This is a genomic window from Cetobacterium sp. NK01, from assembly GCF_024506395.1.
Taxonomy (GTDB): Bacteria; Fusobacteriota; Fusobacteriia; order Fusobacteriales; family Fusobacteriaceae; genus Cetobacterium_A; species Cetobacterium_A somerae_A.
In genome coordinates this window covers 288,358-519,043 of sequence record NZ_JANIBO010000002.1, presented here as the reverse complement: position 1 = coordinate 519,043, position 230,686 = coordinate 288,358, and the positions used below count along the sequence as shown (strand labels likewise).

General features: G+C 28.6%; 207 protein-coding genes, 25 tRNA genes, 3 rRNA genes, 1 pseudogene and 6 riboswitches (2 of these 242 running past the window's edge). Of the genes and pseudogenes, 134 read left to right on the top strand and 102 right to left on the bottom strand.

Features of this window, described 5'->3' with window-relative positions; translation table 11 throughout:
* On the bottom strand, positions 1 to 149 hold the start of the coding sequence (locus NON08_RS11715) for a carbohydrate ABC transporter permease (RefSeq protein WP_023049676.1). The gene continues 742 nt to the left of window position 1, outside the view; the window shows 149 of its 891 coding nt (coding positions 1–149); it begins with the start codon at positions 147 to 149; its stop codon lies beyond the left edge, outside the window.
* Between the two features lie 53 nt (positions 150 to 202).
* The gene (locus NON08_RS11710) at positions 203 to 1,441 is read right to left on the bottom strand and encodes an extracellular solute-binding protein (protein WP_256691770.1); all 1,239 of its coding nucleotides are present in this window, start codon (positions 1,439 to 1,441) and stop codon (positions 203 to 205) included.
* A 238-nt stretch (positions 1,442 to 1,679) separates the two neighbouring features.
* On the opposite strand from NON08_RS11710, the gene NON08_RS11705 reads away from it, so the two are divergent.
* Together NON08_RS11705 and malQ are read left to right on the top strand one after the other, a co-directional pair.
* Entirely contained in the window at positions 1,680 to 3,131 is a 1,452-nt protein-coding gene (locus NON08_RS11705; RefSeq protein ID WP_256691769.1) for a carbohydrate porin, read from the top strand.
* Between the two features lie 90 nt (positions 3,132 to 3,221).
* Complete coding sequence (gene malQ / locus NON08_RS11700; RefSeq protein ID WP_256691768.1) at positions 3,222 to 4,721, top strand: 4-alpha-glucanotransferase; 1,500 nt, start codon at positions 3,222 to 3,224, stop codon at positions 4,719 to 4,721.
* 59 nt (positions 4,722 to 4,780) lie between these two features.
* Here the strand turns inward: malQ and NON08_RS11695 are convergent, their stop codons facing one another.
* The 4 genes from NON08_RS11695 to NON08_RS11680 form a co-directional block, all read right to left on the bottom strand.
* Complete coding sequence (locus tag NON08_RS11695; protein WP_040407639.1) at positions 4,781 to 5,815, bottom strand: ribonucleotide-diphosphate reductase subunit beta; 1,035 nt, start codon at positions 5,813 to 5,815, stop codon at positions 4,781 to 4,783.
* On the bottom strand, positions 5,808 to 8,054 hold the full coding sequence (locus tag NON08_RS11690; protein ID WP_256691767.1) for a ribonucleoside-diphosphate reductase subunit alpha: 2,247 nt from the start codon (positions 8,052 to 8,054) through the stop codon (positions 5,808 to 5,810). Before NON08_RS11690 ends, NON08_RS11695 begins: the two co-directional genes overlap by 8 nt.
* Positions 8,055 to 8,258 carry a glutaredoxin domain-containing protein gene (locus NON08_RS11685; protein WP_040407611.1) on the bottom strand — a complete coding sequence of 68 codons (204 nt, stop codon included), beginning with the start codon at positions 8,256 to 8,258 and terminating at the stop codon, positions 8,055 to 8,057.
* A 143-nt stretch (positions 8,259 to 8,401) separates the two neighbouring features.
* Complete coding sequence (locus NON08_RS11680; protein WP_256691765.1) at positions 8,402 to 8,638, bottom strand: hypothetical protein; 237 nt, start codon at positions 8,636 to 8,638, stop codon at positions 8,402 to 8,404.
* Positions 8,639 to 8,811: 173 nt separating this feature from the next.
* Here NON08_RS11680 and catA point away from each other — a divergent pair, with 173 nt between their 5' ends.
* The gene (catA, locus tag NON08_RS11675; RefSeq protein WP_256691764.1) at positions 8,812 to 9,468 is read left to right on the top strand and encodes a type A chloramphenicol O-acetyltransferase; all 657 of its coding nucleotides are present in this window, start codon (positions 8,812 to 8,814) and stop codon (positions 9,466 to 9,468) included.
* Positions 9,469 to 9,651: 183 nt separating this feature from the next.
* On the opposite strand, the gene NON08_RS11670 is transcribed toward catA, so the two are convergent.
* The 5 genes from NON08_RS11670 to NON08_RS11650 are packed head-to-tail and all read right to left on the bottom strand — an operon-like array spanning position 9,652 to position 17,147.
* Entirely contained in the window at positions 9,652 to 12,750 is a 3,099-nt protein-coding gene (locus tag NON08_RS11670; protein ID WP_256691763.1) for a type I restriction endonuclease subunit R, read from the bottom strand.
* A 16-nt stretch (positions 12,751 to 12,766) separates the two neighbouring features.
* Positions 12,767 to 13,801 carry a PDDEXK nuclease domain-containing protein gene (locus NON08_RS11665; RefSeq protein WP_256691762.1) on the bottom strand — a complete coding sequence of 345 codons (1,035 nt, stop codon included), beginning with the start codon at positions 13,799 to 13,801 and terminating at the stop codon, positions 12,767 to 12,769.
* Position 13,802: 1 nt separating this feature from the next.
* Positions 13,803 to 14,987 carry a restriction endonuclease subunit S gene (locus NON08_RS11660; protein ID WP_256691761.1) on the bottom strand — a complete coding sequence of 395 codons (1,185 nt, stop codon included), beginning with the start codon at positions 14,985 to 14,987 and terminating at the stop codon, positions 13,803 to 13,805.
* A 1-nt stretch (position 14,988) separates the two neighbouring features.
* Positions 14,989 to 15,594, bottom strand: a complete 606-nt coding sequence (gene fic / locus NON08_RS11655) for a protein adenylyltransferase Fic (protein ID WP_256691760.1) — start codon at positions 15,592 to 15,594, stop codon at positions 14,989 to 14,991.
* 2 nt (positions 15,595 to 15,596) lie between these two features.
* Positions 15,597 to 17,147 carry a type I restriction-modification system subunit M gene (locus NON08_RS11650; RefSeq protein WP_256691759.1) on the bottom strand — a complete coding sequence of 517 codons (1,551 nt, stop codon included), beginning with the start codon at positions 17,145 to 17,147 and terminating at the stop codon, positions 15,597 to 15,599.
* A 273-nt stretch (positions 17,148 to 17,420) separates the two neighbouring features.
* Between NON08_RS11650 and NON08_RS11645 the strand changes: the two genes are divergently transcribed.
* The 6 genes from NON08_RS11645 to NON08_RS11620 all read left to right on the top strand — a co-directional run bounded on the left by NON08_RS11645 (position 17,421) and on the right by NON08_RS11620 (position 21,809).
* Positions 17,421 to 18,164, top strand: a complete 744-nt coding sequence (locus tag NON08_RS11645; RefSeq protein ID WP_256691758.1) for a hypothetical protein — start codon at positions 17,421 to 17,423, stop codon at positions 18,162 to 18,164.
* A gap of 621 nt (positions 18,165 to 18,785) precedes the next feature.
* A complete protein-coding gene (locus tag NON08_RS11640) occupies positions 18,786 to 19,103 on the top strand; it encodes a helix-turn-helix domain-containing protein (protein WP_256691757.1) in 318 nt (105 codons plus the stop codon).
* The gene (locus NON08_RS11635; protein ID WP_256691756.1) at positions 19,104 to 19,862 is read left to right on the top strand and encodes an ImmA/IrrE family metallo-endopeptidase; all 759 of its coding nucleotides are present in this window, start codon (positions 19,104 to 19,106) and stop codon (positions 19,860 to 19,862) included.
* A complete protein-coding gene (locus NON08_RS11630) occupies positions 19,837 to 20,406 on the top strand; it encodes a hypothetical protein (protein WP_256691755.1) in 570 nt (189 codons plus the stop codon). Before NON08_RS11635 ends, NON08_RS11630 begins: the two co-directional genes overlap by 26 nt.
* Before the next feature lie 237 nt (positions 20,407 to 20,643).
* On the top strand, positions 20,644 to 21,009 hold the full coding sequence (locus tag NON08_RS11625; protein ID WP_256691754.1) for a hypothetical protein: 366 nt from the start codon (positions 20,644 to 20,646) through the stop codon (positions 21,007 to 21,009).
* A gap of 122 nt (positions 21,010 to 21,131) precedes the next feature.
* The gene (locus tag NON08_RS11620; protein ID WP_256691753.1) at positions 21,132 to 21,809 is read left to right on the top strand and encodes a Fic family protein; all 678 of its coding nucleotides are present in this window, start codon (positions 21,132 to 21,134) and stop codon (positions 21,807 to 21,809) included.
* Between the two features lie 430 nt (positions 21,810 to 22,239).
* Here NON08_RS11620 and NON08_RS11615 read toward each other — a convergent pair whose 3' ends face one another.
* Together NON08_RS11615 and NON08_RS11610 are read right to left on the bottom strand one after the other, a co-directional pair.
* Positions 22,240 to 22,398: a hypothetical protein gene (locus tag NON08_RS11615; RefSeq protein ID WP_256691752.1), complete on the bottom strand. Its 159-nt coding sequence runs from the start codon at positions 22,396 to 22,398 to the stop codon at positions 22,240 to 22,242.
* 48 nt (positions 22,399 to 22,446) lie between these two features.
* Positions 22,447 to 22,659: a hypothetical protein gene (locus NON08_RS11610; RefSeq protein ID WP_256691751.1), complete on the bottom strand. Its 213-nt coding sequence runs from the start codon at positions 22,657 to 22,659 to the stop codon at positions 22,447 to 22,449.
* Between the two features lie 313 nt (positions 22,660 to 22,972).
* Between NON08_RS11610 and NON08_RS11605 the strand changes: the two genes are divergently transcribed.
* From NON08_RS11605 to NON08_RS11595, 3 genes are all read left to right on the top strand, one after another.
* Entirely contained in the window at positions 22,973 to 24,208 is a 1,236-nt protein-coding gene (locus tag NON08_RS11605; protein ID WP_256691750.1) for a Fic family protein, read from the top strand.
* A gap of 198 nt (positions 24,209 to 24,406) precedes the next feature.
* The gene (gene dinB / locus NON08_RS11600; protein WP_256691749.1) at positions 24,407 to 25,462 is read left to right on the top strand and encodes a DNA polymerase IV; all 1,056 of its coding nucleotides are present in this window, start codon (positions 24,407 to 24,409) and stop codon (positions 25,460 to 25,462) included.
* A 77-nt stretch (positions 25,463 to 25,539) separates the two neighbouring features.
* Positions 25,540 to 25,707 (top strand): hypothetical protein, encoded by a 168-nt coding sequence (locus tag NON08_RS11595; protein ID WP_256691748.1) that lies wholly within the window; start codon positions 25,540 to 25,542, stop codon positions 25,705 to 25,707.
* Between the two features lie 47 nt (positions 25,708 to 25,754).
* On the opposite strand, the gene NON08_RS11590 is transcribed toward NON08_RS11595, so the two are convergent.
* From NON08_RS11590 to NON08_RS11580, 3 genes are all read right to left on the bottom strand, one after another.
* On the bottom strand, positions 25,755 to 26,348 hold the full coding sequence (locus NON08_RS11590; protein ID WP_256691747.1) for an NAD(P)H-dependent oxidoreductase: 594 nt from the start codon (positions 26,346 to 26,348) through the stop codon (positions 25,755 to 25,757).
* Positions 26,349 to 26,350: 2 nt separating this feature from the next.
* Positions 26,351 to 27,310 (bottom strand): BMP family lipoprotein, encoded by a 960-nt coding sequence (locus tag NON08_RS11585; RefSeq protein ID WP_256691746.1) that lies wholly within the window; start codon positions 27,308 to 27,310, stop codon positions 26,351 to 26,353.
* Between the two features lie 79 nt (positions 27,311 to 27,389).
* Positions 27,390 to 28,421 carry a hypothetical protein gene (locus NON08_RS11580; protein WP_256691745.1) on the bottom strand — a complete coding sequence of 344 codons (1,032 nt, stop codon included), beginning with the start codon at positions 28,419 to 28,421 and terminating at the stop codon, positions 27,390 to 27,392.
* Positions 28,422 to 28,594: 173 nt separating this feature from the next.
* On the opposite strand from NON08_RS11580, the gene NON08_RS11575 reads away from it, so the two are divergent.
* Positions 28,595 to 29,218, top strand: a complete 624-nt coding sequence (locus NON08_RS11575) for a hypothetical protein (RefSeq protein ID WP_256691744.1) — start codon at positions 28,595 to 28,597, stop codon at positions 29,216 to 29,218.
* A gap of 66 nt (positions 29,219 to 29,284) precedes the next feature.
* Here the strand turns inward: NON08_RS11575 and NON08_RS11570 are convergent, their stop codons facing one another.
* From NON08_RS11570 to NON08_RS11560, 3 genes are all read right to left on the bottom strand, one after another.
* A complete protein-coding gene (locus tag NON08_RS11570) occupies positions 29,285 to 31,141 on the bottom strand; it encodes a pyridoxal-dependent decarboxylase (RefSeq protein WP_256691743.1) in 1,857 nt (618 codons plus the stop codon).
* Positions 31,142 to 31,162: 21 nt separating this feature from the next.
* A complete protein-coding gene (tyrP, locus tag NON08_RS11565; RefSeq protein ID WP_256691742.1) occupies positions 31,163 to 32,551 on the bottom strand; it encodes a tyrosine-tyramine antiporter in 1,389 nt (462 codons plus the stop codon).
* Positions 32,552 to 32,660: 109 nt separating this feature from the next.
* The gene (locus tag NON08_RS11560; protein ID WP_256691741.1) at positions 32,661 to 32,834 is read right to left on the bottom strand and encodes a (2Fe-2S)-binding protein; all 174 of its coding nucleotides are present in this window, start codon (positions 32,832 to 32,834) and stop codon (positions 32,661 to 32,663) included.
* Positions 32,835 to 32,969: 135 nt separating this feature from the next.
* On the opposite strand from NON08_RS11560, the gene NON08_RS11555 reads away from it, so the two are divergent.
* Positions 32,970 to 33,515 carry a helix-turn-helix domain-containing protein gene (locus NON08_RS11555; RefSeq protein ID WP_256691740.1) on the top strand — a complete coding sequence of 182 codons (546 nt, stop codon included), beginning with the start codon at positions 32,970 to 32,972 and terminating at the stop codon, positions 33,513 to 33,515.
* A gap of 33 nt (positions 33,516 to 33,548) precedes the next feature.
* Here NON08_RS11555 and NON08_RS11550 read toward each other — a convergent pair whose 3' ends face one another.
* The 5 genes from NON08_RS11550 to NON08_RS11530 all read right to left on the bottom strand — a co-directional run bounded on the left by NON08_RS11550 (position 33,549) and on the right by NON08_RS11530 (position 44,779).
* Entirely contained in the window at positions 33,549 to 34,169 is a 621-nt protein-coding gene (locus NON08_RS11550) for a MarC family protein (protein ID WP_256691739.1), read from the bottom strand.
* 70 nt (positions 34,170 to 34,239) lie between these two features.
* Positions 34,240 to 39,774 carry a discoidin domain-containing protein gene (locus NON08_RS11545; RefSeq protein WP_256691737.1) on the bottom strand — a complete coding sequence of 1,845 codons (5,535 nt, stop codon included), beginning with the start codon at positions 39,772 to 39,774 and terminating at the stop codon, positions 34,240 to 34,242.
* A gap of 9 nt (positions 39,775 to 39,783) precedes the next feature.
* Positions 39,784 to 41,547, bottom strand: coding sequence for a discoidin domain-containing protein (locus NON08_RS11540; protein ID WP_256691735.1), 1,764 nt, complete (start codon positions 41,545 to 41,547; stop codon positions 39,784 to 39,786).
* A gap of 74 nt (positions 41,548 to 41,621) precedes the next feature.
* Complete coding sequence (locus NON08_RS11535; RefSeq protein ID WP_256691734.1) at positions 41,622 to 44,327, bottom strand: glycosyl hydrolase family 18 protein; 2,706 nt, start codon at positions 44,325 to 44,327, stop codon at positions 41,622 to 41,624.
* A gap of 29 nt (positions 44,328 to 44,356) precedes the next feature.
* On the bottom strand, positions 44,357 to 44,779 hold the full coding sequence (locus NON08_RS11530; protein ID WP_256691733.1) for a hypothetical protein: 423 nt from the start codon (positions 44,777 to 44,779) through the stop codon (positions 44,357 to 44,359).
* Between the two features lie 348 nt (positions 44,780 to 45,127).
* Here NON08_RS11530 and NON08_RS11525 point away from each other — a divergent pair, with 348 nt between their 5' ends.
* The 3 genes from NON08_RS11525 to NON08_RS11515 are packed head-to-tail and all read left to right on the top strand — an operon-like array spanning position 45,128 to position 50,596.
* Positions 45,128 to 47,260, top strand: a complete 2,133-nt coding sequence (locus NON08_RS11525) for a hypothetical protein (RefSeq protein WP_256691732.1) — start codon at positions 45,128 to 45,130, stop codon at positions 47,258 to 47,260.
* Between the two features lie 20 nt (positions 47,261 to 47,280).
* Positions 47,281 to 49,575, top strand: coding sequence for a glycosyl hydrolase family 18 protein (locus NON08_RS11520; protein ID WP_256691730.1), 2,295 nt, complete (start codon positions 47,281 to 47,283; stop codon positions 49,573 to 49,575).
* 7 nt (positions 49,576 to 49,582) lie between these two features.
* The gene (locus NON08_RS11515) at positions 49,583 to 50,596 is read left to right on the top strand and encodes a patatin-like phospholipase family protein (RefSeq protein WP_256691728.1); all 1,014 of its coding nucleotides are present in this window, start codon (positions 49,583 to 49,585) and stop codon (positions 50,594 to 50,596) included.
* Between the two features lie 88 nt (positions 50,597 to 50,684).
* On the opposite strand, the gene NON08_RS11510 is transcribed toward NON08_RS11515, so the two are convergent.
* From NON08_RS11510 to NON08_RS11500, 3 genes are all read right to left on the bottom strand, one after another.
* A tRNA-Met gene (locus NON08_RS11510) sits at positions 50,685 to 50,761 on the bottom strand.
* A 7-nt stretch (positions 50,762 to 50,768) separates the two neighbouring features.
* Positions 50,769 to 50,844, bottom strand: a tRNA-Trp gene (locus NON08_RS11505).
* 3 nt (positions 50,845 to 50,847) lie between these two features.
* Positions 50,848 to 50,924: transfer RNA gene (locus NON08_RS11500), tRNA-Pro, on the bottom strand.
* A gap of 153 nt (positions 50,925 to 51,077) precedes the next feature.
* On the opposite strand from NON08_RS11500, the gene NON08_RS11495 reads away from it, so the two are divergent.
* Positions 51,078 to 51,842 (top strand): exodeoxyribonuclease III, encoded by a 765-nt coding sequence (locus tag NON08_RS11495; protein WP_256691726.1) that lies wholly within the window; start codon positions 51,078 to 51,080, stop codon positions 51,840 to 51,842.
* A gap of 14 nt (positions 51,843 to 51,856) precedes the next feature.
* Here the strand turns inward: NON08_RS11495 and NON08_RS11490 are convergent, their stop codons facing one another.
* A complete protein-coding gene (locus NON08_RS11490; RefSeq protein ID WP_256691725.1) occupies positions 51,857 to 53,128 on the bottom strand; it encodes an APC family permease in 1,272 nt (423 codons plus the stop codon).
* Positions 53,129 to 53,130: 2 nt separating this feature from the next.
* A complete protein-coding gene (locus NON08_RS11485; RefSeq protein ID WP_256691861.1) occupies positions 53,131 to 53,862 on the bottom strand; it encodes a gamma-glutamyl-gamma-aminobutyrate hydrolase family protein in 732 nt (243 codons plus the stop codon).
* 120 nt (positions 53,863 to 53,982) lie between these two features.
* Here NON08_RS11485 and NON08_RS11480 point away from each other — a divergent pair, with 120 nt between their 5' ends.
* The gene (locus NON08_RS11480) at positions 53,983 to 55,266 is read left to right on the top strand and encodes an MFS transporter (protein ID WP_256691724.1); all 1,284 of its coding nucleotides are present in this window, start codon (positions 53,983 to 53,985) and stop codon (positions 55,264 to 55,266) included.
* A 49-nt stretch (positions 55,267 to 55,315) separates the two neighbouring features.
* Here NON08_RS11480 and NON08_RS11475 read toward each other — a convergent pair whose 3' ends face one another.
* The 4 genes from NON08_RS11475 to NON08_RS11460 form a co-directional block, all read right to left on the bottom strand.
* Entirely contained in the window at positions 55,316 to 55,951 is a 636-nt protein-coding gene (locus NON08_RS11475) for a hypothetical protein (RefSeq protein ID WP_256691723.1), read from the bottom strand.
* Between the two features lie 72 nt (positions 55,952 to 56,023).
* A complete protein-coding gene (locus tag NON08_RS11470; RefSeq protein WP_256691722.1) occupies positions 56,024 to 56,218 on the bottom strand; it encodes a hypothetical protein in 195 nt (64 codons plus the stop codon).
* An 81-nt stretch (positions 56,219 to 56,299) separates the two neighbouring features.
* A complete protein-coding gene (gene gltS, locus NON08_RS11465; protein ID WP_256691720.1) occupies positions 56,300 to 57,487 on the bottom strand; it encodes a sodium/glutamate symporter in 1,188 nt (395 codons plus the stop codon).
* A 244-nt stretch (positions 57,488 to 57,731) separates the two neighbouring features.
* The gene (locus tag NON08_RS11460; protein ID WP_256691719.1) at positions 57,732 to 58,667 is read right to left on the bottom strand and encodes a nucleoside hydrolase; all 936 of its coding nucleotides are present in this window, start codon (positions 58,665 to 58,667) and stop codon (positions 57,732 to 57,734) included.
* Positions 58,668 to 58,800: 133 nt separating this feature from the next.
* Between NON08_RS11460 and NON08_RS11455 the strand changes: the two genes are divergently transcribed.
* On the top strand, positions 58,801 to 60,309 hold the full coding sequence (locus tag NON08_RS11455) for a DUF1846 domain-containing protein (protein WP_256691718.1): 1,509 nt from the start codon (positions 58,801 to 58,803) through the stop codon (positions 60,307 to 60,309).
* Positions 60,310 to 60,359: 50 nt separating this feature from the next.
* Here the strand turns inward: NON08_RS11455 and NON08_RS11450 are convergent, their stop codons facing one another.
* A complete protein-coding gene (locus NON08_RS11450; RefSeq protein ID WP_256691717.1) occupies positions 60,360 to 61,109 on the bottom strand; it encodes a hypothetical protein in 750 nt (249 codons plus the stop codon).
* Between the two features lie 141 nt (positions 61,110 to 61,250).
* On the opposite strand from NON08_RS11450, the gene NON08_RS11445 reads away from it, so the two are divergent.
* The gene (locus NON08_RS11445) at positions 61,251 to 61,982 is read left to right on the top strand and encodes a DUF4396 domain-containing protein (protein WP_256691716.1); all 732 of its coding nucleotides are present in this window, start codon (positions 61,251 to 61,253) and stop codon (positions 61,980 to 61,982) included.
* Positions 61,983 to 62,000: 18 nt separating this feature from the next.
* On the opposite strand, the gene NON08_RS11440 is transcribed toward NON08_RS11445, so the two are convergent.
* Complete coding sequence (locus NON08_RS11440) at positions 62,001 to 62,834, bottom strand: mechanosensitive ion channel family protein (protein WP_256691715.1); 834 nt, start codon at positions 62,832 to 62,834, stop codon at positions 62,001 to 62,003.
* 146 nt (positions 62,835 to 62,980) lie between these two features.
* On the opposite strand from NON08_RS11440, the gene NON08_RS11435 reads away from it, so the two are divergent.
* Genes NON08_RS11435 through mobB form a run of 3 tightly spaced genes read left to right on the top strand, consistent with a single transcriptional unit; the run spans position 62,981 to position 66,855 of the window.
* Entirely contained in the window at positions 62,981 to 64,360 is a 1,380-nt protein-coding gene (locus NON08_RS11435; RefSeq protein WP_256691714.1) for a TldD/PmbA family protein, read from the top strand.
* Positions 64,361 to 64,402: 42 nt separating this feature from the next.
* Entirely contained in the window at positions 64,403 to 65,743 is a 1,341-nt protein-coding gene (locus NON08_RS11430; RefSeq protein WP_256691713.1) for a TldD/PmbA family protein, read from the top strand.
* A gap of 26 nt (positions 65,744 to 65,769) precedes the next feature.
* Positions 65,770 to 66,855 (top strand): molybdopterin-guanine dinucleotide biosynthesis protein B, encoded by a 1,086-nt coding sequence (gene mobB / locus NON08_RS11425; protein ID WP_256691711.1) that lies wholly within the window; start codon positions 65,770 to 65,772, stop codon positions 66,853 to 66,855.
* 43 nt (positions 66,856 to 66,898) lie between these two features.
* Here mobB and NON08_RS11420 read toward each other — a convergent pair whose 3' ends face one another.
* The 6 genes from NON08_RS11420 to NON08_RS11395 form a co-directional block, all read right to left on the bottom strand.
* Entirely contained in the window at positions 66,899 to 68,359 is a 1,461-nt protein-coding gene (locus NON08_RS11420) for a glutamate decarboxylase (RefSeq protein WP_256691709.1), read from the bottom strand.
* 154 nt (positions 68,360 to 68,513) lie between these two features.
* A tRNA-Thr gene (locus NON08_RS11415) sits at positions 68,514 to 68,589 on the bottom strand.
* A 13-nt stretch (positions 68,590 to 68,602) separates the two neighbouring features.
* Positions 68,603 to 68,679: transfer RNA gene (locus NON08_RS11410), tRNA-Arg, on the bottom strand.
* 14 nt (positions 68,680 to 68,693) lie between these two features.
* Positions 68,694 to 68,769: transfer RNA gene (locus NON08_RS11405), tRNA-Gly, on the bottom strand.
* 81 nt (positions 68,770 to 68,850) lie between these two features.
* Positions 68,851 to 70,455: an ABC-F family ATP-binding cassette domain-containing protein gene (locus NON08_RS11400; protein ID WP_256691708.1), complete on the bottom strand. Its 1,605-nt coding sequence runs from the start codon at positions 70,453 to 70,455 to the stop codon at positions 68,851 to 68,853.
* Between the two features lie 118 nt (positions 70,456 to 70,573).
* A complete protein-coding gene (locus tag NON08_RS11395; protein ID WP_256691707.1) occupies positions 70,574 to 73,525 on the bottom strand; it encodes a glycoside hydrolase family 2 TIM barrel-domain containing protein in 2,952 nt (983 codons plus the stop codon).
* Between the two features lie 188 nt (positions 73,526 to 73,713).
* On the opposite strand from NON08_RS11395, the gene NON08_RS11390 reads away from it, so the two are divergent.
* From NON08_RS11390 to NON08_RS11360, 7 genes are all read left to right on the top strand, one after another.
* Positions 73,714 to 74,379, top strand: coding sequence for a M48 family metallopeptidase (locus NON08_RS11390; RefSeq protein WP_256691705.1), 666 nt, complete (start codon positions 73,714 to 73,716; stop codon positions 74,377 to 74,379).
* The gene (locus NON08_RS11385) at positions 74,376 to 74,975 is read left to right on the top strand and encodes an ECF-type riboflavin transporter substrate-binding protein (protein WP_256691704.1); all 600 of its coding nucleotides are present in this window, start codon (positions 74,376 to 74,378) and stop codon (positions 74,973 to 74,975) included. The genes NON08_RS11390 and NON08_RS11385 overlap by 4 nt, the downstream gene beginning before the upstream one ends.
* Positions 74,976 to 74,990: 15 nt before the next feature.
* Positions 74,991 to 76,679, top strand: a complete 1,689-nt coding sequence (locus tag NON08_RS11380) for an ABC transporter ATP-binding protein (protein WP_256691703.1) — start codon at positions 74,991 to 74,993, stop codon at positions 76,677 to 76,679.
* Positions 76,679 to 77,509: an energy-coupling factor transporter transmembrane component T family protein gene (locus NON08_RS11375; RefSeq protein WP_256691701.1), complete on the top strand. Its 831-nt coding sequence runs from the start codon at positions 76,679 to 76,681 to the stop codon at positions 77,507 to 77,509. The genes NON08_RS11380 and NON08_RS11375 overlap by 1 nt, the downstream gene beginning before the upstream one ends.
* 102 nt (positions 77,510 to 77,611) lie before the next feature.
* Positions 77,612 to 78,553, top strand: coding sequence for a hypothetical protein (locus NON08_RS11370; protein ID WP_256691700.1), 942 nt, complete (start codon positions 77,612 to 77,614; stop codon positions 78,551 to 78,553).
* 82 nt (positions 78,554 to 78,635) lie between these two features.
* Positions 78,636 to 79,235, top strand: a complete 600-nt coding sequence (locus NON08_RS11365) for a hypothetical protein (RefSeq protein WP_256691698.1) — start codon at positions 78,636 to 78,638, stop codon at positions 79,233 to 79,235.
* Positions 79,232 to 80,251 (top strand): EpsG family protein, encoded by a 1,020-nt coding sequence (locus tag NON08_RS11360; RefSeq protein WP_256691697.1) that lies wholly within the window; start codon positions 79,232 to 79,234, stop codon positions 80,249 to 80,251. The genes NON08_RS11365 and NON08_RS11360 overlap by 4 nt, the downstream gene beginning before the upstream one ends.
* A 24-nt stretch (positions 80,252 to 80,275) precedes the next feature.
* Here NON08_RS11360 and NON08_RS11355 read toward each other — a convergent pair whose 3' ends face one another.
* The 11 genes and pseudogenes from NON08_RS11355 to NON08_RS11300 form a co-directional block, all read right to left on the bottom strand.
* A complete protein-coding gene (locus NON08_RS11355; RefSeq protein WP_256691696.1) occupies positions 80,276 to 81,592 on the bottom strand; it encodes a sensor histidine kinase in 1,317 nt (438 codons plus the stop codon).
* The gene (locus tag NON08_RS11350; RefSeq protein WP_256691695.1) at positions 81,579 to 82,235 is read right to left on the bottom strand and encodes a response regulator transcription factor; all 657 of its coding nucleotides are present in this window, start codon (positions 82,233 to 82,235) and stop codon (positions 81,579 to 81,581) included. Before NON08_RS11350 ends, NON08_RS11355 begins: the two co-directional genes overlap by 14 nt.
* 55 nt (positions 82,236 to 82,290) lie before the next feature.
* On the bottom strand, positions 82,291 to 83,475 hold the full coding sequence (locus NON08_RS11345) for a hypothetical protein (RefSeq protein ID WP_256691693.1): 1,185 nt from the start codon (positions 83,473 to 83,475) through the stop codon (positions 82,291 to 82,293).
* A 68-nt stretch (positions 83,476 to 83,543) separates the two neighbouring features.
* Positions 83,544 to 83,849, bottom strand: coding sequence for an FMN-binding protein (locus NON08_RS11340; RefSeq protein WP_256691692.1), 306 nt, complete (start codon positions 83,847 to 83,849; stop codon positions 83,544 to 83,546).
* A gap of 123 nt (positions 83,850 to 83,972) precedes the next feature.
* Positions 83,973 to 85,346 (bottom strand): alanine/glycine:cation symporter family protein, encoded by a 1,374-nt coding sequence (locus NON08_RS11335; RefSeq protein ID WP_256691691.1) that lies wholly within the window; start codon positions 85,344 to 85,346, stop codon positions 83,973 to 83,975.
* A 126-nt stretch (positions 85,347 to 85,472) separates the two neighbouring features.
* Positions 85,473 to 85,572, bottom strand: a riboswitch (glycine riboswitch).
* 170 nt (positions 85,573 to 85,742) lie between these two features.
* Positions 85,743 to 86,642, bottom strand: a complete 900-nt coding sequence (locus NON08_RS11330; RefSeq protein WP_256691690.1) for an ROK family protein — start codon at positions 86,640 to 86,642, stop codon at positions 85,743 to 85,745.
* 10 nt (positions 86,643 to 86,652) lie between these two features.
* Complete coding sequence (locus NON08_RS11325; protein ID WP_256691689.1) at positions 86,653 to 87,522, bottom strand: N-acetylneuraminate lyase; 870 nt, start codon at positions 87,520 to 87,522, stop codon at positions 86,653 to 86,655.
* 17 nt (positions 87,523 to 87,539) lie between these two features.
* Entirely contained in the window at positions 87,540 to 88,490 is a 951-nt protein-coding gene (locus tag NON08_RS11320; RefSeq protein ID WP_256691688.1) for an acetylxylan esterase, read from the bottom strand.
* Between the two features lie 6 nt (positions 88,491 to 88,496).
* A pseudogene (locus tag NON08_RS11315) lies at positions 88,497 to 90,298 on the bottom strand (TRAP transporter large permease subunit).
* 33 nt (positions 90,299 to 90,331) lie between these two features.
* A complete protein-coding gene (locus NON08_RS11305; RefSeq protein ID WP_319941559.1) occupies positions 90,332 to 91,318 on the bottom strand; it encodes a sialic acid TRAP transporter substrate-binding protein SiaP in 987 nt (328 codons plus the stop codon).
* Between the two features lie 54 nt (positions 91,319 to 91,372).
* Complete coding sequence (locus NON08_RS11300) at positions 91,373 to 92,368, bottom strand: substrate-binding domain-containing protein (RefSeq protein ID WP_256691685.1); 996 nt, start codon at positions 92,366 to 92,368, stop codon at positions 91,373 to 91,375.
* A 154-nt stretch (positions 92,369 to 92,522) separates the two neighbouring features.
* Here NON08_RS11300 and NON08_RS11295 point away from each other — a divergent pair, with 154 nt between their 5' ends.
* Entirely contained in the window at positions 92,523 to 92,933 is a 411-nt protein-coding gene (locus NON08_RS11295) for a hypothetical protein (protein ID WP_256691684.1), read from the top strand.
* Between the two features lie 26 nt (positions 92,934 to 92,959).
* On the opposite strand, the gene NON08_RS11290 is transcribed toward NON08_RS11295, so the two are convergent.
* Positions 92,960 to 93,748, bottom strand: coding sequence for a Cof-type HAD-IIB family hydrolase (locus tag NON08_RS11290; RefSeq protein ID WP_256691683.1), 789 nt, complete (start codon positions 93,746 to 93,748; stop codon positions 92,960 to 92,962).
* Positions 93,749 to 93,819: 71 nt separating this feature from the next.
* Positions 93,820 to 95,274 carry an ABC transporter substrate-binding protein gene (locus NON08_RS11285; protein WP_256691681.1) on the bottom strand — a complete coding sequence of 485 codons (1,455 nt, stop codon included), beginning with the start codon at positions 95,272 to 95,274 and terminating at the stop codon, positions 93,820 to 93,822.
* Between the two features lie 106 nt (positions 95,275 to 95,380).
* Between NON08_RS11285 and NON08_RS11280 the strand changes: the two genes are divergently transcribed.
* On the top strand, positions 95,381 to 96,781 hold the full coding sequence (locus tag NON08_RS11280; protein WP_256691680.1) for a PLP-dependent aminotransferase family protein: 1,401 nt from the start codon (positions 95,381 to 95,383) through the stop codon (positions 96,779 to 96,781).
* A gap of 55 nt (positions 96,782 to 96,836) precedes the next feature.
* Here the strand turns inward: NON08_RS11280 and NON08_RS11275 are convergent, their stop codons facing one another.
* Together NON08_RS11275 and NON08_RS11270 are read right to left on the bottom strand one after the other, a co-directional pair.
* The gene (locus tag NON08_RS11275) at positions 96,837 to 97,346 is read right to left on the bottom strand and encodes an NUDIX hydrolase (RefSeq protein ID WP_256691679.1); all 510 of its coding nucleotides are present in this window, start codon (positions 97,344 to 97,346) and stop codon (positions 96,837 to 96,839) included.
* 2 nt (positions 97,347 to 97,348) lie between these two features.
* The gene (locus tag NON08_RS11270) at positions 97,349 to 98,218 is read right to left on the bottom strand and encodes an RluA family pseudouridine synthase (RefSeq protein WP_256691678.1); all 870 of its coding nucleotides are present in this window, start codon (positions 98,216 to 98,218) and stop codon (positions 97,349 to 97,351) included.
* A gap of 416 nt (positions 98,219 to 98,634) precedes the next feature.
* Here NON08_RS11270 and NON08_RS11265 point away from each other — a divergent pair, with 416 nt between their 5' ends.
* Genes NON08_RS11265 through NON08_RS11255 form a run of 3 tightly spaced genes read left to right on the top strand, consistent with a single transcriptional unit; the run spans position 98,635 to position 100,356 of the window.
* On the top strand, positions 98,635 to 99,342 hold the full coding sequence (locus tag NON08_RS11265; protein WP_256691677.1) for a ParA family protein: 708 nt from the start codon (positions 98,635 to 98,637) through the stop codon (positions 99,340 to 99,342).
* Positions 99,332 to 100,078: a hypothetical protein gene (locus tag NON08_RS11260; protein ID WP_256691676.1), complete on the top strand. Its 747-nt coding sequence runs from the start codon at positions 99,332 to 99,334 to the stop codon at positions 100,076 to 100,078. Before NON08_RS11265 ends, NON08_RS11260 begins: the two co-directional genes overlap by 11 nt.
* 20 nt (positions 100,079 to 100,098) lie before the next feature.
* Positions 100,099 to 100,356 carry a hypothetical protein gene (locus NON08_RS11255; RefSeq protein WP_256691675.1) on the top strand — a complete coding sequence of 86 codons (258 nt, stop codon included), beginning with the start codon at positions 100,099 to 100,101 and terminating at the stop codon, positions 100,354 to 100,356.
* A gap of 135 nt (positions 100,357 to 100,491) precedes the next feature.
* On the opposite strand, the gene NON08_RS11250 is transcribed toward NON08_RS11255, so the two are convergent.
* Positions 100,492 to 102,489, bottom strand: coding sequence for a hypothetical protein (locus NON08_RS11250; RefSeq protein WP_256691674.1), 1,998 nt, complete (start codon positions 102,487 to 102,489; stop codon positions 100,492 to 100,494).
* A gap of 852 nt (positions 102,490 to 103,341) precedes the next feature.
* On the opposite strand from NON08_RS11250, the gene NON08_RS11245 reads away from it, so the two are divergent.
* The 14 genes from NON08_RS11245 to NON08_RS11180 all read left to right on the top strand — a co-directional run bounded on the left by NON08_RS11245 (position 103,342) and on the right by NON08_RS11180 (position 110,991).
* Positions 103,342 to 103,418 (top strand) — tRNA-Pro (locus NON08_RS11245).
* A gap of 4 nt (positions 103,419 to 103,422) precedes the next feature.
* A tRNA-Gln gene (locus NON08_RS11240) sits at positions 103,423 to 103,497 on the top strand.
* 9 nt (positions 103,498 to 103,506) lie between these two features.
* Positions 103,507 to 103,581, top strand: a tRNA-Glu gene (locus tag NON08_RS11235).
* Between the two features lie 3 nt (positions 103,582 to 103,584).
* A tRNA-Tyr gene (locus NON08_RS11230) sits at positions 103,585 to 103,669 on the top strand.
* Positions 103,670 to 103,674: 5 nt separating this feature from the next.
* Positions 103,675 to 103,750, top strand: a tRNA-Thr gene (locus NON08_RS11225).
* Between the two features lie 27 nt (positions 103,751 to 103,777).
* Positions 103,778 to 103,860: transfer RNA gene (locus NON08_RS11220), tRNA-Leu, on the top strand.
* A gap of 130 nt (positions 103,861 to 103,990) precedes the next feature.
* Positions 103,991 to 105,503 (top strand): 16S ribosomal RNA (locus NON08_RS11215).
* Positions 105,504 to 105,555: 52 nt separating this feature from the next.
* Positions 105,556 to 105,631: transfer RNA gene (locus tag NON08_RS11210), tRNA-Ala, on the top strand.
* A gap of 136 nt (positions 105,632 to 105,767) precedes the next feature.
* Positions 105,768 to 108,685: ribosomal RNA gene (locus NON08_RS11205) — 23S ribosomal RNA — on the top strand.
* A gap of 49 nt (positions 108,686 to 108,734) precedes the next feature.
* A 5S ribosomal RNA gene (gene rrf / locus NON08_RS11200) occupies positions 108,735 to 108,851 on the top strand.
* Together the 16S, 23S and 5S rRNA genes with 8 tRNA genes alongside form the textbook arrangement of a ribosomal RNA operon.
* A 10-nt stretch (positions 108,852 to 108,861) precedes the next feature.
* Positions 108,862 to 108,937: transfer RNA gene (locus tag NON08_RS11195), tRNA-Asn, on the top strand.
* A gap of 210 nt (positions 108,938 to 109,147) precedes the next feature.
* Positions 109,148 to 109,348, top strand: coding sequence for a cold-shock protein (locus NON08_RS11190; RefSeq protein ID WP_023052292.1), 201 nt, complete (start codon positions 109,148 to 109,150; stop codon positions 109,346 to 109,348).
* A 123-nt stretch (positions 109,349 to 109,471) separates the two neighbouring features.
* Entirely contained in the window at positions 109,472 to 110,863 is a 1,392-nt protein-coding gene (locus NON08_RS11185) for an alanine/glycine:cation symporter family protein (RefSeq protein WP_256691669.1), read from the top strand.
* Positions 110,864 to 110,914: 51 nt separating this feature from the next.
* Positions 110,915 to 110,991, top strand: a tRNA-Arg gene (locus tag NON08_RS11180).
* Between the two features lie 95 nt (positions 110,992 to 111,086).
* Here the strand turns inward: NON08_RS11180 and NON08_RS11175 are convergent.
* A complete protein-coding gene (locus tag NON08_RS11175; protein WP_256691668.1) occupies positions 111,087 to 111,260 on the bottom strand; it encodes a hypothetical protein in 174 nt (57 codons plus the stop codon).
* Between the two features lie 404 nt (positions 111,261 to 111,664).
* On the opposite strand from NON08_RS11175, the gene NON08_RS11170 reads away from it, so the two are divergent.
* Positions 111,665 to 112,015 carry a hypothetical protein gene (locus tag NON08_RS11170; protein WP_256691667.1) on the top strand — a complete coding sequence of 117 codons (351 nt, stop codon included), beginning with the start codon at positions 111,665 to 111,667 and terminating at the stop codon, positions 112,013 to 112,015.
* Positions 112,003 to 112,407 (top strand): hypothetical protein, encoded by a 405-nt coding sequence (locus tag NON08_RS11165; RefSeq protein ID WP_256691665.1) that lies wholly within the window; start codon positions 112,003 to 112,005, stop codon positions 112,405 to 112,407. The genes NON08_RS11170 and NON08_RS11165 overlap by 13 nt, the downstream gene beginning before the upstream one ends.
* Positions 112,408 to 112,455: 48 nt before the next feature.
* Here the strand turns inward: NON08_RS11165 and NON08_RS11160 are convergent, their stop codons facing one another.
* Positions 112,456 to 113,241 (bottom strand): YdcF family protein, encoded by a 786-nt coding sequence (locus tag NON08_RS11160; RefSeq protein ID WP_256691664.1) that lies wholly within the window; start codon positions 113,239 to 113,241, stop codon positions 112,456 to 112,458.
* A gap of 147 nt (positions 113,242 to 113,388) precedes the next feature.
* Here NON08_RS11160 and NON08_RS11155 point away from each other — a divergent pair, with 147 nt between their 5' ends.
* Entirely contained in the window at positions 113,389 to 114,702 is a 1,314-nt protein-coding gene (locus NON08_RS11155; protein ID WP_256691859.1) for a Na+/H+ antiporter NhaC family protein, read from the top strand.
* Here the strand turns inward: NON08_RS11155 and NON08_RS11150 are convergent.
* Together NON08_RS11150 and ybaK are read right to left on the bottom strand one after the other, a co-directional pair.
* Entirely contained in the window at positions 114,699 to 115,724 is a 1,026-nt protein-coding gene (locus NON08_RS11150; RefSeq protein ID WP_256691663.1) for an AEC family transporter, read from the bottom strand. The two genes, NON08_RS11155 and NON08_RS11150, sit on opposite strands and share 4 nt — an antisense overlap.
* Positions 115,725 to 115,743: 19 nt before the next feature.
* A complete protein-coding gene (gene ybaK / locus NON08_RS11145) occupies positions 115,744 to 116,217 on the bottom strand; it encodes a Cys-tRNA(Pro) deacylase (protein WP_256691858.1) in 474 nt (157 codons plus the stop codon).
* A 306-nt stretch (positions 116,218 to 116,523) separates the two neighbouring features.
* Between ybaK and NON08_RS11140 the strand changes: the two genes are divergently transcribed.
* Positions 116,524 to 116,919, top strand: coding sequence for a hypothetical protein (locus NON08_RS11140; protein ID WP_256691662.1), 396 nt, complete (start codon positions 116,524 to 116,526; stop codon positions 116,917 to 116,919).
* A gap of 40 nt (positions 116,920 to 116,959) precedes the next feature.
* Here NON08_RS11140 and gltS (NON08_RS11135) read toward each other — a convergent pair whose 3' ends face one another.
* The 3 genes from gltS (NON08_RS11135) to NON08_RS11125 all read right to left on the bottom strand — a co-directional run bounded on the left by gltS (NON08_RS11135) (position 116,960) and on the right by NON08_RS11125 (position 119,327).
* Complete coding sequence (gltS, locus tag NON08_RS11135; protein WP_256691661.1) at positions 116,960 to 118,156, bottom strand: sodium/glutamate symporter; 1,197 nt, start codon at positions 118,154 to 118,156, stop codon at positions 116,960 to 116,962.
* Positions 118,157 to 118,315: 159 nt separating this feature from the next.
* Complete coding sequence (locus NON08_RS11130) at positions 118,316 to 118,963, bottom strand: diphthine--ammonia ligase (protein ID WP_256691659.1); 648 nt, start codon at positions 118,961 to 118,963, stop codon at positions 118,316 to 118,318.
* A gap of 73 nt (positions 118,964 to 119,036) precedes the next feature.
* Complete coding sequence (locus NON08_RS11125) at positions 119,037 to 119,327, bottom strand: GNAT family N-acetyltransferase (RefSeq protein ID WP_256691657.1); 291 nt, start codon at positions 119,325 to 119,327, stop codon at positions 119,037 to 119,039.
* 120 nt (positions 119,328 to 119,447) lie between these two features.
* Here NON08_RS11125 and NON08_RS11120 point away from each other — a divergent pair, with 120 nt between their 5' ends.
* Entirely contained in the window at positions 119,448 to 120,782 is a 1,335-nt protein-coding gene (locus tag NON08_RS11120; protein WP_256691655.1) for an MATE family efflux transporter, read from the top strand.
* Positions 120,783 to 120,843: 61 nt separating this feature from the next.
* Positions 120,844 to 121,218, top strand: coding sequence for a hypothetical protein (locus NON08_RS11115; RefSeq protein ID WP_256691654.1), 375 nt, complete (start codon positions 120,844 to 120,846; stop codon positions 121,216 to 121,218).
* A gap of 42 nt (positions 121,219 to 121,260) precedes the next feature.
* Here NON08_RS11115 and NON08_RS11110 read toward each other — a convergent pair whose 3' ends face one another.
* From NON08_RS11110 to NON08_RS11095, 4 genes are all read right to left on the bottom strand, one after another.
* On the bottom strand, positions 121,261 to 122,649 hold the full coding sequence (locus NON08_RS11110; RefSeq protein WP_256691653.1) for an alanine/glycine:cation symporter family protein: 1,389 nt from the start codon (positions 122,647 to 122,649) through the stop codon (positions 121,261 to 121,263).
* A 39-nt stretch (positions 122,650 to 122,688) separates the two neighbouring features.
* Entirely contained in the window at positions 122,689 to 123,603 is a 915-nt protein-coding gene (glsA, locus tag NON08_RS11105) for a glutaminase A (RefSeq protein ID WP_256691652.1), read from the bottom strand.
* 337 nt (positions 123,604 to 123,940) lie between these two features.
* Positions 123,941 to 124,621, bottom strand: a complete 681-nt coding sequence (locus NON08_RS11100) for a hypothetical protein (protein ID WP_256691650.1) — start codon at positions 124,619 to 124,621, stop codon at positions 123,941 to 123,943.
* Between the two features lie 75 nt (positions 124,622 to 124,696).
* Entirely contained in the window at positions 124,697 to 124,828 is a 132-nt protein-coding gene (locus NON08_RS11095) for a hypothetical protein (RefSeq protein ID WP_256691649.1), read from the bottom strand.
* 166 nt (positions 124,829 to 124,994) lie between these two features.
* Here NON08_RS11095 and NON08_RS11090 point away from each other — a divergent pair, with 166 nt between their 5' ends.
* The 15 genes from NON08_RS11090 to yqeC all read left to right on the top strand — a co-directional run bounded on the left by NON08_RS11090 (position 124,995) and on the right by yqeC (position 145,145).
* Positions 124,995 to 125,690: a helix-turn-helix transcriptional regulator gene (locus NON08_RS11090; RefSeq protein ID WP_256691648.1), complete on the top strand. Its 696-nt coding sequence runs from the start codon at positions 124,995 to 124,997 to the stop codon at positions 125,688 to 125,690.
* 140 nt (positions 125,691 to 125,830) lie between these two features.
* The gene (locus tag NON08_RS11085) at positions 125,831 to 127,471 is read left to right on the top strand and encodes a sigma 54-interacting transcriptional regulator (RefSeq protein WP_256691647.1); all 1,641 of its coding nucleotides are present in this window, start codon (positions 125,831 to 125,833) and stop codon (positions 127,469 to 127,471) included.
* Positions 127,472 to 127,674: 203 nt separating this feature from the next.
* The gene (gene dpaL, locus NON08_RS11080) at positions 127,675 to 128,886 is read left to right on the top strand and encodes a diaminopropionate ammonia-lyase (RefSeq protein ID WP_256691645.1); all 1,212 of its coding nucleotides are present in this window, start codon (positions 127,675 to 127,677) and stop codon (positions 128,884 to 128,886) included.
* A 63-nt stretch (positions 128,887 to 128,949) separates the two neighbouring features.
* Entirely contained in the window at positions 128,950 to 130,134 is a 1,185-nt protein-coding gene (locus NON08_RS11075) for a YgeY family selenium metabolism-linked hydrolase (protein WP_256691857.1), read from the top strand.
* Between the two features lie 18 nt (positions 130,135 to 130,152).
* Positions 130,153 to 131,745, top strand: coding sequence for an N-acyl-D-amino-acid deacylase family protein (locus NON08_RS11070; RefSeq protein ID WP_256691644.1), 1,593 nt, complete (start codon positions 130,153 to 130,155; stop codon positions 131,743 to 131,745).
* Positions 131,746 to 131,757: 12 nt separating this feature from the next.
* A complete protein-coding gene (gene ssnA / locus NON08_RS11065; RefSeq protein WP_256691643.1) occupies positions 131,758 to 133,089 on the top strand; it encodes a putative aminohydrolase SsnA in 1,332 nt (443 codons plus the stop codon).
* A 23-nt stretch (positions 133,090 to 133,112) separates the two neighbouring features.
* Complete coding sequence (locus tag NON08_RS11060) at positions 133,113 to 134,453, top strand: NCS2 family permease (RefSeq protein ID WP_256691642.1); 1,341 nt, start codon at positions 133,113 to 133,115, stop codon at positions 134,451 to 134,453.
* Positions 134,454 to 134,468: 15 nt separating this feature from the next.
* Positions 134,469 to 135,758 carry a guanine deaminase gene (gene guaD, locus NON08_RS11055; RefSeq protein WP_256691641.1) on the top strand — a complete coding sequence of 430 codons (1,290 nt, stop codon included), beginning with the start codon at positions 134,469 to 134,471 and terminating at the stop codon, positions 135,756 to 135,758.
* A 15-nt stretch (positions 135,759 to 135,773) separates the two neighbouring features.
* Positions 135,774 to 136,874, top strand: a complete 1,101-nt coding sequence (locus tag NON08_RS11050) for a 4Fe-4S binding protein (protein WP_256691640.1) — start codon at positions 135,774 to 135,776, stop codon at positions 136,872 to 136,874.
* Between the two features lie 67 nt (positions 136,875 to 136,941).
* Positions 136,942 to 137,733: an FAD binding domain-containing protein gene (locus NON08_RS11045; protein WP_256691638.1), complete on the top strand. Its 792-nt coding sequence runs from the start codon at positions 136,942 to 136,944 to the stop codon at positions 137,731 to 137,733.
* A 59-nt stretch (positions 137,734 to 137,792) separates the two neighbouring features.
* On the top strand, positions 137,793 to 140,657 hold the full coding sequence (locus tag NON08_RS11040) for a molybdopterin cofactor-binding domain-containing protein (RefSeq protein ID WP_256691637.1): 2,865 nt from the start codon (positions 137,793 to 137,795) through the stop codon (positions 140,655 to 140,657).
* A 56-nt stretch (positions 140,658 to 140,713) separates the two neighbouring features.
* A complete protein-coding gene (locus NON08_RS11035; RefSeq protein ID WP_023051916.1) occupies positions 140,714 to 142,081 on the top strand; it encodes a uracil-xanthine permease family protein in 1,368 nt (455 codons plus the stop codon).
* 120 nt (positions 142,082 to 142,201) lie between these two features.
* A complete protein-coding gene (gene hydA / locus NON08_RS11030) occupies positions 142,202 to 143,542 on the top strand; it encodes a dihydropyrimidinase (RefSeq protein WP_256691636.1) in 1,341 nt (446 codons plus the stop codon).
* A gap of 29 nt (positions 143,543 to 143,571) precedes the next feature.
* Positions 143,572 to 144,366 carry an XdhC family protein gene (locus NON08_RS11025; protein ID WP_256691635.1) on the top strand — a complete coding sequence of 265 codons (795 nt, stop codon included), beginning with the start codon at positions 143,572 to 143,574 and terminating at the stop codon, positions 144,364 to 144,366.
* Between the two features lie 17 nt (positions 144,367 to 144,383).
* Positions 144,384 to 145,145, top strand: coding sequence for a selenium cofactor biosynthesis protein YqeC (yqeC, locus tag NON08_RS11020; protein WP_256691634.1), 762 nt, complete (start codon positions 144,384 to 144,386; stop codon positions 145,143 to 145,145).
* Between the two features lie 45 nt (positions 145,146 to 145,190).
* Here yqeC and NON08_RS11015 read toward each other — a convergent pair whose 3' ends face one another.
* The 4 genes from NON08_RS11015 to coaBC form a co-directional block, all read right to left on the bottom strand.
* On the bottom strand, positions 145,191 to 146,672 hold the full coding sequence (locus NON08_RS11015) for a DHA2 family efflux MFS transporter permease subunit (protein WP_256691633.1): 1,482 nt from the start codon (positions 146,670 to 146,672) through the stop codon (positions 145,191 to 145,193).
* 14 nt (positions 146,673 to 146,686) lie between these two features.
* Positions 146,687 to 147,850: an HlyD family secretion protein gene (locus NON08_RS11010; protein ID WP_256691632.1), complete on the bottom strand. Its 1,164-nt coding sequence runs from the start codon at positions 147,848 to 147,850 to the stop codon at positions 146,687 to 146,689.
* A 1-nt stretch (position 147,851) separates the two neighbouring features.
* The gene (locus NON08_RS11005) at positions 147,852 to 149,279 is read right to left on the bottom strand and encodes a TolC family protein (protein WP_256691630.1); all 1,428 of its coding nucleotides are present in this window, start codon (positions 149,277 to 149,279) and stop codon (positions 147,852 to 147,854) included.
* Positions 149,280 to 149,454: 175 nt separating this feature from the next.
* Complete coding sequence (gene coaBC, locus NON08_RS11000; RefSeq protein ID WP_256691629.1) at positions 149,455 to 150,633, bottom strand: bifunctional phosphopantothenoylcysteine decarboxylase/phosphopantothenate--cysteine ligase CoaBC; 1,179 nt, start codon at positions 150,631 to 150,633, stop codon at positions 149,455 to 149,457.
* A gap of 121 nt (positions 150,634 to 150,754) precedes the next feature.
* Here coaBC and NON08_RS10995 point away from each other — a divergent pair, with 121 nt between their 5' ends.
* Positions 150,755 to 151,393 carry a flavodoxin family protein gene (locus tag NON08_RS10995; protein ID WP_256691627.1) on the top strand — a complete coding sequence of 213 codons (639 nt, stop codon included), beginning with the start codon at positions 150,755 to 150,757 and terminating at the stop codon, positions 151,391 to 151,393.
* A gap of 30 nt (positions 151,394 to 151,423) precedes the next feature.
* Here the strand turns inward: NON08_RS10995 and NON08_RS10990 are convergent, their stop codons facing one another.
* Entirely contained in the window at positions 151,424 to 152,758 is a 1,335-nt protein-coding gene (locus tag NON08_RS10990) for an MATE family efflux transporter (protein WP_256691626.1), read from the bottom strand.
* On the bottom strand, positions 152,721 to 154,133 hold the full coding sequence (locus tag NON08_RS10985; RefSeq protein WP_256691624.1) for an MATE family efflux transporter: 1,413 nt from the start codon (positions 154,131 to 154,133) through the stop codon (positions 152,721 to 152,723). The genes NON08_RS10990 and NON08_RS10985 overlap by 38 nt, the downstream gene beginning before the upstream one ends.
* Positions 154,134 to 154,287: 154 nt before the next feature.
* Here NON08_RS10985 and NON08_RS10980 point away from each other — a divergent pair, with 154 nt between their 5' ends.
* Positions 154,288 to 155,733, top strand: coding sequence for a PLP-dependent aminotransferase family protein (locus NON08_RS10980; protein WP_256691623.1), 1,446 nt, complete (start codon positions 154,288 to 154,290; stop codon positions 155,731 to 155,733).
* On the opposite strand, the gene NON08_RS10975 is transcribed toward NON08_RS10980, so the two are convergent.
* The gene (locus tag NON08_RS10975) at positions 155,689 to 156,117 is read right to left on the bottom strand and encodes a threonine/serine exporter family protein (protein ID WP_256691621.1); all 429 of its coding nucleotides are present in this window, start codon (positions 156,115 to 156,117) and stop codon (positions 155,689 to 155,691) included. The genes NON08_RS10980 and NON08_RS10975 overlap by 45 nt on opposite strands.
* Entirely contained in the window at positions 156,117 to 156,890 is a 774-nt protein-coding gene (locus NON08_RS10970) for a threonine/serine exporter family protein (RefSeq protein ID WP_256691620.1), read from the bottom strand. The genes NON08_RS10975 and NON08_RS10970 overlap by 1 nt, the downstream gene beginning before the upstream one ends.
* 155 nt (positions 156,891 to 157,045) lie before the next feature.
* On the opposite strand from NON08_RS10970, the gene NON08_RS10965 reads away from it, so the two are divergent.
* The 8 genes from NON08_RS10965 (at position 157,046) to NON08_RS10930 (ending at position 162,703) form a co-directional block, all read left to right on the top strand.
* Positions 157,046 to 157,133: transfer RNA gene (locus NON08_RS10965), tRNA-Leu, on the top strand.
* Between the two features lie 7 nt (positions 157,134 to 157,140).
* A tRNA-Tyr gene (locus NON08_RS10960) sits at positions 157,141 to 157,225 on the top strand.
* A gap of 9 nt (positions 157,226 to 157,234) precedes the next feature.
* Positions 157,235 to 157,310 (top strand) — tRNA-Thr (locus NON08_RS10955).
* Positions 157,311 to 157,427: 117 nt separating this feature from the next.
* Positions 157,428 to 158,708 (top strand): hypothetical protein, encoded by a 1,281-nt coding sequence (locus NON08_RS10950; protein ID WP_256691618.1) that lies wholly within the window; start codon positions 157,428 to 157,430, stop codon positions 158,706 to 158,708.
* A gap of 52 nt (positions 158,709 to 158,760) precedes the next feature.
* Positions 158,761 to 159,147 carry an META domain-containing protein gene (locus tag NON08_RS10945; protein WP_256691612.1) on the top strand — a complete coding sequence of 129 codons (387 nt, stop codon included), beginning with the start codon at positions 158,761 to 158,763 and terminating at the stop codon, positions 159,145 to 159,147.
* 22 nt (positions 159,148 to 159,169) lie between these two features.
* Positions 159,170 to 159,601: a C40 family peptidase gene (locus NON08_RS10940; protein ID WP_256691611.1), complete on the top strand. Its 432-nt coding sequence runs from the start codon at positions 159,170 to 159,172 to the stop codon at positions 159,599 to 159,601.
* Positions 159,602 to 159,728: 127 nt separating this feature from the next.
* Positions 159,729 to 159,906, top strand: a riboswitch (cobalamin riboswitch).
* A gap of 156 nt (positions 159,907 to 160,062) precedes the next feature.
* Positions 160,063 to 162,153, top strand: a complete 2,091-nt coding sequence (locus tag NON08_RS10935; protein ID WP_256691610.1) for a TonB-dependent receptor — start codon at positions 160,063 to 160,065, stop codon at positions 162,151 to 162,153.
* A gap of 10 nt (positions 162,154 to 162,163) precedes the next feature.
* Positions 162,164 to 162,703 (top strand): hypothetical protein, encoded by a 540-nt coding sequence (locus NON08_RS10930; RefSeq protein WP_256691609.1) that lies wholly within the window; start codon positions 162,164 to 162,166, stop codon positions 162,701 to 162,703.
* A gap of 12 nt (positions 162,704 to 162,715) precedes the next feature.
* Here NON08_RS10930 and NON08_RS10925 read toward each other — a convergent pair whose 3' ends face one another.
* A complete protein-coding gene (locus NON08_RS10925; protein WP_256691608.1) occupies positions 162,716 to 163,570 on the bottom strand; it encodes a DMT family transporter in 855 nt (284 codons plus the stop codon).
* Positions 163,571 to 163,664: 94 nt separating this feature from the next.
* Positions 163,665 to 165,485, bottom strand: coding sequence for a glutamine--fructose-6-phosphate transaminase (isomerizing) (gene glmS, locus NON08_RS10920; protein WP_256691607.1), 1,821 nt, complete (start codon positions 165,483 to 165,485; stop codon positions 163,665 to 163,667).
* 349 nt (positions 165,486 to 165,834) lie between these two features.
* Here glmS and NON08_RS10915 point away from each other — a divergent pair.
* The 6 genes from NON08_RS10915 (at position 165,835) to NON08_RS10890 (ending at position 166,341) form a co-directional block, all read left to right on the top strand.
* Positions 165,835 to 165,922: transfer RNA gene (locus NON08_RS10915), tRNA-Leu, on the top strand.
* A gap of 7 nt (positions 165,923 to 165,929) precedes the next feature.
* A tRNA-His gene (locus NON08_RS10910) sits at positions 165,930 to 166,005 on the top strand.
* A gap of 16 nt (positions 166,006 to 166,021) precedes the next feature.
* Positions 166,022 to 166,097: transfer RNA gene (locus NON08_RS10905), tRNA-Gly, on the top strand.
* Between the two features lie 8 nt (positions 166,098 to 166,105).
* Positions 166,106 to 166,181 (top strand) — tRNA-Lys (locus NON08_RS10900).
* 5 nt (positions 166,182 to 166,186) lie between these two features.
* A tRNA-Gln gene (locus NON08_RS10895) sits at positions 166,187 to 166,261 on the top strand.
* A gap of 3 nt (positions 166,262 to 166,264) precedes the next feature.
* A tRNA-Met gene (locus NON08_RS10890) sits at positions 166,265 to 166,341 on the top strand.
* A gap of 44 nt (positions 166,342 to 166,385) precedes the next feature.
* Here NON08_RS10890 and NON08_RS10885 read toward each other — a convergent pair.
* Positions 166,386 to 167,195: an alpha/beta fold hydrolase gene (locus tag NON08_RS10885; RefSeq protein ID WP_256691606.1), complete on the bottom strand. Its 810-nt coding sequence runs from the start codon at positions 167,193 to 167,195 to the stop codon at positions 166,386 to 166,388.
* Positions 167,196 to 167,418: 223 nt separating this feature from the next.
* On the opposite strand from NON08_RS10885, the gene traT reads away from it, so the two are divergent.
* From traT to NON08_RS10870, 3 genes are all read left to right on the top strand, one after another.
* A complete protein-coding gene (gene traT / locus NON08_RS10880; protein WP_256691605.1) occupies positions 167,419 to 168,129 on the top strand; it encodes a complement resistance protein TraT in 711 nt (236 codons plus the stop codon).
* A gap of 119 nt (positions 168,130 to 168,248) precedes the next feature.
* Positions 168,249 to 169,799: a hypothetical protein gene (locus NON08_RS10875; RefSeq protein ID WP_256691604.1), complete on the top strand. Its 1,551-nt coding sequence runs from the start codon at positions 168,249 to 168,251 to the stop codon at positions 169,797 to 169,799.
* On the top strand, positions 169,800 to 170,480 hold the full coding sequence (locus tag NON08_RS10870) for a LytTR family transcriptional regulator DNA-binding domain-containing protein (RefSeq protein ID WP_256691603.1): 681 nt from the start codon (positions 169,800 to 169,802) through the stop codon (positions 170,478 to 170,480).
* Positions 170,481 to 170,527: 47 nt separating this feature from the next.
* Here the strand turns inward: NON08_RS10870 and thiE are convergent, their stop codons facing one another.
* From thiE to thiS, 5 genes are read right to left on the bottom strand one after another with little or no spacing between them, the layout of a single operon-like run.
* Positions 170,528 to 171,172: a thiamine phosphate synthase gene (gene thiE / locus NON08_RS10865; protein ID WP_256691602.1), complete on the bottom strand. Its 645-nt coding sequence runs from the start codon at positions 171,170 to 171,172 to the stop codon at positions 170,528 to 170,530.
* A complete protein-coding gene (thiF, locus tag NON08_RS10860; protein ID WP_256691601.1) occupies positions 171,159 to 171,704 on the bottom strand; it encodes a sulfur carrier protein ThiS adenylyltransferase ThiF in 546 nt (181 codons plus the stop codon). Before thiF ends, thiE begins: the two co-directional genes overlap by 14 nt.
* Positions 171,701 to 172,810, bottom strand: a complete 1,110-nt coding sequence (thiH, locus tag NON08_RS10855; protein WP_256691600.1) for a 2-iminoacetate synthase ThiH — start codon at positions 172,808 to 172,810, stop codon at positions 171,701 to 171,703. The genes thiF and thiH overlap by 4 nt, the downstream gene beginning before the upstream one ends.
* A gap of 9 nt (positions 172,811 to 172,819) precedes the next feature.
* The gene (locus NON08_RS10850; RefSeq protein WP_256691599.1) at positions 172,820 to 173,587 is read right to left on the bottom strand and encodes a thiazole synthase; all 768 of its coding nucleotides are present in this window, start codon (positions 173,585 to 173,587) and stop codon (positions 172,820 to 172,822) included.
* 2 nt (positions 173,588 to 173,589) lie between these two features.
* Positions 173,590 to 173,787 (bottom strand): sulfur carrier protein ThiS, encoded by a 198-nt coding sequence (thiS, locus tag NON08_RS10845; RefSeq protein ID WP_256691598.1) that lies wholly within the window; start codon positions 173,785 to 173,787, stop codon positions 173,590 to 173,592.
* Between the two features lie 93 nt (positions 173,788 to 173,880).
* A riboswitch (TPP riboswitch) is annotated at positions 173,881 to 173,986 on the bottom strand.
* A gap of 94 nt (positions 173,987 to 174,080) precedes the next feature.
* Here thiS and NON08_RS10840 point away from each other — a divergent pair.
* The gene (locus tag NON08_RS10840; protein WP_256691597.1) at positions 174,081 to 174,734 is read left to right on the top strand and encodes a YczE/YyaS/YitT family protein; all 654 of its coding nucleotides are present in this window, start codon (positions 174,081 to 174,083) and stop codon (positions 174,732 to 174,734) included.
* A gap of 12 nt (positions 174,735 to 174,746) precedes the next feature.
* On the opposite strand, the gene NON08_RS10835 is transcribed toward NON08_RS10840, so the two are convergent.
* From NON08_RS10835 to NON08_RS10820, 4 genes are all read right to left on the bottom strand, one after another.
* Entirely contained in the window at positions 174,747 to 175,580 is an 834-nt protein-coding gene (locus NON08_RS10835) for an alpha/beta fold hydrolase (RefSeq protein ID WP_256691856.1), read from the bottom strand.
* A 60-nt stretch (positions 175,581 to 175,640) separates the two neighbouring features.
* Positions 175,641 to 176,561, bottom strand: a complete 921-nt coding sequence (locus NON08_RS10830; protein ID WP_256691596.1) for a calcium/sodium antiporter — start codon at positions 176,559 to 176,561, stop codon at positions 175,641 to 175,643.
* 13 nt (positions 176,562 to 176,574) lie between these two features.
* Complete coding sequence (locus NON08_RS10825; protein WP_256691595.1) at positions 176,575 to 177,930, bottom strand: MATE family efflux transporter; 1,356 nt, start codon at positions 177,928 to 177,930, stop codon at positions 176,575 to 176,577.
* A 70-nt stretch (positions 177,931 to 178,000) separates the two neighbouring features.
* Positions 178,001 to 178,678 carry a flavin reductase family protein gene (locus NON08_RS10820; RefSeq protein WP_256691594.1) on the bottom strand — a complete coding sequence of 226 codons (678 nt, stop codon included), beginning with the start codon at positions 178,676 to 178,678 and terminating at the stop codon, positions 178,001 to 178,003.
* 158 nt (positions 178,679 to 178,836) lie between these two features.
* Between NON08_RS10820 and NON08_RS10815 the strand changes: the two genes are divergently transcribed.
* Together NON08_RS10815 and NON08_RS10810 are read left to right on the top strand one after the other, a co-directional pair.
* Positions 178,837 to 178,998 carry a hypothetical protein gene (locus tag NON08_RS10815; protein ID WP_256691593.1) on the top strand — a complete coding sequence of 54 codons (162 nt, stop codon included), beginning with the start codon at positions 178,837 to 178,839 and terminating at the stop codon, positions 178,996 to 178,998.
* Between the two features lie 324 nt (positions 178,999 to 179,322).
* Positions 179,323 to 179,688 carry a YMGG-like glycine zipper-containing protein gene (locus NON08_RS10810; RefSeq protein ID WP_256691592.1) on the top strand — a complete coding sequence of 122 codons (366 nt, stop codon included), beginning with the start codon at positions 179,323 to 179,325 and terminating at the stop codon, positions 179,686 to 179,688.
* 24 nt (positions 179,689 to 179,712) lie between these two features.
* Here NON08_RS10810 and NON08_RS10805 read toward each other — a convergent pair whose 3' ends face one another.
* Positions 179,713 to 180,870 (bottom strand): iron-containing alcohol dehydrogenase, encoded by a 1,158-nt coding sequence (locus tag NON08_RS10805; RefSeq protein WP_264759820.1) that lies wholly within the window; start codon positions 180,868 to 180,870, stop codon positions 179,713 to 179,715.
* A gap of 231 nt (positions 180,871 to 181,101) precedes the next feature.
* Between NON08_RS10805 and NON08_RS10800 the strand changes: the two genes are divergently transcribed.
* From NON08_RS10800 to NON08_RS10770, 7 genes are read left to right on the top strand one after another with little or no spacing between them, the layout of a single operon-like run.
* Positions 181,102 to 181,518, top strand: a complete 417-nt coding sequence (locus NON08_RS10800; protein WP_256691591.1) for a GlcG/HbpS family heme-binding protein — start codon at positions 181,102 to 181,104, stop codon at positions 181,516 to 181,518.
* Positions 181,519 to 181,534: 16 nt separating this feature from the next.
* On the top strand, positions 181,535 to 183,199 hold the full coding sequence (locus tag NON08_RS10795; RefSeq protein ID WP_256691590.1) for a propanediol/glycerol family dehydratase large subunit: 1,665 nt from the start codon (positions 181,535 to 181,537) through the stop codon (positions 183,197 to 183,199).
* 10 nt (positions 183,200 to 183,209) lie between these two features.
* Positions 183,210 to 183,758 carry a propanediol/glycerol family dehydratase medium subunit gene (locus tag NON08_RS10790; RefSeq protein WP_256691589.1) on the top strand — a complete coding sequence of 183 codons (549 nt, stop codon included), beginning with the start codon at positions 183,210 to 183,212 and terminating at the stop codon, positions 183,756 to 183,758.
* 11 nt (positions 183,759 to 183,769) lie between these two features.
* Positions 183,770 to 184,192: a diol dehydratase small subunit gene (locus NON08_RS10785; protein WP_256691588.1), complete on the top strand. Its 423-nt coding sequence runs from the start codon at positions 183,770 to 183,772 to the stop codon at positions 184,190 to 184,192.
* A 13-nt stretch (positions 184,193 to 184,205) separates the two neighbouring features.
* Entirely contained in the window at positions 184,206 to 186,023 is a 1,818-nt protein-coding gene (locus NON08_RS10780; RefSeq protein ID WP_256691587.1) for a diol dehydratase reactivase subunit alpha, read from the top strand.
* Positions 186,020 to 186,343 (top strand): glycerol dehydratase reactivase beta/small subunit family protein, encoded by a 324-nt coding sequence (locus tag NON08_RS10775; protein WP_256691586.1) that lies wholly within the window; start codon positions 186,020 to 186,022, stop codon positions 186,341 to 186,343. Before NON08_RS10780 ends, NON08_RS10775 begins: the two co-directional genes overlap by 4 nt.
* Before the next feature lie 19 nt (positions 186,344 to 186,362).
* Complete coding sequence (locus NON08_RS10770; protein ID WP_256691584.1) at positions 186,363 to 187,244, top strand: PocR ligand-binding domain-containing protein; 882 nt, start codon at positions 186,363 to 186,365, stop codon at positions 187,242 to 187,244.
* Positions 187,245 to 187,283: 39 nt separating this feature from the next.
* Here the strand turns inward: NON08_RS10770 and NON08_RS10765 are convergent, their stop codons facing one another.
* Positions 187,284 to 188,819 (bottom strand): hypothetical protein, encoded by a 1,536-nt coding sequence (locus NON08_RS10765; protein ID WP_256691583.1) that lies wholly within the window; start codon positions 188,817 to 188,819, stop codon positions 187,284 to 187,286.
* Positions 188,820 to 189,002: 183 nt separating this feature from the next.
* A riboswitch (cobalamin riboswitch) is annotated at positions 189,003 to 189,181 on the top strand.
* A 126-nt stretch (positions 189,182 to 189,307) separates the two neighbouring features.
* Here NON08_RS10765 and NON08_RS10760 point away from each other — a divergent pair.
* From NON08_RS10760 to NON08_RS10690, 15 genes are all read left to right on the top strand, one after another.
* The gene (locus NON08_RS10760; protein WP_256691582.1) at positions 189,308 to 190,792 is read left to right on the top strand and encodes a cobyric acid synthase; all 1,485 of its coding nucleotides are present in this window, start codon (positions 189,308 to 189,310) and stop codon (positions 190,790 to 190,792) included.
* On the top strand, positions 190,792 to 191,739 hold the full coding sequence (cbiB, locus tag NON08_RS10755) for an adenosylcobinamide-phosphate synthase CbiB (RefSeq protein WP_256691581.1): 948 nt from the start codon (positions 190,792 to 190,794) through the stop codon (positions 191,737 to 191,739). The genes NON08_RS10760 and cbiB overlap by 1 nt, the downstream gene beginning before the upstream one ends.
* A 21-nt stretch (positions 191,740 to 191,760) precedes the next feature.
* Positions 191,761 to 192,813, top strand: a complete 1,053-nt coding sequence (gene cobD / locus NON08_RS10750) for a threonine-phosphate decarboxylase CobD (RefSeq protein ID WP_185892790.1) — start codon at positions 191,761 to 191,763, stop codon at positions 192,811 to 192,813.
* A complete protein-coding gene (locus NON08_RS10745; protein WP_256691580.1) occupies positions 192,813 to 194,141 on the top strand; it encodes a cobyrinate a,c-diamide synthase in 1,329 nt (442 codons plus the stop codon). Before cobD ends, NON08_RS10745 begins: the two co-directional genes overlap by 1 nt.
* Positions 194,129 to 194,773, top strand: coding sequence for a precorrin-8X methylmutase (locus NON08_RS10740; RefSeq protein WP_256691579.1), 645 nt, complete (start codon positions 194,129 to 194,131; stop codon positions 194,771 to 194,773). Before NON08_RS10745 ends, NON08_RS10740 begins: the two co-directional genes overlap by 13 nt.
* Entirely contained in the window at positions 194,773 to 195,897 is a 1,125-nt protein-coding gene (cbiD, locus tag NON08_RS10735; RefSeq protein ID WP_256691577.1) for a cobalt-precorrin-5B (C(1))-methyltransferase CbiD, read from the top strand. Before NON08_RS10740 ends, cbiD begins: the two co-directional genes overlap by 1 nt.
* A complete protein-coding gene (cbiE, locus tag NON08_RS10730; protein WP_256691576.1) occupies positions 195,890 to 196,519 on the top strand; it encodes a precorrin-6y C5,15-methyltransferase (decarboxylating) subunit CbiE in 630 nt (209 codons plus the stop codon). Before cbiD ends, cbiE begins: the two co-directional genes overlap by 8 nt.
* 5 nt (positions 196,520 to 196,524) lie before the next feature.
* Entirely contained in the window at positions 196,525 to 197,100 is a 576-nt protein-coding gene (cbiT, locus tag NON08_RS10725; RefSeq protein WP_023049707.1) for a precorrin-6Y C5,15-methyltransferase (decarboxylating) subunit CbiT, read from the top strand.
* Entirely contained in the window at positions 197,100 to 197,825 is a 726-nt protein-coding gene (cobI, locus tag NON08_RS10720; protein WP_023049706.1) for a precorrin-2 C(20)-methyltransferase, read from the top strand. Before cbiT ends, cobI begins: the two co-directional genes overlap by 1 nt.
* Positions 197,804 to 198,565: a precorrin-4 C(11)-methyltransferase gene (gene cobM / locus NON08_RS10715; RefSeq protein ID WP_023049705.1), complete on the top strand. Its 762-nt coding sequence runs from the start codon at positions 197,804 to 197,806 to the stop codon at positions 198,563 to 198,565. Before cobI ends, cobM begins: the two co-directional genes overlap by 22 nt.
* A complete protein-coding gene (cbiG, locus tag NON08_RS10710; protein ID WP_256691574.1) occupies positions 198,565 to 199,551 on the top strand; it encodes a cobalt-precorrin 5A hydrolase in 987 nt (328 codons plus the stop codon). Before cobM ends, cbiG begins: the two co-directional genes overlap by 1 nt.
* Entirely contained in the window at positions 199,538 to 200,269 is a 732-nt protein-coding gene (gene cobJ, locus NON08_RS10705; protein ID WP_256691573.1) for a precorrin-3B C(17)-methyltransferase, read from the top strand. The genes cbiG and cobJ overlap by 14 nt, the downstream gene beginning before the upstream one ends.
* The gene (gene cobK, locus NON08_RS10700; protein ID WP_256691572.1) at positions 200,266 to 201,006 is read left to right on the top strand and encodes a precorrin-6A reductase; all 741 of its coding nucleotides are present in this window, start codon (positions 200,266 to 200,268) and stop codon (positions 201,004 to 201,006) included. Before cobJ ends, cobK begins: the two co-directional genes overlap by 4 nt.
* A gap of 21 nt (positions 201,007 to 201,027) precedes the next feature.
* Positions 201,028 to 201,309, top strand: a complete 282-nt coding sequence (locus tag NON08_RS10695) for a zinc-ribbon domain-containing protein (protein WP_256691570.1) — start codon at positions 201,028 to 201,030, stop codon at positions 201,307 to 201,309.
* A gap of 158 nt (positions 201,310 to 201,467) precedes the next feature.
* Positions 201,468 to 201,710, top strand: a complete 243-nt coding sequence (locus tag NON08_RS10690) for a hypothetical protein (protein WP_256691569.1) — start codon at positions 201,468 to 201,470, stop codon at positions 201,708 to 201,710.
* Between the two features lie 85 nt (positions 201,711 to 201,795).
* Here the strand turns inward: NON08_RS10690 and NON08_RS10685 are convergent, their stop codons facing one another.
* Positions 201,796 to 202,725, bottom strand: a complete 930-nt coding sequence (locus NON08_RS10685) for a 2-thiouracil desulfurase family protein (RefSeq protein ID WP_256691568.1) — start codon at positions 202,723 to 202,725, stop codon at positions 201,796 to 201,798.
* A 90-nt stretch (positions 202,726 to 202,815) separates the two neighbouring features.
* On the opposite strand from NON08_RS10685, the gene NON08_RS10680 reads away from it, so the two are divergent.
* Complete coding sequence (locus NON08_RS10680) at positions 202,816 to 203,412, top strand: class I SAM-dependent methyltransferase (RefSeq protein ID WP_256691567.1); 597 nt, start codon at positions 202,816 to 202,818, stop codon at positions 203,410 to 203,412.
* Positions 203,413 to 203,453: 41 nt separating this feature from the next.
* Here the strand turns inward: NON08_RS10680 and NON08_RS10675 are convergent, their stop codons facing one another.
* From NON08_RS10675 to NON08_RS10665, 3 genes are read right to left on the bottom strand one after another with little or no spacing between them, the layout of a single operon-like run.
* The gene (locus NON08_RS10675) at positions 203,454 to 205,007 is read right to left on the bottom strand and encodes an ArnT family glycosyltransferase (protein ID WP_256691566.1); all 1,554 of its coding nucleotides are present in this window, start codon (positions 205,005 to 205,007) and stop codon (positions 203,454 to 203,456) included.
* Positions 205,008 to 205,017: 10 nt separating this feature from the next.
* Positions 205,018 to 206,376 (bottom strand): sensor histidine kinase, encoded by a 1,359-nt coding sequence (locus NON08_RS10670; RefSeq protein WP_256691565.1) that lies wholly within the window; start codon positions 206,374 to 206,376, stop codon positions 205,018 to 205,020.
* Position 206,377: 1 nt separating this feature from the next.
* Complete coding sequence (locus NON08_RS10665; RefSeq protein ID WP_256691564.1) at positions 206,378 to 207,055, bottom strand: response regulator transcription factor; 678 nt, start codon at positions 207,053 to 207,055, stop codon at positions 206,378 to 206,380.
* A gap of 204 nt (positions 207,056 to 207,259) precedes the next feature.
* Here NON08_RS10665 and NON08_RS10660 point away from each other — a divergent pair, with 204 nt between their 5' ends.
* From NON08_RS10660 to NON08_RS10635, 6 genes are read left to right on the top strand one after another with little or no spacing between them, the layout of a single operon-like run.
* Positions 207,260 to 207,961, top strand: a complete 702-nt coding sequence (locus tag NON08_RS10660; RefSeq protein ID WP_256691563.1) for a glycosyltransferase family 2 protein — start codon at positions 207,260 to 207,262, stop codon at positions 207,959 to 207,961.
* A gap of 23 nt (positions 207,962 to 207,984) precedes the next feature.
* On the top strand, positions 207,985 to 208,263 hold the full coding sequence (locus NON08_RS10655) for a lipid-A-disaccharide synthase N-terminal domain-containing protein (RefSeq protein WP_256691562.1): 279 nt from the start codon (positions 207,985 to 207,987) through the stop codon (positions 208,261 to 208,263).
* Positions 208,263 to 209,300 carry a GDP-mannose 4,6-dehydratase gene (locus tag NON08_RS10650; RefSeq protein ID WP_256691561.1) on the top strand — a complete coding sequence of 346 codons (1,038 nt, stop codon included), beginning with the start codon at positions 208,263 to 208,265 and terminating at the stop codon, positions 209,298 to 209,300. Before NON08_RS10655 ends, NON08_RS10650 begins: the two co-directional genes overlap by 1 nt.
* A 1-nt stretch (position 209,301) precedes the next feature.
* Positions 209,302 to 210,624, top strand: coding sequence for a UDP-glucose dehydrogenase family protein (locus NON08_RS10645; RefSeq protein WP_256691560.1), 1,323 nt, complete (start codon positions 209,302 to 209,304; stop codon positions 210,622 to 210,624).
* A 12-nt stretch (positions 210,625 to 210,636) separates the two neighbouring features.
* A complete protein-coding gene (locus tag NON08_RS10640; RefSeq protein ID WP_256691559.1) occupies positions 210,637 to 211,785 on the top strand; it encodes an ArnT family glycosyltransferase in 1,149 nt (382 codons plus the stop codon).
* Positions 211,724 to 211,981: a hypothetical protein gene (locus NON08_RS10635; protein ID WP_256691558.1), complete on the top strand. Its 258-nt coding sequence runs from the start codon at positions 211,724 to 211,726 to the stop codon at positions 211,979 to 211,981. Before NON08_RS10640 ends, NON08_RS10635 begins: the two co-directional genes overlap by 62 nt.
* Positions 211,982 to 212,046: 65 nt before the next feature.
* Here the strand turns inward: NON08_RS10635 and NON08_RS10630 are convergent, their stop codons facing one another.
* Both NON08_RS10630 and glyA read right to left on the bottom strand, forming a co-directional pair.
* The gene (locus NON08_RS10630) at positions 212,047 to 212,388 is read right to left on the bottom strand and encodes a zinc ribbon domain-containing protein YjdM (protein WP_256691557.1); all 342 of its coding nucleotides are present in this window, start codon (positions 212,386 to 212,388) and stop codon (positions 212,047 to 212,049) included.
* Positions 212,389 to 212,483: 95 nt separating this feature from the next.
* Positions 212,484 to 213,728 carry a serine hydroxymethyltransferase gene (gene glyA, locus NON08_RS10625; protein ID WP_256691556.1) on the bottom strand — a complete coding sequence of 415 codons (1,245 nt, stop codon included), beginning with the start codon at positions 213,726 to 213,728 and terminating at the stop codon, positions 212,484 to 212,486.
* Between the two features lie 124 nt (positions 213,729 to 213,852).
* Positions 213,853 to 213,950, top strand: a riboswitch (purine riboswitch).
* Positions 213,951 to 214,009: 59 nt separating this feature from the next.
* On the opposite strand from glyA, the gene NON08_RS10620 reads away from it, so the two are divergent.
* The 4 genes from NON08_RS10620 (at position 214,010) to thiM (ending at position 217,947) form a co-directional block, all read left to right on the top strand.
* Positions 214,010 to 215,404 carry an amidohydrolase gene (locus NON08_RS10620; RefSeq protein WP_256691555.1) on the top strand — a complete coding sequence of 465 codons (1,395 nt, stop codon included), beginning with the start codon at positions 214,010 to 214,012 and terminating at the stop codon, positions 215,402 to 215,404.
* A gap of 86 nt (positions 215,405 to 215,490) precedes the next feature.
* The gene (locus tag NON08_RS10615; protein WP_023049686.1) at positions 215,491 to 216,105 is read left to right on the top strand and encodes a putative peptidoglycan-binding domain-containing protein; all 615 of its coding nucleotides are present in this window, start codon (positions 215,491 to 215,493) and stop codon (positions 216,103 to 216,105) included.
* 24 nt (positions 216,106 to 216,129) lie between these two features.
* A riboswitch (TPP riboswitch) is annotated at positions 216,130 to 216,228 on the top strand.
* Between the two features lie 92 nt (positions 216,229 to 216,320).
* The gene (thiD, locus tag NON08_RS10610) at positions 216,321 to 217,127 is read left to right on the top strand and encodes a bifunctional hydroxymethylpyrimidine kinase/phosphomethylpyrimidine kinase (protein ID WP_256691554.1); all 807 of its coding nucleotides are present in this window, start codon (positions 216,321 to 216,323) and stop codon (positions 217,125 to 217,127) included.
* The gene (gene thiM, locus NON08_RS10605) at positions 217,120 to 217,947 is read left to right on the top strand and encodes a hydroxyethylthiazole kinase (RefSeq protein ID WP_256691553.1); all 828 of its coding nucleotides are present in this window, start codon (positions 217,120 to 217,122) and stop codon (positions 217,945 to 217,947) included. The genes thiD and thiM overlap by 8 nt, the downstream gene beginning before the upstream one ends.
* Here thiM and NON08_RS10600 read toward each other — a convergent pair.
* Genes NON08_RS10600 through NON08_RS10590 form a run of 3 tightly spaced genes read right to left on the bottom strand, consistent with a single transcriptional unit; the run spans position 217,940 to position 220,647 of the window.
* Complete coding sequence (locus NON08_RS10600) at positions 217,940 to 219,244, bottom strand: amino acid permease (protein WP_256691552.1); 1,305 nt, start codon at positions 219,242 to 219,244, stop codon at positions 217,940 to 217,942. The two genes, thiM and NON08_RS10600, sit on opposite strands and share 8 nt — an antisense overlap.
* A gap of 9 nt (positions 219,245 to 219,253) precedes the next feature.
* The gene (locus NON08_RS10595; RefSeq protein ID WP_256691551.1) at positions 219,254 to 220,036 is read right to left on the bottom strand and encodes an ABC transporter permease; all 783 of its coding nucleotides are present in this window, start codon (positions 220,034 to 220,036) and stop codon (positions 219,254 to 219,256) included.
* Entirely contained in the window at positions 220,036 to 220,647 is a 612-nt protein-coding gene (locus NON08_RS10590) for an ATP-binding cassette domain-containing protein (RefSeq protein WP_256691549.1), read from the bottom strand. The genes NON08_RS10595 and NON08_RS10590 overlap by 1 nt, the downstream gene beginning before the upstream one ends.
* A 104-nt stretch (positions 220,648 to 220,751) precedes the next feature.
* Here NON08_RS10590 and NON08_RS10585 point away from each other — a divergent pair, with 104 nt between their 5' ends.
* Positions 220,752 to 221,258 (top strand): hypothetical protein, encoded by a 507-nt coding sequence (locus NON08_RS10585; protein WP_256691548.1) that lies wholly within the window; start codon positions 220,752 to 220,754, stop codon positions 221,256 to 221,258.
* A 65-nt stretch (positions 221,259 to 221,323) separates the two neighbouring features.
* On the opposite strand, the gene NON08_RS10580 is transcribed toward NON08_RS10585, so the two are convergent.
* Positions 221,324 to 222,268, bottom strand: a complete 945-nt coding sequence (locus NON08_RS10580; protein WP_256691547.1) for a potassium channel family protein — start codon at positions 222,266 to 222,268, stop codon at positions 221,324 to 221,326.
* A gap of 162 nt (positions 222,269 to 222,430) precedes the next feature.
* Between NON08_RS10580 and NON08_RS10575 the strand changes: the two genes are divergently transcribed.
* Both NON08_RS10575 and NON08_RS10570 read left to right on the top strand, forming a co-directional pair.
* On the top strand, positions 222,431 to 223,612 hold the full coding sequence (locus NON08_RS10575) for a dicarboxylate/amino acid:cation symporter (RefSeq protein WP_256691546.1): 1,182 nt from the start codon (positions 222,431 to 222,433) through the stop codon (positions 223,610 to 223,612).
* A gap of 77 nt (positions 223,613 to 223,689) precedes the next feature.
* Entirely contained in the window at positions 223,690 to 224,919 is a 1,230-nt protein-coding gene (locus NON08_RS10570; RefSeq protein ID WP_256691545.1) for a cation diffusion facilitator family transporter, read from the top strand.
* 30 nt (positions 224,920 to 224,949) lie between these two features.
* On the opposite strand, the gene NON08_RS10565 is transcribed toward NON08_RS10570, so the two are convergent.
* A complete protein-coding gene (locus tag NON08_RS10565) occupies positions 224,950 to 225,699 on the bottom strand; it encodes a glucosaminidase domain-containing protein (protein WP_256691544.1) in 750 nt (249 codons plus the stop codon).
* 149 nt (positions 225,700 to 225,848) lie between these two features.
* On the opposite strand from NON08_RS10565, the gene NON08_RS10560 reads away from it, so the two are divergent.
* The 3 genes from NON08_RS10560 to NON08_RS10550 all read left to right on the top strand — a co-directional run bounded on the left by NON08_RS10560 (position 225,849) and on the right by NON08_RS10550 (position 229,101).
* The gene (locus NON08_RS10560) at positions 225,849 to 227,171 is read left to right on the top strand and encodes an MATE family efflux transporter (RefSeq protein WP_256691543.1); all 1,323 of its coding nucleotides are present in this window, start codon (positions 225,849 to 225,851) and stop codon (positions 227,169 to 227,171) included.
* A 107-nt stretch (positions 227,172 to 227,278) separates the two neighbouring features.
* Positions 227,279 to 228,262 carry a DNA-processing protein DprA gene (locus tag NON08_RS10555; protein ID WP_256691542.1) on the top strand — a complete coding sequence of 328 codons (984 nt, stop codon included), beginning with the start codon at positions 227,279 to 227,281 and terminating at the stop codon, positions 228,260 to 228,262.
* 32 nt (positions 228,263 to 228,294) lie between these two features.
* Positions 228,295 to 229,101, top strand: a complete 807-nt coding sequence (locus tag NON08_RS10550; protein WP_256691541.1) for a homocysteine S-methyltransferase family protein — start codon at positions 228,295 to 228,297, stop codon at positions 229,099 to 229,101.
* Here the strand turns inward: NON08_RS10550 and NON08_RS10545 are convergent.
* Positions 229,080 to 229,156 (bottom strand) — tRNA-Arg (locus NON08_RS10545). The genes NON08_RS10550 and NON08_RS10545 overlap by 22 nt on opposite strands.
* A gap of 184 nt (positions 229,157 to 229,340) precedes the next feature.
* Here NON08_RS10545 and mglB point away from each other — a divergent pair.
* Together mglB and mglA are read left to right on the top strand one after the other, a co-directional pair.
* Positions 229,341 to 230,324, top strand: coding sequence for a galactose/glucose ABC transporter substrate-binding protein MglB (gene mglB, locus NON08_RS10540; RefSeq protein WP_256691540.1), 984 nt, complete (start codon positions 229,341 to 229,343; stop codon positions 230,322 to 230,324).
* A 61-nt stretch (positions 230,325 to 230,385) separates the two neighbouring features.
* Positions 230,386 to 230,686, top strand: the beginning of a protein-coding gene (gene mglA / locus NON08_RS10535) for a galactose/methyl galactoside ABC transporter ATP-binding protein MglA (RefSeq protein WP_256691539.1). It continues 1,196 nt past the right edge of the window; 301 of the gene's 1,497 nt are visible here — the first part of the coding sequence; the start codon lies at positions 230,386 to 230,388; its stop codon lies off the right edge, out of view.

Genomic DNA, 230,686 nt, shown 5'->3' with positions numbered 1-230,686 from the left:
TTTTTAAATGTTCTTAAACTCATATTTGTTAAAGATAACCAAAATCCATAACCTAAAGGATAAAATACCATTATTGCCATCACTATAAAAGCTGGTGCTATAAATAAATATGGTGTATTTTTACCTACTAGTCTTCCTTTTCCACTCATAATCGTCTCCTTTTAATTTTAGAGGTTGGATAAAATCCAACCTCTCAATTTAATTACTCACCTTTAATAATTTTAATTCCGTCTACTGCATCTTTTTGCATCTTTTTAGCTGCATCTTCTGGAGTCATTTTTCCATTTAAAACAGCTTCTAAGTTCGGTCTCATAGCATCCCAGATAGCTCTCATTTCTGGCACAACTGGCATAGGAACAGTATATTTAATTGTCTCAATTGAATCTTGCATTAATTTATCGTTTTTAACTTGTGGCAATTCTCTAGCTGCCTCTATTCCTGGAGCTTGTGATTGATTTAAAGAAATTTCTGCATTTATCTCTGGAGAGAAAATATAATCAAAGAACTTATTTAAAGCCTCTGTTTTCTTATCTGATGTATTTTCTGATAATGAATATCCTTTAGATGCATTTGTAAATAATGCATAACCATTTTTTGAAGGAATTGGCATAGGAGCTACTCCTAAGTTTATTCCTGCATCCTCATATTCTTTCCAAGACCATGCTCCATTTAATATCATAGCAGCTTTCTTTTGTTTAAACAGTTGAGAAGCAATATCGTAATCCATTCCTGCTTCTCCTAAGTCGTACTTTGCTCTAATATCTCTTACAAAAGTTAAAGCATCTACCATAGCTTTGTTATCTAGAGTAGGATTATTTTTGCTATCAAAAATTTCTCCTCCAAATCCATTATAGAATCCTACAAACCAAAATGGTTCTTTTTCATTATATAGGAATCCATATTTAGAATTAGCTTTGTCCTTTGCGTCTACAGCTCTATTTGCCTGTGCTATTTTTAAAAACTCTTCCCAATTTTTTGGTGCATTAGCTACCATATCTTTATTGTATAAAAGAGCTATTTGATTTCCTAAGAACTCTGGTAGTAGATATAATTGATTATCATACATACCACTTTTTAAAGCTCCTTCATTAAATTTTTGAATTAAATCCTTAGATACAACTTTATCAATTGGCTTGATTAAATCTGAAACCATAAAAATTCCTATATTATCATTTGGACCATAAACTATATCTGGACCCTGACCTGCTAAAGATGCATTTTGAAACTGAGTTCTTAAATCTTCATTGGAATAATGAACTACATTTACCTTAACATCTGGATTCTTTTTCATAAATTCATCAACTATTTTTATGTAAGTAGGTCTTACTGCTGGTTCCATCTGTTCCCATAAAGTTATTTCAGTGGCTTTACCTAAAGCTATTGTTGAAAATAATGTTCCTGCTGCTAATACTAATAGCGGTTTTTTTAAAATGTTTCTCATTTTACCCCTCCTTGATTTTTGTTGTACTTTAAATACAACAATATTATTACCTCATTTTTTAACAATAGTCAATAGTTTTTTAAAAAAAATATGTACTTTTTTTTATTTTTATGTTTTTTTTAAGAAATTTTAGTTTTATTATTGACAAATTAAAAAAAATGTTATAAATATATTGGTATGAAATGTTGTATCAGTTTTACAACAAACAAAAAAATAAAATACAGGGGGAGTCAAATTTATGAAAATTAACAAAGTTCTTACACTTTTATCTTGTATCATCCTTGCTGGAACAGTTGGAGAAAAAACTTTTGCCAAAGAGGTAGTTCAAACTCCTGAAGTTGTTACAGCTTCTTATGATGTATCAGCTTTAGAGGATAGAATTGCTAAATTAGAGTATAATCAAGAACATCCAAGTTTTGAATTTCATGGATATGGTAGATCTGGACTTCTTTTAAATGCAAATAATGATTTAAAAAAAGGGAAAGTATTTAATAAAAATGGAGTTGGAAGACTTGGTAACGAAAGCGATACTTATATTGAAGCTGAATTAGTTAAAAATTTCTATCTAGACAATGGTTCTTGGTCTAAGTGGCATATCATGTTTGCTAAAGGAACTGACGATTATAATGATTGGAATGATGGAGTTGCTTTAAGACAAGCTTATGCTGAAATGGGAAATCTTCCAGTATTTTCAGGAGCTTTCAAGGAATCTGTAATTTGGGCTGGTAAAAGATTCTATAATAGAAGAGATATCCATATAACAGATTTCTATTTTACTGACTATTCAGGAACTGGAGCTGGAATAGATAATATAAAAATTGGAGATGGAATGTTAGATTTAGGAGTTATAGCTAGAGATTACGATAGTTATGATTCTGTTGGTCCTGTTTCTAACTCTTCAAAAGAGGATGGTTTAAATGTTGTAAATTTACTTGCTAGATATGACATCGGTTCTTGGGAGTTCGACTTAGGAGCTGCTTTTTCTAAAGATAATGAAAATAGAACTATAAACAATGGTCACGGGGACTTTAGCACATATAATGCTGCTGATTATGGTTTACAACTGGGAATATTCTATAATACACCTGGATACTACTGGAGTGGTAAAGGATTCTCGAAAATTTTTGCACAAGTTGGTTATGGACTTAATGCAGGAGATGGTTTAGGAAAAGCTGGTGCATGGGCTGAAAATAATTTAGATGATGCACTATCTGCTAGACTTGGTACTTTTGGAGTTTTACCTATCAATGAAAAGTGGGATTTATTCACAACAGTTGTTGCTCAGCATAATAAAAATAGTAAATTTAATTACAATGCAGATCTTTTAAATCCTCAAGGAGAACATTACTCTGTTGATGTTGACGGATTAAAATCTACTTGGGTTAGTGTTGTAGCTAGACCAGTTTATAAAATCAATGAAAACTTCGAGCTTCAATTTGAAGCTGGTTACTACTATGTAACAGAGGAAAAAGATAACAATAAAGATGTAGATGGAAACCTTTATAAGCTTACATTTGCACCAACATTTAAGTTAAATTCAAATGACTTCTGGGCTAGACCTGAAATTAGAACATTTGTTACTTGGGCTGGATGGGATAATGACTATCAAAAATCTTTCCAATCTGATTTAAACTCTTATAGTGGAAAAAATGGAGTAAATGTTGGAGTTCAAGCAGAAGTTTGGTTCTAATATAATATATTTTATATAATAATTTCCCTTTTGAGGCACCTTCCTCCCGTTGGTGCCTCATTTACAATAAATTAAAAGTGAGGTATTTTCATGAAAGATAGATCAAGCGGTATTCTTTTACATATAACATCACTACCTGGCGAATATGGAATTGGTGATTTTGGAAAATGTGCCTATGAGTTTGTTGATTTTTTAGAAAAAAGTCATCAAAAATATTGGCAAATTCTTCCAATGGGAGTGACTGGTTATGGTGATTCTCCTTATCAATCCTTCTCCGCTTTTGCAGGTAACCCATATTTTATAGATTTAAACTCTTTAATAGAATTAGATATTTTAACTAAAGACGATCTTAAATCTTTATCTGAATTAAATTCTATATCAAATATACAGTATGATAAATTATATACAGAAAGATATAGTGTTTTAAAGAAAGCTTTCTTAAACTTTAAAAATAAATATTCATTGGTATCTTTAAATAATTTTAAAAATAAAAATATTTGGTGGCTTGATAATTATGCACTTTATATGGCTATCAAAAATAAATTCAATGGTGACTCTTGGTTAAATTGGCCTAGAGATTATAAATTTAGAGATAAGAAAACTTTAAAAAAAGCTAAACTTGAACTTGAAGATGAAATTAACTTCCACATTTTCTTACAATATCTATTTGACAAGCAATGGAACGAATTAAAATCCTATGCTAATAATAAAGGAATAAAAATTATTGGAGATATTCCTATTTTTATAGCTACTGATAGTGCTGATACTTGGGAAAATCCTAATATGTTTTGCTTTGATAAAAAGTTACAACCTACAAAAGTTGCTGGGTGTCCTCCTGATGCTTTCAGTTCTGATGGACAACTATGGGGAAATGTACTTTACAATTGGAAATATATTGAAAAAGATAACTTCAAATGGTGGATTAAAAGAATTAAAAGTTGTTTCAAACTTTATGATACTGTTAGAATTGATCATTTTAGAGGATTTGAGTCTTTCTGGGCTATTCCTGCTAAAGCAAAAACTGCAAGATTTGGTAAATGGGAAAATGGTCCTGGAATGAAGCTCTTTAATAGTATCAAAAGCTCTTTAGGAGATTTAGATATTATTGCAGAAGACCTTGGATTTCTTACACCAAAAGTTCATAAACTTTTAAAAGATTCTGGATTTCCTGGAATGAAAATATTAGAATTTGCTTTTGATTCAAGAGAAGAAAGTGATTATCTACCACATAAATATCCTAAAAAAAGTGTTGCATATACAGGAACTCATGATAACCAAACAGTTGTTGGATGGTATGAAACTGTAAATAAAAATGATAAAGAGTTTTGCGATAGCTATCTTAATAGCTTTTTAAACAATAAAAATACCCCATCTGAAAGTATAAATTGGAAGTTTATTGAAGCTCTTTGGAGTTCTAACTCTCAACTTGTAATAGCACCTATGCAAGATTTCTTAGGTTTAGGAGATTCAGCTAGAATGAATACCCCTTCTACTTTAGGTAATAACTGGATTTGGAGAATAAATAAAGATTCTTTAGATGAAGGTCTTTCTAAAAAAATATCAGATATTACAATGAAATATCAACGTTAATTTATAATTTTATAAACATTAAAAATGGGATGGCTTAACAAAACCATCCCATTTTATTTTTAAAACTCGTCCCATCCCTCTACAGATGAACTCATATTATAACTAGTAACTGTTCCTTCGAAGAAGTTAGCTTTTACGTTTCCTTCTCCCTCTGTATCAGCAAACTTTTCTAAATGTCTATAAGGATTCTTTTCATACCCTTCGTAGATTGGATTTAATCCTATAGCTTTCAATCTCTCATTAGCTAACCACTTTGTGTATCTCTCTGTTGTATCCTCTGTTATACCTAGTATTCCATTTCCTATTATATGATTTGTCCAACTGATCTCTTGCTGCACAGCTTTTTTAAACATATCATATATTAATTCATCATTAAAGAAATCTTTATTTTCATTTTTAATCTCTCTTATTAACTGTTGGAATATAACTACATGTGATAGCTCATCCCTATTGATAAGTTTTATTATATCAGAAGTCCCCATCATTCTATTTCTACTTGCTAAAAGATAGAAGAAGTTAAATCCATTATAAAAATATATAGCCTCTAAAAGGTAGTCAGCTATTATAACTCTTGCAAAATTTTCATCACTAGGATTTTCTAAGAAACTTTGATATATTTTTGCTATATAACTATTTCTTTCAAATAGAACTTTATCCTCTCTCCATTTATCATATATTGAGTTTCTAATCTCCTTTGGTAGAATAGATTCAATTATATATTGATACGACTGAGAGTGAATAGCTTCTTGGAAAGTCTGTATTGATAGAATCAAATTTATCTCTGGAGCAGTTATATAATCTGAAACATTTGGAATATTATTTGTTTGAATACTATCTAAAAATATTAGAAACGAAAGTATTCCATCATAAGCTTCTTTCTCTTCATCAGTTAAATTTTTATAATCGTTTTTATCTTGAGTTAAATCTATTTTTTCTGGAATCCAAAAGTTTCCCATCATTGTTCTATAAAGATGATTTGCCCATTGATATTTAACATTATTCAAATTAAATATATTTGTACTATCTCCCTTTATCACTTTTCTTTCTGATAAAGAATCATCTCCTAGAGGATTAAAAAGTTTTTTTCTATCCACTGCAGCTTTCACACTCCTCTTTTTCATTTATTATATTTGTATTTCTTTGAATTGTTCTTATATAATAAACTGATTTACATCCCTCTTTCCACGCTGTCATGAAAGTATCATATATATCTTTAGCTTTAATATCTTTATTTAAATCAAAAATAAGCTCCATAGAAACTCCCTGAGTTATCCATTTTCCTATTCTACTCATTATTTTTACATATGTTTGAGGATTTACATTTTTAAACTCTGGATAGAACCAAGCTCTATCTTTCAGATGTTTAACAACTCTTGGAACAGCACCCTTTTGATTCTTCTCTATATAGAATCTAGAGAACGTAGGGTTTACAGATGCTGTTGATCCCATAAGTAAAGATGTTGATGTATTTGGTGCAACTGCTGTTAACTCACCATTTCTTAATCCATACATCTTAACTAAATTAAATACCTCTTCCCACTCTTTTCCAAACTTTGAATTTTCCATATACCAATCTTTATTTTTTTGGAAAAATATCCCTTCATCCCACAAAGATCCTTTAAACATTGGATAAGCTCCTCTATCTTTTGCTAAAAGAGCTGAAGATTTTATACTATACATAGCTATCTCTTGGAAAAGTTCATCTATCTCTTCTAATGACTCATCATATATCATAAACTCTTTTGCTAAATAGTCTGCAAGTCCCATAACTCCAACACCAATTGTTCTATAAGCTAAGTTATGCTTATCTGACTCTTTTATAGGAGTTCTTGTTAAATCAATTGTATTATCAAGGATTCTAACAGATATATCTACAATATTTTCTAACTCATCTCTTTCTAACTCAGCTAAGTTCATAGAAACTAAGTTACAAGTGTGAACTTCACCTAATTTTGTTGTTCTAACTCCATTTTCTCCAACAGTATCCTCTTTAAAGTTTACACTTGGTGAGAAGTTAGAAAAACTTTCCATACATAGATTTCCATTTCCTATCATTCCCACATGACTGTTGTGATTCATTAGATTTGCTCTATCTTTGAAAAATATATAAGGCATTCCTGTTTCTATTTGAACTTTCATAATCTCTTTAAATAACTCTCTAGCCTTTATAACTTTTCTTAACTGTAAGTTTTCATCCTTTTCTATAGTTAAGTATAACTCTTCAAATTTTTCTCCATAAACTTCACATAGTTCAACACCATATTTTTTTCTAATTTCATAAGGGTCAACTAAAGTCCACGGTAAATCCTCTTCCACTCTTTTCATAAAAAGATCTGAAAGAACAACTTGAGGATAGATATCATATGCTTTTCCTCTTTGATCTCCATTTTCTGTTTGAAGTTCTAAAAATGTTTCTATATCTAAATGCCATGAGTCTAGTGCTACAGTTACCGCTCCAGCTCTTCTTCCCTGCTGATTTACAGCTACTGCTGTATCATTTACAATTTTTACCCAAGGAACAACTCCTCCACTAGCATTATAATATCCGTTTACCATAGAATTTTTTGCTCTAATTCTAGAGATATTTAATCCTACTCCTCCACCATTCTTACTAATTTTTGCAACAGTATCTATATTGTAAAAAATAGATTCTATATTATCATCCATAGCTGTTATAAAGCATGATGATAGATTTCCATTTGGTACTCTTAAATTAGCTAAAATTGGAGTGGCTAAAGATATCTTTTTAAGTGACAATGCTTCGTAAAATCTTTTTGCTACAGCTACTTTATCTTTTTCATTTATAGCTAAAAGCATAGATATACACATAAATACCTCTTGAGGTAACTCATAAATCTTTCCATCATACTTTAACAAATATCTATTTACAAACATATTCGCTCCAGCATAATCATACATCATATCTCTCGACGTATCTATAACTTTCTCTAGCTCCTCAACCTCATCTACAGTATAATCTAAAAGTCTATTATCATAAATTCCAATTTCTACTAAAGTTTTTATACTTTTATAAAGCTCTCCATAAGAGAATCCTCTTTTGTGGAAAACCTCTCTTTCTGTCTCCATCATTAAAAGTCTTCCTGCAACATATGTCCAGTCACTTTCTTCAAAACTTGTCATAGAAACAGCCTGATTTATAAGAGATTCCTGAATTTTTTTTGTTGTTATATTCTCTGCATATATTGATTCTATATGACTTTCTAATTCAACCATATTAACTTCTAAATTATCACAAGCTCTTAAAAGTTTCTCTCTTATTTTTGTTATATCTAAATTTTCCCTTATTCCAGCTCTATTTATAACCTGTCTCATTTATAAAACCTCTAAGAAGCTTTCCATAGAATAGTATTTACCATCTTTTTCAACAACAGGTGCACTCATAATTCTAGCCTTACTTGCTACGATCATAAGTGTTTTTAAATCCTGAGTATACTCATATTCAAGACCTTTATCATCTAAAATTTTCTTTAAAGTCTCACACTTACTACAATCTTCTTTTCCAAATACCTTTATCATTCTACGCCTCCTAAACACAATATATTGTGTAGCTTCTTTTTATTTTCACTATATATAGTATTATTGCATAATTTCCAGATTTTTTCAACGATTTTTTTATATTAAAATAGTGTACTTTTATATGGTATGTCTTTTTATTTAAATTATCTTTTTTTAAAAAATTTAATAAAATATTTATATAAATAATACGTTAAGATTCCTGGAGATAACAAAATTATAATTGTTAGTATGCCACTAAAAACTATTGGGATTCCAAATCCAAAGCTAAAAGTAAAAATCAATCCATTTATTAAATCTAATACGTTATACCCTAACTGTGATATCTTTAAAACATACAGAACACTAAGAATATTAATTAAAATTGATACTAATATTTTCAAGATTCACCTCCTATATTGAATATAACTATTTCTATAGTATAATCCTTTTTTCTTTATATACAAAATATAATAATTTTTTTAATAGAACAAGATCTAACTTTTAAATTGTAAAATTTAAATTTAGATGATACTGTATAATATCGTTTAAAATTAATAGTTTAAAGGAGAATTATATGTTTTTTAAAGAGATTGATATTGAAAAATGGAAAAGAAGAGAATATTATGAACAATTTTCAAAAAATACCCCTTGTACAATGAGTTTAACAACTAAAATAGATATAACTAATATAAAGAAATTAAATTTAAAAGTGTATCCTGCTTTAATATTTTCTTTAACTAAAGCCGTTAACCAATTTGAAGAATTTAGAATAAATAAAAATGATAAAGGTGTTTTAGGAGTTTATAAAACCTTATATCCTTGCTACACTTATTTAAAAAAAGAAAATGAATTATTTACTAATATCTGGAGTGATAATATAGAATCCTACTCTGAATTTTATAACTCCTATATTTTTGATACGTCTGAATATACAAAAACTACAAAACTGCTTGGAAAAGAAAATATTCCTGAAAATACCTTTCCAATTTCTATGATTCCTTGGAATACTTTCGATGGATTCAATTTAAATTTAAAAAATGGCTATGATTATTATCTTCCAATATTTACTTTTGGAAAATTTATTTTAGAAAATAATAAATACTTAATACCTCTTTCTATTCAAGTGCATCATGCTGTATGCGATGGGTTTCATCTCTGTAGATTTATAGAGAAATTACAAGAACTTATTGATAACGACATTACTTTTCTAATTGAAAAAAATAAATTTTAAAACTTTTTTCTAAAACCTATAGTCTAAATATTATAATAAGTGTTAAAAGTAATAAATAATTTAATCCCCCCCAGATAAGAACCTCTATCCCCCCCAGAGGTTCTTATTATTTTTTGTATTTTGTTATAATAGCAAGATATATAGTTGGCTTTCTCAAAATAAATCCTGCACTAAGCCAAAAGATTAAATTCTGTCACCAATTCCTTTAAACTTTTCCACAAAGGCAGATATTTTCTGGAATACAGTGCTTTTTTTAGTTAAGTAGTTAGGATTAAGAGGGCTCATCTTAGGAATGATTTCGTTTAATTCAGTTCCATTATCACTAGCTTGTTCTTTCTTTAGTGATGTCAGTATATATCTTTTAGCTGCATCAGTATTGAGTTTTTCTTCTTTTATCAACTCTTCAGCTTCTTTCACTTGTTCCATTTGAGCAAATGAAAAAAATGCTTCTATGATACTAGCCTTATCATCAAATTTATCTAGATCAGTATTATTGATAAAGTCCACTATTAAACTTTCTTTTGCACGATTTCCTGTACTTGATCTAATTAAACGACGTACATCTCCAATCAATACATCCTTACTTTTTACTTTTTTATGTTTATCAAAAATTAATTCAAGAATATAGTCTAAGTTTATCTCTTGAGATTTCAAAAGATCTACTTCAAAAACGATATCATCCCATTGGAGTGTAGAATCTTCTCCAACTGTCCCCTTCTTCTCACGACGAAGCCACTCACGAATATCATTATATGTAGAACGATAATCTTGAACTACTCTTTCTTTAGGCATTTCAATTTTTTTCATGTTCTCTATATCTTCATCAGTTACATAATACATACTTTTGAACTCTTCAACCATTTTAGAATCGTCCATATCAAGAGATTGTAAAGCTTTTAATCTTGTAAACTCATCATAATTCTGCAATATGTTTTCAACTCTTAAATATTCACCAAATAGTTTAGCAAAATCCTTTTTATCTCTTTCAGTGACGATATCATCAACATTAGGGAAACGAGAATTCAACTCTCTAACTACTTCTATGTATCCACGACGAGCTGCACCTGTACTAATATCAGTGAACCCTTCCATGTATTCTTTATAACTTTTTTCAAGAACTACATTCTTTGTATTCTTATCACCAAATAGAGTTATAGCATCTATTGTTGCTGCTTCTAAATCTCTAAAAGTAACTATATTTCCAAAAGTCTTTGTAGAATCGTAGATACGGTTTGTTCTTGAGAATGCTTGTATTAATCCATGATAACGTAAGTTCTTATCAACAAACAAGGTATTTAATGTTGGAGCATCAAATCCAGTTAAAAACATCCCAACTACAATTAATAAATCAATCTCTTGCTTTCTTACTCTATTAGCAAGATCACGATAATAGTTTTGGAACTCTTTACTATCAATTCCAAAGTTTGTTTTAAACATTGTATTATAGTCATTAATAGCAGAGATTAAAAACTCCTTTGCACTTTGATTCATTGCTGAAGGCTCAAAAGTTTCATCACCTATATCTCCTTTGGAGTTTTGTTCCTCATTAGCTGCAAAAGAAAAGATAGTTGCTATCTTTAAAGGTTTCTCTCTGTTCTTTTGTAAATTTGTTAATGTTTCATAATAAAGTTTTGCTGCCTCAACGCTACTTACAGTAAACATTGCATTAAATCCTTTTTCACCATTATATGTTCGATGGGTTTTTATTTTAAAGTTATTCAAAATATATTGAGATATTTCCTTGATTCTTTCTGGATGTAAAAAAGCTACCTTTGCTTCTTCAGAAGTTAGTTTATCCTCATCCTGCTCCTTCTCAAGAGATTTAAACTTAGGACGTACATCATTATAATCAACTTTAAATTTAAGAACCTTCTCATCTCTAATTGCATCAGTTATAACATATGAGTGTAACTCTGTACCAAATACACTTGCAGTAGTTTCAGAACCTAAAGCATTTTCTGGAAATATTGGTGTTCCAGTAAATCCAAATTGATAGTACTTCTTAAATTTCTTAGCAATATTTTTTTGAGCTTCACCAAATTGTGAACGATGAGCTTCATCAAAAATAAAGACAACTTGCTTGTCATATATTGGTAAGTCTGCTTCAGTTTTAATTAGATTATTTAACTTTTGAATAGTAGTTACAATGATTTTATTATCATCTTTCTCAACGTTTCTTTTAAGTCCAGCAGTATTTTCAGATCCATTGACACTATCTGGTGAAAAACGTTGATACTCTTTCATTGTCTGATAATCTAAATCTTTTCTATCTACAACAAAGAATACTTTATCTATAAAATCTAACTCTGTAGCTAAACGAGCTGCTTTAAAACTTGTTAAAGTTTTTCCTGATCCTGTGGTATGCCAGATATACCCGCCACTTTCAAGAGTCTTCCATTTTTTAGCTAAATACGAACTTTTTATCTTCCATAAGATTCTTTCTGTTGCAGCTATTTGATACGGTCTCATAATTAACAGTATGTTATTAGAATCAAAAACAGAGTAGTGTAACAGTATATCTAATAGTGTATTCTTTTGAAAAAATGTTGCAGTAAAATCTTTTAAATCTCTAATAAGAGTGTTATCAGATTTTGCCCAGTTCATAGTAAAGTCAAAACTATTTTTATCTCTTTTAGTAGTGTTAGCAAAGTATCTTGTATCTGTACCATTTGAAATTACACAAATCTGAAGATATTTAAATAAAGAGTTATCAGCATTAAAGCTCTCTTTAGTGTATCTATTAACTTGGTTAAATGCTTCACGAATAGCAATTCCACGTTTCTTTAGTTCTACTTGAATTAAAGGCAATCCATTAACTAGAATTGTTACATCATAACGATTACTGCTAGTTCCCTTTTGTTGGAACTGTGAAATAACCTGCAACTTATTTCTACTCATATTTTTCTTATCAAGAAGATAAATATTTTTGAGATGACCATCATCAAAGGTAAAATCATAAATATAATCATCATGAATTTTACGAGTTTTATCTATATAGTTATCACTTGGTTTATCTAAATATTCCTCACAAAATCTTTTCCACTCAGAATCTAGAAATTTAACTTCATTAAGATTTTCTAGTTGTATTCTAATATTTTTTAACATCTCTTTTGTATTGATAAGCTTAGGTAAGTATTCATAACCTTGATTTTGTAAGTCTCTTATAAGTTCAGCTTCTAATTGAGCTTCTGTTTGATAACTTACACCTTGTTGAGCTATTTTATTGTATTTATCTAAAACTATAAAGTTATTGGTTTCTGTAATTGGTTTATATTCAGCCATAAAATTCCCCTTTGTTTTAGTCGTTATATTCTAATTCTAAACTTAACTTTTCTCTTTCCAACTCTTCTATCAATTCATCTTCTGTTGGGAAGTAAAATTGATATTTAGATGCAAATATATTTTTACTATCATCTAGTAATGTATATTTAACCATTGAATCATTTTTATCTGAACAAAGAAGCAATCCTATAGTTGGATTATCCCCATCTAAACGTATCTCTTTTTCATAATAACGTACGTAAAAATCCATTTGTCCTATATCTCTATGAGTTAATTTTCCCATTTTCAAGTCAATCAAAACAAAACATTTTAAAATATAGTTATAGAAAACTAAGTCAATATAATAGTTATCGCCATCTATATTAATTCTTTTTTGTCTACCAACAAAAGAAAATCCCTTTCCTAACTCAAGAAGAAAAAGCTGAAGCTTATCCATAAGAGCAGATTCTAAATCACTTTCTACAGATATTGTGTAATCTCCTTTTCCTAAAAATTCAAAAACCATAGGACTTTTTATAATATCGTGAGCTGTTTCTACTTTTTGTCCAACTACTGAAAGTTCTTTTACTGTAACAGGATCTTTACTCATCTTAATTCTTTCGTATAGCAGAGAGCTTATCTGTCTATCTAATTCTCTTGATGACCAATTATTTTCGATTGTTTCAATCATATAGAAATTACGAATATCATTATTTTTTAATTTCATCAAAAGTCTATAGTGTGTCCAACTCAATTCTCCACGCACTGAGTGGAGAATTGGAAAAGTTAGATAAAATTGTTTCATATACCATAGATTTTGTTTTGAATAACCTTTTCCAAACTCTTTTGTTAGTTTTTCAGAGATAGATTGGATTACATATTTCCCATATTCAGCTCGGTTTTCCCCTCTTTGCTCTTCCTCAATAATCTCTTTACCAATATTCCAATAACTTTCTATCATAACAGTATTTACAACTTTAAATGCTTTAGCACGACCATTTTCTAAAATATTTTTTACTCTAACATATAGATTTTCTACTAATTCCAATTCATTTATTTTTTCATTTTCCATACTATTTCTCCAACTTTTTAAATGTAAGTAGTTTGTCTCTATAGTATTCATATTGCTGTTTTCTTGCTTCTATCTCTGCTGGTAATCCAGTTTTAATATCATTCACAAGAGTATCAAAACGATCAAGTATATCAACGATACGTTGTTGTTCTTTAAGAGAAGGTAAAGGAATAGATATTCCTAGTATTAAAGATGAATTTAGATCGCCTCTTGCACCTTGTTTTCTCGAAAGTAGTTCTTCATATTGACTACAAACACAATAATATATATATTTATAAAGAGCTTTAGTTTCATCTATTTCCATATTATAGCAGTGCTGATTTGTTGTTGTTGGAATTTTGTTTATTGCACATCTACCTGCTGTAGCACCTGAAATAGCAACAATTACACAGTTTGCTGGAATCCATTTTGCAGACGTTTTTTTTACTGCCTCTTCAGTTATAAAACTATCAATTTTAAAAATTTCATTAAATTTAACATCCTGTGTCCTTAACCAAGGAACTGTTCCATTTAAATAAAATTTTTCTTCTCCTTTTTTAGGAGTTCCTCCTGAACATCCTTTTTTAACTATACTTTTAAGCACTACATTATTTTGTTGTTTATTTTTATTTAATAAACTATCTCTATAATATTCATACTGCTGTTTTCTCATTGTAAGCTCTGTTGTAAGCTCTGTTGTAAGCTCTGTTGTAAGCTCTGTAAATGTATCTAAAATACGCACAATCTCCTCTTGTACTGGTAATGGTGGTAGGGGGATTTGGAATTTGGAATATTTTCCAATCCACTGTCTCGAATGATCAACAGGATTATATGTTATATTTTTCATACAATGATAAACATACCTAAAAGATATATTTTTAATTTCATTTAAATTTATTCTCAACATTTTCATAGCAGATGATTTAATTTTAAAATTAAAATCTACCCAATGAAAAGATGTTGTAAAATCATCAAAGATTATAGTTGGATTTTCTTTAGTAGCTTCATAAATACCTGATTCTTCATCTGTGTATCCTAAGATAAATGATTGTCCAGCTGTTAAAACAGGTATTTTAAAACTATCATTATAATTTGTATCTTTAACTATATATTTTGTCGGTTGTTCATAATCTAATATTTCTTCTAAATAGCTGTACTCTACTCCATCAGGACATAGTTCATCTATTAATTGCTGTAACTTACTCATCTTAGACCTCCTCTGTGCTATATTCGCTGTAACCTTCATAGTAGTAACTAACATCTATACCCTTCATGAATAGGTTACGGTCATTGATTTCAGTTGTAAGAGCTTGTTTTAAAAAATGTTTAATCTCAATATCTTTAATAACACTTCTCTCCATAGCTGATAGATACTCATCTTTATCAACTAAATTCCAATCAATTATTTGTTTAATATTTTCTTTTAATATTAAATCAAGCCATATACGAGTTGCTCTTCCATTCCCTTCACGGAAAGGATGAGCAATATTCATCTCCACATATTTCTCAATAATTTCTTCAAATGTTGTTTGTGGCATAGTATCTATATATTTTAACGAGTGTTCAAGATACATTAGTGGTGCAAAACGAAAGTTGTTTTTAGCTATATTAACCTTTCTTATTTTCCCAGCAAAATCATATATATCTTCAAATAGATATTTGTGAATGTATTGAAGCCCTTCAAACGTTCCTATCTGAACTTTATTAATATCTCCAGAGTCAAAGAGTTGCTTAGCTTTTTGTTTACTAATTTTCTCTTCTACTTTTGAAAGCTCTATCTGGCTAGTAATATTCAGTTTATTTTCTAAAGTCATTCTTACTCCACCTCAATCTCTGCAATTATCTTATCTATTTCAATACGAAGTCTATCTATATTGCTTACTGTTGCTTTTATTTTAGTGTTTAGTTCTTTTATATCTATAACCTCTCTTGTATCTTTAGCTTCTACATAAGTATTTACAGAAAGATTATAATTCTCTTCAGCTATTTTAGAATTATCAACAGATTTTGAAACATGATCAATATCCTCTTTAGTGTCAAATATTCTTAAAATTTCTTCAATGTGCTCCTCTGTTAAAATGTTATTATTCGTTTCTTTCTTGAAGAAGTCCTCTCCACTAGCATCTATAAATTGAGTTTTAGAATCAGCTTTATGTTTAGAAAGAATTAGTATATTAACAGCTATTGAAGTACCAAAGAAAAGGTTAGGTGCTAACGATATAACTGTTTCAACAAAGTTATTCTCAATTAGATACTTTCTAATTTTCTGCTCTGCTCCACCACGATAGAATATTCCAGGGAAACAAACTATAGCAGCACGACCTTTACTAGAAAGATAATTTAAACAGTGAAGTACAAAAGCAAAGTCTGCTTTAGATTTTGGTGCTAACACTCCAGCAGGAGCAAAACGTTCATCATTGATAAGAGTTGGATCATCACTACCAATCCAATTAACTGAATATGGTGGATTTGATACAATAGCATCAAATGGTTTTTCATCTCCAAAATGTGGATCTAAAAGAGTATTTCCTAATGCTATATCAAACTTATCGTAGTTTACATTATGTAAAAACATATTCATACGAGCAAGGTTATATGTTGTGTGATTAATCTCTTGTCCATAGAAACCATCTTCAATAATATGGTCATCAAATTGCTTCTTAGCTTGTAGTAGTAATGAACCTGATCCAGCAGCAGGGTCATAAATTTTATTAATTGTTTCTTGATTATGTGTTGCTAATTTTGCAATAAGCTTTGATACACTTTGAGGTGTAAAGAACTCTCCACCAGATTTACCTGCATTAGCAGCATAGTTAGAGATTAAAAACTCATATGCGTCACCAAATAGATCTATATGATTGTCTTCAAACTCTCCAAAGTTAAGACCTTCAACACCTTTAATAACAGCAGCTAAACGACTATTTTTGTCTTTAACTGTATTTCCTAATCTATTGCTTGTAGTATCAAAATCAGCAAATAATCCTTTTATATCAGATTCAGAAGGATAACCGTTTGCAGAACTTTCAATAGCTGAAAAAATTGCTGCTAAATCTGTATTTAAGCTTTCATTAGTGTTTGCATTCTTAGCAATGTTAATGAACAGCTGGCTTGGATAAATAAAATATCCCTTTGTTTTTATTGCATCCTCTTTAATATCCTCTGTGATAACATCATCACTTAAATCTGCATATTTAAAGCTATCATCTCCAGCCTCAATGTAGTTAGAGAAGTTCTCACTAATAAATCTATAAAATAACGTTCCTAAAACGTATTGCTTAAAATCCCATCCATCTATTGAACCACGGACATCATTGGCTATTTTCCAAATCTGTGATTGTAATTCAGCTCTTTGTGCTATACTCGACATTTTTCTTCCTCCGTTTATTCATATCAAGTAACTTTATAACTTACATAAATTTACTTGCTTTCATCCTATAATTTTACTTTTATTATATCATATAGGATTTCAAAATAACATATTTAGGTTCCTCTAGCATAATTTCTAACTCTAAAAAATAATTATTTTAAAAGTATTTATAAAATTTACAACTATATTTATTTTTAATTCCGTCTAATATTTAAAACCATTTTAGCTATTATCTAATATATTTTGTATCTTACATTATGTTAGGAGGTTCTTATGTTTAATCCAAATATTGATAAAATTGCTGTCTGTATTCCAAAGATTAAATTAAAAAAAAATAGTGACTTCAGTTTAAAAAAATACAATGAACCCTATATAATTGCTCTATCTATAGATGGGAATAGTTGTAATTCGCCTTCAATTAATTTTAGTTATCACCCCTTCCCAAAAGTTTCAGTTGGTGATAATTTCACTTTATTTGGTGAAGGTTTTCTTGTATATCCCCCTAAAAATCCAGGTGATTTTTTAGTTACTTCCATACTAGTTATGGAAAGTGATAAATCAATACAACAAACTGGTGAAACAATTGAACAAATTATAAATTCAACTATAAAAGAACAAAATTTTACAAATACTATTTTATCTATTTTATCCACAGTTACAACATTACCATATAAAGAAATTTTAAATGCTCTAACCATACTAACTGATTGCGTAGCTAAATTTTTAAAAAATAATAAAGATGATGAACTATTAAGATGTGAAGGAACTTTTTTAAGAGATACAAACCCTCCTTATAATTTAGGTAAAACACTTTCTCCTATAAGTAACGATTATATTGAACTTTCAATTAATGTAATTTCCTTAGTTGATTCTACTACTCCAACATCTTTTAAAGATATAGTTCATACTTGTATAGATTGCTCCTCTACCGATTTTTCTCTTTACGAAATGGATAATTGTAATTTCAATGATAAAAACAACACATATATAAAGGTTATAGATTTAAAATCAATTTAAATACCGTAAAATATTTTGAAGGATAATCTTAAATGGTTATCCTTTTTTATTCAATAAAAATCTAATTGACAAATTTTGTTAAAGATAGTAAATTTTATAAAATAACCGAATTTAAGAAATCCTTATTTTATTAGGATTTCTATAAACTTAAATTAATCAAAAGGAGGAAATATGAGAAAATTAATAATGTACTACGACATGGACGGTCATAATGAAATCTCATTACCTCTAGTAAATATAAGGGTTTTCAATATCTAATAAATTATTTTGTAACCTACGTGTAACCTATTTAATACAGAGGGATATTTCACGATTGAACTTAATAAAAAAGAGGTAGAAATTAATCTACCTCTTTTTTTCTAATTATAATTCAATATTATTTTTATTAATTTTATAGAGCTTTTTATTTTATTGTAAACTACTATATTTTTTAATATCTTAATATAAATTCAACTTAAATTATTATTAAATTATCGTACATATAAAAAGGATTTATCAATATTTTCAGAATAATATGTTACGTTATTTTTTATTTTTTTATAAAAAACTTGATTTTTTTGTAACACGATTGTATAATTATGATGTTAATATTAATTTATTAACTTGGAGGAGGAAGTGACTATGGAACTTAAAAAACTTAGGGAAACTAACGGTTTAACACAAGAAGATGTGGCAAAGATAATTGGTGTTCAAAGAGAAGTTATATCTTATTACGAACACGGAAAAAGAGAAATTCCTGTAACAAATTTAAAAAAACTTTTAAATTTTTTAGGTATTGAATTAGAAGATTTTAAAAATGGAAAATATGAAAAAAAAATTCAAGTAGCTTACAGAAAGGATGATATTTCTGAAGAAGATTTTAATCAAGTAATATGGCTAAACAAATTCGTTATGAATCTTTCAGATTTAAAAAAAATTAATACCGAGGAGGTAAAGTAAATGAATAAAAAAGAACGATTCCTAGCTATTGATGCTAGGAATAAACTTGGAATAGATATTTTTGAGCCAATAGAAAATATTGAAAATCTTTTATTCAAAAAACAAGGAATTTCAATTATAAAGAAAAAAATGAGTAGTAAAATATCTGGTATTTGTACTAAAAGTAATGATAATACTATGGCTATACTAGTAAATACTTCATATAGCTTAGGGCGTCAAAATTTTACAATAGCCCATGAATACTACCATTTAATGTTTGATTACGATTTAAATAAATATTCCAAAGATAAAGAGACTCAAGCTAATACTTTTGCTTCATACTTTATAATGCCTAAAGAAGCTTTAGAATATTATTTGGAAAAAAAAGGTATTGGAAGAAAAAAAGATGATTTAACACAAGATGATATTATAGAAATATCTACATATTTTAAAATGAGTTATCTAGCAGTTCTTGTTCGTCTAGAGAAATTTGAAAAATTAATTTCTAAAGATAAAGCCAATGAATATAAAAATTTAAATGCTCATAATCTTGCTTTATTAAATGGAATTTTTACAAATTTATATAATGCAACAGAAGAAAAGTTTTCTGCTAAAACAAACTATGTTGAAGAAGTTAAAAAAGCTTTTGAAAGTAATAAAATAACAATTGGAAAATATGAGTCTTTATTGCTCGAAGGGGGATTCGAAGATGTTGTATTCGGTTTAGATAGCTCTACTGTTGAGGGGGTAAATGATGGAATCATCGAAGATTATATGTGACAATGATTTTTTATGTTCTTTTTTATGGGCCAAAAAAAAAGATTTGCTAGTTAATTTATTTAAGGATCGACTTTATGTTCCGGATGCTGTAGTACAAGAAATAGAATCACTTAATACTGGAGGAGTTGGCCAATCTGTATATAATGATTTTAGAAATTTATTAACTAATAATGAAATCAAAACTCTTTCTATCGCTTTTGGCTCAGAAGAAGAAGCTTTAATGGAAAATATTAGAAAAGATTTTTTAAGCAAATTTAATAAAGTTATTGGAGAAGGAGAACTTCAAATGCTAACCTTGGCTATATCCCAAAAAGCTACCTATATTATCAATACAGGAAGTAATAATTTAAAAGATATCTTTTATTTTATCGAGAATGGAGATATAAATAATATAACAACAATGGATGCTCTTTGTTTTGCTTATGAAAAACAATTAGAAAATTTTGAAGAATTAGAGAAAATTAAAAATGAAATGATTAGAAGAAGGAGATGGCTACCTAAAATTTCTGTTCAAGATTACTATAACTCAATCTACAAAAAATAAAAAAACTATGAAATTAATTTTATAAAAAACTCTTTCATAGAACTGAAAATAATCAGCACACAGCTGTTAATATAGATTGGTTAAATATAAATAAAATCGCCAAATTTTGCTTATATTTATTGGTTGTATAAATCGCCAAATTTATACATTTTGTCTTTTTGAATATGTATTATAACTCATTAACAATTTTATAATATCATATTCTCTTATTTTTGGCAAGGCCAAAGGAGAAATTACATGAAAAAAACTTACTCAAATGTTACACAAAAATTATCAAATATGTCTATTGAAGAAATCAATGCATTTTTACAAAGTTACAGTTCTCAACTTGGAAAAAGAGAATTTCATTGTAAAGATTTAGTTGATTTAGTTACTGGTGTTCCTTTTATTACATCAGTTCTTGGCTCTGGTTTAACTGTAACTAATAATACAACTTATAACCCTACTATGTCTGAAGAAATTCATCAAAAAGCGCAAAATATAATCGCTCACGTAAAAAATAACCCTAACCACAATTATAGTCAAAGTGAAATTATGTTTGCACTTGGTTATATAGAGTTATATTACAAAAAAGGAGCAGAAATCAAAGGCCTACTTCAGTAAAATACATACTTTTAAGTGGATACATATTATCCACTTTTTTATTTTAATCTAATTATACTTCTAAGATTGTATTTATATAAATAAAATAATACTACTATAACCATTAAAAGTGAGGTATTTTCATGAATAATAAATTAGTGAAAATTTATGAATTAAAACGTGAACTAAATCATAGGAAATCTCCTAATCAAGGTGAAATAAAAAGAATAAAAGAAAATTATATAATTAAAAACACATACAACTCAAATGCTATCAAAGGAAATACTCTTACCGAAATGGAAACTAGATTTGTTATTGAAACTAATTTAGCTGTAGGTAAAAAATCTTTAAAAGATCATTTAGAAATTAGAAACTACTATAATGCTTTAATTTATATTGAAACTTTAACAAATGAAATTTTATCTGAAGAAAATATAAAAACTGTTCATGCCATACTTTTAGATGGGCTTGATAGAACTAACAAAGGTAAATACAGAACTATTGATACTTCTCAAGAAATTCATACTTTATTATCTTGGTATACTTCTGAACCTGTTACTATTAACAGAATTATTGAATTTATTTGTAAATTTATTAATATCCACTCTTTCATTGATGAGAACGGTAGAACTTCAAGATTACTAACTAATTTAGAACTTCTAAAACTTAGATATCCTCCTATAACTGTTTTAGCTACTGACATATTAGAATACTATCAAGCTCTTGATAAAAGCTACTATGGAGATTATGAAGAAGCCTATGATTTCTTTTATAATCGTATAATTGAAAGTTTAAATGGATATTTAAATTTTACAAAATAAAAAGAATATTATTTTAAAAATATTTTTATAAATCTTAAAACTTTTTTATAAAACCTGTGGTCTAAATATTATAATAAGTGTTAAAAGTAATAAATAATTTAATCCCCCCCAGATAAGAACCTCTATCCCCCCAGAGGTTCTTATTATTTTTTGTATTTTGTTATTTTTTAAATAAAAATTTTCCAAAATTACTATCCTGAAGACTCTTTTCTTTAATTTTTTATAGTATATTTTTTTAAATTTCTTTACTTTATTGATTAAAATATTGTATTCTTAGTGTATAGAAGGGATATGAAGCAGTGAAGGGCTGGTAACCTGGAGCTTAGTATCTTATACCTTTATATTTTGTGTTATGAATATAATAAAAGCCATCTTATTATTAAATATAGGTGGCTTTTTTATTTTATTCTTTATATTGTTTATTTGATTTCTAACTGTCTGTGATTTTAAACCCAACTTCTCGGCTATATGTCTTGGCTTCATTCTCTTCCTCTTCTCTAATATCTATAGCTTCTTGGCCTTTAAATTTAAAATGTGATTCATATGGAAGTAGTTTATAACCTAACTTTGATAACTTAGATACATACACTCAACAAAAGTAAAATTTTCTAACTCAATTTCTCTTATAAATTCCATTTTATACATCAGCTCCTAAAAGATATGATACAAAACCAAAGTCAACTCCCATTTCATTTATATACTCTTTATACTTAGCTTCTAACCTTTCTAACTCTTCATCAGTTATAATGATCTTTCTTATTCCAAAAGTTAGTTTTAAAGATGTTTCTGCTAGTTCTAATTTTTCAATTTCAGAGTTTTCTCTAGATACAGGATACAAACCTACTGGCAAAAAACATGACTCTCAAACTAAAAAATAATCTTCAGATCATTTATATTTATTAGTTACATTTAGTGATTACAAAGCATATTGACAATGATAATAAAGAAAAGAATCTGGTATAGACTTTGATAATCTCACAAAAGAAGAGCTTAAAAGTGAAAACATAAAAAAATATTATAAATAATACTAAGAATAAATAAAAATATTTATATTTTATATAATATTTTTATAAAACATTATTTTAAATATCAATTTTATCTTTTTTTATATTTTAAAATATGTTATTATAAAAAATAAATATAATATAGGAGGTTTTTATAAAATGATTGAATATGAAAGTTTAGAAAAATTACATTTTAAAGGGAAAAATGTAGTTGAAGAATATCAAAAAAGAAGTAGTAGTTATTGTACTTATAATACTGAGTTAAAAATTTATCCTATATTAAGAGGAGAAAGAGTTTTAGCAGAACAATATTCTTTATTCTATTTGCCTATAAATGAAATAAACCTTCTTCAAGAAAAGATATTCCTAAATAGTAAAAAAATTATGGAGCTGAATTTGGAGTTACCTCCCGCTGCTAGAATTGCTTGTCTTAATGATATTATGACAAATGAGATTACTAAAACTAATGGAATCGAAGGAGTACATTCAACTAAAAAAGAAATTTATGAAAGTATGAATCCCAAAAAAGCTACTCGTTACTCTGGAATTGTCAATAAGTATAGACAAATTATTTCAAATACTTTAGACAATATCAACTCTCCAGAAGAAATAAGAGGTTTATATAATGACTTATTCTCAGAGGATATCTTGAAAAATCCAGAAAATCAATTGGATGGCAACTTATTTAGAAAAGAAAGAATAAATATTTCAAATGGAAGTAATAATATAATACATAGCGGTGATCCTTCGGAAGAAGTTATCATAGAACATATTAACGATTTAATTAATTTTATGAATAAAAAAGATATTCCATCTTTAATAAAAGCTTCAATTGTACATTATTACTTTGAATATATTCATCCATTTTATGATGGTAACGGTAGATTTGGTAGATTTCTTTTTTCTATGTATCTAGCTAGAAAAGTTGATATTTATACAGGATTATCTCTTTCTTACGCTATCTTTGAAGATAAAAAAGAGTATGCCGATTTATTTCTAAATGCTTCAAAAGTAAGAAATTATGGAGAAGTAACTTTCTTTGTTATTGGAATGCTAAAATTCATTATAAAAGGACAGAATAACATTATTCAAATGTTAGAGAATAAAATTTTAAAACTTAACTATGCAAAAGATTATATTAAAGGAATAAAAATTTCATATAATCTTTCAGAAATTGAATCTAAAATATTATTTATATATATTCAAAATTATATTTTCGCCAAAGAGAATCCATTAACAGATAAAGAATTATTAAATCATGTAAGTGATATAAAAAGTATCCAAACTTTAAGAAAACATTTGGATAACTTAGAAAATTTAGAACTAATTGGACTTGTGTCAAAAAAACCATTCATAAGAACTGTTAGTGACAAAATTAAAGAAATACTAGATTAATAATCCTCTCTTTTTTTACTAAAAATCAAGGAGAAAAAGTCCACTTCTATTTAATAAAGTTAGCCTGTGCAACTTTTAAACCTATATTTCAAAAACTATTAAAAGAGTTGAATAGTGAATTTATAAAATAATCAAAATTAAGAAACCCTTATTTTATGAGGGTTTCTATAAACCTAAATAAAATCATAAGGAGGAAATATGAGAAAATTAATAATGCACTACGATATGGACGCTTTTTATGCATCAATTGAGATTAGAGATAATCCTAAGTATAAAGACAAACCCATTGTTGTTGCTGGTGGAGTTGTTACAACTGCTAGTTATCCCGCTCGTAAGTTTGGTATCCACTCTGCTATGAACACCTTAGATGCTAAAAGATTATGTCCTAAGCTCATTGTCCTCCCTGTAAATAAAGAAAAATATTCTTATGAATCTAAAATTATTCAAAAGCTTGTTTTAAAAATAACTCATAAGGTAGAGTTTATCGCTCTTGACGAAGGTTTTGTGGATATAACCGATATCATTTCTAAATTTCCATCAAAAGAGATTTTTGCCAAAATTTTTAGAAAAAGAATTTATGAAATTACAGGACTTACTTGTTCTGTAGGAATTGGACCTAACAAGCTTACAGCTAAAATTGCCTCTGATATAAATAAACCTGGTGGACAACATATATTTAATAATGAAAGCGAATTTATTGAATTTATAAAAGAAAAAAATATTAGAAAACTTCCCGGTGTTGGAAAACAATTTGAAAAGCTTTTAAATAAAAATAATATTAATTATGTTAAAGATATCTATCCCTTTTCATTAAAAGAACTTACAGCAAAATATGGTACTTCTCGTGGAGGATTACTCTATACTTACAGTCGTGGAATTGATCATAGAGAAGTCGATTTTAATAGAGCCATACACTCTATTGGTAATGAAAACACTTTCAGAATTCCACTTGATTCTGAGGAAGAGATAAATAGGGAAATTGAAGACCTTTTTAATTGGTCTTATAATCGTCTAAAAAGTAAAAAATTATTAGCTAAGACTATTTCTTTGAAAGTTCGTTTTAAAAATAGAGAAACTTTAACTCGTTCAAAAACTAGATTTATCCCAAGTGATGATAAAGATATTTTAAAAGGAATGTTAGATGAAATTTTAGTTACTTTAAATTTAAATAATAATATAAAACTTCTTGGAGTTTCCTTTTCCAATTTAGAAAACCATTCTAATCGACAACTTACTTTTGAAAAACTCTATTAATTTTTCTATAAAAAAAGATTTTTCTATTTTTTAGAGTATATTATGATAATTCAAAATATTAAAGGAGGTTGAAGGTTATGAAAAAAGTTGTTTTAGCAAGCATTTTCTTTAGTTTATTCTTTATTGGATGTTCTAGTTCTCAACCTAAAGAAGAACCTGTTGTTGAAGAAGTTATTGTTGCAGAACCTGTTGTAGTAGGAAAAGAAGTTATTGTAGCTCCTGTTTTAGACAAACAAAGTTATTAGAGAAAGAAATAGATCATAGAAAAAGGTCACATTATAGTGACCTTTTTTTATAAATCTATAAAACTACTCTCTTTATTCTCTTTTTTTAAACGCTCTAAATATTTTCTATGATTTATATCTATATTGTTTATGTGTTTAATATATCTATTTGCTGAAGATTCAACCTCATCATCTGATAACCTAGGAGTGTTAAAAAGAGCAAAATATGGTAAATATACCATTTGTAAAGCATTTGCTGTAGCTTCTAATGGTCGCAATAGCTCTGTTATAGTGAAATTATTATAACTTCCTCCCATATATGAATATTCTGGAGCTCCTATTGAAAGTGCTACTAAAAATTCTTTTTCTTTTAATGCGTCACCATTAGGACCATATGCCCATCCGTATTCAAAAACTTTATCAAAATACTCTCTCATTAAAGCTGGCATATTATACCAGTAAAAAGGAAATTGAAAAACTACTCTCTCTGCTTTTTCTAAAAATTTTTTCTCTTGCTCAATATCTATCATTTTATTCTCTTTATAAATTTCATCTAAAAATCTAATTGTTATATTATTTTCTTTTTTTAAAGCTTCTATCCAGATTTTATTAACCTTTGACTCTTTTATATTTGGATGAGTTGCTATTACCAATATCTTCATTTCTAATTCACCTTAATTTTTCCTAAAACTATATCCTCTTTTAATTTTTCAATAAATTTTATATTGTCACTTCCTATAATTTCTTTTGTATATTTAAAATCTGTAGTTCCTACTCCATTTTCTTTTAAACCAAAATTATATACTTGTCCTTTAAATTCCCCATTAACAGTGTCTTCAATTACTTTATAGATAGCATTATTTACATTTTTTAACATTGATGTTAAAATTTGTCCTTTCACTATATCATCTTGATCACAATCTACACCAATACCATAAATTCCTTTTTCTTTAACTCCTTCTAAAATACCTATTCCTGTATTACCTGAAGCATGATATATTATATCAACTCCTTGATTTGCTAAAGAATACGCATGTTCTTTCCCTTTTAAAGGATCACTAAACGGGGCATCTCCACCAACATATGTTGTTATTACCGAAATCTCAGGATTTACATATTTAGCTCCTTGTTCATAACCAGACTTAAATCTATTTATTAAAGGTATATCCAATGCTCCTATAAATCCAACTTTTCCTGTCTTACTCATTTTTGCTGCTATTGCTCCAACTAAAAATGAACCTTCACTTTCATCGAAAACTAACGAAGCTATATTTTCTCCTTCTTTCGCTTTTGTATCTACAATTGCATATTTTGTATTTGGAAACTTAGAACTAATATCTTCCATAGCATCTTGTGCTGTATAAGATGTCGCTATGATTAAATCAAATCCATTTTGAGAATATTCCTCTAAAAAATATGCATCTTCCATCCATGTATTAGGTTCTACGTATTTTACTTCAATATTAAAATCTTTTTGTGCTTTTAGTAAACCAGCATAGGCTGAGTCATTAAAAGACTTGTCCCCTAATCCACCCATAGCTAAAATCAAACCAACTTTTATTGGTGCAGATAAAATAGTTACTGATGCTAATAGAAATACAATAAAAATACCAATTTTTTTCATAAAAAACCTCCCCAATTTTATATTTTTTATTATATCTTAAATTTAAAAAAAGAGCTATCTTTTGATAGCTCTTTATCTATTAAAAATCGTATGTTACGCTAACTCCACCTTGAGGTTGTAATTTCCAATCTTTCTCTGTACTTCCCCAAACTTGGTTAGAGTATTTAACCTGTGCAAAAACAGAGAATGATAGATCATCAGTGTAATTATAAGTTACTTCTAATTGAGGTAATGCAAATAATACGTATGTATTTTTATTATTTCCACTATCTACTGCTGGTCCTAACCACTCATAAATTTGATTTCCAACTATGAACGGATCCCACGCTGCGCTTCTATTAGATGATATATATGGGTCAAATCCTCCAGTAAAATTAAATGCTAATGATGTCTGTTCATTGAATTTATATAACTCTTTTGAATATCCTAACCATGCTAGAGCCATAAAATAATTTGCTGAATCATATTTAGTTCCTGTTGTTTGATTTTCTATTTCAAAGCTTCCATTATACCACTCTTTAAATACATATGCATTAAAAGTAAATGTAAAATTAGCTGGTAATTGCCAATTTGTTAACAAACTTAAAAATCCAGCATTTTGATGTCCTGATGGCCCCTTTGTTTGCCAACCATAGATATACATTGGCGATATTGCAAATTGAGTTGCTTGAACGTAATCTCCTTTTGGTATATAATCTACAAAATCAAATTCAGTTCTAGCAAATACGTATGTTAAATTTGTTCCTGTAAAAAATGCTTGGTTTTGAAGTGTTACTTCTGATTTCCACTTTATCTTTGAATCACCTAGTACCCCATGATTATAAGTTAATGTAGCTTGTGGTGAACTATAGTTATTATCTTGTTGATTCTCTCCGCCATTATAATCATACATATTCCAAACTCTATCCCACTGTAAACCAATACTCCAATCTTTTGCAAAATTATAATTTAATACAATTTCAGGATGTGAAGATTCTGTTTTATATTTTCCAGCATTTCCATAAAAAGTTTGAGTAAATCCTATATTACCGTTAGGAGTAAACTCCTCTGCATAAGCAGCTCCAGCAATAAGTAATGATCCTATAAGTGTTTTTAAAAATAATTTTTTCATAATTTACCTCCCGTTATAATTAATGAAGTTTCTCTATTTTCAGCTTAAGTATACAAGAAGTTCGTAATTTTTCCTTCTTAATTATTGATTTATTTTATATTTATTATTAAAAAGGAATTAAAAATAATTTTCGAATAGAAAGTATAATTATTCCTTATAGGAGGTTTAAATCTATGGTTAAAAAAATTTTAACTTTATCGTCTTTTTTATTACTATTTCTTCAAGGATGTAGTGCTTTAGATAGCCGTGTTGTTGCTGTTGATTCCTATTCTACTATGCAGTCTTATGGTGGAACATATTACCTTTCTACAAATTCACCTGGACTACAACTTCAACAACAATCATTTGAAGTCATACTGCAAAACATGCTTCAAACTAAAGGATATACTAGAACATTTGATCAAAAAAATGCCTTATATAATATAGTTTATAACTATAGAATTAGAGGACCTTACACTCGTTTAGAGTCTTATCCAGCACCTATAAATCCTTGGTGGAATGGACCTTATGGTGGAATATATAATGGATTTTATGGAGATATGTGGATGAATTCAATCAGTGCTACAACATACTTTGTTAAAAGATTAGAATTATCAGCTTATACTAAAAATAATAATGCTGTTTGGCAAGCTATTGGAAGTTTAAAAAGTGATAACAGTGATCCTAGAGTAAGTTTTCCATATCTAGTTTCAGCTATTTCAAACTATGTTAATGTTAACTCTAATCAGGTAGTTTATTTAAATGTTGAAGAAAATTCTAAAACTGGTCAATATACTGCTACTCCATCTATATGGTAAACTTTTAATTATAAAATAAATACAAAATAAAAAAACCTAATCATTTAAGATTAGGCTTTTTTTATTTTATTTATTTATAAGAAGATTCAATTTTTTTATAATAGATTCCTCAACTTTTTCAATATAAACTTTAAAAGTCTCTGGATTATTTAAAAATGGAGATAACACACAAGCTCTTAATAAAGTTAAGTCATTAACTTTAAACCATTCCTCTTTTGGAATATCTAATCTTTGTAAAACATCTAATGGACTATTAGCATAGTCATTTATATTAAAATCAGTATGTGATGTTACAAATTCATTAGCATATAAATTAGGAGTCATAACTGAAGATAAATCATATAAATCATGATTTAATTTATTCAATGATTCTAGTGATTTATTACCTTCAATATTAAATATAAAATCAACCATATTAAAATCTGGTGAAGTTAAAGGTTCTACTCTTACAACTTTATCTCCAACTTTAATAGATTTTTTAGTTTTTAAATAGTCATAAAGATTAAAAGCACCTTCAATACTTGCTCCAATTAACTTACCATAACCTGAAATATTTAGTGGTAAAACTCTATGAGCAGCCCAAACTGCTGCTGCTGTAGCTCCTGCTTTAGACCCTTCCATTATAAAGGCTCCAAGTAAAGCTGGTATTTCCACTCCTTTTTCAAATACATAGCTAGCAAAATATGATATAGAGTTTCTCATTCTTCTATCTTTAATTACAATTCCTCCCGCAGCATAAGGAATATATCCCATTTTATGAGGATCAATTGTTATACTATCAGCTTTACTCATTGCTTTAAAAGCATTATATATATCATCACTTGGCCAGTTTATATTTTCATTATAAAATACTCCATATTCTTTATATTTTTCTTTTAAATTTGATTTTTCAATAAATTTATATTCTTCATCTAAGAATATTGATCTAGCATAACCTCCATAAGCTGCGTCTACATGGAAATAGAAATTAATTCCATTTTTAGAGTATTCCTCTTTTAGTTCCACTATTTTATCTATATAATCAACTGCACCTTCTTCAGTTGTACCAACTACTGCTACAACACCTAAAATTGGAGTCTTTTCAGCTACAAGTTTATCTATTGTTGCTTTTAATTTATTAACATCCATTCTATAGTTATTGTTAAGTTCTATTGCAACTATGTTATCTGTACCAATTCCTAAAACATCTGCAGCTTTCAACCATGAATAGTGTTTTGTTTCTGGAACAATCCATTTACCTAAATGTGGTAACTCTTTTGATGCTGCTCTAGCTGAGTGAGCTTTCAAAATCTCCCACTTATTATCATGATTTTCAATTAAATCAATTATTTGTTCAATAGGCATATTCATCAAAGCCCACTCATCTTTTCCCTCAACAAGTTCAGGAGCAACTTCTTTCATTGCTAAAGGTAATGATTTTAAATTTCTAGCATACCAAATACCTTCAAAATTCGCAATAGATCCGTCACAACAAATATGTCCCCATCCTTTAACTGGGTCAAATCCTAATAACTTACATAAATCAGCACCAACTTCATCTTCCATTACAGAAGTTGGCTGTGAAGATTCATATGCAACATTATTTAGATTGTAAAGCATAGCTCCAAAATAACCTAATAGTCCAGGCATTAATGTTTCTGAATTCATATGCCCTAAATATCTTGGAGAATGCCAAGGTGTTGCTCCAGCTCTTAAACGTCTTGAAAGTTCTTTTAAAACTTCTTCACATTTATCTGATGTATCGATAAAAGTCTCACAATTCTTAAAAGAAGTTTTTATAACTTCATCATCGCCAGGTTGATAGTTTTTTCTCCACTGAGCATGGTCTTCAAATAATTTAACAAGTTCTTTTAAAAAGAAATCCTCATTCTCTGATTTAGGCCCTAAAAATAATGCATTTAAATTAACTCCAGTATTTTCCATAATCCTTCCTCAACTCCTTAATTAATTTATTTTTTTCCAAGATTCTTTTTTAAATTTATATATAACTAATGGTGCAACAAATAAAGCTAATACTCCTACAATTTGTATAAATAATGATGCTGTATGAAGATTTTCTGGAATATCACTAGATGGAATAATACTAACTATAATAGTTAAGATAACTCCAATCATCCCCAATATAACTGTAATCCACATTCCTGGTTTTCCACCTGGCACAGGTACTGATCTAACAACATCTGGTCTTTTATATCTTAAAACAACTTCAGCTATTAGTATAAATATATAAACTATACAATATAATACTGTTGTTAACATTAAAATAATTATAAATCCAGTATTTATAGCTGGAACAACTATATAAAGAAGTGTAACTAATGTTATTACAGCTGCTTGTATTAAAATAAATGTTACTGGAATATCATCTTTATTTCTCTTTTGGAAAATCGGTGGTAATAATCCCGCATCTGCAACTTTTATCATTGCTTTCGATGGTCCTAAAACCCATGCATTTAATTGAGCAAAAACTCCTAAAGCGATCATTAAAGCTATTACATTTGTTGCCCAAGGAATTCCTAAAGCATTAAAATATATTTGGAAAGGTTGTGTTATAACCGCTAAATCAATTTGATTAGAAGGTATAGCATTAGCTTCTGTTAAAGAAGCGATTAAGTTAAATATAACCATTAAAAATATTGTTATAAAAACAGCTATAGGATAGTTTCTTTTTGGATTTTCAATATCATTGGCATGCACAGATGCAATCTCTAATCCCGCAAAAATAAAGATAACACCAGCAAAGAAAGATAATTTATCTAATGAATCTAAACTAGGAATTGCAGTCTCTAAAGTTAAAGGTCCTAAATTAACATTTCCAATTTTAAACGAATACCAAAGTCCTAAAACAATAAGTAAAGTTGCTGGAATATAAATTCCAATAACAGCTCCCCAAGTACTTATCCATTTACCAAATTGCGCCTTAAAGTTTAAAAGTGTTATGAACCAATAAGTTACAATAACTGTTACAACTATAAAAACATTATTGTTAGCAAGATCTGGTCTACTAATAACATATGGAAGCATTGAAGCAAATGCTGTTGAAACCATTACCATTCCAAAAAACATTTGAACCCATAATAGCCAAGCTGTTACAAAAGCCCATTTTTCTCCTAGTGCTTCTCTTACCCAAACTTGAGGTCCTCCCTCTTCTGGCCATCCTGTTGCTAATTCAGCGGCAACAAGAGATATTGGTATCGCAAAAAATATAGCTGCTGCTAACATGTAAAAAATACCGTACCATCCCACACTTGCTACAGTAGGTATGTTTCTAATACTACCATAGAAGGCAATACTAATTGCAATTAACTGAAATAATGTAATCTTCTTGTTCATATGATACCTCCTCATATATAAATTCGGTTAAGTATACGTAACGGTATTCGAAATTCCTACTTTTATTTTAAAAAAAAGGGAAAGATTATGTATCTTTCCCTTTTTTTATTTATTTTTCTTCATTTATAATTGCTTCTATTCTATCTAAACATCTACCGCAACCTGATCCAGCACCAGTTACATCAATTACTTCAACTAATGTTGTAGCTCCATTTTCAATAGCAGCTAAAACTTTTCCTAAAGTAACTCCTTTGCAGTAACATAACATTGTATTTTCAGACATTTTATACCTCCAATATCTTTTTTTAAAGTATACCACAAAGGTATAGTATTTGCAATATTTTTATTTGCTTCTTTGCAAATAATCCAAAAATAAGTTATACTTTAATAATGGAAAAAATATTTAGGAGAACAAACAATGAACGATATAAATCTTGGATTAAAAATAAAAAAATTTAGAACTGATCAAAATTTAAGTTTAAAAGAGCTTGCAGAAAAAATAAAATCTACCTCTGCACTTTTAAGTCAAATTGAAAAAGGTACCACAAATCCTTCTATAAATACATTAAAAAATCTTTCAATAGCTTTAGATATTCCTCTATATAAATTTTTTATAGAAGAAACTTTAAAAAAAGTACATATTGTTAGAGCTCAAGATCGAAAAATTATAACTCCCTCTAAAGGAGAAGGAGTTTCTTATGAAATATTAAGCCCCGAACCTCAAACAGATGTAGAGTTTATGATATTAAATCTAGATCCCTATTCTTCCTCTAAAGAAAAAGAAATTGGACACGAAGGCCAAGAAGTTGCTTTTATATTAGAAGGAGAAGTTAAACTTAATCTAGAAAATGAATCATATGTTTTATTTCAAGGAGACAGTATAAAAATTGAAAAATTTGTTAAACATAGTTGGGAAAATTTTACTTCAACTATTAGTAAAATTATTTTTGCAGTTACTATATAAATTAAAAGAGAGATTACGAATAATCTCTCTTTTTTATAACATAAAAATTCCTTTTATTCCATTTGAAATTAATTTTACTCCTGCTGACATTATAAATATCTGCATAACTCTGGATAAAACAAATAACACAACCTCTCCTAAAACTTTATCTAACCAATCTGAAATACTAAATAAAAACTTCATTATTAAAAATGTCACTGCTACAGCTCCAACGGATATAATTAATCCAGCTTCTTTATGAATAATCATAACAGTTGATATTGTACCAGGTCCAACTAACATGGGAAAAGTTAAAGGTGTTATTGCATACCTTATAGCATCTTTTTCAGTCATTACATTTCCTGAGCTCTCCTTAGAAATACCTAAACCTAAAAGATTTCTAAAAGCAACAACAACTAATATCATTCCACCAGCTACTCTAAGCTCATCCATACCTATTTTATAAAGATAGTTCATAAAGAAATCCCCAGCTACTATAAATCCAGTAACTATTCCAAATCCTGATAAAACTATTGCATTATACATTTTTTTTCTTATTTCTGGATTTTGATCCTTTGTTAACGTCATAAATAAAGGTACATTTCCAAATGGATTTAAAATTCCAATTATTGTAAGAACATATGTCATTATATCTATGACAAACTCTTTTCCCATATTTAATAATCTCCTCTGTCAATTTATTTACACACTATAATATATAAATAAATTAATAAAGTAAAGTTTTTTATATATTATTTTTATAATTACTGTTAAATGTTCTTTTTTCCTCTTCTCTAAACTCATTTTGATTATCCCAAGTTATTTGAGCTATATCTTTTGTAAATTTAGGATAAGTATTGCAATAGTCTATTGCTTCTTGAGTTAGTGTAAATCCATGCTTTATGAAATAATCACTTGCATCTCTTTTTACTATTTTAGTTACATAAGTAGCTAATTTACCTGAAATGTCTTCAATAGTGCTTGTTTCAATATTTTGCATATACTTATGCATTTTTACAAAGAAATCTCCCTCTCCATAATATAATCTAAATTTAAACCAAAATGCTAATCTTACAAAAAGACCCATCTCTGCTATACTTTGTTCACTAGTTTGAAGCTCTATCATCCCATCATATACATTGCTTCTTATGCTATCTGTATATTCAACTCTTGCTTCATTAGCATACCAGTTATTACTTACTTCTCCAAATAATCCCATGTGATAATTATTGACATCCATTTCATGTCCAACTTCATGACCAACAACCCACGCTGATGCAAAATCTCTCAAATTTGCTTTCAATATATCATGGCTTCCACCACTATAAGCTGTATATCCACCTACAAAAGATCCTCCAGCATGAGGATTATTTTCACTTACTCCTATCCACATAACTCTTTTGTATGGAATGGAATTATTAAAATGAGAGTTCAAATTATCTATATAATAAAGAAAATCTAAAAATTCATCAGTAATCTCTATTCTTTGACTTAATGTTCCTTCTGCAATATTACTTTTTAGCCAATCAAACTTTACTGCTCCTATAAAATTTCTTCCCTCTATATAAGCTAAATTTGAATTTAATTTTACTCCATCTCTATTTTCTATTAATGTTGTGTTGTTTGGAGTTTTATAAAACTCTTCCTCTTTTGTAATTCCGTATCTATAAATTAGTGCATTTTTTTCATTTAAAGAGTATAGTTCTATTTCATCTTTTCTACTTCCTGTTAAAACTAATTGTCCTGTTAACTCACCTAAATTAATTATATTTAACCCCTTCTTTAATAAGAACGAATGCTCTGCTTGAGGTTTGTTTTCTCTTAAAATTATATGTGCATTTAAATCTTTACTACATATAAACGCATAATCTCTATTTGGAAGTATATAGTATGGTGTCACTGAAATATCTCCAGTTCCATTTGTTTTTAACGGTCCAAAATAATAGTTAGTATCTTGAGGTATGCTTTTTATTTTATAAGTTTCAAAAGGTAACTCATTTTTATTTTTCAAAATAGATTCTGCTATATAAAGTTTAGCTAATAACGCTTTATTTGTTAATACTTTTTCTTTAAATTTTTCTATAGTAGATAATTTTACTCCTCTACTTAAAGATTTGTATAAAACTTTATCTTCAAATAAATTTTCTATATTTTCAATTAATTTATTATAGATAGTAAACTTTACATCATTAAGAACTACTACACTAGCTTGAGTTCTTTCAAATTTAATACAAATCTCTTTTACTAATGTTGGGTTAAATGAGATTATATTTTCTCCCCTTACTGGACTATCTGTTTCATGAATATGTAATAACTTCCAACTTCCATTTTCCTCATTTCTAAAGTATAATGTCGCTTTGTAAACCACTCCATTAGAGCCATTGGCGTGTCTTGAAATAAATGTAAAGTTTTCTATAACCTTTTTCTCTTCAAAAGTAAAGAATATTTCACCTAATCCCTGTGAATGGTAGTAAGTATTTATATCACCATCAACCATTGAAACAACTGCATCAGGATATCCACAAGTTGATTGAATCCCTACTTTTTCTATTGGATAATTATTCGAAATATCTGTTAAATTATAATATATTTCCTGTTCCACTTGAGCTAAATGAATACAATTTACTTTCCACTTTTCATATTCATCTATGTAAATTTCTACCTTTATCTCCTCTGTAAATACCTCAGCAAATTGGACATTTATCTTTCCATTTTCATTTGAATCTATTGTTTTTTTCTCTATCTCCTCTAACTGACCAAAATTATTTTTGAAATATACTCTTATATCATATATATAATCAGCCTCTTCTCTAAATAAAATCTCTAATTTATTTAGTACTTCATAGCTATTATTTTTTATCTCAAAACATATAGGTTCTATTCTTTTTAAATAGATTTCTTTTGCTTTTTTAACTTTCTCTTTGTAGCTTTCTGTTAAACTACATCTTCTCTCTAAAGATAAAATATCTTCGTATTCAACATTAGATTTTAAAGTTTCAAAAGTAGAATCTTCAAAAATGTTATTAATCTCATCTTCTAGAAGATTATATATAAACAGTTCTAATTCATTAATTATAGCCCATTTATTAACTGAATCCTCTACTCTTATACATATCTCATCAGTTAAATACGGCTTATTTTCTACCATTAGCCACTCATTTTTATAAGAATCTACATTATAAGTTCCAAACTCAATCCATTCATTTTCTTGATTTAAATCTTTTACTAAAACTTTAAATCTATTTATTAATCCAGATGTATTACTTCTAAAGCTAATTAATCTTAATCTACCAATTAAGTACTCCCTATTTAACTTTAAATTTATTTGGGCATACTCACTGTAGTTTCTACTATGAAATCTTGTATCTAAATTTCCATCAAACATATTTGTCAATGGATAAGATGAATCCTCAGTATTTGAAGAAACTTGTAAATCTTCAAGTTTTACTCTTGTATCCACATCCTCATTAAAACAAAATTCAGATAACGTATAACTATTATTTTTTATTTTATATACTCTATCTGCTCCATATATTAAAATTTTAGCTTTCTTTGTCAAAATTTTTCTAAAATTCAAAGTTACATTCTCTTCATCTATTAAAGGATTACATCTTATTATTCTCTCTTCACCTAAAGAGTTTTCATATGCTAAACACACCTTTAATATTCTTTGCTCACATACAAATTGAATTTCATCTAAAATTGTATCTTCATTTAAAGATATTTCAAACTCTTCTGGTATTAGCGACTCAATATATAACTCTTTAGCTTTCTTCAAAGTATTTATATAACTTTCAGTTATTAATCCTTCTTCTAAAGTTTCTATATCCTCTAACGTAATACTATCTTTTATTGTATTTTGAGTTTCATCAGTGAAAAGATTTGCAATTCTTTCCTCTATTGTATTGTATTTAAATAGATCAATCTCATAAAAAACTACAAAATAATTATGTCCATTTGTTACTCTAATACATATTTCTGATGCTAGTACTGGTTTAAATACTGCTTCTCTAAAGTCTCCACTTTGCTCTGTTAATTGTTCAAATACTTTTTTCCACTCTTCATTGTTTTTTGTTCTATATAAAATTTCATAAGCTTTTATTCTTCCATTATGTGACGGTCTAGTTTGGAATTTTACTCTGTTTATTACCTTAGGTGCATCTAATTCTAAAATAAAATCGCCATACTCTCCTGTTCCATAACTTCTATAATCAGCACTGTGAAAAGTGGTATTTATATCATTATCTATAGCGTATCTTGGTGCATTACCTGAGTATTGTCCACACAAACTTTTTGCTACCATTGTTGTTTTATCAACTCTTACATCTATATCTTCACTTGCATAAAACTCATCTTGTAAAATCTCTATAACCTCTATTTTAAATTCACTACCTTGCTCTATTGTTCCATATAAAGATAGTTCAAAATTCTTTGAATAAATATTTTCAAATTCTAAAACTGTTTCTAATCCAATTGCAGATATCTCTACTGAATTAGATAATTTTTCATATCCATGACTATCTGTATATCTTATTTCACCTTTTAAAACTCTACCTATATCTGTTAATCTTAATGTTTTAATTACACTTTTCTTTTCTATTTCTATCTCAAACTTATGAGGTAATAATCTGTTTATATATAATGTTTTTGCTTCTCTAAATAAATTTATATACTCTTCTGTTATTTCTAAACGAGATTCAATTTCATCAAGTTGTTCTAATGTAACAGATTCTTTTAATTGAGTGCATTCATCATCAATAAATAAATCTCTTAACATATCACTTAACTTATTGTATTTAAAAATATCCATTTCATAAATTATTACAAAGTTATCATTAGATTTTGTAACTCTAATACATACTTCTGATGCTAATACTGGATTAAATTTTATATTTCTCCAATTTCCAGATATACCTTCATTTATAGATTCTCCTATTTCTAGCCACTCTTCTGTAGATCTCTCTTTATATAAAATTTTATAGTTATCAATTCTTCCTAATGAGCTTGGTCTTGTTAAGATATTTATTCTATCTATAACTTTTGGAGAGGAGTTCTTTAAATAAAAATCTCCATATCCTATATCTGTATACGCATTACTATGAAAATTTGTTGCTTCGCTTCCATCAATAGCTCTATCAGCTCCTAAACCTCCATAAACTCCACATCCTGAACTAGCTTGTAAATTATTTTTATTAATTCTTGTATCTACGTCGTTTTGAGCATAATACTCATCTTGATTCAACTCTATCTCTGTTATTTGAACATTTGTTATCTCTGCTGAAGCAAAGATTGTAAAAGTTATATCTTTAGCATAAAACTTTTCAAACATTACTATTTTGTCTTCACTAATATTCTCTGTTTCTATAGTTTTTTCATTTCCATATCTATCTAAATAAGTAGCTCTAACACGATATATATTTTCTTCAGTTAGAAAACTAAAACTCTCTACTACTTTAAAATCATTGCCTATATATTCAATAATTTCTCCCATCATTCCTCCTATTAGAATATCTCTAGCAGTAGATAGTTTATCTATATACTCCTGTGTTAAGCTTGTCTTTTTTTGTAATTCAATAATATAATCTATTGTTACTTCTGGCTTTAACTCTGTGTACTCATCATTTAAAAATAGATTTTCAATCTCTACACTTAAATAATTAAACATAAAAATTTCAATTTCTTCTTTTGAAAGTTGCGTATTTCCCTCTCCTGTTAATAAAAATTTCTTTACCATTACAGGGTGTATTTTTAATGTTCCACTAATCGGAATATTTGTTAAAGATATCCAACTTTGACCCTCTCCTGGGCTATAGAATATTTCTAAATTTATAAGCTCTCTTTTTAATTTTATTCTATCAATTATTTTACTATTTTTTAATTCAACTTCTATTCCATTGTCAACTCTAGTTATTTCAAAATCACCTTGAGGTATTCTTGTATCAATATCACTTTGAGCATAATATGGTTTTATATCTGTTAAAACTGGAGTTACATTAATTATTGATGCTTCTGACTCACCAATTTTAACTTTTACCAAGTCTGTTAAAACTGGATCCACTTCCCACTCCTGTATATTTCCCATCTCTCTTAATCTTTTAGCTCTTAATGCTATATTATTTCCTATAAAATCTTTAAATTCTAAATTTAATTCTTCTGGAAATATATTATTTTGACTTTCTATTATTAAATTTTTTATTATAGAGTTTGAGCTTAATTTTAAATTAAAATTATTACTACTAGGAGCATTTCCATTTCTAATGAAAGTTATTTCTGAACTCATTTTTCCCCCTTAAATATTTCCTTCTATACTTCTCTTATAATTATCATTTATTATAGATATTTCCTCTTCTATCAACTCTTTATAATTTGAAAAATTAACTTCATTTAAGTCAATAGCTAATTCAGGATATTCATTGCACTTAGATAATACCTCACTTGAAATTTCATATCCATTCTCTACAAAATATTTAGATACATCTCTTTGTAGTATCTCTACTACCCATAAAATAACTTTTTCCAATTGATTCTGTATTCCACTCAAATCATTTTCTTGGAATTTCTTATATATATTTGGTAAAAATCTATCGCTATTAAAAAATAGTCTTAATTTAATCCACAAAGCTTTTTGAATATCCTCAGGAATTATCATTACTCTTGAATATCTAAATTCAAGCTCTTTTGTTAATAAGAATGTTAATAACTCTTGAAGTTCTATATTTGTATCTACTTCCCCAATAAAATCTTTTGCTATTACTCTACAAAAATTTGGATTTGCTAACTCTTCAATTGATTTATTAAACATTAATCTAGACATTCCACCAAAAGTTGTATAACTTCCATCTTGTGAACTTTTTTGCTCCACCAGATTATTATTTATTCCTTGAATTAAAACTCTTTTAAATGGTGACACATGATAATATTCATTTCTATTTAATAAAAAATATATATAATTTAAAATAGCATCTAAGTTTTCAACACCTTGTAAAAAATCAAATTCATTATAACTATTTTTTATCTCTTCTCTATTTAATTGGCAAATAAAATTCTTTCCTTCAACTAATCCTAAAATGTTTGTATTCTCTTTTATAAACTCTTTATAGTTAACTTTACCAATAGAATAGTTTTTTATCTCATCTGCATTAAATATTGTCATCTCAATATTTTTAGTTATATCATCAACTAAGAAAACTTCAGTTGTATCCTCTTTTAAATATATTGAATTTAGACCTTTTTTTATCTCTATTTTTTTATCTCTTAATTTTTCAAAACTCTCTACAATATATAAATTAATATTTTCATTTGATATAATCAAATATTCTTTTTTACTTTTAAAAGCTATTTCTGCTGTTTTTATAGGTAAACTACTTTTTATTTTTAAAGTATTAAAGTACTCTTCTCTATTTTGATTAGAAGCTAATAGTTTAACTTTTTTTCTAGTTACTTGATTGTTATTAAGCCATAAATATTTTCCAACTTCTAATAGATTTACCATTTCTAAATTATCTTGATATCTATTTTTTAACTCTGTTATATTTTTTAATCTTACTTGAGATTTTACTGCCAGACAATCTAACGATTCGAAAATAGTCTTTAAATCATCTTCTACAACTGCATTTAAATAAAACTTTATATCATTCATCACTATCCAATTCCCATAACTTCTTTGGACTCTTATACAAATTTCTGAAACTAATACATCTTGAAATTCAGCTATTTTCCATCCTTTTTCTTCAGTTATTTCAGATTGATAAATAGAAATCCAATCTGCATTAAAATTACTGTTTTTATAAAGAATTTCATATTGATCAATTCTTCCATTATTTGCACTTGGATGTCTTGTTAAAAATTCTATTTTATTTATAACTTTAGATTCTTCAAATTTAAAGTAAACATCCCCATATCCACCATTAGAATATTGATTAGAGTGAAATAATGTATCTTCACTATCATCTAATATTAAATCAGGACCACTTCCATTCCAAATAGACACACTAGAAGAAGCAGCAATGCTATTTTTATCAACTAGATTAAATATATTTCCATCTCTTTCCATATTTAAACTCCCTTTTTTAATTTTTATATAATTAAAGGGGAGTTACCTCCCCTTTATGTTTTATTATAATTTATTTATCTTCTAGCTATTCTATTTAAATAGTTTAATCTTAATGAATTGGCTTTAAATTTATCAAATATTACTGATGTTAATAAATGCTCTGCTTGATATAATGTTGGATAAGATGATGTTGCTTCTGAACCATGCATATCAATACCGTAATCATCCATAGCTATATCCCACGAAATTAATCCTGCTAAGTTATTATCAACAACCCATTGACACTTTGTCTCAACTGATCTTTCATCTTCAAATGTATAGAAAATTCCTGCATTCTGATTATATAGGTATGGAGCCTGTGCTGCTTCATCATAGTAATATTGGAAGTCTGAACCTTTTAATATTGTTCCTGCATGTGGATTAGCTGGTCCATTCATATCTAAAGTTCTTACTGATACATTTTCACCTTTTATTAGTTTATTTAAGTGATGTAAAGGTAAAACTCCTGCACCTCTTCCTCCATCCATTGTTCCTGGAGCTGAACATCCCTTTGCTCCATTTGTTGAGGCATCTATATTTGTTCTAGCATATAATCCTGGTGTATTTGGATTTAACCATCCTGAAGTTGGTTTAAATATTCCAGACCATCCTCTTGAGTAAAATGGTGATCCCACAGTTATTTTACTAACTGGTACTCCATATGTTTTTGTAACAAATTCAATTAAATCTGCTATTGCAAATGCATTTCCATTTGGATTTGTTTCTGATGATGGTTCATTTGAGTTTTGGAACAAATATGATTGATGATTTGTTATTGGGTCAAAAGCTCCATGTACATCATAAGTCATATAACTAATAAAGTCACAAGCTGGATGCCATACTCCTATTCCACTTTTTTGAATATGTTTTTTTCCTGATACTATAGCACATGACAAGAAATAATATTTTCCATCCTCTTGTCCTGCTTTATCTAAAGCCCCTCTTAATGCTTTCATTAAGTTAGTGAACAGTACTTCTTCATCGTCAGCTGCTCTTGGACTTCCTAAATCGTTTGGACTATCAACTAAATCTCCATCTCTTCTATCACAAGGGAATTCCCAGTCAATATCTACTCCAACAAAATTGAACTCTCTTATAAAGTCGATACATCTTTTAACAAAATAATCTATTTTATCTGGCTGAGCTGCATCTCTAAAGAATGCTGATCTTGACCATCCACCTAATGAAGCTATTGGTTTAACATATGGATATTTTCTTGCCATTTCATTATATTCAGTCATAAATGCATTTGTTCCACCGTAAGCTGAGAATGCTGCACCTGGATCAAATATATTTGGTGATACTTTTAAACTTGTTCCAATTGGAGCGTCTGCTGCAGATCTTTTTAAATGTGATATATCATCTTTATCTGTATTAAATTTTCCTGTATAATCAGGAATTACATCTATAAAGGCATATTGCATATGAGATATCTTATTCCATGGAGTTATTTTTGGAGTATATTTTCTTCCTCCCCATTTTCCCCACTCTGGAGTATAAGTTATATGCATCTTTTCCATTGGAGATCCTAAACCTTCAACTTCTGATATATTCATTGGCTCTAAATGAGCATTTGGTTTTGTCCCTGCTGAATCCATTAAATGATTTCCAGGACAACCAATTTGTGACTCTTCACCAGCTGATAATTTTGTCCATGGTGACCAATCTCCATTTAATTTTGGAGCATCTCCTTTAGTTGCCCATCCTGTATGTCTAAAATGGAATCCCTGATAAAATACTATCTTATTTGTAGCTGCACCATACTCAATTTCCGAATTCCACTCTGGATATTTACAATATTTTACTCCTCCATCTGGAGTTGCTATTTCTATTGTACCTGTTGTACTTTTATAATAAACTACAACTTTATCATTTGTCTTTTCATCTCTTACATAAGTAACTCTATAAACAAATTTTAAATCCTTATTTGAAGGATACTTAGAAGTTGGTACAATATTTTTAGCAGACCCTTTATTTCCAGCTGTAAAGTTTGTTGGTAACACTTCTACTAACTCTCCATCTAAATAAACAGCTAATTTACTATCTATAACTCCCCAAGTATTATTAAGTGTTATTTCATAGTTTCCATTTGTAGTTACTGTGTGTGCCCATAAGTTTGAGTATGGTAAATTTGTTGGAAAATCTCCTTCTACTGGAGGTGGAATTACTATATCCTCTTCTACTATAACAGTATTTGATGTAATTTGTTTAAACTTATCAGCCCAATAGTATTTTGCTATAAATTGATATGTTCCCGGTGTAGTTGATGCAAAATTTGCAACTTGAATTCCTGAGTTTGTTGTTATTTTTTCTACTCTCGTATTATTTTTATATAATTCATACTCCACTGAAGTTATTAAATGAGCATTTTCACCTAATGTTAACTCTCCAGTTAAATTTTTGTTTATGTTTTTTAAAATAGCGCTAATTACTGTAGGCTCTAACTCAGGAATAGGTGGTAATACCTCTCCATGGTTACACTCTCCTAATAATTTTAAAATACTTTGAACTAATAGTTTAAATGAAAGATATTCTTCTAATTTTGTTGTTCTATTAAGATTCAATACAAAATTATTCATTTTTTCAATCATAGGATCTAGTTTTTCACAGTTAATATCATTGTGAATTGAAGAGTATTTACTATTTATGTAATTAACTTTTTCTATTGTATTATTATATATTTTTTGAAACTCTTGCTCTTTATCTATAATAGGAAATAAATCATTATTTGCTTTTATCATTTGTAATTTTATCCTCCAATTAGTAAAATTTATTTAAACATCTTATAAGATCTTTCAAGATTTGCTTGATACGTTGATGTTTGTTTATTAAAATCTGTATGTTTTTCCAAAAATGTTGATAATCTAGTTATTTCTCTTGATAATCTTATTAAATCATTTTCAATCTCTTGAAATCTTTTAACTAAGATATCTGCTTTAGAAAATTCTTTGCTTTTTTCCTCTAATTTAGAAAGTGTAATCTCAACTGATATTAATTTTGAAGATAGTTCTGAAAAGCTTTCTCTAAAAGCATTATTAAAGCTTTCATTCCTTTTCAGAGCTTCAACATATTCTGTTTTTATTTGTAAATATTTTTCTTGATAATATTCACATTTTTCTTCATATTCTTTATTTACAGCAATTAGATTAGCAATTTCTTTTTTTAGCTCTTTAGTTTTCTTGTTAAAGAACATCTTATCTCCTTTCATTGTTGAAATATTTTAATATTTTCACTTATCATTTTTAAAATTAATAATTTTCTTTTTTAATTTTTTTCAAACTTTTATGAAAATATAATACATTTTTTATAAAAAATAATCAACAATATTTTTATTTTTTTTATAACCACTTGAGCTATATATATTTTTACTGGGTTTTTTCGAAGTAATATTTTTTTATTTTTTAATTTGAAATTTTATTCTAGTTATGTTACTATAAATTCACTTATCATTAATTTTTTAAAACTTTATGAAATATTTTTTCTTTTTAGATAGAAAAATATTTTAATTTATTAATATCCCAATATAGGAGGTCCATTTATTTTGAACTCAAATAATGAACTAGATTTTCAAGTTAGCGATTTAAAAAGTAAAATTTCATCACTTTTTGATAAATTTAAAACTCTTCAAACAAGTATGAACTTAATAATGGATATTGTTTCATCAAATCCAGAATACAATATAACAAAAAATAAATTAGAACTTTTAGTAAATTTATCACAAAGCTTAAATAGCAGTAATAATATCAATGATTTCTTTGAGATAAAAGCTCTTGCTTATGATGTTGAAAAAATGATTTTCGATTTAGAGCATATTATCGAGGTAAGTGAGCCAGAAGTTCCTGAAATTATTGTTCCTGAAATTAGAACAGCTCTTTTAGAAGATACTAAAACTACATTAGTAGGTTCTTTAAAAGATATTGTTGATCCTGAAATTAGATTAAATAGCGTTGAATATAAACTTTACAAAGAAACAGCTTCTGGAGATAATGAGATTTTACATATCTCTTTACCTGAATCTATGTTTAGAATAGACTTTAACTTTAGAGAACATGGAACTTTCTATTTTATAGCAACTTATTACTGCGATGGTGCTAACGAAGTTATACAAAGTAATACTATAAAATCAAACAACATTACAGTTCAATTAATCGATAAAGAGATTCCAACTGTTTGTTGTGCTGCTTTAACAGCTTTTGAAAATACTCCTAAAGGATTATTAACTAAAACTAGAGATAAAGATTCCGCAATAACTGAAGTTATTTATACACTAAAAAATACAAACAATGTTTCAATTGAAACAATAACCAATGCTAACCTTTTTGATCATGTTCAATTTACAAAGGTCAACGAAGGCGAGTACTTCTTCAGCTGTAACTGTAGATATAACATCGGTTCTAGAACTGGAGAGATTTTATTAAATTCTAATATTATAACTATTAAAGGGAATACAACTGAACCAGAGCCTGGACCTAATCCAGATCCAACTCCAGACCCTAATCCTACACCTAACAAAAAATGGCCTAGAGGTATTTTTGCACCATTTGTAGATGCGGCTAGAGATGATGTTAATTCTAAATTCGCATTAGCTGACAAATCTAAAATAACTGGTGTTCAGTTCTATAACTTAGGATTTATCACCGCTGATTCTAACAAAAATCCAGCTTGGGCAGGAAATATAAATCTACCTGGTAACAAAGGAACCAATGCTGGACTTATGCAAGATATTGAAAGATTAAGATCTATGGGTGGAGATGTTTGTATATCTTTTGGTGGTCTTAATGGACCTTATTTAAATGAAGTTATAACAGATATTCAAGATTTAAAAAATAAATATAAATCAATTATAAATAACTGGAATTTAAATAGAGTTGACTTTGATATGGAACATAACAGAACTTCTGGTAGCGAAACTTGTGAAGAAAACAGAAGAAATCATAGCGCTATAAAACTTTTACAGGATGAGTTAAAATCTGAAGGTAGATATGTGGGATTTTGGTTTACTCTTCCTGTTATGCCTTATGGTTTAAATCAAAACGAGCTTCTTTTATTAGATGACGCCATTAAAAAAGGTGTTGAAATCGAAGGAGTTAATATAATGGCTATGTGTTATGGTGGAGCTTACGCTGGAAATATGGCTGAGCAATCTATTTCAGCTATGACAAATCTACATTCACAATTAAAAAACCTTTATAATAATCACGGAGTTATTAAAACTGACGATGAGCTTTGGTCTATGATTGGAATATGTCCTGAGATTGGAATAAACGATACTGGAGCTTTTAATACATTCTTTTTAGAGGATGTTTCTCCTGTTATTAACTTTTGTAAAACTAAAAATGTTGGAATGATAACTTTTTGGTCTGCAAATAGAGATAAAGCAAATAATGGTTCAGAAGTTAATGGTCCTGATTCTACTGGATTAGCACAAGAAGAGTTAGCTTTCACTAAAGCTTTCCAAATTTATAACAGCACAAACGCAGATGTAGCTCCATTAGTTTTCTCAGCAGATTCTGGAATATATAACGGTACTCCAGTTTGGCATGAATCAATGAGCTATCCTAATTCAAATACAAGGGTTTACTATAACGGTAAATATTATACTAATGGATGGTATGTTTCTGCATGGGATCAACCACCATCATCAAATGAAGCTTGGAAAGAAGCTACACTATAATTTTATACAAGGAGCGTGTAATGAATACTTTAGAAATACAAAATATAAAATCTCATTTTTCAAATGTTTTAAATCACTATAATAATCTAAAGAAAAGATTTGTTGATGCAAGCAATGAACTTGAATCTTTAAATATACAATTAATTGAACTAAAGAATAAAATTAATAGTTTAAACATGGAATCATCAATCATATATTTCTTCGAAATAAAAGAGCTACTGTCTAATGTTGAAAAAAATATATTCGATTTAGATGTGGATATTGAAATACCTGAGCCACCTGTTGATCCTCCTGTTGAACCTGAGATTATAGTTCCTACTATTGGAAGTATCGAACTAAATATCACAAATAAAAAAGCTTCCGTTTCTACGAAAGCTATCTCTGATTCTCAAAATAGAATAAACCAAGTTACATATTACTTAAAAACTTCTGTTAGAAATACAATCGAACAAAAAACAACAACTAATCCTAATGAAATTATAACTTTCACTACTGTTTTAACTCCAGGAGATTATATTGTTGAAGCTATTTTCTCTTATAGAGGTGCTCAATCATTAGAGCAAATTATAAAATCATCTAATCTAGTTACTGTTAAAGAGGATGTTATTATCCCTCCACCAACTGGTGACAAAATTGCTACATTAAAACTTACTTCAAGCCAATCTTGGAGCAATGGATTTAGTGCTGCTATTGAACTTATTTCACATTCAACTGAAAATTTCGGTGGGAACTGGGAGATAAACTTCGATTCTCCTGCCACTGGACTTTCTCAATGGCAAATTAATGCTTCTAAAACTGGAAGTAGATTCTCTATAACTTCAGGAACCGATTGGTCTGGTGCGCCTCATTTTAATTTAGGACCTAACGGAAACTTTAAAATCGATGGAATTAATGGAACTGGTGCTCCTTTTGATATTAATGTTGCTTCTAACGCTACATTAAATGGACAACCTATAACTTTAATTATAAACGGTGAAACTGTTGAGGGCGGAACTACTCCCCCTGTTGAACCTCCAATAGATCCACCTGTTGATCCTGAGATTCCAACAGTAAATTTCCCTGAAAAACTACCATTAATTGGTGCAACAGATGTAGAAGCAATATATTTAAATGGAGATAATACTCAACTTTTAGGAACAGTATCAATTCCATCTTTAAATATTCACACTGAATACGCTGTTTACGTTAATGGCTTCAAAACTACTACAAAACCTGTAGAATTCACAAGAAGATCTTCTATGGTTAGTGTTTCACTAGCAGTAGCATCTCTTCCATTATTAACTGGAAATAACACTGTACAATTAGTATTTGCTGGAACAAATAATTCAATAGTAACATATTATCAAACGAATATTCTTACAATAAAAAAAGAATCTTCTGGAAATTCAAAGAAAACTTTAGTTGGATACTGGTCTTCTTGGGGTGGAAATATTCAAACATCATATGTTGATCTTGAAGATACTCCTGCTGAATATGATACTATTGTAGTTTCTTTCATCGAATCTCCAGATCACTTAACTCCTGTTTTTAACCCTGCAGCAAGCAATGAAGTTACAAAAGCTCAATTTAAAGAGAAAGTTGCTAGAATGAAAGCTAAAGGACATAACGTTATTATTGCAATTGGTGGACAAAATGGTGTATTCCATATCAAATCAGAATCTGATAAACAAATCTTTAAAAACGGTGTTATAAATATTATTGAAGAGTATGGATTTAATGGTTTTGATATAGATTTAGAAGGACAAAGTGCTCAAAATGGAACTACTTATGTTGTTGATGCTATAAAAGAAATTATTGAGTATTTTAGAGCTAAAGATCCTAACTTTATTTATTCTATGGCTCCAGAAGTAGCATACTTAATTAACACTGGATTTGGAACTCTATACATTGACCTTATAAAAAAGACAAAACATTTAATTACAACAATACATCCACAATATTATAATGCACCTGGAACTGGTGTTTATCCTTTTGACGGAAGTGGAGTTGTTATTGATTGTAAAAATCAAGCTAAATTTATTCCTGAATTTACTGAAGCTCTTATAAAAGGACACGATGGACCTGCATGGGGAGGACAATATGCACAATTATTCCCTATCGGACCTATTCCTCAAGAGATTTTAGCTATTGGATTACCTGCTGGTGTTGGTGCTGCTGGAACTGGTGCAATTAATGACATGAATGTTTATGTTGAAGCTTGGAGAGAAGTACAAAGAAGAGGATATGATGTTAAAGGATTTATGACTTGGAGCATCGACTGGGATAAATATCACAATTGGCAATTTAAAAATGCTGTAGCTCCTCTTATTAAATAGTGATTTTATGAAAAAACTTAGAATTTTATCTATTGACGGTGGTGGAGTAAAGGGAATTATCCCCGCAATTATTTGCGAATACTTAGAAACTGAAATATCGAAAAAGGTTGGGCAAAAAATATACCTTCATGAATATTTTGATTTAATAGTAGGAACGAGTACTGGCGGTATTCTTGGAGCCCTTTATACATCCCCAAATTATCATAGTGCTCAAGAAATTGTAGAGCTTTATAAAAATTGTGGAGATAAAATTTTTAAAAAAAATATAATTAGAAGGGTTTCATCTTTTGGTGGAATCCTTCGTCCCAAATACTCTACAAAAGCACTTGAAGAACTAGCTAACTCTCTTTTTGGAGAGATTAATTTAAGTGATACAGTAAAACCTTTTATGTCAACCTCTTATGATCTAATCAGAGCTAAAGAGATTTTTTTTGATAGCTTAAACGCTAAAAGAAAAACTTTAAAGAATTTTAAATTAAAAGATGTTGTTATAGCAACTTCATCAGCACCTGTATATTTCAATGCTAAAAGATTAATTTCATTAAATGATGATGTTTATAACTGTATTGATGGAGGGATTTTTGCAAACAATCCAGCTCTCATTGCATATGCTGAAGCTAGAAATATTGATTTTAAAAAGTATTTAAAAGAGGATAAACCGTCCTTTCCAGGATCAGATGATATGATTCTTATATCTATTGGAACTGGGAAAAAAGAAGGGTATAAAAATTATGAGCATCTTAAGACTAAAGGTGGAGCTAAATGGGTCGTTCCCATCATCGATATTCTTTTTTCTGCACAATCTAATACAGATGATTTTGTTTTAAGAAAAATTTTTGACTCTTCTAAAAATAAATGGAATTACTACAGATTAAATCCCAGATTATACAGAGGTTCTTTAGAACTAGATAATAAATCCAATAATAATATTGAAAATCTTTCTTACGATGCTTATGAATTTATAAAAAATAATAAAGATAAGTTAGACGATATTGTTTTACAACTTATTTTAAATCATTAAAATCTACTGATAGAAATATTAGTAGATTTTTTATTATTAAAGTTACAAAAAATAAAAAAAACTCTTTTTACAGAGTTTAAGTTCCAAATGGTGCCTAGAAAAGGATTCGAACCTTCGACCGCCCGGGTATGAACCGGGTGCTCTAGCCAACTGAGCTATCTAGGCAAATAAATGGCAGGTCAAGAGGGACTCGAACCCCCAACCCTCGGTTTTGGAGACCGATGCTCTACCAATTGAGCCATTGACCTGCATGGTCGGAATAGCAAGATTCGAACTTGCGGCCCCCTGCTCCCAAGGCAGGTGCGCTACCGGACTGCGCTATATTCCGAACTATTTTGTTTTCGTAGCTGGTTGCTTGCTACATAATTATAGTATCATAAAATATTATTTATGTCAACAAACTTTTTTATTTTTTTTATTTTTTTATTTTGTGATATAATCACTAGTAGATAATTTTGAACTAATTATACGGAGGTTATATATGAAAAAATTAATTTCTTGGAATGTTAATGGATTTAGAGCTGTTCTTCAAAAAAATTTTTTAGAATACTTTAATTCAATCGATGCTGATGTTTTTTGTTTACAAGAAATAAAACTTCAAGAGGGACAAGTTGATTTCAATCCAGAAGGATACAACTGCTATTGGAACTATGCTGAAAAAAAAGGTTATTCAGGAACAGCTATATTTACAAAAGAAATTCCAGTATCTGTATCATATGATATAGGTATAGACCATCATGATAAAGAGGGAAGAGTTATTACCTTAGAATTTAAAGATTACTATCTAGTAAATGTTTATACTCCTAACTCACAAACTGAATTAGCTAGATTAGAATATAGAATGACTTGGGAAGATGATTTCAGAAACTATCTTTTAAATTTAGACTCAAAAAAACCTGTAATTCTTTGTGGAGATTTAAATGTTGCACATACTGAAATTGATTTAAAAAATCCAAAATCAAATAAAACAAATGCAGGATTTACTATTGAAGAAAGAAATAAATTTAGTGAGTTACTTGAAAGTGGATTTGTAGACAGCTTTAGATATTTACATCCAGATGCTACTGAAAAATACTCTTGGTGGTCATATAGATTCAGCGCTCGGAAAAATAATGCTGGTTGGAGAATAGATTACTTTGTAGTTTCTAATAAAATAAAAGATAAAATTGTTGAAGCAAATATTCATAGCGATATTTTAGGGTCTGATCATTGCCCTGTAGAACTTATAATAAAAGAGCTCTCTTAATTGAGAGCCCTTTTTTATTTTGAATATTTCTTCATAAAGAAATAGATTGGTATTCCTAAAATAAGCCCACCTAACCCTATTAAAATCTTTTCTATATCTGAGTTATATACTAACCAACAGCTAACTACAATAGCAAAAATTGGGATTACTGGACCAAAGGGAACTCTAAAAGTTCTCACTAGATCAGGCCTTTTTTTTCTTAATACTGGAATTGCTAAACAAGTTGGTAAATATTGAACAAATCTTGAAATTACACTGATTGCTGCTAACTTTACAAAACTTCCTGATAAAGCTATTACTAAAGCTAAAACAACTGTTATTATTATAGCTATAGTCGGAGTTCCATATCGTCCGTTTTTTGCTATTACTCTAGGCAAGATCCCATCTTCTGCAAGAGCTACTCCACATCTAGGAGTAACAAAAGATGCTGCTATATTTATTCCTCCAATAGATACCAAAGTTCCCGCTGTTATTAGTAAGGCACCTGCTTCTCCCATAAAATTTCCTGCCGCTTGAGCTATGGGAGTTAAACTAGTTGACAAATCCTTTCCTAAAACACCTATAGAAACTAACAATATTAAAATGTAAAAAATTGAAACTATAAACATTACGGTTATCGTGGCTATAGGTAAATCCTTTTCCGGATTATTCATATCTTCTGCTGCTACAGCAATTGATTCAAATCCAGTAAAAGCATAGAACATTAATAAAGCTGCCGGTGCAAAATTTAACTCTTCTGAAGTTGTTAAAATATTAAAAGGTTCAAAATTACTGCCTTTTATAAAAAATATTCCAATTGCTATAAATATAATTAAAGGAATTAACTTTCCTAAAGTTATTATGTTATTCAACAATTTTGATATTTTAACACCTAAAATATTAACTACTCCTAATCCACATATAATAATAGCTATTATTATATCCTTTGTCATAGTTTCTTTTGCTGGTTCCCATACATCACCTAAAGCTTGAACGAATCCAGCTGCCATTGCAGCCCAAGCTATTATAGCAATAGCCCACTTCATGAATCCTACTTCAAATCCTACAAATTCTCCAAAAGCTTCTTTTGCATAAATATATGGTCCACCATTTCTTTTAAACATTCCACTAGCCTCAGCAAAGCATAAAGCTATACTTAAAACCAATATCATATCAAATAAAATTACAAATATACTTCCAGTTCCTACTAAACTATATGCTTTATTTGGCAGTAAAAATATCCCTGATCCAATTATTGAATTTATCCCTAATAAAACAATACTCCAGAATCCAAGTTTACTTTTCATAATTACTCCTTATTAGAAATACTAATAAAATAATTAAATAATCGCTGCATCAACCCATTTGTTTTACTTAACATTTCAGGATGCCATTGAATTGCCAGTATATTTTTTTCTCTCATTTCAATACCTTCAATAACTCCATCCTTAGAAAGGGCTGTAACCTTCATTCCAACTGCTACATCTTTTATTGCCATATGATGAAAACTATTTACTAAAATCTTATCTTTTTTTAATATTTCATATAGTAATGACTCTTTATTTATTTCAACTGTATGTGTTTCCAAATCTGGTTTCACTCTTTGATTATGCCGAATATTATCATCTTTTTTCAAAGATAAATCTTGATATAAAGTTCCCCCAAAATATACATTTAAAATTTGCTCTCCTCTACAAATTCCTAAAATCGGTTTTCCCTCTTCTAACATATTTTCAATTAAAAGAAATTCAAATCTATCTCTTTTAGGGAAAGTTTCCCCCAATTCTTTTATAGGTTCCTCCTCCCACAAAAGTGGATTTACATCGTGTCCTCCTGATAGTATTAAACAATCAATATTTCGAGTATACTCCTTAATAAGTTCTTCATCGTCAGTAACTGGTATTATATAAGGAACTCCTCCAGCTCTTATTACAGACTCTACATAATCATTATTCACATATGCTCTTTCATATCCTGGAAAATTCCCACTATTATCAATTATTATACTTCCTGAAATTCCAATTATTGGTTTTAATTTCATCTCACCATCTCCTTTATATCTATTTTTCATTTTTAGTTTTTTATTTCCTTTTAAATTTTAAAGGAATCTCTCTTTTTTTTAGTAAATCTAAGTACAAAATAGAACAGGGGGGTAATATTTATGTTTCAGGACTCTTATGATAAAAATAAATTCCTTATAACTGTTGAAGGTATGAGTGCTAATATGCTTTCTTTAGGAATTCAAGGCTTTGCTCTTACTGCTCTAGCACTATACTTTAAATGTGAACCATTCTGGATATCAGTTATAGCAACTTTACCTTTGGGCCTACAGTTACTTCAAATCTTTTTAGGAACATACTATAAATTTTTTAAAACAAAAAAAAGAGCTCTGCTATTTAGTGCAGCAGCAGCTAGAATTCCAATGTGCTTTTTATTTTTTATTGTACTTTTTGATAAAATAGACTACCGATTCCTCGTTGGAATAGTTTTTATTTATTCAGTCTTTTCGGCTTTTGTAAGCGGAATCTGGACTAGTTCAGTTGGAGACATTATAAAAAAAGAGGATCGTGGCACATTTTTTTCTAGAAGATTTACTTTAATATCCATATCAACAGTTATTTTTTCATACATTGTTTCAAAATCTTTAAACTATACCCCTGGAAAAACAAGCATTTTAGTATTAACTTTTATAATCGCTATTGCAGCTATTACCACATTAGTCCTACTTTACTTTCATGAAATACCAAATTTCAAAGAAAATCAAGTAAGTTTTTCTATAAAAAAACCTTTGAAAGATAGCAATTTTTTTAATTTTTTAATGTTTATAGCAATGTGGAATTTTTCTATCGAATTTACAAAACCTTATTTTTATTATTTTGCTGTTGTTGACTTAAATGCCTCATACAACATATTAGGATTATCTAGTTCTTTAACAGCTATTTTATCAATTATAGCATTTTTTATATATGGAAAATTAGTCGAGCGAATTGGTTATAAAAAACTTTTATCTTTTGGAATTGCTGTTTCTAGTTATGTTGTTATCTTTTATTTTTTAATGACTAAAGAAACAGTAAATAGCTTAATTATGTTGGATGCTATTGGAACTGCCATTGGATGGTCTGCTATAAACCTATCTTTATTCAGTTTACTTCTAGAACTTTCCTCTCCAGATAGAGATTCTTATACTGCAGCATACTCATTATCAGTAGGAGTTATGGGATTAACAGGAGCTTTTTTAGGTGGACACTTAGCTAATTTTTTACAAGGAAAGACTATCTTAATTTTTGGAGATTCATATGCTGGATTAAAGCTTATGTTCTTTATAAGTTTATTTTTAAGATTTTATTGTATACTTTTACTTACAAAAGTTCGAGCTTTTCAAAAAAATCTTTATTATCCAGGTTTGTATCCATCTATTATTTATTTACTTAGAAATAGAAGATAATAATAAAAAGCTCCCTTTAGATTTAATAATCTATTAGGAGCTTTTATTACTATTTATTACTATTTAAGCAAAATTCTTCAAAATGAGGAAGCGTTAAGCACCAATCGCAAAAGTTTCCCCAATCCTCTTTTAATTTATGATATCTTCTTTGTAAATACATTGTTTTTAGTTGTAAATACGATGTAGTTACTCTCATTGTTTGCTCTAATCCCATTGGACAATTAGAAATTATTTTCATATAAATTTCATATTTCGTATATGTTTTTCCATCGATTTCAATTTCTTTTTGCTCTTTTTCAAAAGAGTTGAAAATTTCAATCCATTTATTTAAGTTTTCAATCACAACATCATCAACATATTCATTACAAGATTTTTTTAAATCCATTTTTGTTAATCTATGCATTTTTGAAGTCGATGACACAATATCAGCAAAATGGTATCTTTGAAATTGTGGCGTCCAATAATTTGGATAAGTTACGTCAAATTGAACAATTATTCCTTTTAAAAAATTATCATGTCCTGTTCCTGTTGGAACATTTCCTAACTTTCCAGCTCTTTTAAAATCTTTCTCTTCTAACTTTGGAGTTTCATCCCACTCCTCTATTGATTCAGCTATCATTGGATATCCACTAGCTATTAAACTCTCTTCTAATCCATACACTCTATCATTAAATATTTTAAGCACGACATACCTCCATAAAACTTTTTATAAATTATATCATACTTTCATTTTTAATGCATTTAAAATAATAACGTTCTATATCTCTTTTATATTTAGCCACTCTATGTGATCATTTTTTCTTTTTACTTCCTCTACAGCTTTATCTCTAGCTTCTCCCTCTTTTACTTCTTCATCAATTTTTTTTAATTCCATAAGTAGTTTATGAAGCTCTTCTGTTTTTTCTTCTTTTAATCTCTCTTCAACTTTTTGTATTGTTTGTTTTAATTTCATAAAATCCACCTCCTAATTTCTATAATCTTTCTTCTTAATTTTTGTGAAATTCCTTTAATTTTTTTAGGAGATGCTATTAAATTAATGTAAAAAATTCATAAATAACGTTATTATCCCTGCGTTAAAGAAATCTATAAATAATCCTCCTACTATTGGAATAACAAAGAAAGCTTTTGGAGATGGAAAATATTTTGCTGTTAATGCTTCCATATTAGCAAGAGCTTTTGGAGTTGTTCCAAAACCACATCCACAATGTCCACTCGTCATTACAACTGCATCGTAATCCTTTCCAGTTAATCTAAAAGTTATAAAATAAGCAAAAACACCTATTAACACAGTTTGAGCAACTAGCATTATAACTAATGGTAATGCTAGTCCCTGTAATTCCCATAATTTAAAACTCATAAGTGTCATAGATAAAAATATTGTTAGTGTAAATCCACCAATTATATTTATAATATCTAAATGTACATCATAAGCTCCTGTAAAATCTGATATATTTCTGATTAAAGCAGCTGCAAACATAGCTCCTATATATGAAGGTAAAACTATTCCTGCTTTAGATAAATAATTAGATATTAAACTTCCTATTCCCATAGCTATTATTATCTGAAAAGAAGCTGTCGAAACATGTTTAGGATCTAATGGTGTTTTCTTTTCTTCGTCAGAATCATAGGCTCCATTTTCATCTCTTTTTTCTAAAAGGTTATGCTTTTTTATCAATCTATTAGCTAGCGGACCTGATATTAAACTTCCTACAATTAATGCATAGGTTGCTGTTGCCATTGCAACTACTGTAGCACCTTCAGCTCCATAACTTTCTAAAATTGGAGCAAAAGCTCCAGCTGTTCCAGGTCCTCCTGTTGTTGACATAGATCCTGTAGCTAAACCTATCAATGGATTTAAATTTAAAATTTGAGCTAATCCTACTCCTAAAACATTTTGTGATATGGCTAGTCCTACAGATGCTATTAAAAACATAAATACTGGCATCCCAGCTTTTTTTAGTAATTTTAAACTTGCTGAATATCCCACTGTTGTAAAAAATGCAATCATAAATATGTTTCTTAAAGAATCTTCAAATATAAAATTAAACATTCCTGTTTTATAACCAATAAAAGTGATTATTGAAAAGGCTGTTCCTCCTGTAACTGATTCTGGAATACAGTTTTCTTTTAAAAATTTAAAGTTGTGATTTAAAAACTTTCCTATATACAATACAATAACTGCCATTGCTATAGTTTGAATTGTTGATAACTCAATTGTCATCTTAATTACCTCCTGTTAATGTTTATAAAGTGTGCGTGTTTTTCGATTATAGCACCTAATTATTGTTTTTTGAAATAGAATATATCAATAATTTAAATAATTAATTATTTAATTCATTGATATTTCGTCTATTTTTGTGAAAAAATTCACCCAAAAAAATTAAAAATATTACTTCATTATACTATTTTTTAGAAAAAATACCAAATAAAAAAAACCAAAGTAATATTCTTTGGCTTTTTTACAGTTATTTTTTTAATATTTTTATAGAATCTTTTATCAGTTCTATAAATCCTTCTCTATTTATCTCAGTTAATACAAGTGCATTTTTTTCTTTTCCTAATTTATTACGATAATCTATTATAGTTTCACCATAGGTAAATTCTCCTTTTAATTCAGTTCCTAAAAAAACTTTTTCACCATTAAATAAACTTGGATTTAATAAATAAGCAATTGTGCATGGATCATGCATAGGAACTTGTGTTTGTTGGTAAAACTCTTTATAAAAGTCAAGTGCATTTTTTATTGCTCCATATCCTACCTCTGAGGCTAATCCACCTATGTCTTGAATTTCTATCAAATCATCTTCATTTACAACGGCTTTCATCGTTACATCTAATGGGCATAAAACTATTTCAACTCCTGATTTAAATACTATATCTGCTGCTTCAGCATCTACATAGATATTAAATTCTGCTGAAGGAGTAACATTTCCTCCTATTGAAGATCCTCCCATTATAATAAACTTTTCAATTTTTGACTTTAATTCTGGGTACATCATTAAAAAGACAGCTAGATTTGTCATAGGCCCCGTTATAACTATATTTATTTTTTCTTCACTTTCTTTTAATGTCTTCGCAATAAACTCCACAGCATTTAATTCCTCTATTTTTTTATCTGTCTGTGGTAATACAACAGTTCCTATTCCACTTTCCCCATGAACCTCTGGAGCAGTAACTATCGTTTTAAACATTGGTTTTTCACAACCTTTTGCTATTTTTAAATCAGGTCTAAAAGCTCCTATCAATCTTCTAGCATTTTCTGTTGTATTATTAATGTGAACATTACCTGCTGAAACTGTAACTCCTTTTATATCTAGTTTATCGCTTGCAAATGCCATTAATAGAGCAATTGCATCATCACATCCAGGATCACAATCTATTATTATAGGTATCTTTTTCATTTTCTCCTCCATAAAAATTTTTATAATTATAACATAAAAAAATATTTTTAATCTAGATTTTTTTTTTATATCATGCTATGATATAGAGTCAGGAATAGCTCTGACAAAAATGAAAAAAATGAAGGAGTGAGTCATGAAAATAGGTTTTGATCACAATAAATATCTAGAGGAGCAATCGAAATATATCCTAGAAAGAGTTAATAATTTTGACAAATTATATCTTGAGTTTGGTGGTAAACTGTTATTTGACTTACATGCAAAAAGAGTTTTACCGGGATTTGATGAAAATGCAAAAATCAAATTACTTCAAAAACTAAAAGAAAAAGTTGAAGTTATAATCTGTGTTTATGCTGGAGATATCGAAAGAAATAAAATCAGAGGAGATTTTGGTATTACATACGATATGGATGTATTTAGATTAATCGACGATCTAAGAGAACGTGAGTTAGAAGTAAATAGTGTTGTTATAACAAGATACGATGATCAACCATCTACATCTCTTTTTATAACAAAGCTTGAGAGAAGAGGAATCAAAGTTTACAAGCATAGAGCTACAAAAGGATATCCAACTGATGTTGATACTATTGTTAGTGAAGAAGGTTATGGAAAAAATCCATACATTAAAACAACTAAGCCAATTGTTGTTGTAACTGCTCCAGGACCTGGAAGTGGAAAACTAGCAACTTGTCTAAGTCAGCTTTATCATGAAAATAAAAGAGGTAATGCTGTTGGTTACTCAAAATTTGAAACTTTCCCTGTTTGGAATGTACCTTTAAAGCATCCATTAAATATAGCTTACGAAGCTGCTACTGTAGACTTAAAGGACGTTAATATGATCGACTCATTCCACCTTGAAGCTTATGGTGAAACTGCAGTTAATTACAATAGAGACATTGAAGCTTTCCCAGTGTTAAAAAGAATAATCGAAAAAATAACTAATAAAGAATCAATTTATAAATCTCCAACTGATATGGGAGTTAATAGAGTAGGTTTTGGAATAACTGATGATGAAGTTGTTAGAGAAGCTTCTAAACAAGAGATTATTAGAAGATATTTTAAAACTGGATGTGAATATAAAAAAGGATATGTTGATAAAGAAACATTCCAAAGAGCTAAACTTATAATGGAAGAATTAGACTTAAAAGAAAGCGATAGAAAAGTGGTTACTGCTGCTAGAGAACATTTGGAAAAACAAAAGCAAGCTTGTGAGAAAAATGAACTTTTATCATCTGTTGCTATGGAACTTTCTAATGGAATGATTTTTACTGGTAAGAAATCAAATGTTCTAGATGCTTCATCAGCTGTTTTAATAAACGCTTTAAAAGCTATTGCTGGAATCAACGATAATATACACTTAATATCTCCAACAATTATTGAAGATATTACAAAATTAAAGAAAAATACACTACAAAGTAAAAATTTAGGATTAGATTGCGAAGAGATGCTAATAGCTCTTACTATATCTGCTACAACTAATCCTATGGCACAAGCTGCTCTTGATCAACTTCCTATGTTAAAAGGTGCTCAACTTCATTCAACTACAATTTTAGGAAAAGGTGATGAGCAAACTCTTAGAAAACTTGGTGTTGATGTTACTTCTGATCCTGTTTTCCCTACAGAAAATTTATACTATAATGAGTAATATTATATTTTAAATAAAGAAAAAACAGAGTTAAAAACTCTGTTTTTTTATTAACCTATAAATATTGGACTTATGGCTTTTTCTATAATTTCTATACCCATACGCTTTGTTATTCTTTCAAAAAAGAATGACTTACTTAAATTTCCCATGACAATTAAATCAAATTTATTCATTTTTTCAAAAAATTCATCTTTTGTGTTAAATTGTTGATTGAGCATTTCAATTTTTACTTTTATGCCTTTTCTTTGCAAAAGCTCTAACAAATTATTTTCTTCAAATTTATAATTCCAACTTAATAATGTTACTTCTTTTATCTGTGGAAAATCTCTTACAAAATTGTTAACGCTTTTATTAATTTTAACACCATCATCAGAAACTATCACAATTTTTTCAAATTTTGAAACACTTTTATTTACAACAATAACTGGTTTATATGAAATTTTTAATATATCTAGAAAATCTTCATCTAAATATTCAACTTCCTCTAACATTAAGCAATCTACTTTTTTTAAATACTCTTGAACTATATCTTTATTTATCCCAATCTCAACAACTAATTCTTCTTCTATATTTTCTTTTTTCAATAAATTTTTTAAGTCCTCTATATATTCATCTTCATACTCCTTTAAAATATCCATAGTCATACTAGGACTTAAAAATGTTACACCTGTTGGAACTTTTAATTCTTTTACATAAAGTGGAAGTATTTCAAAATCAAATCTTTTTTTTAAAGATTTAAAATTTTCAATTGCTAATCTAGCGTCATTATAATATTTAAATAATACTAAAATCTTTTCCATAATACCCTCCTTTATATTTCAAATATATAAGTTTTACTTTATTTTATTTATTTCTCCTTTATTTGAAGTTATTTTTTAAAGGAAATCATATTTTTTCTATGTATTTTATTTATAAAATGATAATTTTAGGTGGTGATTTAATTGTTTAATATTATTTCTAAATTTTTTATAGTTATTGGTATTCTTTCGGCTTTAAGTATTACTATTGATATTTTAAAAAATCCTCAAAAAGAAATGCCCATTATGAATATTGTTTGGCCTATTAATGGTTTATGGGCTGGAGTTTTTGGTGTTTGGGCATACTTTACCATAGGAAAGCATAGAAAAATGGATATGAGCAATATGGATATGAAAGATATGAATATGAGTGACATGGATATGGAAGATATGAATATGGATAATATGAAAATGAATTCTGATAATAAATATTCTAGCTTTTGGCAAGGAGTTGTTGCAGATACCTTACATTGTGGTGCTGGATGTTCATTAGCTGATCTTATTGGTCCTTGGATTTTTATTGTTTTTCCATTTACACTTTTTAATAATTATACTTTTGGTGAATGGACACTAGATTATTTTCTAGCTTTATTGACAGGAGTAACATTTCAATATGCTGCAATTTCACCTATGATGAATGAAAAAGGTCCTAAAATTTGGTTAAGAGCTTTAAAAATAGATTTTCTCTCTCTTACTTCTTGGCAAATTGGAATGTACGGTTGGATGGCTTTAGTTATTTTTGTTTGGTTCGGTCGTTTATCACCTTTAACTCCTGAATTTTGGTTTATGATGCAGATTGCTATGTGCTGTGGGTTTATTACTGCGTATCCAGTTAATTGGTGGTTAGTTAAAGCAGGAATTAAAATGGGAATGTAAAAAACATACCTCCAAGATTTATCTTGGAGGTATTATATTTACATCATATGATTGATATGGAATTCTTATTCCTTCTAAATCAAATCTTTTTTTCACTTCTTCTTGAATATCTGCATTTAAATCTCTAAAATTTTCTTTTAAAGTCCAAACTCTTACTATAAATTCTGATGCAGTTGAAGTTTCTTTTGCAAACTTTACAAAAATATCTTTTTCTTTTAACACTGCTGGATGATTACTAACAACATTAAAAAGCACCTCTCTAACTTTATCTATATTACACTTTTTATCAGCAAAAAATAAAAAATCTGCTCTTCTTTGTGGATTAGCTGTTACAGTAGTTACTATTGATGATGACAACTTTCCATTTGGAACTATAATTTTTTTGTTATCCACACTATTCAATACAGTATATAAAAAGCTTATCTTTTGCACTGCTCCCTCTGTTCCTGCTGCAATGATAAAATCTCCTTTTTTAAAAGGTTTTGAAACTAATATTTGTATACCACCAGCTACATCTGACAAGCTTCCTTTTAATGCCAATCCTACTCCTACTCCAATTGATCCAATTAATGCTAAAATAGACGTTGTTTTCAATCCTAATATTTCTAATAAATTTAAAAAATAAAAAATTATTATTAATAAATTTGTAGATGTTAGTAAAAAATTAACTAAAAGTTCATCGAAAGTACTTTTTTTCAATATTTTTTTTAGAGACACTACTAAAAATTCTCTAACAGGTCTATATGTAAAATAAAGTATTAGTAGATATACTATTTTCTTTAAAAGTATAGGAGAGTATTTTGCTGTGTAAAGTATTAATTCTTCTGATATATTCGTTAAAAAATTTTCCATGAAAAACTCCTTCATATTATAATTTATTCAATTATTATACTATATTTTTGTTTTTTTTTCTATCATCCTCTTTCTATTTATTTTCTCTATCTAAAAGAATATTCATGTGCTATACTCTAGTAAAAACATCAAAAGGAGAGATCTATATGTTAGATAAAATTTTAATTGAAGATATTTTAAATGAAGCATTATCTACTGGTGGAGATTTTGCAGAAATTTTTGTAGAAAGTAAAACTGGCGATTCATTTTATTTAGTTGATGGAAAAATTGAACAAGCAATATCTGGAAAAGATTTTGGTATTGGAATACGAATATTTAAAGATCTTTTCTCTGTTTATGCATACACAAATGATATGAATAAAGAAAATTTAATTAAAACTGCTCAAAAAGCTGCTAAAGCTATAAAAGGAACAAAACAAGATATTACTATAAATCTTTTGAAACAAGAAATTGAAAATAAAAACAAAGTTTTATTAGCTCCTGGAAGTATATTAAAAGATGATAAAATTTTAGTTATGAAAGAAGCATATACAGCAGCTAAAGAATATGATGAATGTATTAGTCAAGTTAGAATAAATTATAATGATTATACTCAAAATATTTTAATTGCAAATTCTGAGGGTACTTTAGTTGAAGACACCAGAGTTAGAAGTAGATTAGGAATTGAAAGCATTGCTTCTAATGTAAATGATATGCAAACTGGTTCATATCGTCCTGGAGCTTCTAAAGGCTTTGAATTTTTTAAGGAGATTAATATCAAAGAATATGCTCAAGAAGCTTCTAGAATTGCTAAAACTATGTTAGGAGCTAAATATGCTCCTAGTGGTAAAATGCCTGTAATTATCGAAAATGAATTTGGAGGAGTTATATTTCATGAAGCTTGTGGACATGGTCTTGAAGCAACTAGTGTCGCTAAAGGTCTTTCAGTTTTTGCTAATAAAATCGGAGAGAAAGTTGCTAGTGATGTAGTATCTGCAGTAGATGATGGTACTCTTCCTAACGAATGGGGATCTTCTAATATTGACGATGAAGGAACTCCTACTCAAAGAAATCTTTTAATAGAAAATGGTATCCTAAAAGGTTATATGATAGATAAATTAAATGGTCGAAGAATGGGAGCTAGTAGTACTGGTAGTGCTAGAAGAGAATCTTATAAATATGCACCAACATCTAGAATGACAAATACTTTTATTTTAAATGGTAAATCATCTTTAGAAGATATGCTCTCTAATGTAGAAGACGGTATTTATGCCAAATACATGGGTGGAGGTTCTGTTAATCCGAGTACAGGTGATTTTAATTTTTCTATAATGGAAGGATATATTATAAAAAATGGAAAAATAATGGATCCCGTTAGAGGAGCTACACTAATTGGAAATGGTCCTGAAGTTTTACATAAAATAGAGATGGTTGGTAATAACTTAGCTCATGGTCAAGGAATGTGTGGTTCTGTATCTGGTAGTATACCTGCTAATGTAGGACAACCTCGAATTAAAATTCAAGATATTGTTGTTGGAGGAAGATAATTTTAAGTTAATATTTATTAACCAATATTTTAGGAGGATTTTATGGAAGTAAAAATATTTATAGATAAAGTTTTTGATACTGCTAAAAATATGAATTTAGAGGAGTTTGAGATATATTTCGTCTCATCTAAAAATGAAACAATCAAAGTTTTTAAAGGTGAAATTGATACCTATAACAACTCTGAAAATATGGGTATTTCTTTTAGAGTTAAAGTAGACGGAAAAATGGGATATTCATATACCGAATCTTTGCTTGAAGAAGATATCTTTCCACTAATTGAACGAGCAATTTCTAATGGTAAAATAATCGAAAATTCAGATGAAGTTGAAATTTATAAAGAAAATAGTATTTACGAAGACGTTAACTCTTTTAATCCAGAGCTTGAAAATATCCCTGTTGAAGAAAAGATTAATTTTCTTTTAAAAGCTGAGAAAACAGCTTTAGAACTAGATTCAAGAGTTAAAGCTATAAATTATTGTATGATCGGAAGTGGTTTTGGTGAAAATATTATTAAAAATTCAGAAGGATTAGATCTTTATCATAAATCTAACTCAATTTATGCTTATATTGCTGTTGTTGTACAAGAGGGTGATTCTATAAAAAATGATTCAGCTTATATTGTAACGAGAGATTTTTCTAATATGGATCCTATAAAACTTTCAACAGAAGCTGTTACCAAAGCATTAAACAAACTTAATTCAACATCTGTTGAAAGTAAAGAATATAATATCATTATAGAAAATGATACTTTTGCTGATCTTCTAGGTGCTATGAGTGGTATCTTTTCTGGAGAAGCTGTACAAAAAGGTGTGTCTAAATTTAAAGGAAAATTGAATACTTGTGTAGCTTCCTCTATAGTTACAATTACAGATGACCCTCTTTTAAAAGATGGCTATGGTAGTGCTCCTTTTGATGCAGAAGGTGTACCTACTAAAAGAAAAAATCTTATTGAAAATGGAGTTTTAAAAACATATATCCACAACTTAAAAACCGCTAAAAAAGATGGTATAAAAACAACAGGAAATGCAGCAAAAGGTGGGTATAAAGGAACAATGGGAATTTCTACTTTTAATCTTTTTTTACAAAAAGGTGATCTTTCTTTTAATCAACTCTTAAATAAATTAGATAACGGAATTCTTGTTACAGGTTTTTCTGGATTACACTCTGGTTTAAATTCAATATCTGGAGATTTTTCTTTAGCAACAGAAGGTTTTTTAATTGAAAATGGAAAAATTATAAAGCCTTTAAATCAAATTACTGTTGCTGGAAACTTCTTTAATCTTCTAAATAATATTGAAGATATTGCAGATGATTTAAAATTTAATTTATCAGGAATAGGTTCTCCTTCACTATTAGTTAAAAATATTAGTGTATCATCATAAATATAAATCAACAGGAGGTAACACATATGAATAAAATTAGAAATATTGATGCCTTAATTCTTGCTGGTGGGAAAAGTTCACGAATGGATTTTATGGACAAAGCTTTATTAAAATATGATAAAAATAGAACTTTTTTGGAAAAAATAACAGATGAATTAAGTAATTTTGAAAATCTAATGGTTTCAATTAATAAAAAGCAAAATTTTATTATTCCTAGAGGAACTATTGTTACAGATACAATTGATAATATAGGACCAATTGAAGGAATCTATCAAGGGCTTTTAAATTGTAAGTCTGATTTTATTTTTGTTACAACTTGTGATATGCCAAATATTACCAAAGAGTTTGTAAATTTTCTTTTACAATTTATTTCTCATGATTATGATGCAGTAATAATAAAGGATAGTAAAGGGAAAACATATCCACTCTTTGGTATCTACAATAAATCTGCTTTAAGTACACTAGAAGGTCTTATTATGGATAAAAACTATCGTTTACAAGATTTTCTTTCAGAATTAAATATTAAATATATCTCTTTAGCAAATACAACTTTTGATAGTTATAAACTTTTAAAAAGCATCGATACACAGGAAGAATTAAAATTTAACTCTATTTTTATGGGAAACAAACCTTTTATAGCTATTTGTGGAGCTAAGAATAGTGGAAAAACTTTATTGATTGAAGAACTATTAAAACATTTAAATGATGCTGGTTTTAAAGCCGCTACTATTAAATTTGATTCTAATTATAATCTTAATGAGTTAGATGATGAATTAAGTAGATATAAAAAATCTGGTGCTAAGGGAAGTTTACTTTTCTCAAAAAATAATTATATTCTTCTTAAAGATAGAGTCAATAACAACTTCTTTCAATACTTAAATTATTTTAAAGATTTTGATATAATTTTACTAGAAGATTTTAAACATGAACCTTTTCCTAAGATTGAAATTCTTAAAGAGGGTATATCTTTAAATCCCTCATGTAATCCAACTAATTTATTATTTTATGTAAGTGATTCTCAAAAAATTTTAGAGGACAAAACTTTTAAATCAATTAATTTAAAAGATACTATTTCAATTTTTAAAGAAATTTTAAAAATAATTAATTTATAGTATAATAAAAACTGCACTTTAAAAGTGCAGTTTTTTAATACAATTATTTTTTCAGTAATCTTTTTTCTGTGTGAGTATAACCAGCTACATGATCTTCTGTTTTCTTAATCTCTTTTTTCACTGTCATGTGTTCGTCTAAATAAGCTATTGACTCTTTCATATCTTGAAGCAGTAATGAGATTTGTTCCATACTTTGGTCAGCTCTTACTACAACTCTCATTATTGTTACGTCTTCAAAGTTTTTTGGTAATGGATAAGCTGGTAATTGCCATCCATAGTATCTTAATCTATCTGATAAGTCATACTCTGTCCATGCTCTTTTTGGATCCTCTTTTAACATCCAACAAACAATAGGAATATTTTCTCCACTATTTAGTATTCTAAATATTCCTAACTTTTCCAATCCTTTTGTTAAGAATAATCCTACATCTCTTGATTTTTCATGTACAGCTTTATATCCTTCTTTTCCCCATCTTACAAAGTTATAGTATTGAGCCCATATTTGGCTTCCTGGTCTTGAGAAGTTTATTTGGAATGTTGGCTCAAAAGCTCCTAAGTATGCTACTTTAAATAGTAACTCCTCTGGTAAGTATTCTTTATCTCTCCACATTACCCATCCTAGACCTGGATAAACTAATCCAAACTTATGTCCTGATGTACTTATTGAAACTACATTTTTTAATCTGAAATCCCAAACTAACTCTGGATTTACAAATGGTAAATACAACCCTCCTGATGCTGCATCCACATGGATTGGTACTGATAATTTAGCAGTTTTATTGTACTCTTCAACTTCTTTATCAAGAGCAACTATATCATCAAATGTTCCTGTGTATGTTATACCCATTATTGGTACTATTCCTATTGTATATTCATCACACGCTGCCACTGCTGCTTTAGGATCTAATCTTAAATCATCCAATGACATCATTGGAACCTCTCTTAACTCTACATCCCAATACACTCCAAATTTTTCCCAAACTACTTGGAATCCTGAACTTACTACTAAATTTGGTTTTTTAGCGTTTATATCTATTCCTAAAGCTGCCGCTCTTTTTCTCCATCTAAACTTCATTGCCATTCCACCTAGCATACATGCTTCTGATGAACCAACTGTGGAAGTTCCCATGTATTCTTCATCTTTTGGAGCGTGCCATAAATCTGCAATAATATTAACACATCTTTTTTCCACTTCTGTTGTTTGTGGATATTCAGCCTTATCTATTGCGTTAGTCGCAATTGCATCTACCATAACTTGTTTTGCTTCTGGTTCCATATATGTTTGAACAAATGTTGCTAAATTATATCTTGGATTTCCATCATGCATCATTTCATCCGCGATTAATCTATACGCAACTTCTGGATTAATAGCCTTATCATTTATAGTTTCTCTTGGTAATACGTGAGCCGATTCATAACTTCCAAATAAAGGTGTCATTGAATTATCTGGAGCAAACTCATACTCTTTTTCTTTTTCTTCTCCAACTTTTCTTCTGTGTAACATAAAAAACCTCCTTCAATTTTAAAACCAATTAAGTTAATATTTAGATTTAAAACTCCGCAAAAATTATTCGCATTAAATTGAAGAAATCCTTTAAATTTAATTATATTTTATAATTATGTATAAAAAAAAGCACTATAAGTGCTTTAAAATCTAATGGTGCCGCTTATCGGAGTCGAACCAATCACCTACTGATTACAAGTCAGTTGCTCTACCAGATGAGCTAAAGCGGCATAAATAAAAAAATGGCGTGTCTGAAGAGATTCGAACTCCTGACCCACGCCTTAGAAGGGCGTTGCTCTATCCAGCTGAGCTACAGACACATTTAATATTAAATTGGAGCGGGAGACGAGGGTCGAACTCGCGACATTCAGCTTGGAAGGCTGACGCTCTACCAACTGAGCTACTCCCGCTAACGTCTTGAAGGAATCCCTCAAGACATAAAAATTGTATCATAATATTTATTTTTTGTCAATAAACTTTTTTATTTTCCATTAATTTTTTATTCTAAATCTATTATCACGAATATCGTAAGTTACAAATCCTATTCTTCTCATTAAAACTTTATCGTGACTCACTAATATAACTGCTCCTGGATAATCTAATAACATATTAGCTATTGCTGTTCTAGAGTAATCGTCCATGTAAGTTGATGGCTCGTCTATTATTAATAAATCCGTTTCCATTAAAGTATTTGTAAATATTTCTAATCTTTTTTTCTCTCCACCTGATAACATAAATATTCTTTTATCTCTAAATTCTAGCTCATTATTATAAAGATTATCAATAGCAGCTTCTATAAACTCTTCTGAAAGACCTGTTTTATCTTTTAAATAATCTTTTATATACATATTTTCATTTTCAAAAACTGTATCTTGCTCTATAAATGCTATTGTTGCTTTCTCATTTATAAAAACTTCCCCTGAAGTTGGCTTATCTAATCCAGCTATTATTTTTAATAATGTTGATTTTCCAGATCCATTCTCTCCAACAATACAAATTTTCGTATCTCTATCTACTACTAAGTTTGCATCTTTATATAGCATCTTATCAGGATACTCTTTCATTACATCTTTTAAAACAACAATTGGCCCTTCAAACTCTTTTTTTCCAGTTATCATTACATCCTCTGGTGCATCAATATAACTATACTTGTATTCAGGCGAGAACTTAATTCTCTCTCTTTGTAATCTCTCTAACTCTTTTCTCATTCTTCTTAAAATTACAGCATGAGCATGTTTATTATTACATCTTTCTAATAATTTTAGTTTTCTTTCGATAGCTTCTTGAGTTTCTTCTATTGTTTCTTCAGTTTCTCTATTTTTCTTTTTATCCTCTGCTATTCTAACTTTTTTCTCTTTTAAATAAGCTGGATAATCACAATCATAAACTCCAACTTTATTATTATCTATATCAAAGATTTTTGTCGCAAAAGTTCTTATAAAATCTATATTATGTGATATTACTAAAAAAGCTTTTGGACTATCATTAATATAATTTGTTAACCAAGCTGTCTTTTTTTTGTCAAAGAATGAAAGTGGCTCATCTAAAATTATTAAATCTGAATTACTAAATAAAGTTATAGCTAATCTTATATACTGTCTTTCTCCTCCGCTTAACTCTCTAAACTTTTTATCTAATTTATCATTTAGTTCAAAAGTATCTATAAATTCAGATTGAACATGAATGTATGAATACCCTCCTAAACTTTCAAACTCGTCAGATAATTTTGAATATTTTTCCATTATTTTCTCATCGTTATCCATATCACCTGTAAATTCTGCTGAAACTGCATCTAACTCTGCTTGAACAGCCATTACTTTTTCAAAAGGTGAATTTAACAAATCTTGAACTTTACTATCTAAATCAACTCTTCCAAATTGATCAAAACAAGAAATTATAGCTTCTTCCTCTCTAATTACAGTTCCTCTATCAGGACTTTCTGCTCCAGATAAAAGTTTAATTAAAGTAGATTTTCCCGTCCCATTGTTCCCAACAAGAGCTATTTTATCTCCAGAATTTACTTCTAAATCAACATGTTTATATAAATTTTGTGAAAAAAATGATTTTGATACATTTTTAAACTCTACTATAGTCATTTTACTCTCCTATTCTCTATTAAATTTAACGTATTATTATACCATGCTTTATACTTTTTAGCAATATGACCTTTAAGAAATGGGAAAAGCTAGAAGAGCTTCTCTTCTAGCTTTAACTTTAAATATTCGATTCTATTGTATAGCTAAACAAATACTTTTTATCACTTGGAATTAAGTACTCATCATGTGTTGGAGCTCCCCATGAATCATCTCCTCCAACTCCCATCTGTATTTTATTTATATTTAAAGCTGTACAATGTGATTTAGGAAGTTCGTAGTGATGGTATGCACTTTCTATTTCATTAACTGTATAAGGTAATACACTAAATTCAAATGTCTCCTCACTTGAAATCTTTATTCCTATTCCCATCTTATTTTTTATTTCTGCCCATCTAGTTCCTATTCTATTTCCACACTCTTGTGGAATAACATATTCGCTCATATTTTTATTTACATCTGTTTCAAAAATGCCAAGCTTAGCTCCATGAATTCTATCTATATAATTTTCTTCTGGTCCCATACCATACCACTTTACTTCACTAAACTCTTTTGGAACTTTATAGCTCATTCCAAATAATGGTATCTCTGGTAAGCCCTTTACTCCATTATATTCCATACTTATTTTTAATTTTCCATCAACAAATCCTTCATATATAATCTCACATATTGAAATAGGATTTGTAGGCAATTCATACTTAGCTCTTATTTCTACAGAGTTTTCTCTTTCTAAAGCTACTACATCAACCATCTTAGCATACATTGATGCAAGTTTCCATTGAGCATATCTAAATGGCATCCTATTTCCTCTGTCATTATCTGTTGAGGCTCTCCAGAAGTTTGGCATTACAACACCATCTACAAACTCCTTTCCACCAAATTTTAATGAAATTAGTCCTCCATAAGCTTTTGAAAATATTAATTCCATTTTTTTAGTTTTTATTCCTAAATTAAATCCACCGTTTATAAAAGTTGGTTTTCCTTCTAATTTTTCTTTTACTTTTTTTTCAATTTTATATATTTTTTGTCCAAAACAAATTTCATGTCCTTTTAAAGCATAAAATCTATCTTCTTTTAAATTTAAAGACACCTCTATTGTATATTCTCCATGCTCTTTTACTTTAGGAAGATTTAATTTAAATGATTTTTCAGACAATGGTTTTACATTACATTCTAAACTCTCTTCATATATTTTAATTCCATTTTTAAATAATTTTATTTTCGTATCATACTCTGAACAATTTGTGAATAAACTTTCATTTATTATAGTAAAAGATTTTTCCTCTACACTTATTTTATAATCTGAAAATAGTTGTTTAATTTCTTGAACTTTAGGCGATGGTTTTCTATCTCCGTAAACAATTCCATTTACACAAAAATTATAATCTGTAGGTCTATCTCCAAAATCTCCTCCAAATGCTAAATACTCTTTACCAAATGGATCCTTTTTCATTAGGGACTGATCTATATAATCCCAAATAAATCCTCCTTGATACATTGGATATTTTCTTTCTAATTCTGTATATTTATGAAGACCACCATTTGAATTTCCCATTGCATGTGAATATTCACATAATATAAATGGTTTTTCAGGCGTTTCTTGTAAATATTTTTCTATTTCATGAACTTTTGCGTACATTCTACTTTCCATATCTGAAGTTTTATCATATCTTCTATCCCAAAAAACTCCCTCATAATGAATTATTCTTGTATCATCTAAACTTCTTAAAAATTCAGACATTTTGAATAAATTTTCTCCCCCAAAAGATTCATTTCCACAAGACCAAATTATTATAGATGGATGATTTTTATCTCTTTCAAACATAGATTTAGCTCTATCTATAATATTTTCTAACCATTCTGGATTATTATTTGGAATCACTTTATCTGTACATGGTTGTCCTAAAATTTGCCAAGTACCATGAGTTTCTAAATTCACTTCATCAATTACATATAATCCATGCTCATCACAAAGTTCATACCATCTAGTCTGGTTAGGATAATGAGATGTTCTAACTGCATTAAAATTATTAGCTTTTAAAAATTTAATATCCCAAATCATATCTTCTTCTGTTACTGCTCTACCTCTATAACAGTTAAATTCATGTCTATTAACCCCTTTGAATACAATACGTTCTCCATTTATTTTCATTATTTTATCTGAGATTTCAAATTTTCTAAATCCAAACTTTTGAATACACTCTTCTATTATTTCTCCACTTTTACTATCTTTAACTATAACTTTTACAGAATAAAGATTTGGTTTTTCTGCACTCCATAATTTGGGATGTTCAATTTTTTTTGATAACTCTATCTTTAGATTTCCATCTATTTTTACATTTTTTTCTTCTACACTTAAAACACTATTTTCTTTATCAAAAAGTTCCATCTGGATATCAATTATTTTCTCTTTACAACTTTGAATTTTTAACGTATTTTTCAGTATAGCTCTCTTAAAGTTATTTGTTAAATCAGAGGTTATAAACATATCTTTTATATGAACCTCTGGAATTGAATAGATATAAACATCTCTAAAAATTCCTGATAATCTCCAAAAGTCTTGATCTTCTAACCAGCTTCCGCTACACCATTTATAAACTTTTGCAGTTAATTCGTTATACCCATCTTTTAAATACTTTGTTAATTCAAATTCACTTGGTGTGAAACTATCTTCACTATAACCTACAAATTCTCCATTGCAATATAACTCTAAAGATGATTCAACGCCTTGAAAAGATATAAACACTGGTTTATCTTTCCAGTCTTTTGGAACATTAAACTCTTTTTTATATATTCCAAAAGGATTAAACTCCTCTGGTACTTTTCCAGGATCTAAATTTTCTTTCCCGTCCCATGGGTACATTGTATTAACATATTGTGGATCTCCATATCCTTGTAATTCCATATGTCCTGGTACCTCTATTTTGCTCCAATTAGGTGAACCACAATAAGAAAAATCCCAAACCCCATTTAAAGATTTTTTCCATTCTATATTTAAACTTGTATATTTATGATCTGAGTGTGCACTTAATCTATTGATTTTAAAAACTCTTGGATTATGTAAATTTTCCATAAACCCCTCCCACATATTTAAATTAAATTACTAATATATAATCACAATTTAAACAATATATCAATTAGTAGGAGTAACTTCTACAAAACTTTATTAACTTATTAAATAAAGTTTTTATTTAATTTTTATTTGGTAGGCTAAAGTATTATGATAAAATATATCTACGTTTAAAATATAAGGGTGAATATATGAAATATAATGTTATAGTTACTAAAAAAAATATAAAAAATATTATTCTTAAAGTTAAATCTGATGGAACAGTTACTCTTTCAGCTCCCAAAAGAACACCTAATATTTTTATAGAATCCTTTTTAAAATCTAAAGAACAATGGATTTTAAAAAATCTTGAAAAAATTAAAAAAAATTCTACTAAAGCAGTTGACAAATCATATAAAAATGGAGACAATATAGAGTATCTTGGTAATATTTATATTTTAGAAATTTTAAATAATTCGAAAAATTTTATAAAAATTGAAGATAATCGATTTAAAGTGTTTTGTAATAAAGAAATTAATAAAAAGAACATAGAAACTATTATCTATAATTGGTACAAAAAAGAAGCTATTAGAATTTTTAAAATATCCTTAGATAAATATAGTAATCTTATTGGAGAAAAATATATAGATTTTAAAATTCGAAAAATGAAGCGACGTTGGGGATCATGCAGGTATCTTTCAAAATTAATTACATTAAATGTTGAACTTATAAAAAAACCTATAGAATGTATTGATTATGTAGCATTGCATGAAATATCTCATCTGAAACTTCCTCATCATAAAAAAGAATTTTGGGATTTTATATCAATTTACATGCCTGATTGGAAAATTAGAAAAGAAAGGTTGGATAAAATATGAATAAAAAGTATATCGGCGAAGATGGTTTTACATATTATGTAAAAAAAATAGAGTTATTTTCTACTAAAAGTGTAGTGGCTATAGGTATTGGAGCTGCCCTTTATAGTGTTCTATCTGGAGTTGCTATTCCTGTAGGACCTAATACATCATTTAGAATTGCTGTTGCACTTCTTACTATCTTTGGAGCCATTTTTGGCCCTTTAGTTGGTTTCTTTGTAGGATTTGTGGGACATGCCTTAAATGATATGATTATGTGGGGAAGTGTTTGGTTTAGTTGGGTATTTTTATCTGCTGTTATTGGACTTTTTGGAGGTTTAATAACTTTAGATAAAAGTTTCTCTTTAGAAACTGGTCATGTAACTAAAATGCATATATTTAAAATGTATATTTATGCTATTTTAGGAATGATCTTTGCAGGATTAGCAGCTTATGTTGGAGATGTTTATTTTTATGGTGAACCAGCTCAAAAAGTTTGGATTCAAATAGCTTTAGCGACTCTTACAAATTTTGTGGTTACTGCAACTTTAGGAATTCCTATCATTCTTGGAATTGCTGCTAGAAAAAGAAAATATTCAAATTTAAAAATAGATGATTAATTAAAGGAGTCGCAGATGAATAATGTAGTAGAATTTAAAGATTTTACTTTTAAATATATAAATCAATTAGAACCCACTTTAAAAAATATTAACTTAGTTATAAAAAAAGGTGAAAAAGTTTTAATTGCAGGTCCTAGTGGTAGCGGAAAATCTACATTAGGTAGCTGTTTAAATGGGATAGTTCCCTTCTCTAAAGAGGGTGGATTTAAAGGCTCTCTAACGGTCAAAGAAATAGAGCCTTATGAGAGTAGCATTTTTGAAATTAGCAATCTTGTAGGAACAGTTTTACAAGATCAAGATGGTCAATTTATTGGTCTTAGTGTAGGAGAAGATGTATCTTTTATTGATGAAAATAATCTTGTTCCTCAAAAAGAAATGATAGAAAATACTAAAAAAGCTTTAATAAATGTTGGAATGGAGAATTTTATTAATCATAGTCCTCAAGAACTTTCTGGTGGACAGAAACAATCTGTATCTTTAGCTGGTATAATGAGAAGTTCTGCAGATATTTTACTTTTTGATGAACCTCTAGCTAATTTAGACCCCTATAGCGGAAAGCATGCTATGAAACTGATTTGTGATATTCAAAAGAAAACAGGAAAGACAATTATAGTTATTGAGCACAGAATTGAAGATGTTTTAGAACAAGATTTTGACAGAGTCATTATTTTAAACAAAGGTGAAGTTGTTGCAAACGGAACTCCAGAAGATTTATTTAGAAAAGATCTATTTAGAAAATATGGTTTGAGAGAGCCTCTTTATATTGAAGCATTAAAATATTCAGGAGTTAATTTAAAAAAAGACGCTATATATCCAATAACTCAAATTGGAACTTCTGACAACATATCTAAAGTTAAAATATGGTGTGATTCAATAGAACTTAAAGAAAGTTTTTTTAAAGATAAAATTTTAGAAATTCAAAATCTTTCTTTTTCGTACAATGAGGATAAATCTATTTTAAAAGATGTTAATTTTTCAGTTAATCGTGGAGAGATTTTAGCTCTTTTAGGAAACAATGGTGCAGGAAAATCAACTTTATGTAAAGTTATTACAGGAATTGAAAAGGAATCTTCTGGAGATATAATTTTTCTTGGAAAAAGTATTAAAAAAGAAAGTATTAAAAAAAGAGGAGAAAAAATTGGATTTGTTATGCAAAATCCAAATCATATGATAACTCAAGAAACTCTTTTAGAGGAAGTTCAATTTGGATTAAAAATAAGAGGAGTTAAAGACTTTACCACAAAAGCCGAGAAAGCTTTAGAAGTTTGTGGACTGCACGAGTTTAGACATTGGCCAGTTACTTCTCTAAGTTACGGACAAAAAAAGAGACTTACAATAGCGGCAATTTTAGCTTTAGAACCTGAAATTTTAATCTTAGATGAACCTACAGCTGGCCAAGACTATAAAAGATATAAAGAGTTTATGAGCTTTATTAAAACTATTGCTGATAATGGTGTAGGAATAATTTTAATAACTCATGATATGCATCTTGCTCTTGAGTATGCAAATAGAGCAGTAGTTCTTTGTAATGGAAATATAATTGCAAATAATTCTCCCTCTATTATTTTAGGAGAAAAAGAGCTAATGGAAAAATCTAATTTAAAAGAAACTTCTCTTTCTCAAATGGCTGAAATTATGGGATTAGATCCTGAAACTCTTATGAACTCTTTTATTAATTTTGAAAATCAAGGAGGAGTGAGATAATGTCAAGAGCTGGTACTTTATATATTGATAAAAACTCTCCAATACATAGAATCGATGGAAGTGTAAAATTTTTACTTCTTCTTATTTGGACTGCATCTGTATTTTTATTTAATGACTTTAGAGTATTTTTAACATTTTTTATTGTAGGAATGAGCTTATTATATATTGCAAAAATACCATTTAAATCAATTAAACCTTTATTTATATTTATTGTTATGTTTACTATTATGAACTCTATATTTTTAATAGTTATTACTCCTGAATATGGTTCTACTTTAACTGGAACTACTACTCCAATATTAACAATAAAAGGGATTACACTTTCTGCTGAAACTGTTTGGTTTGCAATAACTTTATCTATGAAATATCTTGCTGTTTTCCCTATAATGATGTTATTTATATTTACAACTCATCCTAGTAAATTTGCAAGTAGTTTAAATAAGATTGGTGTATCCTATAAAGTAGCTTATGCAATTAATATAGCACTTAGATATATTCCAGATGTAAGAGATGAATTTAAAAATATTATGCATGCTCAAGAAGCAAGAGGTGTAGCATTTAGAAAAGAAGATGCAAATATTATAACAAGATTAAAAAATTATAATACTATTTTATTTCCATTAGTTCTTTCATCTTTAAATAGGGTAGAAGTCGTTTCTAATGCTATGGATTTAAGAGGTTTTGGTCATAATAGCAAAAGAACTTGGTATAGTTCTCAAAAGTATACTTCTATTGATTTTATTACACTATTATTAATGAGTATAATGCTAATCATTTCAATCTATCTAAAATTATATGTACTTAAGGGATTCTGGTATCCATTTAACTAATTAGAGGCTTTTATAAAGCCTCTTTTATTTTGACATAAAGTTGACATATTTTCAAAAAAAAGGTATAATTGTGACATAAAGTTGACATAATGGAGGGGTTTTATGAATAATAAATTTATATCTTTTTTTGCACTTTCATCTTTTTTAGGAGTTAATACGTCTGTTTTAGCTTTTAGTTTAGATAAAGTAGGTGGAGATATTGAGGTTGGGTTTAAAGTTAAAGATTACGAAGAAGCAGGAGCTTCTAGAAACTTTAGAGAAGGAAATGTTAGTTTAACTTTAAAACCTAATAAAGATAAAGGGCTTGCTTTTAAATTTGGTTTTGCTGATAGAGTTTTCAATGAAAGTAAAACTTCAAAAAAGAAAGAAGAAACTAGAGAAATGTCAGAGTTCTATATTGAAAATATGTACCTTTGGGGAAAACTTATGTTTAGACCTGAAATTGGTTTAAAGTATACTGATTTCCATAATGACGATATGAACTTAGACTCTGCAAAAGAATATAGATTCTATCCTAAATTTACTTATACACTTAATAAAAATTGGAGTTTATATTCTAGAGGATTTGTAGCGTATACTGAATTAAAGGATTCTTATATTTCAAAAAATTGGGCAACGGGAAATATTAAATCTGGATCTAGATATGGTTATAAGCATAGATTAGAAGGGGGAACTAGATACACTTTCAATAGAAGACATGCTTTATCAGTTGCTCTATCTGACGACACAAGTGGAGTTAATAAATTTGACTATGATGTTGATAACACTCAATTAAGATTTAGATATCACTACTCACCAACTAGAAACCTAAAACTTGTACCTTTCTTCTTCTGGGGAATCGATGGTGAAAGAGTTGCTACAAATGGTACAAAAAAAGAGGTTAAAAGAGATATGTTAGGAGTTAATACTCACTACAAAATTACCAAAAATATCGAGCTTATAGCTAAGGTTAACTACGAATGGAGAGATGATAATACAAATAAAGGTGGAGATGGAAACAAAGACCACTGGTTCTATTCTGGTGCAATTAAATACTCATTCTAATTTTAAAACCTCTTTAATAAAGAGGTTTTTTTGTTTTTTTCAGTATTATATTTAAAGAGAAAAGAATATACTGGAGGTTAAAATGTCTAAAGATTTTTTCAAAATTATTAAAATACATAAATATCTATTTCTTTCTATTTTTAGTATTGGATTAATACTTACTTTTTATTTTTATATAACTACTCCTGTATTGTACTCATCTAAAGGCTTATTTCGTTATATTGAACCAGAAGGAACTTTGAAAACCACAAAAATAGATATCAATGGAATTGTAACATATGAAAGTTTTACTCCTGGAGATGGTGGACTCTATATTCCAAGTCTTATAAAGAGTGATAGTCTAAAGATATCTTTTAATAGTGGAAATGGCATATATACTCTTATTAGTCAATCTGTCAATCCTAATATACCAATCGATGAGGTTAATAATTTTTTAAGTCATATTATCACCACAAATCTCGAGTTTTTAAAAGAAAAATTATTGTATGCTAGTTCCTTAGATGAGGAGAATAAATATAAGTTTTTATTGGAAAATCCTGCAAAATCATTTCCTTTAATTATTAAAGCTAACTCAATAGAAATTGTTGATAAAAGATACCTTATTATATTTTTTGGTTTTATTTTTTCACTCTTTATTTCTTTAACTAGTGTTATTATTAAAGAAAGAGTTGATGAGCTATGATTTTTGTTCTTGGAATATTTGGAATATTTCTTTTTTATACAATATTTTTTACAGAGGATCCCTATGAAAAATTTTTACTTTTATTGCCAGTATTTATCCTATCTATTTATAGTGGAACTAGAGTTAATGTAGGTGGTTATGATTATCATGTTTATAAATATTTTTATGAACTCCCGTTTTTTCAAAATCCCTATGGTTACGAAATTTTTTTTGTTTTATTTAGAGATTTTTTTAAGTTTATTGGTTTAAATTACAATTTTTTTCTTCTTTTTTTAAGTTTTTTATTTAATTTTATTATCTATAAACTATTTGTATATTACAGTAACTATCCTACATTTTCTTTTTTAATATATTTAGCAACTTTTTATTATTGGCATAACTTTACTATTATTCGAAATTTTATCGCTATATTAATTTTTTGGATAAGCTTAAAATATATTATTGAAAGAAAATTTATTCCATATATATTGTTAATCACATTAGCATGCTTTTTTCATAAAACAGCAATAATTTTATATCCTTTTTATTTTTTATTAAACTATCGCTTTACAAAAAAATCTTTAAGTTTATTATTTATGTTATCACTTATTATTAACCCTCTTTCTTTCATTATTTTTAAACTCAATATATCATTTTTAGGTCTAAGTGAACGTTTAAATCGATATAGTCATATAATTGAACATGGAAATTTTTATGAATTTTTAGAACTACTTATTTTTGTTATAGTTATGTTAATTTTTGTAAAAAATAATACTTCTAAAGAAAATATTATTATAAATCTTAATATATTTGCTCTTTTTATTTTCATTGCATTTTATAGATTTGCTATTATTTTAAGATTTTTAGACTTCTTTAGATTAGGTATTTTCATTGGAATTCCACTATTGCTTTCAAGAATAAAAAATAAATATTTAAAGTATCTAATATTTATTTTTTTATGTGCGTATTTTACTTTTAAATACTATGATACTGTAACTGCTTATGCAATTTACAATTATAAAACTTGGTTAATTTAAAAAACTCGGAAAACTTCCGAGTTTTTATTTTAAATATATGATAAATTTAAACTTTTCATCTTCAATAGAAACCTGATATTTAATATCTAGTAATAAAAATATTTTTTTTACCAATGTTAATCCTAGTCCGTTCCCCTCTATACGAGAATAATTCTCTCCTCTATTAAAAGGAATAAATATCTTTTCTAAATCAATAATTCTATTATCTGATATCTTATTTTCTATTTTCAAAATACCATTTTTTAGCTGTATATTTACTTCATTATTTTCTTCACAATACTTTAAACTATTTTGTATTATATTTTCTAAGGCAATTTGAAAAAATTCCTTATCTATATATATAGTTGTATTTTCTATCTCTGAACTTACTGTTAAATTTTTAGAGAGCTCTAGGTAATCATATCGTTCTATTATTTTATAAATCAAATCTTTCAAATTTATTTTTTCTTTTTTTAAACTTTTTAAAACATCTAGTTTCGATAAAATTAACAATTTTGAAATTAATTCTTTTGTATAATAGCTTTCTCTCAATATAGTTTTATACATATCTAAAGTTTTTGAGTCTGTATCTTGGTTTTTCATTAAGACTTGTACTTTAGATGATATTATTGCAATGGGTGTTTTTAATTCATGAGATGTATTAGAAACAAATGATTCTAAATCATTAATTGCAATTTCTAATTTTTTGCTCATTTTATCTATATTTTTACTCAATAATCCAAGTTCATCCTCTCTATCTATATCAGCATTAGATTTAAAGTTCAATTTTGAAATTTCCTCTGTCTTATTTTGTAATACTTCAATATCTTTCACAAATTTTTTTGAAAATAATTTACCAAAAATCAAACTTATTAAAATTGCTATAAAAGCTCCTATTAAATTAAAATATCCAATCTCCTTTTTGTAATAATTTAAAATAGATAATGATGTTCTTATTGATACCCATCTATTTTCTATTTTTTCATTATATAATAAAATTTTAGCTTCTGTTAGCCTTTGATTTTTTATGAGAAATTTTTTACTTTCTAAGCTTTCAATTAAAAATCCACCGCCACTTCCACCTCTATTATTTATCCATCTTTTTTCTTTTTCATCCATTATTAAAACTGTTATATCTTTTTTTTCTTTTAAATTTTTTATATAACTTTCTAATTCAAAATCTTTTCCTACATTTAAAAGGTATTCAATCTTTTTTGCTATTTTAGGAAACTCTTCTTTCCTTTCTGATATGAAATGTTGTTCTAAAAAAAATATACTAATACTATAACTAATACCCATAGCAATTACTATAATTAATGCTGAGTATATAAAAATTTTTGTTGATAAACTATTTCTCCTCAAAAATATATCCAACTCCTCTAACTGTTCCAATTAGCTCTTCATAACCATCTAGTTTTTTTCTCAGTCTCTTTACTAATGTATCTGAAGCTCTTTCATCAAATTCATTATCGATTCCCCAAATCTCTAACAAAATATTATTTCTACTTAATGGTTTATTTTTATTTTTTATGAAATATTCTAATAAATTCTTCTCTCTCGTTGAAAGATTTACTCTTTCATTATCTATTTTTAATATTTCATCTTTAAAAGAATATTCTAATCCCTTGTAAAAATATTCTGTTTGAAGGTTTAATTTTAAATATTTTTTTATTTTAGTTGAAAGTACATTCATACTAAAAGGTTTTATTATATAGTCATCTGCACCAATTTCTAGTCCATGTATCTCATCTAATTCTGAATCTCTTGCTGTCATCATAATTATCGGGATTTCAGATTTTTTTCTAATATATTCGCAGATTTCCCAACCATTTTTTAATGGTAAATTTACATCTAACAATACTAAATCTGGCTTAAAACTTTCAAAATATTCTATTCCATTTTTACCATCTAAAGCAATTTTTATCTCTATCCCCAGATTAAAAAAATGACTCTCCAAAGAGAGAGCCAATTCTTTTTCGTCTTCAATAATTAATAACCTTTTCATAAATTAACACCTCTTGTATTTTATTAAGGTTATTATATCAAATATTTATCTATTTTTAAAAATACTTTTTAAATCCTAATCTTATTATTACAGATTCTTCCACAGATCTTTTTATACTTTTTGATCCTCCACCTGTTCCACTTCCCGGTCCTGTTCCTGAGCCTGATCCATTTCCACTACCAGAACCACCAGAGCCTGATCCATTAGAATTTCCTCCTCCAGTTCCTGGTTTTCCTCCTGATTTACTGTTAACATTTCCTCCTGATGATTGTCCATCATTTGAAACATTTTTGTATTGAGCTAAATATACCACATCTGCTGTTATAGAAAAGTCGTGTGTTGGATTCCATATGGCTCTTGTTCCAACCATTGCTCCTAATTCATTATGAAAAGTTGTTTTATTTCTATTTCCTCCTGTTTCAACTTCAGGATTTAAAAATCCCCAAATATAAGGTCTTACTTGTAAAGTATTTGTTGCATATAGATTATGATCAACTTTCGCTAAGTATGACCATCTAATATTCTCACCAGCATATTCATCTTTAGATTTATTTACAACACCCAGTGATAATTTTGTTTTATTTATTCTATAACTCAAACCTGTTTCTATTTTATTTACATAATCTTCATTTTGAAAAGGTAGATTAAATTCTTTAGTTATTTGATCTCTTTCATCTCCTTTAACTTTTGCATAACCAACAGCTCCTTTTAAATACCATCCAAATTTATCTGTAAAGTCATATGTTGCTTTTGGAATAAATCTAAGGGCTGTGGAATGTTGAACTTTTGTGTGCTTCAGTTCATCCTGTCTTACTCCAAATTTATAGTTTATGAAAAACTTTCCATTTCTATAAACAGATCCTCCATAAAGCTCTACCATTGTTTTATCATATCTTTTTTCTGAGCTACTGTACTCGTGTCTATATGATGTTTTTCCATCTATATAAAAATTTGAATTTTCAAATGGAAAAAACTCAAATCCTAAATATGGTTCTACTCTATTTTTCTCATCTACTGATCTTTCAAAAATCATTGTATCCATTCCTATTTCTACAAATCCTGTTGATCCACTATTTTTTAATCTCTCTTCTTCATGAAAGCTATATGTATCAACTCCTACTAAATTTTCTTTAGAAGAATCTACTCTATTTTTTTTACTGTTTCTTCCCATTCCATCTTGTGAAAAACTTAAAACTGATAATGCTATTAAACCTAGTGCTACTAATGTGTTTCTTTTCATTTTCTCTCCCCTGAATTTTTTATAAAAAAAAGCTGAGATTTTAATCTCAGCTTGTGTTAATTAATCAATTACTTTCCTGTTGCGTTATTTACTGCTTCTAAGAATCCCTCAGAAGTGTATGTAGCTCCTGCTACTGTATCTACTTGAGATGATTGTGCTTCTATAACCTTCTTTGTTAATTGCTCAATTGCTGGATTTGCAATTCCTGGAGTGTCGCTATTCTCTTTTACTTCAATTGCAACAATTTTGTCTCCGTCCATTGTTACTGCCACTTTTATATCATCTGCATATCCTAATCCAGTTCCTTCTTTTACTTCAGCTCCAAAAGCTACTGCTGATAAAACTACCAACATTGATATTAAAAATTTTTTCATATAATCCACCCTTCTTAATAAATAATCTTATATGAATTATACTGTATACTACTATTTTATGTCAATAAAAAAATACATTTGATACTAATTTTAATCACTTTTTTCTCATTTTTCACTCAATTTTTAAGCTATAATTTTTTTTCCTTCCTCTTCTGGGATTCTATCATATTCTTTCATGGCTGTTCTAGCATATTTTCCTAAGGATAAAAGAGCTATTAAATTTGGTAAAACCATCATTCCATTAAACATATCTGCTAATTCCCATACTAATTCAACCTTCATCATCGATCCTAAAACAATCATAATCATAACTATTGCTCTATATACATTAACTGATTTTTTACTTTTAAATATATATCTTACATTTGCTTCTCCAAAGAAATACCATCCCACAATTGTTGAAAAAGCGAAGAATAATAAACATACTGCAATAAATGTATCTCCAAAAACTCCTAATGTTTCACTAAAAGCTCCTTGAGTTAAAACAATTCCTGCTCCAGATGTTAAAGATACTTTTGATGTTAAAATTACAAGTGCTGTTCCTGTTAAAACTATAAATGTATCTATAAATACTGTTATAACAGCTACAATTCCTTGTTCTCCTGGATGAGGAACTTTAGCTATTGCATGTGCATGTGGTGTTGATCCCATACCTGCTTCATTAGAAAATAATCCTCTTGCCACTCCATATCTAACAGCTTGTTTTACTGTAACTCCCATAGCTCCTCCTAAAGCAGCTTGTGGATTAAATGCCGAGTAGAAAATAGATGTTATTGCTGGAATTACCTCTTGGTAATTTATTGTTATTATTACAATACACGCAACTATATACAGTCCTGCCATAACTGGTACTATTTTTTCAGTTACAGATGCTATTCTTTTTATTCCTCCAAAGAAAACAAATCCTGCTAAAACAGATATTACAATTCCTACAAGTGCTGGCGATACACCAAATGCTTTATTAAATGCTGCAGAGATTGAGTTTGCTTGAACAGCGTTTCCCATAAGCCCTAGAGCTGCTATACATGCAACTGCAAAGAAATATGCTAATCCTTTTGCTATCTTTTTATTTTTAATTGAATTCTCAATATAGTATGCTGGTCCTCCTGTAATCTGACCATCTACTCTTCTTTTAAATACTTGACCTAAAATTGCTTCAACATAAACTGTAGCCATACCGAAAAATGCACTCGCCCACATCCAAAATATTGCACCTGGTCCTCCTGAAGCTATTGCTGTTGCTGCTCCTGCTAAGTTTCCTGTTCCCACTTGAGCTGCTACTGCAGTAGCTAAAGCTTGGAATGAAGACATACCATTTTTATCTGCTGCCTTTCCATTTAAATTTATTGATCCAGTGACATGTTTTATTCCTTCACCAAATTTTCTAATTTGAATAAAGTTTAATTTTAAAGTAAAATATATTCCCGTTCCCATTAATAAAATAATTAAAAAATTTCCCCATAAAAAACTATTAATACTCATTACGAAATCTTGCATTTTAATTTCCTCCTATTTTTTTAAATGCAAAATTGAATAAAAAAAGAAGGTATTTCAAAAAATACCTTCTGGAATTAAAAAAGAATTATACACAAAAAATAGTTTAATACAAAAAAACTTTTATTGCATAATTCCTCTGTCCTTTTACCTGAGAGTTTAGTCCAAATATAACTTATATTTGGGTTTGCTCCTTCGGTGCTCATAGAGTCTCTCCAGAGGCTCGTCCAGTATAGGTCCTCAAGTTTTTCAACTAACCTGAAAGATTCACTTCTTCGGTGGCCATTTTTGGCTCTCTCCCTATACCTTCATCCGATTTTCTATTCAATTTTTTACTGTTGCTATGAAAACTATTGTAAAATGAAAACTTTTTTTTGTCAATAGTTTTTTTGAAATTTTTTACTTTACTTTTTCTAAAAGTAAATATACAGCGCCTAACATTCCTGCGTCATTGCCTCTTTCTGCCATTTTTATTTCAAGAATATCTAAATAATTTTTCATAACTTTTTTTTCTAAACTTTTTTTAAAAATATTTTTTAAAAAATCTCCTTGCTTTGAAATACCTCCTCCAATTACAATCAAAGAAGGATTAAAAATATATATTAAAGTTGCTAATCCATCTGTAAAGTAATCAGCCCATTCATCAACAATCTCTTTATATTCTATATTATTCTTATGAACTTCATCAAAGATTTCTTTTCCGTTTAATTTTTTACCAGTTTTTTCTTCTGCTAATTTTAAAAGTGCTGTAGTTGATGCATAACTTTGATAACATCCTTTACTACCACACCCGCATTGATTTCCATTTTTAACAATTTGTATATGTCCAAACTCTGCTGCAACACTGCCTTCTCCTCTTAAAAGCTCACCTTTTAAAACAATTCCTCCACCAATTCCAGTTCCAATTGTTAAACATAAAAAGTTCTCTTTTTCTTTGGCTGCTCCCATCCACATTTCACCTAAGGCTGCACAATTTACATCATTTTCTAAAACTGCTGGTATCTTATATTTTTTTTCTAATATATCTACTAAATTTGTTCCTATCCATCCTGGAATTAAATTTGTTCCACCTACAACTTTACCTATAACTCCATCTATTTGTCCAGTAGCAGATACAGCTATTCCCAATGTCTTCTCATTTTTTAGTTCTTCAACTATTTTATAAATCTTTTCTAATAATTGTTCCACACCTTTTGAAGCCTCAGTTAGTAAAGAAGAGGAGAACGTAACTTCTCCTCTTGGACTAACTAAGCCATATTTTATCTCTGTTCCTCCAATATCTATGGCTATTATATTCATTATTTATCTCCTATAAAAAATTTCTTCCAATCTCTTTTGCTGCTTCTATTTTTTTAGCTGATAATTTCTTCATTGGTAATCTACAATATCCTATTGCATCCACACCTTTTAGTTTTAAAATCTCTTTTATTGTTTGATATAATCCATTTCCTAAAATTGCTTCAATTATATCATTTAAATAAGTTTGTCTTTCTCTCGCAGTAACTAAATCTCCAGCTTTTGTTGCATCAAAAACTTCTCTAGCTATTTTTCCTGTTACATTATATGTACTTCCAATTGCTCCATCTACACCTAAAGCTACTGCAGGTAATAACATCTCATCAAATCCAGCATAAATTAATTTATGAGGAAATGCTTTTCTAACTCTTTCTAAAAGATAGAAATCTCCAGCTGTAAACTTAATACCTATAATTTTATCATGACAAAGTAATTCTCCAAACTGCTCAACATTCATATTAACTCCAGTTAAAAATGGAATTGAATAAATTATCATATTATTATTAGTTTCATTTACTATTGTCATATAGTAATTTTTAATCTCTTCGAAATCAAACTTATAATAAAATGGTGTAACAGCTGATAATGAATCATACCCTAACTCTGTTGCATACTTTCCTAATTCAACAGCCTCATATAAATTAATTGATCCCACTTGTGCAATTAATTTTACAGCATCTTTAGCCTCATCTTTTACAATTTCAAAAATTCTTTTTTTCATTTCTGTTGAAATCATAAAGTTTTCACCAGTACTTCCACCTACATATAATCCATCTACCTTCATTTCATCAATATTGTATCTTACAATATTTCTTGTTCCTTTTTCATCTAAATTTCCTTTTTCATCAAATGAGATTAATAATGCTGAATAAATACCTTTCATTTCTTCCTCCAAGTTTTTTATTTTAATAAGTTTAAGGCCCATTGATAAATTAAGTCTTCTAATCCATTAATGTTCTCGTGACCAAAATCAGGGTAAATAATATGCTCTTTCTTGCTTTTTATATTATTAAAAACAGCAAATTGAGTTGATGGTGGGCATATTTTATCTACTAATCCTGTTACCATTGTTACCTCTCCCTTTATATTTTTTACAAAATTTTTTACATCTATATATCCTAGCGTTTCAAAGAACTTATTTTCATTTTTATGTTGTGGATCATACCATCTAAAAAAATCTCTTAATTCTTGATATGCAAAATCTCCTAAATCTAAATCCCATACTCTTTTAAAATCTGAAAGATATGGATAAATTGTAAATATTTTGGAAACTTTATTTTCTAAAGAAGCTGCAACCAAAGCGAGAGCCCCTCCTTGAGAATATCCTAAAGTTCCTATTTTTGAATTATCTATATTTTTTAATTGAAAAATAATATCTAACAACCTAATTGCATCTAGGTATACTTTTCTATAATAACTTTTTTTAGGTCCATCTAATAAACCTCTTATTAGATTTCCTGTTCTAAAATATTCGTCGCCACTATTTCCCATTTGATCTCTACAATCCATAGCAAAGTAAGCTATTCCTGATGCCGCGTATGCTATTCTTTTAGACCAATCCCCACTGCTTCCTCCATAACCATGAAATTCTACAACTGCTGGGACTAATTTTGATATATTCTTAGGTAGCAACATTTTTACATATATTTTTTCACCATCTACTCCCTTAAAGGTTAAATCATAGCAATCACATAAAGGAGTTTGAAATTTTGCAGGAGTTATTACAACTCCTGCTTCTGTTTCTCTTAATTCCTTCAATGATTCTTGCCAAAATTCATCTATATCTAAAGGAGTTGGATTTGTTCCTTTATATTTTTTTAATTCACTTATTGGCAAATCTATATTAGGCATACTCTATCAAGCTCCTAATATTAAGTTTGGAACAAATAAAACAATTTGTGGGAATATAGTCAATAAAACTAAGGTTATTATTATTGGTACTAATAGCGGAATAACTCCTCGGGTTATTGTACTAACTGGTATTTTTCCAACCCTAGAAACTACAAATAATGCCATTCCCATTGGAGGTGTCAATATACCTATCATCAAGTTTAAAGTACTTAATACTCCAAAGAATACTGGATCTATACCAAACTGAACTACTACTGGTATTAACATTGGCAAAACTAAAACTTGTAAAGCTAATGCTTCTATAAATGTTCCTAAGAAAATTAAAAGTAAATTTATCATTACTAATACCATTAATGGTGATTTACCAAATGTCAAAAATACTTCTGCTATTTTCATAGAAATCTGTTCTCTTGCTATAACTTGTCCAAAGAAAGTTACTCCCATTATCATTAAAACTGTTACACCACTTATTTTTATAGTTTCTATAACATCTTTTACAAAGCCTTTCATTGTAAGTTCTTTATAAACAAAGAATCCTAATCCCATAGAATAGCAAGTAGCTATTACTGCAGCTTCTGTCGGTGTAAAATATCCAGAAAAAATTCCACCTATAATTATAAAAGGTGTTAATAATGCCCAAAAAGATTCCTTAAAAGATATCCATCTTTCTTGCATAGTAGCTTTAGGAGCTCTTCTATATCCTCTTTTTTTACAAATAAAATAATTCATTATCATAAGAGCAAATGTTAAAATTATTCCAGGAACAAAACCTCCTAAAAACAACCTAGCTATTGATTGATCAGCAATAACTCCATATATAATCATTGTTATACTTGGAGGAACTAGCGGACCAATTATACACGATGCTGCAGTTAATCCTCCACATAAATCATCGTCGTATCCCTCATCTCTCATAGCCTTTATCTCAAGTTGTCCTAATCCACCTGCATCTGCTAAAGCAGAACCAGACATTCCTGAAAATATTAAACTTGCAAATATATTAACATGACCCATACCGCCCGTATAGTGACCTAATAAAGCTTTTGCAAATCTAAATATTCTCTCTGTTATACCAGAACTATTCATTAATACTCCTGTTAAAACAAAGAAAGGAACACTTAATAAACTAAAACTATCTAAACTATCAACTAATAATGACCCTACAAAATAAACAACATTCCAGTCTGTAAGTGCAAAGAACAATAATGTAGCGAACACTAGAGAGAACCCTACTGGTACTCCAACAAAGATTAAACCAAACCATGATAAAAATGTTACTAGTGTTAACATTCTTTGCTCACCACCTTTTCATTTTCACTATCTATATGTTTAGGTGCTATAATAAATTTTCCTTCCTTATATTCCTCTCTAAGCACTTGAAAAAATCGTACTAACATCAAAGTAGCTATTAAAGGTAACGCTATATACATCCAACCAGCTGAAATTTTTAATGCTATCAGTTGAAATATTTTTTTTCTTAAGTATAATTTATATCCTATTTGAATCATTGCAACTAATGATACAAAAACAACTGACTGAATGAATGTATTGGCTATTTTTAGTCCTTTTCCTGAAAATTTATTATATAGAAAATCTATAAAAACATGTTGTTTATATTTTATTCCTATACTAACTCCTAACATTCCAACATATGTAAATAATAAGATAGCTAACTCCTCACTCCAAACTAGAGGAGAATCAAATATTTGTCTAAAAACAATTTGCGCTACAAGTATTGCAAACATCATTATAAAAAGTATAGCTCCTATAATTTCCTCTATGTTATCCAAAATTCGTTTTATATTCATATCCAACTCCTATATTATGCTACTATAACTCTTTTATTTAACTGCTATAATCTCCTCTAATCCAGCTTTACCTACTTTACCGTTGTTTTTCATGTATACTTCGTAGAAAGGCTGCATTGCACTTCTAAATGGATCTAAATTAGGATTTGTAACTGTTACACCTTGTTCTTTAAAGAAATCGATAAGACTAGCTTCTTCTTCCATGAATAACTTTGTATGGTACTGAGCTGCTAAATCTGACTCTTGCTTTACTAACTCTTGTAAATTTTTTGGTAATTTCTTCATACTTGAGTTACTAATTAAGTATAGTTGATCATTTAATATATGATTTGTCATTGCTAAATATTTTTGAACTTCATAAAATTTTTGTGCTCTTATTGCCGATAATGGATTTTCTTGTCCATCAACTGAATTTGTTTGTAAAGCTAAGTATACTTCTGAGAACGCCATTGGAGTTGGAGATGCTCCTGTATTTTTAGCATACTCTAAGTTTGCATCAGCTTTAGGAACTCTTAATTTTAGTCCTTTCATATCTCCTATCTCATTTATAGGTCTATTTGTTGTTGTTTGTCTTGTTCCATTGTATGCTTGAGATAAAATCTCAATATTTAAATTATCGTTAATTTTCTTTTGTAAATTTTTTCCAAACTCTGTATCAAATGTTGCTTTTTTCATATGATCAAAATCTTGAATTACATATGGTAATGAATATACTTGAGCTTCTGGAAAGAAAATATTAAATCTTCCAATTTCAGCAAATCCCATATCTAAAACTCCAGCTGATAATTGCTCTAACATAGATCTGTCATCTCCAAGTTGTGCTCCTGGGTATAATTCTACTACAATTTGACCATTTGATTTTTCTTTTAAATTATTAGCTAAATATTCTGCTGCTTTATACTCATTTGAACTTGTATTTGCTACTAACCCCATTTTTAGCTTATACACTTTTTCATTTGCCCCAAATGCTACCATTCCAAATACCAACGTTAATCCTGCTACTTTTAACACTCTTTTCATTAAAATTTCCTCCCTTAGAATTTACTTTTGACTTTTATATAATAATCTCAAGCTTTAATCTAAACTCTCCTTAAAAAGGATATCTATTTTAGTTTCATATTCATGAGATCTTTTTAAACTTGTTTTATATAATGATTCAAAAATCTTTTTTCCTGCTATATATCCTTGGTTGTAGAAATCTTCTGACACTGTTGCAACTACTTTGTCAGTTTTGATTAGTCCCCGTATTTTTTCATTAAAACCATTTGTTACAAATTTATAATTATCTTTTTTTATCTCCCCAAGATATTCAATTATTTCTGGAGCATATCTATTTATATATACACCGTCTATATCATTTGAAAGATAATTTAAAATTTGTTTTTTATTTTCTAATAAATTTTTAATTTGAATTGGCCCTTCAATTTTTCTATCTAATTCTTTTAATTTATCTAAAACACCCTTTAAATATATTTTTGATGAAATTAAATCATCTCCTGCGTCTATAACTAATATTTTTTTATTTTTATCTGCTATTTTTGATAGAACATCTGCGGCTATTCTTCCTGATTTTTCATATTTAGAATCTATATATGTATCTTCTTCAAAAAGTTGCTTACCTATTGATACAATTTTTAAGTCATTTTTTATTGGCTGCAACATTTTGATTATTTTTTCTCTATTTAAAGGAATAATTATTAAACCATGTATTTTTTTTTCTAAAAATTTTTTTAAAATTTCTAATTGCCCTTCACTATCGTTTATATCAGTTTCTAAAGTTTTTATTTTTATTCCATATGCTTTAACTTCCTCTTGAAAATCTTTTAAACCACTTTTTAATTTTTTAGAATATTCTTCATTAATTGATTTTACAATAATTGCAACAATCACTTTTTTTTCTTTTATTGCCAACGAACTTCCTAAGTAGTTTTTTTCATACCCCATTTCATCTGCTAATTTCAAAACTCTTTCTTTCGTTTCTATTTTTATATTTTTACTTCCATTTAATGCTCTAGCCACTGTTGTTCTAGTTATTCCTAGAATTTTAGCTAATTCTGCTTGAGTAACCACTTTACACCTACCTTTGTTCTCGTGAACATGTTCGTTAATAAATTAATATAACATTTTTTGGTATTTGTCAAATATTTTTTTTAATTATTCTTGTAAAAAAATGTAAAAGCCTTTATAATATTATGATAAAAGAAAATTTTGAAAGGAGATTTTTATGAAAATTATTAGTAAAACTAAACCAAAAGGTACAGAATATAATGAGCTAAAAAATATGAAAAAAGCAAAAAGAATTGTTAAAGCTAAAGAAGACAGAAGAAGAGCTGAAAATAAAAGGGTAAATGCTGAAGCTAGAAAAGAAAGAAGAATCGAAGGTGAATTTTACGATAGAGTAAAAGAAGTTGAAATTTTAGGTTTTAATAAAGGTATGCTATTAGTTCGTATTGGTGAAGATACTGAAAAGAGAAGCTTGACTTATGGAAGAAGAAGTATTGATCTTAAAGAAAATTTAAATTTAATTGGAAGTTTCCAGTTAAAACTATTTGGTGAAATGGTTGAATTAAAACATTTAAAGAATTTCGCTCAAATGAAAGATCAAATTGCTTGGGCAATTTCAGAAGATTTATAAAAAAAAGTGGGCTTAATACCCACTTTTTATATTTTTTGTACTAAAAATTCGTACACTCCATCATTATCATTTGAACTAGTTTTGTATTTCGCAATTTCTTTTAAATTATCTTCGGCATTCCCCATTGCTACTCCATATCCCACCATTTCAATCATCTCTTTATCATTATTAGCATCTCCAAAAGCTACACAAGTTTCTAATGTTAAATTTTTTATTTTTAAAATTCTCTCTAAACTTTTTCCTTTATTTACTTTTTTATTTAAAACTTCTAAATATTTTTCTTGAGAATATGTCAAATGAACTATTTCTCCTATTTTTTCTAATATTTCTTTTTCTACTTTTTCTAAATTAGATCTTTCATCAACAAATAAAGCTTTCGTCATTAATAAATTTAAAAATTTATCAAAATTTATTTCTATTGCATCAATGCCTATATTCTCTTTATAATATTGAGTCTGCCAATTTTGTTTATTTTCTACAAACCACTCTTCATCTTGATATAAATTTAAATGAATATTATTTTCTCTAGAAATTTTTATTAAAATTTTAACTATCTCTTCTGAAAGAGGCTCCTCGAATAATATTTCTTCATTTTTTGTATCTATTACTTTTGCCCCATTGTAACATATAGCTATTATAGGTAAATCTAACTTTTTTATTATACTTTTTGTAGCGCTATAAGATCTACCTGTTACAATAAGAATTTCTATACCTTTTTCATATATTTTCCTTAATATATCTATATTTTTTTTACTAATCTCTTTTTTAGAATTTAATAACGTACCATCTAAATCCAAAGCTATTGATTTTATCATTTATTCCCTCCGTGTTATAATATTCTATATTATAACAAAAAATGAGAAGAATTTCTCTCCTCATTTAATTTTTAATATTCTATATTTTCTAAAACATGATTTCCATTAGGATTAAATTTAAATCCCTTTATATTTTTATTTATTCCTATATTATACATTTTATAAACAATTGGAATTATTGGCTTTTCATCCTCTATAATCTCCTGAATCCTCTGATATTTTTCTTTTCTTTTTTCTTTAGAAAACTCTTTTCTAGCCTCATCTAAAAGTTTATTAACCTCTTTATTATTATAAAAACTTCTATTTCCAACTCCTCCTCTAGAGTTATTATGTAACAATGGATAATATCCATAATCGGCATCCCCTGTACTTGTATACCAAAGTCCTATCAAAGCATTATGTTTTCCTTGAGCTGTTAATTGCAAAAATGATGATAATTCTAAAGTTTGTATTTTTACATTAATTCCAATCTCTTTTAAATTTGCTTGAATTATTTGAGCCATTTGATATTTGCTTGTATCTTCATATATCCACAAATCTATTTCTATAGGAGTTTTATAATTTTTCATTATTTCTTTAGCTTTTTCTAAATTATATTCATTTATCTCCTTACTCGAGTATCCAAAGGTATTAGGTGTTATTATAGAATTGGCCACTTTTGATGTATTTTCAAATATAGCTTCATTTATAGAATCTTTATTTAAAGCATAGCCTATTGCTTTTCTTAAATTTTTATCATTAAGTGGTTCTTTTTCTGTGTTAATAGATAAAAAATCTGTTCCATATGATAACTCATTTATTATTTTTAAATCTTTGGAATTTTTAAAAGCTTTCACATCTATTGATGATATATCATAGGCGATTTGTATTTCGTTTGTTTCTAATGCTATATATCTATTTGGAGCTTCAGGTATTGTTAAAAATTCTATCTTTTCTATTTTGGGACTTCCTTTAAAATAATTCTTATTTTTTTCTAAAATAACCTTTTGGCCAGTTCCCCATTCAGAAAGTTTAAAAGCTCCTGTTCCTACTAATTTATTTTGCGAATTTTCTTTCACTATTGCCATAGATGAATGTGTCAAATTATGTAATAATATATCCACATTTGTTGTACAATTAATTTTTATTTTATACTTATCTATAATTTCTATTTTCTCTATTGGATCAGCTAATACTTTCGTCACAGGAATATTTTTATTTCTTTCTAAACTCTTTCTAACTATTTCACTCGTTAGTTCTTCTCCATCTTGAAAAAAAATATTCTTTTTTAAAGCAATTTCAATCGTATTATCTTTAATTTCATAGCTTTCTGCTAATTCTCCTTCTATTTCATTTTTATCATTAAGAATAAATAAATTATTATATATTTGTTTTGTTATGGCTAATGTTGAACTATCTGTATGCTTATGTGGATCGTAAGATCTTCCACTATACCCCAATCCTATTTTTATAACTGTCTCTTCTTTACAAAATAAGCTAATTGATAATAAAACAAAAATTATCAGCGACTTAAAAAAATTTTTCATTTTATCCCCCTTATAAATATGTTATACTTTTTAGTAGTATGACATATTTATTTTATTTTTTCAAAATTATATTACAAATTGTATTACTACACTTTTAGGAGGCACAATGAATATTCTTTTTAAAAACTTCAAGATTGAAAATGAAAACTTTATTTATATTCCATTATATATTTTTTTAAAAGATAAAATTGAAAAAAGGGAAATTTATCATAAACTTCCTTCTATCAGAAAAGTAGCTAACTTTTTAAATATTAGTTCTAATACTGTTGCAAAATCATACCTTGAATTAGAAAAAATAAACTATGTAAAAACAATTAAAGGTAGTGGTGTTTTTGTAAATAAAAATATTTTTTCTAAAATATCAAGTTCTCATCTTAATTTAGAAAATGATGATAATTTTACTTTAACCAGCAACTTGAAAATAGATTTTATTAACTCTACTCCCAATTATAGTTACCTTCCTGTTGACGACATAAAATATGCTATTAATTATATTTTAGATAGAGATCAAGAACTTGCTTTAATTAATGAAGGTCCTTTAGGAAGTTTAGAACTTCGTAATTCAATAAAATCTTCTTTGATTTGTTCTAATATCTACTCTAAAACAGAAAATATACATATTCTATCTGGAGCTCAACAAGGAATAGATTTAATTTCAAAAACTTTAGCTTTTTCAAAAAATCATATTATTGTAGAAAATCCAACTTACTTAGGAGCTCTTAAATCTTTTAAAAATCAAGATTTTATAATTCATACTATTGAAATGGAAAATGATGGTCTTGACATTAACCAACTTGAAAAATTGCTTTTACGAATTAATATTAAATTTGTTTATCTAATGGCAAATTTTCATACACCTACTGGAATTAATCTTTCTTATAAAAAAAGAGTTCGTCTTCTTGAACTTTCTGAAAAATTTAATTTTTTTATTATTGAAGATGATTCTGCATCTGATTTATATTTTTCTAAAGAAATACCTACTACTTTAAAATCTTTAGATAAAAATAATCGTGTTATTTATATTAAAAGTTTTTCAAAAATATTTATGCCTGGATTTAGATTAGGTTTTATTATTGTTCCCGATATTCTTTTGACATCTTTTTTGAATAATAAAATGCTATCTGATTCTAGTACTTCAACTTTATATCAAAAATCATTCTCTTTTCTTTTAGAAAAAGGCTTAATTGAGAAGCATATGATTCTTTGTAGAAAAAATTTTAAAATGATTCGAAATCTTATTATAAAAGAGTTAAGTAAAATATCTAATATTGATTTTATAACACCTTCTGGTGGTGGTTCTTTTTGGATTAAATTACCTAAAAATGTTTCTTCTATAAGCGTTTATAATAAACTTTTAAACGTTGGAGTTGGCATAGTTCCTGGAAATAATTATGGTTTTGATAATTTTATTAAGCTAAACTTTTCTAGAATTCAAAAAAAAGATATTGTATTAGGTATATCTCTTTTAAAAGAAACTATTGAATTTTTTGAAAATTTAGATATATAAAAAAGAGGGTTTGACATCGTTTATAATTTCTATACTTCGAGTCACCCTCTTTTTTTTATTTTTTTATTAAATTTTTATATAAAGACATTGCATAATGTGTTTTAAAATCATTTGTTGCCTCTTCTATATTTTCAATTTTTTCCCATACTTCTTCTAAATCTTCACCTTCATCTAGTTGCTTTTCATAATTTAATTCCTTATTTGTTTTTAATTTTAATATGAATACATATAATTCTTCTGATGTATAACCTGGAGATAAAATTAAAGGTTTAATTGGCGAATATAAAACTTTTAAACTTTCAAATTTATATCCTGTTTCTTCTCTTATTTCTCTTGCTAAGGTGTCTAATGGATTTTCATCGTTTTCAATTATTCCAGCTGGAATTTCAAGGAGTTCTGCAGAAACTCCTGGTCTATACTGTTTCACTAACAAAACTTTATCTTCGTTATAATTTAAAATTAATGCTGCCACAGCATTTGGCTTTTCTAAAAATTCTAATTGAATATCTCTTGTTGGATGTTTTTCAATTTTTACTTTTAAAAATTTCAAATCATTTATTTTCATATTTACTCTCCTATAATTCTAGCAAACTCTTTTGGAGTTGGTGAAATAAAACTCATTTCTTTAGAAGTCACTGGATGTTTTATTTTTAAAGTGTAAGCATGTAGTCCTAATCTTTTTAGAATATTTGTTTGAGCTCCATATTTCTTATCTCCAACAACTGGATGACCTATATCACTCATATGAACTCTGATTTGATTTTTTCTTCCTGTTTCTAAAGAAGCTTTTAAATATGTGTATTTTCCTTTTGTTTTTTCGACTTTATAATTTGTTATTGCTAATTTCCCACCAGTTTTATCATCTTTTACAGAATATGTTACAAAAGCTTTATTATCTTTTAAATATGATTTTATTTGACCTTTTTTCTCTTTTATAACTCCTTCAACTATAACTGCGTATTCTCTTTCTAAAACAAGTGTATCCCAATTATCTTGTAATTGATTTTTAATTTTTTCTGATTTTGCAAAAATCATTACTCCTGAAGTATCTTTATCTAACCTATGAACTATAAAAATTCTTTCTTTTTTATCTTTAGATTTCATATAATCCATTAATAGTTTATACGCTGTTCTTTCATTACTTTTTTTATCAGTTGAAATAGATAGTAAACCCGCTTCTTTTTCTATTACAATTATATCATTATCTTCAAACAGAATTTTTATTCCTTTTGGAGTTTTATCATTTCTATTTTTATTCCAATTTATCACAACTTCATCTCCAGGAGACAATAGTAAGTTAAATTGTCTTTCTATTTTTCCATTTACTTGAACTTGTTCTTTTACCAATAATGTTTTTATATTATTTTTGCTTTGTTTTGATAAATTGTTTATTAAAAATTGCATTAATTCACTTTTATCAGTTACATTAAATTTCATTTCATTTACCTCTTTTTTATTTCTATTATATCATATGTTTAATTTTATTGCGACAATTTGTCGTGTTTTAATTTTATTGCGACAATTTGTCGTGTTTTAATTTTATTGCGACAATTTGTCGTGTTTTAATTTTATTGCGACAATTTGTCGTGTTTTAATTTTATTGCGACAATTTGTCGTGTTTTAATTTTATTGCGACAATTTGTCGTGTTTTAATTTTATTGCGACAATTTGTCGTGTTTTAATTTTATTGCGACAATTTGTCGTGTTTTAATTTTATTGCGACAATTTGTCGTGTTTTAATTTTTTTATCCATAAATTATGGATAAAAAAATTGATTATTTTCCATTTTTAAATTATACTATAATTATTAAAAAAGGAGGTGAAAAGCGTTACTTTTTTTAGTGACGTTAATCATGGGGAAAATAATAACTATAAAAAATAACAAAGGTGGAGTTGGAAAATCAACTTTATCTAAAAATATTGCACATGGTCTTGCTATGTTAGATTTTAAAACTGCATTAATAACTTCAGATGCACAAAATGATAGCCTAATTCTTTTAGGAGGATGGTTTGAAGGTGGAAAGGGTTTTAAATCTTTTGTTCAAACTGGCGAAGAAATAAAAATTAAAATTAGAGAAAATTTGGACTATTTTCCTGTTGAAACTGATATTTTTGGAATAAATTTAAAAAATAAAATAAAAATTACTTTTGATTTATTAAAAGAAAATTACGACTTCATAATTGTGGACTGTGCTCCTGTTTTTAATGTTTTAAATGATATTATTTTAGAAATAACAGATGAAATCATTGTTCCAATAAAATTAGATAAATTAAGTACAGCTGGTATAACAAGATTAATTGAAAAAGCAGAGGGAAGTAAAATAACTCAAATAGTTCCTAATTTATATAGAAATACTAAAATATCAAGAGAATATTTTAAAAATTTATCCGATTTTTTTAATGATACTGGTGTTATCTTAACAAATCCTATCCCTGAAAGTGTTATTGAAGAGCAACTTTCAGAAAAAGGAAAAACAATTTGGGAAACACAAGCTAAAAAAGCTGAAGAATTACAAAATTTATATGGTGAGATTATCGGAGGAATTATCAATGAGCAATAAAAAAATTAATGTTTTAGATAGATTAAAACAAGACTCTTTTAAGAAAAAGGATTCTTCTGAAAAAAAACAAATTGTTGAAGCAAAAGAATTTGAAATAACCGTTATTGAAAAAGATTTTTTACCTGAGAGTGAAATTATATTTAATTATGATGATATTCATGATCTAGAATTAAAAAAAGATTTAATGAGATATGAGTCTCTTTTAAATTTAGCAAAAAGTAATTATCATACAAAAGCTGGAGAAATTTTATCTGAAGCTAATGAAAAATATGCTAACCATAAAAATGGAACTTTTAACATTTGGCTTGAGCATATGAAAATTGGTAAAAAAAGTGCTGAAAGATTAATTAATCGTTTTAGATTTATTAAAAATAATTGTTTAACAACAGAAGATCAATTATACTTTGAAACACTTCCTCTATCTTTAAGTTATGAAATTTCTTCACCTAATGCTAATCAAGAACTAATAAATGCAGTTTTAAATAAACAGATAAAAACAAGAAAAGAGTACATTAGTTTAAAAAATACTTTAAAAAATGAAACACCAAAAACTTCTGAATTTGATTCAATTGAAAAATTATTTAACAAATTAAATTCTAACATATCTACTTTAATTGAAAATAAAGTAGAATCTTCTATTTTAGATTCAAATAGAGCAAAGACTGTTTATGAAAAAATAGAACTTTTAAATAAAGAAATTAAGAGTCTACTTATTGAAATTGAAAAATTAAATTAAAAATAAAAAGGAGTAATAAAATGAAATTATTTGATTTTGCAGATTTTTATTATATTATTGAGCATAATAATGAATACTTTGAGTTTGAAATTGAGGATGAATTCTTAAATAATATTTCAGAAGAATTAGATATTGAAAATTTTGATATTTTAAAAATTTCTGAAATTTCAGAAGGTAACTTTGATATAACAATAAAAACTCCAACAGGAGAAGAAAAAAATTATAAATATGTTCTCTCGCCAGAAAGAATATCTTATATTTTATCAGTTACTGAATAATAAAATAAATATTATCTAAAATTAGTGACCTTTTTTAATGGTCACTTTTTTATTGAAATAAAATAGCCTAATCTCTATATTTTAAGAGATTAAGCTATTTTAAATTTTTCATTATTTTATACAGCACTAATGTCCTTATTTTAAAGGTTTTATTTTTATGTAACTTTCTTCATTTTCATTATACTCTAAAATGATATGCAAGCTTCCAAGTTCACCCTCAAAAAATTTAGTTATTCCTAACAAACGAATAATTTTGTTTACTTCTTTTATATTTTCTCCTTCTAATATATCTAAAATATCTAATTGAAACATTGACATATTCTTATATATTTTTCTTATTTCTAAATTTTTAGACATTTGTGTTGTATTTATTTCTAGTTGATTATTTTCACTTTTATCCTTGGCCGCATGTGCTGTATTTAAATTCGAGTCTATTATCTCAATTTCTTGGATATAATTATTATCCATTTGTGTTGTATTTAAATTTGGTTCTATTTCTATTTTTTCTATTTTAGAAATATTTAATGTACTCTTAGCCGTATCTGCTGTATATTTAGTTATATTTTTTTCTAAATAATCTTTAATTATTTTATCTTTTGCTGCAGTAAAGGCCATCTTTTGTATTTTCCCTTCTACTCCACACATTTTGATATAATCTATATATGCATCTTTTTCTATTTTTTCCTTTTCTTCTAAACTGATTTTGTTTAATAACTCCTCTATTTCTAAATTTATTTTTGAATCTTCAGTTGACACTACTGCTTCTTCTGTAAAATTCATTAACTTTAAATTCTCGATTTTGGACTTATCTGTTGTATTTTTTTTCTTTTGTAATATAAAATCTTCTGCCCATCCTTTGGACAAAGCTTGAATCATATAACTTCTTATATTACTTACTTTTTGAACTTTTATGTACTCTGACACCAATTTTAAATGCTCAAATCCATATTGTCTTATTCCATCTTTTATAACTTTTGGTAATGTTTTTAATTCTTTCGCTTTAGATGGTAATATATTTAAAATTTCTTGTAATTTTTCATTTGTAGGTATTCTATCTATAGTTTCCGCTTTTACAGCTTCGAAGTGCTTATTTCCATCATTTGGTAAGTCAACTCCACTATCTGTGTGAGTTATTAGTAAATTATCAAAATGGTTTTTATCATCATAAAAATATGATTGTTTTAACTCATTGTGAGATTCATTAAAATAAAATTCAAATTCAGATTCTATCCATTTACTATTTTTTATAACTGAATAATCTGCAATTAAATTCATTTTCTTCAATTCTTGACAACTTTTTTCAATAACTTTTATAGTTCTTCCTATTTTCTGAATATTTTCACTTAATGGAATTCTTTTTATTAAATTTATCGATAAAACTTTTATATACATTCTATTAAATCTTAATTTATTAATAAGCATATAAAGTGCTCTTGTAATTGGATTATCCATACTTAAAAGTAATTGTGAATCATATACTAAATAGCCTTTTCTTATTATATTATCATAAAAATGCTCTGAAATAGATACTTTTATAACTTCTTTAATTCTACGATCAGTAAATAATTCTTTTTCTGATTCTTGAGCCTGTTTTAAAGAAATCATATGAATATTCATAATATTTGTATTAATTTGCTCCTCTATTATTCCCTTTATTTTATTAGAATATAGAGAATTTTTAAATGTATAACTTGTTTGTGATAGTCTTACTAAGGCTTTTGAAATTCTTCCATAAAATCCTTTAAATGATTCTTGAGCAATACCCATGCTTGTTAAAATCTCACTTATTGTTGTATAAAAGGTATTATGATAACGTTTATCTCTCATTATCTTTAACAATGCAATAAATACTCTCTCTTCTAATTCACCTGGAATATAATCTCCTGAGGTTGGATTTACTTGAATATAAGCTTCTTTTGATCTATTAAAAAAATATCTTATTATTTGATTTTTCTTTTTACTTGTGCTTTTAGTAAATAGTGGATATTCTATCATATTTATATCAATTCTAACTAAACTATGACTTTTTTCGTTTTCAATTTCAGAAACATCTAAAAATTTCTCTACTATTTCACTTGGACCTGTATCAATAACTTGATTCATAGGAATATCAAATTTTTTTACTTTTTTCATTTTCACCAGTCCTTTAATGTTGTATATTTTATATTTATATCCTTTTATGCTGTATATTTTACTATAAAATTTTTATTTTTTCAACAATTTTTACCTCTAGTGTTGTATAATTTTTAATATTTTTTTTATTTAATATTTTTATCTATTAGTTAGTCTACATTAGTGGACATTTTTTTTATTTTATCTAATATGCAACAGTAACGTCTTATAAAATACAACACTAATGTCTTTAATATACAACATGTATGGATATTCATATACAACAGTAACGTCTATAGATATACAACATCTACGGTCAGTATTTTTTTATACTTATTTCTTTTAATGTCTTAATTTATCTATCTTCTCATAGACATTTTTTATATTTTTTATTTTTACAACAATATAAACAACTATAAACAAAAAAAACAACTATAACAAACTTTTCTAGTAATAAAATATTTTTTAAAAAAATTAACCAAATTCTTTATATAAAAAATAAAATATTTTATTATCTATGAGTTCTTTAAATTAAAAATTAAATTTAGTAACTAAAACAATAAATCATTTTAATTAAATATATTTAAAATAAAAAAATTTCTTATATTTAATATGAACTTATCTTTAAAAAAATATAAAGTCATTAAAACTAATAAGCTTATTTAAAAAAAATTTACTCTTAAAAAAATATTTTTCAATAATGTAAAATAAAAATAAAATCTACAACATTAAGAATTTTAAAAACATTACCTTATAATGTATTTCAAATAAATAAAAATTATATAAAAAAATAAAAAAGTTTGTTGACATTATTTAAAAGTTGTGGTACTATAATTTTTGTCAGCAGGAAATGTTGATGCAAAACAAATAAGTCGGAATATAGCGCAGTCCGGTAGCGCACCTGCCTTGGGAGCAGGGGGCCGCAAGTTCGAATCTTGCTATTCCGACCATTAATGGGGTGTCGCCAAGCGGTAAGGCAACGGACTTTGACTCCGTCATGCGTTGGTTCGAATCCAGCCACCCCAGCCAAAAAGTTTTGCCCCGTTCGTTCAGTGGTAAGGACAATAGATTTTCACTCTATAAACAGGGGTTCGATTCCCCTACGGGGTACCAAATGGTGAGGTTCCCGAGCGGCCAAAGGGATCAGACTGTAAATCTGACGGCTCTGCCTTCGAAGGTTCGAATCCTTCTCTCACCACCATATAAGCCGCTTTAGCTCACCTGGTAGAGCAACTGACTTGTAATCAGTAGGTAATTGGTTCGACTCCGATAAGCGGCACCATTACAAATTTATACTAATGTATCACCTGCGAGGGTGGCGGAATTGGCAGACGCACCAGACTTAGGATCTGGCGTTTCGACGTGAGGGTTCAAGTCCCTCCTCTCGCACCAAATTTTTACAACAGAAAAGGACATTAACAACCGAATAGAGAAAATAGTCAGAAGTTATGAAAATAACAAATGCCAGAAATGGCAAACCAATAAATGGTGTAAACGTAAGTCTTAGGACTTTAAATATATTTGAATGAAGAGTTTGATCCTGGCTCAGGATGAACGCTGACAGAATGCTTAACACATGCAAGTCGATTCAAGTTACCTTCGGGTAACGAGGATGGCGGACGGGTGAGTAACGCGTAAGGAACTTGCCTCTTGGTCTGGGACAACTGTTGGAAACGACAGCTAATACCGGATATTATGAGATTCTCGCATGGGAAATTTATGAAAGCTATATGCGCCAAGAGAGAGCCTTGCGTTCCATTAGCTAGTTGGTGGGGTAACGGCCCACCAAGGCGACGATGGATAGCCGGCCTGAGAGGGTGAACGGCCACAAGGGGACTGAGACACGGCCCTTACTCCTACGGGAGGCAGCAGTGGGGAATATTGGACAATGGGCCACAAGCCTGATCCAGCAATTCTGTGTGCACGATGAAGGTCTTCGGATTGTAAAGTGCTTTCAGTTGGGAAGAAGAAAGTGACGGTACCAACAGAAGAAGCGACGGCTAAATACGTGCCAGCAGCCGCGGTAATACGTATGTCGCAAGCGTTATCCGGATTTATTGGGCGTAAAGCGCGTCTAGGCGGAAAAATAAGTCTGATGTTAAAATGCGGGGCTCAACTCCGTATTGCGTTGGAAACTGTTTTTCTAGAGTACTGGAGAGGTGGGCGGAACTACAAGTGTAGAGGTGAAATTCGTAGATATTTGTAGGAATGCCGATGGAGAAGTCAGCTCACTGGACAGATACTGACGCTGAAGCGCGAAAGCGTGGGGAGCAAACAGGATTAGATACCCTGGTAGTCCACGCCGTAAACGATGATCACTAGGTGTTGGGGGTCGAACCTCAGCGCCCAAGCTAACGCGATAAGTGATCCGCCTGGGGAGTACGCACGCAAGTGTGAAACTCAAAGGAATTGACGGGGACCCGCACAAGCGGTGGAGCATGTGGTTTAATTCGACGCAACGCGAGAAACCTTACCAGCGTTTGACATCCTAAGAAGTTTCTAGAGATAGATTCGTGCCGGCTTGCCGGAACTTAGTGACAGGTGGTGCATGGCTGTCGTCAGCTCGTGTCGTGAGATGTTGGGTTAAGTCCCGCAACGAGCGCAACCCCTATTGTATGTTGCTACCATTAAGTTGAGCACTCATGCGATACTGCCTGCGATGAGCAGGAGGAAGGTGGGGATGACGTCAAGTCATCATGCCCCTTATACGCTGGGCTACACACGTGCTACAATGGGCAGTACAGAGAGTTGCCAACCCGCGAGGGTGAGCTAATCTCTTAAAGCTGTTCTTAGTTCGGATTGTACTCTGCAACTCGAGTACATGAAGTTGGAATCGCTAGTAATCGCAAATCAGCATGTTGCGGTGAATACGTTCTCGGGTCTTGTACACACCGCCCGTCACACCACGAGAGTTGGTTGCACCTGAAGTAGCAGGCCTAACCGTAAGGAGGGATGTTCCTAAGGTGTGATTAGCGATTGGGGTGAAGTCGTAACAAGGTATCCGTACGGGAACGTGCGGATGGATCACCTCCTTTCTAAGGAGACTAACTTTTTCTCTATTCGATTGATACTGTTCTTTGTAAGTATGGGGATATAGCTCAGTTGGGAGAGCGACGCACTTGCACTGCGTAGGTCAGCGGTTCGACTCCGCTTATCTCCACCAAAACATTATCAAACTTGGACATTGGAAACTATATAGTAGATATTGAGAAAATATTCTAAATTAACTAACAATTCATTTTTAAGTCAATCTTAAATTGAGTAGTTAGTCTGTCTAAATAATATGAATTATATTACAAGGTTAAAATATTAAGGGCACACGAAGGATGCCTAGGAAGTAAGAGCCGATGAAGGACGTGGTAAGCTGCGATAAGCTTGGTGGAGTTGCAATCGAACTGTGATGCCAAGATTTCCGAATGGAGAAATCTGCTAAGATGGAGTCTTAGCACGAAAGAGGGAACCGGGTGAACTGAAACATCTAAGTAACCCGAGGAAAAGAAAGTAAAAACGATCCCCTAAGTAGCGGCGAGCGAACGGGGGTGAGCCCAAACCGTAGATGTGCCAAGGATGCAGCCGTTGCATCTACGGGGTAGCGGGAAGATCGTCTGAAGAACTGCAAGGTATTCGACATTATGATACGCCGAACTGGAAAGGTCTGGAAAGGCCTGCCGTAGAGAGTGAAAGCCTCGTACAGGTAAACCGTATCAAATGTATGATCTCTCCCAAGTAGCACGGAACACGAGGAATTCTGTGTGAATCTGCGAGGACCATATCTCGTAAGGCTAAATACTCTTACTTACCGATAGCGCATAGTACCGTGAGGGAAAGGTGAAAAGAACCCCGGGAGGGGAGTGAAATAGAACCTGAAATCGTGTGCTTACAAGCGGTCAGAGCCCTTTGGGGTGATGGCGTGCCTTTTGGAGAATGATCCTGCGAGTTACGTTCAGTGGCAAGGTTAAGTTTAACGGAGCCGAAGGGAAACCGAGTCTGAATAGGGCGACATAGTCGCTGGGCGTAGACGCGAAACCTGGTGATCTAAGCCTGTCCAGGGTGAAGCTGTGGTAAGACACAGTGGAGGCCCGAACTCACCGCCGTTGAAAAGTTGGGAGATGAGGTAGGTTTAGGGGTGAAAAGCCAATCGAACCAGGAGATAGCTCGTTCTCTCCGAAATGCATTTAGGTGCAGCCTTGAGTGTTCAATTATGGGGGTAGAGCACTGAATGACCTAGGGGGCATACTGCTTACCGAAGTCAATCAAACTCCGAATACCATAATTCTAGAGCTCAGGAGTGAGACTATGGGAATTAACTTCCATGGTCAAAAGGGAAACAACCCAGACCACCAGCTAAGGTCCCTAATTATAACTAAGTGGGAAAGGAGGTGGAGATTCACAAACAACCAGGAGGTTGGCTTAGAAGCAGCCATACCTTTAAAGAGTGCGTAATAGCTCACTGGTCGAGAGTCTCTGCGCCGACAATGTAACGGGGCTAAGTTATAAACCGAAGCTGTGGAGTTGCGTAAGCGACTGGTAGGAGAGCGTTCTGTAGGCCGTTGAAGGAGAATCGACAAGAGACTCTGGAGGTATCAGAAGTGAGAATGCAGGAATAAGTAGCGAGAATGGGGGCGAGAATCCCCCACGCCGGAAGACCAAGGGTTCCAGGGTAAAGTTTGTCGCCGCCTGGGTAAGCCGGGTCCTAAGCCGAGGCTAGATTGCGTAGGCGAATGGAAAACAGATTAATATTTCTGTGCCACTGATATCAAGTGATGGAGGGACGCAGGAGGTTATGCACGCTGGCGAACGGAAGTGCCAGTTCAAGCATGTAGCGTGGTCTAGTAGGAAAATCCGCTAGACTAAACGTGAGGTGTGATGAGGAGTCGTAAGATGGAAGGTGCAAATACCACACTGCCGAGAAAAGCTTCTAAGCGTTATAAAGATATTAGTGCCCGTACCCCAAACCGACACAGGTGGTCAGGATGAGAAATCTAAGGCGGACAGGCTAACTCTCGTTAAGGAACTCTGCAAAATAGCCCCGTAACTTCGGGAGAAGGGGTGCCTTTTATGGTGAGCGTACACGCGACGCAAAGCTATGAGAGGCCGCAGTGAAGAGTCTCAGGCGACTGTTTAACAAAAACACAGGTCTATGCTAAGCTGTAAGGCGACGTATATGGGCTGACACCTGCCCAGTGCCGGAAGGTTAAGAGGAGGAGTGAGAGCTCCGAATTGAAGCCCCGGTGAACGGCGGCCGTAACTATAACGGTCCTAAGGTAGCGAAATTCCTTGTCGGGTAAGTTCCGACCTGCACGAATGGTGTAACGATCTGAGAGCTGTCTTGACGGGAGGCCTGGTGAAATTGTATTACCGGTGAAGATACCGGTTACCTGCAGTAGGACGGAAAGACCCCATGGAGCTTTACTGTAGCTTGGTATTGGGTTTTGGCATCGTATGTATAGGATAGTTGGGAGACTAAGATGTGTGGTCGCTAGATTACGCGGAGTCACTGGTGGAATACCAACCATACTATGTCGGAATTCTAATTTGAGGTTTGTACCCTCGAAGACAGTGCTAGGTGGGCAGTTTGACTGGGGCGGTCGCCTCCGAAAGAGTAACGGAGGCGTTCAAAGGTTCTCTCAGGTTGGATGGAAATCAACCGTAGAGTGCAATGGCATAAGAGAGCTTAACTGCGAGACTGACGGGTCGAGCAGGTGCGAAAGCAGGACATAGTGATCCGGCGATTCCGAATGGAAGGGTCGTCGCTCAACGGATAAAAGCTACCCTGGGGATAACAGGCTGATTCTACCCGAGAGTCCATATCGACGGTAGAGTTTGGCACCTCGATGTCGGCTCATCGCATCCTGGGGCTGGAGAAGGTCCCAAGGGTTGGGCTGTTCGCCCATTAAAGCGGTACGTGAGCTGGGTTCAGAACGTCGTGAGACAGTTCGGTCCCTATCCACTGTAGGCGTTAGAGTATTGAGAAGATCTGTCCTTAGTACGAGAGGACCGGGATGGACAAACCTCTGATGTACCAGTTGTCACGCCAGTGGCACAGCTGGGTAGTCACGTTTGGAACAGATAACCGCTGAAAGCATCTAAGCGGGAAACTGACTTCAAGATAAGTACTCTTTAAGATACCTTCGAGACTAGGAGGTTGATAGGTTGGGGGTGTAAGAGTTGTGAGACTTTTAGCTGACCAATACTAATATATCGAAGTTTTAACCTTAATATACTACTATATAGTTTCAAGTGTTCAAGAACACAAATAAATATTGATTGGCAACGATAGCTATGGAGGTACACCCAGTAACATTTCGAACCTGGAAGTTAAGCCCATAAACGCTGAAAGTACTTGGGGGGCAGCCCCCTGGGAGGATAGGAAGTTGCCAATCTTAAAAAAGTGCTTCTTTAGCTCAGTTGGTAGAGCGCACGACTGTTAATCGTGTTGTCGCTGGTTCGAGCCCAGCAAGAAGCGCCATTTTTTTATTTTTTGTAAGCTAAAATGAATTAGAATAACAGAAAAAATTTGACATGAACATCTAAATAGTGTATACTGTGTTTAAATGATGTATAAATTGAAAGAAATTCTAGTATTTAATATTTAAAGGTCTTTACATAGGTACCTTATATTAGTTGGATTGAATGGAGATTTATTACATGAAATCAAAAATTTTTATGGAGGTATCAAATGAAAGGTACAGTTAAATGGTTTAACCAAGAGAAAGGATTTGGATTTATCACTGGTGAGGATGGAAAGGACGTTTTCGCACACTTCTCTCAAATCCAAAAAGATGGATTCAAAACTCTTAACGAGGGAGAAGAAGTTACTTTTGATGTAACTGAGGGAGCTAAAGGACCTCAAGCTACAAACATCGTAGTTGCAAAGTAATTTATCAGGAGCTTAAATAGCTCCTTTTTTTTTATGAAAATAATTGTAATTTAAAAAATATATTTTTCATTTACCTTTTAATATGATAATATTATTTCATATAAAATTAAATAAGGGGGATAAATGGAATTTTTAAATCTTATAGTAAATTTTTTGAATGATATTTTATGGGGGTATGTTCTAATAGTAATGTTATTATTTGTGGGAACATACTTTACTTTGAAGACAAAATTCGTACAAATTAGATATTTTATTCAAATGATAAAAATCCTAGGTGATAGTGTTGGTCATAAAGGTGGAGTTTCATCATTTAAAGCGTTTTGTATAAGTACTGCTTCTAGAGTTGGAACTGGAAATTTAGCTGGAGTTGCAATAGCTATAGCTTCAGGAGGACCAGGTGCTATATTTTGGATGTGGCTAATAGCTATTATTGGTGGAGCATCTAGTTTTGTTGAAAGTACTTTGGCTCAAATATATAAAGTTAAAGATGGAGAAGCTTTTAGAGGAGGACCAGCTTATTATATGGAAAAGGCTTTAAATAAAAGATGGATGGGAGTTGCCTTTTCAATATTGATTTCAATTACTTTTGGTTTGATATTTAATTCAGTTCAATCAAATACAATATCACTAGCATTTCATGAAGCTTTTAAATTAGATAGATCAATAATAGGAATTATATTAGCAGTGGCAACAGGAGCAATTATATTTGGTGGAGTTCAAAGAATTGCTAATTTTAGTGCAGCTGTAGTTCCAGTTATGGCTACTTTATATATAATGGTTTCACTGTACGTTATAATAAGTAATATAAGTATGGTACCTGAAATATTTAGTGATATAATTGAAAATGCTTTTGGAATTAGACAAGCTGTGGGTGGTGGAATTGGAGCAGCTATAATGACTGGAGTAAAAAGAGGATTATTTTCTAATGAAGCTGGTATGGGATCAGCACCAAATGCAGCAGCAGCAGCAGAAACATCTCATCCAGTGAAACAAGGTTTTGTACAAACATTAGGAGTATTTACTGATACAATTTTAATTTGCTCGTGTACAGCTTTTATGGTGTTAATATCAGGTGCGCATAAAACAGAAGGATTAACTGGAATTCAGTTAACTCAAAATGCATTAAGTTCACAAGTTGGTGGATGGGGAAATGTCTTTATTGCTATATGTATATTATTATTTGCTTTTAGTTCAATAATTGGAAACTACTATTATGGAGAAACAAACATAGAGTTTTTGACTCCAAATAAAGCTTGGTTAAATCTTTATAGAGCTGGGGTAGTAGGAATGGTAATGTTTGGTTCAATAGGAGAATTAGCTTTAGTGTGGAATATGGCTGATTTATTTATGGGATTAATGGCAGTATTAAACCTAATAGCAATATTCTTACTTGGTAAAGTTGCATTTGAAGCATTAAAAGATTATAGTACTCAAAAAGAGAATGGTATAGATCCAAGTTTTAATAAAAATGATATAGATATGCCTTATGGAGAAAGAGTAGAGTGTTGGGATTAATAAAAAATTATTGACTTAATTTTAAAAATGCTGTAAAATCTCAGTGGTAGGGCCTCCATAGCTCAATTGGATAGAGCATCTGACTTCGGATCAGAGGGTTATGGGTTCGATCCCTGTTGGGGGCGCCACATTAAAATATATAAAATAAAGTATTAATATAAAAAGAGCTTAGATTTAAAATCTAAGCTCTTTTTATATATCCTTTTGTATTTATAATTTCTAATTATGTTTTAAATTTCTTTAATGTATTTAAAAATAAAGTTATTTCTTCTTGAGGAAATAAATCTTTAAATTTATCTTGTATATTAGGTAAAAAAGAATCAATATAATTAATAGCGAATAAACCGTCTTTTAAAAGATAAAGACTTTTTTTTCTTGAATCAAGCTTTTTTTTCAATTAATCCTTTATCTTCTAAATTTGATAATAGATAATTAAATAAAAAATCAATCTCTTTATTAATTGAAGAAATTAAGTAAATAGCACCTTCTTGTTTTCTCGTAATATCCCCTTATAGTAAATTTATATCTATTATAATAAACTATTTTAGAGAAAAATAAAAGGTTGAACTCTTCACAATTATCTTTTCTAACTATTTTTTTTATTAAAAAGAATTAAGATACATACTAGGTGGATTAAAAAATATAAGTGGAGGGAAATTATGAAAAAAAATTTGTTTTTTTTTTAGTGCATTTTTTATAGTGGCAACATTAACCCAAGGAAAAGAGAAAATTATTTATCCGAAACTAGAAGTATAAGAAATAATAATTTAGATAACTCATTAGATCCAAGCATAGCTCAAGATGAATGGAATAGAGGAGCAAATAACTATTCTAGATTACAGACAACTTTTGGAGTTCAAGGCAACTAAAAACACTCTTTTAGAAGGAAGAATAAGATTTAATTATTCTCATAATGAATGGCTTACATCTAGAGTAGAGTATTATAATCAAGAAAATGATGATCAAGAATTAGAGTATCAAATAAGGATGAATATTTATAAAAATAAGGGATCTTTTTTAGAAAATTTGGTTTTAGCACCTAAATATTATCATTTATTTCCAAGTTCAAATGGAGGTAATTATATAAATGCTATTGGTGCGGATTTAGAATATACAGGAAATCTACCTTTGGAAATAACTTGGGATGGTTAGATTATTATTTTTATAATCGAGATATCATTACAGGACCTAGTGTAGAAGATAGAGAAGATAAAGAGTTAGTTATAGAATGGGAACTTTATTTGCGTAGACATTTTGAGTTATATACAACGAATAACTATATATTAAATTTAGATTTTGAGGGAGGGTATGACCCATATGTATTTAGACAATATGATAGATATGGATATGATGAAAGTAAAAAAATATACTCAATGAAAAAATCTAAAGATACATATGAATTATATGGACAAATTGCTGTATCAGCTGATTATAGAATAACAGATAACTTTGTAACAACTGCTGGAATAGGAGCAGAATATAGAAATTGGGATAAGGTGAATCAAAATTCAGCATCTAATTGGAGATGGCAACGATTGCAATGAAAACAACATTTAAAAAGTTTATAATATTAAAATCTTTATTCTAAGATTTTAATTCTTATAAAAAGTGCTAATTTGAAAGGAGCTTAACTTAGTGTTAAGCTCCTTTTGAATTATTAAACTTTTAAGTTGATAATACATAATAGCTAAGGCTTCTCTCATAAAAAGGCTAATTTTACTTTTAAATGGTGTGTGAGCATAAATAGGAGTTATATTTAAATTTAACGAATTAGCAAAAAATTTAACACGATACATGTGGAAATCATTGCTTATAACTCCAACTTTTTTATTGGTAAAAGGAATTAATTTTTGAGAAAATTTTAAATTTTCTAATGTAGTTTTAGATCTATTTTCTTGTATAATATGTTTTTTAGGAATTCCAAAAGAAGTTAAATAATTTTTCATAGCTTCACTTTCAGATATAATTTCGTCTTTTCCTTGTCCACCAGATACTATAAAAATAGTATTTGGGTATTTTTTATAATATTCTATAGCTTTATCTAGCCTGTATTTTAAAACCTTTTTTGGTTTATCTCCCTTTAAACCAGCTCCTAAAATTATAATATAATCACTTTTAATCTCTGGTGTAGATTTATTTTGAAATATATCAAACAATATACTTCCTAATGAAAGTATAAAAAAACTTACAATAAAAAAAGAGATTACTTCAATCAAAATTGTAATTTTTTTATTAATTTTAGACCTAAAAAAATAATATAAAACTCCTCCAAAATATAAGATTGAAATAATATTAATAAAAAATGAGGATGGAAAAATTTTTTTATAAAAAATAATTAAAGTTAAAACCATTAAATTGAAAATAATTTTATAAATCATAGATAAACTCCTTTTAATTTAAAGTAAAATTTAATATATTTTATCACTATTTTTTTATTTTTTACAACATAAGTGGACAAAATAAAAATGATATTGACTTTTAGAATATTATAAGCTAATAACTAAAATAAAAGGAGAAATCAATTGGTGCATATTTTAATTATTATATTAACTCTAATTTATTCTTTTAATATAAAATCAACATTACTAACAATATTGTCAACCTTATTTATATTAATGACTTTTATAGCTATAAAAAAGTTTAAAAATTTAGGAAAAGTTTTAGAAATAATTACAATAGGAGCTAAAAAATCGTATTTATTGGTTATTATATTCGCCTTATTAGGAGCTCTTTCAGCTAGTTGGTTTATATCAGGAACAATACCAGCACTAATTTATTACGGAATAAAGATAATAAACCCAAAATACTTCTATATATGTTCTTTTATAATAACATCGGTATTTTCGTTTTTGATAGGAAGTTCATTTGGAACAGTTGGAACAATTGGAATAGTAATGATATCTTTGGCAAAAGGAATGGATATAAATACTTCAATAGTCGCAGGAACTATAATATCTGGAGCTTATTTTGGAGATAGAGGTTCTCCAATGTCTTCAAGTGCAAATTTTGTTTCTATTTTAACAGAAACAAATTTGTATAATAATGTAAAAAGAATGTTTAAAAGTTCTATAATACCATATATATTAAGTTTTTTATTATATTTTTATAATGGTAAAAATATAGAAATAAAGGTAATAGAAAGTAATATTTTAAATCTTTTAAATCAAGAATTTAATTTAAATCTAATAGTTTTAATACCATTGGTTTATCTTATTGTAATGTGTATATTAAAGAAAAATATAAGATATACAATGGTAATGAGCATAATTTTAAGTTTAATTATTGCTGCAATACTACAAAGTTATAATAAAGAAGAGTATTTAAATTTCTTAATTTCTGGATTTAGATTACCTTTGGAAAATGAATTATATGATATTATTAGAGGAGGAGGAGTATTGTCTATGGCAACAGCAATGATTATGGCATTACTATCTTGTAGTCTGGTTAATATAATTGAGAGCCTAGGCTTTTTAAAATGGTTATCTGAAAAAATAGGAATTTTAAAAAAAGAGTGGAAAATATATTTATATACAATACTAGTGGCAATTTTTACAGCAGGAATAAGTTCAAGTCAATCAACTTCAATACTGCTAACATCACAAATAATGAAGAAAACTTATGAAAGAAGTAATTATTCAAAAGAGAAATTAGCTATAGATATAGAAAATAGTAGCGTAATATTAAGTCCATTGATTCCATGGAATATTGGAATAACAGTTCCAGCTTTAATGTTAAATACTCAAGTTGGAGAAATTTTACCATATTCGTATTATTTATTTCTACTTCCTCTAATAGTAATGACTTTAAAAATAAAAAAACTGAGATATTTCTCAGTTTAATTAAAACTTTGTAAAAAAGCTATCAAAATAGGGATTGTAACTAAACTAAAAACAGTAGATAAGAAAGAGCAACTAGAAGTTATGAGAGGCTCTTTATTATATTTTAAAGAATAAGCTATAACAACAGAGGCCGTTGGTGTTGCCATCATTATCGTAATAACACCTAAGCTAATAGTAGAGAGTTGGAGAATACCGAAATGATTAACTCCAAAAATAATAGCTAAAGTTAAAAGTGGAATAAAAATTGTTTTTATAAAAGAAAATTGCCATGCTATTGAATTTTTTAAAGAATCTTTAATAGACAATTCAGAAAGTTTTAATCCAGCAGCTAACCAAGCTAATGGTGAACATAAGCCAGCAAGAAAAGCTAATGGTTTATATATCCAAAAAGCAGTTTTATCAATTCTTAAAAAAGCATAATTTTGGCCACTTATGTTTACTTGAGGAAGATACTCTTGAAATATCCAAATAAAAAGACCAGTAAATGTAGCCAAAATAACAGGATTTAAAAACATAGATTTTATATTTTTTTTATCCATTTTAATACTAGACATTTTAATAAAACCATAAGAATAAAGAAGAACTCTATATGGAATAGAAAAAATAGATGAGTAAATAACTCCTAAATCACTATAAAGTGCTTGTGCAATGGGAATACCAAAGACGGTTACTCCACCAAAAATAGACATTATTTTTAGTGTTAGCTGTTTATCCAAATCTAAGTTTTTGTAAAAAATATTACCAATTCCCATTAAAAATAAGTGGATTAAAAAACTCCAAATTAAAATATTCATACCGTTAATAAAGGTGCTTTTATCGAAATCTTTCATAAAGGCGTTGAAAGATAAAGCCGGAATAGATATAGATAGAATAATCTCTCCTAGAGGCACAGAAAAAGAACTGCTTAGTTTGTTAGTTTTACCTAAATAAAAACCTAAAATCATAATAGATATTGAAGATGACATAACACCAATAATGTTTTTATCAGATAATACAGAAATAATAGTATTAGTTGTATTCATTGATTACACTCCTAGAAAATTATTCAATAATAAGGTTATCGACTTTCATATTAAGAAAATCAATTAAATCGTAAGGATTAATTTTTATTTGTAAACCTCTTTGTCCAGCACTTATAAAAATAAAATCTTTTTGTAGACAACTTTCATGAATTAAAGAAAGATGTCTTTTTTTTATTCCAATAGGAGAGCATCCTCCTCTTATATAACCTGTTTTTTCTTTTAATTTATTTAACTCTAACATTTCAACTTTTTTAGAATGAACTATAGAAGCAACTTTTTTCAAATTAAGTTCGTCACTTCCTGGAATACAGGCAATAAAAAGTTCATCTTTATCATTTGTTAATGCAAGGGTTTTAAAAACTTTGGTTATATCAGCTCCAGTTTTAGATGCAACACTTATAGCACCTAGATAATTTTCATCAACGTCATATTCAACAATATCATATTTTATATTGGCTTTATCTAGTTCTCTCATTGCATTAGTTTTTTTAATAGCCATTTTATATCCCCCTTTCCACGAGATTATAATTTAAATATTGTCCATTAATGCTGTAAAAATACATTATAAAACTAATTTAATTAAGTAAATACAAAGTATTAGATATTATATACAGTATAAGTGGCCAAAATTGTAATTTAATATTTTGCCGTTAGTGCTGTGAAAACTAAATATCAAATTATATTATGAATAATTATATCATAGATAAATAAGTAAAATAAGCAAAAAATATACAAAAGTTGCTTTTTGTTGTAAAACGCTTTATAATATCTTATAAATATTTAAGGAGTGATATATATAATGAAAAAGGGAATACTATCATTGCTATTTCTATTTTCTTCTCTAAGTTATGCAAGTTGGTGGGGAGGATTAGATGGAGGAACAAGAGCAGCTATAGTAACTGGATCTGCTTTACTTCTTGGATCGCAATACAATCAAAGTGAATATAGACATCAACAAGATTTAAGAAGATTAGATACTCAGATACGTAGAGGATATGAAAGACAAGCTGTAATAGAAAATGCAAATCGAAAATATGGAAATATGGGATTGCCGTCAAATTACTATGAGGCTCCAAGGTATAATAATAACCAAGGTTATAATAATAGAAGACCTGGAGCTAGAGTAATATATTCAGACCAAAGAAGTCAAATTTTAGAAATGGCAGATGGAACAAGAATAATTGTAAATCAATAAAAAATAATAAAAAAGGAGAGGTTAAATCTCTCCTTTTTTATTAAGAAAACATATTGACAAATACTGTTATAATAGATGCATTGACAAAATCTATAAAAAGTGATCCTACAAGAGGAAGAGCAAAGAATGCTGTAGGTGAAGGACCATTAGCAGCTGTAAATGACTCCATATTAGCCATTGCATTAGGAGTCGCCCCCATTCCAAATCCACAATGTCCAACTGCCATAACAGCAGCATCGTAGTCTTTTCCCATCACTCTAAAAGTAACAAAATATGCATATAATGCCATAACTATTTTTTGAGCTAAAAGAATAGCCACAAGAGGAACAGCAAGAGCAGCTAGTTCCCAAAGTCTCATAGACATAAGTGCCATAGCAAGGAATAGTTGTAATGCAATATTTCCAACAACATTAATAGCATTTAATGGAATTTCCATTTTAGTTCCATCTGCTATGTTTCTTATAATAGCAGCTACAATCATAGGACCAATATATATAGGAAGAACTATACCTAAATTTTTAGCTAGAGGAGTTATAAAACCTCCAATTCCCATAGCTAAAACAATATAAACAATACCTTTAAATAAAAGATCTTCATTTAAAAGAAGTTTTGTTTCAGAAGGGTTTTCATTACCATCCAAGAACATCTCAACCTCTCTAGGAGAATTTAAATTATGTTTAGCCATAAGTCTCTTACCAACAGGACCTCCTATTAAGCAACCAGCAACTAATCCAAAAGTCGCAGATGCAATAGCGACAGACATAGCTCCAGTAGCTCCAGCAGCTTCAAGAACAGGTCCAAAAGCACCAGATGTTCCATGACCACCTGTAAGAGGAACAGATCCAGCAGCAATTCCAATTAATGGATTTAAACTAAAAACTTTTGCTAATGAAACTCCAACAACATTTTGAATAATAACAAGAATTACAGCAACTAATAGAAAGGTAAAAACTTGAACGCCACCTTTTTTTAGCATTTTTAAACTAGCTAAAAAACCAATTGTAGTGAAAAAAGCAACCATTAAAAGATTTTTTAAAGAGCCATCAAAATCAAACACAAAAAGTTGCATATTATAACCAATTAGAGAAATAATAGAAAAGATAACTCCTCCTATAACTGGAGCAGGTATAAAGAATTTTTCAAAAAAATAAACTTTATTTTTAATCCATCTTCCAATTAATAGTAAACAAACTGCTATAGCTAAAGTTTCTGCCATATTAAATGTGTGTGTAAACATACTTACCTCCTGTAAAAATGATTAATTTACTTACTTTTATAATATTAATTGTACACATAGTATATAAATTATACAAATATAAAAAAAATATACAGTATATTCATACTGTATATCAATCATTTATTATATGTATAAACCATTTATTTTATATATAAATCTTTAATGAAGTCTCAACACAAGAGTATTTTCATTTATAATTTCTCGATTTTCTAAAAGTTTTATTTTTTTAGAAAAAATAGGACCATCGTAAACGAAAGTATGATATTCTCCATTTTCTCCACAAACATCAGAACCAGTTTTTTTTATATCATTTAAAAGATCATGAGTCAAAGTTTTTCCTAAAAAATTAGAATCCATATTTTGTAAATTAACTTTTTTAATAATAGCTTTATATCCTAAATCAATAAATTGTTTAACTAATAATTCTCTTTCATTCTGCCAAAGTGGAAAAATAGCTTTAATCCCAACATTTTTACATCTATTTTCTCCCCATTGTTTGTGATGGTCGATATCAATATCTCCAAAAACACATGCCTCAGCTCCTAAATTTTTCATATTTTTTAAAGCTGCCTCAAATGTTTTTTCATAATTTTCTCCATCACACTCTACTAAAAGTAGAGGAATATTTGTAGCTGATGAAACTTGTTTTAAAAGATCAGAAGATATATCATGAAACCAAGAGTCACCTTTATTTTTATTAATTGTTGTCATAAGAGCAATTGGTTCATACCCTTGTGAAATTGCTTTATGTAAAGATAACATACTATCTTTTCCTCCGCTGAAAGAAATGACAACTTTTATTCCCATACCAAGCCTCCAAAAATATTTTATCCGTTATGTAATTATTATAGAAAAATAATTTAATAAAAACAAGTTAAATTTATTTAAAAAATATAATATCACTATGTTTATGACCATATCTTTTAAAATAAGCTTTTCCAAAAGAGCAAACTGGAATAATTTTTAGATCATTTAATTTAGCAAATTCAATCAAGGCTTCAGTTAAAGTTGTAGCTAAATTTTGGTTACGGTACTCCTCTTCAACCCAGGTAGAATTGAGCTTAATTGTTTTTTCTTCACGATTAATAGAGTATAAAAGCTCTCCTATTTCTAAATCCTTGTTATTAAGTATATAAAATTTTAGATTACTTTCATCATGTAAAGTTTTCATATTAAACCTCCTTAAAATAAATCTTAAAACATTTTTACTATAAAAATCTTGATATCTTTTAAAATAAAAGGAAAAAATAAGAAAAGTAGTAGAAAAATAAAAAGATAATAAGGAGATATAATGGATTTAGTAAATGATAATTTAAATATGTGTATAAAGAAAATTGCGATTCCATCGAGTATAGGATTTTTATTCAATACATTATTTAATGTAACGGATACATATTTTACAGGATTTATAAGTGTAAAAGCTTTAGCTGGGTTATCTTTATCTTTTCCTGTTTTTTTTATTTTAATCTCTTTGGGTTCAGGTATGGGAATGGGATTAAATGCATTAATATCTAATTCTATTGGTGAAAAAGATAGAGAGAAAGGAATAGAACTTGCAGAAGATGGACTTTTTTTAGGCATTTTAATAGGTATTTTTATAACTATAATAGGACTTAGGTATAATAAAGAACTTTTTTTATTAATGGGAGCAGGTGAAGAAGAGTTATTATTAGGAATGAGATATACAAAATGGATATTTATAGGTGCAATATTTTTTTGCATTAATTCAATATTTAACGGAATATTAGTAGCTCAAGGGAACACTGTAGTATACAGAAATTTTCTAATAATAGGATTTATAGCTAATATAATTTTAGATCCATTTTTTATTTTTGTTTTAAATACAACTACAGACGGAGTAGCAATAGCAACAATTTTAATTCAGATGGTAGGAAATATATACCTATATTTTAAAGTAAAAAAATCACCACTGATTGAAGGAAAGAACTATAAAATAAAAATTCCAAGTTTTACAAATATAAAAGCAATCTTAAATCAAGGATTACCAGCTAGTTTTAATATGATGACTATCGCTATCGGTGTTTTTGTTATAAATCATTATATTCAAAAAGTTGGAGGTAGTTCAGCAATTGCTTCTTACGGAATTTCTACTCGTATAGAACAACTGATTTTATTACCAGCTATTGGACTAAATAGTGCTGCTCTAAGTATAACTGGTCAAAGTCTTGGGGCAAAAAATTTTGAAAGAATAAAATTAGTTTTTTTTAAAACGATGTTATATGGAATAATCATTATGAGTATAGGGATGATTAGTATAAATTTTTTGGTGCCGTATTTATTTGGATTATTTACAAAAGATTCTGAAGTTATAAATTATGGAGTGAGTTATTTTTCGATCGAGAGACTTACTTTTAATTCATATATTCTTATAAATATATCTGATGCAGTTTTAAGAGGATTAAAATACCCTAAGTTTTCTGTATTAATTGGAATTTATCGTCAATTTTTAATGCCAGTTATTTGTTTTCCTAAATTAGTAGAAATTTATCAAGATATTAGTGGAATTTGGATAGGAATCTTATTGATAAATTGGAGTGCTGGTTTTTTCTTTTTAGTATACCTTGGTATTATATACAAAAAGTTAAAAGAAAAAAGGAATAATTAATATATTAGCGTAAATAACAAACATATGAACCTGTATAAACTAGAGTTGAGGAGGTAAAAAAATGGCATACAAAAAATCATTTTCAGAGGTAGAAAACAAGTATTGGGGAGATTATAAAGCTAGAATGTCTAAAGCTCAAGGTGTGGAAGATGTAAAAAAAATTTTTTCGATGGTTGTAGCAGATATGGTAAAAGAAATTGAGCCGAAATTAAACCCTACTTATGGTGAGTTTGATGGAGATTTTGAAATAGACGTTAAAGGTGAAAAGCATTATAAAGTTTCTTCTAAAATAAAAACAGATCCAATTTATATAGAATTAGTTGAAATTTCAGATTTACCTGCAATACTAGATAAATATTCAGAAATGGCTGTAAATAAATGTATACATTTAGCGAGAAAAGAGCCAGAAGAAAATGGTAAAAAAATAATTCCTTAAAATAAAAACCTCTCCAAATAAGGAGAGGTTTTTATTTTTTTATTAAAGAGATACTTCGCCTTTATCATCCCAACACTCTATACCATTAGGGTTAGAAAGAACATTTTTAGTAAAAACCGGATTTCTTTTTGCTTTTCTCTCTTTTAAATAATGATGAATACATTCAATAGCAGGGACTCTAAGCTTTGTGATAGCATAAATATTAAAAAGAGCCATAAATGCCATAAATAAGTCAGCCATTGCCCAAACAGATGGAGCATCTTTAATAGATCCCCAGAAAACCATTGCAAGAGCAATTACTTTGAATGGGTTTTCAAGCCATTTTTTTTCTGTATAAGCAATATTAACGATTCCATAAAAATAATTTCCAATAACTGATGAAAAAGCGAATAGGAAAATACAAGCCATTAAGAAAATTCTTCCGAAAACCCCAAGTTCATGTATCATAGCAGTTTGAGTTAGTTCAATACCTTTGTGAGTCGTGTTTCCTAAAACTCCAGAAAAAAGAATGATAAAAGCAGTTGCAGAACAAATAGCTAATGTTGTAACATATACTCCCAAAGTTTGAACCAATCCTTGTTTAAAAGGGTGATCAGTGGAAGCACTTGCACCAGCATTTGGAGTAGATCCCATACCAGCTTCATTAGAAAATAATCCTCTTTTAATTCCTTCCATAACAATAACCCCAAGAGCTCCACCACCAGCAGCAGCAGGATCAAAAGCATTTGTCATAATTAAAGAAAATACTCCAGGAAGGGCAGCTATATTTTTTAAAACTATAAAAATAGCTACAACTAAATAAAATACACCCATAATAGGAACAATAATTTCTGAAACTTTTGCAATTCTATGAGCTCCTCCTAAGATTATAATAGCAGTTAAAATAGTTAAGATAATAGCTCCATAAAGTTGATTTATTCCATATGCATGTTGAAAAGCAACAGTAATTGTATTAGCTTGAACAGCATTAAATATAAAACCATAAGTTATTGTAATAAGAATTGAGAATGCAACACCAAGGTATTTTTTATTCATTCCTAGTTCCATATAGTAAGCTGGACCACCAACAAAGATTCCATCCTCTTTTTTCTTATAAATTTGAGCTAGTGTGTTTTCAACTAAGCTTAAACTACCAGCAACTAAGGCTAAAATCCACATCCAAAATATAGATCCAGGACCACCAACAGATATAGCAAGAGCAACTCCCGCTAAACTACCAGTTCCAACTTTAGAACCAGCACTTATACAGAATGCTTGGAAAGGTGAAACCCCTTTTCCATTTCCTTTTTCTAACATAACCTTGAACATTTCTTTAATTTCAGTTATATTTGCAAACTTTAGTTTAAAAGTAAAATATAATCCTGAAATAATAAGAACTGCGATTAAAATATAAGACCATAAAATGTTGTTAAGTGTGTTGATAATGTTCATTGTTCCTCCTATATAACATATAATAAATTGTGTGTGTGTTTAAAAAATTCTACATTTTAATTCGTTGCATAGATCTTCTAAAAGGCATACTCCAGCTATAGGATTTCCTTTTTGATCTAAAGCAGGTGAATAAATACCAATTCCCATTTTGTGTGGTACAACAGAAACAATACCTCCACCAACTCCACTTTTTGAAGGTAATCCAACTCTAACGGCAAATTCACCTGAATTATCATACATCCCACATGTAACCATAAGTGTTTTTACAATTCGACTAACTCTATTAGAAACAATTTGTTCTCCATTACTAGTTTGCCCCTCATTGGCCAAAAATAGACCAAGTTTTGCAATAGTTTTAGCAGTTACATCAATTGAACATTGTTTAAAATAAACTTCTAAAGCTTCTTCAACATTTCCTGTTATGATTCCTTCTGATTTTAGGTAATATCCCATAGCTCTATTTTTATTTCCTGTTTCTGATTCACTTAAATAAACCTTAGGATTTAATTCAAGAGAAGGGTCTTCTGTTATTTTTTTAAAAAATTCAAGAAGTCTATTGAATTTATCTCTTGCGTCATCTCCTTTAATCATTGATGATACAACTATAGCTCCAGCATTTATCATAGGATTATAAGGCTTTCTTCTACTAGAAGTCTCTAATTTTCTAATAGAGTTAAAAGGATCACCACTAGGATCCATTCCAACCTTGGAAAAGACATATTCTTCACCATTATCCAAAATAGCCAACATAAGAGCAACTACTTTAGAGATACTTTGTACTGTAAATTTATTATTATAATCTCCTGCAAAATATTCATTACCTTCGTTATCTAAAATATAGATACCAAGGTTTCTAGGATTTGTTTTTTCTAGCTCTGGAATATAGCTTGCCACTTTTCCTAGTTCAGTTGTTTTTCGATGCTTTTCAACTAATTCTTTTAATAATTCTTGCATTTTTTACCTCCTAAAAGTACTATTAGTAAACTTTGTATATATTTATAATACTTTTTATATACAACTAAAGTAAAATATATTGTTTCAATGTGAAATTAATTTCTGATTTTTTAATTATATAAATTTTAATATTATTAAAAAAAACCTTTTAAAATAAAGACTTATAAAGATATTTGTAATAAAATTAAAAAATGAATTTGTTCAAAAATATGTGAAAATAATATTAAAAAAACAGAAAAAATAAATATAGAAAAAATAAATATAATATATTCATAAAATGAATTTAATTTCTCAAAAAATATAAAAAGGGTAGTGTGCTGCACTACCCATGAAAATATTAGATATTAACCAAAGAAAATATCGCAATACTTTGAAATACTATATCATATACAAGAGCTAGGGCCGGAATGTGATTTCCTATTTTAGGAGCTAAAGAAATCTCTACTCTTTTAGGCATAATTCCTAAGGTTGAGTTTGCTTTTTTAGATACAGCAGATCCTAAGCCAAATTGTATACTTTGAGTTTCAGGAATCAAAGAGAAGGATATATTAGAAAAAATACTTTTAAATTTATTCATATCTGTATTTTGTGGTAGAGTTATCTCAAGAGAACTACCTAAAGCATCTTTAGTCATAATCATCTTTTGTATAGCTACTCTTATATAAGCTTCATTTTTATCTCCATGAAAAATTCCTCCAATTTCAAGAGGTGTCACAGTAGGAAGCTGAGATAAAAGTTTTTTACACAAAGCTCCAACTAAAATCATAGCAGAAGATAAATCTCCAAAAGTATATAAAAAGACAATATTATCTCCAGTAGTTTTTTCTTCTACAATTCCAGAAATGATATCTATTTCTTCGTTCGGATTAGGAGAATACCCTTCCATAGTTCTTCTGGCTAAATCTTTTCCAAAATCTAAAGCAGTAATATCTATATTTTTAGGAAAATTAATAACTGTTAATTTTATACCATTTTCTATATTTTCAAAATTTATTTTAATTTTTTCACCAAAAATCATAAAAACCTCCAAGATTAAATTTAATTTACTCTATATTATATAATAAACTTTATTTAATCTCTAGATAAAAAGAGATTAATTTTTTAAAAGATATTTTTTTAAAGAAAGATTAAGCAATTCTTTTTGACATTGCTCCCAAGTTCCAACAATAATAAAACCATTAGATTCAACTCTCCAAAAATGATTAGAAACTCTTTTAAATCTCATTAAAACTCCTCCTTGGTTTATTCTACATAAATGTATAACAAAAAAATAAAAAAATTTAAATCTATTATGATAGAATTATACTTTAATGTAGAAAAAAAATCAAATATTTTTTTACATTTTTGTAGAAAAATAGTATAATAAAATAAAAATAGGAAGGGAGGAAAATGTGAAAACAAAGTTTGGTAGTTATTTAGAAAAGTTAATGATCAAAAATAATTATACTTTAGAGTATATAGCAAAACAAACAGAATCTTCTCTATCTGTAGTAGGGCACTATCGTAAAGGGATTAGAATTCCAAAAGATGATTTTGTAGAAAGATTTATAGAAAAATTTATAAAAACAGATAAAGAAGCAGATGAAATAAGATATATAGTTGCTTATGATAGAACTCCTGATTTGATTAAGCGAAAACTTGATGCAAATTTAAATACAAATGATCAGAAAAAAGCTGAAATAATAAAGTTACCTGTTTTAGGAAAGGCAGCAGCTGGACTAGGTCATGTAAATTTTGAAGATAATACAAGGATGGAAGTATTAGCATCTATTCCAGCAACAGAGGTTCCAAGGGATGCTTTTATGGTTGAAGTTACAGGAGATTCAATGTTTCCAACACTATCTGATGGTGATTTAGTAATAATTAATCCACTAAAAAAACATATGCAAAATATTGATGGGAAAGTTTGTGTTTTAAGTTATCATGATCAGACATATATAAAAAGAGTAAAAATTAATAAAAATGAAATAAGACTTATATCAGATAATAGTGATAAAAAACAATATTCTGACATAGTTATTATAGGAGAAGAGCTAGAATATTTAAAGTGTCATGGTTCAGTAATAGAAAGTAGAAGAAAACATTGAAAATACCAAATATAATTTGGTATTTTTTTATAGAAAAAATTTTCATATTAATATATAATTATAAATATAATTATATATTAATGAAATTATTATATATTTAATTAATGATAAAATAAACATATATATTTATGGGGGGAAATATGAATTCTAATTTAAAGGAGTTCTTAATAGCTTTGTCAGAAATAAATACTATTGAAATTGAAGTTGTTAATACAGATAGAGTACGAGTATTTTCAAGTGGAGTTTATAAAGAGCGAATAGGAGAAATTTCAGATGAATGTTTATATGAAAAAGTAATAAGTGGGAAAAAAACTATTTTGATAGAAAGTCCAAAAAATAATAAAGAGTGTAAAACTTGTTTTAATAATCGTTGTTTAAAAAAAATTATACTAGCCACACCGCTTATATATAAAGAACAAGTATTAGGAGCTATATCAATTTTTAGTTTTTCTTTTTCTAAAAGAGATGAGATTTTAGAAAAAATAACTCTATATACAGATATTTTAGAAAAGATTTCTAGACAAATAACAGACAGTTTTTTTATAGAAAATTATTCAGAGTTATATCATGAAATTTTTTTAAAAATGAAAAAAGCGGTTTTTATATTAAATGAAAATGGACAAGTTATTGATTATAACAGAAGTGCAAATTCATATTTTAGTATGTTTAAAGAACTTAGGGGCAAAAAAGTAATAATAAATTTTAAAGAAGACAATAATTATGTGCTATCTATTGGAAATGTTTCGCTAGAAGTTAAAGCAGAAATAAAATCTTTTGAAAATAAAAGAAGTTTTATTATTTTTAAAAAATCAAATAAATTTGTTTTTGAAGATAATTTTGATCAGCTGCTGATAGGAAAATCTAAAGCTATATTAGAACTAAATCGGAAAATAAAAATGGTTTCAAATTCAAAAATTCCAGTTATGATAAAAGGTGAAGTAGGTTCGGATGAGGAAATTATAGGGAAATTAATACATAATCTTTCAGAAAGAAGAAATAAAAAATATGTTTCAATAAATTGTAGAGATGAAGATGAAGAACATTTAGAGGAAAAAATTTTTGGAAATGATTTTAATAAAAATTTAAAAATTGGACTTTTAGAAAATTTAGATGGTGGAACATTATTTATAGAGGAAATTGAATGTATGCCAATTCATATACAAAAAAAATTACTTTACTATTTAAGAACATCTATGATTATACCAGAAAATAGTGAGAAACAGATTATATCAGATGTGAGAATCATAGTTTCAACAAGAATTGACTTATTGGAAAAAGTAAGACAAAATAAATTTATAGAAAATTTATTTTATGCAATTGATTCTGTAAAGATAGAGATGCCTGGGTTAAAATATAGAAAAGATGATATGGATGAAATTGTAGAGTATCTAATAGAAAAACATTCTAAGATTCAAAATAAAAAAATAGATGGAATAAATGAAAAAGCTAAAAAACTTTTAATAGAAAGTGAGTGGAAAGGAAATTGGAAAGAGTTAGATAATGCTTTAAAAGTTATAGTGGAATTAACACCAGATGATAATGAAATTGGCATTGAAAATATTCCTGAAAGAATAAAAGAGTTACATATAACAAAAGATATGAAATTTAGAAAAATAAGAAAAATAGCTGAAGTTGAAAAAGAAGAGATTATAGCTGCTTTATCACAATTTGGTACTGATACTGATGCTAAACAAATTGTAGCGAAAAAATTAGGAATTGGAGTAGCAACTTTATATAGAAAGATAGAAAAATATCAAATTGATAAAAAAAGTTTAATTTAAATTGAAAATACCCATAAAATGGGAATTTTAAAAAAAATAAAAAAATATCAAAATGAAAAAAAGGTATACATATACCTTTTTTTTATTGCACAACATCCTAAAAACGAACTAAAAAACCTTAAAAAAAACATTTGATAATTAAAATGTATATAGTATAAAAGTGTTAAGAGATTAAAAGAAGTAAATATTGATATGGAGGAATTATGGATAAAAAAATTAAATGGCAAAAAAATAATTTGCCAAAATCAAAAATAGAAAATTGTGAACAGATTTTGTCTTTAAAAGAAGTAAAAAAAGCGAAAGAATTTCATAAAAGTTTTCCAGAGTACGAAGTAACTCCACTTGTAAAATTAGAAAACTTTGCTCAAAAAATAGGTATTAAAAGTTTTTATCTAAAAGATGAATCTTATAGATTTGGACTTAATGCATTTAAAGTTTTAGGTGGATCATATTCTATGGGAAAATATATAGCACAAAAATTAGGAAAAGATATATCTGAACTAAAATATGAAGATTTTATAAGTAAAGAAGCAAAAGAAAAGTTAGGAGAAATAACTTTCTATACAGCAACAGATGGAAATCATGGAAGAGGAGTTGCTTGGACAGCAAATAGACTTGGACAAAAATCAGTTGTATATATGCCTAAAGGATCTTCTGAATTTAGATTACAAGCAATTAAAAATGAGGGAGCAGAAGCTTCGATAACAGATATGAATTATGATGATGCAGTAAGGCTTGCAGCAAAAAATGCTAAAAATAGTAATGGAGTTATAATTCAAGATACAGCATGGGAAGGATATGAGGAGATTCCTACATGGATAATGCAAGGATATGGAACAATGACTTTAGAAGCAATAGAACAACTAAAAAAAGATGGCATAAATAAACCTACTCATGTTTTTGTACAAGCTGGCGTAGGATCTTTAGCTGGTGCAGTCCAAGGGGTAGTTGTTAATAGTTTTGGATTAGATGTAAAAACTATAGTAGTGGAAGCAAACTTAGCAGATTGTTTATATAAGTCATCAGTAATAGGAGATGGAGAAGCATATAGCGTTGGTGGAGATATGCAAACAATAATGGCCGGACTAGCTTGTGGAGAAGCAAATATTATATCTTGGGAAATTTTGAAAACATATTCTGATACATTTATTTCGTGTCCAGACTGGATAGCTGCAGAAGGAATGAGAATTTTAGGAAATCCATTGAAAGGAGATCAAAGAGTTATTTCAGGAGAGTCAGGAGCAGTTACAACAGGGCTTGTTTATGAAATTATGACAAATCCCCAATACCAGGATTTAAAAAATAATTTAGAGTTAGATGAAAATTCAATAGTTCTTGTTTTTTCAACAGAAGGAGATACAGATCCTAATAAATATAGAGAAATAGTTTGGAAGGGTGGATACTTAAGAGATTAAATATTTTATTAAAATTAAAAATAAAAAAGTAGTAAGGAGGTAAAAATGTTACATACAAAAACTATACTAACAAAAAAAAGAGAAGAGTTTGTAATAAAATTTCTTCAAGAAATGATTCAACAACCATCTAATTCAGGAAAAGAATCAGGAGTTGTAGAGGTTATAAGGAAAAATTTGTTAGATATGGGATATGATTCAGTGCATATTGATAAATTTGGAAATGTTATTGGATGTATAAAAGGAAATAAACCAGGAAAAAAGATTTTATTTGATGGGCATATTGACACTGTTCCAGTTCAAGGAAGAGAAAAATGGAAGCATGATCCATATGGTGGTACAATTTCTGATGGAAAGCTTTACGGAAGAGGAACTTCAGATATGAAGGGGCAAACCGCTGCTTTTATGGTTGCAAGTGCTTATTTTGCAGAGGATTGTAAAAAAGATTTTGCAGGAGAAATTTATGTAGCTGGAGTTGTACATGAAGAAATTTTCGAAGGAATTGCAGCTAGAGAAATATCAAAATATGTAAAACCAGATTACGTAGTTATTGGAGAATCATCGGAATTGAATCTAAAAATTGGTCAGAGAGGACGAGGAGAAATAGTTTTAGAGACATTTGGAAAACCTGCTCATTCAGCAAACCCAGATAAAGGAATTAATGCAGTATATAAAATGGGTAAAATAATTGAAGAGATTAGAAAAATAGTTCCTCCAGAAACGGAATTAGGAAAAGGAATTTTAGAGTTAACAGATATAAAATCTTCACCTTATCCTGGAGCTTCTGTAGTTCCTGATTATTGCAGAGCAACTTATGATAGAAGATTACTAGTAGGTGAGACTAAGGAGGAAGTTCTAGCTCCAATAGAGGATGTTTTAAATAAACTAATGAAAGAAGATCCAGAGTTAAAAGCTAAAGTTTCCTTTGCAATAGGAAAAGAAACTTGTTATACAGGAGAGATAATAGAAGGAGAAAGATTTTTTCCAGGTTGGCTATATAGTGAAGATGATGAATTTGTACAAAAAGCATATAGAGGATTAAAAGATGTAGGGCTTGAGCCTGAAATTACACAATATTCATTTTGTACAAATGGATCTCACTATGCAGGAGAAGCAAAAATAAAAACAATAGGATTTGGGCCATCTAAAGAAAATTTAGCTCATACAATCGATGAGTATATAGAATTAGATCAATTATTTAAAGGTATAAAAGGATATTATGGAATTTTAAAGTCGATTTATGATAAATAAAATTAAGGAGAAAATACAATGAAAACTTTAATAAAAAATGGTCTCATAGTAGATGGTAGTGGAGATCAACCATATATTGGTGATATTCTCATAGAAAAAGAGAAAATAGTGGCTATTGAAAAAAGTATTGATTGTAAAGATATAGATAGAATAATTGATGCTAAAGATCTTGTTGTAGCTCCAGGATTTATAGATACGCATTCTCACTCTGATTTAGTAATTTTAGAAAGCCCTTACAATGAGGTAAAGGCTAGACAAGGAATAACTACAGAGATTTTAGGACAAGATGGAATTTCGATGGCGCCTTTGCCTATAGAGTTTATATCTTCTTGGAAAAAAAATCTAGCTGGTTTAGATGGAACTTCAGAAAGCATTAATTGGACATATGAAACAACTGATGGATATTTAAAACAGATGGAGAAAAGTAAAGTTGGACTTAATTATGCATATCTTGTTCCTCATGGAAATATACGTATGGAAGCTATGGGGTTAGAAGGAAGAGCAGCCACAGAAGAAGAAATTAAAAAAATGTGTGAAATAACTCGACGAGAAATGGAAGCAGGAGCTTTTGGTTTATCAACAGGTTTAATCTATATTCCTTGCACTTATTCAGAAACAAAAGAGTTAATAGAAATGTGTAAAGTTGTAGCAGAGTTTAATGGAGAATTAGTTATACATCAAAGATCAGAGGCAGGAACAATACTTGAATCAATGGAAGAGGTTATAAGAATCGGAAAAGAATCTGGAGTAAAAGTACATTTTTCTCATTTTAAAGTTTGTGGAAAACAAAATTGGAAATATATTGATGAAGTTGTAAACCTTTTGGAAAAAGGCGAAAAAGAAGGCGTAAAAATTAGTTATGATCAGTATCCTTATGCTGCTGGATCTACTATGTTAGGAGTAGTTCTTCCACCTTGGGCACATGCAGGAGGAACTGATAAACTGATGGAAAGATTAAAAAATGAAGAAGACAGAAAAAAAATGAAATTTGACATTGAAAATGGAATTCCTGGTTGGGATAACTTCATTGAATTTGCTGGATTTGATCAAATATTTATAACTTCAGTTGTTAGCAAGAAAAACCAAGATTTAGTTGGAAAAAATTTAATTGAAGTGGGAGAAATAAGAAAAAAAGACCCATATAATGCTACATTTGATTTACTTTTAGAGGAAGAAAATGCAGTTGGAATGGTTGATTTTTATGGACTTGAAGAACATATTATAAAGTTTTTAAAAAGACCTGAACAAAATGTCTGTACAGATGCTCTTTTAGCTAAAGGAAAACCTCATCCAAGAGCATATGGATCATTTCCAAGAGTTTTAGGAAGATATGTGAGAGAAAAACAAGTTTTGAAACTCCAAGAGGCAATTTATAAGATGACTAAAAAAGCAGCAGAAGCAATAGGAATTTCTGAAAGAGGAGAGTTAAAACCTGGAATGTTTGCTGATATAACAATTTTTGATCCTAAAACAATAATAGATAAAGGTGATTATATAAATCCAGCTCAATTTCCAGAAGGAATACAATATGTTATTGTAAATGGAACTCCAATTATAGATGATGGTATTTTTAAAAAAGTATCACCAGGAAAGGTTATTAGAAGAAAATAAGAGGAGGTAACTATGTATATTGTTGGAAATGGAAGAGTTATAACTCAAGATGATAAAAACCCATATATAGAAAATGGAGCTGTAGTAATAAAAGAAGACGAAATAATAGAAGTTGGAAATTTTAGTGATTTAAGAAAGAAGTATAGTGATGCTGAAATTATAGATGCAGATGATGGAATAATAATGCCAGGTCTCATAAATACTCATATGCATATATATTCAAGCTTTGCAAGAGGAATGAACATAAAGGGAAGTACAAGAAATTTTGATGAAATTCTTAAAAATCTTTGGTGGAAAGTAGATAAAAGTTTATCTCTAGATGATATTGAATATTCAGCATATGCAACATATATGGAAAGTATAAAAAATGGAGTAACAACAGTAATAGATCATCATGCTTCACCGATGGCAATAACGGGAAGTCTAGAGAGAATTGCTAAAGTTGCAGATCATTTAGGAATAAGAACTTCTTTATGTTATGAAGTTTCTGATAGGGATGGAATTGAGAAAGCAGAAGAGGGAATAAGAGAAAATATAGAGTTTATAAAATATGCTGATAGAAAAAATTCAGATATGATAAAAGGAATGTTTGGAATTCATGCTTCTTTTACAGTATCAAACGAAACTTTAGAAAAATGTAAGAAGGCTATGGAAAATATAGATGTTGGATATCATATTCATGTTGCTGAAGGAATAACAGATTTAAATGACGCTCAAGAAAAATATGGGAAAAGAGTTGTAGAAAGGCTTAATGAGTATGGAATATTTAAAGAAAATACAATAGCAGTTCATTGTATACATATTAATGATTATGAATTAGATATTTTAAAAAATTCAGGATGTAATGTTATCCATAATCCAGAATCAAATATGGGAAATGCAGTCGGTTGTTCTCCGGCGATAAAAATGTTAGAAGAAGGATTAATTGTAGGTCTTGGAACAGATGGGTATACAGCAGATATGATTGAATCTCTAAAAGTAGCTAATATTTTACATAAACATGAATTAAAGGATCCAACAGTAGGATGGAAAGAAGCTCCTTTAATGCTTTTTAGAAACAATCGAGAAATAATAAAAAAACAATTTGGATGTAATACGGGGATTTTAAAAAAGGGAGCAAAGGCAGACATAGCAATATTTGACTATATACCTCATACTGAGCTTAATGAAAATAACTATAATAGTCACATAATATTTGGAATTTCAGGAAGAGGAGCTACTACTACTATTTGTAATGGAAAAATTCTTATGAAAAAAAGAAAGCTTATTAATGCAGATGAGAAATCAATTTTAGAGAAAGCTAGAACAATTTCGAAACAAATGTGGAAAAGTGTAGAAAAATAAAAAATAAATATAGGAGGGTTGTTATGGAAGAAGATTTAGAATTGGTAAGAGATGAGGGGTTAGGAAGTAAATCAAAATTGGATCGATATTTTAAAATTAGTGAAAGGGGATCTGATGTAAAGACAGAATTATTTGCAGGGTTAACGACATTTATGACAATGGCTTATATTTTGGCAGTTATACCAGGAACACTTTCAAAAACTGGAATACCATTTTCAGGAGCATTTGCAGCGACAGCATTATCATCGGCAATAGCAACGTCTTTAGCTGCGTTGTTTAATTTTCCATTTGGATTAGGACCATCTTTAGGTATGAATGCGTTCTTTGTATTTTCAGTTGTTTTAGGTCAAGGACATAGTTGGCAGTATGCTTTAACAGCAGTTGCAATATCTGGAGTTTGCTTATTGATATTAACTGTAACAAGAGTTAGAGAAAAACTATTTGATGTAATTCCATTTAATATTAAAATGGCAATGATTGCAGGAATTGGATTATTTATAGCTTTAATAGGTCTTGTAAGTGGTGGAATAGTTGTAGCGGGACAAGGAACTGTTGTAACTCTTGGAAACTTAAAGGACCCAAGAGCAGTATTAACACTTGTTGGAGTTTTTTTAACAGGATCATTAATGTATAAAAATATAAAAGGTTCAATGTTTTGGGGAATAATTGGAACTGCTATAATAGGATTTTTTATGGGAGTAACAAAATTACCTACAAGTTGGCAAGTGATTCCAGATTTGAAATCTACAGTTTTTCAATTTGTAGGAATGAATGAAATTTTAACACCAAATATGGCTTTAGTAGTATTTACATTTCTTTTCGTTGCAATATTTGATACAGTTGGAACTCTTATAGGACTTGGAGGAAAGGCAAATTTATTGGATGAAAATGATAACCTACCAGGAGTAACAAAAGCTTGTCTTTGTGACTCGATTGGAACTATAATGGCAGGATTTTTAGGAACATCTCTTGTTGGAACATTTGTTGAATCAGCTTCAGGAATAGCAGAAGGTGGAAAGACGGGGTTAACAGCATTAACAACATCAATACTTTTTGTAATAGCATTATTTTTATCACCATTATTTATTATGATACCGGCATCAGCTACAGCACCAGTATTGATTATAGTAGGACTTTTAATGGTAACAGCTATAAAAGCGATAAATTTTGATGATATAACAGAGGGAATACCAGCATTTTTAACAATTATTTTAATGCCATTAACATATAGTATAGCAGATGGAATTGTTATTGGAATTTTATCATATGTGGCTTTAAAAGTTTTAACTGGAAAATTTAAAGATGTAACAAAGGTAATGGCTGTTTTGGCAATTCTGTTTGTAGTAAAAATTATGTTTATTTAGTTAATATAAGGGAGGATGAGAGAAGTGTTAAAGTTATTTAAAGGAGATATATATCACACACCAGAATTTGGGAAACATGAAATCATTGAAAATGGATATATTGCAGTAAAAAATGGTCAAGTATTAGGAGTTTATAAAGAAGTTCCAAAGGAACATAATATGGCTGAATTAATTGATCATAGTGGAAAATTAATAATACCTGGATTTATAGATACTCACTTTCATGCACCACAATTTACAAATAGAGGTTTGGGATTAGATAAAGAATTACTTCCTTGGTTAGAAACATACACTTTTCCAGAAGAAGCTAAATACGAAAATATAAAATATGCTAAAAAAGCATATGAAAAAGTAATAACAGAATTATGGAGACAAGGAACTACAAGATCAGTTTTATTTGGAACAATTCATAGAGAAGCCACGGAGCTTTTAATGGAGATGTTAGATAAATCAGGATTAGGGGCTATGGTAGGAAAAGTTAATATGGATAGAAATGCACCAGAATTTTATCATGAAACAACCCAAGAATCTTTAAATGAAACTAGAAAATGGTTAGAAAATACAAAAGATAGATATGAGAGAGTTAAACCAATTATAACTCCAAGATTTGTACCAACGTGTACACCAGAATTATTATCAGGATTAGGAGCTATGGCTAAAGAGTTTAATGTTAAAATCCAATCTCATTTATCTGAAAATAAAGGAGAAATTGCTTGGGTATCAGAATTAGAACCAACAGCAAAACATTATGCAGATGTATACAATACTCATGGATTATTTGGTGATCAACCAACTATTCAAGCTCACTGCATTTGGAATACCAAAGAAGAACTTGAGCTAATGAAAGAAAAGAAAATAATGGTAGCTCATTCGCCACATTCAAATAATAATTTATCATCAGGAATAGCTCCAATAAGAAAACTAGTTGATATGGGAATACCGGTAGGATTAGCATCTGATATATCAGGAGGACACGATGTATCTATAGCCAAGGCAATTGTAAGTGCTTCACAAGTTGCAAAATTAAGATGGGTTTATTTAGATGATAGTAATAAGCCGTTATCTACTTCTGAATGGTTTTATATAGCTACTAAAGGAGGAGGACAATTCTTTGGAGATAATATAGGTTCTTTTGAAAAAGGAAATGAATTTGATGCTCTGATTATAGATGACTCTAATATAGCTGATATAAACCCAAGAGATGTAATGGAGAGAGTAGAAAGATATATCTATGTAGGTGATGATAGAAATATAGTAGAGAGATATGTATCAGGAAATAAATTGGATAAACCAAATTTTAATTAATTATGGAGGATAAGAATGGCAGATTTAAGAGTAACATTAGCAGGATTAAAATATGCAAATCCAGTTATAGTAGGAGCAGGACCAACATCAAAAGATGCTGATATATGTAGAGAAGCAGTAGAAAATGGAGCAGCAGGAGTAGTAGCAAAAACTGTTTCATCAGAACCAGCAAAAGTACCAAAGCCATGTATGCAGGATTTTAAAGGAAAATATTTCCTAAATACAGAATTATGGTCAGAGCATTCAGTTGAGTATTGGGTAGAAAAAGAGTATAAAAAATGTAAATTTAAAGATGAGCCTTTAATAATTGGAATGGGTTATGTAGCAGCTGATATTGAAAAAGTAGTACCTTTGGTAGATGAATTTGCAGATGCATATGAAATTTCTGCTCATTATGTAGGAAGAGATATTACACCAATGTTAGAAACTTTAGCGGCAGCAAAAAAACATACTAAAAAACCTGTATTTATGAAAATTTCACCAGGTATTCCTGATATTTCAGAAACAGCTAGAATCTTGGAAGAGCATGGAGCAGATGGATTGGTAGCGATGAATTCTTATGGACCATGTTTATCGATAGATATAGAAACAGGTATGCCATATATGGGTTCTAATACAGGGTATGGATGGCTATCTGGACCTGCAATAAAGCCAATTATGTTAAGACATGTCTTTGAGCTTGCAAAAGGAGTAAAAAATATACCGGTATTTGCAGTTGGTGGTATTTCAACAGGAAAAGATGTTGTTGAAGCATTTATGGCAGGAGCATCAGCAGTTCAGGTTTGTACTCAAGGAATTATAGAGGGACCAAAAGCTTACGGAAGAATAGTAAAAGAGTTAAATGAATGGATGGATTCTCATGGATATGAGAATTTAGATCAAATAAAAGGTTTAACTATTAAAAAGACAAAAGAGAGAGTAAAAGCAAATTATGAAACTAATATTCCAGAATTAAAAGATGGATGTATAGGCTGTGGAATTTGTGTTAAAGTTTGTCCTTATCATGCGATAAAATTAGAAGATAAAAAACCTATATTTAATAAAGAACTTTGTTTTGGATGTGGTGTATGTACCTCTCAATGTCCTAAAAATGTTTTAGACATTATAAGATACTAGAAAATTAAAAAATAAGTTTAAAGAGATTAATCTCTTTAAACTTATTTTATAAATATATGGAGGAAAAATGATAAAAAAATATTTTATACCAGAGACAATAGAAGAAGCCATTTCATTAAAGAATCAATATAAAGAAATTGGAAAATATCTTGCAGGTGGAACAATATTAAATCTTTCATTTAATAAAAAAAAATATGAAGTATATATAGATCTTAGAAAATTAAATTTAGATGAAATAAAGAAAAATGAAAAAGGAAACTTAGAAATTGGAGCATGTGTGACATTTCAAAAATTAATAAGTAGTGAGATTATACCTGAACAACTAAAAAAAGCAGCGATGTTAATGGAAAATAGAAATATAAGAAATATAGCTACAATTGGTGGAAACATTGTAGGTGGAAAAACGGTAGGAGACCTTATTCCAACTTTAATTGTTTTAGAAGCAATGGTTAAAGTTTATGGAGAAGAAAAATTGGTTTTAGTTGAAGAGTATATATTAGGAAAAGATGAGAGATTTATTGAAAAAATAATAATCGAAGAGAAGAATCTTGAAAAACTTTATGGAGTAAGAGCTCATTCAAGAACTTCTGATGATTTATCATTAATTGGAGCAGCTGTTACTTATAATAAAGATCAAGAAAAAATAAAAGATATAAGAATAGCCGTAGGTGGCGTAGCTTCAACAGTTATAAGATTAAAAGATATAGAAAAAGAGTTAGAAGGAACGATATTAGAAAAACAATTGTTGACACACCTAATTAGAAATTATGTAGAACCATTAACAGATTTTCGTGGTTCAAAAGAGTTTAAAGCTTATTTAGCTGGAGAGTTAGTAGCTGAATGTTTTGAAATTGCTTAGAAAAAATTGAAAGGAGGATGTATGGTAAATATTTTCAACATTTATCATATAGATAAAAGATGGATAAAATAAAATTTAAATTAAATGGTGTAGAAAAAGAGTTTTTTGGAGATAAATGTCAATCAGCAAAGGTATTTTTGAGAAATCAAGGAATTCTTTCAATGAGAGAAGGATGCGATGGAGATGGAAACTGTGGTTTATGCAATATAATATTAGATGGAAAAACTGTTAATTCATGTCTATTATTAGTTGGACAAATTGAAGGAAGAGAGATATATACTGTAGAATTTTTTTCTGATAAAAAGAAAATAGATACACTTCAAGAAGCAATGATTTTAGCAGGAGTTATTCAATGTGGATACTGTTCTCCATCAATTTATCTTGCACTAAAAACACTTTTAGATAATGTTGAGAAACCGACAAGGGAAGATATTTCAGATGCATTATCATCAATTTTATGTCGATGTACAGGTTATGAGCAGATGTATGATGTAATTGATATTTATAAAAAACTTTTAGCTGGAGAAAAAATAGAGAGAGCAAATTCTGAAAAAGAGATGAGAGTAATAGGAAAATCTGTTTGTAAAATTGATTCTCCAAAGCTTGTAAAAGGAGAAAAAGCTTTTGTTGAAGATTTTGTAGCTTCAGATGCTTGTTTTTTAAAAGTTTTAGGATCACCTCATGCAAGTGCTTATGTAACAAAAATTGATGTATCAAAAGCAGAAAAATTACCTGGAGTAGTTTATATATTAACACATGAAAACTCTCCGAAAACTGTTTATGGAAGATCAGGACAGAGTTATCCAGAGCCATCGCCTTATGATAGAAGATTGATAGGACAAAAAGTTTATCATGAAGGAGACAGGGTAGCAGCAGTGGTTGCTGAGAGTCTAGAAATAGCAGAAAAAGCTATAGAACTTATAGAGGTAGAATATGAAGTTTTAAAACCAGTAGTAACATTAGAAGATGCTATGAGTGGAGAGATTTTAGTTCATGGTGGACCTGTATATTTTAAAGATGGAAATTTAAGAGGATACGAAGAGCATAATGCAAAAGCTGATCCAAGAGAAACACCAATATTTTGGAATTTTCCAATAGGTGGAGATCAAAGAACAAACATGGTAGCTAAAACTGGCGGAAAAATGGGAGATGTAGAATTAGCGTTTTCAAAATCTGATGCAATAATAGAGCGAGAATATAGAACAAAAAAAGTTCATTGTTGTCCTTCAGAGCCACATGTATGTTATACAGAGATTGTAGATGGAAGATTAGTTGTTCATGCTTCAACACAAGTTCCAGGACATGCTAGAAGAATAATCTCAAGTATTTTAGGAATTTCAGAAAATAAGATAAGAGTTATAAAAGAGGCTGTTGGAGGAGGGTTTGGAGTTAAACAAGACGTATTGATGGAAGATTTAGCTTCATATTTAACTTGGATAACAGGAAAATCTATCTACTATAGATACTCAAGAGAAGAGGAATTTATAGCAGCAACTTCGAGACATGATATGAAAATAAAAGTTAAATTAGGAGCTAATAAGGATGGAAAGCTAAATGCTATTCAAATGAATGTTTACTCTAATACAGGAGCTTTTGGAAATCATTGTATGACTGTATCAAAAAATAGTTGTGCAGTACCACTGCCTTTATTTAACGTAGAAAATATAAAATTTGATATAGATATATTCTACTCTAACCTTCCTAATGCTGGAGCTTATAGAGGTTATGGAGCACCACAAGGAACCTATGCATTAATGACATGTATAGCTGAGTTAGCGAAAGAGATTGGTGTAGATTATTTAGATATCCTAAGAAAAAATACTGTTAGATCAGGGGATGCAATGGAACTTTTAGCTCAAATGGCTGAAGTTGGAAAAGGAAGTGCTGAAATTATTGAGAGTTGTGGATTGATAGATACTATTGAGAAAGCTGCAAAAATGATAGATTGGAGAAATAAAAAAGAAAGTGAAAAACCTCATATAAAAGTAGGGCAAGGAGTTGCTATAGTTCAACAAAAGTCAGGAATTCCAAATGTTGATACTGGAAATGCCATTATAAAGCAATTAAACGATGGAACATTTATAGTGCATATGGGAGGTACAGATTTAGGAACAGGGATGAATACAATAGCTGTGCAGGCTGTGTCAGAGCATCTGAAATTAGACATGGATAAAATACATATAATAGCTGCAGATACAGATAATACTCCTTTTGATGTGGGGGCATATGCATCATCAGGAACACACTTTTCTATAGGAGCAGTTTTAAATGCTAGCAAAGAAATGGAAAGTAAGATGTTAGAGTCAGCTTCGTTCTATATGAATGAACCAAAAGAAGATTTAAAACTTGTTTATCCAATGAAAATAGTTGGAAAAAATAGTGAGATGAGTTATGCTGATTTAGCTTTTAAAACACAGAGTGGTAAAGGTTGTGGGCAATTAATAGCAAATGCAAACTTTACAACACATTTACATGCATTTCCATATGCTACTCATATTTGTGAAGTAGAAGTTAATACAAATACTGGAGAGGTTAATGTAACTAAATATTATGCAATTCATGATTGTGGAGTGCCTATGAATCCAGTTTTAGCAAAGGGACAAATATTTGGAGCTGTTATTCAGTCAATTGGTCATTCGTTATATGAAGAGATGATTTTTGATAAAGATGGCCATATGTTAAATGCAAACTTTATGGATTATAAGGTAGCTAAAATAAAGGATATACCAAAAGATTTCAGAGTAGAATTTGTAGAAACTTATGAAGATAAAGAGGAATATGGACCTAGAAAATCAGTTGGAGAGTTATCGATAAATGGGGCATCTCCAGCTATAGCAACTGCAATTCATGATGCGGTAGGAGTATGGATAAGAGAATGGCCATTCACTCCAGAAAAAATATTAAAAGAACTTGGAAAAATTTAATTTATATTGATACTCAAAATACTTACGTAAAAACTTAAATTTTAATAGGAGGAGTAATGGCTTTAGTATTGAGAGTAGATGAAAAACCTAAAAGTATAGGAGAGTGGCTATTGCTCTCCTTTCAACATATATTTGCTTCATTTAGTGGAATTGTTACAGTGCCAATTATTTTTGCATCGGCATTAGGATTTGACAAAATTCAGACGGGAGAAATGATAGCAGATATACTTATTGTATCTGGAATAGTTACTATTTTTCAAAGTAAAGGAGTGGGATTTTTAGGAAGTCGGTTACCTCAAGTTATGGGATCAAATTTTACATTTATTGGACCGGGGCTTTCTATTGGATTAGCAGCATCTGCTATAGCTGGGGGATCGCCAGAAGCTGGTTATGCTGCAATATTAGGTGCGTCAATGCTGGGATCGCTAGTACAAATTTTTTTAGGAGGATTTACAGGTAAAATTAGAAGAATATTTCCTCCAATAGTTCAAGGAATAGTAGTATCTTTAATAGGTCTTACGATTTTAGGAGTAGCTGTAGATTGGTTTGCAGGAGGCCATGGAGCAGAAGATTATGGTAGTATTACAAATATAGTTTTGGGATTAACAGTTATGTTTATAACAATTGGTCTTAATCAATATGGAAAAGGAATTTTATCTTCAGGATCAATTTTTTTTGGAATAGTTGTAGGATATTTATTAGCTTTTTTTATGGGAAAATTAGATCTTTCAATTCTTACCCAAACCCAAAGCATATATTTTCCAACTCCCTTAAAATATGGAATGACGTTCAAAATTGAGTATGTTCTTCCTTTTGCCATTGCATATTTAGTTGCCATGGTAGAGGCAACTGGAGATACTTTGGCATGTGCGAAAGTATCGGAAGTTGATATGAAAGATAACAAAAGATTATCAGGATCAATTTTATTAGGAGGAGTTGGGAGTTTTGTTGGAGCATTGTTTAATGCAACACCAACGACAACATTTAGCCAAAATACAGGAGTAGTTTCTATAACAGGAGTAGCAAGTAGATATGTTGTTATGGGATCAGGAGCATTGTTAATAGTAATGGGGCTTATTCCCAAAATAGGAGCTTTAGTTTCTGTAATGCCACAGCCAGTTTTAGGAGGAGCAGCAATAGTTATGTTTGGAACAATAGCAGCTGTAGGAATAGGAATTTTTCAAGAGGTGGAATTTAATAATGGAAACATGCTTATAGTTGGAATATCTATAAGTGCTGGATTAGCGGTAACATTGAGACCGCAATTATTACAAAACCTACCTACTTTTATATCTACTATTTTATCTTCAGGAATAACAACTGGAACTTTAGTTGGAGTTACTATGAATTTGTTATTTAATGGAGTTGAAAAGCAAAGTGATGTAGAAAAAGATAATATAGAAATAGAAACAGAAGGTATATAAAAATAGGGAGGAGAATTCTCCTCTCTATTTTAAAAAAATTAAAAAAATTATAAGAAGTAGTAACTAGATTTACTTTTTTTTATAAGATTTTTAATAACAATACTTAGGAGGAGACCTAATATGCTTTTAAAAAATGGGAAAGTTTTGATAAAAGATAAAATTGAACAGGTAGATATAAAAATAGAAAAAGAAAAAATAATAGAAATTGGAGAGAATTTAAAAGAAGATGGAAGTTTTATAGATTTAAAAGGAGCTTATGTAGTTCCTGGAGGAATAGATGTTCATACTCATTTTAATATAGATGTAGGGGTTATATCAGTTGATGATTTTCAAAGTGGTTCTATGGCAGCTCTAGCAGGGGGAACTACTACAATAATAGATCATCCAGGATTTGGGCCAAAAGGGTGTAATTTAGAGTATATGATAGATAAATATATGGATTATGCGGAGAATTCATTTTGTGATTACTCTTTTCATGGTGTTTTTCAAGAGGTAGATAAAAATAGTTTTAAAGAACTCGAAAAACTAAAAAAAAGAGGAATAAATAGTTTTAAAATATATTTAACATACTCTTTTAAACAAGAAGATGAAGCTATAATTAAAATTTTTCAATATGCTAAAAACCTTGATATGGTTGTAGCAGTTCATGCAGAAAATGATGCTATTATAAGTTTTTTAAAAAATAAATATACGGAAGAAAGAAAAGGAAAGCCAATATATCACGCTTATTCTCGCCCAAGTTACTCAGAGGCGGAAGCAGTTTCAAGATTAATAAGATTGGCAGAAACAGTAGAGTTTGAAAAATTATATTTTGTCCATATCTCATCAAAAGAATCTTTAGATGAAATTATTCGGGCAAAATTAAGAGGAAGAAAGTTTTGGGTAGAAACATGTACTCAATATCTTTATTTAAATGAGTTAAATTATCTAGAAGATGGTGGTGAAAAATATATTCTTTCACCTCCTCTTAGAAAAGAAGAAGATATAAAAGCTTTATGGAAAGGTATAGATAAAAATTATATAGATATTATAGCAACAGATCATTGCTCCTTTAGTTTAGAACAAAAAAGAGATGGAATAAATGAATTTTGGAAATGTCCAAATGGAATTCCTGGTGTTCAAGAAAGAGTTTTATTACTATTTAGTGAATTTTTAAAAGGAAAGTTAAGTGTTGAAAAATATTTAAATTTAACATCAACAAAACCAGCTGAAATTTTTGGAATGAGTTCTAGAAAGGGAAGTATAGAAATAGGAAAAGATGCTGATTTAGTAATATTTAAAGAAAAAAAATTAGTTCTAAATTCAAAGATGCTTTTTTCTAAAGCTAACTATAGTTGTTTTGATGGCTTTAAGTTATTAGCAGATATAGATAAGGTTTTTTTAAGAGGAGAGTTAGTTTATAGCCACAATTTAGAAGAAGTAAAATTAAATAAAATAGGTAAATTTATACCTCGTTATTAGAATGAAATGATAACTTTAAAGGAGAAAATATGGATAAAGATATTATTTTTAATATATCAAAGAAGCTAGAAAATGGTATGGGAGTAGCCCTTGTAACTTTAATTGAAATTGATGGTTCAAGCCCTGGAAGAAAGGGGAACCTTATGGGAGTTTTTCAAACTGGAGAAATTTGTGGAACAGTAGGAGGCGGAAACTTAGAGTTTAAATTAATTAAAGAGGCATTAAAAGCAATAGAAGAAAATAAGTCTAAAAGTTTAGAGTTCGATCTTATAGAGGAAGCTGCTCTACATATGGCGTGTGGAGGAAAAGTTAAGGCTTTTATAAAAGTCTTCGAAAAAAAAGAAAAATTGATAGTTATTGGTGGAGGTCATATAGGATCTGAATTATATAAATTAGGAGATTACTTAGGATTTGAAATAGTAATGATTGATGATCGAGAAGAATTTTGTAATTCAGAAAAGTATCCAAATGCAAAAAATATAGTTGGAAATCTAGAGGAAATAACGAAAAATTTAAAGCTAGATGAGTATTCTTTTGTGGTTATAGTCTCAAGGGGACATTTAGGAGATAAGGTAGCTTTAAAAGGTGTTTTAGGAAGAGGTGCTAAATATATAGGAATGATTGGGAGTAGAAGTAAAGTGAAAAAAACTTTTAATGAACTTGAAAAAGAGGGAATATCTGTAGTGGAATTAGAAAAAGTTTATTCTCCAATAGGACTTGATATTTCCTCAGGAAGCCCTAAAGAGATTGGAGTTTCTATAATTTCTGAAATTCTGAAAATAAAAAATAATCTTTCAGGACAATCCTTGAGGATTTTACCCTAGTTTAAGGAGGATAAAATTTGAAGAAAAAATTTAATTTTGCAGAAGCATTTGATTTGGAAGTAGGAGACATAATATCAGTTACTGGAGGAGGAGGAAAGACTTCTTTAATATCTAAGCTGGCAAAGGAATTGTCACAAAATTATAGAGTATTGATAACAACAACAACAAAAATATATCTTCCTAAAATTGAAGAATATGAAAATTTTATTTTAGAAAGAAAAACAGAAAATAAAAATACGATAGAAAAACAAGGAACATGTAAAAATATAGATTATTTAGCAGAAGAGATTGATTACAAAAATAAAAAGATTATTGGAGTAAACGATAAAACATTAGAAAAAGTATTAAAGAATTATGATTTTATTTTAATAGAAAGTGATGGATCTAAGGGGAAATCATTAAAAGTTTGGAGAGAAAATGAACCTGTAATTTCAAAATATTCTAATAAAATAATAGGAGTAATAAACTTAAATGTATTAAATACAAAGGTAAAAGATTCTGTTTACAGATATGAGAGTATTATTAATAAAGAAAACAAACAAGAAAAGAAAATAACTTCTAATTTTATTGTAAAATATATAAAAACTGGAAATTTTTTTAGAAATATGATAGATAAGGACTGTAAAAAAATAGAAAAATATCTTTTCATTAATGGTATAGAGGATTGGAAAAAACTTAATGCAGGAATAAAAATATGTAATAATTTAAATAAAGAAAATATACCAATTATTTTAGGAAGCATAAGAAAAGAACTAAATTTTCAGTTAAAAAAAGAATAAAAATTAAAAAAGTGTTTACTTAAATAGTAAACACTTTTTAATTATTTAGCTTAATTCTGGTTTGGTTGATTTTGCTAAAAATAAAAATGGTATTAATAAAAGAGAGATGACTCCACTTCCAATTAAAACATCATTAATTCCCATAATAGAGGATTGAACAATAACTTGTTGATTTATTAATGCTAAAGATTGAACTGATGAGCTAATAGTACTATTAATATTTGGGTTTGCTGTTGTTATTGTAGATGCCATCATATTATGATGAAAAGCCATTGTGTGATTCCATGCTGGGATAACAAGAGAGGTCCCTAAACTGCTGCCTATATTTCTCATAAAATTATAAATTCCAGATGCACTTGCTAAATTCTCATTGCTAATATTTGAAAGCGTTAATGTATTTAGAGCTATGAAAAATATACCAACACCAAAACCGTTAAAAAATCTAGTTAGACCAATATAACCTGGAGTTATCTGAGGAGAATAGTTAGAAGTTAAAAACGTGGATATTCCAAGTAAAAAGAACCCAAGAGCAGCAACTTTTCTAGAATCTAAATGATCTATTTTTTTACCAAGTATAGGAGCAACCATTAAAATAGCTAAACCTAAAGTGCAGGTTGATTTTCCACTGATGAAAGCTGTGTATCCCATATAATTTTGTAACCAAAGAGGAATGGCGACGACCCCACTAAAATATGCAAGTACTGAAAACATAAGTGAAAATGATCCGACACAAAAATTTCGATCTAAAAATAAACGGACATTAACTACAGGGGATTCATGGTACCATTCCCAAATGACTAAGAGGACTAAAAAAATAAAAGCAGATATACTTAATGCAATAATAGTTTTATTAGAAAACCAATCTAAGTCATTTCCTTTGTCTAACATAAGTTGTAAAGAACCAACACCGATAGCTAAAAAAATAAATCCAACTATATCAACAGGCTCTTTAACGGTTTTTTCTTTTGCAATATCTTTTCTAAAGATGTAATAAACAATTAAACTAGATATAATACCAAAAGGTAGATTTATATAAAAGCACCATCTCCAAGAAGCTGTATCAGTAACCCATCCTCCTAAAACAGGACCAACAACAGGAGCTATAACTATTGTCATAGACCAAATACCAAGGGCAATACCTTTTTTTTCTTTTGGGTATAGTTGAAGCATAAGTGTTTGTGATAGAGGAATCATACTAGCTCCAACAACTCCTTGCAAAATTCTCATAGTCAATAGAAAACTATAAGAGGGACTTATACCGCAAAGCATACTAGCTAAAGTAAATAATAAAGTTGCACCTAAATATTGTTTGATAATACCTAAACGTTTTGTTAACCACCCAATAAGTGGTAAAAATATTGCTTCTGCTACAGCATAAGAAGTTATAACCCATGTACCCTGATCAGGTGCCACAGCAAAATCTCCTGCAATATGACTTAAAGAAACATTGACAATAGTCATATCAAGAACATTCATAAAAGAACCAATAGCTAGAGCGATTGTGGCAAAAATAATTGATGAGTTCATAATATAGAACCTCCTTACAAGCTATTATCTTTAACTATTTTTTCAATTAATAAATTTAATTTATTCTCATCTATTTTATAAAGTTCTGATTTTTGTTCTTTAAATTGATTTGGAATATTTACATTTTCTTTTGTATTAACTTTTACAGTTAAACTAGTTCCAATTGGTAAGATTCCATTTTTCTTTAGGCTTTCTTGATCAAAATCTATACGAACAGGAACTCTTTGAACAATTTTGATCCAGTTACCAGTAGCATTTTGTGTTGGAATTAAAGCAAAAGCACTACCTGATCCAGCCGATATACCTGAAACCACACCTTTATAAGTTTTTCCATTTAAATCGCTAATAATTTCAACAGAGTTACCAGGTTTAATATCCCCGAGTTGAGTTTCTTTGAAGTTTGCATTAACCCAAGTTTTATTTAAATCAACAACAGTAAAAAGAGTTTGACCAGCTCTAACTTGCTGACCTAGTTCTACTTGCTTTTGGGCAATTACTCCTGAAATAGGAGAGAAAATTTTTGTTTTTTCTAAATTATAGTATGCATTTTTTAAATTTTCTATGGCAGCTACAACAAGAGGATGAGAGTATACATCATTGCTAAAAGCTTGGATCTTACTATTTTCTAAGTTAGTTAAACTCTGCTCATAACTATTTTTACTATTGATGTATTTAAAGTTAGTTGCATCAAAATTTTCTTTGCTAGTTATTCCTGTACTACTAGAGATTGTTTGTCTTTTTAGTGTTTTATCAGCAAGAACTAAATTAGCTTTAGCAATTGTAACACTATCTTGATTAAGTTTTACACTATTTTGTAAAGTATAGTACTTTCTTACAGCGTCAGCTAATTTTGTTTCAGCATTTATTAAGGCTATTTCATAATCAACAGTATCTAGTTGTATAACAGGACTACCAATAGTTATTAGTTGAGTATCCTCTACATTAATTTCGTTTATAACACCATTAACTTGAGTTGTTATTGAAACTTGATTTCCATGAATATAAGCATTTTCTGTTTCTTCATAACCTTTTAAAAATAAAAAATAATAAAGTAAATATAAAATTCCAAGAACAAGTATAATTAGAAGAAATACCCCCATCTTTTTCTTAGCTTCTTTTCTATTTTTATTTTTTGTTTCATCAGTTGCTAAATTTTGATTTAAGTTTTGATTTTCCAATTTATTTCACCTCATTTTTATAGTAACCACCAAGGGATCCAATTAAGTTAATTTGACCTGTATATAAAGAAAAACTATTTTCAATATAACTTAATTCAGTGTCAAGTAAAGTATTTTGATAGTTTAAAAGTTCAAGTTTAGATATGCTACCAATATTGTAAAGGGTAGTATTATCATTGTAAGTAGACTTAACATTGCTATAATTTTTATTTTCTAATTGATTGCTAATTTTTGATGTTTTCAAGGTATTAAGATTATTATTGATATCTTGATAAGCTTTTATAAGGTTGTTATTGTAGTTTTCAACAAAAATATTTAAATCAACACCAGCAATATTATAGTTTTGAATAAGAGTATTTCTATTAAATAAAGGTAGGTATAAACTAGGACCAAGTTCCCATAATGTACTATGAGCTTTTAATAAATTTTGAATATTGATATTTTGGTATTCGTATTTTCCTGTAATAGAAAATCTAGGATAAAAATCAGCTTTTAAAGATTTTAAGTTTTCTCTTTGAGAATTAATTAATGCTAAATAATATTTTACGTCAGGTCGATTAACAACTATATCAGAGTCAATATATTCAGGAATATCCAAAAAATAATCAAAATCTGGAGTGTTAAAATCTATTTGTAATAAGATGTTATCAATATTTTTGGATTTTACATTTCCAACTAAAGCATAAAAACCATTTTTCAAAATAGTTTTTTGGTTATTAATTTCAGAAATTTTTTGATTCAAAGAGTTAACATTGTTGTTAGCATTCAAAATGCTTTCTTTAGTTCCTAATCCAGTATTATAAAGAATATTTTGAAAATTTAAAACTTCTTTAGAAATAGCTAATTTTTTTTCGAAGACTTTATTTTCTTTTGTTAATAATATATATTTTCCATAAAGATTTGCAACAGTAGTTGATAAAGTGAGAGTACTCCATTCGCTTTGAAGTTGAGTTGCTATTTTAGAGTATTGAGCTTGATTTCTCAAGGCATCAAATTTTCCCCAAATATCAAAAATATATTCTCCTTGAATAGCAAGAGTTCCCATATCAATAGTGTCACTATTTTTAATATCCTTTATAGGTAAATCAGTTTTCACGTGGGAATTTAATACGTGGTTTCTATTCCAACTTCCACCTAAAGCAATAGTCGATAGATTTGAATTTTCAGTAGAATTTAAAGTATAAATAGCTTTCTCGATATTTAGTTTAGCAATTTTAAGTTCACTATTTGTTTTTAAAACTTCGTTAATAAGAGAAGTTAAATATTGATCTTTAGAATTTTCCCACCATTGATATGATTGAAAAAAAGTCTCAGTATTCTGCGGCTTATTTTCTGTAACTATAGTTTTAACAGGAGTTTCATTGACTTTAGGTGTGATACAACCTGTTAGTAAAAAAGAAAAAGTAATAAAAAAAATATAAAATTTCATAATCCCTCACTCCTAATAATATCCTTTAATTAAAAATAAAAATTAATTTAGTAGGATTTTATTAATTTATATTGTATTAGATAATAATACTCTTTTTTATTGTTCTTGATAAGTTAAAAAAATCCTGCAAAATTTTTTAATAAAAAAACAGGTTTTTACCTGTTTTATAATTATATTATATTTCTTTTAATATTTCATTAAAAATACACTTGGCAATTTCACTTTTAGGCTGTTCTTTATAGTTAATACTTTCTCCATTTTTCTTGATAATTTGAATACTATTAGTAGTTTTTTGCATATTTTCGGCATTGTTAGCAACGATAAAATCTAAGTTCTTTTTAATTAGTTTTTTCTTAGCATTTTCAACAATATTTTCAGTTTCGGCAGCAAATCCTATTAAAATTTGATTTTTCTTTTTTTCTCCCATATTAAATAGAATATCGGGGTTTCTTTCAAGAGTGATGATTAAATCACCATCAGCTTTCTTTATTTTTTCGGTAGAGTAGTTTTTAGGTCTATAATCAGCTACAGCAGCACAAGCTATTCCTATATCTTGGGAGTCAAATCTTTCCATAACTGCTTCAAACATGTTAACAGCACTTCTAACTCTAACAAATTCTTTTAAACCATGAGGTATTTCAAGATTTGTTGGACCAGATATTAAAGTTACATCAGCTCCTAAATCAATTGCAGCTTTAGCTAAAGAGTATCCCATTTGACCGCTAGATCTATTAGAAAAGTATCTTATAGGATCTAAAGGTTCCTCTGTTCTACCTGCAGTTATTAAAACTTTTTTCCCTTTTAAAAGTTTAGGAGTGGGTAAGATAAACTCTTGTTCAATAATCTCAACAATATCCTCTTCATTTTTTAGCCTTCCCTTAGCATTTACATTACAAGCTAAAAATCCTTCGTCAGCTTCAATAAAGTTATAACCTAATTTTTCTAATTTGTTGACATTATCTTTTAAAATGGGATTTTCATACATATTTACATTCATAGCTAATGCAAAATATATGGGTTTTTTACAAGCTGAAATAACAGTAGATAACATGTCATCTGCAATACCATTAGCTACTTTTCCTACAATATTAAAAGTTGCTGGAGCGACTAAAAAAACATCTGCCCATTCTGCTAAAGAGATATGTTCAACTTCAATTTGATGATTTCTTTCCCACATATCTGTGACAACTCTATTTCTAGAAAGAGTTTCTAATGTTTGAGGAGTAATTATTTTAGTTGCACTTTCAGTCATTATAACTTTAACATTATATCCTTTTTTTCTTAATATAGATATTATATTAGCTGATTTGTAAGCAGCAATTCCTCCTGTAACTCCAATTAAAATATTTTTCATTATGTATCCTCCTTAAATAAAGAAATTAGAATCTTTTTTATATATTATACTATTTTAAGCTGAAAAAAAATAGAAATTGTTATATAATAATTATTATTAATAAAATTAAAAGGAGGTTCTAATGAAAGTTATCGCATTTAATGGAAGTCCTAGAGAAAAAGGAAATACTTATTTTGCTTTAAAGATGGTAGGAGATGAACTTGAAAAAGAAGGGATCGAGTTTGAGGTAATACATGTTGGAAATAAAGCTATAAGAGGGTGTATTGGTTGTAATGGATGCGCTAAAAATAGAGATGAAAAATGTGTAATGAAAGACGATAATTATGTAAATGAATGGGTTCAAAAGATGAAGGAAGCTGATGGTATTTTATTGGGTTCACCAGTTCACTTTGCATCGTTAGGAGCTACAATGAAAGCATTTTTAGATAGAGCATTTTATGTAGCATCAGTAAATGGAGGACTTTTTAGACATAAAGTAGGAGCTTCAGTTGTTGCAGTAAGACGTTCTGGAGGAGTCCCAACATTTGATCAATTAAATAACTATTTAAATTATTCAGAGATGTTAATGCCTACAACTAATTATTGGAGTGTAATACATGGGCTAAGACCTGGTGAAGTTGAGCAAGATGAAGAAGGAAAACAGATAATGAGAATTTTAGGTAAAAATATGGCTTGGCTTTTAAAAATGGTTGATTATACAAAAGATAAAATTAATCCACCAGAAAAAGAAAATAAAAAATATACACATTTTATAAGATAAAAAACTCAGAGGTAATTCCTCTGAGTTTTTCTATATACTTGATGTTTTCAAATTTTTATTAATTTTGAGAATCTTAAAAATTATTAAAGTTAAAATAAAAGTAAGAACATCTGCAAAAGGAAGTGTTAACCAAATTCCATCAACTCCAAGGAGTTTAGGAAGAATAATTATTCCAATTCCCATGAAAACCACCCCTCTACAAACAGAAATAATATTAGCTAAAAAAGCTTTATCCATAGCTTGTAAATATGATATATTCATAAAATTAGCTCCTACAAATATAATAGCACTAGAGTATAGAAATAATCCTTTAGCGGTATATTCAAAAAGATGTGATTCATGTGTAAAAACTTTAACTACATCTAAAGCAAAGAATTTTATTAAAATTAATGCTATAGTAGTAGAAATAAAACAAAATTTATGAGCGTATCTAAAGATTGCTAAGACTCTTCTATAATTTCGACGACCATAATTAAAACTAACAAGAGGTTGGATTCCCTGAGCTAAACCAGTAAATAACATTCTATAAATAACAAAAGAGTAAGATATAATACCATATGCAGCAACTCCTATTTGTCCTTCAGTTCTTGAAAGAGTTATATTTAAAAGAATTGTTATAACCATAACAGCAAATTCTAAGATAAAAGATGAAAAACCTAAAGAACAAATTTTCCCCATCAATTTCCATTGGATATCTCTTATATCGAAAGATAATCTGAAAGTTGATTTTGGAAAATGCATACAGAGATAGACAGCTGATAAAACTTGTCCAATTGCAGTGGCGTAGGCTCCACCTTCAATTCCCATTTTTAAAATAAAGATAAAAATATAATCTAGAACAATATTTGTAATAGCTCCAATGAAAAGAGAATTCATAGCTTTTCGAGGAGCATTATCATTTCTTACAATAGCATTCAATGATATTGATAACATTAAAAAGAAGGTTGCTACAATACATGGATACATATAATCCTTAACCATTGGAAGTAAAAGTTCTGTAGCACCTAAAGATTTCATAATTCGATTTGGAAACATAAAAACTACAGATGCAATTAAAATATAAAAAATTAGATTTAAAAATATAGTATATGTAAAACTTTTATTTTTAAAATCTTGATCATCACTTTTAAGTGATATTAGTGTGGCTCCACCTGCTCCAAACATTAGACTTAAAGCAGCAGTTAAATTAATTATGGGGTATCCGATATTTACAGCCGCAATTCCAATACTTCCAATACCTCTTGAGATGAATACACCATCTGCAACAACGTATAAGGAGTTAACTAACATTCCTATTGAAGCTGGAATAGCAAATTTATAAAATAATTTATTTATCGGTTGATTCTCTAGTTGATTGATTTTCATTGACATTTTTTCTCAAGTCCTCTTCTTTTTCTAAAAGTTTAAGATTTTTCATCTCTTTTTTGGTCATAATAAAAGTAACAATTACAGATAATATATCTGCAGACGGAACAGCCATCCAAACACCGCTCACTCCCCAAATTCTAGAGAATATAATAACAATAGGAATTAGGAATAAAACTTGTCTTGATAAGCTTAAAAACATAGTTGTCTTAGGTTTTCCAATAGCTTGAAAATAAACTGCAGCTATAATTTGAAATCCTATAAAAGGAAACATTAAAGTAAAGATTCTAAGTCCTTTTGATGCTGCATCTAAAAGTTCTGGATTACTAGTGAAAATAACAATAAAATATTTAGATAAAAATTGTATAGCTAAAAATCCAATTGTTGATATTGTAACAGCACCCTTTACAGCTAAAACAAAAGCTTCTTTAACTCTATGGTAAAATCTAGCACCATAGTTAAATCCTAAAATAGGTTGAACACCTTGGTTAATACCAAAAATTGGCATAAAAATAAAGGTATTTACAGCATTAACAATAGTCATAGCACCAACTGCAATATCACCACCATATTTCATAAGACTACTATTTAAAATAAAGTTTACAGCACTTGAACCCAGTTGTAAAACGAAAGGACCAGCCCCAATTATAAAAATCTCTTTTACTTTTTCCCAGTCTAATATTAAGTTTTTTAAATGTAGCTTAATACCACTAAATTTAGAAGTGAAATATCCAACAGTCCAAATAGCTGAAACAATTTGTGAGATAATTGTAGCAAGGGCGGCACCCTTTACACCTAAATTTAATCCAAATATAAAAATTGGATCTAATATAATATTAGTTATTGCTCCTAATAAAAGTGTAATCATAGAAATTTTAGGGTTTCCATCGGAACGAACAGCAGCATTAGTAGCATATCCAACCATTAAAAAAGGAAAACCTAAAGCTACTATAGTTAAATAATCTCTAGCAAAAGGTTCTGTGATAGGACTTGTCCCTAATTTGCCAATGTATAAGTCCATTGTAAGGATTATAATAATGGTTAAAATAATACCAAAAATAATAGCTAGGCAAGTAGCATTGCCTAAAAACTTTTCAGCTAAATCTTTTCTCTTTCTTCCTAATGAGATAGAGATATTAGTGGCACCTCCTAATCCAATTAAAAGACAAAATCCGAGAGAGATTATCATAATTGGAAAAACAACTCCAACTCCTGCGATAGCAATAGGTCCAATCTCTGGAATATTACCAATATAGATTCTATCAACTATGTTGTATAGAGCGTTTACAAACATTCCAATCATCGCAGGAAGTGAAAATTTTAAAAGCAGTTGACCGATGGGCTGCTCTCCCATTTCTTTGTGTTTTTCTTTCATTCATTCCCCCAGTTTATTAAAATATAGTATAGTTCTAATTATAGCTCAAATAATTAAGAAAATCAATTTTGTTTACTATATAAATAATTGATTGGAATATAGGTAGAATAGTTGTATTATATATTAATTAAAGTGTTGTATAAAGGGGATGTTTATGTTGAAAATAAATATTTATATAGATAAAAATTCAAAAGAAAAATTATATTTTCAAATATATAACTGTTTAAAGAAGCAAATTTTGTCAGGAGATATAAAAGTAGGAATGAAACTACCATCTATTAGACAAGTAGCTATAAAATTAAATATAAATCAAAATACAGTAATTCAAAGCTATAACCTTTTAGAAGAAAAGGGATTAATAAAGAAAATTTCTGGAAAAGGTTGCTTTGTTCAAGAGTTTTGTGAGTTTAAAATAGAAGAAAAGGAAATACCATTAATAGAAAGTTTTAAATATGGACAATTTTTAAAAAGTGAAAAAATAAATTTTTCAAATGGGACTCCTTGCTCAGAATACTTCCCTATAAAAGAATATCAAATTTTTTTTAATGATATTATAAAGGAGTACGGAGGAGAAATTTTCGAATATCAAAGTGTTCAAGGAGTAGATAGTTTAAGGTATTTACTTTCAGAAGAATTTGAAAAAGAAGATATTTTTGTGAAAAAAGAAAATCTTCAAATAACCTCAGGAACTCAACAAGCATTGGACATAATAATAAAACTTTTTTCTAAAGAAACAAAACCTACAGTGGCTTTATCAGACCCAACTTATCCAAATGCTCTTAATATATTTAAGGGATGGTGTAATATAAAAACTTTAGATATAAAAAAGGATGGTTGGGATTTAGACGAATTTGAAGAAATACTAAAAGAGGAAAAGATAGATTTTATCTATGAGTGTATAAACTTCCAAAATCCTACAGGAGTTATGTGGTCTTTAGAGAAAAGAAAAAAACTTTTAAAACTTTCTGAAAAATATAATTTTTACATAGTAGAAGATGATAGCTTTTCAGATTTTTATTATTATGGAGAAAAACCGAAATCTTTAAAAAGTTTAGATAAGATAGGTAAAGAAAAAGTTATTTATATAAAAACATATTCTAAAATACTTATGCCAGGAATAGGATTAGCTGTAATGGCTATTCCTGAAAATCTTATTCAGAGAGTTTTGTTAATAAAATATGGATTAGATACAACGACTTCTGGAATAAATCAAAAAATTTTAGAAAAATTTATAATAACTAATAAATTGTCTCATCACCTTGAGAAATTAAGATATGAATTTGGCAAAAAACAAAAATTATGTCTAACACTTTTAGAAAAAATGAAAAACTTACAAGTTATGCATAAGCCAACAGGAGGATTTTTTATTTGGATAAAATTATCTGATGAAATTGATGGAGAAAAATTTTATTTAAAATGTAAAAGTGAAGGAGTAGCCTTATTACCAGGAACTCTTTTTTATAAGGATAAAAGAGATGTCTGTAAAATAAGATTAAGCTTTATATCTCCAACCCTAGAAGAGATAAAGATTGGATTGGAGATATTAGAAAAAATGTTATTTTTTTGTATGATGGAAAATTCTAAAAAAAGTAGTTATTAAAATTATACCTAATGCCATAGAACCTGCGATAATAGATGTTTCCATTCCTTTTAACATTGACTCTTGATATTTATTTTGAATTAAATATAACATTGTATAATAAACTCCTCCTCCAGGCGCCATAGGAATAAGTGCAGCTATAAGCAAAGTAGGAACAGTTGTTTGTAATTTTTTTGCCATAATTTCAGAATAAAATGCAGTTATAGCTGTAGCTAAAAGATAACAAGTTGAGTAAGAATATCCTTCTCTAGTGAAAAGTAGATAAAATAACCAACTAATAGCACCACCAATTCCAGAGTAGATGATTAATTTTCCTCTAACATTAAAAAGAATAGCAAAACTAATAGTAATAAAAAAAGCAAAAATAACTTCTAGTAAAAGCATTAAAATCCTCCAAAATTAAAAAATAATTTAGTAACAAGTCCAGCTCCTATAGCTATAGCACCACCAATCATAAGAACTTCCATGGCTCTCGAAGTACCGGAAACTAAATCTCCAGCAATAATATCTCTGATAGAGTTTATAAATGCTACTCCAGGAACTAAAAGCATTAGAGCAGAAATAATACTAATAGATGGATTTGTAATAACTCCTCCAATATAAAACATATTTGAAACAAAAGCACAAATGGCTCCAGATATTAAATTTATAAAAAAACTGTTTAGTTGTAATCCAGAAACAATATATGAAAAAAGAGCTACTCCACATCCAGCAACAAAAGCAGCTGCAAAATCGTTAGGACCTCCTTTAAATGAAACTACAAAACTTGCCGCTCCTAAAGCAGAAGCAATAAAATTCATACCAAAACCATAAGAAGGAATTTTATTAATTGCTTCTAAAGCTTTTTTTAATTCAGAAAAAGAATAATTTTCAATATCACTAATTAACTTGTGTACTTGATGAATTTTATCTAAATTAGTCGAACGAGAATTTATTCTTTCAACTAGAGAGACAACTTCATCGTTAATATTCTTTCCAGAAACAATTATACATGTCAATGTTGCAAAACAATCAATTTTTAAATTAAAATGTTGTCCAATACGGGCAATAATATCTTCGACTCTATAAACCTCTCCACCACTTGTAAGAACAATTTTTCCGGCGAAAGTCGCTAGTTGAAGAACATGGTGTTCGGTAATTAGTTGTTTTTTTGGCATAAAATCTCCTATAATTATAAAAATTTAAAACACATCTAATAGTAGCATTAAAGTTTAGAAAAAGCAACAGAGACATTTTGAAAAAAAATAAAAAAGTTGTTGACATAAAGTTTAAATTATGGTATTATTAATTTGTTGAAAGCGAAAGCAATCACGCCTGGGTGGCGGAATAGGTAGACGCACAGGACTTAAAATCCTGAGCTATCTGATAGCGTGCCGGTTCGATTCCGGCCCCAGGCACCATACAAGTGGTGAGGTTCCCGAGCGGCCAAAGGGATCAGACTGTAAATCTGACGGCTCTGCCTTCGAAGGTTCGAATCCTTCTCTCACCACCATTTTTATAAGCCGCTTTAGCTCATCTGGTAGAGCAACTGACTTGTAATCAGTAGGTGATTGGTTCGACTCCGATAAGCGGCACCATAGATGAATGTAAACTCTCGTAAAGAGAGTTTTTTTTATTTTTTGTAACAAAACTTTCTAGATTAGAAAAAATATTGTATAATTTTATATGAGGATAAAAAGTATACAGGGGGGAATATGATAAAAATATTTATAATATTATTTTTAGTCAGTATTAAAGCTATAGGAGAGACTAGTAACGTTGTATCTATAAATTATAAGTACAATGAACCTTTACTAGGAAAAGGACACTATTTAACTATTTCAGATATACCGATTCCTACATATTCAAATACAACAGGTTATTTTTCCAACGTAGAGATTGTAGGAAAAAATTTAAAAATTGAAAAGGATTTAAAGAAGGTTATAATAAAAAAAGGTGAAGAAATTATTAAAGAAAAAGAAGTAGAGTGGAAGCAGTATAGTTTTGAAATAGAAGAATTGGACTTGGATGGAATAACTATTAATTTAAAGTGGAGAAGTTTAAATCGACAAAAAATGGAGTTAATGGTTTCAAATTGGAATTTAGAGAAGAAAAGCTATGAGTTACAAATTGAGTATATATATTCTAATAAAAAAGAAATTCAAAATTTAAATATAAATATGCCTGAATTTAATCCAGATATATATTTGAATTTTGATTATAAATTGCCAATTTTAAAAAGACAAGAATATGGTAAAAAGTATCTTATTGTAAAAAAAATATCTTTAAATGAATATGATTTAGAAATAACTAAAAATAATGCAAAAAAAGATGGCTTAAAATTAATATTGGGTAAATTTGCAAATGTAGAGGAACAAAATACAAAAGAAGAGATTAGAGAGGATAGGAATGAAATAAGAGTAGTTCCTCTAATAGAAAAATATCCAAATGTTTTTGTGGAAGAATTAGATAATAATGATATTTTTAAGAGTTCTAAAGAGATTTTTATAGGATTAGAATTACCTAAAAATATAAAATATAACTCTAATTATAAAATTTTTGGAGATATTTTAGAAATAGAGTATGGTAAAACAAAAAAAACTTTAATAGATAAAATTATTCTTACAAATGGAATGAATAAAGTTAGTAAAGTTATAGTACTAACAAATTGGTATAAAGAAAATGAAAAGATTCTTATAAATAATTTAAATGAAAATCAAAGATATTATGAGACAGAATCAATCGGAAAGGTTCAAAAAGCGTATAAAAATTTAAAAATAAAAATTGGTGAAAAAGAGGAGGAAATAGATAAAGATGGAATTTCAAAATTAATCTCTTTAGATAATATAAAAATAAAAGTTGAAAATGGAATGGTCTGGTTATCTATAATTGATTTAAATATTCTTGAGCAGGGATTTGAAATAAATTATGATATTTTAAATAATAATGATGAAGTTATAGATAGGGTAAATTTAAAATTTTATCTAGAGAATTAGAAAATAACATGCTAGAATAAAGTATAATAACTATCGTGGAGAGGTGAAAAAAATGAAAAAAATAGTACTATTTATAATTGCTATGACATTATTTGTAGGATGTTTTGGAAAAAAAGAAGATATTGGTGCAAAACTTTTAGGTAATACCTATGTTCTTCAAGGAGTAATTCCAGAGAGTGAGATAGATATTAATTTTGACAAAGATAAAGTAACTGGAACTTCTGGAGTTAACAGATATTTTGCAAACTATGTGTTAGATGGCAATAAGATATCTATTAAAGATCCTGGATCTACAAGAATGATGGGGCCTGAAAATTTAATGGTACAAGAGCAGGAATATTTGAAAAATCTTAAAGAATCAAAAGAGGTAGAAATTACAAAAGATGGATTTATAATAATTACATCAGCGGGAGAAAAATTAAACTTTGTTAAAAAATAGTTCTTTTTTTAAAACTCTGCTTTTGTTAGTTTTGATTTTTTTTACAGGATGTTCATCAGCTAGAATTAGTGAAAGAGAAAGAAATGAAAGAATTGCTAAAATAACATCTTTTTATAAAGAATGGAAAGGTACTAGATATAAAATGGGAGGAACATCAAAAAGTGGCGTGGATTGTTCAGCCCTAATGCAGCATTTATATAAAGAGAAATTTGCATTGGATTTGCCAAGAACAACGAAAAATTTATCTCAAGAGGGCGATAAAGTAAAAAAACGTAATTACTGGGAAGTTGGAGATTTAGTGTTTTTTAAAATTGGTTGGAGAAAAACTCATCATGTTGGAGTATATTTAGGAGATAATAGATTTTTACATGCATCTACTTCTAAAGGGGTTATAATTTCAGAGGTAGATGGTTATTGGGATGATCACTTTTGGCAAGTTAGAAAAATATTATAGTAATAAAATTAAAAAGGGAGGGTTAAAGACTCCCTTTTTATATTACAAAAAATAGCAAAAATTTTAGAAATTATTCAAAAAATAAATACTATATTCAAATAATTGACAAATTGAAATTAAAGTATTATATTGTAAAAGTATTTTAAATGCCAAAAGGCTTAATAGAGGAAGATGGGTGAGAATCCCACACAGCCCCAAGCTACTGTATTGCAGACGAAACTAATAAACCACTGGAAAAAATCTGGGAAGGATTAGAAGTAGGATGAAGCTGAGTCAGGAGACTTATTTAAAATTTAGTTTTTTGTTTTTCGTGGGGGAAAAATAAGAAATAAGAGTATATTTTATGACATGATTTTTTGTAATTAAATAAAAACTCCTAATTTCTAATAAAAGCTAAAGTTTAAGAAGTCTTTGGTTTTTTATTAGATTTTTTTATTTTAAAAGAGCAATTGGAGGAAAACATGAACAAAAAATTATTGTTACTGTCTTTACTTGTTGTGACAAATGCAACAAGAGGAAATGAAAATAAAAATTTTGTAAAATTAGAGGATACGGTTATTACTACCCAAAACTTTGAAACAACAGTTAGAGATACTCCCACAAATATTTCTATTATAACAGCAGAGGAAATTGAAAAAAGTGGTTCAACAAATTTAGTTCAAGTTTTAAGAGATGTACCAGGGTTATTTGCTAGAGAATATGCGGGTGGTGAAATAAGATTTGATTTAAGAGGACAAAACCCAATGTACGCTAATAAAAATATTATTGTTACAATAGATGGTGTTCCTATAAATAGAACAGGTTTAGGAAGTTCTGATAGCTATAATCTTTCTCAAATTCCTGTTGAAAGAATTGAAAGAATTGAAGTTATTCCAAGTGGTGGAGCAGTTTTATATGGTGATGGTTCTGTTGGAGGTATCATTAATATTACTACAAAAACAGTTGAGGATAGACAAAACTACGGTTCTATAAATTTTAATGCTGGAAGTCACGGGTTATTTTCAGAAAATATAACTTACGGAACTAAAATTGGTAATAATTTTCTAAATGAGATTTCATTTAGTAAGTATAATTCTCATGGATCAGGAAGAAAATTATCTGATGGAACTAAAGAAAAAGTTGATAAATACTCTTTTGATTATACAGGAAAATATCTTTTAGATAATGGTGATATAGAGTTTAAATATAGTCATGCAAAATCTGAGACTCACTTAGGAGGAACAATACCTCAATATATATTTGATGAAAATATTAAATATGCATCAAAATTTTCAAAAAGTAAATATGAATTAAATGATTTTTACTTAAAATATAGGGCAGAAGTTTCAGATAGTTTAGAATCTGTAACTTATATTAATTATTTACATAACGATTATTCTCCTTATTCAGGAGGTTTTTATAACACTAATAGATATAAAGAAAGAAAAGAATATGTAAAATCTCAATTAAAATACAAATATTTAGAAAATAATTATCTTATTTTTGGAGCGGACTACTCACATCATAGAGAAAAGGATTCTATGGTGAATTTAAAAACTTATAAAGATGGAAGAGAAGCTAAAAAAGAAGCTTACGGAATCTTTTTAATGAATAAAATAGAATACAATAAATTTCAATTTATTCAAGGAATAAGAAAAGAATATACTGATTATGATTATTATTTACAAAAGTTAAAGGATGTTAATGACCCTTCTAAATATTATGACATGGAAAGTAAAAAATTTAATAACACAGGATTAGAATTTGCAATAAACTATTTATATTCAGATACAGGATCAACATATATAAATTATACAAGAGGATTTAGAACGCCAAGCGCTACTGAAATGGGAAGCTATGAGCCTATTTTGCAAGGAGTTTATGAATATAATAGAAAATCACAAACAAGTGATAATATAGAAATAGGTATAAAAGATTTTGTTGGAAACACTTATCTTTCAGCATCTGTATATTATAATAAAATTGACAATTATATGTATTCTAAAATCCCTACAAATATTGAAGATTGGGATAAGAGTATAACTGGAAATTTAGGTAAAGTTGATAAATACGGTACGGATATAGTTGCAGAGCATTACATAGGAAATCTTACTCTTAGAACAGGAGTTTCATATATTCACCATGAATTAAAAGATGGACCTACAAAAGGTGAACCGATTCCAAGCGTTCCTAATTGGAAGGTTACTGCAGGAACAACTTATAACTTTACGCCTAAATTTTCAGCTAGTGTAGATGCTCTTTATCATGGTTCTTATACTGTTTTGGATGCACTAAAATATAAGGTTGGAACATTACCAGAGAGTGGAGATGAAAGTTCACTTGAAAAATATGATGAGAAAGTAGACTCATATATAACAGTAGATTTATCTACTAGTTATCAATTTGAAAATGGGCTTACTTTAACTGCTAGAGTAGACAATTTGTTTGATAAAAAATATGATAGATACGTTGGAGCTTGGGGAGATTTTTCTGGAGATTCTACATATGTTATTCAGCAACATTTACCAGCTCCTGGAAGAACTTTTACTTTAGGTGCCTTATATAAATTTTAAAGGATAAAAAATGAAAATATTAAGAAAAATACTAGAAGATGCAAAGGATAAAATAATAGAATTAAATGGAAAGAGGATTTGTAATCAAACTTCTAACTTATGTGGTTGTTGTAATGGAGATTATTCGCTAATTTCTTTGGAGGAAAAAAAAGAGATAATAGAATTTTTAAATAAAAATGATGAAATAAAACAAAAAATATTAAAAAATAAATTAGAAGAAAAGGTTTGTTACTTTCATGATAAAAAATTAGGGAAATGTTTAATTTTTAATTTAAGACCTATCTGCTGTAGATATATATCATATAAAATTTATGAAAAAGAGGATTGTTTTAAAACATGTTCGCCTCTAAATCCTTGTAAAAAAGAGGGTTCTACTGTTATAAAGATAGAAAAAAAAGATGTTGTGAAAGAGGAGTATCCTTTAAAGAGTTATGAAATAAATGAAAAAAAATATTATTTTATAGATGATAAATTAATACTAGAGTATCAAGAGTATAAAAATAAGCAAAGCATAAAATTAAGTACTGTGATAATTGAAATAAAAAAGTGATTGCTTAAGCAATCACTTTTTTGATAATCTATAGTTAAAAACAGCTGCTCCAATAATTATTAAACCACCTATTATACTTAGAAAATCCGGTATTTCTTTCCAAAATATAAATCCGATTATAGCTGAAAATATAATACTTAAGTACTGATATATAGAAACTTCGCTAGCTAAAGCATATTTATAAGCGTATGCTAAACCAATTTGCCCAACGGTTGCAAAAATACCAGTTAAAATAAGATAAAATAATTGAATACCATTAGGAATAACAAAACCCTGGATTAACATAGGGGGAATCATTCCTATCATAGAAAAAGCTGAAAACCATAAAACTAAAGTTGATGGTTCTTCCATAGTTCTAAGATATCTAACTAAAGTATAGGCACCACCAGCAAAAACAGCTGATAAGAATCCAGCTAGAGCAGGAAGCATTTCAAAACTAAATTTAGGTTTAATAACAAGAAGAGCTCCAAATAATACAATAACTAAAATAGGGATTTGGTGTCTTTCGAGTTTTTCTTTCAAGAATAATGTTGCAAAAATAGTAACAAAGAATGGTGAAAGTTTATTTAATAAAGCTGAATCAGCTAAATACAGTTTATTTATACAATAAAAATATAAAACTGCACCAGTTAATCCCATAGTACATCTGTAAACCATAAACAATCTACTTTTGTTACTACTTCCCCAAATATTTATATTTTGTCCTCTCATTGTAAAAAGTAGCATAACTACACCAATAAGATTTCTAAAAAAAAGTTTTTCAAAAGTTGAGATATCGCTACCAATAAACTTAACTGTAGCTCCCATAAGTGCCATTCCTAAAGCAGAGATACACATCCAAATTGTACCTTTTAATTTATCGTTCATATATAACCTCCTAAAGTAAAAATATTATAACATGAAAAAATGTTAAATTCTATTTAATAAGCATAAAAAAAAGAGCCGATAGGCTCTTTTTAAATTACTCAACAGTTACTGATTTTGCTAGATTTCTAGGTTTATCCACATCGATGCCTTTATCTACTGATGTAAAGTATGATAAAAGCTGTAATGGAATAATAGCTAATAGAACAGAGAAAACATCTTCAATATCTTCTACGCCGATAAATTCATCAGAAACGTTAATAGCTTCTTCACAAGATTTTCTTGCAACAGTTATAATATGTGCTCCTCTAGCTTTAAGTTCTTTTATATTTGATATTGTTTTTTCTAAAAGATTTGATTGCATTCCGATAACTACAACGGGTGTTCCCGGTTCTATTAAAGCTATTGAACCATGCTTTAACTCCCCAGCAGGAAAGGCTTCAGTATGAATATATGTAATCTCTTTCATTTTTAATGAACCTTCTAGAGCTGTAGCAAAATCTACGCCTCTTCCAATATAAAAACCATTATGCTTATCTTTCATAAAGTTTGCAACATTTTTAATAATTTCAGTATTATCTAAAGTAGTTTTGATTTTTTCTGGAATACTATATAAAGAAGATATTAACTTTTCTACTTTTTCTTTAGATAATCTTCCTTTTTTCTCGGCTAAATATATAGCTAATAATTGAAAAATAGTTACTTGTGTTGTATAAGCTTTAGTAGAGGCAACTGCAATTTCAGGTCCAGCCATAGTATAAATTGTATTATGAGCTTCTCTTGAAATAGTTGAACCAACAACGTTAGTAATAGCTAATGTTTTTGCACCTCTAGATTTTGCTTCTTTTAAAGCTGCAAGAGTATCTAAAGTTTCACCAGATTGGCTTACGAAAATAGCTAAGGTATTTTCGTTGACAAAAGGATCCATATATCTATATTCAGATGCAATTTCAACTAAAGAATTAATTCTAGAAATTTCTCTTAAAGCATATTGCCCTTGTAATCCAGCATGATATGCGGTTCCACAAGCGACAATATGAATCATATCAAATTTATTGATTTCATCATCAGATAAAACATCAGAGAAGTCAATGATTCCATTGTGAACTCTTCTATTCAAAGTTTCTTCAATAGATTTTGGTTGTTCGAAAATCTCTTTGATCATAAAATGAGGGAAACCACTTTTAGTAGCCTGTTCATAATCCCATTCAATAACTTTAATTTCTCTTCTTACAGAATTTAAAGTTTTATCAAAGATTTTAATAGAATCAGCAGTTAATCTGGCAATATCTCCATCTTCTAAAAAATACACGTTCTTAGTATATTTTAGAAGTGCAGGAACATCAGATGCGATAATGTTTTCATTTTCACCAACTCCAATTACAAGTGGACTATCTTTCCTTGCACAGATAATTTCATCTGGAAAATCTTTATGAAGAATTCCAAGAGCATAACTTCCTCTAAGTTGTTTTATAGCTTCTGTAACAGCATTAAAAAGATCTCCCTTATAAAGAGAATGAATAAGATGTGCAACTACTTCAGTATCTGTGTCAGAATTGAATTTATACCCTTTTTGAATAAGTTCATTTTTTAATATTGAATAGTTTTCAATAATTCCATTATGAACTACTGCAATAGACATATCTTCACTAAAGTGAGGATGAGAATTTCTGTCAGATGGCTCACCATGAGTAGCCCATCTTGTATGACCGATTCCAATATGAGAGTCTAAATCCATTCCTTCTAAGTGAGTTTCTAAATTTTTTAGTTTACCTTTTTTCTTTTCAACTATAATTTTAGAATCCTTTATAATTGCGATACCAGCTGAATCGTATCCCCTGTACTCAAGTTTCTCTAACCCTTGTAAAACAACACTCTTAGCATCTCCCTTTCCTATGTAACCAACAATTCCACACATAAAAAATCCTCCTTAAAATATTTAATTTTCAATGTTCTTTATATTTAAGAAGAATTACTACTTACTTTCCTTTGTCCTAAAAGTCACCTTTTAGATTTGTAGAAGGTCTAAGGTTGTAGTCACCTCTGGAATACCCGCCGAATGTTCGATGATTCCAGTCCTCGTCAACTTAAAAAAGTTCTGGCGCTTAGTTTCTTTTTAATTCTCCTAAATATAGAGTCATTCAATGGTATCATAAGTTGAAAAAAGTTGCAATAAAATTTTTTTTATAAAAAAATAAAAAACTTGTTGACTTTTACTGAAAAAAATGGTACTATTATTTTGTTGAAAGCGAAAGCGAGAAATCAACGCCTGGGTGGCGGAATAGGTAGACGCACAGGACTTAAAATCCTGAGCTATCTGATAGCGTGCCGGTTCGATTCCGGCCCCAGGCACCATTTTATGGTGGCCGTAGTTCAGTTGGTAGAGCGCCAGTTTGTGGCACTGGTTGTCGCGGGTTCGAATCCCGTCGGTCACCCCATAAAAGTTTTAAAAATGCGGGAGTAGCTCAGTTGGTAGAGCGTCAGCCTTCCAAGCTGAATGTCGCGAGTTCGACCCTCGTCTCCCGCTCCATAAAAAATGCGTCATTAGCTCAGATGGTAGAGCACACGACTTTTAATCGTGTTGTCACTGGTTCGAGCCCAGTATGACGCACCACTATTTGGGGTGTCGCCAAGCGGTAAGGCAACGGACTTTGACTCCGTCATGCGTTGGTTCGAATCCAGCCACCCCAGCCATTTGCCTAGATAGCTCAGTTGGCTAGAGCACCCGGTTCATACCCGGGCGGTCGAAGGTTCGAATCCTTTTCTAGGCACCATTTAGAATTTTAAGCACAGATTAATCTGTGCTTTTTTTATTGTACTATTCAGCTAAAAAATTAAAAATTTGGAGATTTACAAAATTTGGATTTTCTAAATTAGAAATATGACCAGCATTAGGAATAGTTACAAATTTGGAGTTTTTAACAAGAGTATGCATCTCAAAACTTTCATTAACTGGTCTAGGAGTATCCTCTTCTCCAACCATAAATAAAACTGGAGATTTAATTTCCGTCATTTTCTCTAAAAGATTTTCTCGTTTAAAAATTGCTCTTCCTAATTTTACAATAGTATCAATATTGATTTCTTTTTTATTCATTAAATCTTTTTTAAAATTTTTATAAAGGTTGCCTTTTATTAGAGATTCATTTTTAGTAAAAAACATAGGTGTAATTATATCTGCCAAACTTTCAGGAATAAATTTTAATTGTTCAATTGAATCTAATAAAGCTAAATATTGCTTTAAAGTTTCACTAGATTCACTTCCAGAATATCCATCCATTAAAATCAGTTTTTTAACTCTAGAGTTATAATTTAGAGCCAAATATGTTCCCAGCATAGCTCCAACTGATAAGCCAATATAATTAAACGTATTTATATTCAATTTATCTGCTATATTTATGATGTCAGCTGCAAGATCATTAAGGGAAAAAGAATCATTAGCATCTAAAAAATCAGATTCACCATGTCCCCATAAATCAATACAAATACATTTAAATTTTTTAGATAATTCTTTAATTTGAGGATTCCACATATTTTTATCCCAAAGATAAGAGTGAACAAAAATTATAGGTTCTCCATCTCCTAAAATTTCTAATTTTAATTTTTTATTTTTTCTTAATGTTATATACAAAATATTTCACCGCCTTAATTAATGTTAATATAATTTTAATATACAAATAAGGATATTAGTAAAAATATACATAAATTAAAATAAAATGTACGTTGAAAGTTAAGATTTAAACATTAAAATAAAATTTTTATGTAGAAAAATATAGTAATTCATGTAGTTTATTATCTAGAAATAAATTATTTATATATACTTATATAGTAATATAAAATTTTAGGAGGAATACATGAAAAAATTATTATTATTAATTGTATCAATTGTTATTTTTTTAACAGGTTGTAGTAGTGTAAACACAATAGTAAAAAAGAGAAATTTAGAGGTTCAGACTCAAATGTCAGAAACAATTTGGTTAAATCCTGAGTTTATAGGAGATAAGACTATATTTGTTCAAATAAAGAATACAACTCCAAAAAAGTTAACTATAGAACAAAAGATAAAAACACTATTAATATCAAAAGGGTATAAAATAACAAATGATCCTAAAAAGGCAAATTATTGGTTACAAGTCAATATTTTGAAATTGAATAAGGAAGACCTTAGAAATAATAACCCAGCAGAAGCAGGATTAGTGGGTGCTGGAGTAGGAGGAGCCTTAGGTGCATATAATACAGGATCAGTAAATAGCGCAATAGGATTAGGGCTAGTAGGAGGAGTTGTAGCTACAGCTGCAGATGCTTTAGTTGAGGATGTCTATTATGCAATGGTGACAGATATAGTAATTAGTGAAAAAACAAATAAAAAAGTTATAATAGATAATGTAAACTTAATAAAGCAAGGAACTAGAGGAATTGCTGCAACAACATCTGTAAATTCAGGAAATATGAATAAGTATCAAACACGTGTAGTTAGTACAGCGAATAAGGTTAATTTAAAATTCGAAGAAGCAACACCATTGCTAGAAGTAGAACTTATAAACGCTATATCAAATATTTTTTAAAGAACTAAAAATACCCCAACTAATTTTCTAATATAAGAAAATAGCTTGGGGTATATTTTTCTTGTATATTTTTTTAAAAGGGATGTATAATAAAAAAAATTGAATAAAAAGGAGAGAAAATGAAAAAGAGATATATTGTTTTTATCTTAATAATAACAGCTTTGTTTTCATTTAAATTATTAAAGATATCAAAGACAAAAAAAGATTTTATATATGTAGTTCCTAAAATAAAAAATTTTGAAGTACTTGAAAGAAATATTGGGAAGTATACTCTTTCACCTATTGATAAAAATATTTTAGATGAAAAAATAGAGCAAAGAAATTTTTTAAATGGGAGTTTATTTTATAATGTTCCAAATGGAGAATATATATTAAAGGGACAATATAAAAATGATTCAGATGAATATACTTTTAAGAAAGAAAAAAATTGGGAAAAAATATATTTGAATTTAGAAGGAATAAAATTTTCCAAAATTCAAGAGATATTTTTAAATTTTTTAACAGCTTGCTTAATTGGTTTTAATATTTTTATTTACATAAATAGTAGAGAAAGGATACCTAAAAAAAATACTTTAAGAATTATTTTTTTTCTTTTAATAGGAAAGATGTTATTTAGTCTAAGAATAGGATTTCAAAGTGAATATTTAATTCTTGTAGAATTTATAACGACTAGAATATTACTATTTATGTTAATATTTTACCTTTTAGATAATATTTTATCTAAGAGATTTAAAAAATTTAGAATTTTTATTTGGGGTTGTTTAGGAATAGTTTATTTCTATAATATCGTTACAATTTTAATTTTATATTCACCACAGCTATATGTCTATCTTTTAGAAGAATCCCCTAAATTTTTAGATGGTATTAGATTAGCTAGAAGAATAATTGATTTAACAAGAATTATATTCATAATTGCAATTTTCCAATTTTTTGTTCAAAGAGTAAAGGTAAGAAAAAAGATATCTTTTAGTTGGATTGCAATTGGAATCACTTATTTTATTTTAGAATTTTTTAGAGAACTTTTTCCAAAGGAAAGAAACTTATATTATTTTATAGAGTTAATGGAAATATGTTATATTTATTGGTATCTTGTTTTTTATATTTTTAAGATTTATACAGAAAATGTAATGAGAGCTATTAGATACTCAATAGGAGCTACGCTTAGTTATATATCTTTATTTTACTTTAAAACTTTAACAGAACCAGCAATGATAATAAGTACTATAATTATTTTAGATTTTTATACAAATATTATAGAAAATATTATGAAATATAAAAATGAAGCTGTAGATAAAATATATAATCGATTATGCTTAGTTAGAGATGTTAAAGTTTTTGAGAAGATTTTACAAAAAGAAGTAATAAAAAATGTAAGTTTAGTAGATGTGAAAGCAAAAATATTGTTTGATCCAGAAGAATATAAAGAATATATTGATCAAAAGGAGGATGGTTCAACAGTAATTTCTAAAGAAAACTTAAAGCTAAAAGATTATGATTATGCATATAGAGTTAGTTTTAATGAGAATAAATATATCGCACTTATATTTGTTAAAGAGGGAGATATGCCTTTAACAATAGAGGAACAAAACTTTTTGATAGACCTCTCGGATAAAATTTCAAGTATTGTTAGCAAAGTGCGTTTAGACTCTTTATATGAGGAGTTGATTTAAATGATACTAGGCATAGATGTAGATAATAACTTAAAAATAATACTAACTGAAATAATTTCATATAAATATATTGATTTAAGGAAAGAAGTAAAAGAATTAGAAAGTATAGATGTAATTATAATTGATTCTAAAACTGAAGCGTTAGAAGAAAAGTTAATTGAGTATAAAAAAAGAGACTTGAAAATAATTGCATTAGTAGGAGAAAATGATACTAGAGAGATGAGAAGATTATTTTTGAGCAATTTAGTTGATGATTGTATTGTAAGAAAAGATATCTTTGAATTGGAAGAATATATACAGCAACTAGAAAAAAAAGATATTAAAATAACAGCATTTTACCTTTTTGATAGTTTTAAAAGAGGAATATATAATTTCTCTGAGATAAATTATATAACGTATTCAAGTATTTCTAGAAGAACAGAATTTCATCTTGTAAATTCAGAAATCTTTGATATAAAGAAAAATTTCTCTGAAGTTGAAGAAAAAATAACTCATACAAATATTTTTTACAAATTAGATCGAGGAACTATTATAAATCTGAATTTAATAGAAGTTTTAGATTTTAAAGAAGAGATAATTATTTTTAAAAATAAAGAGTTTATTTATACAAGTAAGTCTAAACTAAAAGAGCTTGAGGATAAATGTAATCTTATGAGAAATAAAATGGTTTTAGGAATATAAAAATAATAAAAAATAGAGAATCTCAAATCTTCGAGATTCTCTATTTTTTATTTAGTGTGCCAATCAATAATAATATTATTGATTTTTTTAGTAGTTTCTAAAGTATTAACAGCTCCAACTAGTTCAGAAACTAGACAAATAGACTTAGCTCCTTTAAAAAGAACTTGTTGAATATTACTTTCTTTTATCCCACCAATAGCAACATAGGGTAAATCTATATTTTTATTGACAAACTCTAGATATTCTAGAGTTACAGGAGCACAAACATCTTCTTTAGTTTCAGTATAAAAAATAGGCCCCACTCCAATATAATCAGCTCCATCAAGTAAAGCTTGTCGTGCTTCAGCTGGATTATGAGTGGATATTCCGATAATTTTATCGTCTCCTAAAAGATTTCTAATATCTTTAATAGGAAGATCATCTTGGCCAATATGTATTCCATCAGCTTCAGATAAAAGAGCTATATCAAGATGATCATTAACAATAAAAATAGCGTTATATTTTTTTGTAAGTATTCTTAAAGATTTTGCTTCCTTTAAAAGTTTTTTTAAATCTCTACTTTTCTCTCTATACTGTATAATTTTAGCGCCACCTTTTAAAAGCTCTTCACAATATTCTAAAAAATCCTTATTTTTTCCAGATTTAGAATCTGTTATTGCGTAGACTCCAATAGGGAGTTTAAAATTTTTCATTTGGAAATCCTCCTAGTATATCTAAAATTTTATTTGCCATAATACAAGCTATAAACATAACTTTTGTTGAATAAGTTTTGTAGTTTGAGATATCACTATAAAAATCTCCTACTATATTTAATTTTTTTAGTGTTAATGTTTTAACACTTTCCAGTTCTCTTCCGCCGATTCCATTTGCAGAAACAATATATTTATTTGAATAATTTTCAATTAAGAGAGTCTTAAACTCTTTTTTATCAAAGGCTTCAACTATAATATCACAATTTGTAAAAAAATTTGAAATATTTCCTTCATAAATTTTTTCTACAAAAGAATCTATATTTAAATTTGGATTGATATTTTTTAAATTTTCCTCCAAAACTAAAGCTTTATAGGAGCCTATTTGTTTTTTAAAAAAGAATTGTCTATTTAAATTTGATTCTTCAACTTTGTCAAAGTCGACTAAAATAAAATTTTCAAGACCAGCCCTAACAAGATTCATAGCTACATTTGATCCAATACCACCACATCCGGCAATCCCAATTTTAATCATAAACTACCTTCCCAATCTTTAAAAATAGGTTGATATCCTTTTAATTTTAACATATTTACAATTTCATTAACTGTTCTATGATCGTCTGTTTCAAATTGAGGTTCAGAACTATTAGAAAGAGAATAACCTCCAACTTCTGTGACAGATCCAGCTGAATATTTAGTTACACCTAAAGGTAGTAGATTGTCTCTAAACTCTTTACTTTCTCTGGTAGAAATATTAATACTTACCGTGGGAAAAGTTAGCCGATAAGCTAAAAGAAATTGAACAAATTCTCTATCATTAACTATATTTTCAGGTTTTATATTTCTATAAGCTTCTTTAATTCGAGGAAGAGAGATCGAAAACTGAGAGCCTAAGAATTTATTTATTAAATATTTTAAATGAACTCCTGATAAAAAGGCTTCTTCAATGGGAGTTCCTAAACCGAATAAAGTACCTATATTGATTGATCTTAAATTTGCCATAGCGGCTCTTTCAGGAGTTTCTAGTCGATAAAAAAAGTCTGTTTTATTTCCTTTTAAATGATATTTTGAATAAGTTTCCTTATTATAGCACTCTTGATAAACTGTGACACCATCAAGTCCCGTTTCAAATAAAATTTTATATTCTTTTTGGGATAGAGGTTGAACTTCAATTATAACTGTAGAAAAATATTTTTTTAAAATTTTAATGGCTTTTTTTAAATAGTTTACAGAATTAATAGAACTTTCTCCAGTTAATAAAATAATACTGTGAATTCCAAGGGTTTTAGAAATAAATAAAGCTTCTTTTTCGATTTCATCAAAAGTTAGGTGTCGTCGTTTAATTGGGTTAGAATGTTTAAAACCACAATAACTACATTCATTATCACAAATATTTGATATATATAAGGGCGCATATATATGTATTTCTCTACCAAAATATTGTTCGGTTATAGAGTTAGCTTTTATTGCCATATCCTCTAGTAATTGAGAAGCTTTTGGAGACAATAAGGCTAAAAATTCAAAATCATCTAAAATTTTATCACCACTTTTTTCAATAATAGATGCTATATCAGAAATAGTTAAATTATTAAAAAAATTATTATAATCAAAAGATTCGTAACATTTTAAAATATCTTTCATATTTCTTCACTAATCCCTTAAAAATCCAGTTAATGGTGATGAAGCAATAGCATTATTGCTTATTTTTCCACATTTGGCTAAATATGCTTCTCGACCAGCTTGAACAGCTTTATTAAAAGCTATAGCCATTTTAACAGGATCACCACTAGTAGCAATAGCAGTATCAACAAGAACAGCACTGCATCCCATTTCCATGGCTTCACAAGCATGAGATGGTTTACCAATTCCAGCATCAACAATGATAGGTAACTTACAATTTTCAACAAGAATTCCAATCATAGGTTTTGTTAAAAGACCTCTGTTTGAACCTATTGGTGCTCCAAGAGGCATTATAGCTGCAGCTCCAGCAAGCTCTAATTTTTTAGCTACAACTAAATCTGGATTAATATATGGCATAACAATAAATCCCTCTTTAGACAACACCTCTGTAGCTTTAATAGTTTCTTCGTTATCAGGCATTAAATACTTCATATCACTAATAATTTCAATTTTAATAAAATTTCCACATCCAGCAGCTTTTGCAATTCTAGCTATTTTAATAGCTTCATCAGCAGTTCTAGCTCCACTTGTATTTGGAAGAAGCTTTATATTTTGAGGAATATATTTTAATATATTTTCACTTTTTCCAGTTAAATCAACTCTTCTTAAAGCAACTGTTATCATTTCACTACCACATTTCTCTAACATTTCATTAATTAAAGAATAGTTTGAAAATTTACCACTTCCAGTTATAAGACGGTTACTGAATTCTACCCCACCAATAAACAATTTATCCATATTTAACCTCCACACACAAAATTTAAAACTTCAATAGAACATCCCTCTTCAATAGATATATCTAACTCTTCTTTCTTTAAAATGTTATCATTAAGCAAAATAATAACTCCCTTAGTATCTAAATTTAAAGAATGTAAAAACTCTTTAATTGTACTTTTGGAATTAAGTTTTTGTAACTCTCCATTAAATTTAAAATTCAAATTAAACGACCTCCCTATAAATTTTAAGGTGGCTATTTTATAAAAAAAAGCCATACCCGTAAGAGTATAGCTTTCTTAAAAAGTTAATTGAATAACTAAATAAAATAGCTTCCCTACGTTGGTTTTAACCAAATCAGGTTCGAAGGGTTAACTTTTTCATAAAAGTCTCTCAGCCTAAAAGGCACCCCTAGCAAGGTTATTGTACATCAAATTAAAAAAAAATCAAATAAAATTTTCTTTTTTCTTTAAAAGTGATATAATATTTCAAGAAAAATTACGAAAGGAAAAAAACAATGAAGCATGAATTATTAAAATATTTAAAGTTGATGATAGGGTTGTTACTATGTGCACTAGGTGTGGTAACTATTTTAAATTCAAATTTAGGATTATCACCATGGGATGTTTTAAATCAAGGATTAAACAAAACAATAGGAATAACTTTAGGAGAGGCTAATTTATTAGTTGGAGCATTTGTTGTTTTATTTAGTATTTTTTTAAAGCAACCAATTGGAAGCGGAACTATAATAAATTTTTTGTTAGTTGGAGTCTTCATAGATATGTATATTTATTTAGATATAATTCCTAAAGGAGATTTACTATTAAAAAAAATAATAATCTTGATAGTGGGAATATTAATATTTAGCTATGGTTGTTATGTTTATATATCCACAGGGTTGGGATGTGGACCAAGAGATGGTTTAATGGTTATTTTAACAAAAAAATCAAAATATCCATTATGGAAAATTAAGACATGTATTGAGATAGTTGTTCTAAGTTTTGGATATATTTTAGGAGGAACAATAGGTATTGGAACAGTTATATCTTCATTATGTGTTGGACCATTAATTCAATATTTTTTTAAGATAAATAGTCAGGATATAAAAAAATTAGAGCATCGAAGTATAATATCAGAATTTAAAATTTTAAAAAGAAAAGTATTAAAATAAAAAAAAGGAAGATTAATTTCTTCCTTTTTTGTTTAACCAAAATAATATATCTTTATATACATCATGTTTATTTAATTCATTTAAAATTTCATGCCTACAGTTTTTGTAAAGTTTTAATGAAATGTTTTTAAAACCTAAGTTAAAATAAAAATGATAAAGAGATTTTACACCAACTCCATAAAGACCAATAGGATCAGATTCTCCAGAGATAATTAAAATAGGAGTATTTCTATTCACGAAATTAAAGCTATTTTCTTCATAAAGTTTAGATAAAAAATCTAAAAAATTATAATAAAATTTAGGAGTATAACTAAACCCACAATGAGGATCTTTTAAAAAATTTTCTACGACTTTAGGATCTCTACTTAACCAAGATGAACTATTCTTATTTTTGTCATTAATTTTTGAGTTAGCTCCTAAAAAAATGATTTTATTAAAAATTTTTTTAGGATTATCTGTTAAAAGAGATATTGATTTAAAAAGAGCTTTTCCAATAAAAGTCATAAGTTTTCTTTCGTAACAACTCCCCATGAAAATATAATTGAATTGTTCCTTAGAATATACTTTCATATGTTTTTGTGCTATAAAAGATCCCATACTATGGCCTAAAATAAAAATAGGTAGTTTTGGGAATTGCTCTTTTATAGCTTTACTTATATTAACTTGATCAAAAACTAAAATGTCAAAAGAATCACTAAACATTCCCAAAGTTTTATTTTCTAAAGCTTCTTGACCATGACCTCTATGATCAGATAAAACAACAATATATCTATTTATATTTAAAAAAACTGCAAACTCAAGGTATCGATCAGAATACTCGCTCATACCATGTATAATTTGAACTATTCCAATAGGTGAATCTTCATTCTCATATATTATTTTAATTTTAATCTCCTCCTTTTTATTTTATTTAAAAAGAGAGTATAAATATGTAGAGTAAACACTTAAAAATAAAAGTCCATGAACTCTATTTAATCTATAGTTTCTTAAGACAAAGGCTAAAAGAAGTATAGAAGAAACCATATTTAAAATTAAATCTATAAATGCGTTATTAGGAACATCTATCGGAGTAATAACAGCAGATATTCCCAGAATAAAGAATGTATTAAAAATATTAGAACCAACAACGTTACCAATTGCAATATCCGTATTTTTCTTAAAAGCGGCAACAACTGAAGTTGCCAGTTCAGGTAAAGATGTTCCTAGAGAAACGACTGTAACTGAGATGACTCTTTCAGAAATTCCAAAATTTCTTGCTAAATTAACAGCAGAATCAACAATAAATTTTCCTCCAAATACAAGGAGAATGAAACCAAGAACAGTAACACCGATAGCAATAGGTAAAGTATAATTTTTAACTTCAAGTTCACTTTCTTCTCTATTTGTAACTGTTAAATATGTGTTATACATAAGGAATAAAAGGAAAAAACCAAGTAATATAAAGCCATCAACTCGAGTTAAAACTCCATTCTTAGATAAGACATATGTTAAAACTGATGCAAAAAGAGCTATAGGAATCTCAAATCTTACTGTATTTCTAGCTACTGTCAAAGGATAAATAATAGATGTGATTCCTAAAATAACAAGAACATTTATAACATTACTTCCAATAACATTTCCTAAAGTAATAGCAGATTTGCCATTAAGTGCAGAAATGACATTTACCACAAGCTCAGGAGCAGAGGTACCAAAAGCTACTATAGTAAGTCCGATGACAATATTAGGAATATTAAATCTTTTTGCTATTACTGATGCTCCATCAACAAGAAAATTAGCTCCAAAGACTAAAAATAAAACTCCAATAAGTAAAATAATTAAAGATAGCATAAATCCTCCTAAATTAAACTAAACTTCTAATCCATTTATAAGACGTAACACGAGGATAAGTTATAGCACATTTAACAAGCTCCTCTAAACAGATTATAAAGTATAGTGTTGTTATAGATAGTCCAGGGATAAAGTGAATAGCAGCAAAAGCCATTGGAATTCCAATAATCCAAATTCCAATCATCTCAGTAGTTATTGCGTAAACAACATCTCCACCACCTCTTAAAGTACCTATTACTTGTATAATAGCATAAAATCTTGCAGGAATAAAGAATGCCATTATTTTTAAAACTGTAATTACATTTTTAGCAGTTTCTGGAGTTATTTTGAATACGCCAACGAAAAGTGGAGAAATAAAATAGAATATTATTCCTATAATAATCCCAAGAAAAACTCCAAATTGCGAGATTTTAATAGATAGAGAATAAGCTTCTTCTTTTAATCCGGCACCAATTTTATTTCCTATTATAATAGCTGAAGCTGCACCAATACCAATACCAAAAATATTGAACATGTTATTAACAGTTATTGCAATCTGCATAGTTGCAGTGGCATTAACTCCAAGTTTAGCATAAGCAATAGAATAAGTAGAAATTCCTAAAATCCACATAATATCATTAAAGATAACTGGAGATGCGATTTTAAAGAATTCTTTTAATTTTTTTATAGAGAGTTCTTTTAGTCCATGAAATTTTGTAGCAATAACATTATTATAGTTATAAATCATAAATAAAAGAAAAGCAAGCTCCATAGTTCTTGAAACAGTTGTTCCCAAGGCTGCACCAGCTACTCCCATTTTAGGTGCTCCAAATTTACCAAAAATAAATATATAGTTTAAAAGTCCATTGAAAAGAATTCCAACAATACTTCCGTACATAGGTAATTTAGTTTGAGCAGTACTTCTAAGAGCCATAGAGTAGGCCAATGTTATAGAGGATAAGATATAACTGACAGAAACAATCCTTAAATAACTAACTCCTAAGGAAGTAACAACAGGGTCATTTAAAAAAATATGAATTATATTTGCTGGAAAAATTAGTGCAATAGCAGCAAAAAATATAGAAACACCAAGAGATATTAAAAGGGAAAGATCTAAAAATTCATGAATTTTTTTTACATCTTTTTTACCCCAAAGTTGAGACATAAAAATAGAAGCTCCCATTCCTACTCCAGCTACTGAATAAAAGAAAATCATATAAAATTGGTTAGATAAACCAACTGCAGCGATCTCACTTTCTCCCAATTTACCAACCATAATATTATCTAAAAGGTTTAAAGAGGCTGTAATTAAACTTTGCAAGATAATAGGGATGGCTAAAGCCATTAACATTTTGATAAAACTTTTTTCGAATTTAAATTTTTGAAACATGTAACACTCCTTTTGTAAATTAAAGAGCAGATGGGTTATAAGCTGCCCATCTGCTCTTTTTTATTGTATTTTATTTTTTCTTTTTTACTTTATTTTTAACCTTTTTTCTAGGTTTTTTATTATTTTTCTCATCTCTATATTCTAAGTAAGATTTAATATGCTGATATTTTTCAACTAATATCGGATTTTTAGCAACTGAAAACCCAAATTGCCCAATAGGTTTTTTAGACATTGGAAAATATTCTCCATGACAATAGTTGATTAGATTAGCCCATTCGAAATGTATTTTTCCTTTTTCATCGATTATATTTTTATTGATATGTGACCCAACAACTTCTGCTAAAAATAAATCATGAGTTCCTAATGGAATAATCTGCTTAACTTTACACTCGATATTTATAGGAAATTCTTCTAAATATGGAGAGTTAACGTGATGTCCAGGTTTAGCTGTTAATCCAAGATGTTTTATTTTATCTACATCTCTTCCTGAAATAACACCGCAATAATCAGTTTCTCTAACTTGAAAAGTATTTGGTAGATTAACTGTGAACTCCATGGATTCTTTAATATATTCATATGATAATCTTTCAGGTCTAATTGAGATAGAAAGCATAGGAGGATTTGTACAAATAGTCCCTGTCCATGCTACTGTAAACGCATTATTTATACCATCTTTGTTTTGTGATGTTATAACTACAGCTGGAACTGGATTTAAAACTACACTTCCTTTAAATAGTTCTTTAGTCATTCTATAAACTCCTCACTTTTCTTTAATTTTATCTCTTTATTATACAATATTAATTATTTAATGTCTAGAAGTTGAAATAGATTGTTTAGAAAAAATCTTGTAAAATTAAAAGAAAAAATATATTATTATAGAATAAAAATAATAAAGAGGTGAAGAAAATGTCTAGAAGATTAAGATGTGATGTAGGTTTTGCAGATAGTTTATTATTTCTATTGGGATGGACAGTTTTAGTTGTAATAACATTTGGATTAGCGTCTCCATTCTTTTTATTTTCTCTTATAAAGTTTATGATAAATAGAACTATAATTGTAGAGGAATAATAATGGATATAAATATTGATGAAGAAGTTTTAAACTATTTAAGAGAAAAAGATGTCAAAGATATCAAATTATATTTAGAAGATACTAAAGGAAGTAAATGATGTCCGGTTATATTTGATGTTCAGGTTGATCTTATAACAGGAGATAAGAAACAAAAATGTGGAGAAAAAATAGTTTATAAAAATGTGAATGTTTATATAGATAGAAGTGTACCTAAACATAAAAACTATAGAATTTTTAAAGTGCTAAAAATTCCATTTTTTCCAATGATAATAGGTGTAGAAGAAAATAAATAAATTTTGAAAGAGTGAAAGGAGTTAAATTATGAAAAAATATCTTGTATTATCAGTTTTGTCTATAATGCTTTTATCAGGATGTTCTAATGTTGGTTCTAATACTATAGGATCTACAACAGTAGGGGCAGGAGCAGGAGCACTTTTAGGGCAAGCGATTGGAGGAGACACTGGTGCGACTCTTTTAGGTGCAGGAATAGGAGCGGCAGCAGGAGCTTTAGTAGGATCTGTTCAAGATCAAACTCAAGCAATAAAAGATACAAATCAACAACCTTATTATAATAATCAACCGCAGTATGGAGGTCAACCTCAATATAATCAGCCTCAATACAATAATCAGTATAATCAACAATACGATAGACCATACTATAGCCAACCGTATAATTCATCATATTAAAAAAACCTCCAATTGGAGGTTTTTTTACATAGCACTTCTGAATATATTAGCAACGTCTTTTTCATTTCCCTTTCTAGGGTTACTAAATGCATTTCCATCTTTTAAAGCGTTAATAGACATAAGTTCAATATCTTCCTCTTTAACACCAGCTTCTTTTAAACTTTTAGGAATTCCTACATCTCCAGAAAGTCTGAAAATAGCTTCAATAGATTTTTCAGCAGCTTCAATTGTAGATAATCCATCTACTTTTTCTCCCATAAATCCAGCAATATCAGCGAACTTTTCAGGATTAGCAATCATATTATAACGACAAACATGAGGAAGTAACATAGCGTTTGCAACACCATGTGGCATATCATAAAGTCCTCCTAATTGGTGCGCCATAGCATGAACATAACCTAGGTTTCCATTATTAAATGCCATTCCAGCTAAAAGTGGACCATAGGCCATATTTTCTCTAGCTTTTAAATTCTCTCCATTTGCAACAGCTTGTCTTAAATTTTGTGAAATTAATTTAATAGCTTGAATAGCAGCAGCGTCTGTAACTGGATTAGCATCTTTAGAAACGTAAGCTTCAATAGCATGAGTAAGCGCATCCATACCAGTAGCAGCAGTTAAACCAGCAGGTTTTCCAAGCATAAGTAAAGGATCGTTAATAGAAACTTGTGGTAAATTTCTCCAACTAACAATAACAAACTTAACTTTAGTTTTAGTATTAGTTATAACAGCGTGTCTTGTAACTTCAGAAGCAGTTCCAGCTGTAGTATTGATAGCAATAATTGGAGGAAGTGGATTTATTAAAGTTTCAATTCCAGCATAGTCACAAATATCTCCTGGATGTGTAACAGCTATCCCAATTCCCTTACCACAGTCATGAGGTGATCCTCCACCTACAGTGATAATCATATCACAACCCTCTTTTTTATACATGTCTGCACCTTCATATACATTTGTGTCTTTAGGATTAGGCTCAACATTATCAAATACAACACTTTCAACACCGGCTTCATTTAAATACTGTATAGTTTTTTCAACAGCTCCATCTCTTAAAGAGTGTAAGAATTTATCAGTAACAATTAAAGCTTTTTTTCCATTAAGTATTTGAGCTCTATCCCCAACTACACTAAGGCATCCTGGTCCAAAAAAGTTAACACTAGGCATTAAATAATCATAAAATCTCATTATAATTTCCTCCCAAAATAAAGTAATTGTTGTTTCAATTTAAGAGTAACAAAAAAAATATATCTAAACAAGGTAAAAAACAACTTAAAAATGGTAAAAAAAGATCATTTTTTATAAAAATGACAAAATAATACCAATTTAAGAAAGATAACTACCTTGAAGTATATAGAAAAAGTTGTTAATATTCGATATATGAACATAAAAAATGGTTGATAATAGGAGGAAAGAGTTATGATTACAAAAAGTTTTAATCAAATTACTTTAAATGCTTCAAAAAAAATGGGCGAAGCAGCGCTAAAAAAGGCAAAAGAAATAAAAGTTCCTGTAGTATTTTCAGTAGTTGACAATGGAGGAAATTTGTTATATTTAGAAAGAATGGATGAAGCTTTTGTAACAAGTGTTGATATTTCTGTAAATAAAGCTTTTACAGCTTGGGCATTAAAAAAAGGAACTAATGAACTAAGTGAAGTTGTTCTTCCAGGAGAAAGCTTATACGGTCTTAATTTGACAAATAACTCAAGAATAATAACTTTTGGTGGAGGATTTCCTATTGTCATAGAAGGTGAAATTGTAGGAGCTGTTGGTGTAAGTGGAGGAACAGTAGAAGAGGATATGGAAATAGCTAAAGCAGCATTAAAGTCTTTATAAGTTTAGAGGAGGAACGATGAGATCGAAACGTTTTGAAGTATTAAGTGAGCGTGCAGTAAATAAAGATGGATTTATAGGTGAATGGAAAGAAGAAGGACTAATTGCAATGGATAGTCCATTAGACCCTAAACCAAGTTTATTAATTAAAGATGGAAAAATAATAGAGTTAGATGGTAAAAAAAGAGAAGAGTTTGATACAATAGATCTTTTTATAGCTGATTATGCTATTGATTTAAGATATGCTGAAGAAGCTATGAAATTATCAACTTTAGAAATTGCAAAAAAATTAGTTGATATAAATGTAAAAAAAGAGGATATTTTAAAGATAACAACAGGTATAACACCTGCAAAGATGGTAGAAGTAATAAGTCATTTGAATGTTGTTGAAATGATGATGGCTGTTCAAAAGATGAGAGCTAGAAAAACTCCGTCAAATCAATGTCATGTAACAAATTTAAGAGATAACCCAGTTCAAATTGCGGCAGATGCAGCAGAAGCTGCTATAAGAGGATTTGATGAACAGGAAACAACAGTAGGAATTGTAAGATATGCTCCATTTAATGCTATTGCTATATTTGTAGGATCGCAAGTTGGAAGAGGAGGAGTTTTAACTCAATGTTCAGTTGAAGAGGCTACAGAACTAGAACTTGGAATGAGAGGATTTACAAGTTATGCTGAGACTGTTTCTGTTTATGGAACAGAGCAAGTTTTTACAGATGGAGATGATACACCTTGGTCAAAGGCATTTTTAGCATCTGCTTATGCATCAAGAGGATTAAAAATGAGATTTACTTCTGGAACAGGTTCAGAGGCATTAATGGGATATTCAGAAGGAAAATCAATGCTGTACTTAGAAACTAGATGTATATATATAACTAGAGGGGCAGGAGTTCAAGGATTACAAAATGGAGCTGTAAGTTGTATAGGAATGCCAGGTGCTCTTCCAGGAGGAATAAGAGCAGTTTTAGGTGAGAACTTAATAGCTATGCTTTTAGACTTAGAATGCGCATCAGCAAATGATCAAACTTTTTCTCACTCAGATATAAGAAGAACGGCTAGAACTTTAATGCAGATGTTACCAGGAACAGATTTTATTTTCTCTGGATACAGTGCGGTACCAAATTATGATAATATGTTTGCAGGGTCAAATTTTGATGCTGAAGATTTTGATGACTACAATATTTTACAAAGAGACTTAAAAGTTGATGGTGGATTAAGACCTGTATCTGAAGATGAGGTAATAAAAATAAGAAATAAAGCAGCAAAAGCTATTCAAGGATTATTTAAGGAGTTAGATTTACCTGAAATAACAGACGATGAAGTTTATGCAGCAACTTATGCTCATGGTAGTAAAGATATGCCAGCAAGAGATGTTGTTCAAGATTTAAAGGGCGCTGAAGAGCTTTTAAAAAGAGGAATAACAGGATTAGATTTAGTGAAAGCCTTGAGTAGAGGTGGATTTAAAGATGTAGCAGAAAATGTACTAAATATGTTAAAACAAAGAGTTTCAGGAGATTATCTTCAAACTTCAGCAATTTTAAATAAAGATTTTAAAATTATAAGTGCAATAAATGATAAAAATGATTATATGGGACCAGGAAGCGGTTATAGAATAAGTGAAGATAGATGGAATGAAATTTCTAATATTCCAACAGCAATAAAGCCAGAAAGTATTGAATAGGAGGAAAAAAATGGAAATAAAAATAAAAGAGGTTGGAATTGCAAAAAAAGGTGATAGAATAGAGGAGGTAGTTATAGGTTTAGCTCCAGCTTTTAAAAAATATCAAAACAAAACTATAACAGACATTCCTCATGATATAGTTTTGATGGAGCTAATTGCAGGAATAGAGGAAGAGGGATTAATAGCAAGAGTTGTAAGAGTAAATAGAACATCAGACGTTTGTTTTATAGCTAATGATGCTGCTAAACTAAGTGGATCAGGAATAGGGATAGGAATACAATCAAAAGGAACAACTGTAATACATCAAAAAGATTTACTTCCTTTAAATAACTTAGAATTATTTCCACAAGCACCTCTTTTGACTCCGGAAATTTATAGATTAATTGGTAAAAATGCGGCTAAGTATGCAAAAGGAGAATCACCAAATCCAGTTCCTGTTATAAGTGATCAAATGGTGAGACCTAAATACCAAGCTAAAGCTGCCCTGTTACATATAAAAGAAACAAAACATGTAAAAGAAAATGAAAAGCCTGAAGAGTTAGAATACACTTTTGAATAAGGAGATGGAAAATGAACAAAAAAATTAATATTGAATTGGATTATCCTTTAGGAGAAAAAAGAAAAGAGTGGTTAAAAACTCCAACTGGAAAAACATTAGATGAGATTACTTTAGAAAATGTTTTAAATGAAAACATTAAAGCACAAGACATTAGAATCTCCTCAGAAACTCTTAATCTTCAAGGGGAAGTTGCTGAAACAGCAGGACAACCAACTATAAAAAGAAATTTTCAAAGAGCCAGTGAATTAGTTAAAATATCAGATGAAAGAATATTAGAAATATATAATGCTTTAAGACCTAATAGATCTACAAAAGAGGAGCTTTTGACAATAGCAAATGAGCTTGAGGATAAATATGGTGCTATAGTAAATGCAAATTTTGTGAGAGAAGCAGCTGAAATTTATGAAAAAAGAGGGAAGCTAAGAAAAGATTAGAGGTAATTTAATTATGAAAATTATTGCAGGTGTAGATATAGGTAATGCAACAACAGAGGTTGCTCTGGCTAAACTAAATGGAACTAAAATAGAATTTTTAGGAAGCTCACTTAATAAAACTACAGGATTAAAAGGAACTGAAGATAATGTAGAGGGAGTGAAAAAGGCTATTTTTTCATTATTAGAAAAAGTAAAATTAAAAATAGAAGATTTAGATTTAATTCGTATAAATGAAGCTACTCCTGTAATAGGTGATGTATCTATGGAAACAATAACAGAGACTATTATAACAGAATCAACTATGATAGGGCATAATCCAGATACTCCAGGTGGATGTGGTATAGGAATAGGGATAACAGTTGAGCTAAACGAATTAGAAAATATAAAAGAAGAATTATTGGAAGAAGATTATATAGTTATAGCTAATGGAGAGAGAAATTTTTTAGAAATAGCAAAAACTTTAAATTGTCAAACAGATAGAGGAGTAAAGATTAAAGGTGCTATTCTTCAAAGAGACGATGGTGTTCTTGTTAGCAATAGATTGAGAACAAAAATACCAATAGTTGACGAAGTTCAATTGGTAGAAAAAATACCAAAGGGTGTAAAATGTTGTATTGAAGTTGCATTAAAAGGGAGAGTCATTGAAAAGATATCAAATCCTTATGGAATTGCGACAATTTTTAATCTAAATTCCGAAGAGACAAAAAAAGTAGTTCCTCTATCAAAAGCTTTAATAGGAAATAGATCTGGAGTTGTAATAAAAACTCCTCAAGGAGATGTAAAAGAAAAAGTTATTCCAGCTGGAAATTTATATATAAAAGGTAATAAAACTACCGAAGAAGTTGGGATTCAAGAGGGTGCAGAAAAAATAATGGAAAAGATATCTTTTTTAAATGTACAAGATATCTTTGGCGAAGATGGTACTAATGTAGGCGGAATGTTAAAAAATGTAAAAAGCACTATGAGTAAATTTACTGGAGAATGTATAGACGATATAAAAATAAAGGACTTACTAGCTGTAGACACTTTCGTTCCTCAAAGAATAAAAGGTGGATTAGCAGGTGAATTTATGCTAGAAAACGCAGTAGGATTAGCAGTAATGGTTGGTACTGAGAAAAATCAAATGAATCATTTAGCTGAAATAATAAAAAAGGATTTAAATGTAGATGTGGAAGTTGGAGGAGTAGAGGCTGATATGGCAATAAAAGGAGCTTTAACAACTCCTGGAACAGGGAAACCATTAGCTATAATAGATATTGGTGCAGGCTCTACAGATGCTTGTAGTATAGATAAATTTGGAAGAAAAGCTCACACTCATCTAGCTGGAGCTGGAAATATGGTGACTCTATTAATACAAAAAGAGCTTGGAATAGAAAATTTTGATTTAGCTGAAGACATTAAAAAATATCCTCTAGCAAAAGTAGAATCATTCTTTCATATTAGATACGAAGATGGAAGTGTTGAGTTTTTTGATGAACCATTATCACCAAATATTTATGCTAAAAATGTTTTAATTAAAGATGGAAAATTAATTCCAATAGAGATAGAAAGTACTCTAGAAAAAATTAGAACTGTTAGAAGAGAAAGTAAGCGGAAAGTATTTGTAGTAAATTCAAAGAGGGCTTTAAAGAAGATATCTCTTACAAGAAATATAAGAGATTTTGAGTTTGTAATTATAGTTGGTGGTTCAGCTCTTGATTTTGAAGTTCCAGAGATGATAACAGAGGCTTTATCTAAATATGGAGTGGTTGCAGGATGTGGTAATATAAGAGGAGTAGAAGGACCAAGAAATGCAGTTGCAACAGGATTAGTCTTGGGTGATACAGTGTGAAAAAAACTGGGATAGAAATTGTATGTTCAAATAAAATAGAAAAAAATGATATAGAAGAAATTTTTTTCGGAATAGAAGAGGAAGAGATTCCATATATTTTAAAATTCTTGGATAAGGATAAAATTAGTAAAGAGCTATATACAGAGGGTAGATTTGAAATAGGAATAGGTATAGATTGCTTTGGAGAAATTATATTAAACCAAAAAAAATATTCAAAAGATTTTATTTTAAAAGAAAATATAAAGAGTCCTAAAAAAAAATTAAGAGTTTTTGGCCAAAATGCTGCTAGAATATTGAAAGGACTACCTTTAAAAAAATAAAAAATGAAAGGTGTATAGGATGCTTCATAAATATAAAAAAGAATTAATAAAAATTCAAGAAGAAATAGTTGATATGACTAAAATGGCTGTAGTTATTGTAGATGACGAAGGAAACTATTTGACAGAAAAAAGTAACTATTCAGAGTTTTGTAAAATTTTTAGAAAAAATAAAGAGCTTAGTTCTTTTTGTGAAAAATGTGATGTAAAAGCTTTAAGCAAAGCATTTTTATCATTAAAGCCATATATTTATAGATGTCATGCAGGCTTGGTAGATATGGTAATACCAATTGCTTATCAAGGTGAATTAGTAGGAGCATTTTTGGTAGGACAAATACTTTTAGAAGATGAAGAGACTTTTGAATTAGAAGATATTCTAATAGAAAATGTAGGGAAAGAGTTTAATATAAAAAAAATAGCTGAGAACTATGGATTTTTGAAAAAAGTTAAATATAGTGAATTACAAAGTATTGCAAGTATATTACATTATACATCAGTTTATATTAGTGAATGTATAAAAAGTAAAAGATGGTACAATCATATTATAGAAAATAATATAAAAGAGGAAAGAGTAGAATATAGTCATTCTCAGATATCAGCAGCAATAACTTATATAAATGAAAAAATAAAAGAAAATATTCATTTAGAAGATGTGGCATTACTATGTAATTTAAGTATATCTCAATTTAGTAGAGTTTTTAAAAAAGAAACAGGAAAAACATTTAAAGAATATATCCTTGTAAAAAAAATAGAAAAAGCTAAATACTTTTTAGAGATAACTAATAAATCTTTATCAGAAATTTCTAATGAAATTGGGATAGAAGATAGCAGCTATTTTACAAAAGTATTTAAGAAATATGAAAGAGTCTGCCCTAAGGAGTATAGAGAACTTTTTCAAAAATAAAAAAGGATAGTTTTTAAACTATCCTTTTTTATTTAAATTCTATTTTTTAGATGCACAAAATGATTCGTATTCTTTAGAAAGAATTATTTTTACTTTTTCTCTCATATTAGTTAACTTATCATCAGATATAGCTGGAGATATTATTTTAATTGCTTTTACATATCTATCTAAAATTTCTTCTATTTTTTGATTAACAATTTCTTTATTATTTTCAAGATTTTCAGGAGTCATATTAGATAAAAATGTTGTTAAAGATTTATATGAACTATCTGTTGTAGATTTGATTAAAGATTTAGTAGATTCTATTTTTTCAGCAGTTATATTAGAACTAAGATTTTTCATATCTTGTTCAAGTTGCTTTAAAGATTTTTCAACCATATTAAGAACTGATATATAAGCTTGATTATCACGATTGTTAACTGTAGTTTCTATTTTAGTAATAGATTCTTTTAAATTATTTAAAATTTTAGTTTCTTTTTCAGAAAAACTTGTATTTCCTAGGTTTATTTTCTTTAAAAGAGACTGAGCGGAATCTAAATCATTTTTTAAAGTATTAACAAAGCCAACTTCTAAATCTTTAAAGTGTTGTGGTGGAACTTTATTTTTAATTTCTTCGATAATAGCTTCTATTTCTTTAATAACAGTTGCTAAAAGATCATTTAATTGATTTTCAACTTCAACAATCTTATCAGAATCGATATCTTTTAAAATTTGAGGCACAATAAAATTAATATTATCAAGTTGTAGTTTAGTGATAGTATTAATATCTTTTAAATTTTCAGCATTACTTTTTTTAGAAATACCTTTTAAAACAAAAATATGTTCTTTAATAAACTGTATAACTTTATCATTAACTAATGAAAGATCTTCAGCGGGAACTATAGCTATTAAATTAGTGAAAAGTTTAGTTGCTTTATCAGATGTATCCATACCTAAAGTTTTTATTTTTCTTTGAATATCTTGGAAAGATTCTTCTCCTAAATCAGCTTTTATAGGTTCGATTAATTCGTTAAAAGATTTAAGGTTGTTTTGGTAGAAGTTTAGGACTTCAGCTTCTACAGTTTTTTCTTCGCTTTGTAAAGTGCTATAGCTTTTTTCACACTCTTCAATAAAATTTGACAAACTTTTTTTGAAAAAATATTTTAGCTCAAAAGACACTATAGGGTGAAAACTATGTTTACTTTCTAATAAAATAGTCTCTAGGTGAATGTTACATTTATTTTCATTTATTTCATTTAAATGAAGATTAGTTTCTATTTTAAATTTATCTCCCTCTGTTAGTATAAAATCTAATCCTTTGTTTACCTCTGGTTTTTTTAAATATAACTTATGTGTTTTGTTACCAAAGGTAACATCTAACAAAAAAGCCTCATCATTTACAGCAGCATTAACTTTTGTATTTAAAATATCTTTAACTTTAAGATCTTCATATGATTTATTTGAATTTTTTGCTCCTACTAACCATTTTTTTAAATTTCTTGGGTTTAAAGCAAAAAGTTCTACAAACATAGGAGGTACATTAATAATTTTATCCTCAATAATAAGAGGTTGTTTATTTGTTTTTACATCATTCATATTTAATCACTCCCTTATAAAATTTAATATTGTCACATTTAATTTACGAATAAATTTTGTTTTTCTTTTTTATTTCTTGAAAGTTTTTATATGAAAATATATACGTAAAATTAAGTTTAATTTTTAAACATAAACTTTTAAAAAAGGTTGACTTGTGCATAATCATTATGTATAATTATGATAAATATGTATAATATTTATGGTTCAATAATTTGATTAAAAGGAAAGTTGAGTGAAAATCTCGCACGGTCCCGCCACTGTAAGGAGGACGAAATTAGACTAAGCCACTGTAGTTTTTATGGGAAGGCCTAAGAGTAGGATGAATCTGAGTCAGGATATCTGCCATGAATATAAAAGAAAATATAAAATCTGCGGTGAACAGATTTGTATTTAGAACTGTCAATTTCAATTCTAATTAGCAATATTCTATTCATTTTCGCATTTTTTATATTTCCGCTAAACTTCACAAATTTAGGAGAAATGATATTATGAAACATAAGAACATAATGGTTGTTGGGACGTCTTCAGGAGCAGGGAAGAGTATAACAGTTACAGGCTTATGTAGAGCATTTTTTAAAGATGGATACACAGTTTCACCTTTTAAATCTCAAAATATGGCACTGAACTCTTATATAACAAAAGATGGACATGAGATGGGGCGAGCACAAGCTCTTCAGGCGATGGCATGTGAGATAGAAGCTCACTATACAATGAATCCTATTTTATTAAAACCCACAGGGGATAGAAGGATTCAAGTGATTGTCAACGGAAAGTCTATCGGAAATATGGGAGGACTTGAATACGGAGATTATAAATCAAAGTTAAAAAAAGATATAATTCAAGCTTATAATACGATTAAAGATGAAAATCAAATATGTGTTATAGAGGGAGCAGGAAGCCCTGTAGAATTAAATATAAAGCAAGATGATATAGTAAACATGGGATTAGCTGAAATGGTTGATGCTCCTGTTATTTTAGTTGCAGATATTGATAGAGGTGGAGTTTTTGCATCAATTTATGGAACAATATCTCTTATGGAACCAGAAGAGAGAGCTAGAGTAAAAGGTGTAATTATAAATAAGTTTAGAGGAAATGTTGATATATTAAAACCAGGATTAGAAAAAATAGAGGAACTGACAGGAGTTCCAATTTTAGGAGTTATGCCATACTTTGAACTAGACATAGAGGATGAGGATGGGGTAACAGAAAAATTTAATAAGATTAAATCAAAAACTGCAGATATAACAGTTTCGGTTATAAAATTAAAACATATATCGAATTTTACAGATATTGATGCTTTACTAGCAAATAAAGATGTAAATGTTAATTATGTGACATCATTTCATGAACTAGGAAATGAAGACATGATAGTTATACCTGGATCTAAAAATACAATAGATGATTTAAAAGATATAAAAGAGAAAGGAATCGCACAAGAGATTATAAAAATGTCTAGAAAAGGAACTCCTATTATTGGGATATGTGGAGGATTTCAAATTTTAGGAGAAAAAGTGTTAGATCCTTATGGAATAGAGGGAGATATAAAAGAACTTCCAGGACTAGGACTTTTAGACATAGAAACTACAATGGAAAAAGAGAAGGTAACAACACAGTATACAGGATTATTAAAAGGAGAAACTGGGTTATTAAAAGGATTAGGAGATATTCAAGTTAAAGGTTATGAGATTCACCAAGGAGTAACAGAGGGGAAAGAAAAATCTATAACTTTAGATAATAGATTAGTAGCCACAGTAAAGGACAATATTTTCGGAACATACTTACATGGAATTTTTGATAATAGAGAGTTTACTGATTTTATTTTAAATAATATAAGAGAGAAGAAAGGACTGGAAAAGAAAAATAGCACAATGACATTTGATGAATATAGACTTCAAGAGTTGGATAAGTTAGAAAAAATATTCAGAGAAAATGTGGACATGAAAGCTATTTATAAGATTTTGGAGGAGAACTAATGAGCATCATTTTAAAAATATGGATAGCTTATTTGTTAGATTTAATTTTAGGGGATCCATATTGGTTTCCACATCCAGTTAGATTTATAGGAAAATATATAACTTTTATTGAAAATAAAATCTATTCATTAAAAAATAAAAAAGTATGGGGAGGAGTATTAGCTTTTACAGTAATATTTTCAACAGTAGTATTGTCATATTACTTAGCTAGGATATCTGAATTTTTAGAAATTTTCTTTCTATACACAACTTTGGCAACGAAAAGTTTAGGTGCTGAAGGGATTAAAGTTTATAAAATTTTAAAAAGTGGAGATTTACAAAAGGCACAAAAAGAGCTTTCTTATTTGGTTAGTAGAGATACGGGTGAGATGGACGAAATACAAGTTGTAAGAAGTACAATGGAGACTATAGCTGAAAATAGTGTTGATGGAATTATAGCGCCTATGTTTTATGCATTTTTAGGAAGTTTTATAGTAATTGATGGAGTTTCGATGGCGTTGCCTTTAGCAATGGGATATAAAGCAGTAAATACTCTTGATTCAATGGTTGGATATAAAAATGATAAATATATAGATTTTGGTATGGTTTCAGCAAAAGTAGATGATTTCTTTAATTTTATTCCAGCGAGATTATCTGGCCTAATAATAATTCCAATTGCAACATTTTTATTAGGAATGGGAATAAAAAAGCCATTAAAAATATTTTTTAGAGATAGAAAAAATCATTCAAGTCCAAATTCAGGTCATCCAGAGGCAGTTTTTGCAGGAGCTATAGGTGTTCAATTTGGTGGTAAAACAAAATATTTTGGAAAATATTTTGAAAAACCTACAATAGGAGATAAATTAAAAGAGTTTCAATGTGAAGATATAAAGAAATGTTATAAGATAATGTTTATGACATCTTTTGTAGGGATAGTTTTGTTTACAACATTTATTAAACTAGTATAAGACAATGGGAAGTGAAGTAATATGGATTTGCATGGTGGAAATATATATAAACTAAAAAGAGATAACGGGATAGAAGTTTTAGATTATAGTTCTAATATAAATCCCTTAGGAGTTCCAAATAGTTTTAAAAAAGCAGTTATAGAAAATTTTGAAACTTTAGAAAAATATCCAGATATAGACTATGTAGAGTTAAGGACAGCTATTGGAGATTACAATAATTGTCATATAGACAATGTAGTTGTAGGAAATGGCGCTACAGAGGTTCTATTTCTATATATGAAGGCAGTAAAAGCTAAAAAGGTCTTAATAATTGCGCCAACCTTTGCAGAGTATGAAAGAGCTGCTAGGGCTGCAGGAAGAGATGTTAAATTTTTTCCGTTGAGCAAAGATTTTTCTTTAAACGAAAATATGTTATTAGAATTTATAACAGATGAAGATGTTGTTGTTATGTGTAATCCAAATAACCCAACAGGAAAGTTTCAAAATCTTGAAAAAATAAAAAAAATAGCTGATTTTTTAGAAAGAAAAAATAAAAAATTATTTATAGATGAAGCTTTTATAGAGTTTGTTGATGATTGGAAAGATAAAACTGCGTTTTTGTTAAAACATAAAAATATATTCATTTTAAGAGCTTTAACTAAGTTTTTTGCACTTCCAGGGGTTAGGTTAGGATATGGATTAACTTATGACGAATCAATATTAGATGAAATAAAAAATATTAGAGAACCTTGGAGTGTTAATGGAGTAGCTGAAATAGCAGGTAAAACTATGCTTTTAGATACTTTGTATATACATGAAACAGAAAATTGGATAAAAAAAGAAAAGTTATGGTTTTATGAAGAGTTATGTAAAATAGATAATATAGAAGTAACTCCAACAGAAACTAACTTTATATTAGTAAAGTTATTAAACGATAATGCTAAAAGTTTCAGAAAAAAAATGATAGAGAATGGCGTTTTAGTAAGAGATGCTTCAAACTTTATGTTTTTAGATGAAAGTTATATAAGATTAGCAATAAAAGATAGAAAGAAAAATGAGCAAGTTTTAGAGGCTTTAAGGAGAGTGCTGAAATAATGAAAGGATTTGTTTTAGCAGGAACAAGAAGCGGAATAGGAAAAACTACAGTATCTATGGGACTAATGGCTACTTTTGAAGATGTGGCTCCATTTAAAGTAGGACCTGATTATATAGATCCTAGTTTTCATAAATTTATAACGGGAAATAAAAGTTATAATTTAGATCTGTTTTTAATGGGAGAAGAGGGAGTAAAGTATAGTTTTGAAAAGCATAGTAAAGAAATATCTATTGTTGAAGGTGTTATGGGTCTTTATGATGGATTAGGAAATTCTTTAGATAATTATAGTACAGCTCATTTATCTAGAGTTTTAAACTTACCAGTTATATTAGTAGTAGATGCGGCAGGAAAAAGTACAAGTATCGCAGCAGAAGTTTTAGGATATAAAAATTTAGATTCAAGAGTTAATATAGCTGGAGTTATAATAAATAAAGTAAATAGTGAAAAACTCTATGAAATGTTAAAAGATGCTATAGAAAACTATACAGGAATACCGTGTCTAGGATATTTAAAAAAAGATGAAAACTTAGGAATCAGTAGTAGGCATTTAGGATTACTTCAAGCAGATGAAGTTGAGGATTTAAAAGAAAAAAAAGCGATTTTAAAGGAAGAGATAAAAAAAACTATCGATTTAAAAAAGATAGAAGAAATAGCTAATCTAGAAAAATCAGAAAAAAATATAGATATTTTTAAAAATATAGAGAATCTATATGTAGGATTAAAAGTAGGAGTAGCTAAAGATAAAGCATTTTCATTTTACTACGAGGATAATTTAGAGCTTTTACAAAGAATGGGAATAGAACTTATAGAGTTTTCACCTATAAAAGATAAAAAAATACCTGAGGTTGATTTATTATATTTTGGTGGAGGATATCCAGAAAATTATTTAGAAGATTTATCAAATAATGAGGATTTTTTAAACTCTTTAAAAGAGTTTCATGAGTCTGGAGGACATATTTATGGAGAGTGTGGAGGATTTATGTATCTTAGCCAAGGAATAAAAACCTTGGAGCAAAAAAGTTATTCTATGGCACAATTAATTGACTGTAGTGTAAAGATGACTGGAAGACTTTTTATCAGTAGATTTGGATACGTAGATGTAGCTTTTGGAGAGTTAAATGGAAGAGCTCATGAATTTCATTATTCGACTATAGATGAAATAGGTAGTAATGAAAGAGTGTTTAAACTTAGAAAAAGTGATGGTAGAGAGTGGTTATGTGGTTATAAAAACAAAAATCTTATAGCAGGATATCCACATTTACATTTTTTTAAAAACTTAAATATATTAAAGCAGATGTTAGAAGGAGCAAAGAAATGTCATATATAAAAAGACCACAAGATATTGAAATAAGAAGTTTTGAAATAATAGAGGAAGAGATGGGGGAAAAGGCAAAAGAGTTTTCTTCAACTCATTTACCAATAGTAAAAAGAGTTATACATACAACAGCTGATTTTGAATATGCAGACCTATTAGAGATTTCAGAAGGAGCAGTTGAGTCATGTTTAGAAGCCTTAAAAAAAGGTGGTAAAATATATTGTGATACTAACATGATAGCTAATGGTTTAAGTAAAATTACTTTAGATAAATATGGATACTCAGCTTATTCTTTAGTTTCAGATAAAGATGTAGCAGATGAAGCTAAAGAAAGAGGAGTGACTAGATCAATAGTAGGAATAGAACATGCAGCAAAAGATCCTAATACAGATATATATCTAATTGGAAACGCACCGACAGCACTATTTAGATTGAAAGAACTTATTGATTCTGGTGAGGTTCAAAAGCCCGCTTTAATAGTTGGAGTTCCTGTAGGATTTGTAGGAGCGGCTGAATCAAAAGAGATTCTACCTGGAAGTGGAATACCATATATTATTGTAAAAGGCAGAAAAGGAGGAAGTCCTGTAGCTGTTTCAATACTTCATGGAATTTTATATCAGTTACATAAGAGAGAAGGATTTTAATGGATAAAGAATTAAGATCGGGATATACAACTGGAACATGTGCGTGTGTAGCGGCATTTGTTGCATTAAATCTTTTGATAGAAAAAGATTTGGGAGAAAAAGTTGAGATAAACACATTAAATGGAGTAACTTTAGATATACCAATACACTCAAAAAAAAGAGGAATCAATTGGGCTAGAGGTGTTGTTTTAAAAGATGCAGGAGATGATCCTGATGTTACAAATGGAATAGAGATTTGTGCTAAAGTAAAAATTGTTGAAGAGTTACCAAGAATAGAGAAAGCTCATAAATTTGATAATATGCTGATAGTAGGTGGAAGAGGTGTAGGATTAGTAACAAAAAAAGGACTTAAAGTAACACCTGGAAAATCAGCTATAAACCCAGGACCACAAGAGATGATAGTAAAAACTTTAAATCCACTTCTGGAAGAGTATGGATTAAAAGTGATAGTAACTATATATGTTCCAAAGGGAAGAGAGAAAGCTTTGAAAACTTTTAATGGGAAGTTGGGAGTACTAGGAGGGATATCTATTTTGGGGTCTACGGGAATAGTTAAACCTATGAGTGAGGATGCACTTACTAAATCTATGTTTGCTGAATTAAAAGTTTTAAAAGAGAATAGCACTAGAGAATGGGTAGTATTTGCTTTTGGAAATCATGGGAAACAATTTTGTATAGATAATAATATAGATGTTGAGCAGATGGTTGTAACAAGTAATTATATTGGATTTATGATTGATAGCGCAGTAAAATTAGGATTTAAAAAAATAGTATTAATTGGACACATAGGAAAAGCTATAAAAGTGGCAGGTGGAATTTTTAACACTCACAGCAGAGTTGCTGATGCTCGTTTGGAAATAATTGCAGCAAATGCTATTTTAATAGATGAACCTAGGGAAAATATTTTGAAGGTTTTAGAAGCAAATACAGCTGAAGAAGCTACAGAATATATATTAAAAAAAGAAAGTTTATTTAATTTAATTGCTAATAAAGTAGCTAAAAGATCAGCTGAATTTTCAAGAGATAACATAGAATTTCAATCAATTCTTTTTAATTATAGTGGAGATATATTAGGATATAGTGATGGATTTTATGAGATGATAGAGGAGTTAAAAAGTGAGTAAAGAGATATCAGTGGTAGGACTTGGACCAGGAAATCTAGATTATATGACAAAGGCAGGAATAGATAAAATAAAAAATTCTGAAATTGTTATAGGTGGAGAGAGACAGTTAGAAGAGATTGACTCTCTTTTAAATAATCAATATATCTATATTATGAAAAAATTAGATGAAATGAAAGAGTTTGTTTTAAGAAATTTAGATAAAAATATAGTATTTATTGTTTCAGGAGATACAGGTTATTATAGTTTGCTTACATATTTAAAAAAGAGTTTTCCTGAACAAAAATTTAATGTTATTCCAGGGATATCTTCTTTTCAATATCTATTTTCTAGGATAGAGATGACTTGGGAACATTATCAACTTTGTAGTGTCCATGGAAGAGAAAATGATTATGTAGAAATATTTAAAAATAGTGAAAGTGGAGTAGTACTTCTAACTGATGAAAAAAATAATCCAATTGAAATAAGTAAAACACTTGTTAAAAATAATATTTTAAATGCTGAAATAATTATTGGAGAGAGACTCTCTTATAAAAATGAAGTTATTACAAGATTTTTAGTATGTGATTATAAAAAGTATAATAAAAAATATGAAATGAATGTAACAATTATAAGAAAGGTTTGAAAATAATGGGACATATTTATGATAAAGAGTTCGTTCAAAAAGAACTACCTATGACAAAACAAGAGATTAGAGCAATTTCTATAGCGAAATTACAATTGCAAGATGATTCTATTTTAGTAGATGTTGGTGCTGGAACTGGAAGCATAGGAATAGAAGCAGCGACATATTTAAGAAATGGTAATGTTTTTGCTATTGAAAAGGAAGAAAAGGGAATAGAGACCTTAAAAGAAAATATAAATAGATTTAAATTAGATAATATAGAAGTAATTGTGGGAAGAGCTCCTGAAGCAATACCAACTATTCAATATGATAGAATGTTTATAGGTGGATCAACAGGTTCAATGAGAAATATACTTGAACATTTTATTAAATATTCAAAAGATAATTCTAGAGTAGTCATAAATGCGATAACTTTAGAAACTTTAGCAGATGCTACAAAGCTTTTAAAAGAGTTAAATTTTAAAAATATAGAAGTTGTAAATGTTGTTGTATCTAGAGGAAAGAGTATAGGTCCATACACAATGATGTATGGAGAAAATCCAATATATATAATAACAGCAGATAAGGAGGAAACAAAGTAATGTCAACAGCAAAGTTTTATGGAATAGGAGTAGGAGTAGGAGATCCTGAAATGTTAACGCTAAAGGCTATAAGAGCTTTTAAAGAGCTAGATGTAGTAGTTTTACCAGAGGCTAAAAAAGCTGAAGGAAGTACAGCATATGAAATAGCTAGAGAGTATTTAAAAGAGGGAGCAGAAACTTTGTTTGTTGAGTTTCCAATGTTAAAAAGTGTAGAAGCTAGAAAAGAATTTAGAAAAAGAAATGCGGATATGATAGTTGAGCATCTAAAAGCAGGAAAAAAAGTTGGATTTTTAACAATTGGAGATCCAATGACATATAGTACATATGTTTATATTCTTGAGTACTTGGATGGTGTGATACCTGTAGAGACAATTCCTGGAATATCATCGTTTTCAGATATGTCTTCGAGATTTAACCTACCTTTAGTTATGGGAGAAGAATCTTTGAAAGTTGTATCATTAAATGGAGAAACTGATATTGTCGGTGAAATTAACTCAGCAGATAATATCGTATTTATGAAAGTATCTAGAAATTTTGATAAACTTAGAGCTGGATTAGAAGCTACAGGAAATCTAGAAAATATAATAATGGTTTCAAACTGTGGAAAAGAAACACAGGAGATAAATTTTGATTTAACAAAAATGGAAGAGGAAGATATTCCTTACTTTACAACATTAATACTAAAAAAAGGTGGTATCAATCAATGGAAAAAGTTTATTTCATAGGGGCAGGACCAGGGGATCCAGAGTTAATTACAGTAAAAGGGCAAAGATTAGTAAAAGAAGCAGATGTAATAATTTATGCAGGTTCTTTAGTTCCAAGACAAGTTATAGAGTGTCATAAAGAGGGAGCAGAGATTCATAATTCAGCTTCAATGACTTTAGAAGAAGTTATAGATGTAACTGTTAAAGCGATAAAAGCAGGAAAAAAAGTTGCTAGGGTTCATACAGGAGATCCAGCAATATTTGGAGCACATAGAGAACAGATGGATATGTTAGATGAGCATGGAATAGAGTATGAAGTAATTCCGGGAGTAAGTTCATTTTTAGCATCTGCTGCAGCAGTAAAAAAAGAGTTCACATTACCAAGTATTTCTCAAACTGTAATTTGTACAAGATTAGAAGGAAGAACGCCTGTTCCAGAAAAAGAAAGCTTAGAATCTTTAGCTTCTCATAGAGCTTCAATGGCAATTTTCTTATCGGTACATATGATTGGTGATGTTGTAAAAAGATTAGCTACGCATTATCCGATGACAACTCCAATAGCAATTGTTCAAAGAGCTAGTTGGGAGGATCAAAAGATTGTTTTAGGAACATTAGAAACAATTGAAGAAAAAGTAAAAGAAGCAAATATAACTAAAACAGCTCAAATTTTAGTTGGAGATTTTTTAGGGGATAAATATGAAAAATCTTTATTATATGATAAGCATTTTACACATGAATTTAGAAAAGGAATTGAGAAGTAATGAAATTAGCAGTTTGGACTGTAACAAGAGGAGCAGGTCTAAATGGAGTGGAGATTAAAAATAAAATTGAAGGGATAGATGTATTTACTCTTTCAAAATTTAAAATAGATAATAGCATTCAGATAGAAAATTTTACTGAAGAATTAAACGAAGCTTTCAATAAATACGATGGACATATTTTTATAATGGCAACAGGAATTGTTATTCGTAAAATTGCATCTTTAATAAAATCTAAAGATGTTGATCCAGCAGTAGTTGTAATAGACGAAGGAATGAATTTTGTAATTTCTCTTCTCTCTGGACATCTAGGAGGAGCAAATGATTTGACTCAAAATCTTCATGAGATATTTGGATTAGTTCCAATCATAACAACTAGTTCAGATGTGACGGGAAAAATTGCAGTGGATACTTTGTCGCAGAAGTTAAAGTGTAATTTAAAATCATTAGAAGCTGCTAAAAAGGTTACATCATTGATAGTGGATGGAAAAAATGTTGAATTAAGTCTTCCTAAAAATATATGCAATGAAAATCCAGAAGGTGTTATGGTTATTTCTAATAAAGAAAATTTAGAAATTGTACATTTATATCCTGAAAATTTAGTTATAGGAATAGGTTCAAGAAGAGGAGTTGAAAAACAAAAAGTTTATGAATTTTTAATAGAAACATTGAAAAAACATAATCTTTCACTTAAAAGTATAAAGCATTTTGCAACAGTAGATTTAAAAGCAGATGAAAAAGGAATTGTTGAAACTGCTAGAGAACTTGGAAAAGAGTTGAAAATTGTTAGTAGAGAAGAGATATTAACAGTAGAAGATATGTTTCATGGATCTGAATTTGTGAAAAAAGAGATAGGTGTAAAAGCCGTTTCAGAGCCATGTGCATATTTAACATCAAGTAAAGATGGGAAATTTATAGAGATAAAAGCAAAAAAAGATGGAATGACAATTTCCATTTATGAGGAGAGATTTATTTATGAAAAAAGGTAAAATATATGTTGTAGGAATTGGTCCTGGAAATATGGATGATATAACAGTAAGAGCGTATAGAGTTTTAAAAAATGTAGATGTAATTGCAGGATATATAACTTATACAGACTTGGTGAAAGATGAGTTCGCGGAAAAAGAGTTTTATGTATCAGGAATGAAAAAAGAGGTTGCTAGATGTGAGCAAGTATTAGAGATTGCTAAGTCTGGAAAAGATGTAGCGCTAATCAGTAGTGGAGATGCAGGAATTTATGGAATGGCTGGAATCATGATAGAAATCGCTCAGAAAGAGGGATATGAAGTTGAGGTTGTTCCTGGAGTAACATCATCAGTAGCTGGAGCTGCAGTTGTAGGAGCACCGCTAATGCATGACCATGCTACAATAAGCTTAAGTGATTTATTAACTGATTGGGATGTAATAACAAAAAGAATTGATAAAGCTGCAGAGGGAGACTTTATTATATCTCTTTATAATCCAAAAAGTAAAGGAAGAACAACTCAAATAGTTGAAGCAAGAGAGTTAATGTTAAAGCATAAAGCACCAGAGACTCCAGTTGCGCTATTAAGACATGTTGGAAGAGAAGATGAGAATTATACGTTAACAAACTTACAGGACTTCTTAAATCATGAAATAGATATGTTTACAGTTGTTATAATAGGAAACTCAAAGACGTATGTTTCTAATGATAGAATGATAACTCCAAGAGGATATCATATATGATTTGGGTTATAGGTGGAACAAAGGACTCTAGAGATTTTATAGAGTCCTTTCCTTTTAAAGAAAAACTAGTTGTAACAACAGCAACAGAGTATGGTGGAAAATTACTTGAAAATATAGAAGATATAAAGGTGTTTTGTAAAAGGTTAGATTTAGAAGAAATGAATAAATTTATAGAGGAAAATAGTATCAATAAAATTATTGATTTATCCCATCCATATGCAGAAGAAGTTTCTAGAAATGCCATTGAATGTTCAAGAGTAAAAGAGATTGATTACATAAGATTTGAAAGAGAGAATTTAGTTTCTGAAGATGGAGTTATAGAATTTTCTGAGTTAGATATTATGATAAAATATTTAGAGGAGTTAGAAGGAAATATTTTAGTAACGTTAGGAAGCAACAATCTTCATAAATTTGAAAATATAAAAAATAAATCAAATATATATTTTAGAATACTTCCTAAATGGGAGATGATAAAAAAAGCTGAAGATTTAGGGGTTTTACCTAAAAATATTATAGCTATGCAGGGACCATTTTCTAAAGAATTAAATGTTGCAATGATGAGGCAACTTAATATAAAATATATTGTAAGTAAAAAAGGGGGAGATACTGGAGGTGAAAGAGAAAAAATTGATAGTGCAAAAGAAGTTAGGGCTACTTCTATAATGTTATCAAGACCATCAATAGAATATCCAGTAGTATTTTCTACTATAAAAGAATTAATACAATATATTATTTAAATATTAAAGGGGGGAAATAAAGTGATATTAATAGGTATTTTTGGATTAAAAAATAAAGAAGAGAGATTACGAAGTGTTGATTTTGAATGTACAGGATGTCTTTCTGAAAAAATGGAATTATATGCATTTAGACAGGTTTTAGAAGTTTTTTTTATACCGATAATAACATTGAAAAAGAAACATATTATAACTTGTAGTACATGTAAAAGCTCATATAAATTGAAAGAAGGTAAAATGGAAGAGATTTTGTTAAAGGGAAAAGTTAAATATGAAGATGTTGAAGAAATAGTAAAAGAGTACTGAAATTAAATTAAATGTGATTTAACAAAACATAAATTTAAAATATAAGAATCATTTATTTTATCAATACATTTATCATTCAATATTTATATAATAACATTGACATTTTATATGAAAAGCTGTATATTTACATTATATGAAATATATGGAGGCAGATTAAAATGAGTAAGAAAATTGTATATATTATAGTAGGATTGTTATTAGCAATGAATATATATGCAAGAGGTTTAAAAAGTAAGGAAACTGAGAATAACCAATTTTCTTTGAAAAATTCTGTAATCACTAAGACACAGGAGATATTTAATTATGAAAATAATGTCTCAAAAGTTATGCCTATTGATGAAGAAGAACTTGCAGATGTGAGTGGAAAAAATGTTAATTTTGTTATAAATAAAATGAGATAAACTATTTTAGATAAAGTGTGGATAATAAAGTGAAAAAAGAGAAAAGACTGAGTGGACACGGTCTTTTCTCTTTTTTTGTAAAAAATTATCTATCAGGTTTATAATTAATAGGAGAACTTCTAAATAACATATTTTTCTTTCTTGCTTCGATCTCTATTCCTAATAGTTCTTGTGCTATATGGGTCATATTTCTCAAAATATGAGGTTCAAAAATTTCTTTTACTTCAATATTTTCTTTTTGTTTTAAATCAACATAATTAGCCCATAAACATTTTTTTATGTTTTCTAATTCTGCAGGTTTTCTAAGTAGATTTAAAATAGATGTTTTAATAAAGTCATATATTTCTTTTGAAGGTTGATCTGAAGAGTTTAAAATAATTCGTATTCGATCTCTCAATGTTTGGGCCTCTTCTTCATGTAATTCATATAAAACATATTTAACCTTATCCCAAATATCTTTTAAAACTTCTTTAGAATCAACATTTTGTTCTTTAATCCAAACGAAGGCAACAAGTCTTCTTTTCCAGTCCCACCAACGAATAGGACTTTGTAGATCTATTGAACTTATTAAAAATATACCTTTTTCTAAAAGCAGAGCACCAAAAACTCCAGGAGGATTTCCAAGACGTTGATTTTTTAAACTAGTTCTATATACTCCACAAGATGGACTTCCCTCCATAAAAACATAGGCATCAATGTTTGCTCTTTCTAGAGTTTCAAAGCAAGCTATGGCCCCTTTTTTTACCATTTCATTTCGGTTTTCACCTTCTTTATTTTTTATATTAGCTTTTCCAGCCCAAAAATCAAAGCCATTACCTCCTGAAAGTTTAATGCTTGGCCTAGGAACTCCCATTCCACTCATAATTTCAGGACAAACAGGAGTCCAAATAAATTGTCCTCGGTCTCTACCTAAACATTGAGTAAGATCAATACCTTTACCATTATATCTAACTTTAGCTCCAAATTGACAGGCGGCAATACCAAGATGTAATTTTCTTTTTAAAAGATTTTCCATATGTCCTCCTTGCACATAGTATTTAAATAATATATACTATTGAGAAAAGAAATTCCTTTTACTATAAAAGGAAAAAGGAGTTAGAGGAAAATGAAAACAAAAGATAAATACAGTAGAATTGCTAAAATTTTTGATAAAATTGAAGAAAAAATGCCAATGAATGGGATAAAAAAAGAGGCTGTAGGGATGTTAACAGGAAAAATCTTAGAAATTGGAATTGGAAGTGGAGCATGCTTAAAATATTATAAAAAAGATTCAGATCTTACAGGAATAGATTTTTCTATTGGAATGTTAAATTTAGCTAAAGAAAAATCAATTAATTTAGATCTTAAAAATATAAAGCTTTTAGAAATGGATATAGAAAATATGAGCTTTAAAAATGAGGATTTTGATTCTATTTTTTCATCTTGTGTATTCTGCACAATACCTAATCCTAAAAAAGGTATAAATGAAGTTTACAGAGTATTAAAAGTTGGAGGAAAAGCTGTTTTTATAGAACATATGAAAAGTAAATATTTTTTGATTAATATCGTTTTAGCTTTTTTTAATATTTTTACAAAATTAATCTTGGGAACATCTCTTTTAAGAGAGACAGAAAAAACAATTAAAGAAGCTGGGTTTTCAAAAGTTAGTAGTAAAAATATTATGTTTGGTGATGTTATAAAATTAATAATTGCTGAAAAATAAAAAAATCAAGGAGATTATAAAGCTTAATCTCCTTGATTTTTTTATTTATTATTAATTTTGTAAATATAGATCAGATCGTTATCATCCTTAAATCTGTTATAAGTTTCTTTATATTCTATATTAAAGTTATTTTCTAAATTAGAATTTTTAGAAAGGATATAGAAATCTTCAGGAAGAATTTCATTTTCTTCAAGAAAATGAATATCTTGACCAACACTCCAAACATCTTCAATTGTAAAATCATTAGAGTATATATGGAATTTTTTTTGATTTTTTTGCAAAGTTTCAAGAGGAGAAAATTTACTATTATTTTTACCTCTGATATCTCTCTCAATAATCCAAGTTAAATTACAATTGACAACTAATAATAAAAAACCGCTCAAATATACAACTCTTTTTTTAAAATTATTTTTATCAATTAATTTATCATTAAAAAGATAGATTAAAATTCCTAAAAATGGAGTAATCAAATAAAAAAGATTAGGCTTTTTCCATAAAATAACTCCAATACTTCCAATGCATACTATAGAAATAAAAATAGATTGTACATAAAATAAAATTTTATCTGATTTCTTAAAGACATCCCAACTATTATTGAGGTAATAATTTAAAATAATTCCAATAGGAATAGAAGAAACTATATACATTGGGAAACCATATCGTTCTTTTTTCATTTTTATAAAAGAAAGTAATAAAAATGTTAAAATAGTCCAAATTATTCCTAGATTAAATAACTTATTTTCGCTACTATCATTAAATTTCCATTTTTTAAAAAAACTAACAAGTGAGAAAAAAATCCAAGTTCCCATAAACAAAAAGTAATTTAAGTAAAAGAAAAAACTTTTTACATGTTTATTAGACCAGGTATTTTTTTCTTTATTCATAACAGAAAAAAATAGTTCTTTATTTTCTAATATCATAGTTAAAGGCCATATAGAAGCAATTATAAGTCCAATAAATAAATATGTAGCGATTCTTACTTTATTATTTTTAATAACTTCAAATTTATAAATTATAATGTAAGAGATTATAAAAGGAAGAAGCATTCCATAGATAGCCACAGGACCTTTGCTTAATAAAGAGGATGCTAATAATAGTGATGCAATAAATAACTCCCAGTTTTTTTTAGAGTTTAAACTTTTTAAAAGATACGTTATAGAACCAAACATAAAAATATAAGGGTATGCATCCCAAGCATTTTCTGATCCCACTTTTGTAAGCATAAATGTTGTTGTAGCAACAAAACTTACTAAGAATGGAAGATTTTTATTAATGGTCAATTCTTGAACAAAGCGATATATGAAAAAAATTAATAAAACTGAAACTAAAGCAACTGGAATTCTTAAAATCCATTCATCAGAAAAATTATTAAAAAGCTTCATAACTATGGCTGTTAACCAAGTTGGTAAAGGTGGTTTTTCAAATCTATACTGTCCATTTAAAGTAGTAACAAACCATTCATTATTAAAAACAATTTCTCTAGCAGTTATAAAATTTCTAGATTCCATTAAATCGGCTTTTCTAATCCAAATGGTGCTAAAAAAAGAAATAAAACTTAAACCTAAAACTGATAAAAGTTTTTTATCTTTAAACATAAACTCCTCCTTAAAATGTATTTTGTAGGTTAAAAAATATTTTTACAGTTGTTCCAATATCCGGTGTACTAGAAATCTTTATATCTAGATTTAAAAGTGTTACGATTCTTTTAACAATAGACATTCCAAGACCATGCCCATAAATCTCTTTGCTTCTAGATTTATTAGCTCTAAAAAACCTATCGTAAATATGATGTAATTCGCTAGTAGTCATACCAATTCCATGATCCTCAATAGTTAAAATAGCTTGATTAATTTTATCATCACTTGATAAAGTTACAGTGATTGGATTGTTTTTTCCATATTTAATAGCGTTTTCTAAAAGATTTTTAATAAGAAGTTTTATTAAACTTTCATCAGACTTAACAATAGTATATTCAGGAATAAAAGTAATATCAGATTTTGGATATTGACGTTTCAGATTAGATATGCATCCAATAATTATTTCAGATAATTCGGTTTCGACTTTTTCAGTTTTGATTTCAGATTCTTTAGCAATAAATAAAAGTTTTTCAATAAGAATGTTCATATTTTTAGTCTCATCTTCAATAGAATTTAAAGCTTCATTGAAAATTTCAGGATCTTTTTTTCCCCATCGTTTAATCATATCAATATATCCACCTATTATAAATAGTGGAGTTTTAAGTTCGTGAGATGAATTATGTACAAATTCTATTTGCTTTTTATTTTGTGTATCAAGCCTTAATAACATATCTTCGTATGAATCTAAGATATTATCAAATTCTTTAAAGTAATTTATAGGCTTTATAAGTTTTAAATTTTCTAAAGTAATATTAGAGTTTAAATTTTCTAATAAAGAAAGTTGTTTTTTTATTTTTTTTAAAAGCCTATTAAAAGCGACAATGGAAATAAGTACACAAATAGTAAGCCCAGCTAAAAAAATATATATGATATCAAAAAAAAACTTTTTTTCTTCATACAAATTTTTAACTAGAATAACAGTGTAAATATCACCATCTTTATTTATAAGTTCATTTTTTAAAACCATGTAATCATACCAATGGATATTGGTAACTTTATCCTCAATAGCAGCATCTAAAAGAGGCCTATGCTTATTTTCGGAATATACATGATTTTTATATTTGATTGTAATCTCAAGTTCGTCAAGAGATGGGTTTTCAACTCTAAAAAGTTTATTAACTAAATCGTCTGTAAAAATTTCCATTGATTCAGAGCTTACTTCTTCTAAAATTTCATATCTTAAAAACCCCATAGCATTTCTTAAAGAGTGCTTAGAAGAGTTAATAAGATATTTTCCTGTAATAGAAAGAGATATTGTCAGGACAATAGTAAATAAACAGATAAGTTGAAAGTAACTTTTTTTTAGTGTACCTGAAAGAGTTTTCAAATTAGTCCTCCTTTTTTAAAGAGTAACCAAATCCACGGATAGTTTTAATATACTTGCTATCTGGATCTAATTTTTTTCTAAGAGATTTAATATACATATCAATTATTTTTCCATCTCCAAAATAATCATAACCCCAAACATTTTCTAAAATATTTTCTCTTGTTAAAACTAAATTTTTATTAACCATCAAATAATGCAACAAATTATATTCTGTTTTAGTTAATATAACAGGGATAGAATCTAATAGTACCTCTTTAGTATTTAAATTAAGAGAAATATTCTCAAATTTTATAATTTTTTTATCTACAAAAGCTTGTTTATTTCTAAAAATAACTCGCATTCTTGCTAGAAGTTCATCTATAACAAATGGTTTTGTTATGTAATCATCAGCGCCCAAATCCAAAAGTGTAATTTTACTAAAAATCTCATCTTTAGCAGTTAAAATAATAATAGGAATATTGGATTCTGTTCGAATAGATTTACAAACGTCTTCACCACTTGTTTGAGGTAACATTAAATCCAAAAGAATTAAAGAATAATTATTTTCTCTAAAAAGCTCTAATCCTTTTTTTCCATCTTCAGCAAGGTCAACTTTATACCCCTCATGAACAAGTTCTAACTCTAAATATCTTCTTATTTTTGGGTCGTCTTCTATAATAAGTATATACTTTTTTTGCATTGTCACTCCTTTTATACAAATCTTTATATATTATAGACTCATTATAAACCTAAAAAGTAAAAAAATGGTAAAAAAAATTTTTAAAAACTTGTTAAATTAAAAATTATAAAGTATATAATATATAGTAATTTCTTTTATTTAAGAAAAATTTACTAAAAATTTACTTTTTGAAATTATAATAAAAGAAAAATAAGGGAGGCAGCAATGGAGATATCAGCAGTAATACCAGTTTATAATGAAAAAGATAATATAATACCTATGGCGGAAAAAGTTGAAGAAGCTTTTAAAAAAGGATTTGCAAGCTACGAAATTATATTTATAAATGATGGAAGTAATGATGGTAGTTATGAGATTTTAAATAATTTAAAGAATAAGAATAAAAATGTAAAGGTGTATAATCTAGCTAAAAATAGTGGACAAAGTGCAGCGATTGATGCGGGGTTTCAGAAAGCAGAAGGAGATCTTATTTTAATGATGGATGGTGATTTACAAACAGATCCTGAAGATGTATATAAGCTATTAGAATATATTCCAGAGTATGATGTAGTTAATGGAAGAAGAGCTACGAGAGAAGATGGATTTAAAAGAAAATTAGCTTCTAAAGTAGGAAATGGGTTTAGAAATTTTGTAACAGGAGATAATATTCAAGATACAGGGTGCCCTTTAAAACTTTTTAAAAAAGAAGTAGTAAAATCATATAAACTTTTTAATGGAATGCATAGATTTTTACCAACATTAGCTAAATATATGGGTTATAAAGTAACCGAAGTTCCAGTAAGGCATTATGATAGATTACATGGAGAGTCTAAATATAGAGTTTTTGGTAGGGGAATTAAAGCGTTTAAAGATGTTTTTGCTGTTAGATGGATGAAAAATAGAATTCTTAACTGGAAAATTGAAGAATAAAATAGAAAAGAGGAATAAAAATAATGATAGATTTAGAAAATTTAAATATTTTTTTAATTATAGGATTCGTTGGACAGGGACTTTTTTCTATGAGATTTATAATACAATGGTTAGCTAGCGAAAAAGCTAAAAAGAGTGTGATACCATTTTCATTTTGGACTTTTAGTTTAGGAGGGAGTGTACTTTTACTAATATATGCCATATATAAGAAGGATCCAGTATTCATATTAGGACAAGCCCCAAATGTATTAATATACTCAAGAAATATATACTTAATAAAAAAAAGAGGAGCTGATTGTTAATGAAAATTGTTGTAACAGGAGTAGCAGGATTTATAGGATCACATTTAGTTGAAAACTTATTAAAATTAGGGCATAGCGTTATAGGAATTGATAATTTTCATGAGTTTTACTCTGAAGACATAAAAATTAAGAATGTTTTAGAAAGTGTAGATAGCATTGAATATCTTAATGAAATTTTATCAAAAGGTGAAAAGAATAAAAAAATTGAATTTCTTTTAGAAAAAGTAAATTCATCGGTATATTCTTTAAAATATTGTGATCTAAAGGATCTTGAAAGTTTAGATAAGATATTTAATGAAAATAAAATTGATATGGTTATTAATCTTGCTGGATTAGCAGGAGTTAGACCATCTCTAGAAAATCCACTTGAATATGAAAGAGTTAATATAGGGGGATATTTAAATCTTTTAGAGTGCTCTAAAAAATATGGAGTAAAAAAGTTTATTCAAGCATCTTCTAGCTCTGTTTACGGTAATAACAAAATAGTTCCTTTTAAAGAGACTGATGTTGTTGATTTTGCGATATCTCCTTATGCTGCTACAAAAAAATCTGGTGAGGTTCTGGGTCATGTGTATTTTAAATTATATAATATAGATACATTACAATTTAGATTTTTTACAGTTTATGGTCCAAGACAAAGACCAGACTTAGCTATTCATAAATTTGTTGATAAAATTCTTAAAAATGAAAGTATTCCATTTTTTGGAGATGGAGAAACATATAGAGATTACACTTATATAGATGATATTATTGATGGTGTTATTAAAGGTGTCAAATATCTTGAAAAATATGACAATGTATACGAGATTATTAATTTAGGTGAATCTGATGCGATTTCTTTAAATAAAATGGTGGAAACAATTGAAAAGCATTTAGATAAAAAAGCTATTATAAATAGATTGCCTATGCAACCAGGAGATGTAAAAAGAACGTATGCAAATATAGATAAAGCTAAAGAACTATTAGGATATAAACCAACTACAAAGTTTGATGATGGAATAGAAAAGTTTATAAAATGGTACTTAGGAGGAAAGTAAAATGAAAATAACTGTAATTGGTACAGGATATGTTGGGCTAGTTCAAGGAGTTATTTTAAGTGAGTTTGGTCATAAAGTTATTTGCTTAGATATAGATGAAAAAAAAATAAATAATTTAAATAATGGAATTCTTCCTATTTATGAGCCAGGGCTAAAAGATATTCTAGATAGAAATGTTTTAGAGGGAAGGTTAAAGTTCACTACTGATAAAGAGTACGCTTTACAAAATTCTGAAGTTATATTTATAGCTGTTGGAACTCCACCTGCTGAAGACGGTTCTGCAGATTTAACTTATGTATTACAATGTGCAAAAGATATTGGTAAAAATATAAAAAATTATGCAGTAGTTGTTAATAAATCAACAGTTCCAGTTGGTACAGGAGATTTTGTAGAAAAAGCTATAAAAGAAGAGCTGAAAGATAGAGGAGTTGAAATAGAGTTTGATGTTGTTTCAAATCCAGAGTTTTTAAGAGAGGGAAAGGCTGTAAATGATTGTTTAAGACCAGATAGAGTTGTTATTGGAACTGAAAGTAAAAAAGCTTTAGAAGTAATGAAAAAAATATATGATGTTTTATATATAAATAAAACTCCTTTTGTTTTTACTAATAGAAGAACTTCAGAAATGATAAAGTATGCATCTAATGCCTTTTTAGCTGTCAAAATATCTTTTATAAATGAAATGGCTTTATTAGCTGAAAAGGTAGGAGCTAATACCCAAGAGATTGCTCAAGCTATGGGAATGGATGGTAGAATATCGCCTAAATTTTTACATTGTGGACCAGGTTATGGTGGGTCTTGCTTTCCAAAAGATACTAAGGCTATTGTAGAAATTGGAAAAGAGTATGAAGAGGAAATGAGTGTTGTTGCTTCAGCTATCTCTGCTAATGAAAAGCAAAAGAAAAAAATGATTGAAAAAATAATAGAAAAAATGGATGGTGTGGAGAATAAAACAATATGCATATTAGGATTATCTTTTAAGCCAGATACAGATGATGTAAGAGATGCACCTAGTCTAGATATTATAAAAGGGTTGATTGAAAAAGGCGCGTTTATTAAAGCGTATTGTCCTAAGGGAATTGAAGAAACTAAGTGGAGATTAGAAAACTATAAAGATCATATAATGTATTGCAAAGATGAAGAGGAAGCAAGTACAGATTCTGATGCTGTAGTTTTGGTCACAGAGTGGAATCAATTTAGAGGAATTAACCTAGAAGAGTTGAAAGAAAGGATGAAGGGTGATTTTTACTTTGATCTTAGAAATGTACATGCGAAACATTGTAAAGTAAGATCTTTATTTAAATACTTCCCTGTAGGACAAAATTAAAAAGGAGAGTTTATGAGATTTAAGGAGGATACGTATAAAGAGAGATACAAACTATTTTTCATAGGTTATTTTGCATTGTTAATAGGAATAGCTTTTTTAAGGTTTCCAGATGTAAGAAATGAATTAAAATATTTTATCATTACAGACCAAATGGTTTATAGTAAAAATTTTATGATACTTAAATATTTTAATGAGCTATATCCAGATAAACCCCCAGTATATTTTTGGTTATTGGGTCTGATAAGAGGCTTTAGTAAGGAAAGTTTTTATCCTATTTCTCTAATAATTGGAGGGATAATTCCAGCTGGAGTAACAGCTTATTTAGGATTTAAATTGTCTAAATTATGTTGGAATGAAAAAATGGCTTATATTTCCACAGCTATATTTATAACATTACCATATATATTTGGAGTAAGTTTGGTTCTTCGAATGGATACTTTGATGACAATGTTTATAATGAGTTCTCTTTATATGTTTTTTTCATTTTATTTAAATAAGAAGGAAAAATCATTTAATAGAATTATATATATGTATATTTTTATTGCAATAGGTATATTAGTTAAAGGTGGAGCAGCCTTAGTTATTCCATTATTAACAATTATATTTTATTTATATTTAAATAAAGACTTAAGTTATATAAAAAAATTGAGACCAATACTGGGCCTAGCAATAATATTGGTAATATTAGGCCTATGGTTTTTAATGATGTTGAGTTTTCCAGAGGGAAAAGATTATATAGGACTACTTTTAGGACAAGAAACTTTGGGAAGAGTTGTTAAAGCTAAGACACATACAAGGCCTATATATTATTATTTGAAACTACTACCTTTAACTACATTACCTATAGCTCCATTTTTTTTATTTGGACTTTATAAAAATTTGAAAAATTTGAAAAACAGAAATAAATGGAAAAATATTGATAAGATTGCATTTAGTTTGCTTATCCCAAATTTAATATTTTTTAGCTTAATAAGTGGAAAGTTAGATATATATTTATTACCACTTTATTACGGAATTGTTATAATGACTTTAAGAGTAGTTGAAAAAAAATGGAGTGGAACTAAAGAGAAGATATATAAAACTCTTTTATATATAAATTGTGTTATATTTAGTATTTGTTTTATTGCATTACCTTACTATAACAAAAAATTATACTCTTAAAGATAGTATAGATATTTTAAAAGAGAACAGTGAAAAGGTTTATAATTATAGATTTGAAGATATAAAGAATATCTCTAATGAAATAAATAAAAATAATATTCAAAATCTTTCTTTGGATAAACTAGATATAATGAAAGAAGGAGAGTTGTTGATAGTTAGAAAAAATATGAGAAAATTATTCCAAAAGAAAAGTTAGAATCAATATACTCAAATAAAGAATATAATATTTTTATAAAAAAATAAGGTCGTAGAAATACGACCTTAGATTTTTTTTACAAATTCAGATTTAAGTTTCATAGCTCCAATACCATCAATTCTACAATCGATGTTATGATCTCCTTCAACTAATCTTATGTTTTTTACTTTTGTTCCAATTTTAACAACAGAAGAACTTCCTTTGATTTTTAAATCTTTAATAACAGTGATTGTATCACCATCAGCTAAAAGAGTTCCATTAGCATCCTTTACAATAAGAGCGTCGTCTGAGTCATCCTCAGTAGCTTCCATTGACCATTCATAAGCACACTCTGGGCAAACAAATAGATTTCCATCCTCGTAAGTGTACTCTGAATTACACTTAGGACAATTTGGTAATTTTGTCATAATATTTTTCTCCATTCTATAAATAATTACTTATATTATAAAACAAATTTGAAAAAAATTCAAGAAAACAAAATTTTATTGGTATTATTTAACTTTTAATCCTTATATAAAGGAAATTTTTTACAAAGAGTTTTAATCTCTTCAATAATATTTTTAAGAATTTCATCATTATCACTATTTTGTAAAGCTGTAACAATTAAATTTCCAATTAAAATCATCTCATTCTCTTTCATACCTCTTGTTGTTAAAGCAGGAGTACCAAGTCTGATTCCACTTGTAACAAAAGGACTTTTAGTATCATAAGGAATTCCATTTTTATTAACTGTTATATTTACTTTTTCTAATATTTTTTCAGCATCTTTTCCAGTTATATCTAAATTTGTAAGATCAACAAGAATAAGATGGTTATCAGTACCTCCACTGACAACTCTAACTCCGTTTTGAGTTAATGTGTCTGCTAAAACTTTAGCATTTTTTATAACTTGTTCTTGATATTTTTTAAATTTGGGTGAAAGAGCCTCTTTAAAGGCTACAGCTTTACCTGCTATAATATGCATTAAAGGCCCACCTTGAATACCAGGAAATATAATCTTGTCGATTTTTTTAGCAATCTCTTCATCATTAGTTAAAATAAGCCCACCTCTTGGTCCTCTAAGAGTCTTATGTGTTGTGCTAGTAGTAATATGAGCATATGGAATCGGAGATGGATGTAATCCAGTTGCAACAAGTCCAGCAATATGAGCCATATCGACAACTAAGTAAGCACCAACTTCATCAGCTATTTCTCTAAATTTTTTAAAGTCAATAGTTCTAGGATAAGCGCTTGCTCCAGCGATAATAAGTTTAGGTTGATTTTCTAAAGCTAATTTTCTAATTTCATCATAGTCAATTCTTTCATCATCTTTTTTTACACTGTATGATATAACTTTATAATCATTTCCAGAAAAATTAACATTTTTACCATGAGTTAAATGTCCACCGTGATCTAGTCTCATTCCTAAAATGCAGTCACCTAAATCTATCAAACTTCTATAAGCTGCCATATTAGCTTGAGAACCAGAGTGTGCTTGGACATTAGCAAATTTTGCGCCAAAAAGTTCTTTTGCTCTTTCAATAGCTAAAGTTTCAACTATATCTACAAATTCACACCCTCCATAATAACGTTTATTAGGATACCCTTCGGCATATTTATTTGTCATAGCTGAACCAACAGCTTCCATTACACTTTTTGAAACAAAATTTTCCGAGGCAATAAGTTCTAAACCATTTTCTTGTCTATCTAACTCTTTTTCAATAGCATTGTAAACATCAATATCTGTATCTTTTAAAAATTTTAACATTAAACTACCTCCTGCAAATTATGTGATATTTTAATTATATACTATTAATGTGTAGAATTCCATATATAAAATCAATAAAATAAAAAAACTTTGATTTTAGATTCAAATATGCTAAAATTATTTCGTGAAATATTTATTTAAAGCTTATATATATTTGGAATATGGCCAAAAGTTTCTACACCAAACCTTAAATTTGGTACTATAAGTAAAAGTAAATTGGGAGTCAGTTAACCCAGGAAGCTTTTGCTTGCTGGGATTTTTTTATTTGGGAGGATTATTTAATGAAAAATTATTTAAAAAGTGCATTATTACTAGGAAGTTTATTTATAGTTGGGTGTAGTTCTTTAGTTGAGAAAAAAGAACAAGCTAATATGATAATAAAAAATGGAACTCTTTTAACAATGAATGAAAAAAGAGAGATTATAGAAAATGGAGTTATAGTTATAAAAAATAATAAAATAATCTCTGTAGGAAATGAAGATTTATTAAAAAAATATAGTGCTACTAAGGTTATAGATGCAGACGATGGAATTATAATGCCTGGAATGATAAATACTCATACTCATGTATCAATGACAGTATTTAGATCTTTAGCAGACGATGTTCCTGATAGACTAAATAGATATATTTTTCCTTTAGAGAATCAAATGGTAAGCCCAGAGATGTCATATATAGGAGCAAAGCATGGAGCTATGGAGATGGCTTTAGGGGGAGTAACTACGATGGTAGATATGTATTTATTTGAAGAGAGTGCTGCTCAAGCTGTTAAAGAGGTTGGATTAAGAGGAATTATGACACAAAATATAATTAAATATCCAACAGCAGATGGAAAAGAAAAAGGAGAAACATTAAATAGAGCTGTTGCTTTTGTAGAAAAATATAAAAATGATGAATTAATAACTCCAGGGTTCGGACCTCATGGACCTCATACAGTAACAAAAGAGGAGTTATTAAAAATCAAAGAGCTTTCAAAAAAATATAACGTGCCTGTTTCAATGCACGTAGCAGAAACTGATGGAGAATTTGATAGAATCAAAAAAGAATATAAAATGACACCTGTTGAGTACTTAGATTCAGTTGGTTTATTAAATGAAAGATTTATTGCAGCTCATAATATATTTATAACAGATAGTGATATAGAATTAATGAAAAAAAGAGATGTCGGAATAGCTCATAATATGGTTGCTAATATTAAATCAGCAAAAGGAATCTCACCAGCTTTAAAAATGCATGATAAAGGGATGAGAGTAGGTCTAGGAACAGATGGTCCTATGAGTGGAAACACTTTAGATATAATTGGTCAAATGGGGTATGTTGCTAAGTTACACAAATTAGATACAAAAGATAGATCAGCATTGCCGCCAAAAAAGGCTGTTGAAATGGCAACGATAGGTGGAGCAAGAGCTATACATAGAGAAAATGAATTAGGAAGTTTAGAAGTTGGTAAATTAGCTGATATAGTAATAGTGGAAACAAAGTCAGTAAATATGAATCCAATATATGATCCATATTCAGCTTTAGTTTATTCAGCTAATGCTAGCAATGTAGATACTGTTATAGTAAATGGAAAGCTAATAGTAGAAGATAAGCAAATTAAAACTGTAGATTCTAAAAAAGTAATAAAAGATATAACTGATTTTAAGGAAAAAGTTCAAAAAGTTGCAGAAACTCTATAAAATTAGTCAAAATTATGATATAATATATCCTGTTTTTAAAAAGTTATTAAACTATTTAAATATACAGGGAGGAAACTAATCAGAGTATGCTAGAAAAATTTGTAATTATAATTACGTTATTGTATTCTACAGTCACTTTTGGATATGAGGATACAAAAATTAGAGAGATTATAATAAGTGAAGTGTTGTCTCACGAGGGGGATAAACTTGTAAAAACACAAAAGGAACTTTCTAAATATGGAATAAGAAATTTTTTATTAATTGAGTACAATAAAAAATTTAATAAAGATTATGAAATAAAATCTCTTACAGAGGAGCAAGCTAGAGAAATAGCTGAGCATCTTTTAACAGAGTATCGATTGAATGAGGTTAAGCACTCGTATTCACAAATGATGATATTTGATATATTTTTTAATGGTGGATATAATGCAGGAGCTGTTATAACTCAAAGAGCTTTAAAAAGATATAAACCTTCAGAAAATATAGTTGTAGATGGAGTTTTAGGAAGTAAAACAATAGCTGTTATAAATTCAGTTCAAGATCATGAAAAGTTTATAGATCTTATAACAGAAGAAAGAATAAATTATTATAAAAGTTTAACTAGTTGGGAGCTATATGGAAAGGGTTGGGAGAAAAGAATTCTATCTTATAGAACTAAGTTAAAAGAGATGGCTATGGTTGACATTAATAATAGAATATAGTATATTGTGTTTAAAAGAATAAAAAAAGTTTACTAGGGGAGCCAAAAGGCTGAGAAGTTAAAAAACTGACCCTTCGAACCTGATCTAGTTAATTCTAGCGTAGGGAAGTAGCAAAATACAATATTTTTTAGTTAAGAATACGACTATAATTTATAATTTGGCTATCCCTATTTTAGGGATAGCTTTTTTTATGCAAAAATTCTAGGAGGTAAAAAATGAAAAAAGTTTTAACTATAGCAGGATCTGATTCGTGTGGTGGTGCAGGAATTCAGGCAGATTTAAAAGCTATGAGTGCTCAAGGTGTATATGGAATGAGTGTCATAACTGCAATTACAGCACAAAATAGTATGGGAGTTTTTGCAGTTCAAGAGGTGGACTTGAATATTATAAAAAAACAGATAGAAGTTTTATATGAAGATATAGAGATAAGTTCAGTTAAAATAGGAATGTTATCTAGTAGTGAAATTATAAAAGTTGTTTATGAAACTTTAAAAAATGTCAATGGAAAAAATATAGTTATAGATCCAGTTATGGTTTCTAAAAGTGGTTACTATCTTTTAAAAGAGGAAGCAATAGAAGCGTTAAAAGAATTTTTAAAAATTGGAACTCTAGTAACACCAAATATTCCAGAAGCAGAAATTTTAGCAAATATGAAAATAGAATCTGAAGAAGAGATGATTTTAGCGGCTAAAAAAATAAAAAAATTAGGTACTAAAAATGTTTTGATAAAAGGTGGACATAGAGAGGATAACTGTACAGATATACTTTTAACAGAAGAGAATGAGATTATTAAACTTTTGGGTGAGAGGTTTGAAACAAAAAATACCCATGGTACAGGGTGTACATTATCTTCAACGATAGCTTCTTATATAGGAAAGGGTTATTCTATCGAGAAATCAGTAAAAATAGGAAAAAGATACATAACAGATGCAATAAAAAACTCTTTTTCTATAGGAGAGGGAGTAGGACCAGTAGGACATTTTGTAGATATTTATAAAAAGGCTGGTGTTGATTTTGAATAAGAATATCATGAAAGAGGAGTTAGTTGATGAGGTTGTATTAGCTTTAAAAAATATTAAGGAGAAAACACCATTGGTTTATCATTTAACTAATACAGTAACTATAAATGATTGTGCTAATATAACCTTAGCTATTGGAGGTTCACCATTAATGTCGTTTTGCATAGAAGAGATTGAAGAAATAATTGAATTTTCATCAAGTATAGTTTTAAATATAGGAACTATGGATAAAAGTATGGAGACAATGGCAGTGGAGGTTGGAAAAATTGCTAATAAGTTAAAAAAACCAATTATTTTAGACCCAGTGGGGGTAGGAGCCACAAAGGCCAGAAAAAATCTTGTAAATGCATTATTAAAAGAGATAAAATTTACAGTAATAAAAGGAAATATGGCTGAAATAAAGTCAATTTTAAATATAGACTCTTTAAGTAGGGGAGTAGATTCTTTAGAAAAGGATGACAGTGGAGAAAAGTTAGTAAAGCTTGCAGCTAAAAAATTTAATTCAGTTATAGCTATAACTGGAGAAATTGATTATATTGGAAATCAAGAAATAGTTTTTAAAGTAATGAATGGTCATAAAAAAATGGAACTGGTTACAGGAACAGGGTGTATGATTTCATCTTTAATAGGAGCATTTTTAGGTGGAAAAAATAACTCATTAGTTAGTGCAGTAGGTGGAGTATTATCAATGGGAATAGCTGGAGAATTAGCAGAAAAAAACTTTATAGGAACAGGAAGTTTAAAAGTTAATATAATGGATAATATATCTAATCTAACTGAGGAGATAATAAGAAAAAATGAAAAAATATCCTCTACTATTTAGTAGAGGATTCATACTTTTTATATAAATAAAGTGGTAAACCTGTTAAGTAGATAAGAAGTGTTTGAATAATATATTTTTCTCCAGCAGCATACACCATCCAAAAACAATAAAATATAGCTAAAGTTCCATATAGAATATATTTTTTCTCACTTTTAAATGATGAAATTTTTAATAAAAATAAGATAGAAAAAATATAAGGTAAAAGCATTAGTGCAGCAGCAGAATTTGTAATTATAAGATATACATTGCTTGAAAAAAGAGACACCATAAAAGCAAGCTGCTTAATGAAAGCATTGAAAATTAGGGCATTACTAGCGGCACCATTAACATTTAATTTTTTTAAAAAACTTGGAAATAGATTATCCATAGATATATTATATGGAATTTCAGCAGCTATAATAGTCCATGTAATCCAAGCTCCGAATATAGAAATTAAAACAGAAATATTAATAAAAATTGCACCCCATTTGCCAATAATGGCTTCTAAAATATAGGCTAAAGCAGGATCTTTTAAATTTTGGAGTTTCTCTGCAGGAAGTATTCCATAGCTAAGCACAACTATAAAAATATATAAAAAAAGTGCTATAAAGTAACCAATAAAAGTAGCTTGACTAACATCATTTTTATTTTTTGCTCTTCCTGAGATAACGACCGCACCTTCAACTCCTATTAAAGCCCATAAGGTTTGAAGCATACAACCTTTAATTTGTGTGAAAAGATCACCTTTATAATTTAAAGTTCCCAAAAAATCAAAAGAAAATATTTTATACTTAAAAAAAATAAACATAAAGCAAATAGACATAATAATTGCTGAAATTTTTCCGAAAGTAGCTAAAAAATTAAAAAAATTATAAGTTTTAATTCCTTTCATAATAATATATGAAATTAGCCAAAGAAGAAATGTACCTAAAATAAATCCTTGGGGTGTTTTCACTCCTACAATAGATGGAAAAAAATAGCTTAATGTTTGTACTATAAGAACAGGGTAACTAGCATTACTAACAACGCAAGCTAACCAATATCCCCAAGCGGAAAAAAATCCAGCTAAAGGTCCGAAGCCAATACGAGCATATTCATATATTCCATTATTTAAATCCGATTTTTTTAAAAGAAGTCTTTGGTAGATTTTTATTATGAAAAATACACCTAATGCAGATATAGTCCAACCAATTAAAGCTGCACCAATAGAAGATGTTTTTGCAATTTCTTTTGAGATATTAAAAATTCCACCACCAATAACAGAGCCAATTACAACACCAATAAGTCCAAATAAACCGAACTCTTTTTTCTCAGCCATAAATATCACCTATTCTTTAATTTTTAATGTAAATATTGAGTATTTATTAAAAAAATATAATGAACAAAAATAAAGTAAAATAAAAGAAGATAAAAATCTGCATACAAAAAGAGCAATCATTATAGCAATTTGATATTTTATAGCAATAATAGGTAGGGATCCCCCTAAAATTTGACCAGTCATCATACCAGGAAGAGAAACTAATCCAACATTTGCCATAGTAGCAACAGAAGGTTTAAAAGCTAAAGTTATGGCATTTGCTATAAAAGGCTTTAGTGCTTCAAATTTAGTAGCTCCAAATGATAAAGATAGAAGATATCTTTCTTCGTTAAGTTTTAAATTATTTAAAAAGTCATTTATAGTTACAATCATTCCATTTAAGGTATTTCCTAAAATCATACCAGAGATTGGTATTAAATATAATGCATCAAGAGGATTTTTTAAATGTAGTAAAAGCTCTGAAAATATAAACATATTAAGGATTAAAGGAATAATAGTAGATACAGCAACAATTATATAAAATTTACCATCTCTTATTTTAACGTCTCTCACAATTGTAAAAGTACATGCGAAAGTCATAAGAGCCAAATACACTAAATTAATCCATGAATTATTGAGTGTTAAAATATAATGTAGATAAACACCGACTAACATAAGTTGGATAAACATTCTAAGAATAGATTTTATAACATTAGAAATCATATTTATTTCAAGATAACTCATAATAAAGAAGATAGGGATTAAAAAAATAGCAAAATAAAGTAGATTAGGTAGAAATATATCTTGTGCCATTAAAGAATCACCGTCCTAAAATTATTTAAAGATTCTGTTTTATCATGAGAAACCAGGAGAACCGTTTTATCAGTTTTTAATATATAGTTAGTAACTTTTTGTTTCATATCTTGATCTAGAGAAGAAGTGATTTCATCTAAGATCCATATTTTTCTATCTAATAAAATAAGAATAACAAAAGCCAAACGTTGTTTTTCACCTCCAGAAAGCTGAGTTATATCTTTAGATAAAATACTTGAATCTAGATCAAATTCCTTTAAAATTTTAATGAGTTTAACCATTTCAAAATTGATATTTAAATTTTGTTTATAATTAAAAATAGTATTTATTAATTTTTCAACCTTTGTATTTAAAAAAGGTGTAGATTGAGGCATATAAGCAATTTTGCTTCTAATATTATTAATATTTTTTTCGTTTAATTTTATATTATCAACGAAGATATTTCCAGAGTTAGGAAGAGTAAAACCTAGTAGTGTTTTTAGAAGCGTGGTTTTTCCTTTACCAGAAGCACCAGAAATAAGAATTTTTTCGCCTTTTTTTATATTTAAATTAAAATTTTCTAAAATAATTTTATTATTAAACTTAATACTAATATTTTGGAATATAATCATACAGTCCTCCTTAAAACTTTATAGGGATTTTATCATATAAATCAAGGAAAGACCACAATAAATTTGTATATAAAAATAGGGAGAGTTAAAGATAAGGAGGTTGTTTGTATGATGGGACGAATATTAGATTAGAGGATGTAAAAAATTTTGAAAAAAAACTGTTAAAACATGGAAAAATACTGTCATTAAAACCTAAGGAAGAGATAATAAATAAGTTTTTTTTAGAAAAAGGCCATAATATAGAGCATTTAAAAATAGAATATAAAAATGATGATGAAAATTTTGATATTATTGCAAAAGATAGTGTAATAAAACTCATGAAAAGTTTAAGAGAAAAAGAGCGGTTTATAGGAATTTGGGCTTTGGATACACTTTTACATTTAGATCGTTTAGATTTATATTATGTTTTGAATAGATTTTATCAAGTTTTAGTTGAAAAAGGATTAATATATCTTTCTTTTAGGTTTGGAGAGCAAGATTTTTTTAAAGAAGGAAAATGGCATACATGTTTCACAGAGAAAGAACTTGTTGATTTAGTAGGATTTACTGATTTTGATATTTTAGAGGTAGAAAATAAAAATGAGTATATCAATGTGATACTAAAAAAATAAAAAATATTATAAATAAAAATTCAGTCTATTTTATTAGACTGAATTTTTATTTTACACTGTAATATCTAAAGTTTAGAAGGATTTTCAACTTCGTTTAAATCAGCTTTAATTTTTTTTATAAAATTAATAGTTCCCCAAAATAAAGGAAAATTTTTAGTAGGAACATTTACTTCTGTACTATTACTTTCTAAACTATCATCTTGAGGAGAAGGTAAAGTAGCTCCAAGAGCCGAGAAAATAAAACCTAAAGAAAAACTAGTTAAAAATATTCCTAATATAGTTTCTAAAACACAAAGTAATCTAATGTAAGCATTTAATGGTGATATGCTACCTGATCCAACAGTAGTTAAACTACCAAGACTTATATATAAGTAATTTAAAAAATTTTCTAAGTTAAAAATAGAAGGTTTATCTACTCCTATAAAAAGATTGTTTTGAGCCATTAAATTTAAAATATAATAAAATGATCCAAAAGCTAAACCTAAGGTAATATAAGTTAAAAAAGTAGTTAATATATCTAAACCTTTTATTTGTCGTTTTTTATTTATTAACATAATAAATTGTTTTGAAACTATAATCATTATTAATGACATAGAAACTAATATTGATATAATATGTAGAAACTTTATAATAAAGCTTCCTAAAAAAATGTTTAGAAAAATATAATCTATTCCTCCTAAAATTGGAATTAATAGTATAAAATACAAAATTAAGAAGATAGAGAAAATAGCATGATTACTTAAAAATTTTTTAAATTTAGATCTGAAAAAATAAGCAAAAGGATAAATAATAAAAAACATTGAAATAACCATAATAAAACTACTAACAATAAATTGTCTAGAGCTATTTATTGTATTTGAAGTATAAAGTTCCCATGCTGTAAATAAAATAGAAAGTATTAAAGAGAAAGTTCTTATTTGCTCTTTTTTTAAATCATTTAAACTCTTGATATTTTTAAAGGTTTTAAGGTAATTTATTAATTTTGTGAAAAAAGTTTTATAGTTTATCATAATTTGTGTATCCTCCCAAAAAAACATTTTCTACTGAAAACTTACTGAAAGAAATTTAATTTCCTTTAAAAGAACAAATAAAAATATTTGACAAAAATGTTAAACAGGAATAAACTTAGGAAGTAATGAAACTTAACAAATTAATTCAAAGGGGGACAAAAAATGTCAAATGAAAAAAAAGATAACTTAATATTAAAATTGATATTTGGAGTTATCGCAGGTTTAATTATTGGTTTATTTTCTAGTGAGTCTGTAATAGGTATAATACAGACTATAAAGTTTATACTAGGACAAATAATTTCTTTTACAGTACCACTTATTATTTTAGGTTTTATAGCACCAGCTATAACAAAAATGAAATCAAATGCAAGTAAAATGCTTATAGCAATGCTAATATTAGCGTATTTGTCATCTTTGGGTGCTGCGATATTTTCAATGCTTTCAGGATATATGATAATTCCTATGCTTAATATTTTAACGGTAGCTCATGGTTTAAAAACATTGCCGCCAATGTTATTTAAATTAAATATTCCACCTGTTTTATCAGTAATGTCAGCTTTAGTGTTAGCATTGTTTTTAGGATTAGCTATTGTTTGGACAAACTCAAAAAAATTAGAGGCAGCATTAGATGAGTTTAATAATGTAATTTTATCAATTGTATATAGAATAATAATACCAATACTACCATTTTTTATAACATCAACTTTTGCAACATTAGCTTATGAAGGTAGTATAACAAAACAATTACCTGTTTTCTTAAAAGTTGTTATAATTGTTTTAGTAGGACACTTTATTTGGTTGTCTATACTTTATAGTATAGGAGGTGCAGTTTCTAAGCAAAATCCATTAACTCTTTTAAAAGCTTATGGTCCAGCGTATTTAACTGCAGTTGGGACTATGTCTTCAGCAGCAACTTTACCAGTGGCTCTTTCTTGTGCTAAAAAATCTCAAGCACTAGATGAAGATATTGCTAATTTTGCAATTCCTTTAGGAGCAACTGTTCATTTATGTGGTTCTGTGTTAACAGAGGTATTTTTCGTAATGACAGTATCTCAAGTTTTATATGGAACTCTGCCTTCGGTAGGAACAATGGTTTTATTTGTAGTTTTATTAGGAATATTTGCGATAGGAGCACCTGGAGTTCCTGGTGGAACAGTTATGGCTTCTCTTGGAATAATATCATCTGTTTTAGGTTTTGATGATACTGGAATTGCATTGATGCTTACAATATTTGCTTTGCAGGATAGTTTTGGAACTGCATGTAATGTTGTTGGAGATGGAGCGTTAGCATTGATACTAAATGGAATCTTTAAAAAAGATAAAGCTTTACAAAAACAAAATTAAAATAAAAAACTCTCCTTACTTGTAAAAGGAGAGTTTTTTTTATATAATATTCTAATTACTATTTTGTGGAGGAGAAGATGTATAAGAGTTATTCTTTTGAAGAAATAAAGAGTAAAATAAATGAAGTTGAGCAGTTGGATAAAGAGTTTTTTTTATATGAAAATGGGATTTATGTAACATTAGAAATTAAGAATGAGATTGTTGCTTATGCTGTATTAGAAAAAAATTTGAATAGCTACAGATTAAAAAGAATTTTCGTAAAAAAAGATGAGAGATTTAAATCATATGGTAGAAAATTATTATCTTTTATAATTAACAAGAAAATAAAAAAGGGAAGCTTGATTGTAGAAAATAAAGATTTTCTTTCTGGATTTTTATTGAAAACAGGATTTAAAAAAATGGAAAATGGCGAGTTTATAATTGAAGATGTAGAAAATAAAAATTTAAGAAAAAAAGAAGGGCAAAAAACTGTAATAGCTTCAATATTCTGGAATATAGTTTTAGCTACAACTAAAATTAGTTTTGGATATATAGGAAAATCTAGAGCTTTATTAGCAGATGGATTTAACTCGTTGTCAGATGTAGTAACTTCAAGTGGAATTTTACTAGGAATTCATTTTAGTAATATTCCAGAAGATGAAGATCATCCTTTTGGACATGAGAAAATAGAAAGTGTAATAGGAGTTATAATGGGAATTTTTATGATTCTTACTGCTTTTGAACTTGGAAAAGGAGGCGTTGAAATTCTATTTTCAGGAGAAAAAAGAGAAGTTCCAGAAATGCTAACGGTATATTTTGCTTTATTTTCATCAGTAGTTAAATACTTTATGTATAGGCAAAAAATAAGGGTAGGATTAGAAACAGAAAATAGTGCATTGATAGCAGATGCTAAAGATAGCAGAAATGATATTTTTGCTTCTTTAGGTGTTGTACTTGGAATTTTGTTATCTATATATATAAATCCGATATTTGATTTGTTGATAAGTATATTAGTTGCTATTTTAATATTTAAAGAAGGGGTTAGTGTAATTTTAGAAACTACAGATACAATTTTAGATAAACAAGATGTAGAATTTGTGACAGATATAAAAAAATATATTTACGAAAATACAGATATAAAAAATGTTCATGATATAATGATGAGAAAATCAGGTGATAAAATATTTTTAGAGTTCCATATTAGAGTTCCAAAAGATATGAGTGTTTATAAAGCTCATAAAATATCTGACGATTTAGAAAATTCTATAAAAGAGGATTTTCCATTAGTTAAAAGTATAACAATTCATTTAGATTGTTTATTGGATTAAAAAAACCTACTTAATTAAAAGTAGGTTTTTTTATACATCGTCATATTTTTCAAAATTATTATGTCTTAACATTGTTTGAACTTTTTTTATATAAGCACCTTTCAACTCTGAATAATTAGTTAATCCGGATGCGATTTTTTCAGGTGGTTCACCAGCATGAACCTTAGTTCTAAGAGACTTATATGCATTAACTCTAGAAAGAGTTAGAACAAAATCTTTAACAGAGTCTTTAATAGAATCATACTCTTTATAAGTACGGTTTGTATGTTTATAGGCATTCATACCAAAAAGATTATTTTTCTCTCTAAAAACTTTTGATGTTCCCCAACCACTTTCAATTGCAGCTTGCGAAAGAATAAGTGAAGTAGGATATTTTATCATTCTTTTTTTTAGTTCAGACCAATTATATGCTGAAACTTTATAAGCTTTAAAAATTCTATCTAATTCTTTTTTTTCCTCAGAAGTATGAGAATTTTTTCTAGATAAGGCATTTATAATAGATATATCTCTATCAATTTCCTTATTAACTATTTCAATACTAGGCAGGAGCATTGAAATAAAAACTTCTTTTCGATTACGTATACTTAATTTTTTTAAGTCTAATCCATCTAAAGAGTAAACGTGATTTTCAGTAGGTTTATTCTCTAAATCTCTCAATGTTTTAACTTCTATAGTTTCGTATTTAATTTCATGAGGAATATGAAAATCCACATTAATAGAGAATGTAAAAGATGAATAAAGGAAAAAAATTAGCATACTAATAACAAATTTTTTTACCATAACTTCTCCTTTATCAATAGTTATATTTTTTATATACGTTAGATTATACATTAAGATATGTTAAAAATCAATAAAAAATTTACACAATACAAAAGGTGTAGTATAATAAAACGATATAAATAATAAAATAAAAGCAGGAGAGGACAAAGATGTTAGAACAAAAAAAATCATTGTTTTCTATAACTATTCCAATATTTTTAGAATTATTATTGGTTACTGTTGTAGGAAATGTTGATACAATTATGCTTGGAAGATTTAGCGATAAGGCAGTTGGATCGGTTGGTGGAATGAGTCAAGTTTTGTTAATTCAAAATACCATTCTTAGTTTTATATGTTTAGGAACGACAATACTTATGGCACAATTTATAGGTGCAAAAAATCATAAATCCACAAAAGAGGTAATAGCAGCGTCTTTATTGATGAATCTTTTTATAGGGATTGTTTTAGGATTTATATATTTTATTGGATGGGAATGGATTTTAATAAAAATAAAATTACCATTAAATTTACGAGAAATAGGAATGGATTATTTTAAATTAGTTGGAGGTCTTTGTGTTTTTCAAGCGATATCTTTAACTAATGGTGCAATTTTAAAAAGTTATGGAAATACTAAACCGATGTTATTTATAAATGTTGGAGTTAATTTATTGAACATATTAGGTAATGGAATGTTTATTTTTGGATGGTTGGGAGCTCCTATTCTAGGAGTCACTGGAGTTGGCTTATCAACAGTTTTTTCAAGATTTATAGGTGCAATAATATCCTTGATAGTTATGACAAATTATTGTAAATTTAAAATGGAAGATTTAAATAAATTTACTTTAGAAAAAGTAAAGAAAATTTTATCTATTGGAATACCTACAGCAGGAGAACACTTAACTTGGAGTTTAACACAAGTTATAATATTGGCTATGGTTAATACTATGGGAACAATAGAGATAACGGCAAGAACATATTTGGCATTAGTGTCGTCCTTTATTATGATTTTTTCAATTGCATTAGGGCATGGAACAGCTATTCAAGTTGGACAGCTTGTAGGGGCAGGAGATAAAGAAAAGGCTTATAATCAATGTATGAAGAGCCTAACATTATCTTTTATGGCAGCAACACTAGTATCGATTCTAGTTTATATATTTAGATTTAAAATAATGGAATTATTTACTAAAGATATGGAAGTTGTAAAGGCTACTGCTAAGGTATTCCCTTGGTTGATTTTTATAGAGACTGGTAGAACTTTTAATATTGTTGTTATAAATGCTTTGCATGCAGCAGGAGATATAAAATTTCCAATGGCAATGGGATGTTTTGTGATGTTAGGAGTAGCAGCACCATTATCTTGGTTGTTAGGTATAAGGTTGGAAATGGCATTGGCAGGAATATGGATTGCTAATGGAACAGATGAATGGATAAGAGGATTTGCTATGTTATGGCGTTGGAAAACAAAAAAATGGATGAATAAAAGTTTTGTATAAAACGGATTAATTAATCCGTTTTTTTATTTTTATAAATTTAAATAAAGGTAATTATATAAAATAAAAGTATCTACTATTAAAATAGAGATTATGGAGGCGAGGAAGTTATGTATTCAAAAGAAGATATGATGCTATGGTCTATGATGAATTCGATGGTTGTAAATATTGGAAAAATTGAGATTTTAGCTTTTTCACCTGACTTTTTATTTAAAGTTTTTAAAAATTCAAGTGAGATGGGCATTAATGTTTTTAAAGAAGATTATAAAAAAGTTTTAGAAATAATAGAGGTATTAAAAGAAGGAGTAGAAAAAGAAAAAATAAAGAATTTTTTCGGAGATTTTAAACTTATGAAAAATTTAAAAAATCAAATAGAAAATGAAAAAAAAGTTATGGTAGAAAATGAAATAGATGTAATTACATATTTTTGTCCAGGCTATCCTAATAAATTAAGAGAATGTAAAAATCCTCCGTTTGTATTGTATTGTAAAGGAAATAAATTAGAAATTCATGAACTTAATAGCTCTATATCTATTGTAGGGACTAGAAATCCACAAGAAGAAGGGGTAGTTCAATTTACTGAAATGTTAATAAAAGATTTAAAAAATGAATTAAAATACAATATAAGTGGCTTGGCTTTGGGATGTGATACTATTGGTCATAAAATAACTTTAGAATATGGTATAAAAAATATAGCTGTATTAGGCCAAGGGTTAGGAACTGAAATTTACCCGAAAGAAAATTATGGTTTAGCTCAAGAAATAGTAAGGAAAGGAGGAGTTTTAATATCTGAAATACCACCTAGCTTAGGAGTTAAAGGCGTATTTCTTCTTCGAAGAAATAGATTACAAGCCTATCTGACAAATGAATTACTAGTTTTGGAAAGTGGAAAAAAAGGTGGAACTATAACAACATTGAAAGCTGCCTTTTTAGAGAAAAGAAGAGTATATGTAAGAAATATTAAAATAAATCATACTATGTTTAATATGAGAAATATAACTAAAGTAACTTTTATAAGTTCATATTCAGATATTAATTTAATAAAAACTTTAACAAGTAAGCCAAATACTCTTTTTACTTTTGAATTTTCTTAAGATATAATAAAGTAAAAGTATAAGGAGGAATTATGAAAATTGAATTATTAGATGGAGCTATGGGAACAACTATATCTAATATATATAAAAATCAAGAAAAATGTAAAGAAAAAGTAAATTTGACCAATCCAGAAATTATTCTAGAGATTCATAAAAAGTATAGTGAAGTTGGAGCGGATTATTTAAAAGCAAATACATTTAATTGTTCTAGAAAAGCTTTGGAAAATTATGGTGAAAATCCTAAAGAAGCATATAAATATGCAGTTTTAGGAGGAAAGCTTTGTAAAGAAATTTCTAAAAAATATAAAAAGAAAAGTATAGGAACTCTTTGCATTGGAGATATAGATCAAATAGATGGAATTATAGATAGTGGTGTAGATATAATCATGATTGAAACTATATATGATATGCAGAAAGGATTGGAAACACTTGGGTTATTAAGAAGAAGATTATGTTTAAAAAAAATTAATAAACCTATAATGTTGTCATTTGCGGTGAATGGAGAGGGTAATATTTATTCTGGTGAAAATATTTTAAATATTTATAAAAAGTTTTTAAGTACAGATGTAATGTCTTTAGGAATTAATTGTTCAGAGTTTTCTCAAGATATTTTTAAAATTTTAAAAAAATTAAAGCGAGATACAAATTTAAAAATATCTTTTCATCCAAATTCAGATGGCGATGTCCAAAAATTTTTAGGAAATATAACTAAATTAATAAATGAAAATATAGTAGACATTGTTGGTGGTTGTTGTGGAACTGATTTTAATCATATAAAAAGATTGAAGGGAGTTATAGAATCTTTGGAAAATAAAAATGGTGTACCTGACGAGAGTTGAACTCATGACCTACTCCTTAGGAGGGAGTTGCTCTATCCAACTGAGCTACAGATACACTTTGTATTTTGAATGTAACATATAAAAACAAAAAAGTCAATCCAAAATAATAAACTAACACTTACTTTTTTTACTTAGGAAAAAAAGTATGGTGTTAGTTTTTTTATGTGCTTGACATTAGTTTTAATCATCCTGTATAATTAACAATATGTTTCATATAATTACAATTTTGGAGGGGTTTTATGAAAAGAGTTTCGGTTTTATTAGGAGCATTAGCTCTTACGACAATGGCATCAGCAGCACCAACAAAAATTGGAGTGACAGTTTATCGTTATGATGATAATTTTATGTCGACAGTTAGACAAAGAATTGAAGAGGTAGCAAAGAACGATAAAAATGTTGAAGTTTTAATGAATGATTCACAAAATGACCAATCTAAGCAAAATGACCAAGTAGACGTTTTAATTGCTAAAGGGGTAGATGCATTAGCAATTAACTTAGTTGACCCAGCAGCAGCTTCAACAATAATCCAAAAAGCTAAAGCTGAAGATATTCCAGTTGTATTTTATAATAAAGAACCGTCTAAAGCGGATATGGAAAGCTATGATAAAGCTTACTATGTAGGAACAGATTCAAAAGAATCAGGAGTTATTCAAGGGGAAGTAATAGCTAAACATTGGGCAGCAAATCCAGCTTGGGACTTAAATAAAGATGGAGTATTACAATACGTTCTTTTAAAAGGAGAGCCTGGACATCCAGACGCAGAAGCTAGAACAACATATGTAACACAAACTTTAAATGAAAAAGGAATAAAAACACAAGAATTACATATGGATACTGGAATGTGGGATGCTGCTATGGCAAAAGATAAGATGGAAGCATGGTTATCAGGTCCAAATGGCGAAAAAATAGAGGTTGTAATTGCAAATAATGATGGAATGGCAATGGGAGCTGTTGAAGCATTAAAAGCTAATGGAAAAGCAAAAACTCCTGTATTTGGAGTAGACGCTTTAGCTGAAGTTTTGGTTATGGTTGAAAATGGAGATGTTGCAGGAACAGTACTTAATGATGGAATGAACCAAGGTCAAGCAACATACGAAATTGCAAAAAATTTAGCTGAAGGAAAAAAACCTACGGAAGGAACAAAGTGGGAATTAAAAGATAAAATATTAAGAGTACCTTATGTAGGAGTAGATAAAGACAATTTAAAAGATTTTAAAAAGTAGTGTGTAGGGGAGGTATGAGCCTCCCTTTCTTTATAAAATATTTAGATTTTAAGGAGTGGGTATGGAAAAATATTTACTAGAAATGACAGAAGTATCAAAGTCTTTTCCCGGAGTAAAAGCTCTAGATAAGGTAAATTTAAAAATAAGACCTCATACAGTTCATGCTTTAATGGGAGAAAATGGAGCTGGGAAGTCAACTTTAATGAAATGTTTATTTGGAATTTATTCAAGAGATGAAGGGAAAGTTTTCTTAGATGGAAAAGAAGTTAATTTTATTTCAGCTAAAGATGCTTTAGAAAATGGTGTATCAATGGTTCACCAAGAACTAAATCAAGTTTTACAAAGAACTGTAATGGACAATG

Coding starts and splice junctions, on each gene's coding strand:
- NON08_RS11710 (WP_256691770.1), bottom strand. CDS start 1,441: ATGAGAAACATTTTAAAAAAACCGCTATTAGTATTAGCAGCAGGAACA.
- NON08_RS11705 (WP_256691769.1), top strand. CDS start 1,680: ATGAAAATTAACAAAGTTCTTACACTTTTATCTTGTATCATCCTTGCT.
- malQ (WP_256691768.1), top strand. CDS start 3,222: ATGAAAGATAGATCAAGCGGTATTCTTTTACATATAACATCACTACCT.
- NON08_RS11690 (WP_256691767.1), bottom strand. CDS start 8,054: ATGAGACAGGTTATAAATAGAGCTGGAATAAGGGAAAATTTAGATATA.
- NON08_RS11685 (WP_040407611.1), bottom strand. CDS start 8,258: ATGATAAAGGTATTTGGAAAAGAAGATTGTAGTAAGTGTGAGACTTTA.
- catA (WP_256691764.1), top strand. CDS start 8,812: ATGTTTTTTAAAGAGATTGATATTGAAAAATGGAAAAGAAGAGAATAT.
- NON08_RS11670 (WP_256691763.1), bottom strand. CDS start 12,750: ATGGCTGAATATAAACCAATTACAGAAACCAATAACTTTATAGTTTTA.
- NON08_RS11665 (WP_256691762.1), bottom strand. CDS start 13,801: ATGGAAAATGAAAAAATAAATGAATTGGAATTAGTAGAAAATCTATAT.
- NON08_RS11660 (WP_256691761.1), bottom strand. CDS start 14,987: ATGAGTAAGTTACAGCAATTAATAGATGAACTATGTCCTGATGGAGTA.
- fic (WP_256691760.1), bottom strand. CDS start 15,594: ATGACTTTAGAAAATAAACTGAATATTACTAGCCAGATAGAGCTTTCA.
- NON08_RS11650 (WP_256691759.1), bottom strand. CDS start 17,147: ATGTCGAGTATAGCACAAAGAGCTGAATTACAATCACAGATTTGGAAA.
- NON08_RS11645 (WP_256691758.1), top strand. CDS start 17,421: ATGTTTAATCCAAATATTGATAAAATTGCTGTCTGTATTCCAAAGATT.
- NON08_RS11640 (WP_256691757.1), top strand. CDS start 18,786: ATGGAACTTAAAAAACTTAGGGAAACTAACGGTTTAACACAAGAAGAT.
- NON08_RS11635 (WP_256691756.1), top strand. CDS start 19,104: ATGAATAAAAAAGAACGATTCCTAGCTATTGATGCTAGGAATAAACTT.
- NON08_RS11630 (WP_256691755.1), top strand. CDS start 19,837: ATGGAATCATCGAAGATTATATGTGACAATGATTTTTTATGTTCTTTT.
- NON08_RS11625 (WP_256691754.1), top strand. CDS start 20,644: ATGAAAAAAACTTACTCAAATGTTACACAAAAATTATCAAATATGTCT.
- NON08_RS11620 (WP_256691753.1), top strand. CDS start 21,132: ATGAATAATAAATTAGTGAAAATTTATGAATTAAAACGTGAACTAAAT.
- NON08_RS11605 (WP_256691750.1), top strand. CDS start 22,973: ATGATTGAATATGAAAGTTTAGAAAAATTACATTTTAAAGGGAAAAAT.
- dinB (WP_256691749.1), top strand. CDS start 24,407: ATGAGAAAATTAATAATGCACTACGATATGGACGCTTTTTATGCATCA.
- NON08_RS11595 (WP_256691748.1), top strand. CDS start 25,540: ATGAAAAAAGTTGTTTTAGCAAGCATTTTCTTTAGTTTATTCTTTATT.
- NON08_RS11590 (WP_256691747.1), bottom strand. CDS start 26,348: ATGAAGATATTGGTAATAGCAACTCATCCAAATATAAAAGAGTCAAAG.
- NON08_RS11585 (WP_256691746.1), bottom strand. CDS start 27,310: ATGAAAAAAATTGGTATTTTTATTGTATTTCTATTAGCATCAGTAACT.
- NON08_RS11580 (WP_256691745.1), bottom strand. CDS start 28,421: ATGAAAAAATTATTTTTAAAAACACTTATAGGATCATTACTTATTGCT.
- NON08_RS11575 (WP_256691744.1), top strand. CDS start 28,595: ATGGTTAAAAAAATTTTAACTTTATCGTCTTTTTTATTACTATTTCTT.
- NON08_RS11570 (WP_256691743.1), bottom strand. CDS start 31,141: ATGGAAAATACTGGAGTTAATTTAAATGCATTATTTTTAGGGCCTAAA.
- tyrP (WP_256691742.1), bottom strand. CDS start 32,551: ATGAACAAGAAGATTACATTATTTCAGTTAATTGCAATTAGTATTGCC.
- NON08_RS11560 (WP_256691741.1), bottom strand. CDS start 32,834: ATGTCTGAAAATACAATGTTATGTTACTGCAAAGGAGTTACTTTAGGA.
- NON08_RS11555 (WP_256691740.1), top strand. CDS start 32,970: ATGAACGATATAAATCTTGGATTAAAAATAAAAAAATTTAGAACTGAT.
- NON08_RS11550 (WP_256691739.1), bottom strand. CDS start 34,169: ATGGGAAAAGAGTTTGTCATAGATATAATGACATATGTTCTTACAATA.
- NON08_RS11545 (WP_256691737.1), bottom strand. CDS start 39,774: ATGAGTTCAGAAATAACTTTCATTAGAAATGGAAATGCTCCTAGTAGT.
- NON08_RS11540 (WP_256691735.1), bottom strand. CDS start 41,547: ATGGAAAGAGATGGAAATATATTTAATCTAGTTGATAAAAATAGCATT.
- NON08_RS11535 (WP_256691734.1), bottom strand. CDS start 44,327: ATGATAAAAGCAAATAATGATTTATTTCCTATTATAGATAAAGAGCAA.
- NON08_RS11530 (WP_256691733.1), bottom strand. CDS start 44,779: ATGTTCTTTAACAAGAAAACTAAAGAGCTAAAAAAAGAAATTGCTAAT.
- NON08_RS11520 (WP_256691730.1), top strand. CDS start 47,281: ATGAATACTTTAGAAATACAAAATATAAAATCTCATTTTTCAAATGTT.
- NON08_RS11515 (WP_256691728.1), top strand. CDS start 49,583: ATGAAAAAACTTAGAATTTTATCTATTGACGGTGGTGGAGTAAAGGGA.
- NON08_RS11495 (WP_256691726.1), top strand. CDS start 51,078: ATGAAAAAATTAATTTCTTGGAATGTTAATGGATTTAGAGCTGTTCTT.
- NON08_RS11490 (WP_256691725.1), bottom strand. CDS start 53,128: ATGAAAAGTAAACTTGGATTCTGGAGTATTGTTTTATTAGGGATAAAT.
- NON08_RS11485 (WP_256691861.1), bottom strand. CDS start 53,862: ATGAAATTAAAACCAATAATTGGAATTTCAGGAAGTATAATAATTGAT.
- NON08_RS11480 (WP_256691724.1), top strand. CDS start 53,983: ATGTTTCAGGACTCTTATGATAAAAATAAATTCCTTATAACTGTTGAA.
- NON08_RS11470 (WP_256691722.1), bottom strand. CDS start 56,218: ATGAAATTAAAACAAACAATACAAAAAGTTGAAGAGAGATTAAAAGAA.
- gltS (WP_256691720.1), bottom strand. CDS start 57,487: ATGACAATTGAGTTATCAACAATTCAAACTATAGCAATGGCAGTTATT.
- NON08_RS11460 (WP_256691719.1), bottom strand. CDS start 58,667: ATGAAAAAGATACCTATAATAATAGATTGTGATCCTGGATGTGATGAT.
- NON08_RS11455 (WP_256691718.1), top strand. CDS start 58,801: ATGAAAATAGGTTTTGATCACAATAAATATCTAGAGGAGCAATCGAAA.
- NON08_RS11450 (WP_256691717.1), bottom strand. CDS start 61,109: ATGGAAAAGATTTTAGTATTATTTAAATATTATAATGACGCTAGATTA.
- NON08_RS11440 (WP_256691715.1), bottom strand. CDS start 62,834: ATGGAAAATTTTTTAACGAATATATCAGAAGAATTAATACTTTACACA.
- NON08_RS11435 (WP_256691714.1), top strand. CDS start 62,981: ATGTTAGATAAAATTTTAATTGAAGATATTTTAAATGAAGCATTATCT.
- NON08_RS11430 (WP_256691713.1), top strand. CDS start 64,403: ATGGAAGTAAAAATATTTATAGATAAAGTTTTTGATACTGCTAAAAAT.
- mobB (WP_256691711.1), top strand. CDS start 65,770: ATGAATAAAATTAGAAATATTGATGCCTTAATTCTTGCTGGTGGGAAA.
- NON08_RS11420 (WP_256691709.1), bottom strand. CDS start 68,359: ATGTTACACAGAAGAAAAGTTGGAGAAGAAAAAGAAAAAGAGTATGAG.
- NON08_RS11400 (WP_256691708.1), bottom strand. CDS start 70,455: ATGACTATAGTAGAGTTTAAAAATGTATCAAAATCATTTTTTTCACAA.
- NON08_RS11395 (WP_256691707.1), bottom strand. CDS start 73,525: ATGGAAAATTTACATAATCCAAGAGTTTTTAAAATCAATAGATTAAGT.
- NON08_RS11390 (WP_256691705.1), top strand. CDS start 73,714: ATGAAATATAATGTTATAGTTACTAAAAAAAATATAAAAAATATTATT.
- NON08_RS11385 (WP_256691704.1), top strand. CDS start 74,376: ATGAATAAAAAGTATATCGGCGAAGATGGTTTTACATATTATGTAAAA.
- NON08_RS11380 (WP_256691703.1), top strand. CDS start 74,991: ATGAATAATGTAGTAGAATTTAAAGATTTTACTTTTAAATATATAAAT.
- NON08_RS11375 (WP_256691701.1), top strand. CDS start 76,679: ATGTCAAGAGCTGGTACTTTATATATTGATAAAAACTCTCCAATACAT.
- NON08_RS11370 (WP_256691700.1), top strand. CDS start 77,612: ATGAATAATAAATTTATATCTTTTTTTGCACTTTCATCTTTTTTAGGA.
- NON08_RS11365 (WP_256691698.1), top strand. CDS start 78,636: ATGTCTAAAGATTTTTTCAAAATTATTAAAATACATAAATATCTATTT.
- NON08_RS11360 (WP_256691697.1), top strand. CDS start 79,232: ATGATTTTTGTTCTTGGAATATTTGGAATATTTCTTTTTTATACAATA.
- NON08_RS11350 (WP_256691695.1), bottom strand. CDS start 82,235: ATGAAAAGGTTATTAATTATTGAAGACGAAAAAGAATTGGCTCTCTCT.
- NON08_RS11345 (WP_256691693.1), bottom strand. CDS start 83,475: ATGAAAAGAAACACATTAGTAGCACTAGGTTTAATAGCATTATCAGTT.
- NON08_RS11340 (WP_256691692.1), bottom strand. CDS start 83,849: ATGAAAAAATTTTTAATATCAATGTTGGTAGTTTTATCAGCAGTAGCT.
- NON08_RS11335 (WP_256691691.1), bottom strand. CDS start 85,346: ATGCAAGATTTCGTAATGAGTATTAATAGTTTTTTATGGGGAAATTTT.
- NON08_RS11330 (WP_256691690.1), bottom strand. CDS start 86,642: ATGAATATAATAGCCATAGATATTGGAGGAACAGAGATAAAATATGGC.
- NON08_RS11325 (WP_256691689.1), bottom strand. CDS start 87,522: ATGAAAGGTATTTATTCAGCATTATTAATCTCATTTGATGAAAAAGGA.
- NON08_RS11320 (WP_256691688.1), bottom strand. CDS start 88,490: ATGCCTAATATAGATTTGCCAATAAGTGAATTAAAAAAATATAAAGGA.
- NON08_RS11305 (WP_319941559.1), bottom strand. CDS start 91,318: ATGAAAAGAGTGTTAAAAGTAGCAGGATTAACGTTGGTATTTGGAATG.
- NON08_RS11295 (WP_256691684.1), top strand. CDS start 92,523: ATGAAAATTATTAGTAAAACTAAACCAAAAGGTACAGAATATAATGAG.
- NON08_RS11290 (WP_256691683.1), bottom strand. CDS start 93,748: ATGATAAAATCAATAGCTTTGGATTTAGATGGTACGTTATTAAATTCT.
- NON08_RS11285 (WP_256691681.1), bottom strand. CDS start 95,274: ATGAAAAATTTTTTTAAGTCGCTGATAATTTTTGTTTTATTATCAATT.
- NON08_RS11280 (WP_256691680.1), top strand. CDS start 95,381: ATGAATATTCTTTTTAAAAACTTCAAGATTGAAAATGAAAACTTTATT.
- NON08_RS11275 (WP_256691679.1), bottom strand. CDS start 97,346: ATGAAAATAAATGATTTGAAATTTTTAAAAGTAAAAATTGAAAAACAT.
- NON08_RS11270 (WP_256691678.1), bottom strand. CDS start 98,218: ATGAAATTTAATGTAACTGATAAAAGTGAATTAATGCAATTTTTAATA.
- NON08_RS11265 (WP_256691677.1), top strand. CDS start 98,635: ATGGGGAAAATAATAACTATAAAAAATAACAAAGGTGGAGTTGGAAAA.
- NON08_RS11260 (WP_256691676.1), top strand. CDS start 99,332: ATGAGCAATAAAAAAATTAATGTTTTAGATAGATTAAAACAAGACTCT.
- NON08_RS11255 (WP_256691675.1), top strand. CDS start 100,099: ATGAAATTATTTGATTTTGCAGATTTTTATTATATTATTGAGCATAAT.
- NON08_RS11250 (WP_256691674.1), bottom strand. CDS start 102,489: ATGAAAAAAGTAAAAAAATTTGATATTCCTATGAATCAAGTTATTGAT.
- NON08_RS11190 (WP_023052292.1), top strand. CDS start 109,148: ATGAAAGGTACAGTTAAATGGTTTAACCAAGAGAAAGGATTTGGATTT.
- NON08_RS11185 (WP_256691669.1), top strand. CDS start 109,472: ATGGAATTTTTAAATCTTATAGTAAATTTTTTGAATGATATTTTATGG.
- NON08_RS11170 (WP_256691667.1), top strand. CDS start 111,665: ATGAATGGAATAGAGGAGCAAATAACTATTCTAGATTACAGACAACTT.
- NON08_RS11160 (WP_256691664.1), bottom strand. CDS start 113,241: ATGATTTATAAAATTATTTTCAATTTAATGGTTTTAACTTTAATTATT.
- NON08_RS11150 (WP_256691663.1), bottom strand. CDS start 115,724: ATGAATACAACTAATACTATTATTTCTGTATTATCTGATAAAAACATT.
- NON08_RS11140 (WP_256691662.1), top strand. CDS start 116,524: ATGAAAAAGGGAATACTATCATTGCTATTTCTATTTTCTTCTCTAAGT.
- gltS (WP_256691661.1), bottom strand. CDS start 118,156: ATGTTTACACACACATTTAATATGGCAGAAACTTTAGCTATAGCAGTT.
- NON08_RS11130 (WP_256691659.1), bottom strand. CDS start 118,963: ATGGGAATAAAAGTTGTCATTTCTTTCAGCGGAGGAAAAGATAGTATG.
- NON08_RS11125 (WP_256691657.1), bottom strand. CDS start 119,327: ATGAAAACTTTACATGATGAAAGTAATCTAAAATTTTATATACTTAAT.
- NON08_RS11120 (WP_256691655.1), top strand. CDS start 119,448: ATGGATTTAGTAAATGATAATTTAAATATGTGTATAAAGAAAATTGCG.
- NON08_RS11115 (WP_256691654.1), top strand. CDS start 120,844: ATGGCATACAAAAAATCATTTTCAGAGGTAGAAAACAAGTATTGGGGA.
- NON08_RS11110 (WP_256691653.1), bottom strand. CDS start 122,649: ATGAACATTATCAACACACTTAACAACATTTTATGGTCTTATATTTTA.
- glsA (WP_256691652.1), bottom strand. CDS start 123,603: ATGCAAGAATTATTAAAAGAATTAGTTGAAAAGCATCGAAAAACAACT.
- NON08_RS11100 (WP_256691650.1), bottom strand. CDS start 124,621: ATGATTTTTGGTGAAAAAATTAAAATAAATTTTGAAAATATAGAAAAT.
- NON08_RS11095 (WP_256691649.1), bottom strand. CDS start 124,828: ATGAGATTTAAAAGAGTTTCTAATCATTTTTGGAGAGTTGAATCTAAT.
- NON08_RS11085 (WP_256691647.1), top strand. CDS start 125,831: ATGAATTCTAATTTAAAGGAGTTCTTAATAGCTTTGTCAGAAATAAAT.
- dpaL (WP_256691645.1), top strand. CDS start 127,675: ATGGATAAAAAAATTAAATGGCAAAAAAATAATTTGCCAAAATCAAAA.
- NON08_RS11070 (WP_256691644.1), top strand. CDS start 130,153: ATGAAAACTTTAATAAAAAATGGTCTCATAGTAGATGGTAGTGGAGAT.
- ssnA (WP_256691643.1), top strand. CDS start 131,758: ATGTATATTGTTGGAAATGGAAGAGTTATAACTCAAGATGATAAAAAC.
- NON08_RS11060 (WP_256691642.1), top strand. CDS start 133,113: ATGGAAGAAGATTTAGAATTGGTAAGAGATGAGGGGTTAGGAAGTAAA.
- guaD (WP_256691641.1), top strand. CDS start 134,469: ATGAGAGAAGTGTTAAAGTTATTTAAAGGAGATATATATCACACACCA.
- NON08_RS11050 (WP_256691640.1), top strand. CDS start 135,774: ATGGCAGATTTAAGAGTAACATTAGCAGGATTAAAATATGCAAATCCA.
- NON08_RS11045 (WP_256691638.1), top strand. CDS start 136,942: ATGATAAAAAAATATTTTATACCAGAGACAATAGAAGAAGCCATTTCA.
- NON08_RS11040 (WP_256691637.1), top strand. CDS start 137,793: ATGGATAAAATAAAATTTAAATTAAATGGTGTAGAAAAAGAGTTTTTT.
- NON08_RS11035 (WP_023051916.1), top strand. CDS start 140,714: ATGGCTTTAGTATTGAGAGTAGATGAAAAACCTAAAAGTATAGGAGAG.
- hydA (WP_256691636.1), top strand. CDS start 142,202: ATGCTTTTAAAAAATGGGAAAGTTTTGATAAAAGATAAAATTGAACAG.
- NON08_RS11025 (WP_256691635.1), top strand. CDS start 143,572: ATGGATAAAGATATTATTTTTAATATATCAAAGAAGCTAGAAAATGGT.
- NON08_RS11015 (WP_256691633.1), bottom strand. CDS start 146,672: ATGAACTCATCAATTATTTTTGCCACAATCGCTCTAGCTATTGGTTCT.
- NON08_RS11005 (WP_256691630.1), bottom strand. CDS start 149,279: ATGAAATTTTATATTTTTTTTATTACTTTTTCTTTTTTACTAACAGGT.
- coaBC (WP_256691629.1), bottom strand. CDS start 150,633: ATGAAAAATATTTTAATTGGAGTTACAGGAGGAATTGCTGCTTACAAA.
- NON08_RS10995 (WP_256691627.1), top strand. CDS start 150,755: ATGAAAGTTATCGCATTTAATGGAAGTCCTAGAGAAAAAGGAAATACT.
- NON08_RS10990 (WP_256691626.1), bottom strand. CDS start 152,758: ATGAAAATCAATCAACTAGAGAATCAACCGATAAATAAATTATTTTAT.
- NON08_RS10985 (WP_256691624.1), bottom strand. CDS start 154,133: ATGAAAGAAAAACACAAAGAAATGGGAGAGCAGCCCATCGGTCAACTG.
- NON08_RS10980 (WP_256691623.1), top strand. CDS start 154,288: ATGTTGAAAATAAATATTTATATAGATAAAAATTCAAAAGAAAAATTA.
- NON08_RS10975 (WP_256691621.1), bottom strand. CDS start 156,117: ATGCTTTTACTAGAAGTTATTTTTGCTTTTTTTATTACTATTAGTTTT.
- NON08_RS10970 (WP_256691620.1), bottom strand. CDS start 156,890: ATGCCAAAAAAACAACTAATTACCGAACACCATGTTCTTCAACTAGCG.
- NON08_RS10950 (WP_256691618.1), top strand. CDS start 157,428: ATGATAAAAATATTTATAATATTATTTTTAGTCAGTATTAAAGCTATA.
- NON08_RS10945 (WP_256691612.1), top strand. CDS start 158,761: ATGAAAAAAATAGTACTATTTATAATTGCTATGACATTATTTGTAGGA.
- NON08_RS10935 (WP_256691610.1), top strand. CDS start 160,063: ATGAACAAAAAATTATTGTTACTGTCTTTACTTGTTGTGACAAATGCA.
- NON08_RS10930 (WP_256691609.1), top strand. CDS start 162,164: ATGAAAATATTAAGAAAAATACTAGAAGATGCAAAGGATAAAATAATA.
- NON08_RS10925 (WP_256691608.1), bottom strand. CDS start 163,570: ATGAACGATAAATTAAAAGGTACAATTTGGATGTGTATCTCTGCTTTA.
- glmS (WP_256691607.1), bottom strand. CDS start 165,485: ATGTGTGGAATTGTTGGTTACATAGGAAAGGGAGATGCTAAGAGTGTT.
- traT (WP_256691605.1), top strand. CDS start 167,419: ATGAAAAAATTATTATTATTAATTGTATCAATTGTTATTTTTTTAACA.
- NON08_RS10875 (WP_256691604.1), top strand. CDS start 168,249: ATGAAAAAGAGATATATTGTTTTTATCTTAATAATAACAGCTTTGTTT.
- NON08_RS10870 (WP_256691603.1), top strand. CDS start 169,800: ATGATACTAGGCATAGATGTAGATAATAACTTAAAAATAATACTAACT.
- thiE (WP_256691602.1), bottom strand. CDS start 171,172: ATGAAAAATTTTAAACTCCCTATTGGAGTCTACGCAATAACAGATTCT.
- thiF (WP_256691601.1), bottom strand. CDS start 171,704: ATGATTAAAATTGGGATTGCCGGATGTGGTGGTATTGGATCAAATGTA.
- thiH (WP_256691600.1), bottom strand. CDS start 172,810: ATGAAAGATATTTTAAAATGTTACGAATCTTTTGATTATAATAATTTT.
- NON08_RS10850 (WP_256691599.1), bottom strand. CDS start 173,587: ATGGATAAATTGTTTATTGGTGGGGTAGAATTCAGTAACCGTCTTATA.
- NON08_RS10840 (WP_256691597.1), top strand. CDS start 174,081: ATGAAGCATGAATTATTAAAATATTTAAAGTTGATGATAGGGTTGTTA.
- NON08_RS10830 (WP_256691596.1), bottom strand. CDS start 176,561: ATGCTATCTTTAATTATTTTACTTATTGGAGTTTTATTTTTAGTCTTT.
- NON08_RS10825 (WP_256691595.1), bottom strand. CDS start 177,930: ATGTTTCAAAAATTTAAATTCGAAAAAAGTTTTATCAAAATGTTAATG.
- NON08_RS10820 (WP_256691594.1), bottom strand. CDS start 178,678: ATGACTAAAGAACTATTTAAAGGAAGTGTAGTTTTAAATCCAGTTCCA.
- NON08_RS10815 (WP_256691593.1), top strand. CDS start 178,837: ATGTCTAGAAGATTAAGATGTGATGTAGGTTTTGCAGATAGTTTATTA.
- NON08_RS10810 (WP_256691592.1), top strand. CDS start 179,323: ATGAAAAAATATCTTGTATTATCAGTTTTGTCTATAATGCTTTTATCA.
- NON08_RS10805 (WP_264759820.1), bottom strand. CDS start 180,870: ATGAGATTTTATGATTATTTAATGCCTAGTGTTAACTTTTTTGGACCA.
- NON08_RS10800 (WP_256691591.1), top strand. CDS start 181,102: ATGATTACAAAAAGTTTTAATCAAATTACTTTAAATGCTTCAAAAAAA.
- NON08_RS10795 (WP_256691590.1), top strand. CDS start 181,535: ATGAGATCGAAACGTTTTGAAGTATTAAGTGAGCGTGCAGTAAATAAA.
- NON08_RS10790 (WP_256691589.1), top strand. CDS start 183,210: ATGGAAATAAAAATAAAAGAGGTTGGAATTGCAAAAAAAGGTGATAGA.
- NON08_RS10785 (WP_256691588.1), top strand. CDS start 183,770: ATGAACAAAAAAATTAATATTGAATTGGATTATCCTTTAGGAGAAAAA.
- NON08_RS10780 (WP_256691587.1), top strand. CDS start 184,206: ATGAAAATTATTGCAGGTGTAGATATAGGTAATGCAACAACAGAGGTT.
- NON08_RS10770 (WP_256691584.1), top strand. CDS start 186,363: ATGCTTCATAAATATAAAAAAGAATTAATAAAAATTCAAGAAGAAATA.
- NON08_RS10765 (WP_256691583.1), bottom strand. CDS start 188,819: ATGAATGATGTAAAAACAAATAAACAACCTCTTATTATTGAGGATAAA.
- NON08_RS10760 (WP_256691582.1), top strand. CDS start 189,308: ATGAAACATAAGAACATAATGGTTGTTGGGACGTCTTCAGGAGCAGGG.
- cbiB (WP_256691581.1), top strand. CDS start 190,792: ATGAGCATCATTTTAAAAATATGGATAGCTTATTTGTTAGATTTAATT.
- cobD (WP_185892790.1), top strand. CDS start 191,761: ATGGATTTGCATGGTGGAAATATATATAAACTAAAAAGAGATAACGGG.
- NON08_RS10745 (WP_256691580.1), top strand. CDS start 192,813: ATGAAAGGATTTGTTTTAGCAGGAACAAGAAGCGGAATAGGAAAAACT.
- NON08_RS10740 (WP_256691579.1), top strand. CDS start 194,129: ATGTCATATATAAAAAGACCACAAGATATTGAAATAAGAAGTTTTGAA.
- cbiD (WP_256691577.1), top strand. CDS start 194,773: ATGGATAAAGAATTAAGATCGGGATATACAACTGGAACATGTGCGTGT.
- cbiT (WP_023049707.1), top strand. CDS start 196,525: ATGGGACATATTTATGATAAAGAGTTCGTTCAAAAAGAACTACCTATG.
- cobI (WP_023049706.1), top strand. CDS start 197,100: ATGTCAACAGCAAAGTTTTATGGAATAGGAGTAGGAGTAGGAGATCCT.
- cobM (WP_023049705.1), top strand. CDS start 197,804: ATGGAAAAAGTTTATTTCATAGGGGCAGGACCAGGGGATCCAGAGTTA.
- cbiG (WP_256691574.1), top strand. CDS start 198,565: ATGAAATTAGCAGTTTGGACTGTAACAAGAGGAGCAGGTCTAAATGGA.
- cobJ (WP_256691573.1), top strand. CDS start 199,538: ATGAAAAAAGGTAAAATATATGTTGTAGGAATTGGTCCTGGAAATATG.
- cobK (WP_256691572.1), top strand. CDS start 200,266: ATGATTTGGGTTATAGGTGGAACAAAGGACTCTAGAGATTTTATAGAG.
- NON08_RS10690 (WP_256691569.1), top strand. CDS start 201,468: ATGAGTAAGAAAATTGTATATATTATAGTAGGATTGTTATTAGCAATG.
- NON08_RS10685 (WP_256691568.1), bottom strand. CDS start 202,725: ATGGAAAATCTTTTAAAAAGAAAATTACATCTTGGTATTGCCGCCTGT.
- NON08_RS10680 (WP_256691567.1), top strand. CDS start 202,816: ATGAAAACAAAAGATAAATACAGTAGAATTGCTAAAATTTTTGATAAA.
- NON08_RS10675 (WP_256691566.1), bottom strand. CDS start 205,007: ATGTTTAAAGATAAAAAACTTTTATCAGTTTTAGGTTTAAGTTTTATT.
- NON08_RS10665 (WP_256691564.1), bottom strand. CDS start 207,055: ATGCAAAAAAAGTATATACTTATTATAGAAGACGACCCAAAAATAAGA.
- NON08_RS10660 (WP_256691563.1), top strand. CDS start 207,260: ATGGAGATATCAGCAGTAATACCAGTTTATAATGAAAAAGATAATATA.
- NON08_RS10655 (WP_256691562.1), top strand. CDS start 207,985: ATGATAGATTTAGAAAATTTAAATATTTTTTTAATTATAGGATTCGTT.
- NON08_RS10650 (WP_256691561.1), top strand. CDS start 208,263: ATGAAAATTGTTGTAACAGGAGTAGCAGGATTTATAGGATCACATTTA.
- NON08_RS10645 (WP_256691560.1), top strand. CDS start 209,302: ATGAAAATAACTGTAATTGGTACAGGATATGTTGGGCTAGTTCAAGGA.
- NON08_RS10640 (WP_256691559.1), top strand. CDS start 210,637: ATGAGATTTAAGGAGGATACGTATAAAGAGAGATACAAACTATTTTTC.
- NON08_RS10630 (WP_256691557.1), bottom strand. CDS start 212,388: ATGACAAAATTACCAAATTGTCCTAAGTGTAATTCAGAGTACACTTAC.
- glyA (WP_256691556.1), bottom strand. CDS start 213,728: ATGTTAAAATTTTTAAAAGATACAGATATTGATGTTTACAATGCTATT.
- NON08_RS10620 (WP_256691555.1), top strand. CDS start 214,010: ATGAAAAATTATTTAAAAAGTGCATTATTACTAGGAAGTTTATTTATA.
- NON08_RS10615 (WP_023049686.1), top strand. CDS start 215,491: ATGCTAGAAAAATTTGTAATTATAATTACGTTATTGTATTCTACAGTC.
- thiD (WP_256691554.1), top strand. CDS start 216,321: ATGAAAAAAGTTTTAACTATAGCAGGATCTGATTCGTGTGGTGGTGCA.
- NON08_RS10600 (WP_256691552.1), bottom strand. CDS start 219,244: ATGGCTGAGAAAAAAGAGTTCGGTTTATTTGGACTTATTGGTGTTGTA.
- NON08_RS10595 (WP_256691551.1), bottom strand. CDS start 220,036: ATGGCACAAGATATATTTCTACCTAATCTACTTTATTTTGCTATTTTT.
- NON08_RS10590 (WP_256691549.1), bottom strand. CDS start 220,647: ATGATTATATTCCAAAATATTAGTATTAAGTTTAATAATAAAATTATT.
- NON08_RS10580 (WP_256691547.1), bottom strand. CDS start 222,268: ATGATAAACTATAAAACTTTTTTCACAAAATTAATAAATTACCTTAAA.
- NON08_RS10575 (WP_256691546.1), top strand. CDS start 222,431: ATGTCAAATGAAAAAAAAGATAACTTAATATTAAAATTGATATTTGGA.
- NON08_RS10570 (WP_256691545.1), top strand. CDS start 223,690: ATGTATAAGAGTTATTCTTTTGAAGAAATAAAGAGTAAAATAAATGAA.
- NON08_RS10565 (WP_256691544.1), bottom strand. CDS start 225,699: ATGGTAAAAAAATTTGTTATTAGTATGCTAATTTTTTTCCTTTATTCA.
- NON08_RS10560 (WP_256691543.1), top strand. CDS start 225,849: ATGTTAGAACAAAAAAAATCATTGTTTTCTATAACTATTCCAATATTT.
- NON08_RS10555 (WP_256691542.1), top strand. CDS start 227,279: ATGTATTCAAAAGAAGATATGATGCTATGGTCTATGATGAATTCGATG.
- NON08_RS10550 (WP_256691541.1), top strand. CDS start 228,295: ATGAAAATTGAATTATTAGATGGAGCTATGGGAACAACTATATCTAAT.
- mglB (WP_256691540.1), top strand. CDS start 229,341: ATGAAAAGAGTTTCGGTTTTATTAGGAGCATTAGCTCTTACGACAATG.